A 226,443-nucleotide genomic window follows, 5' to 3' on the forward strand; every position below is an offset into this window, starting at 1 on the left:
CGGCGCGCACGCCGCACACGAGGACCCCGCCGTCGCGGCGGCCGAGACGCCCGCGGAGGAGCGGGCGGCCTCGCAGTCGCTCGGCGACATCGTCGGCGACCTGATGCGCGACACCTCGACCCTCGTGCGCCAGGAGATCGCCCTGGCGAAGGCCGAGGCCAAGCAGCAGGCCACCCGTGCGGGCAAGGGCGCGGGGATGCTCGGCGGCGCCGGCTACGCAGCCGGCCTCGTCATCCTGTTCCTGTCGCTCGCGCTCATGTTCGCGCTCGGCGACTGGCTCGAGCACCTCGGCTGGGGCGCGCTCATCGTGGGCGTGCTCTGGGCCATCGTCGCCGCCGTGCTCTACACGCAGGGCCGCAAGGAGCTCGCGAAGGTCGAGCCCATGCCCGAGACGGTCGACTCCGTCAAGCACATCCCCGACATCACGCACACGAAGGAGGAGAACCGATGAACGAGACACCTGAGGAGATCCGCGCGCGGATCGAGCGCACCCGCGCCGAGGTCAGCGGCGACGTCGACGCACTGGGCGAGAAGGTGTCGCCGAGCGGCATGGTCGGTCGCCAGACCGAGCGCATCAAGGGACGCTTCGGCGACGTCAAGGACCGCGTGTTCGGCGTCGACGACCACGACCCCGGCGCCGTCGGGCGGATGGGCGACGACATGAAGGGCGCGATCGGCCACGCCGGCGAGAGCGTCCGTGACGGCGCCGACCGGGCCGTCCGCAAGGCGAAGGGCAACCCGCTCGCCGTCGGCCTCATCGCCTTCGGCGTCGGCGCGCTCGTCGCCTCCCTCATCCCCGCGAGCGACAAGGAGAAGGAGGTCGCGAGCAAGGTGAAGGAGGGCGCCCAGCCCCTCGTCGACGGCGCGAAGGACGTCGCGCAGGAGATGGGCGAGCACCTGAAGGAGCCCGCGCAGCAGGCGGCGCAGTCCGTGAAGGACACCGCGCAGCAGGCCGGCGAGCACATCAAGGGCGACGCGCAGTCGGCCGCCAAGGACGTGCAGGACGACGCGCAGCGCGCACGCCAGCACGTGCAGGACGAGGCGCAGCGCTAGCCGCTCCGCCGCACGACCCGAGGCCCCGGCGGAGTACCGCCGGGGCCTCGTCATGCGCCGGCCGCGTCGCGCCGGACAGGCGTGCGCCTACGCGCCGACGGCCTCCCGCACGGCCTGCGCCAGCGCATCCACGTCGTCCTCGGTCGTGTCCCACGTGCACATCCAGCGCACCTCGCCGGCCGGGGCGTCCCAGTCGTAGAAGAAGAAGCGCTCGCGCACCCGGTCGGCGACGCCCTCGGGCAGCCGCGCGAAGACGCCGTTCGCCTGGGTCGGGTAGGCGAACCCGACCCCCGGCACCTGCTCCACCGCGGCCCGCAGGCGCGCCGCCATCGCGTTGGCGTGCGCGGCGCTCTCGCGCCACAGCTCGCCCTCGAAGAGCGCGACGAGCTGCGCCGAGATGAAGCGCATCTTCGACGCGAGCTGCATGTTGAGCTTGCGGAGGTACAGGAGGCCCTCGCCCGCGCCCTCCGAGAGCACGACGACCGCCTCGGCGCACATCGCGCCGTTCTTCGTGCCGCCGAGGGAGAGGATGTCGACGCCCGCGTCGGTCGTGAACGCGCGCAGGTCGGTGCCGAGCGAGACCGCCGCGTTCGACAGCCGCGCGCCGTCGACGTGCAGCAGCATGCCGCGCTCGTGCGCGTGGTCCGCGATCGCACGGATCTCGTCGGGGGTGTAGAGCGTGCCGAGCTCGGTCGACTGCGTGATCGAGACCGCGAGCGGCTGGGCCCGGTGCTCGTCGCCCCAGCCCCACGCCTCGAGGTCGATGAGCGCAGGCGTGAGCTTGCCGTCGGGCGTCGGCACGGTGAGCAGCTTCATGCCGCCGACGCGCTCGGGAGCGCCGCCCTCGTCGACGTTGATGTGCGCGCTCTTCGCCGCGATCACCGCGCCCCACCGGGGCAGGAGCGACTGCAGCGCGAGCACGTTCGCGCCGGTGCCGTTGAAGACCGGGAACGCCTCGGCGGCGTCGCCGAAGTGGCCGCGCACGACCTCCTGCAGCCGCGCCGTGTAGTCGTCGGCGCCGTAGGCGGTCTGGTGGCCCCCGTTGGCCGCGGCGACGGCCGCGAGCACGGCGGGGTGCACGCCGGAGTAGTTGTCGGAGGCGAACCCGCGGCGATCCGCGTCGTGGAGCTGCTGCACGGAACGATCCTCGCAGACGAGCTGATGGGTGCGCGTGCAGGAGCTTCGCGACAGAATGCGGAGCAGGGAGACCCGCGGGCCGGCGACGACGCCGGAGCCGCGCGACGATTGGAGGAGCGCATGAACCACGCATCGCAGCCAGGGAAGCACGGCCGGCACGACGAGCACGAGCACGAGCACGAGCACGTCGAGCACGGCCACGAGGGGCACGAGCACCACGGCGAGCACGGGCACCACGACGAGCACGGGCACCACGTGGCCGGCACGCACCTCGACGACGACGCCGACTCGCCGGTCGAGGGGCTCGGCTCGCAGTCCGACGGCTCCGGCTCGCCGGTGCGCGACGCCGCGTCGCCGGCCGAGGGCGCGCGCGGATCCGCCGGCGACGGCGCCACGCAGGATGCCGCCTCGCCCGCGCAGGGCCTCGGCCCGTCGCCCACGGGCGAGGGCTCGCCCGTGCAGGACGCCGACTCGCCCGAGCACGGCACCGGTCCCGCGGTCGTCGACGAGGCGGAGCGGCACGACCCGCGTCACTGACCGCAGGCGGGACCCAGCCCTGACCGGGTCGGGTCCCGCCTCGCGGCGCGCCTGCTCAGGCTCGGCACAGGTCGAGCGACCACACTGCCGGGCGCGGGAGCAGCGGCGCCCTCCGGCGCCGACCGCGAGGAAGGGAGACCGGATGCCAGAGCACATGGATGCAGGACAGCACCCGACCGACCAGCACGTGCCCGACGAGCGCCCGACGGACCCGGGCGAGCTCGAGTTCGCCGAGCAGCGGCCCGACCAGCCCGTCGCCGACCACGGTGCGGACGACGTCGCGAGCGAGGCGGAGGGCCTCAGCCCCCACGACGGCGCCGACGTGCCCGGCGCGACGCGCCACCTCGACGCGGGCGTGCACCCGCACCCCGTGCCGGCGCCCGACGAGCAGGAGCAGGCCGACCCGCTCGGCTGACGCGACGGTGCTCCGGCGGCCGGGCGCGCGCATCCGCGTCCGCCCGGCCGCCGGGCTTCGGCCCACCGGCTGACGTCGAGCCGGGCCGCGTAGCCTGCCCGCATGGGTGCGCAGATCGTGTGGTTCCGCCGTGACCTGCGGGTGCACGACCACCCGGCGCTCACCGCCGCCGCCGAGGCCGGCGACGTGCTGCCCGTCTTCGTCGTCGATCCGGCGTTCGAGGATGCGGGCGTGCCGCGCACCGCGGCGCTCCGCACCGCGCTCGCCGCGCTGCACCGCGCCACCGACGGCGCCCTGATCGTGCGCAGCGGCCGGCCCGAGCAGGTCATCCCCGCGCTCGCCGCCGAGGTGGGGACGGATGCGGTGCACGTCTCGGGCGAGACGACGCCCGGCGGCCGTCGGCGCGACGCGCGCGTCGAGGCGGCGCTCGACGTGCCGTTCGTGGCGACCGGCACCCCGTACGCGGTCTCGCCGGGGCGCGTGCGCAAGCGCGACGGCGAGCCGTTCCGCGTCTTCACACCCTTCTCGAAGGCCTGGCTCGAGCACGGCTGGCGGGCACCCGCCGAGCTGCCGGCCGGCACCCGCTGGGTGCGCCGGGCTGAGGGCGAGCCGCTGCCCGAGCCGCCCGAGACCTCGGCCGAGCTCGGCTGGGCGAGCGAGGAGGGCGCGCTCGAGCGCTGGCACGGGTTCCTCGACGACGCGATCGACGACTACGACACCGCCCGCGACCGCGCCGACCTCGACGGCACCTCCCGCCTGTCGATCGCGCTCAAGCTCGGCGCCGTGCATCCGCGCACGCTGCTCGCCGACCTCGACCGCGTCGCGCCGAGCCGCAGCGCGGCGGCGCAGCGCTCGCTGAAGCGCTACCAGACCGAGCTCGCCTGGCGGGAGTTCTACGCCGACGTGCTGCTGCACCACCCGCGCTCGGCCTGGCGCGACTACGGCGACCAGCTGCGCGGCATCGCCTACGACGAGCCGGGCGAGCTCTTCGACGCGTGGTGCGAGGGGCGCACCGGCTTCCCGTTCGTCGACGCCGGCATGCGCCAGCTGCTCGCCGAGGGCTGGATGCACAACCGCGTGCGCATGGTGACGGCCAGCTTCCTCACGAAGGACCTCCACGTGTGGTGGCCGCACGGCGCCCGCCACTTCCTGCGGCACCTCGCCGACGGCGACCTCGCCTCCAACAACCACGGCTGGCAGTGGACGGCGGGCACCGGCACCGACGCGGCCCCCTACTTCCGCGTCTTCAACCCGGTGCTGCAGGGCCAGCGCTTCGACCCCGACGGCGACTACGTGCGCCGGTGGGTGCCCGAGCTGCGGCACATCGCGGGCGCTGCGGTGCACGAGCCGTGGAGGGTGCCCGACGGCGCCGCGCACGGCTACCCGGAGCGCATCGTCGACCACAAGGCCGAGCGCGAGGAAGCGCTCGCGCGCCTCGCCGCCGTCAAGCGCTGACCCGGCGCCCGCCTACCGCGCCTGCGCCCGCCCGCCGCGCCCGGCCGCCCTCCCGCCCCCGCGCCGCGCGAGGGGATGCACAACGCAAGCCCGCCGCCGCGATCCTGCGACGCACCGGCCGAGAACGGCCAGGGCGCCGCGGAACGCGGCTGGCGGGCTTGCGTTGTGCGCGGGGCGCGAGGAGCCGGGCGCCGCGGACGCCCCAGCTAGCGGGCCTGCGCCCGCCGCACGAGCGTCAGCCAGACCGCCGCGCCGAGCGCCGCGAAGCCGGCGATCACGACCATCCAGCCGCCCCATGCCATCCCGAGGACGTCCATCGCCGCCGCCCGGAACGCATCCGACAGCAGCGCCCCCGCGACCACCGCGAGCACGACGGCGGCGAGCCCGATCCAGAACACCCAGAGGAACGACTGCCCCCACCGGTGGAACGCGGTGGTGATCGCCGCGCCGACGAGCATCACCGCGAGGATGAGCAGGAACGTCTGCACGAGCGTCTGCCACCACGCGCCGATGCCCGTGTAGAAGGTGTCGAAGAAGCGCACGCCGAGCCCGAAGCCGCCCGTCGCGACCTCGACGACCTTGCCGATCGTCACGACGGCGGCGTAGAAGGCGGCGTTGCCGACGAAGACGAGCGCGGTGCCGGCGGCGAACTCGCGGCGGGTGAGGCCGAGGCCGAGCGCGAGCGGGAAGTACTGCCCCATCGCGATGAAGCCGAAGCCGATGAGCGGCCCGAGCAGCGCGAAGATCGCGCCGTTCCACTGCATGCCGGTGTTCATCCCGGTGCGCGCGTCGGCGCCGCCGACGCCGACCACGAGCGCGCCGATGATGAGCGTGATGGTGAGCGAGAGCGACATGATGACGAGCGGCCAGCCGAAGGCCTGCAGGCGGTTGACGGTGTGCAGCTGCACGACGTTGCGGATGCGCATGGCGGCTCCTCAGACGGTCGCGACGTCGGTCGCGGGGTCGGCGCCGGCGGTGGCCGGAGCAGTGGCGGATGCGGTGGTCAGGTGCACGAAGAGCTCCTGGAGGGAGACGGGCGCGACGTCGAGCCCCGCCTCGCGGGCGGCGCGCTCGTCGCCGTCGCGCGTCGTGAGCGTGGCGGTCGCGAGCCCGCCGAGCCGCGTGCGGTCGAGCGCCTCGCGTCCCGCGAGGAACGCGTCGACGTCGGCCGCGCGGCCCGAGACGGTGATGGCCGCGTCGTGCAGCTCGTCGGTGTCGGCGTCGAGCAGCACGCGGCCCTGGTCGAGGATGACGACGTGCTCGAGGAGGTTCGCGACCTCGTCGATGTGGTGCGTCGAGAGCACGACGGTGCGGGGGTGCTCGCTGAAGTCGGCGAGCAGGCGGTCGTAGAACATCCGCCTGGCCACCGCGTCGAGGCCGAGGTAGGGCTCGTCGAAGAACGTGATGGGCGCCCGGGAGGCGAGCCCGATGACGATGCCGATCGCCGAGAACTGGCCGCGCGAGAGCTTCTTGATCATGCGGCGCTCGGGCAGCTGGAACTGCGCGACGAGGGTGTCGGCGTAGGCCTGGTCCCAGTGCGGGTAGGCGCCGGCGGCGATGCGCAGCACGTCGACGGCCCGGAACGTGTCGGGGTAGCGCTGGCTCTCCTGGATGAACGCGGTCTGCGAGAGCACCTCGGCGTTCTCGACCGGGCTCTGCCCGAGCACGCGCATCTCGCCGGCGGTCGCGAAGACCTGGCCGGTCAGCAGCTGCATGAGGGTGGTCTTGCCCGCGCCGTTGCGGCCGAGCAGGCCGTGGATGCGGTGCTCGGCGAGGGTCACGGAGACCCCGTCGAGCGCGCGCACGTCGTCGTAGTGCTTGGCGAGGTCGGTGGTGACGATGGCGCTCATCGCGCGAACTCCTTCGTGATCATGCGCGCGAGGTCGTCGGGGCTGATGCCGAGCTGCTCTGCCTCGCGCAGCAGGGGAGCGATGTACTGGTCCTCGAACGCGAGCCTGCGTCGTTGGCGGAGCGCCTCTCGGGCGCCGGGGGCGACGAACATGCCGATCCCTCTCCTCTTGATGAGCACCTCCGCGTCGACGAGCAGGCCGAGGCCCTTGCCGGCGGTCGCGGGGTTGATGCGGAGGAAGGCGGCGAGCTCGTTGGTGGAGGGCACGGGGCCGTCCTCCGCGTAGGTGCCGTCGAGGATGCCGTCCTCGATCTGCTCCGCCACGGCTACGAACAGCGGCTTGCTGTCGTCGAGCATGGCTGCCTCCTTGGGTGGGGTGGGGCGGATGCGCGCACATCCTGGGTGAGCTGCGCGGCTCACCACGTTGGTTCATTACTCGACTAATGAACCATGGAACCGGCACTCCGTCAAGCGGGTCGCTGGATCCGGCTCACCGCGCGCGGCGTGGGCGCGCACAACGCAAGACCGCCGGCGCGATTCGGCGGGCCCTGCGCCGCGATGGGCGAGGAGGCCGCGGAACGGAGCCGACGGGCTTGCGTTGTGCGGAGCTGCGGAGCTGCGGAGCCGCCGAGCGGTGCAGCGCGGCTAGGCCTTCAGCGCGTCCTTCCACTTCACCGCGGCGCCCGTCTTCAGCAGCGACCGCTCGTAGACGCGGGCGGCGAAGCCGATGACCAGCACGGTGAAGACGACGAGCACCGCGAGCGACAGCAGCGGCTCCCACCACTGCTGCGTCTGCAGGTAGACGCGCATCGGCACCGCGACGGGGGCGGAGAAGGGCACGTAGGACATGATCTGCAGCGCCAGCGGGTTGTTGTTGAACATGATCACGAGGAAGTACGGGATCATCACGAGCATCATGATCGGGCTCGTCGCGGTGCCGAGGTCCTCGGCGCGGGAGACGAGCGCGGCGGCAGCCGCGTAGAGCGCGGCGAGCATCACGAACCCGACGGTGAACAGCAGCACGAACCACACGATCGGCATGCCCAGCCCGTCGAGCAGCAGCTGCGAGCCGGTGATCGCTCCGCCCAGCAGCACGACCGCGGCGATCAGGATGATCTGCGCGAACGCGAGCACCGAGTTGCCGAGCACCTTGCCCGCGAGGATCGCCCGCGCCGACACCGTCGCGAGCATGATCTCGACGATGCGCGACTGCTTCTCCTCGACGACCGACTGCGCGATCGTCTGCCCGAAGGTGATGGCGGAGGAGAAGAACACGACGCCGAAGGCGAGCCCGATGAAGTAGGTGAGCATCGGGTCGGGCGCGTTGGGGTCGAGCAGCTCGAGCGCCGGGGCGACGCTCAGCAGCTGCAGCAGGTCGCTCGGCGCCTCGCGGTCGGCGAGCACCGTGAGGCCGGAGGGTCCGTCGCCGGGGACGACCCCGGCGTCGGCCGTGCCGTCCAGCACCGCCTGCCGCACCGCATCCGCCCCCTGCAGCGTCTCGACGGCGAGCCCGTCGAGTCCCTGCAGGGTCGAGGCGAGCTCGGCGGTCGTGGCGACGCGGGTGTCCTGGTCGAACAGCTCGGGGCCGACCGACGAGAAGATCACCGCGGCGAGGATGAGCGCGAGCAGGATCGCGGTCGAGATGAGGTAGCTCTTCGACCGCACCTTCGTGACGATCTCGCGCTCGGCGACGATGCCGACCGCCTGGGCGAAGGGCGTGCGCCCGCGGCGGGGGGCGGATGCGGTGGGCGCGGTCATCGGACGACCTCCTGGAAGATCTCGGTCAGCGGGCGGGCGACGGGGGAGAAGCTGCGCACGGCGCCGCGCTCGATCGCCTCGCGCAGCACGCGGTCGGCGTCGGCGTCGGTGGCGGCGGTGAAGCGCACGTGCCCGCCGTCGAACTCGAGCACCTCGACGCCCGGGATGCCGCGCACGAAGCCGGCGTCGCCGGTCTGCAGCACCCACTCGGGGCGGGCGTGCGCCGCGCGGATCTGCTCGCGCGTGCCGGCGGCGCGCACCTCGCCGTGGGCGAGGATGACGAGCGAGTCGCAGAGGCGCTCGACGACGTCGAGCTGGTGGCTCGAGAACAGCACGGGCGCCCCGGCGCGCGCGACGTCGCGCAGCACCTCGAGCGTCGTCTCGACGGCCATCGGGTCGAGGCCCGAGAAGGGCTCGTCGAGCACGAGCGCGGTGGGCTCGTGCACGAGCGCGGCGGCGATCTGCGCCCGCTGCTGGTTGCCGAGGCTCAGCGACTCGAGCGTGTCCGAGCGGCGCTCGGCGAGCCCGAGCTGCTCGAGCAGCGCGTCGGCGCGGCGCGACGCGTCGATGCGGCTCATGCCGTGCAGGCGGCCGAGGTAGACGAGCTGCTCGAGCACCTGCATCTTGGGGTAGAGCCCCCGCTCCTCGGGCATGTAGCCGAACTGCGCGCGGTCGTCGGCGGTGACCGGGCGGCCGTCGACCTCGACGGAGCCGCTGTCGGGCGCGAGCACGCCGAGGATGATGCGCATCGCGGTGGTCTTGCCGGCGCCGTTCGCGCCGACGAAGCCGGTCATGAGGCCGTCGTGCACGTCGAAGGAGACGTCGCGGAGCGCCTGGTGTCCGTGGAACGAGCGGGAGATCGAGCGGATGGAGAGCATGCTCCGACGCTACGGTCGCGGGCGCCGGCGGGCCTCCCCCTCGAGGCTGGACTTGCGGCTCCGCCGGGCGGGGGAGCGGGAGCCCGCCGCGTCGCCGTCGTCCGTCGACCGGCCAGGTGTCGCTGCGACCGGATAGTCCGGTCGGAGCGACGCGGAGCCGGTCGGCGAACGGGCGGTGCGGGCGTCAGGCGTGCGGCGGGAGCGTCAGGCGGGCGGGCCGGGGGAGGCTGCCGCGAGCTCGCGGCGCCGCAGCGCGAGCTCGCGCAGCCCGAGGAACAGCGGGAAGGTGCACGCGATCGCGGTCAGCCCGCTCAGCAGCACGAGCGCCCACACCCAGCGCGCCCAGCCGAGCCGCGCGCCCTCCACGAGCATGAAGATCGACGCCGCGACCGCGACGACGAGCAGGTCGACCGAGGCCGACGAGGCGGCCGCGTTCGCGAACCAGCCCTCGAGGTAGCCGAGCCCGCCCGCCTCGGCGATGAAGGCGATGTTGAACCACCAGGTGCCGACGAGCCCGACCGCCGAGAGCACGAACCACGCGATCGCGACGCCTGGCCCGCGCGGCGCCGCCGGGCGTTCGGCGGCTGCACCGCCGGAGCGCGGCTCGTCAGCCACGCGGCGCCACCACCCCGTGCTCGTACGCCCAGATGACGGCGTGGATGCGGTCGCGGATGCCGAGCTTCAGCAGCACGTTCGACACGTGCGTCTTCACGGTCGCCTCGCCGACGAAGAGCTCCTTCGCGATCTCGGCGTTCGAGCGGCCGCGCGCCAGCAGCAGCAGCGTCTCGCGCTCGCGCTCGGTGAGCTGCGCGAGCGCGGGCGGCGCGGATGCGTCGCGGGCGCGGGCACCGTCGGTCGCGTCGGCCGGGGGCGCGGCGGGGGTCGCCGCGAACCGCTCGATCACGCGGCGCGTGACTTCGGGGCTCAGCAGCGCGTCGCCGCGGGCGAGCGCGTGCACGGCGTCGATGAGGTGCTCGGGCTCGGCGGTCTTCAGCAGGAAGCCGCTCGCGCCGGCCGAGAGCGCCTCGAAGAGGAAGTCCTCGCGGTCGAAGGTCGTGAGCATGAGCACGGCCGGATGCGCCGAGGTCGCGGTGATCGCGCGCGTCGCCTCGAGGCCGTCCATGACGGGCATCTGCACGTCCATGCAGATCACGTCGGGCCGCAGCTCGGCGGCGAGCCGCACGCCCTCCGCGCCGTCCCTCGCCTGGCCGACGACGTCGAAGCCGGGCTCGCTCGTGAGGATCGTCTCGAAGCCCGCGCGCACGAGCGCCTGGTCGTCCACCAGCAGGATGCGCGTCACGCGCCCACGGTATCGGCCGTTGCGCTCCGGAGCCCGGCCGGTACCCTGGTCGAGGCTTTTGCCCCCACCGAATGGTTGCCCGATGCGCACGAGAATCCGTCTGATCGTCGCCGCGGTGGTCGCGGCCCTCGTCGGGGCTCTGCTCACCGTCGCGCCGCCCACAGGCGGGGCCGGCCGGGCGGAGGCGGCCGAGGCCGCCGACTTCGACCCCGGCTTCCTCGTCTCCGACCAGCAGCTGTACGACGGCGGCGCGATGACCGCGGCCCAGGTGCAGGCGTTCATCGAGTCGAAGCACCGCGGGTGCGAAGCGGGCTACACATGCCTCAACCGCTACCGGCAGAGCACGGTCGCGATCCCGGCCGACGCGTACTGCGGCGCGCTGGCAGCGACGAGCGACGAGTCGGCGGCGAGCATCGTCGCGCGCGTGGGCGCCGCGTGCGACATCTCGCAGCGCTTCCTGCTCGTGCTGCTCGAGAAGGAGCAGTCGCTCGTCTCGCACACGAAGCCGACCAGCATCCGCTACGAGCGTGCGACCGGGTTCGCGTGCCCCGACACGTCGCCCTGCAACTCCACCTATGGCGGCTTCTACTACCAGGTCTACTTCGCCGCCCGGCAGTTCAATCGCTACGCGGCGCTGCCCGACAACTACCGCCACCAGGCGGGCGAGACCAACCAGGTGCTGTTCCACCCGAACGCCGCGTGCGGCTCGAGCCCCGTCTTCATCGAGAACCTCGCGACCGCGGGCCTCTACAACTACACGCCCTACCAGCCGAACGCCGCGGCGCTCGCGAACCTCTACGGCTCGGGCGACACCTGCTCCGCCTACGGCAACCGCAACACCTGGCGCATCTGGACCGACTGGTTCGGCGACCCCACGATCACGCTGCCGACGGCGACGCGCGTCTCGGGCGCCGATCGCTACGCCACCGCCGTGCAGGTCTCGCGTCGCACCTTCGCGACCACCGCCCCGGTCGTCTACCTCGCGAGCGGCCAGGACTTCCCCGACGGGCTCGCCGCCGGCCCTGCCGCCGCGCACGAGGGCGGGCCGGTGCTGCTCACGCCGCAAGGCTCCATCCCGCAGGCGGTGCTCGACGAGATCCGGCGGCTGCGCCCGGCGAAGGTCGTCATCGTCGGTGCCGAGCCGTCGGTGTCGGCCGCAGTGCAGACCGCCGTGCAGGCGCTCGACCCGGACCGCGAGGTCGTGCGGCTCGGCGGCGCGAACCGCTACGAGACGAGCCGGCTCATCGCCGAGCACGCCTTCGTCTCCGCCGCGTCGGCCTTCGTCGCCACGGGCATCCGCTTCCCCGACGCGCTCGCGGCCGGCCCGGCCGCGGCGCTCCTAGGCGGCCCCGTGCTGCTCGTCGACGGGCGGGCGGCGCAGGTCGACGCGGCGACGCTCACCACGCTGCAGGGGCTGGGGGTCGGATGGGCCGGGGTGGTCGGCGACGCATCCTCGGTCTCGCAGGGCATCGCCTCGGGCCTCGTCGCGGGCGGCCGCACGGTGCAGCGCTACGCCGGCAGCGACCGCTACGCGACCGCCGTGCAGCTGTCGAGCCTCTTCCGCGATGTGAGCACCGCCTACGTCGCGAGCGGTACGGGCTTCCCCGACGCGCTCGCGGGTGCTGCGGCCGCCGGCGCGACCGGCGCGCCGCTGCTGCTCACCGGTCCGAGCTGCATGCCGGCCACGACGCGCAGCGCGCTCATCGCGTTCATGCCCGACGATGTGCTCGTGCTCGGCGGCACCCCGACGATCTCGGAGGCCTCCGCGCGATACACGAGCTGCTGAGGCGGCCGGCGCCCGAGCCCGAGCCGCGTCAGCGCGACGGGACCCGCGCCCGCACGAGCCAGCCGCCGCGCGAGCGCGGGCCCACCTCGAGCGCGCCGCCGAGCGCCGCGATCCGCTCGCGCATGCCGACGAGCCCGGCGCCCGCGCCGTGCCAGCCCGGGCCGCCGCCGTGCCCGTCGTCGGCGACCTCGACCTCGAGCTCGTCGTCGAGGAAACGCACGCGCACGTCGACCTGCGCCGAGGGGCCCGCGTGCTTGCGGGCGTTCGTGAGCGCCTCCTGCACGACCCGGTAGGCGCCGAGGCCCACCATCGGCGTCACCGGGCGCGGCTCGCCGATCGTCTGCAGCGCGACCCGCTGGCCGCTCGCGACAGCCGAGGCGACGAGCTCGGGCAGCGCGTCGAGGTCGGGCGCGCCGGTGGGCTCGTCCTCCGAGCGGAGCGTCACCACGAGCGACCGCAGCTCGCCGATCGCGTCGCGAGCCGACTGCTCGACGTGCCGCAGCGCATCCGCCGCCCGCTCCGGATCGGCCGCGAGCACCCGCCGCGCGGCACCCGCCTGCACGCCCATCGCCGAGACGTGGTGCGCGACGACGTCGTGCAGCTCGCGGGCGATGCGCAGGCGCTCGAGCGAGACGGCCTGGTCTGCGAGCAGCGCCTGCTGCGCCTGGATCTCGGCGTGGGCGGCGTCGAGCTGCTCCTGCTCGAGGGCGGCGCGCCAGGCGCGGTCGCCGAAGATCCAGCCGCCGCCGAAGTAGGCGGCGTTGATGACCACCTGGATCATGAGCAGCGCGAAGTAGGCGGCCACGCCGCGCTCGCCGGTCTCGGGCTCCGAGAAGCCGCGGATCGCCGAGACCGCCAGCCACACCGCCATCGCGACGACGATCACGACGCGCGACCAGTGCGCGAGGCGGCGGTTCGCCTCCCACGCGCCGATCGAGTAGATGCCCATGAAGAGCGCCACCTGCGACACGTACAGCTCGAGCGCGCCCGCCTCGCCGGCGACGATGTAGATGACGATCTGCGCCGCAGCGACCGGCACCGGGTGCCGGCGGCGCAGCACGAGGGGCGCGGCGAGCAGCACCGCCGCGAGCATCGGCGCCCACAGCGGCACCTCGGTGAGCTGCAACCCGGTCGTGGCGCTGAGCGCGACCATCACGCAGCCGGCCGCCGCGAGCGCGATCGCGAGCATCGTGTCGGATCGCAGCGATCTGGCATCGGGGGCTCGGCGCACCTTCCGAGCCTAGGCGCGCGCCTCGCGGGCCCGCCTCCGCCGGCGGGCGGATGCGCCCGGTCGCCTCCGCCGGGCGGGGGAGGGGTGGGGTGGGGGCGCGGCCGGGTGCCCCACCGCCGCGCTCCCTCGCGCACAACGCAAGCCCGCGTGCCGCCTTCCGTGGCGGATCGCGCGGGCGGCAGCGTTCCGCCGACGGGTGGGCCGCGCGGGCTTGCGTTGTGCTGGAGGGGGATCGGCGCCCTCGAGGCGGGCGGTGCCGCCGGCGCGGCGCGCCCGCGGTGTAACCGGCCGGTGCGACCTGGACAATCCGGGATGTGGACCTCTCGCAGACCGACGCGCAGCTGTGGCGCGCCGTCGTGCGCGGGGACGGGGTCGCGTTCGCGGCGATCTTCGACAGGCACGGCGATCGCGTGTGGCGGCACGCCTGGAGACTGATGCAGCACCGGCAGGACACCGAGGACGTCACGGCGGCCGCGTTCGCGGAGGCGTGGCGGCGTCGGGCGCGCGTGCGGATCGTCGACGACTCGGTGCTCCCCTGGTTGCTCGTCACGACGACCAACTGCGCGCGCAACGCGCGCCGCAGCATCCGCCGCAACGAGCGGCTGATCGCGCACATCCCGCTCGGCCCCGACGCGCCCGACACCGCGGATGTCGCCGCCGACCGGCTCGAGCGCCTCGACGCCGGGTCGGCGGTCGCGCAGGCGCTGCGCGAGCTGCCCGAGACGGATGCGCGGCTGATCGCGCTCGTGATGCTCGAGGGGCTGCCGCTCGCCGACGCCGCCGCGGCGATGGGCGTCGGCTACGGGGCGGCGAAGACCCGCATCCACCGCGCGAAGCAGCGGCTGCGCGGCCGCCTCGAGGCCGCGGGCGCCCGACTCGATGAGGTGAGCGCATGAGCCAGCAGCAGCCGCCGCGCATGAGCGAGGAGTTCCGCGACCGGATGCGTGCGGGGCTGTCGACGATGGCGCCGCACGAGCGGCTGCGGGAGCGCAGGCGCAATCGGGCGTTCGTGGGCGGATCGGCGGCAGCGGTGCTCGTCATCGTCGGCGCGGTCGTCGCGGTGCAGGGCGTGCGCGGCACGCTGCTGCAGGATCAGGCCGCGCCGCCGCCGCCGATGCCGTCGGTCGTCGAGACGCTCATGCCGACGCCGACGCCGGCGCCGAGTGCGACGCCGTCGCCGGAGCCGACGGCACCGGCCGCGACGCTCGAGCCGGGCACCGTGACCCCGCCGCCGCAGGCGACCATCGAGCCCGATCCGACCAGCGCGCCGGAGCCGAGCGTGGTCGAGGTGCCGACCGGCGGCCCGGCACCGCAGGACGGGCAGCTGTACGACCTGGCGATCAGCTGCGTCTCGCCGCTCGAGATCTGGATCGACGACGGCTCCGTCGCCGCGGGCGGCGCTGCGAGCTGGCGCACCCTCCTGTGCGGTGTCGACACCGCGGGCTTCATCGACTACGCGATTCCCGGCCCCGACGCGCGCGTGTTCGCGCTGACCGCGCCGGGCGACCCGCTGCCGCACGTCGAGCGCCGCCCGCACGGCGGCAGCTTCACGGCCGAGCAGAACGCCGCGCTGCGGGCGGCCGGCACGAGCCTCGTCGACGCGGTCGTCTGGTGCGGCACGACGACGGGCACGGTCTCGATCGGTGCTGCGACTGCGGAGTGCGTGCCGAACGAGGCCGCGGTGATCGACGACGTCGAGTCGCCTGACGTGCTCACGCAGCTCGTCGGGCCGCCGGGGGCCAAGCTCTGGGTGATCCTGCAGCTGCAGTAGCCGAGCCTCGCGCCCCGAAACTGGGGGAGTGCGCTCCGGCCGATCCGCGCGGACAATCCAGCCATGCGCACCCCGCCGCGTCGCCGGGTGGCGACGATCACGCTCGCGGCGATCGCGTTCGGCCTGGCGACGGGGGTGGGGGCATGCGCGCAGGTCGGCGGGGCGCCGCCGGTGGCGGGCGAGTCGCAGGGCGCGCCCAGCCCCGGGGTCGAGCCGGTGCCCTCGGGCAGCCGGTCGCCGGAGCCGTCGGCCGCACCCGGCAGCGGCCCGACCGCGAGGGCGACCCCGGCCGCCGACGGCACCGAGGTCGCCACGCGCAACGGCACCATGCGCATCCGCGTGCCCGACGGCTGGCAGGTCGACGACCGCAGCGGCCTCGAGGTGGGTGCCGAAGGAAGGCAGGTGTGGGCCAACCGGCTCACCCTCACGGGCCCCGGGGGCGAGCGGCTCGTCTACGCCGATGGGCCCGGCGTCGAGGCTGCGGGGGAGGCGACGGATGCGCGCACCGGCGTCGTGGCGCGCCGAGGGGTCGCCGGCGGGCTCGTCGCCGTCGCGTTCTGGGAGCAGCCGCCCGACGGCATGTTCGTGCCGTGCGTGGTGCTGCTGCGCGCGGATGCCGAGCCGTCGGGCGCGGCGACGGTCGCGTTCCACGGCGTCGAGCGCGCGCACGCCCTAACCTTCTGGATCGAGGAGGAGACGCCGCGCTTCGCGACGCAGGCGCAGGTCGAGGCCTACCTCGCGCAGCCGGCGGTGGCGGGCGCGCTCGACGTGATGGAGACGGTGCGGCTCGATCTCGTCGACCCCTTCGCGCTGCCGGCCGACGTGGGCGTCGTCGCCGGCGGCACGACGCTGCTGCCGTTCGAGACGGCGAACGGCACCTCGAGCATGCTCGTGCCGATGGAGTGGCGCATCGAGGAGGCCGGCGAGCGCGTCGCGGCCGCCGGCGGCGGGCAGGTGTGGCACAACCGGCTGACGATCGCGCTGCCCGACGGCAGGCCCGTGCTCGTCTACGCCGACGACGCGCTCCTGCCGCCGGGCATGCCGCCGGGGCCCCAGTGGCGCATCGGCGAGGTGCGGCCGACCGCCGACAACTGGGAGGCGGCGTCGTGGGCGGTCGAGCGCGAGGGCGGGAGCCCGTTCGTCGGCGTCGGGCTGACGGATGCGGGCGGCGGCCAGTGGCCGCACGGCACGGTGTGCAGGCCCACGCTCTGCCGCGCGTTCGGCAGCGTCCCGCTCACGGGCGACGACGTCGGCGCCGAGCACGCGGTCGCGTGGTTCGACAGCGACCTCGAGGAGCTCATGCTGCTGACGGTGGCGTCGCTCGACGCGCTGCACGACGACCCGGCGCGGATGCCGCCCGACTGAGGGGAGCGGAGCCGAGCCGCGCGGCCGACCGTTCGTCAACCGGCTCCGCGAGCGTCCGACCGGATTATCCGGCCGACGTCGCACGCAGCCGGTCGAGCGACGGGCAGCCGCGAGCAACGGGTAGCCCCGAGGATCACCCGACGATCGGGTGCGCCCCGGTCAGCCCGCGCCCGCGCCGCGGGAACGCCAGCATCACCGCACCGCTCAGCACCCAGACGGCGCCCGACCCGGCGAGCAGCAGCAGCGGCTCGACGCCGGCGAGCGCGCCCGCGATCGCGGTGCCGAGCGCGGCCGCGGCACCGCGCAGCGCCGCGCCCACGGTGAACACCTGGGCGACCACGGAGTCCGGGGCCTCGGTGCGGCGCAGCAGCAGCATCGCGGCCGTCGGCGCCGCGGTGCAGAGGCCGGAGAGGCCGACGAGCGCGATCGTCCACCACAGGCCCAGGTCGAGCGCGGCGGCGATCGTGGCGAGGCCGGTGAGCGCGTATCCGATGCCCATCGTCGCGTGCGCCGAGAGCACCGGCGGCCGCAGAGGCTCGAGCGCGGCGCCGAGCAGCGCGCCGACGGCGAAGGCCGCGACGATCAGGGCGCTGAGCGACGCGTCGCCGGTGGCGGCGAGCGCGATGCCGAGCGCGGCGATCGGCATGATGCCGCGGCCGAGCTCGGCGAGGGTGCCGGATGCGGTGACGACCGCGAGCGTGCGTCGCGTCGAGAGCGCCACGATGCCGGCCGCCATGGAGCGCAGCAGCCCGGCTTGCTCCGCCGCGCGAGGCTGCACGGGCAGCAGCGCGAACGCGGCGGCCGAGGCGAGCGCGACGACCGCCATCGCGATGAGGGCCGCGCGCGGCCCGAGCGTGGGCGCCAGCAGGGCGACGGCTGCCGGGCCGGCGACGCCGCTCACGTTGTAGCTCAGTGCGTCGAGCGCGTACGCGCGCCGCGCATCCGACCCCGGTGGAGCCACGAAGCTCGACAGCCCGCCGAAGCCGAAGGGCGTCAGCAGGCCGCTCACGACGAGCGCCGCCGCGACCGCCCAGACGGGCACGGGCCCGAGTCCGGCGGCGACGCCGAAGGCGAGCCCGGTGCCGGCGGCGGCCGCCATCATCAGCGCGCGGGGGTGCCGGGCGCCGTCGAGCAGGGCGCCGACGAGCGGCGCCGCGACGATGCCGGGCAGCATCGACAGCGCCACGAGCAGCGCGCCGAGCGCGATGTCGCCGGTGACGGCGACGGCGAGGATCGGGATGGCGATCTGCGCGCCGCTCGAGGCGGCGCGGATCGGCACGGACGCGGCGAGCTGACGGGGACCGCCCATCGCGGCCCCCGCCGGCTCGCCCGCCGCAGCGGGATGCGGCGCGGGCGTCACTCCGAGACGGGCACGATGAGCCCGCCCCACGTCTCGAGGATGTACGCCTGCGTCTCCTCCGACGTCAGCAGCTCGTAGAGCGCCTCGACGCGGGGGTCGTCCTCGAGCTCGGGCGTGGTGGCGAGGATGTTGAAGTACTCGGAGTCGTCGCCCTCGGTGAGGATGGCCTGCTCCTGCGTGAGGCCGGCCGGCAGCGCGAACGAGGCGGTGACGAAGACCGCGTCGTTGTCGGGCAGCGCGAGCGGCAGGGTGGCGTTCTCGACCTCGGTGAACTGGAAGTTCGAGGGGTTCTCGGTGATGCCGTCGAGGTTGGTCGCGTCGTCGGCGATCTCGATGAGGCCCTCGGCCGCGAGGATCTCGAGCGCGCGCGCCTCGTTCGTCGGGTCGTTGGGGATGGCGATCGTGGCGCCCTCGCCCAGCTCGTCGATCGACGTGAGCGACTCGGAGTAGAAGGCGGCGGCGGGCAGGTAGACCTCGCCGATCGAGACGAGCGAGCCGCCGGCCTGCGAGTTGTACGTCTCCATGAACGTCGCGTTCTGGAAGAGGTTGGCCTCGGTCGAGCCGTCGGTGAGCGCCGGGTTGGGCGTGTAGTAATCGGTGAACTCGACCCACTCGATGTCGAGCCCGGCCTCGGCGGCCAGGTTCTCGTCGACCCAGGTGAGCATGTCGCCGGCCGGCACGGGCAGCGCGCCGACGCGGATCGTGCCGAGCGAGCCGTCCTCGGGCGCCTCGGTCTCGGCGGGGGCGCCGGAGGAGCAGGCGGCGAGGGCGAGCGCGGCGGCGCCGGCGACGACGGTGGTCGCCACGCGGCGACGGAGGGTGCTGGTCATGGTGGTTCCTTACGGGGTGCTGCCCGACGGATGCGTCGGGGTGCGGGAGGAGGGGAGGGCGAGGTCGGCGTCGAGGTGGGCCTGCGCATCGGCCGTCGCGTCCTTCTTGGGGCCGCGACGGATGGGCTGGGCGCCGAGCCGCTTCGCGAGCGCGGTCAGCGCCCACTGGATCAGCTGCACGAGGGCGAACAGGATGATGACGACGAACACGATGTGGATCCAGCTGTAGCGCTGCATGCCGTAGGTGAGGGCGACGTTGCCGAGGCCGCCGCCGCCGACGACGCCGACCATCGCCGAGAAGTTGATGATCGACGTGATGGTGGTGGCGGTGCCGAGCAGGATCGCGGGGGTCGCCTGCGGCAGCAGCACGCGGCGCACGAGCAGCCAGCGGCTGGCGCCGAGCGACTCGGCCGCCTCGAACAGCCCCGGGTCGACCTCGCGCACGGCGATCTCGACGACGCGCACGAAGAACGGGATGGCGACGAGCGTGAGCGGCACGATCGCGGGGCCGGTGCCGATGAACGAGCCGAGCAGCCAGCGGGTGACGGGGATGAGCGCGATCATCAGCACGATGAACGGCACCGAGCGGCCGAGGTTGACGATGAAGCCGAGCAGCCCGTTGACGACCCGGCCGAGCGCGCGCGAGCCGAACGGCGCCTCGAGGAAGCGCCCCTGCTCGGTGCCGACGAGGATGATGCCGAGCGGCAGGCCGACGACGAACGTGATCGCCATCGCGATCGCCGTCATGTAGACGGTCTCCCACGTGCCCTCGAGCAGCACCTGCATGAGCTGCGGCCAGAAGGTGGGGGCGGCGGGGTCGATCATGCGAGCACCTCCCAGGCGGTGACGCCCTGCGCGGTGAGCGAGTCGATCACCTTGAGGGCGACGGATGCGTCCCCGGGCACGGCGAGGCGGGTGCGGCCGGCCTGGTGGCCGCCGATGGTCTCGAGCGCCGCACCGAGGATGGACACGTCGAGCCCGAAGTCGCGCGCGAGCTGCGCGATGACGGGGCGGTCGGCGCTCAGCCCGGTGTAGGTGACGTCGATGATGCGGTGGTGGGGGATGTAGTGCGCCTCGCCGACGGGGAAGAGCTCGGCGGCGACGCGGCTGCCGGGCGTGCGGATGAGGTCGTCGAGCGAGCCCTGCTCGATGACCCGGCCGGTCTCCATGAGGGCAGCCGCGTCGCAGATGCGCTTCACGACATCCATCTCGTGGGTGATGAGCAGCACGGTGAGGCCGAGCTCGCGGCTGAGACGCTGGATGAGCTCGAGGATCGAGCGGGTCGTCTCGGGGTCGAGCGCGCTGGTGGCTTCGTCGCTGAGCAGCACATCGGGGCCGCTCGCGAGGGCACGGGCGATGCCGACGCGCTGCCGCTGGCCGCCGGAGAGCTGGCCGGGGCGGTCGTCGGCGCGGTGCGCGAGGCCGACGAGGTCGAGCATCTCGAGCGCCTTCGGCCGGCGATCCTTCTTCGGGGCGCCGGTCGCCTCGAGCGCGAACTCGACGTTCTGGGCGACGGTGCGGTTGCCGACGAGGTTGAAGTGCTGGAAGACCATGCCGATCTGGTGGCGCGCCTGCAGCAGCGCCTTGCCCTCGAGCGCGGTCACCTCGACGCCGTCGACGACGACCCGGCCGGAGTCGGGCCGCTCGAGCGCGTTGACGGTGCGCAGCAGCGTGGACTTGCCGGCGCCCGACTGACCGACGACGCCGAAGATGGAGCCGCGCGGCACCTCGATCGACACGTCGTCGAGCGCGACGACGGCGTCGGGGCCGTCGCCGAAGCGGCGGCTGACGTGCTCGATCGAGATCATGGGGCTCCCCGTGCCTTGGTGGGCGGATGCGGTGGGTCGCCTTCTATTGTCTCACGTTGTCTGATAGCAGTGAAGGATGTGACGCCGTGTGACGCCCCGCCGCGCTGGTCGGGCGGGCCCCGAAGCGCGGTGCGTCGAGACCGGTTCAGGTGTCGCATCGCCGAGGCCAGCATCCGCGACCGGTGCGCCGAGCTCCAGCAGCGCGCGGGCGTCCGCGGCCAACTGCAGCAGCCCACCGCGCCAGCTTGGGGTCGAAGACGACGTTCTCGCCTTGCTCGTCGAGCTCCGTGAAGTCGGCGTATCCGAAGAAGCCGTCGCCCCGGAACGCGGCTTGGAACATCACCGGCGCCCGCCCTGCGACCGCGTCGCGACGATCGCCGCGACCTGGCCTGCTGCGTCGAAGAGCTTCTCGATCTCGACGACCGGGCACTGCTGCCGCAACCCCTTGAGGATGCGCGCTTCATGCCGTTCGCCGGGCTCGGCGGTGCGCGCGAGCATCGCGTCGTCCTCAGGCGGCGGCCTGTCGCGGCGGCCCAGCTCGTGGTCGAGGCTCGCGAGCAGCTGCCACTCGCAGTTGCTTGCGACGGTGAGGTCGCTCGCGGTGAGCAACACGGTGTCGTGGTCGACGATCATCGACGCGATGCCTTCATCCTCCCGGGGAGTCGTCGCGCCGGCGCCTGTCGGCGTCGGGGGCGACGCCGTCGACGATGGCTTCAGTATGGGTCAGCCGGGTGACCCTGCGGCCTCGGCTGCCGCTACGCCGCGCTGGATTTGCGTCGCGATCGCGCGACCGAGGGGGATCGGCACCGCGTTGCCGATCTGACGCGCGATCGAAGTCTTCGACCCGACAAACCGATGCGAGCGTGGGAAGCCCTGCAGCACCGCGGCCTCGTAGTGCGTGATCGCGCGGTTCGCGGTCGGGTGCAGGTAGCGCCCCTTCTCGGGCTTGAAAAACTCCGTGCGAATCGTCACCGAGGGGCGGTCCCAATGCAGACGTCCCATGACGTCGGCCGATCCGGTGCGGTGGTTTTTCCAGCACTTGGGGAGCAGATCGTGGTCCTCTATCGAGAAGCGGTTGCCGCCCTGGGGGATCGCCTTGAAGCGGGCGAGCGAGAGCTCTGTGTATCGACGGCCGAGGTGCAGGTCTGCAGGTGCGAACATCGGCCGCCGCACACCGTCAACCAGTACGGTGCCGCGGGGCTCCACATGCGACAGCTCGATGGCGTCCACCGCCGCCGGGATGCCGACGAACGCCTCCGCGACAGTCGCATACGAATCGCGGTGATGGGTCGGTGTCGGCAGCGTCACCAGGGGCATGTCCCGCCGCGAGCCGATTACGATTGCGCGCTTGCGGGCCTGGAAGGCGCCGAAGTCCGCGGAGTTCAGAACGCCGGCTTCCCACCGATACTCGGAGAGGGCGCCGCCGGGGGCCATGAGCGCTGTGAAGCTCGAGAACTGGGGGGAGCTGAAGAAGGCTGTCACATTCTCGACGACGAAGTACTTCGGGCGGTAGCGCTCGATCGAGCGGGCGTACTCGCGCCAGAGCGTGTTGCGCTCGTCCTCCTCGTTCTGCTTCCCGAGCGTCGAGAAGCCCTGGCACGGCGGACCGCCGACGACGATGTCGACCTCGAGCTGCTCGTCGAGCGCGAGCCATTCCTGGATCGGCCCGGCGAAGACGATGCCCTGGCCGAAGGTCGCGGTGTACGAAGCTGCCGCGTCTCGATCCCACTCGACGGCTCGCACGCTCTTGAACCGGCGTGACGCCGAGTGGAAGCCCGCAGTCAGACCGCCGGCGCCCGCGAACAGATCGAGCACGCGGATGCTCCCCACCGCCCGATCCACGTGCTCGACGGGGTGTCCGGGGGCGAAGGTCATGCCGGCGATTCTAGCCGGCGCGAGGGGAGCCGATCCGCGGCGCGCTGGATGCCTGTTGAAGGTCTCTGGCATCGACAGATCGAGGCTCGAAGCGGTGCGCGGAGACACGCGTATGCTCGGGGCATGCACGCAGGGCGGGCATCACGGTGACGGCTCGAGCTGCGTCCGAATCCTGGGCGACCTCGGATGGTGCTCGCGCCTCGATGCAGGCAAACAGGCGTGCGAACACCGGTCCGGAGCTCGCCGTGCGCCGCCTGCTCCACGCAGCAGGCTTCAGGTACCGCGTCGACTACCCGCCTCTAGCGGACTTCCGACGGCTGCGAGCCGACATCGTCTTCCCGCGGCGACATCTCGCCGTGTTCGTCGACGGGTGCTTTTGGCACGGATGCCCGGACCACTTTGTCATGCCAAAGGCGAATGCCGAGTACTGGGCGCGGAAGATCGCCCGCAACGTCGAGCGCGACGCCGAGACGACCGCACGGCTGATCGAACGCGGATGGCTCGTGCTCCGCTTCTGGGAGCACGAGCCTGCAGCCGAAGTGGCCTCCGCGATCGCACGTGCGATGCGGGAACTGAAGGGCGAGTGCTAGCCGCCAGAGGCCCCCATGATGGCGTGCCGACGCATCTCGTCCATCGCGGGCGAGAACAGGCCGTCGATCTGGTCGTTGCCGACGACGCATGCGCGGTCAAGCAGCAGATTCGATGCTTCGCACGACGTCTCAGAGATCAGCATGCAGGTGTGGCACGCCGCAAGGTTAAGACCCTGCAGACTCTGCGGGCCGGATTCCCGGCACACAGGGTCGTTGGCGCACCATTCGTGCCGCTCTAGGGCACGCGCGACGAGCGCGGCGAAGCGCTCCCTCTCACCCTGCCGGACGAGCCCGCCCAGGGTGCCCTCGAAGTCTGAGGTCGTCGTATAGATGAAGATCCCGGCATCTCCGCCTTCCCCAGCGTAAATGCGTTCGCGGAGTGATGCGGCTGTGAAGCCGCTGCTGAACGCGAGCTCCTGAATCAGCATGTGGGCAAGTCCGTGGAGCAGGACGTATTTAGGGGTCGCCTCGGGGAAGCGCGCCGCGAACGACGACGCCGCCTGGTTCTGCTTGACCTGAAGCACGCGTCCCTCGACGCCGTCGGCCCGGCTCCACGCTTCGATCGCCTCGCCGTTAAGTCGGACGAAGATGCCTTCGCCCCAGCCCTCGACGGCAGGCAGCCAACGGGACTCCGTGGCCCGACCGAGCACAGCCGGAACCGGCTTCGCATCCATTCGGTAGCGGCGGAACTCCACTGCGGCGCGCACCTCGCGGAGCCGGTCGACGAGCACGACGTGCTCGAAGAGTCCGTTGAGGGGCGCAGATGGGCCAGCGCCGGCGAACGGCATGATGCGAGTGACGAAATTCTCGATGGGGGCTTCGCCCGCGGCCGCGGCTTCGAACGCCTCGAACTCGTCGCGGAGCAGGTCGCGACGGGCAGCGGCGAGCTGCAACGCGCCGGAGTCGTCTGCCACACGCAGGACTTGCTCCACAGACCCGCCGACGTTCGCTGCGATGCGTTCTGCAAGCAGGGTCCGGAACGCATCTTCCTCTTGCTGCTGGAGCCCCGCGAACAAGGCATCTCGCTTGATTGCATCTTCGACGGCCACCGCCCTGCCGACGACTTCGGGGATGTCGATCGCGCTGATCGACTCTCCGATGTGCAGGCTCGTCGCGCCGCGCTGCTGCACGACGAGAGCGGCTTCGCACTGCGCGGCGGCTCCCGCGCGCTGCCAGGGCTGTTTGCCACCGCAGCGGACGCCTGCGCCTCTCAGGCGGTTGCCGTCGAGCTCGTCGAACGCTCGAACGGCCTGGCAGCCTCCGCACCGCAGCTCAAGGCTCGCGAGTCCGAACCCGCTGTCGTTCGAGACGAACTGGATGTCGTGCTGCGGATCGCAGGAGTCGGGCACCGGGCCCGCGTGCAACCACCTCGGCCAATCCACATCCTGCACATGCGAGTGGTCGGTGCAGCCTGCGACAAAACGCATCGGGACGAGCCGGCCGGAACAGGAGCAGAGCGGCATTGACCCATCGTCGTCCGCGGCACGGAGCCGTTGCAGGCGTCGGCACTTCTGGCAGAACAGCCAGCTCGGGAATCGTGAGAATGTCAGGCGCATACCGACTCCGCGGCTGCTCTCCCCTTGGCTCGGAGCTGCGTAGAGCTTTGTCACCTGAAGCCGCTCCGACAGACGCTTGCACTCGACCTCGTTGAGGAAGCGTTCGCTCGGCCATTCGTCTCCCGTCGGGGCCATGAACGATTCGCCCAAGATGTCGATGATTGCTCCCGGTCCATACGGTCCGACAGTCTCGGCCAGACGAATCGCGCGGTCTCGTCCGGCGTCTGCCGGACGAGTCGCCCGCTTCCTGGTCTTCCGATCTCCCGTCATCGCTGCCGCCCTACCTTGATGCCCACCGCGCGGTCGACGGACCGCATCGAGTTCATCGCGGGCCAACCCGGGCCCGCATCGGTGAAGCCACGCAGCAGCCGCCGATCCATCTCGGTCGAGTCGAAGCGCAACGCACTGCCGGACCTCGCCGCGCGGTCGCGCATCTCCTGCCAATCGAGCGCGGCACGCTCCAGCTCACGTCGCACCGCGTTCTGCTCCGTCGGGTCGGCGAACGTCGCGTGCGCGAGCAGACGCTGCACAGCGGTCGCCGTCTGGATGGACTTCGCATCAAACGCTGCCGCGGACTCGTTGGTCCGCAGCCCACCTGCTTGACGCATCACGATCACGAGCGCGGCGCGAAGCGCGCGCATGCGCGCTTGCAGCGACCAAGGGGTCACCGATGCCGGCTCCACGAAGCGGTAGTAGGACTCATGGAATTGCCTGAACGTCTCGTATATCGATCGATCACGCGCCTTCGACGATCGGTACAGGGCGACCACGAGGCCGGGCACCTTCGCGCGCCCCACGCGGCTGGTGGCCTGGATGTATTCCGAGGTGGTCTTCGGCTGTCCATTGACGACCATGAGGCCCAATCGGCCCACATCGACGCCGACCGACAGGATGTTGGTAGCCGCGACCGCGTCGAGCGCGGACTCGCGCGGGTCTCCTCGTTCCACCTGCAGACGACGGAGAAGATCGGCGAGCTCCCTCGCATCCAGGTTGCCGTTCAGCTCTTCGACATCCGCGGCGTCGATGCGCCTAGACGGCGAGCCGTCTCCAGTCGCCGGGGCGTTCTGCATCCGCGTGGCCACGTCATCGCGCAAGCGCGTGACCGATCTGCCCAGCTCGCGGAGGGAGTTGTGGTACACCACGAGCGTCCAGTAGGCGTCACGCTCGACGTCGGAGAGCGCGAGGCGCAGCGGCGCCTGGAGGATGCGCTCGGCGATCTGGCTGAACGCGTACTCGGGGGTGTGCGCCTGCGGCATCAGGCCGAGGTAAAGACGGCCCGGGGACTCGCGATCAGGGGCGGCGAACCAGCTTTCATCCGCCTTCAACCCGGCTGGGGGGAAGACCTCGACGTCCGCGGCCATCAGCTCGCGGACCTGCTGCGTGGCTGCACGAACGGTCGCCGTCGAGGCCACCACCTTCGGAACCGTCCCGCGCCACCCCCAGATTGTGCGGAGCGCTGCTTCGTAGGTGCCGACCACGGTTCCCAGCGGGCCCGAGATCAGGTGCAGCTCGTCCTGGATCACAAGCGAGGGAGGATCATAGATGCTTGCGCCGAGTCCGAACAACTCCGCGCCGTCATCGATCCAGGCGAGTCGCGCGAACTTGTCGACGGTGGCGATCAGGATCGAGGGCGGGTCGCGGTAGATCGCCTCGTCGACGACCTGCATGGGAAGTCGGTCGTGGAACGGGCACTCGGGATGCGGGCAGAAGATCGTGAATGATCGGTCCGTTGCGCGGAAACCGTAGCGGCCCCGGTCTGGGCTTTGGAACTTGGGCACGAGAGCGGTCCGGCACCAAGGGCAGTTGAGCACCTGGAACGGGTTCTCGGGATACCGCTGCTCGAGGAGATCGTCGAGTGCGCGCTCCGCGCGCGCGAACCGGCCGGGTGTCGCGTTGTTTCCGATCCACAGCCCGATCGTGAAGGGCGCGCAGCCAGCGAGTGCCGGTTCGGTCGTGCGGAGGCGCTCGAGGGCGCAGATCAGGGTCGAAGCGCGCTCGAACTGCTGGGCCGTCAGCAGTCGCATCGTGTACCGGGTGATGACCGCGGTCCCACCTCCGGCGATGCCGCGCACGAGGCGTCTCCTGATGAGCTCGGTCGCGGCGAGGCCCAGGTACGCTTCGGTCTTGCCGCCGCCAGTCGGGAACCAGACCAGGTCCACGAGCGCCCGGTCGTCGTGGCTCGCGTCCAAGGTCGAAGGGAGGGCGAGCAGGATGAAGCCGAGCTGGAATGGCCGCCATCGCGGTTCGAACGGCGCGGGCGCGACACTGAGCGGCGCGCCGAGCTCGCCTGGTGCCTCGCGCGCACGGTGCTGTTGCACCATCTGGTCGCGCATCGCGCGGTTGGCCAGTCGGAAGGCCTGCAGGACGATCGGATCCTCGCGGAGGATCTCGATTCCCTGGCGCATCCGATCGCGTGCTCGCTCCTGGCGGGCGACGATCTCCTGCGCCGAGTTGGCGCGCGAGCCGGCGAAGGATCGAGCGTCTTCGCGCTGATCGCGAGCCCATTGGGAGTACTCGTCGACCAAACCGTCGAGCGCTGCGGCGAGCTCGGACACGTGCCTCCGATCGTCTGCGAGCCAGTCCATGCGAAGCCGGTCGGTTTCGTCTTCGCGGGCCTGGATCGAAGGGACCTCGAATGACGGAGCGGTGTCGCTGCGGATCGATGCTGGCGGGCCGTCGAACTGCTCGTCCCACGTCACCGACACTCCGTGACCGACTCCGTACGAGACGCGGTCGCGGTATCGCAGATCGAGTTCGCGGTCCTCGTGGTCGCCTGCAGCGATTTGCAGCGTCGGATACGGTTCGAGCGATCCGTCGACCGGCTCGGCTTCGAGCTCGACCTGGAAGAGGCACTTCGAGGCGTCGAGTTTCGCCTCCTTCGGGCCCACCTCCGCGGCATTTGAAACGGACACCGTGACGAGGGACCTAACGCCGACCGATCGAACGCGCCAGGCGACAATCGCGCGGCCGTCGAGGACGCTCCGCCGCCCGCTCGGGGTCTCGATATCGAGGACCTCGGCCAGAGTGCGCCGGCTCCAGCTATAGCGTGGGCGAGGATCGGCCTGATCCTCGCCTGAGTCTGCTCCGCCGTGAGGCTCGTAGAGGCCGGCGCGCAGCGAGACTCGCACCCGCTTCCCGTTGTGGACGAACGAGGCGCCCATCGACGTGGGAGCGAACCCGAAAGCGCCCGTCAGGTCGTAGTCGCCCTCGTCGTCATCGGCGTCTTCGACGGGGTCCTCGTCATCTGTGCCGTCATCGCCCACCGCATCGTCGAATCCCTCGAGCTCGGCTTCGGTCGCGCATTCGGTCTCACCGGTTTCGACCGGGAACAATGCGCCGACGAGGTAGGCGTAGATCGGATTTCGTTCCAGCAGCTCGTCCTCGCCGCCGACGGGGCCACGCACGACCGAGGTGATGTGATCTGCGAGTCGACGGTTGCTATCGTTCACGAACGCTCCCAGAGGTCATCGAATTGCGTGAACGCGAGGTCCTCCCCGAACTCCGCGAACGTGTCTTCAACATTCACGATAAGGCAGCGCTCTGTGCCGCCGTTCGCTGGCCCGCGCAGCGCGCGGCCCACCATCTGGTGATAGCGATTGGGCGAGTATGTGGGCCGGGCGATATAAAGCGCCTCGACCTGGGGTGCGTCGAACCCGGCTGTGAGCAGGTCGCAATTCACCAGCACGCTGATGTGGCCGGCTTTGAACTTGTCGATGACCTCTCGACGCTGCTGCTTGCGCATGTCGCCGTCGACGGCCAACGCGGATCGGCCGCGAAGGGTCAGCAGCGCGGCCACCGTGTGCGCTGAGGCCTTCGACGGCGTGAACACCAACGTCGGCATGCTCGCATCGCGTCGGAGGATGTCGTCGACGAGGCGGTTGGTCCGGTCGTGGTCGCGGCCGAGCTGCTGGAGCATCGACTTCGGGATGTCCTTCAGCCGCTCCCACTCCGCGATCTGCGCCGGCGTCGCGATGATCGTCGCACCGGTGAGAATCTCGTGGTCGGGTTCCGAGAGCACTTTCCGCTGCCGGAGAGTGACGTGGAACTCGTCGGCGTTCTCACCAAGGACGCCGGGCTGGAGGAGGTTGTTGTCGAAGCGGTTGCGGAACCCTTCGTTGACGTCGGGGTTCCGCCCTTTGTACGGCGTGGCGGTGAGCCCGAGCAGCGGGGCCGGCGTTTCGCGCCCCGTTCGGTAGCCGAACCAGTCGAGGACTGCGGTGTAGGTCGGGTTGAACGACCGGTGCGCCTCATCGATGACGACGAGGGCGGGTCTGCGCATCCACTCGAGCGTGACGGCATCCGGTGCGCCGAAGCGCGCTCGCAGCGTGTCGTCGGTCGCGACGATGACCTGCGGGTCGTCGTCAGCCTCGGTGATTCCGCGGCCGCCCCAGAAGCGCGAGATGTGCAAATCGCGGCCCGGCACCTCGGCTCCCCAGACCTCGGCGAACGCTTCCACGGCCTGTTCGCAAAGCTCTTCGGACTGCGCGATCCAGACGACCGGCCCGCTGGAGCTCGCGTCGATTTCGCCGTCCTTGATGAGCGAAACGATCGACTGCACCGCGACTCGCGTCTTGCCGGCTCCCGTGGGCAGGTAGAGCAGGCCCCTCTTGCGCTTTTTCTCGCCCTTTCCATCCAGCACGAGCTGGCGCACCTTACCGAACAGCTCCTGCTGGAAGTCGTGCAACGGGTTCAGGTCGATGCGACCGCGCACGCGTTCGTAGGCCGCAGGACGCTCCATACGCCGGCCTGCATAGCCTTCCTCGAACCCCAGGCGTTGCACGAACTCGCGCGCGGGCTTGCTGCCCGCCCATGAGTCAGGTGGGTCGAGTTTGAGCTTGCGCAGCTCTTCGCGGAGTGAGTAGAGCGAGTCGAACGACTCGACCCGATGGAACAAGACCGCGACATCTTCGTCGCTCTGCGTGCCGTCGCGGGCCTCGAGCGCATCGAGCAGGCCGGTGGGGAGCGCCTTCCGAAGCAAGTCGCCGCCGACCAGTCGCAGCAGCTTCTGCTCAGGCGTCGGAAGGCTGGCCACCTCGGCGATCAGCTTGCTCCGCTTCGCAGAATGCGCTGCCTCGACGATGCGCTCGGCCTCGTCGACCCTGAGCGGCTGGCCCGCGGCTGCGGAGATCGCGCGCAACCGTTCGGCCTCCGTGCCGTCCTCGAACCGGCGGACGAGCGTGACTAGGCTGCCCTCCCTATGCGATGACAGCTCCTTCGGCTCGACGCCGCCGGGGGTCCGGGTCTTCTTCACGATAGACGATGCGAACTGCACATCGAGTTCCACGAGGTTCGGGGCAAAGCGGTCGAGCATCGGGTATAGGTCGGACAGCGGCATTGGCTCGTCGTACGCATCGACTTCGAACCAGCGGCTGACCGCGTCTGAGCTGCGTTGGATGCCCCAACGTTCGACGAGCGCGGAGACGTCGAGGTCACCGGCGACCAGCACCGGCGTCCGAAGCGCGGTCAAGTGCTGCAGGTCCTCATCGGAATCGGCGATGAGCACGTCGTGGACGTTGGTCAGCTGCACGACGCCGTTGCGCAGAACGGGGATCTCGGACGGGACCCGGATCGACTTCCGGCTCGCGGCTTCGGCCAGCAGCTCGGTCAGCGATGTCGGTTGCGTGCAGACGTATGCCTCGCGTCTCAGGAATCGCTGCAGCAACGGGACCGACAGGTTCGCGAGCGTCCGCGGCCGGTCAAGATCGACGGTGTAGTCCTGCTCGGCGACGGGAAGGAGTTCCTTGAACCGGGCGAGTTGCGGTCCAACGGTCTCCGCGACCGGCTTCGCGCCAAGCGAGGTTGTGAGGTGCCCGTGCTGCCGAATGGCCCACGCCTCAGGCCCGAGCCATTCGAACTCGGCACTCTTGCCCGAGGCGAGCTTGACGCTCAGCGCGGTAGTTGTCGCCATGGGCGCGTCCAGCAGTGCCCGGGTCCAGTCCGCGCGCCCTTCGGGCGTCGCCTCGATGAGGATGTCGAGCGGGCCGAAACCCGTCCGTTCGCCGAGCGCGAGCGATCGCAGTTTTTGACCGTGCTGCGCCGCGGCAGCCTCGGCATGCGAACGCGCTGCGCTGGTGTACTCCGCGAACACCGATTCGCGGTGCATGGGAAAATTCTGGATGGGGCGCTCCAGGACACCGGCGGCGCGCAGGACCTCGATACGGGGATGGCGAGCGGTGTCGACGACGCGTGCGTCGGGCAGATTGCGCCAGCGCTCACCGACGACGACCTCGGCAGCAGGGCGCCACTCACCCCCTCGAGTCAACACCCTTATCTCGATCTGGCGCGACTTCAGCTTCTGCGCGGCCGAGACCGCAGTCGAGAGCGGCGCAGTGCGCTCGCGGGCCCAGAAAGCCTCCCACGTCTGGACGTCGGCGTTGGGCCGAATCGTCGACGCCAGAGCGATCAGCAGCTGCTCATCGGACGCCTCTTTGAAGCCCATTTTGAGCAGGGCGTCACGGTAGGAGATCGACCAGGTCGGATCGATCTTCGCGATTGCGAACCCGTCTGGCTTTGCTGCGTTCTTGGTCGGCAGCAGCACCGAGTCGGTCTGCGTCGGCGACGCCCATGCCCCGGACTCAAGGGGCACGATCGCCGCGCCACGGCCCTCGAAGTCAGCGTTCGCCTTCGCCTTCAGGCTCGCATAGAGATCAAACGAGGTGATCAGTGCGTCCTCGGTGCCGAGCCTTGCCAGTTCCTGCAACCAGCTCGAGATCGACACTTCGTGCTGGCTCGGCTGCTCCGCGTCCTCGCGGAACAGAGCACGGGTGCGGACAGACCGATCGTTCTTGTAGCAGGAATGATGCGGCATGTTCTGCCGTGGAGACAGCTTCTGCCACGCGGCGACATCCGACGGGGTGAGATCCGCGGCAAAGGTCGGGGGGCGCAGGGCCTCGGCTACGCGCAGCTCGCCGGTTACATCAGGGATGACCGCGCGTGAGCGCGCCACGATGGGGATGCGCGCGCTGAGGAACCGGTCGGCAGGACTCCGGAACTCCTTGCCTCGAGCGGGAAAGAAGTCGAGATGCCGACCCGGCTCGTCCGGGGTCGAGAGCTCCTGAATGGTGTCGAGGAACAGCTCGATCGACTGTTCGAGGAGCGCGGCGTTCAACCTGCTCTCGTGCACGGGCATCATCGTGCGTCGGTCGTCGCTCACGTCCCAAGGCGCGTTGAAGATGCCGCGTACGGTCGTCTCATCCTGCAGCGGCAACCAACTCCAGAACTGCCCGAGCGGGCGTGCGGCCGAGGGGTCGACTGCGTAAGCGATCGTCATGCGCTCGCGTCGTTTGGCCGCGCTCAACGTGGCCAGCACCTCCGGCGTCGGCGAGTAGGGCACCTCGCGGTACAGGAAGTGCTGGGCATCGCCGCCCGCGATCTCGATCGTGACGCGCCCGGGCGTGTCTGTGCGCCTGCGGTAGGTCGATCGACCAAAGCCGCCCCCGAACGCGGCGAGCGTAACCGTCAACTCTCGGATCCCACGGGTGAACAGCAGTAGCTTTCCGTCGAATTCCGCGAGCTCCTTACGGATCCGATCGCCCTCACGCTGAAGCGGCAGCCGCACGATAGTCGTCGCCCATCCGGCCAGTTCGGCCAAATTCGGGTCGGCGGCGAACTCGGCCTCATGATCGATGATCGTCGGCACACGCATCGCAGGCAGCGCCTGTTCGTCGCCTGCGATCTCTCGGAGAGCATCGCTCGCCGCGGCGCTGTTGAACTCGAACGACACCGAGCGGGAGAAAATCTGGGGATGTGCGGTGACGGCGAGCACCGACTTGAAGCCGATGCCGAATTTTCCGATCTCATCGCCTCGCTTGGGGCTGATAAACGCGTAGCACACGGCCTCCAGTCCTTCGCGGCTGAATGGTGCTCCTTGGTTCGCCACGTAGAGATGCCCCGCGGCCATCCGGAACTCGACCTTGCCCTCGTCGGGGTGGTTGCCGTGGGCATCGACCGCGTTCTGCAGCAGCTCCGGGATCTGTCTGGTGCCATAGCCGCCCCGTTGCCACTCCTCCTCCTGGCCCGCGTGCTCGCGCAGGAGGTTGAGGTCGCGTCGGTAGTTCTCGAGTGCGCGAGCCTCCTGCGCCCCGACGAAGTCGACCAGGTCGGGATCGGCTGCGGGCCAGATCGAAGTCGTCATCGAGTCCTCCTAGGTGCATTCGGGCGCACTTCACAACATAATCAGCGCCACTGACACGCGGGGGTCCAGGACACCGCGCAAGACGCAATTCTGATCCTAAACTTTCGGCGGCAGCGGAAACCGTTGTGCGACGCGACAACTCGGTCGCAATCGACGGCCTCACACGGAGTGCAGGCGCCAATGCTGACCGAACCACTCCCGCTGGCCCGAGCTGAGCGGAAGCTGCAGCGGCGCACCATCCAGCTCTATGTAAGGGCGGAAGTCGCGCGCCTCGCCGCGCACGACGATGCGATCACACTCCGGTTCGACGGTGAGCTGACCAAGATCCAGCAGCGAACGGACATCGCGCCGCAGCAGCGCGAAGTCCTTCGACTTCGATTCGCCGGCGGCATCGAAGCGGCTGAGCGCTGCGGCGTCCAGCGTCGCACGTGGAGACGTCCCGACGAACAAGCAGGTGCTCCCGAACCGGTCCAGTAAGCGCTGACGTTCTTCCGCCGGCGCAGTTCGGACCCGCGCGCTGCGGCGCAGCGCGGTGTCCTGCACCTTACCTCCGTGAAGGCGGAACATCTGCTCGACGAAGCCCCCGAGCGCGTGCTCCACGCGCTCGGGCACGAGCGGCCGCATGCTCTGGATGCTCAGACGTGCCACGCAGAGCTTCTGTAGTTCGGCCCGATCCATCAAGCCGGGGAGCGGAAGCCATCCCGCGCCGTGCTCGGAGGCGAACTTGCGCACAATCGGAGTGCCGGTCACAGGCTCCTCGAATTCCGACCTGCAGCTGGGACGAGTGCACCGGTACCGCGGCACCTTTCTCGTGCGGAACGTCAGCTTCGGCGTGTTGCACACCGGGCAGCGGAGCGTGAGCTTGTAGTCGTGCCACTCGGAGATCGAGTCGATAACGGAGATGCCGAGCAGCCCTTCGCCATCGCGGATCAGGACGACGTCGCCCACGGCGACTGACGTCGCATGCGCGACGGTCTCGTCCCATTGGTATGTCGAAGCGACCTCGTCCGCATACCCGGTGTGGCCCGCGTACTTCCCCGTGCCGCTGGCGGAGAGCAAGAGCCAGTAGTTCGCCATGACGCTCGCTTTCGATGATCGGGCCCGTGTCGGTCATCCTTGCATTTCGGTGCATTCGAAGGTTGGCGTGAGCCCAGCCGGACCCGACGTGTCAGTGACGTCACAGGACTGACTCCTCCCATCGCCGGAGACCAACGCAGGCGGCGAGACCGGCGCGGGCCGCATCCGCAGAAACCGTCGGAACCCTGGAACGTGAGGAGACGGAGAAGGCTGATGCCGACCAGACCGCTCTGCACATCTGCCCGGCCGCTCGGGGTCGATGAACGGCGTCCGCGACGAAATAGTCGGCGCACTGGAGCACCTGCTCAAAGGAGCAGGCCGCCCAGCCGGGGCTGCTGACCGTCGACGTCGTCACCTTCCACGACCGGATCGCGCACACCCTGAGGGCCGCACTCGAGGACGTCGCGATCGAGCTCGTGCCCGCGGCGGCACTGCGCTCTACGACGCCGTCGGCACCGACCTCAACAGCTTCGGCCAGCGCATCGAGGCGTTTCCCCGAGGAGGCGAGGCTGGCGACCGTGCAGGTCGTCATCGTCACCGACGGCTTCGATAACCGCTCGAATGAGTACAACGCGACCATCGTGCAGACGCTCGTGCAGCGCCAGCGCGACAAGGGCTGGGAGTTCGTCTTCCTCGGCGCCGACAGGGACGCCGCGCTCGTATCCCGCGGCCTCGGCATCGACGCGGCCAGCGCGATCGGGTTCACGCGCGACGCTGGCAGCATCCACGGCACCATAGCCGTACCAGCGTGCGGCTCACCGAGACGAGGCGACGTGGGCGGCGGAACGGCAGCAACGCCGAGACTCGCCCCAGGGGCGAGGCGACGACCGCTGGCACGCCTTCGCGCTGAGACGTACCAACCGCCTTCGGCGCTCAGCGCTCGAGGGCGAGTCCCTCGAGCGAGGTGAGCACGACCAGCCGCTCGGTCGCCCGCGTCGCGCCGACGTACAGGAGGTCCTGCCAGTTCGGGGTCGAGTCGTCGACGTCGGTCAGCACGACCACCGGAGCCTCGAGCCCCTTGAAGAGGTGCACGGTGCCCCATCGGATGCCGGGGCCGTCCGCATCGTCGGGCGCCAGCGCATCCGCCACCGTGCCCGTCGCGCCGCGTGCAGCGGACGCCCGGCGCGGGGAGAGCACGAGGATGTCGCGCGGTTCCCAGCCCTCCTCCCAGAGGTCGCGCAGCACCTGCTGCAACAGCTGCTGCTGGTGCCAGGCGCTGTCGAACCTCAGCGCCTGGCCGCACTCGCCGCCCAGCTCGGCGCGCTCGTACTGCGCGTAGACGTCGTCGCCGAGCAGCTGCTCGACGAAGGCGGCGAGCTCGGGGCGCTGGCGCACGTTGCGGGCGACGGCCATGCGGCCGGCGTCGGGGATGCGCGTGAGCAGGAGGTCGCGCCGGGTGAGGGTGGTGGTCTCGAGACGCGTGCCGCCTGCGGCGGCGCGCTCCTCGACCGGCGAGGGGGCGGCGGCTGCGCGCGGGCGGTAGATGTCCTGCCCTTCGAAGTCGCCGGCCACGACCACCCGCGCACCGGCGAGACCGCCCACGAGCAGGCTGTCGAGCACATCGAGGGTGGAGTCGCGCGCGAGGTCCTGCGCCTCGTCGGCGACCACGCAGGTGTAGGGCGGCTCGAAGCCGGGCGCACGTGTGATCGAGAGCGTCGCGTCGGGCAGGGTGCCGTTCCACCACGCATCGTCGGCGTCGTCAAGGGGCGTGAGGTCGGTGAGCGCGAGCATCAGGTGGTGCACGCGGGCGACGGTCAGCTCGGATCGGTCGCGCAGCCGGTGGCGCAGCTCGGCCTCGAGCTTGCGGTTGAAGCATGTGAGCAGCACGCGCTCGTCGCGGTTGGCAGCCTGGAGCGCCGCGCGCACGGCGATGTTCGTCTTGCCGGTGCCGGCCGGCCCCTCGACGACGAGCCGCGGGTAGTGCGCGAAATACTGCAGCGCCTCCTCCTGGCGCTCGGTCGCCTCGCGCAGGTCGCGCTCGCGGGCGGCGCGGGCGTCGGCGCTCGCCTGCCGCCACGTCACCGGCGGCGTCAGCAGGTCGCGGGCCTCTGCGATGTCGTCCTCGGTCGGCCGCCCTGCCTCGTAGCGCACGCCCCGCGCGCGCAGCTCGCGCTCGCCGGCGCGGAGCGCCTTGACGATGCCCGTCACGAGCCTGTCGGGCTGCAGGTCGGGCCGGGTCAGCGTGACGTCGGGCGTGACGTCGACGCGAGCCTCGAGCTGCTTGACAAGCTCGCCGCCGCGGTTCGGGAACCACACCGCGTGCCAGATCGGGTACCGCGGGTCGTACGCGCGCCGCAGGATCCACGAGCGCAGGCTCCTCGCGTTCTCGATCGCCTGGTCATAGGGGGAGCGGGATGTGGGTTCCTGGCTGCCGAGTCGCCACAGCCCATCCGCGCCGATCTCGACCCGTTCGTGCGACTTGACCTCGATCACGAGCATCCCCTCGCTCGGGATCAGGATGACGAAGTCGGCCTCGCCCTCCACCTGCGTCTCGTGGTGGCGGATGGGCAGGCCGTGCCAGACGACCCAGTCGGAGGTACCGGCGTGGTCGCGGAGCGCCTCGTAGACGCGCAGCTCGCCGGACGGAGCGCCGAGGCGCGGCTCCGGAGGGATCATCGTCGCCATGCGATCACGCTAGCCGGAAGTGAGGCGATGTCGACTGCTGCCGCGGCCCGCCACGTCGATCGCGGATAGCCTCACAGCATGGACGAGCAGACGATCACGCCGGTGGAGCTCTCGCGCGAGCTCGGCATGGACCGCAAGGGACGGCAGATCCGTGGGTTCCTGCGGAACCCGACGGATGGGGGCGGGCCGTTCGAGGGGCATGAGATCGGGACCGAGTGGCACCTGACGGCTGAGCAGGCTGAGCGGATCCGGAAGCACTTCTCGAAGAAGTAGGTGGTCTCGACTCGGTCGGCGCGCTGCGCGCGGCGACCGGCTCGACCAGCGGGTCGGGTGGTCTGGATCGCCGACGGGCGGCGCCCGTCGACTACTCGACAAGCGGGTGGTGGGGCCGGGCGCTGCGCGCGGCGACCGGCTCGACCAGCGGGTCGGGTGGTCTCGATACGCCGACGGGCTGAGCCCGTCGGCTACTCGACCAGCGGGTGGGGCCGGGGAGCGGGCAGCGGAGACGGGGGAGCGGGCGCCGCGTGCTCGTGGCGTGCTGTCTGATAACTACGATGGGCGGGTGCCGCGGGTCGTCCGCCTCGGCGCGACCTGACAGGAAGGCGTCCCTGGCGGCACCCAACCCGTACTCCGAGCAGACCGAGGCCGGCGCATCCGACGCCGTTGCGCCGACGCCCAGCAAGAAGCTGAAGTCGCGGCACGTGACGATGATCGCCCTCGGCGGCATCATCGGCGCGAGCCTCTTCGTCGGCTCGGCCAACGTGATCCTCTCGGCCGGGCCCGCCGCGATCCTGTCGTACCTCGGAGGCGGCCTCATCGTCTTCCTCGCCATGCGCATGCTCGGCGAGATGGCCGCGGTGCGCCCGGCCGTCGGCTCCTTCATGGAGTACGCCCGCGTCGGCCTCGGAGACTGGGCCGCCTACATCGTGGGCTGGCTGTACTGGTACTTCTGGGTGGGCGTCATCGCCTACGAGGCGGTCGCCGGCGGCGGCATGCTGAACGCCTGGTTCCCGGGGCTGCCCGCCTGGGCCGGCTCGCTGATCCTCCTCGCGATCTTCGTCACCACCAACCTCATCTCGCTGCGCGCGTTCGGAGAGACGGAGTTCTGGCTCGCCAGCATCAAGGTCGTCGCGATCGTCGTCTTCCTCGGCGCCGGTCTGCTGTTCGCGTTCGGCCTCTGGCCCGACTCGACGCTGTCGATCGCCAACCTCTGGCAGCACGGCGGCTTCATGCCCAACGGCTTCGGCGTGGTCGTCTCTTCGATCGCGCTCGTGCTCTTCGCCTACTTCGGCGCCGAGATCGCTGTCATGGCGGCGGCCGAGTCGGAGGACCCCGCCAAGGGCACCCGCCAGGCCGCCAACACCGTCATCTGGCGCGTGATGCTCTTCTACGTCGGCGCGGTGCTCGTGATCGTGATGGTGGTGCCCTGGAACCAGCTGCCCTCGCCCGACGAGATCCCGCCCTTCGCGTACGTCTTCAGCCTGCTCGGCATCCCGTTCGCCGAGGAGATCATGACGCTCGTCATCTTCACCGCGGTCATCTCGGTGCTGAACTCCGGCACGTACTCGGCGTCGCGGATGTTCGCGGCCCTGTCGGAGCAGAGGCTCGCGCCGGCGATCATGTCGAAGCGCTCGAAGCGCGGCGTGCCGGTCGCGGCCGTGATCGCGTCGACCGCCGGCGGCCTCGTCGCGACGCTCGTCAACTTCATCGCGCCGAGCTCGGGCATCTACGAGTTCATCATGAACTCCACCGGTCTCGTGGCGCTCTTCGTCTTCGTCTTCATCGCCGTCACGCAGTGGCGCCTGCGCGCGCATGACGCCGGAGGAGCAGGCGCAGCTGAAGCTCAAGGTCTGGCTGTTCCCGGTGCTCAACATCGTGCTCATCGCGGCGGCCATCGGCATCGTCGTCATCATGCTCCCCTCCGAGGGCGGGCGCGCGCAGGTGCTCACGAGCCTCATCGCGGCCGGCGCGCTCGCGCTCTTCTGGCCGATCGTGCGGAAGAAGCTGCAGCGGGCCCGGGCGGCCGGCGAGCTCGAGGATGCGTCGGTGGCGGTGGGCTGACCGGTGACGACGCGACGGCCGGCCATGAGCCGCGCTCCTCGCCTGTGCCGGGTCGAGTCCGAAGCCGATCGGGCGGCCGACGAGGCGATCGAGCCGCTGGCAGCGCGACGATGGCGTGAGCGCGTCTGCATGCTCTTGAACACTGGACCATGACGATGCCGGTTGCATCCGCGGTCGGTGCGTGGCCCACCATGGAGGTGTCTCGCGATCGACGACAGGTGGGGAGCAAGCGATGGATGCAGTGCTGACGGTGGTGGGGATCCTGCTGATCCTCCTGGGGTTGTGGGACGTGATCCACACGCTGCTGCACCCGGGCGGTCGCGGCAGCATCAGCCGCGCTGTGCTCGCCGCGGTGTGGAGCGTCTCGAAGCTGCTACGCCACAGGCTCGGCTCGGCCGTCGGGGCGGCAGGCATGGTGCTCGTGATCGGAGCGTGGGTCGTGATGCAGGGGTTGGGATGGGCGCTCATCTACCTTCCTCACCTGCCGGAAGGCTTCAGCTATGCGCCGGGCGTCGACTTCAGCGACTACGCGCCGCTCGCCGAGGCCCTGTACGTCTCGTTCGTGACCCTCACCACGCTCGGCTACGGCGACGTGCTGGCGATAGACCCCTGGATCCGGGCCGGTGCGCCGTTCGAGGCGCTCACCGGCTTCGCACTGCTGACAGCGGCGATGACGTGGTTCTCGCAGATCTACCCGCCGCTGTCACGACGCAGAGCGCTTGCGCTGCAGCTGTCAGGCATGGCGGATGCGCGCTACGCGGCATCCGTCAGCGCGCTGGATGCGGCGACGCTGGCTCGAGTGCTCGACGAGCTCACCGAGCGCGTGGCCGACGTCCGGCTGGACTTCGAGCAGCACGCCGAGGGGTTCTACTTCCGGGAAGGGCGGCTCGAGTTCGCCCTCGCACGGCAGCTGCCGTACGTGTTCGAACTGCTTGATGCAGCGATGGCGCGGCCGGAGGTCGGCGTGCGCTTGAGCGCGGCGCGACTGGCTAGGGCGCTGGAGGAGCTCGGCGCGACGCTTCGATCGCAGTACCTGGGGCGCGGCGACAGTGTCCGTGAGGTGCTCAGCGCGTATGCGGCTGACCACGGTCACGAGCCTCGCGATTGACGGGCTCGATCCGCTCGATGAACTGATCGGCCGCCATCAGCTCGCGCGCGAGCTTCGCACGGCGCTTGCGCGACTCCGAGCGGAAGTACTCGGCGCGGTCCTCCGGCATCCCGTCGAGCGGTGCGTCGGGGGAGGCGTCGAGGGCCCGCGCGAGCTCGGCCATCTCGTCGAGCGTGAAGCCGAAGGGCTTCATGCGCATGATGAGCCGCACGCGCTCCTCGTCGTCGGCCGTGTAGAGGCGGAAGCCGCCCTCGGTGCGGCCCGAGGCGCGCACGAGCCCGACCTCGTCCCAGTGGCGAAGCGAGCGCAGCGAGAGGCCTGTGCGCTCCGCGAGCTCACCGATGTGCATCGTCTCGTCGGTCATCCGCCATCCTCCTGCAACTCTCCCCTCACGTTAGGGTAGAGTCATTCCCGGTCGAGCTCTTCGACCACGCCACCCATTCTCGCCTGTCGGCTGGGTCGGTCCCGCGCGCGACGACGCGCTCACGCACTCCGACCTCGCTGCGGCACGCCCGCGCATCCACTCGCTCTCGAAGGAGCCCCATGACCACCACCGCGACGCGCGACCGCGCCCGGTACCGCGACAACCCATCCGTCACGACCGTGCTGCGCAACCCGCGCCTGCTCACCCGCGAGGCCCTCGCCGGCCTGGTCGTGGCGCTCGCGCTCATCCCCGAGGCGATCTCGTTCTCGATCATCGCCGGCGTCGACCCCGCCGTCGGCCTCTTCTCGTCGGCCGTGATGGCGATCTCGATCGCCTTCGTCGGCGGCCGGCCCGCGATGATCACCGCCGCCACGGGCGCCGTCGCGCTCGTCATCGCGCCGATCATGCGCGACCACGGCTTCGACTACTTCATCGCCACGGTGCTGCTCGCCGGCATCCTGCAGATCGTGCTGGGGCTCGTCGGCGTCGCCAAGCTCATGCGCTTCATCCCGCGGAGCGTCATGGTCGGCTTCGTCAACGCGCTCGCGATCCTCATCTTCATGGCGCAGATCCCGCAGCTGGTGGATGTGCCGGGGCTCGTCTACCCGCTCGTCGCCGTCGGGCTCGTGATCCTCGTGGTCATGCCGCGGCTGACGAAGGTCGTGCCGGCACCGCTGTTCGCGATCATCCTGCTCACAGGCGCCGTGCTGCTCTTCGGCTGGCAGGTGCCCGACGTCGGCAGCCAGGGCGAGCTGCCGCGCAGCCTGCCGTCGCTCTTCTTCCCCGACGTGCCGCTCACGCTCGAGACGCTCGGCATCATCGGCCCGACCGCCATCGCGATGGCGCTCGTCGGCCTCATGGAGTCGCTCATGACGGCGAAGCTCGTCGACGACGTCACCGACACGCACTCCGACAAGACGCGCGAGTCGTGGGGCCAGGGCGTCGCCAACGTGCTCTCGGGCCTCTTCGGCGGCATGGGCGGCTGCGCCATGATCGGCCAGACGATGATCAACGTGAAGGCCTCCGGCGCCCGCTCGCGGGTGTCGACCTTCCTCGCCGGCGTCTTCCTGCTCGTGCTGATCGTCGCGCTCGGCGACATCGTCGGGCTCGTGCCGATGGCGGCGCTCGTGGCGGTGATGATCATGGTCTCGGTCGGCACCTTCGACTGGCACTCGATCCAGCCGGCGACGCTGCGGCGCCTGCCGCTGTCGGAGACGCTCGTGATGGTCATCACCGTCGTGGTCGTCGTGCTGACCCACAACCTCGCGATCGGCGTGATCGTCGGCGTCATCGCCGCGATGGTGCTCTTCGCCCGCCGGGTCGCGCACTTCCAGTCGGTGACGCGCGAGGTGCGCGAGTCCGACGGCGGTGCCGCCGCGCACTACACGGTCGAGGGCGAGCTGTTCTTCGCCTCCTCCAACGACCTCACGACGCAGTTCGAGTACACCGACGACCCCGACCACGTCGTCATCGACCTCTCGCGCTCGCACATCTGGGACGCATCCACCGTCGCCGCCCTCGACGCGATCGAGACGAAGTACGAGCGGCTCGGCAAGCGCGTCGAGCTGCACGGGCTCAACGCCTCGTCGGTGCAGATGCACGGGCGGATGACGCGGCAGCTGGGCGGGGAGGGCTGAGGCGCGACGCGGGTCGAGTACGGTCGCGGCGCGGCACCTAGAGGAGGCGGATCAGTTCGCCCTCGCGCTCGAAAAGTTGAGGGTATCGGCGCGCACGGGCGCTCACCTGGCTCGCGCCCAAAGGCTTCCCGCTCTTGGGCCGGTACAGGCGACGCACATTGATGAGGTCCGCGAGGTCCCGGCTCTTCATGGGAGCGCCGCATTCGCGCAAGACGTCCGCCATCGCCTCGTGCAAGGTCAAGTGCGACTCTTCGTCCGCCATTGGATACCCCCGTTGCCTCGTCGCAGTCGCCGCCGTCCGTAGAAGTGGCTAGGCAGATGCTTGCGCCTCGTGGGCTCGATGACAAGGTGAATCTGTGGTCCCAGTACGGGGACATGTCGTCCTGCTTCGGCGCGACCGACCCGTCAATGTTCCATTGCCCGGGCGTCACTCGGGCGAGAAGAGCTCCTCGATGCGGCACTCGAAGACGGCCGCAAGCCGGAACGCGACGGGCAGCGACGGGTCGAAGCGGCCCTTCTCGATCGAGATGACGGTCTGGCGCGAGACGCCCAGCTCGTCGGCGAGCCGCTGCTGCGACCAGCCGCGCTCCTGCCGCCGCTCGGGCAGCGAGTTGCGCATCAGGCGTCCGCCCGCTTCGCGAGCAGGTAGCGCACGGCCACGTCGATGCCGATGAGCGTGGCGAGGCCGAGCAGCAGCAGCCCGGTGTCGACTTGCAGGCCGGTGATCGAGAACGCGGCGGCCGCGAGCCCGACCGTCATGAACGTGTCGCCGAAGGCGCCGCGGGCGGCCCGGTCGAACCACGCCGACTCGACCGAGTCCTCGGGGCGCTCCGTCGCATCCGTCAGGCTCGACCGGTCGACCGAGGCCGCCCAGACGAGCGCGGCGGCGACTGGGAGCGTGACGACGGCCATCACCGTGAAGCGCAGCCATGCGTCGCCCTGGGTGCCGTGTTCGCCGAGCGCGGCGTAGAGCGCGCCGAGGGCGCTCGAGATCGCGGCGCCGCCGAGCAGCGTCGCGGCGACGAGCGCCGGCGTGCCGCCGCCGAAGCGGGCGCGGCCGAAGCGGCTGGTGGTGCGGGTGGCGGGGGCGTTGGTCATGGCGTCTCTCTCCTCGGTGGTGTCAAGGAGACCGTACAGTCAAGTCTCTTTGACTGTCAAGCAGGCTTGACGTGCTGCTGCCTGCCGGCCTGGCTACGCTGAGCCCCACACGGGAACGGGGGATGCGGTGGCTGAGGAGTCGGTCGACGACCTGCGGGCAGAGCTCGCTGCGCTCGAGGATCCGCGCATGCGCGAGGTCAACGAGCGGCACGGAGACGACCACGGCGTCAACCTGGCGAAGCTGCGCGCGATCGCCAAGCGGGTCAAGGTGCAGCACGACCTGGCGGTCGAGCTCTGGGCGACGGGCGACACCTCGGCGCGGCTGCTCGCGCTGCTGGTCTGCCGGCCGAAGGCGTTCACCGCCGAAGAGCTCGACGCGATGCTGCGCGAGGCGCGCGCGCCCAAGGTGCACGACTGGCTCGTCAACTACGTCGTGAAGAAGTCGCCGCCCGCCGAGGCGCTGCGGCAGCGGTGGTTCGACGACGCGGATGCGGTGGTCGCGAGCGCCGGATGGGCCCTGACCTCCGAGCGGGTGCGCAAGGCCCCCGACGGGCTCGACCTGCCCGGGCTGCTCGACACGATCGAGGCCGAGATGCGGGATGCGCCGGCGCGGCTGCAGTGGGCGATGAACGAGTGCCTCGCGCACATCGGCATCGCGCACCCGGCGCTGCGCGCCCGCGCGATCGCGATCGGCGAGCGGCTCGAGGTGCTGAAGGACTACCCGACGCCGCCGAACTGCACGTCGCCCTTCGCCCCCGTCTGGATCGCCGAGATCGTGCGGCGGCAGGAGGGGTAGGGCCCTCCGCTGGTCGAGCCGGACGACCGCCGGAGGCGGGCGTCCGAGTCGAGACCACTCCGCTGCACGAAGCCAGTGGTCTCGACTCGCGCGCTCCGCGCGCGGCTCGACCGGCGGGGTGCGGTGCGGCGGCGGGAGGATGCCGTCAGCCCCCGAAGAACGCCCCCGCCACCCGCATCAGGTCATGCAGGTCGCTCACGCCCGCGAGCTCGCGCGCCGAGTGCATCGACAGGATCGGGATGCCCACGTCGACCGTGCGGATGCCGAGCCGCGTCGCCGTGATCGGGCCGATCGTCGAGCCGCACGGCACCTGGTTGTTCGAGACGAACTCCTGGCTCGTCACGCCCGCCGCATCGCACCAGCCGTGCCAGGCAGCGGCGCCCGCGCCGTCGGTCGCGTAGCGCTGGTTGGCGTTGATCTTCAGGATCGGCCCCGATCCGAGCACCGGCCGCACCGCCGGGTCGTGCTTCTCGGCGTAGTTCGGGTGCACCGAGTGCCCGACGTCGCTCGAGACGCACCACGACGACGCGACCGCGCGCATCCGCTCTGCCCGGTCGGCGCCGAGCGAGAGGCCGATGCGCTCGAGCACGTCCTCGAGGAACGGTCCGGCCGCGCCCGAACGGGTCGCCGAGCCGATCTCCTCGTGGTCGAAGACCGCGAGCATCGGGATGTGGTCGCCGTCGAAGCCGTCGGCGGCGGCCGCGAGCGCCACGACACCGGCGTGCACGCTCGCGAGGTCGTCGAGCCGGCCGGCCGCGAGGAACGCGTCGTCGTGCCCGAAGACCGCCCCGCGCGCCGCGTCGGCGACGACGACGTCGAAGCCGCGGATGCGCGCCGCATCGACCTTCGCGCCGTCGACGGACGCGGCGAGCTCGGCGAGCAGGTCGGCCGAGTCGGGCGCGCCGAGGCCCCAGACGGGCTGCGTGTGCACCTGCTTGTCGAGCGCGAAGCCCTCATTGGCGGTGCGGTCGAGGTGGATCGCGAGCTGCGGCAGGCGCAGCAGCGGCCCGGTCGCCGCGAGCACCTCGGAGCCGTCGTCGAGCACGAGCCGGCCGGCGAGCCGCAGCTCGCGGTCGAGCCACGAGTTGAGCAGCGGGCCGCCGTAGACCTCGACGCCCGCCTGCAGCCAGCCGAGCCGGCCGGTCGTCGGCTTGGGCTTGAGCTTGAAGCCGGGGGAGTCGCTGTGGGCGCCGAAGACGCGCACCGGGGTGGTCGCAGTCGCGCCCTGCGGCACGATCCACGCGATCACGGCGCCGTCGCGCACCACCAGGTACTTGCCCGCCTGCTCGGGCCACGCATCCGTCTCCTGCAGCGCGGCGAAGCCGGCGCCCTCGAGACGGCGGGCGACCTCGGCCGCGGCGTGGAAGCTCGAGGGGGACGCGGCGACGAAGTCGGCGAGGTCCTCGGCGTGGGTGCGGGCGGTCTCGGGCGTGGGCGCTGCGGGCACGGCGGTGTCCTCCAGGGTGACGGGGCTTCCGAGCCTAGCCGCGCCGTTCGTCGACCGGCTCAGTGCGCCGCCGGCCGGATTATCCGGCCGGGCGGGCATCTGGCCGGTTGGCGAACGACGGATGCGGTGCCCGGCTCGGGCGGGTCAGCGCGCGCGGGCGCGTGCGCGCCGCACGGCCGCCGCGACCAGCCGCCAGCCGACGAGCAGCACGAGCAGCGTCACCGTCGCGATGATCACGAAGGGCAGCGCTGTGCCCTGGCCGAGCAGCAGACGCAGCAGCATGCCGCCGCCGACCGTGACGAGCCACACCGGCACGCCGGTGCGCAGCGGCGCGAGCGGCGCCCGCCACGCGACGCTCACGACCCAGCCGACGGCGAGGGCGACGAGGAACGGCCACGCCGTCATCGCGATGCCCCAGACGCTGACCGCGTCGGGGCTGTGCGTCGCGAAGCCGACCCCAGCGAAGAGCGTGACGAGCGCGGCGTCGGTGAGCAGCGCGATCACCGCCGGGCGCACGGTCACCCCGGTCTCGGTCTTGTCGATCGCCACGACGCCACGCTATCCGCGTGGTCCCATGCCCCACGGCAGACAGATGTGCGGGCAAGGGCTCGCAACCTGGGCGGATGACAGCCGATGCTCACACATCTACCGGCGACCCGGCGCTGAGGGTCAGCGCAGCGCGCGCTTGATCGACTCGCGCTCCGCCTCGAGCTTGCGCACGCGGCGGCCCAGCTTGAGCAGCCGGATCGAGCCCAGCAGCGCCGCGACGAGCACGCCCGCGATCGCCGCGAAGAGCATCGCGACGCCCAGCGGCAGGCTGAACTCGAAGCCGAGGTAGGCGAAGTCGGCGGGCACGTTGTTCTGCAGGATGAAGATGAGCAGCAGCACGAGGATGAGCGCGCCGAGGATGAGCGCGATCCACGTGCCGCCGCTGACGCCCTGCTTCTGGTGCCCGTCGAGCGAGGAGTCGAGCACGACGCGCGGACGGTCGTCGTGCACCGGGGTCGTGCTCGCCGTGGTGTCGGCGGTCGTGCCCGTCGTGGCACCGGAGGCGGGCATCGCGGCCGTCGTGCGGGTCGGCTCGGCGGGCGAGCGGGTGCCGTCGGTGCGGCGGATGTCTCGGTCGTCGGCGTCGGACGTGGCGTCCATGCGGCTGCTCTCCTCAAGTCGCGGCGGTGCTGCGGGTCTCTCTGCTCGGAGCGTACGCCTGCACGCTGGACGCCAGCGGGCAGCGCACCGCGACGGCTATCGCGGGCGAGGTGCGGGCAGCGGCGGCACCGGCTTCGCCAGCAGCACGTCGGCCAGGGCGATCTCGACCTCGCCGCGACGGGTGGCGACCGTGCACGTCACCGCGTCGACCGCGACCAGGTCGCCGAGCGCATCCGTCGCCCGGTGCGTGTCGCCGTGGAGGCGGTAGCGCACGACGACGCGGGTGCCGAGGGGGAGGGCGGCGAGGGAGTCGGCGGCGCTGGTCACGGGGTGGTCTCGAGACGCGGCCTGCGGCCGCTCCTCGACCAGCGGGGGCTGGAGGCGGCGATCACCACGAGCCCGGCGCGTAGTCCTTCAGGAAGACGCCGAAGAGGTCCTCGCCCGCCTCGCCGCGCACGATCGGGTCGTAGACGCGGGCGGCGCCGTCGACGAGGTCGAGGGGCGCGTGGAAGCCCTCCTCCGCGAGCCGCACCTTCGTGAAGTGCGGCCGCTCGTCGGTGATCCAGCCCGTGTCGACGGCGGTCATGAGGATGCCGTCGCGCTCGAACATCTCGCGCGCGCTCGTGCGCGTGAGCATGTTGAGCGCCGCCTTCGCCATGTTCGTGTGCGGGTGGCCGGGGCCCTTGTAGCCGCGGCCGAAGACGCCCTCCATCGCCGAGACGTTCACGATGTAGGTGCGGCGCGCGGTCGAGGCGGCGAGCGCCGGCCGCAGCTTCGACACCAGCAGGAACGGCGCCGTCATGTTGGCCAGCTGCACCTCGAGCATCTCGAGCGGCTCGACCTGGTCGACGTGCTGCGTCCAGCTGTTGCTGTGCTCCTCGTCGGGCACGAGACCGCCTGCGTCGATCGCGGTGCCGGCGGCCAGCCGCTCGAGCGACGACGAGCCCGCGGCCATCGCCTGCTGCGTGAGCTCGTCGGCCGTGCGGGCGGCGCTCGCGAGGATCGGGTGCGCCGCGACCGAGGCGGCGAGGGCGAGCGGATGCGCGTCGTTCGTGTGCCCGAAGGTCACGAGCTCGGGGAGCGGGCCGTCGGGCAGCGGCGCGAGCTCGGCCTCGACGAGCGGCGCGTAGGCGCCGGGCGAGCGCCGCACCGTCTGCGCCGCGTTGTTGATGAGTATGTCGAGCGGCCCCGCCGCGGCGACCTCCTCGGCGAGCCCTACCACCTGCGCCGGGTCGCGCAGGTCGATGCCGACCACCTTGAGCCGGTCGAGCCACTCGCCCGAGTCGGGCAACGACGAGAACCGCCGCACCGCATCCCTCGGGAACCGCGTGGTGATGGTCGTGTGGGCGCCGTCGCGCAGCAGCCGCAGCGCGATGTGCATGCCGATCTTCGCCCGGCCGCCCGTGAGCAGCGCGCGCTTGCCGGTGAGGTCGGTGCGGGCGTCGCGCTTGGCGTGGCTCATGGCCGCGCACGTCGGGCAGAGCTGGTGGTAGAACGCGTCGACGAGCGTGTACTGCTGCTTGCAGATGTAGCAGCCACGCGAGCGGATGAGCGTACCGGCGGTGGGCGCGGCGGCCCTGGTGGCGAGCGGGATGCCCCGCGTCTCGTCGTCGATGCGGTCGGGGGCTCCCGTGGCGGTCGCGGCGACGACGGCGCGGTCGGCGGCCTGGATGCGCGCGTGCTTCGCCTTGCGGCTCGCGAGCTTGACCTCCTTGAACATGTTGGCCGTCGCCTGCCGCACGGCCACGTAGGCGGGGTCGTCGCGGTCCATGCGGTGGAGCGTCTCGAGCACGCGCAGCGTGGTGGCGACGTCGTCGGGCGAGAGCGTCGCGGGCGCATCTGCGGCGGCGTCTTCGGGCGCGCCGGAGGGGACCGAGTGGTGGGGGAGCACAGGCGATTCTACCGCCGACGGATTCTGCGGCGCAGGCCGTCGGCCGGGGTGCTCGGGCGCGGCTCAGCCCGCGCCACCCCCCGACCCCGCGAACGGATGCAACCAGGCGGTGACCGCGAGCAGCGCGACCGCGAAGCCGATGAGCTGCACGGTCGTCCGGGTGGTGCGTCGCGACATGGCGGTGCGCTCGCGCACGAGCAGCACCACCGCACTGACCGCTGCGATCGCGGCCCAGGCCGCGCACGCCCAGCCGGCGACCCACAGCAGCTCGGCGGCGCCCTCCGGTGCTCGCATCGCGAGCGACGCGAGCGGCAGCAGCAGCGCGGCCAGCGCCGCGCCGACGGACGCCATCCCGGCGGGCACGCGGGCCGGTGCGGCCGGTGCCGCGTGCTGAGGCGCTGCGAGGTGCATGCTCGCACGGTAGTCCCGTCGCCGACACCGTGGGCTCAGGGCTCCGCCAGCATCCGCTCCGACGACTGTGCGTTCGATTTTTCCGTTTCTCGAGTATGGTGAGCGGTATGAGCACCGCAACGGCCGCAGGTAACGGCTCCAAGAACGCCCGCACATACCTGCCCGACCAAGGCAATCGCGAACAACTGCTCAACTTCGCAGAGTTCATGCGTGAGTTGGAAGCGCATCTCGCGCAGAACTCCAGCCAGGCGGCCCTCGTGGATCCCACGGGCGAAGCTCGTCCGATCCCAGAGGAGATCTTTCGAATCCTGGATCAGGTGACGAACGCGTTGGCCGCGGGCAAGGGCATCACTGTCGTGCCACAAGGCATGACGATGACGACGCAGCAGGCAGCGGACTTCCTTGGCGTCAGCCGACCGACGCTGGTTCGTCTTCTCGAGTCCGGGGCGATCCCGTTCGAGCAGCCCGGGCGGCACCGGCGCGTGCGACTGCATGACCTCCTCGACTACCAGCAGTCGTTCAGTGCCCAGCGACGCGAGGCGCTCAGGGATCTCGCACGAGCCAATCTGGACGCCACGGAGAAGACAGGATCGCCGAGTCAGATTCAGCGGCTTTCGGAGATGCCGGGCGAGTGAGGTTTCCCGCACTCTTCGACACCAACGTGCTCTACGGGGCGCTGCTGAACGATTGCATCCTGACGCTCGCCGAGCACGGCCTCTTCCGGCCACTCTGGTCGCAGGACATCCTGACCGAGCTTCGGCGCAACCTGGTCGCGAACGGCGAACGCGCAGCGCTCGTGGAGAAGCGCATCTGCACGATGGTCGCCTTCTTCCCCGACGCCATGGTCAGCGGGCATGAGTCACTGATCGACCAGATGACGAACGATCCGAAAGACCGGCACGTCCTCGCCGCAGCCGTCCGAGGCGGTGCCGAGGTGCTCGTCACCTTCAATGGCAAGGACTTCCCCGCCGACTCGACCGAAGCGTACGACGTAGAGGTGGTGCATCCGGACGACTTCCTGCTCGACCAGCTCGATCTCTACCCCGGGGCGACCATCCGCGCCCTCGAGGAGGTCGTTGCGGACTACGACTCGCCCGCGATGACGATGGACGACTATCTCCTGGCCTTGGCGCGCGCTGGAACTCCCCGATTCGCTGACGCAGTGCGCGACCGCTTGGACTGACCGCCGCTTCGAAGTGCACCGGCGCATCTCGACCGTCACCGAGCATGAAGGACCTGCCAATGATGCCCCTCCTCGACCACGCCCCAGCGACCTGGGATCCCGACGCCGCGTTCGAGGCGTTCGCCGCCTGGTCGGCCGAGCGCGGCCTGCCGCTCTACCCGGCGCAGGAGGAGGCGCTGATGGAGGTCGTCAGTGGCGCGAACGTCATCCTCTCGACGCCCACCGGCACCGGCAAGTCGCTCGTCGCCACCGGCGCGCACTTCGCCGCGCTGGCGCAGGGGAAGCGCACCTTCTACACCGCGCCCATCAAGGCACTCGTGAGCGAGAAGTTCTTCGCCCTCGTCGAGGTCTTCGGCGCCGAGAACGTCGGGATGGTCACCGGCGACTCCTCCGTCAACGCCGACGCCCCGATCATCTGCTGCACCGCCGAGATCCTCGCCAACCTCGCGCTCCGCAACGGCGAGCGCACCGAGGTCGACCAGGTCGTCATGGACGAGTTCCACTTCTACGGCGACCCGCAGCGCGGCTGGGCGTGGCAGGTGCCGCTGCTCACGCTGCCGCACGTGCAGTTCATCCTCATGTCGGCCACGCTCGGCGACGTCACCCGCATCGCCCGCGACCTGACCGAGCGCACCGGCCGCGAGACCGCGCTCGTCACCGGCGTCGAGCGGCCCGTGCCGCTCAGCTTCGAGTACGCGATGACGCCCGTGCACGAGACCATCGAGGAGCTGCTCGCCACCCAGCGCGCCCCCGTCTACATCGTGCACTTCGCGCAGGCCGCCGCGCTCGAGCGGGCGCAGGCGCTCACCTCGGTGAAGATCATCGACCGCGAGCAGCGCGACCGCATCGCCGAGGCGATCGGCGAGTTCCGCTTCACCACGCGCTTCGGGCAGACGCTCTCGCGGCTCGTGCGCAGCGGCATCGGCGTGCACCACGCGGGCATGCTGCCGAAGTACCGCCGCCTCGTCGAGCAGCTCGCGCAGCAGGGCCTGCTGCGGGTCATCTGCGGCACCGACACCCTCGGGGTCGGCATCAACGTGCCCATCCGCACCGTGCTCCTGACGGGCCTCACGAAGTTCGACGGGCAGCGGATGCGTCAGCTCACGGCGCGCGAGTTCCACCAGATCGCGGGCCGTGCCGGCCGGGCCGGCTACGACACCGCCGGCACGGTGGTGGCGCAGGCGCCCGAGCACGAGGCCGAGAACGCGAAGCAGCTCGCCAAGCTCGGCGACGACCCGAAGAAGCGGCGCAAGCTCGTGCGCAAGAAGGCGCCCGAGGGCTTCGTCTCGTGGGGGCAGCCGTCGTTCGAGAAGCTCATCGACGCCGATCCTGAGCCGCTCGTGTCGCACATGCAGATCAGCCACTCGATGCTGCTCAACATCATCGGCCGCGGCGGCGACGCCTTCACCGAGGTGCGCGAGCTCATCGAGGCCACCCACGAGCCGCGCGACTCGCAGCTCGCGCTGCAGCGCCGCGCGCTCGCGATCTACCGCACCCTCCGCACCGCCGGCGTCGTGGAGCAGCATCCCGACCCCGACGACGCCGACGCGCCCCCGCGCATCCGCCTCACCGTCGACCTGCAGCCGAACTTCGCGCTCAACCAGCCGCTCTCGCCGTTCGCGCTCGCGGTCATCGACATGCTCGACCCCGCCGACCCGACGCATCCGCTCGACGTCATCTCGGTCATCGAGTCGACGCTCGACGACCCGCGGCCGATCCTGTCGCAGCAGCAGTTCCTCGCCCGCGGCGAGGCCGTCGCGGCGATGAAGGCCGAGGGCATCGAGTACGAGCAGCGCATGGAGCTGCTCGAGGCGGTCACGCATCCGAAGCCGCTCGAGGAGCTGCTCACCGAGGCGCTCGCGGTCTTCGCGTCGTCGCAGCCGTGGGTGTCGGACTTCGCGCTCTCGCCGAAGTCGGTGGTGCGCGACATGTGGGAGCGGGCGATGACCTTCGCCGACTACGTGCAGCACTACGGGCTCGCGCGCAGCGAGGGGCTCGTGCTGCGCTACCTGTCGGACGCCTACCGGGCGATCCGCCAGACGGTGCCCGACGAGGCGAAGACCGACGAGCTGCTCGACCTCATCGAGTGGCTCGGCGAGGTCGTGCGGCAGGTCGACTCGAGCCTGCTCGACGAGTGGGAGCAGCTCATGCACCCGACCGAGCCGGGCGAGGCGCCCATCGCGCCGCCTCCACCGCCGTCGGTCGTGGCCAACCCGCGCGCGTTCCGGGTGCTCGTGCGCAACGAGCTGTTCCGGCGCGTGCAGCTCGCGGCGCTCGACAAGGTCGACGAGCTCGGCGAGCTCGACGCGGCCTCCGGCTTCGACGCCGACGCGTGGGCCGACGCGCTCGACGCCTACTTCGACGAGCACGGCTCGATCGGCACCGGCGCCGACGCCCGCAGCTCGCGCATGCTCGTCATCGACGAGGGGCCGCACGAGTGGCAGGCGCAGCAGATCCTCGCCGACCCGGCGGGCGACCACGACTGGCGCATCTGGGCGACCATCGACCTGCAGGCGTCGGCGGATGCCGGCGCCGCGGTCGTGCGCGTGACGCGCGTCGGGCGGCTGTAGGCGCAGGCCGCTCGCCAGCTCGCTCGCCTACCCGCCTCCTCGCCCGCCAGCCCGCCTCGCTCGACTGCAGCCACCGTTCGTCAACCGGCTCCGTGCGCGTCCGACCGGATAGTCCGGTCGGCGACGCACTGGGCCGGTCGACGAACGACGGATGCGCGGGGGCGGGCGGCGCGAGCCGCGCGGCGCGCGCGGGGCGCGCGGGCGACGCTGCGTCAGCCGCCGGGCGTGAACGCGGCCGCCGAGCCCAGCTCGCCCGCCACGAGGCGCGCGGTCACCTCGGTCAGCAGCGCGACGCCGGCGACGCTGTCCTCGTCGCTCGTGCGCTCGCCCTCGTTGTGCGAGATGCCCTCGATGCTCGGCACGAAGAGCATGACGGTCGGCGCGACGTCCTTCATGTTCGTCGAGTCGTGGCCGGCGACGGTCATCGTCGGCGCGTGCGTGAGCCCGAGCGCCGCGGCGGCCGAGCGCGCGAGCTCGACGCCCTCCGGCTGGTAGGCGAGCAGCCCCCACTGATGCGTGAGCCGGCGCTCGATCGTGACGCGGGCGCGCTCCTCGATCGCGGCGAGGCGCTCCTCGAGCAGCGCGTTGGCGCGCTCGAGCACGGCCTCGTCGGGGGAGCGGAGGTCGAGGTTGATCTCGACGAGCCGCGCGACGGTCACGGGGGAGTTGGGCGCGAGCTCGAGCTCCGAGACCGACGAGTGCAGCATGCCCTCCGGCAGCTCGTCGGTGAGCTCGCGCGCGGCGACGATGACGAGCGCCGCGCCGTAGAGCGCGTCGCGCCGGTCGGCCATCACGGTCGAGCCCGTGTGGCTCTGCTCGCCGTGCACGACGATGCGGTACTTGCTCGCCGCCCACGTGCGGTCGACGAGCCCGATCGTGGTGCCCGACTCCTCGAGGCCGCGGCCCTGCTCGATGTGGATCTCGGCGTACGCCGCGACGGGCGGCGGCGTGAGGTCGAGCGCGTCGCCCGGCTCGGCGATCGCCTGCGCCACCGTGACGCCCGCGCGGTCGGTCGCCGCGAGCGCGGTCTCGAGCGGCAGCTTGCCGGTGAGCACCGAGCTGCCCATCATGCTGGGGGTGAACCGGCTGCCCTCCTCGTTGAACCAGTTGACGACCGCGAGGTTGCACGCGGGCTGCAGCGAGCCCTCGCGCACGCGCCGCGCGACCTCGCGGGCGGCGTGGGCCGCGGCCAGCACGCCGTAGGCGCCGTCGAAGCGGCCGGCGAGCGGCTGCGAGTCGAGGTGCGAGCCGACGAGCACGTAGGGCGCGCCCGGCACGAGCTCGAGCAGCCCGAACTGGTTCGAGACCGCGTCGTGCCGCACCTCGAAGCCGGCGCGCTCGAGCCATCCGGCGAACCACGCGCGCGTCTCGTGGTCGGCGGCGCTGCCGGCCTGCCGCTCGACGCCGCCGCCCGGGGTCGCGCCGAAGCCCGACATGGTCGCGAAGTCCTCGAGGAAGTCCTCGGCCTGCTCGTGCTGCTGCATGGGTGCTCCTTGCTGCGCGCCGTCGTCGGCGCTCGTGGTGGGTCGGATGCGCGGGGTCGCGATCAGCGCTCGGCGAGCGTGCCGTGCACGGCCTCGCCGCCGACGAGGGTCGCGACGACGTCGATCGCGCCGATGCGCTCGGTCGGCACGTGGTGGGGGTCGTCGGCGAGCACGACGATGTCGGCGAGCATGCCCGGCGCGAGCACGCCCTTGCGGCCGCCCCAGCCGGTCGCGGCGGCGGAGCCGGCGGTGCAGGCGCGCAGCGCCTCGTCGATGGTCAGCCGCTCGTCGGGGCCGTAGGGCGCGCCGCTCTCGGTGCGGCGCTCGACGAACGCCTGCACGATGCGCAGCGGCTCGCCGGGCGCGACGGGCCGGTCGGAGCTGCCCGCGAGCACGCCGCCCGCGCGCAGCACGCTCGCCGCCGGGTAGGAGCGCAGCGTGCGCTCGGGCCCCAGCCGCTCGGCCATGCCGTCGCCGTACTCGGCGATGAAGCGCGGCTGCGGCACGAGCGCGACGCCGAGCTGCGCCATGCGGGCGATCTGGTCGGGGCGCACGACGCCGCCGTGCTCGATGCGGCTCGGCAGCGGGCGCGCGCCGTGCAGCCGCTGCGCCTCGTCGATGAGGTCGAGCGCGAAGTCGATCGCCGCGTCGCCGATGGCGTGCAGCGCGAGCGCCCAGTCGCCGCCGGCGGCGGCGAGCACCTGGGCGCGCATCGCCTCGGGGTCGCCCTGCAGGTAGCCGTGGTTGCCGTGATCGTGCGCGTAGTCCTCGCTCATCGCCGCGGTCGAGCCGAGCAACGAGCCGTCGGTGAACACCTTGACGGGGCCGAGCTGCAGCCGGTCGTCGCCGGCGCCGCTGCGGATGCCGGCGGTGAGCCCGATCGCGCGCGGGTCGTCATCATGGCCGGCGAGCTCGACGAGCGCGTCGAGCGTCACCATCGCCTGCGTGCGGGTGCGCAGCAGCCCCCGCTCGCGGGCCCGCTGGTAGGCGGCGAACTCGCGCGGCGAGTGGCCGATCCAGCCGCCGGCGATGCCCGCGTCGGTGACCGACGTGATGCCCTCCCGCGCGTACTGCGCGCTCGCCCGGCCCAGCGCATCCTCGATCGCGGTGAGCGGGTCGGGCAGCAGCACGTCCTGCACGATCCGCATCGCGTTCTCCTCGAGCAGACCGGTCGGCCGCCCGCGGTGATCGCGCGCGATGACGCCGCCGTCGGGGTCGGCGCGCGGGCCGTCGTCGATGCCGATGCGCCGCAGCCCCTCGCCGCTCATCGTCGCGGCGTGCCCCGAGGCGTGCTTGATCCACACGGGCCGCCCGCCCGACGCGCGGTCGAGCGCGTCGCGGTCGAGGCGGCCGGCGAGGCCGAGGGGGTTGAAGCCGGATGCGACGACCCAGTCGTGCGGGTCGGTCGCGACCCGCTGCTCGATGCGCCGGTAGACCTCGTCGGGCGTCGTCGCGCCGGCGAGGTCGAGCTCGGCGAGCGTCTGGCCGAACCAGACGCTGTGCGCGTGCGCGTCGTTGAAGCCGGGCAGGAGCACGGCGCCGTCGGCGTCGAGGCGCCGATCGGCGTGCACGCCGTCGAGCTGCTCGTCGAGGCCCACGATGCGGCCCGCCCAGATGCCGACGCGGCTCGCCGTCGGCCGCGCGTCGTCGCCGGTGAGCACTCGGGCGTTGTCGATGATCGCGTCGATGCGCACGCGCTGCCTCCTGCTGCTGCTCGGGGTCTCCATTCAATCTGGGCATCGCTACAGCGACAATGGGAGCGCGGCACGGGAACGGCCGCCTGGAGTGTGCAAGCGCACAGTGCCGCAGGAGCGGCCGGATCGGGGAGGCATCGTGGAGGACCCAGGGGCGGCGCGCTCGCCGGAGTGGGTCGCGCTCGTCGACCGGCTCGACGAGGAGATGGACGGGATCGTCGACGACTTCGTGCGGGCGTTCGGCGAGCGCTCGCTCTACGACCGCGACGCCGTGCCCGCGCACGACCTGCGCGACACCGCCGACGCCACCTTGCGCATGCTCGTCGCGCGCATGGCCGGCCGCACGCCCACCCAGGACGAGGCGGCGCTCGCGACCACGCTCGGCGTGCGCCGGGCACGGCAGGGCGTGCCGCTCGACGCGCTGCTCGAGGCGGTGCGGCTCGACTTCCGGGTGCTGTGGCGCTGGCTGCAGCGCCTCGCGGGCGACGCGCAGCGGGCGGCGCTCGTCGACCAGGTCGAGTGGGTGCTCACCGTCGTCGAGCAGTACGTCGGCGAGGTGCAGCAGTCGTTCCTGCGCGAGACGGCCGCGATGCAGCGCGACGCGAGGCTCGCGACCGAGCGGCACCTCGCGCGGCTGCTGAGCGGCGACGCCCCGAGCGCGACCGCCGTGGAGGGCATCGCGCAGGGCCTCGGCGTCGCGGCGGATGCCGAGTTCGACCTCATCGCCGTGCCCGTCGACCGCATCGAGCTCGCGCAGCGCGCGGCGGCCGCGGCGCTCGCGGCCGGCGCCGTCTTCGGCCACAGCCACGGCGACGCCTACTGCCTCTTCTGGGTGCGCGGCGAGGAGCGGCTGACCGACGAGCTCGCCGAGCTGCCGGGCGTGCACCTGCAGCGCCTCGCGGGGCTCTCCGCGGTCGCCGGCGGTGCGCGCACCGCGCTCGCACTGCTCACGACGACGCCCGCGCCCCAGCGGCTCGTCGGCATCGACGAGCTGTGGCCCGTCGTCGCGGCCGGCCGGCTCGCCGAGCTCGTGCCCGGCTTCGTCGAGCTGCGGCTCGCGCCGCTGCTGGAGCTCACCGACTACCAGCGCGACGCGATCGTCGAGACGGTGCGCGCCTTCCTCGAGACCGGCTCCGTGCACGCCACCTCCAAGCGCGTCTTCTGCCACCGCAACACCGTGCTCAACCGGCTTGCCGCGTTCCGCGAGCGCACGGGGCTCGATGTGCAGGTGCCCGTCGACGCGGCCCTCGCGCACGTGCTGCTCGCGGCCGACGGCGCTCCGCGCTGAGGAGTCCACGCCCGCTCGACTGGGCATACGCACAATCGGCCGAGGCGAATCCGCGTCGCACCGCCATTGAGGATGTGCAAACGGCTCCGACACGATGGCAGGACGTCGCCGCACGCGTTCCGCACGAGTGTCGACGGCCGCAGGACGCACCCTGCGGGCACCGCCGTCCCAGCACCCGGCACCCGGTAGGGCACGCGCCCCCGGTCTCGAGGAGGAGAGCAGCATGAACCAGGCAGCGCACGACGTCACGCCCCCGGGCGACGAGATCGTCGTCAAGCCCAGAGACGTCCGCCGCATCGCGACCGCCGCCTTCGTCGGCACCGCGCTCGAGTGGTACGACTACTTCCTGTTCGGCACCGCGGCCGCGCTGGTGTTCAACCGGCTCTTCTTCACCGAGCTCGACCCGACCGCCGCGGTGCTCGCGTCGCTCGCCACCTTCGGCGTCGGCTTCGCCGCGCGCCCCATCGGCGCCTTCTTCTTCGGCGTGCTCGGCGACCGCGTGGGCCGCCGCCCGACGCTCATCCTCACGATCGTGCTCATCGGCGTCGCCACGGGCGTCATCGGCGTGCTGCCCACCTACGCCGACATCGGCATCATGGCCCCGGTGCTGCTCGTCGTGCTGCGCCTGCTGCAGGGCCTCGCCGTCGGCGGCGAGTGGGGCGGCGCGACGACCATCGCGATCGAGCACGCCCCCGTCAAGCAGCGCGCCCGCTACGCGGCGCTCGTGCAGGTCGGCTCGCCCGTCGGTACGCTCATGTCCTCGGGCGCCATCGCGCTCGTGCTGCTCTTCCCGCCGGCCGAGTTCGACGCCTGGGCGTGGCGCCTGCCGTTCCTCGCCGCCTTCCCGCTGCTGGGCATCGCGCTGTGGATCCGCCTCAAGGTGGAGGAGTCGCCGATCTTCGAGGACCTCGTGCGCCTCGACAAGCGCGCCAAGGTGCCGGCGCTGCAGGTGTTCACGAAGGCCTGGGGGCGCCTCATCGTCGCGGTGGCGGCCGCGTTCCTCGGCGTCGGCGGCTTCTACGTGATGAACACGTTCGTCGTCAGCTACGCCGCGAACACGCTCGGCATCGACCGGCAGATCGCGGTGAACGCGACGCTGATCGCCGCCGTCGCGCAGATCGTCGTCATCCTGCTCTGCGGCCGGCTCGCCGAGCGCGTCGGCCCGGGTCGCGTCACCTTCTGGGGCGGCCTCGCGACCGCGGCAGCCGCCGCGCCGCTGTTCTGGCTCATCGACACGGGCTCGCCCCTCGCGATCACGCTCGCCGTGACCGCCGGCATCTCGCTGCTGACGATCACCTACGCCGTCACCGGTGCGCTGCTCACCGAGCTCTTCCCGCCGGAGCTGCGCTACAGCGGCGTCTCGCTCGGCTACAACATCGCCGGCGCGCTCTCGGGCTTCCTGCCCTTCATCGCGACCTGGATGATCAGCCTCAGCGAGGACGCCGTGTCGTGGCCGGCAGTCGTGATCCTCGCCATCGTCGCGCTCATCACCGCGGCGGGCGGCTTCTTCGGCGAGCGCCTGCGCGTCAAGGACAAGGAGCTCGTGCACTCGGCCTGAGCCGGGCAGTGCACGCTGCGCCGGTCGCCGGGAATGGCGGCCGGCGCAGTCGCGTTCTCCCGACGGACATCGAGCGAAGGAGCACCATGCCGCTGCAGGGCGAGTACGCACCGAGCACCTCCGAGTGGGCGCGCACGCAGGCCGAGACCTACGAAGCCTCCGGGGGCACCGAGGGCAACCTCCTGCGCGACCGGCCGATCATCGTGCTGACGAGCGTCGGCGCGAAGACCGGCAAGCTGCGCAAGACGGCGCTCATGCGCGTCGAGCACGACGGCGAGTACGCGGTCGTGGCGTCGCAGGGCGGTGCCCCGACGCATCCGGTCTGGTACTGGAACCTCACGAAGCACCCGCACGTCGAGCTGCAGGACGGCGCCGAGAAGCACGACTACCTCGCGCGCGAGCTCGAGCCGGGCGCCGAGCGCGACGCCTGGTGGGCGCGCGCGTGCGAAGCGTGGCCGCCGTACGCCGACTACCAGCAGAAGACCGAGCGCCTCATCCCGGTCTTCGTGCTCACGCGCACCGACGCCTGAGCCGCGGCGCCGCCGTTCGTCGACCGGTTCCGTGCGGGGCCGACCGGACTATCCGGCCGGGCGCGCACCTGGCCGGTCGACGAACGGGGAGAGCGGATGCGCGGCGCGCGCGGCGCGCGTCAGTCGAACGAGGGCTGCGGCCCGAACTCGGCGACCAGCTCGGCCGCGAGGTCGGCGACGTCGGTCGTGCCCGCGAAGTCGCGCTCGGGCTGGGCCGCCCGGTCGGCATCCGACACGAGCGCCTTCACGCGCTTGACGACGACGCGCGCCGGCGTCGCGCGCAGCGCGTGCCCGACGGCCGCGACCCACGCCTCGGCGGCGGCCTTGAGTGCCGCATAGTTGGCGTTCCCGGCCGTGGGGTGCTCGACGCCCGTCGACGACACGATCGCGACGACCCCCGCATCCGACCGCCCGATCGCGTCGGCGAACGCCCGCGTCGTGTTGCGCAGCGTGCCGACGACCCGCGCCTCGAGCCACGCCCAGTCCTCGTCGGTCTGCCCGGCGAGCCCGCCGCCGCCGCGCCAGCCGCCGACGAGGTGCACGAGCCCGTCGAGCTCGCCCACCTCGTCGGCGAGCGACCGCACCGCCTCGAGGTCGGTCAGGTCGCACGCGAAGCGCTCGCTCGCGTCGACCATGCCGAGCCTCCCCGCGTCGGAGCCGACCGCGATCACGTGGTGGCCCGCCTCGATGAGGGCGGATGCGGTGGCGTGCCCGAGCGCGCTCGTGGCGCCGGCGATGAGGATGCGCATGCAGACAGTCTGCCCCGTCACGCCGAGCCGGCGTCGACCGTCGCGAGGTCGATGCGCACGAGCACCGCCGCGGCGGTGAGCGCCGCCCCGATGAGCCCCAGCATCCACGCGCGCCGCCCCTGCACGACGAGCACGAGCACCGTCACCGCCGTCGCGAGCGCGAGCACGGGCGCGGCGATCGCGAGCGCATCGATCGCGGTCGAGACGCGCGCGGCGTAGACCGGCGTGCAGCCGCCCGGCCCGGGCACGGCCGGGCACGCGCTCTGCGTCGTGATCGGGCCGACGCCCGCGAGCATCCAGCGCGGCAGGTCGAGCAGCAGCGGCAGCAGGGCGAGCGTGGCGAGGCCGAGCGCCGCCTCGCGCACCCGGGTGCGCTTCGGCACCCGCGCCATGAGGCTCATGCCCCGACGATACGCGCCGCCGCCGCGCTCGCCCAGGTGCGCGATGCGGGGCCGCGCGACTCAGTAGGCGAAGGAGATGTGCTCGCGCCGGTGCGCGCCCGCCTCGATCTCGTCGACGACCGCGAGGGCGAAGTCGGGGCCCGAGATCGCCGAGACGCCGTCGGCGTCGACGATCGCCGTGTCGCCGCCCGTGCGGTACTCGCCGCGCCGCGACTGATCGGGCACGAACGCGCCGAAGGTGCCGGCGGGGGAGATGTACGTCCAGTCGACGTCGGTCGCGGCGACCCGCTCGTAGGCGTCGAGCAGCTCCTCCGACTCCGGGCGGTACTCGGGCGCGAACGCGTCGGTCTCGACGATGCGGCGGCCCGAGGCGTCGCGCAGCGAGCCGTAGCCGCCCACGATGAGGAACCGGGCACCGGTGCCCGCGAGCCGCGCGGCCACGTCGGCGTACGCATCCGCCACCTTGCCCTCCATGTCGCCGCGGGGCGCGAGCGCCCCGACGACCACCTCGGCGCCGTCGAGCGCCTGCGCGAGCACGTCGCCGTCGAGCACCGAGCCGCGCACGATGCGGGCGCCCTCGGGGGCGTCCTGCGGGGTCGAGCGCGAGACGAGGGTGAGCTCGTGGCCGCGGGCGGCGGCCTCGCGGGCGATGTGGCCGCCGGCGAAGCCGGTCGCGCCGAGGACGGTGATCTGCGCCATGGGGTTCCTCTCGGAGGGTCGAGCAGCGGATGCTAGGGGCAACCCGGCAGGCGGCCGGGGCATTCCTGCGTCAGCGCCGCGCCTGCAGCGCCAGCTGCTCCTCGACCAGGTCGGCGGCACGCGTCGGGCCGCCGGCCGCCGCGAAGCCACGCGCGACCGCCTCGGCGCCCGCACCCATCCGCCGGGCGCGGCGCACCGCATCCCGCACCCGCTCCGGGGTCAGCTGCCCGCGGTTGACCCGCACGCCGCAGCCGGCGTGCTCCACGCGGGCGGCGACCTCGTGCTGGTCGCGCCCCCACGGCACGACGACGACGGGCACGCCGAGCCCGAGCGCCTTCTGCGTCACGCCCATCCCGCCGTGCGTGACGGCGCAGACCGCCCGCTCGAGCACCGCGGAGTGCGGCAGGAACCGCGTGATGCGCGCGTTCGCGGGCGGCTCGAAGCCGAGCGGGGCATCGCCGGGGATGGTCGCGACGACGGAGACCGGCTCGTCGGCGAGCGCCATGAGCGCGACGCGCGCGATGTCGGTGTCGCCCTGGTAGTCGCCCGAGGTCGTGACGAGCACGATCGGCCCCTCGAGCTCGTCGAGCCACGGCGGCGTCGGCGCCTGCGGCTCCCAGCTCGTGGGCCCGACCATGCGGATGCGCGGCCCCCAGTCGACGTGCGCGTACTCGAGCGGCTCGGCGGTCGTCACGAGCATCTGCGGCGCACGGCGCAGCACCGCGTCGAAGTCGGCGCGCGGCGGCAGCCCGGCCACGTCGGCGCGCAGCGCGTTGATCGCCGGCATCGCCCGGGCGGTCGCGGCCTCGAGCACCGCGCGGCCGATGGCGGCGTTCCGCATGCGCTCGAACAGGCCACGGGCGGGCCGCAGGCCCGGTCCGAAGGCCGGCAGGCCCCGGGAGCGCAGCACCGGCGTGTAGGGCGAGATCGCGATCCACGGCAGCCCCGACCGCTCGGCGACCGCGGCGGCGCCCCACGTGTTCACGTCGGTGAGCACGATGTCGGGCCGCGAGTCGTCGATGAGATCCTGCAGGTCGGGGCCGTCGAGCGCGCCTCGGACGCAGTAGAGCTCGCTCAGGCGGAGCAGGGCGTCGAGGGGACTCCGCGCCCGCCAGTCGTCGAACTCGATGCGGTCGATCGCGGGGTCGATCTCGTCGGCGTCGAAGCCGAGCATGCGCATGCGGTCGACCTCGGAGGCGAGCGTGCGCATCCGGATCCGGTGCCCGCGCGCCTGCAGCTCGAGCAGGATGCCGGCGAACGGGAACGCGTGCGCGATGGCGGGGCTCGTGTAGGCGGCGATCAGCGCCACGCAGCACCTTCTGGCGCACCGGGGGCGTCGCCGCGCCAGCGCGGGAGCCCGACATCGGGGATCGCGTCGGCGTCGCGCCTCCGCGTGCGCTCCACGCTAGCCGCAGGCGCTGACAGCCGGGGCATGGGGCGCTGACGGGGCCGCCGCGAACGCGCGCGACTCATCGCCGCTGCAGCGCCAGCTGCTCCTCGACCAGCTCGGCGGCACGGGCGGCGCCGCCTGCCGCCTCGAAGCCCGCGGCGACCGCCTCGGCGCCCGCGCGCATCCGCCTGGCGCGGCGCACCGCATCCCGCACCCGCTCGGGGGTCAGCTGCCCGCGGTTGACGCGCACGCCGCAGCCGGCGTGCTCGACACGCGCCGCGACCTCGTGCTGGTCGCGCCCCCACGGCACGACCACGACCGGCACGCCGAGGCCGAGCGCCTTCTGCGTCACGCCCATCCCGCCGTGCGTGACGGCGCAGACGGCCCGCTCGAGCACCGCCGAGTGCGGCACGAAGTCGACGATGCGCGCGTTGCCGGGCACGTCGATGCCGAGCCGCACGCGCGCGGGCATCGTCGCGACGACCGTCACGGGCTCGTCGCGCAGCCCGTGCACCGCCGCCCGCACGATCTCGGTGTCGCCCTGGTACTCGCTCGAGGTGGTCACGAGCACGAGCGGGCCCTCGACGCCCGCGAGCCACGCGGGCGGCGCGACGGGCGGCTCCCAGGAGGTCGGGCCGACCATGCGCAGCCGCGGCTCCCAGTCGTCGTGCGGGTACTCGAGCGGCTCGGCCGTCGTCACGAGGGTGAGCGGCGGTAGCCGCTGCATCTCGTCGACCGAGCGCACGTGCGGCAGCCCCGCGACCTTCGCGCGCATGCCGTTGATGCGCGGCATGACGAGCCGCACGGCGACACCCGTGACGGTGCGCTCGAGCAGCGCGTCGCGCAGGCGCCCGGCCGCGTCGACCGCGGGGCGCAGGCCCGCGCCGTACGGCGGGCAGCCGCGCGAGACGATCGCCGGCGTGTAGGGCGAGAACGCCACCCAGGGCAGGCGTGCGCGCTCGGCGACGGCGGCGGCGCCCCACGTGTTGATGTCGGTGATGACGAGGTCGGGCTGCGCCTCGTCGAGCAGCTGCTGCAGGTCGGGCCCGTCGAGCTCGCCGCGGCTGCAGAAGATCTCGGCGGTGCGCTTCAGGCCCTCGAGCAGGGTGCGCGCGTGCCAGTCGTCGAACTCGATCTGCTCGATGGCCGGATCGATCGCGTCGGCGTCGAAGCCGAGCTGCCGCATGGCGCGCACCTGGCTCGAGAGCGTGCGGAGGCGGATGCGGTGCCCGCGCCGCTGCAGCTCCTGCAGCACGCCTGCGATCGGGAACAGGTGCCCGATCGCAGGGCTCGTGTAGGCGGCGATCGTCGCCATCCCGTGACTCCTCGCGTCGCCCTGTGCGATCGTGCTGAGCGTACGACGAGCCGCCCACGCGCGAAAGGGGCAGCCGGGGTACAGCGGATGCGCCCCGCCCCCGCGCTCGGGGACGGGCCGCATCGGCGGGCTCGGCTCAGACCGTCTCGGCCGTGATGCCCTTCGTCGAGGCGATGACGTCGCGCATCTTCTTCTCGAACGCCTCGTAGAACATCGACAGCGGGAACTCGTCGTCCATCACGAGGTCGGTCAGCTGCCGGGGCGTGCCGTCGAGCGGCAGCTCGCCGGCCTTCCAGGCGGATGCGGGGTGCGGCTCGACCACGGAGGAGACGAGCTCGTACGCCGCGAGCCAGTGCGCGACCTTCGGCCGGTCGATCGAGCGCCAGTAGAGGTGCTCGATCGCCTCGCCCAGCCTGTTGACGACGTCGGGCACCTCGTCCCAGTCGAAGGCGAGCTGCGTGTCGGTCCAGTGCAGCACGCGGTGCTGGTGCAGCCACGCGAAGAGCAGCTGGCCGCCGAGGCCGTCGTAGTTGCGGGTGCGGCTGCCGGTGATCGCGAAGCGGAAGATGCGGTCGAAGATGACCGCGTACTGCACGAGCTTCGCGTGCTTCGCGAGGTCGCGGTCGGCGTCGGTGGCGTGCTCGTCGGCGACGATGCGCCGCTCGATCGCGACCGACTCGCGGAAGGCCGTGAGATCGCAGCGCAGCTCCTCGAGCGAATAGAGGAAGAAGGGCATGCGCTGCTTGATCATGAACGGGTCGAAGGGGAGGTCGCCGCGCATGTGGGTGCGGTCGTGGATGAGGTCCCACATGACGAACGTCTCCTCGGCGAGGCGCTGGTCGGCGAGCATCTCGGCGGCGTCGGCCGGCAGCTCGAGCTTCGTGACCTCGCACGCGGCCTCGACGACGCGGCGGAAGCGGGCCGCCTCGCGGTCCTGGAAGATCGCGCCCCACGTGAAGGCGGGGATCTCGCGCATCGCGACCGTCTCGGGGAAGAGCACCGCCGAGTTGGTGTCGTAGCCGGCGGTGAAGTCGATGAAGCGCAGCGGCACGAAGAGCGCGTTGCCGTAGTCGCCGGCCTCGAGCTCGGCGATGAACTCGGGCCAGATCACCTCGACCAGCACGGCCTCGACGAGCCGGTCGCTCGAGCCGTTCTGCGTATACATGGGGAAGATGACGAGGTGCTGCAGCCCGTCGACGCGGTGCTGCTGCGGCTGGAAGCGCACGAGGGCGTCGAAGAAGTCGGGCTCGCCGAAGCCCTCGGCCGCCCAGCGCTCGAAGTCGAGGGCGGCCTGCGCGAGGTAGTCGGCGTCGTGGGGGAACTCGGGGGCGATGTCGCGGATGCCCTGGGCCAGCTCGGCGACGTGGGCGCGGGCGGCGTCGTGGTGGGCGGCGTCCTCGATGGAGCCGTTCTTCGACTGCAGCGGCTGCAGCGCCGTCGCGGCCGCCTTGATGCGGAGCCAGGCGGGGTGCTGGCGGAGGTCGGCGGCGGTGGCCTGGGTCATCGTCATGGGAGCCTCCTGGGCGTGTCGGCGCCGGTGATCCGGCGGTGCGATCGGAGCGCTGGGGGCGCGGGATCGGTGCGTGAATCCAGCGTATGGGCGCCTTCGCGCACGTATCTTGTGGCCAGCCCCGGCTTTCCTGCCCGTTTCGAGCGCGGCGCGGATGCCAGCCGTCGGCCGCAATTCCTTTGCGTGAGCATCCCTCATGCGCCGGATTCGTACGAATTCGGAAGATTGCGGCATCAGAAGGTGGCGCCGAGTGGGCGGCCCCGCCTACTGTCGCTGCCAGGGAGGGGAGGCCCATGCAGACGACGCGCGCCACGAGGCCGGTCGCGGTCACCGGTGCGCTGGTCGCCGTGACGCTGGTGCTGCACGCCTCCGCGACGGCCGCACTCGTGTGGAACGCCGTCCTGCCCTCGGATCGCCTCGGATCGGCCACGCTGCTGTGGGGCGCGGTCACGTGGCTGCCGTCGCTCGTGTGGGCGGCGCTCGTCATCGCCAGATCTGCCCACTGGCGCGTGGTCTCGGCCTTCTGGCTCCCCGGCGCCGCGACGCTCGTGGGGATGCTCATGTTCCTGATGACGTTCACCACGCGCGTCTCGGGCATCGACCTGTCCGGCATCGGCACGGGCGCGATGGTCTCGTCGTGGATCCTGCTCGTGTGCGCCTTCGTGGTCGCCGTGGCGAGCCGGTTCGCGCGCATCTCGGGCGACAGCCTCGCCGAGCTCGAGGCGTCCCTCGCCGAGGACGGCCGGCCGGCCCCGCAGCCGCAGCCGCAGCCGCAGCCGCAGCCGCCGAGCGTCGCGTAGCGCAGCAGCACCCCGACACGAAGACGCCCCGACCGGCGTGCTGCATCTCGGTCGGGGCGTTCGCCCAGCTCTTGTCCTGTGAGCGGAACTCGAACTGGATCCACCATCCCATCCGTCGCTCGTCCCCTCGGCCCGGCAGCGGTCGCTTGAGCCAACAATCGGCAGACCTTGCGCCGACGCAGAGGTCGCTCGCCGCATCGCGCCGGCCGGCGGCGAGGGGCGCCGCCCTCAGACCAGGGCGGATGCGGCGGCGAAGCCCACCCAGCACCCGGCTGCCGCGAGCAGCGGCGGCACGATCGCCCAGCGCTGCCGGGTCGCGGCGGCCGCGGCGCCGATCGCGTTGCCGACGAGCGTCACGCCGATCACCGACACCCAGAACGTCAGCCGCCCGGGACCGTCATCCGTGCCGGCCGCCTCGGCGGCCTGCACGATCGCGCTGTCGCCGACCGGCGCCAGCAGCAGCACGCCCAGCAGGTTCGCGAAGATCAGCACCCACCCGGCGAGCCGCAGGCGGTCGGCGGGCGTCCACTCGCGCTCGGGCTCGAGCTCGTCCCACTCCTCGGCGCTCACGCGGCACCAGCCGTCGCCGACGACGCGGCGACCCCCGACGCATCCGCCATCAGAAGATCATCGGCCGGTCGTCGTCGAGCTCGGTCTCGAGGTCGAGGTCGACGACCACCGGCACGTGGTCGCTCGGGGCGTCGCCGGCGCGCTCGTCGCGGTCGATGCGGGCGCGCGAGACGAGCTCGGCGAGCTCGGGGCTGCCGAGCACGAAGTCGATGCGCATGCCCTCGTCCTTGTTCCAGCGCCCGGCCTTGTAGTCCCAGTAGGTGTAGCCGGGGGCGCGGTCGCGCACGACGTCGACGAGGCCCCCCTCGAGCAGCGCGCCGAACGCCTCGCGCTCGGGCTGCGACACGTGCGTCGAGCCGTCGAAGGCGCCGATGTCCCACACGTCGGTGTCGAGCGGCGCGATGTTGAAGTCGCCCATGAGCGCGAGCGGCTGCCCGCGCCACTCGTCGAGCAGGCCCGTCAGCACCCGCAGCCACTCGAGCTTGTAGCCGTAGTGCGCGTGCGTGAGCTCGCGGCCGTTGGGCACGTAGAGGCTCCAGAGCCGCACGCCCTCGACCGTCGCCGCCATCGCGCGCGCCTCCACCACCGGGTCGCCGGTGTTGGCGTAGCCGGGCTGGCCCGGGAAGTCGCGCTCGACCTCGGTCATCGGCAGCCGCGACGCGATCGCGACGCCGTTCCACTGGCTGTGGCCGTGCGCCTGCACCTCATAGCCCGCGGCCTCGAACGCCGCGTAGGGGAACTGCTCCGTCTTGCACTTGATCTCCTGCATCGCGAGCACGTCGACGTCGCTGCGCTCGAGCCAGTCGACGATGCGGGCCGTGCGGGCGCGCACGGAGTTCACGTTCCAGGTGGCGATGCGCATGCTCCGAGCCTAGATGGGGCGGCGGATGCGTGGGGTGCGGGCGCGCGTGTACCCCTGGTGCACACTGGATGCATGGTAACCGCGCGCGAACGCTACCTCCAGGCGCTCGATCTCTTCTCCGCCGAGGCTCGAGCCGGAGCGGACCGACTGGGTCTGCCGTCGGCGTGCTCCGACTGGTCGATCGCCGACGTCGTGCGCCACGTCTCGGGCGTGCAGGCCGAGCACGGCGGGGCGGCGCTGCTGGGCGGCGACCCCGGCTCCGAGGAGCGGGAGCACCTCGAGATCATGGATCCGGGCGGCGACTTCGAGGCTGTCGAGCGCTGGGAGGACCTCGCGGCGCAGCTGCGTTCCGCGGCGCACACCGCGGTCGAGGAGCGCTTCGCAGCGCTCGCCCTGCCGACGCTCGACATGGCGCTCCACGCGTGGGACGTGCGCTGGGCCTCAGCCCGCGTGGGGCTCTCCGGCAACCTCGAGTTCCCCGCCGACCTGCTCGAGTGGATGGAGGCGTTCCGCGACAGCGCCGACGAGGCGGCCGTGCGCCGGCCCGGCATCTTCGACGCGCCGATCGAGCCGCCGGCCGGCGCGACGCGGTCGGAGCGCCTCGTCGCGTGGGCGGGCCGCGACCCGCGCGCGGGCATGCGGCCGCGCGCAGACAGCGTGCCCGTCCCGACCGACGCGTCCTGACGCATCCGCCCACCGGTTGACGCATCTGGGGTGCCGGCGCGAAGTAGCCTGGTAGGCGTGACCGCGCGCGACCGACTCATCCAGCTCATCCGCGACGAGGCCGTCTTCCACGGCGACTTCGTGCTCACGAGCGGCAAGCGCGCGAGCTACTACATCGACCTGCGCAAGCTCTCGCTCGACCACCGCGCCGCGCCCCTCATCGGCGACGTGCTGCTCGACCTCATCGCCGACATCCCCGACCTCGCCGCGGTCGGCGGCCTCACGATGGGCGCCGACCCGCTCGCGAACGCCGTGCTGCACCGCGGCCTCGCCCGCGGGCTCGAGGTCGACGCGTTCGTCGTGCGCAAGGAGCCGAAGGACCACGGCCGCGGCCGCCAGATCGAGGGGCCCGACCTCGCCGGCAAGCGCGTCGTCGTGCTCGAGGACACCTCCACCACCGGCGGCAGCCCGCTGAAGGCGATCGAGGCGCTGCGGAAGGTCGGCGCCGAGGTCGTCGCCGTCGCGGTGATCGTCGACCGCGCCACCGGCGCGCAGGCGGCGATCGAGGCGGCGGGCGTCGAGTACCGCGCGGCGATCACCCTCGACGACCTCGGGCTCGAGCCGCAGTAGCCCCGCCCCGGCACACGTCGAGCTTCCCTCTCCGGCGGGCTCTCGTGGCGGGAACCCGCATCTCAGGGAAGTTCGGCCAGAGCGCCGTGTCAGACTTGCTATCTGACAAGCGGCGGATGCGGGAGGTCACGTGGGCGGAGTGCTCATCGGCTTCGGCATCATCGGCTTCGTCATCCTCGTCGGCTGGCTGCTCGCGCGCTTCCGGATCGTCGATCAGGAGGGGCGGCTCGTGCTCAACCGCACGAGCTTCTTCGCCGCGAGCCCTGCGCTGCTCTTCACGGTGCTGAGCGAGGCCGACGTGGGCCTGCTGTTCTCGAGCGTGCTCGCGGTCGCGCTGATCGCGTTCGTCGCGGTCGCACTCATCTACGCGGTCGTCGCGCGCATCTGGTTCACCCGCGATCCGAGCCGGATCGCGATCGCCGCGACCGCGACCGGCTACTCGAACATCAACAACATCGGGCTGCCCGTCGCGATCTACGTCATCGGCGACGCGAGCTTCGTGGGGCCCATGCTGCTGCTCCAGCTGCTGCTGCTCGCCCCCGCCCTGCTCGCGACCCTCGACATCCTGACCGCAGGCCGCGCATCCGTCTCGCGCATCCTCACCCAGCCGCTCCGCAACCCGATGCTCATCGCGTCGGCCCTCGGTGCGCTGGTCTCGGCGCTCGAGATCGAGCTGCCCGCCCCGGTGCTCGCGCCGCTCGAGATCCTCGGCGGCGCCGCGGTGCCGCTCATGCTGCTCGCGTTCGGCATCTCGCTCAGCGGCGACCGGCCGCTGCAGCCGGGCTCCGGCCGCAAGGAGGTGGCGCTCGCGGTGCTGCTGAAGTCGCTCGTCATGCCGGTCGTGGCCTTCGCGCTCGCGCGCTTCGCCTTCGGCCTCGACGAGCAGCTCGTCTACGCGTGCACCGTGATGGCGGCGCTGCCGAGCGCGCAGAACATGTACCAGTACGCGCTGCGCTACGACCGCGCGACCCTCATCACCCGCGACATCGTGCTGCTGACGACCTTCGGATCGCTGCCGGTGATGCTGCTGATCGCCTGGCTCCTCGGGCCTGCCTAGGTCGCGGCTCCCGGCCACTCGGTGAGCGGCGGCGCCGGCCGCAGCCGGCCGGTCTCGGGCACGGGCAGCTCCCAGAAGCGGGCGTCGCCGCCGACCGCGCCGAGGTCGTCGCGCTTGACGCGCACCCGCTCGGGCGTGAGCTCGGTGACCCGCACGCGCACGTCACCGTCGTCGACCGAGAGCAGGAAGGCATCCGTCAGCCACGCGATCGGGTGCTCGTCGAGCGCCTCCTCGGCGGCGAGCCAGTCGGCTGCCTCAGCGAGCGGGCGGCCGAGCAGGTCCATCGGCTGGAAGTCGTCGCCGACCATCCGCACGTAGCCGACGGTCTCGCCGTCGGGCCGTCGGTGGGGCATCCAGTCGCTCGGGATCATGCCGACCACGATACGGCGGATGCGCTGGGGCACGTCGCGCGGGATGGCCTACGGTGTGCGCATGAGCGACGCCGCACCGCAGCACCCACCGCACGCGACGGGCGGGCGGCCGCCGCAGCAGTACGCGCCGCCGCCCGCGCGCCGCGGCGGCCGGACGTTCGCGATCCTGGCGCTCGTCGTCGCCGGCCTCGAGGTGCTCACCGGGCCGCTCATGGTGCTCGTGCTCAGCGGAGCGATCCGCGCTGGCCTCGACCCCTCGGGCATCGGCTTGCTGAGCGGCGGCGTCGGCGCGCTCAGCGCGGTGCTCGGCGCGATCGCCGCGGCGCTCGCGATCGTCTCGATCCTCCGCCGCGAGCCGGCGCGCGTGCTCGCCGGCATCGCGCTCGGCGTCGCGATCTCGGCGCTCGCGTCGCTGATCGCGTCGGCCCTGCAGGTCGTGCTCTTCTCGTTCTGAGCCGCGGGCGCGGCGGGGCCCACGGGCGTCGCGGCCGCTACTGCGAGAGCTCGCGGTCCAGGCGGTCGAGCAGCGCCTCGAGCGAGATCTCGAACTCCTCGTCGCTGCGATCCTCGCTCAGCAGGGGGCGCAGACGAAGGACCTCCGGCGCGTCGTCGAGCGTGAGCTCGCCGTCAGCGTGCGCGATGGTCGCGTCGCCCTCGTCGAGCGGCTCCTCGACCGGACCGGTGTCGGCTCCCCGCACCGACGACTCGAGCAGCAGCTGCCCGAGCAGGAAGCTGCTGAAGAGGCGGTAGGTCGTGACGGCCTGCTGATCGCTGAAGCCCTGCTGCACAAGGGTGCTGAGCAGGGTCTCGATGACCTCGACGCTGCGCAGCGGCGGGCGCAGCCACGGTGCCGCCGGGTGCCGGGTCGCGACGAGCGGGAAGGCCTTCGGGTGCTCGATCGCGATGCGACGCACGCGATGCGCGAACATCTGGAGGAAGCCCTGCCAGTGCTCGGCGAGCTCGTCGTCGAGCTCTGCCGTCAGGTCGCCCATGAGCCGGTTCACGACGCCCTCGAGCAGATCCTCCTTGCCGTGCACGTAGCGATACAGCGCCATGGCCTCCACGCCCAGGTCCTGCGCTAGCGATCGCATGGTGAGGCCGTGCGGCCCTGATCGGTCGATGTGCGCGAGGGCGGCGTCGATGACCAGCTCTTGGCTCAGCCGCCGCGTGGGCGCGGCCGACGCCGGCTTGCTGGTCGATCGCTTCGTCATCCGTCTTCCCTCTCGGTGCGGTGGCCCGCGCTCGCGCCCAACGCTACTGTGGTTTACGTAGTAAACCGATGGCTCACGACGACACCGTCACCCATCGATCCACGACCCGACCACGCTTGCGAGGAGCAGCCGTGCAGCGCACGAAGGAGACCGACGGTCTCATGACGCACCTGTCCGCCGCGCTCTCGACGCGCGCGGACCGGGCGAGGCTGCGAGGCGCACACCGCCAGACGCCCGTGACGACGGAGTTCGAGATCCGCATCCTCCGCGAGGGCGACCGGAAGGTGCTCCACGCCGGTGCGGTCTCGTCGCTCGTCTCCACCGCCTTCCTCGAGGCGCTGTTCATGACGACGAACGACGCGACGCTGCAGCGCCTCGTGCCGAGGAACCCGCGCGCGCCGCTCTGGGTCATCGCGCGCGGCGTGCACCGCGACTTCGACGAGGCGGCGCTCGCGAGCTTCGCGAGCCGCATGGGCCGACCGGATCTCGCAGCTGCGTTCGGAGAGCCCATCGCCGACGGCACGGTCACGCTCGAGGAGCGCTGGGTCGCGATCGGCGGCGGTGCGCCGCCGCTGCTCGAGCCGAGGCTGCGCTGCGGCGACGCATCCGTCGGGCACGAGCCGACGGGCGACCCCGACGATGACGGCACGGCTGGAGCCCGCCGCGACTGAGCTGAGCGCACGGGCTCGGTGCGGCCCGCGGCGAGGACGCGGCCCGGGAGCGCGCCGACGAGGGTGCGCTCGCGGAATCGCCAAGCCGACGCATCCGTTGCATCAGTCGTTGCGGTTCGGACGAGCGGGCGAGAGGGTGGCGGTGCGGGAGCAGGGGGAGCGGCGAGCGGCCGTCGTGGTCATCGGCGCCGGTCAGGCCGGGCTGTCGGCCGGCTACCACCTGCAGCAGCGCGGCTTCGCGAGCGCGCTCGACGAGCCGGGGGCCGGGCGCACCTTCATCATGCTCGACGCGGACGCGACACCCGGCGGCGCATGGCAGCACCGGTGGGAGTCGCTGCGGATGTCGACGGTCAACGGGATCTTCGACCTGCCGGGCTTCCCGCAGCCGCCGATCGACCCGGCCGAGCCGAGCCGCACCGCCGTGCCGCGCTACTTCGCCGGCTTCGAGCGCGAGATGGCGCTGCCGGTCCTGCGGCCCGTCGCCGTGCACGCGGTCGAGCGGGTCGACGACGACCCCGAGGGCGAGCTGCTCGTCGAGTCGAGCGGGGGCCGCTGGCGCACGCGGGCGATCATCAACGCGACCGGCACGTGGAACAACCCGGTGCTGCCGCACTACCCTGGCGCCGAGCGGTTCCTCGGTCGCCAGCTGCACACGCTCGACTACACGTCGGCCGACGAGTTCGCCGGGCAGCGCGTGGCCGTCGTCGGGGGCGGCATCTCTGCCGTGCAGCTGCTCGAGGAGCTCTCGCGCGTCGCCGACACCCGCTGGTACACGCGCCGCGAGCCGGTCTTCCTCGAGGGCGACTTCGAGCCCGAGATCACGGGTCGCAAGGTGATCGAGCAGGTGACTGCCGATGCCGAGGCGGGCCGGCCGACCGGCAGCGTCGTCTCCTACACCGGCCTCATCTGGACGCCGTACGCCCGCGCGGCGAAGGTGCGCGGCGCGCTCGAGCGGCGGCCGATGTTCGTCTCGATCGAGCCGCATGGCGTGCGCGAAGCCGACGGCACCCTCACGACCGTCGACGCGATCCTCTGGGCGACGGGCTTCAAGGCCGACCTCGCGCACCTCGAGCCGCTGGCGCTTCGCAACGAGCTCGGCGCCGTGCAGGTGCGCGGCACCCGCGTCGTCAAGGAGCCGCGCGTGCACCTCATCGGCTTCGGCCCGAGCCAGTCGACGGTCGGCGCGAACCGCGCCGGCCGCGCGGCGGCGCGCGAGCTCGACCGGCTGCTCTTGCGGGCCGACGACCGGGCGCTCGCGGCTCCGGGCCAGCGGCGTAGCGTGGAGGCGTGAGCCTCGCCGACCGCCTCCTCAAGCCGCCGCCGCGCATCGTCGCCGGCGAGCCGGGCACGGGCTGGCTGGGGCTGCTGACCTCGTGGGCGGCCGTCGGCTACGGCGCGGCTGCCGCGGCGAAGGCAGGCGGGCTCCTCATCTCCTTCGACGACGGCGCGTGCGGCATCCACTCGGCCACGGTCTGCCAGGTGGCCGGCTGGGGCGGCCTGCTCATGGGCGTCGTCGTGCTCGGTGTCGCGGCGCTGCTCTCCATCGTCGTCGCGCGCGGCTTCGGCCCGCCGACGACGTGGTGGGTGCTGCCGGTCATGCTCGGCGCGCTCGCGCTCGCGCCGTTCCAGGCCGCGCCGGGCGCGAGCATCGCGTGGGTGTGGCTGCTCGTCTCGGCGGCGGCCGCTGTCGCGGCGATCGCGCTCGCGGGCATGGTCGTGCGGCGGGGGAGGGCGGCGCTGTTCGGCTGGATCCGGCTCGACGGGCTCGACGCGCGCGAGGTGCCGCACCGGCCGCTCGACCAGCTCGTGGCGCCCGCTGCGGTCGCCGTCGCGATCGGCGGGGGCTTCTTCGCGGCCAACGTCGTGCGCCTGCTCTCGGAGGCTTGAGCGCCCGGCCGTCTCACCGCAGCCGTCGTGCCGTCGACCCGTCAGGCGTCGACGTGCGGCTCGTCGAGCTCCGACTCGACGGGGGCGCGCTCGACGAGCTCGTGCACGCCAGCGAGCATCTCGTCGGGGCGGAACGGGTAGGTCTCGACGAGTGCGGCGTTCGAGATGCCGGTCATGACGAGCACGGTGTGGAGGCCCGCCTCCATGCCGGCGATGATGTCGGTGTCCATGCGGTCGCCGATCATGCCGGTGACCTCGCTGTGCGCGCCGATCTTGTTGAGCGCCGAGCGGAACATCATCGGGTTCGGCTTGCCCACGATGTAGGGCGTGCGGCCCGTCGCCGTCGTGATGAGCGCGTTGATGGCGCCGGTCGCCGGCAGGATGCCGTCGGCGCTCGGGCCCGTCGCGTCGGGGTTCGTGGAGATGAAGCGAGCACCGCCGGCGATCAGGCGGATGGCCTTCGTGATCGCCTCGAACGAGTAGGAGCGCGTCTCGCCGATGACGACGAAGTCCGGATCCGAGTCCGTCATCGTGAACCCGATCTCGTGCAGCGCCGTGATGATGCCTGCCTCGCCGATCACGTAGGCAGAGCCGCCAGGCGCCTGATCGTGCAGGAAGTCGGCGGTGGCGAGCGCGCTCGTCCAGATGCGCGCCTCCGGCACCTCGAGACCGGATGCGCGCAGGCGGGCCGCGAGATCGCGGGGCGTGAAGATCGAGTTGTTCGTGAGCACGAGGAACTCCGTGCCCGCGTCCTGCCACTGCCGCAGCAGCTCCTTCGCGCCCGGGAGCGGGCGGTTCTCATGGACGAGCACGCCGTCCATGTCGGTGAGCCAGCATTCGATGTCCTCGCGCGTTCGCATGCCCTGAGGCTACGGCGTGCGGGTTGCAGGCGGATGTCGGAGATGTCGTCCGGGAGTCGGCGGTCCGGACGGGGTACAAAATTGCGTCTGTTAAAGTACAGTTGCCGAAAACGTTGCTTACGTTTCCGCAAGTCTGAACTACTCTCGAGTCGTTATGCCCGCCGCGTGCCATCGCCGCCGCCCGTGCTCTCTCCCCAACGAAGATTGCTGACTCGATGCTCCCTCGCGCCCGCACGCCCCGCTGCCGCTCCATCACGAAGCCGATCGCGGCCGGCCTGACGATGCTGCTCGCAGCGACCGCCGTGGTGTTCACGCCCGCGGTGGCGGCCGAGGCGGCCGTGATCAAGCCCATCACGTCGAGCTACGACGAGATCGTCAACGGCGACTACGTGATGATCGGCAACGGCAACCTCGTCGCCTCCACCCCGACCCTCTCTCAGCGCAGCGATACCCCGACCGGCCTGCACAACGGCACGGTGAGCGGTACTGGCACCTCCCGCGTCCACTACAACGACTACCTCACCATGGTGAACGTCGGGGCTTCCGCGGCGATGGGCTCGAACTCGAGCCAGGCGCGGGTCACCATCCCCGCCGGCTCGAGGGTCGTGCGCGCCGAGCTCTACTGGATGGGCAACACCGGGGTCGTGCAGGGCCAGACGGGCGCGCGATGCTCGTCCAACGCCGGCGTCACCGGCTCGGTGCCCACTGGCTCGTACCGCGACCGCATGCCGCGCGTCCGTGTCGGCACGGGCCCGGTGCAGGTCGTCTCTGGCGCGACGTTCACGACGGAGCCGACCGTCAACACGAACGAGTCCTACTACTACTCGGGCCGAGCCGACGTGACGTCGCTGCTCGCGGGCCTTCCTGCTGGATCGCAGCAGCTGGTGAGCGTCGGAGACCTGTGGCTCGCGCAAGGACACGGCTGCTTCGGCGGCTGGTCGATGTCGCTCGTGTACGACTTCGGCAGCTACAGCGCCAACGACCCGGGCACGGTTGCGCGCAACGTCATCCTCTCTGACGGCCACGCGCGTCTCGCATCATCGGACGTCCCGCTGACCGTCCCGTTCGGCACGTTCAACTCCGTCGCCCCCGGCACGCGCGCCAGCTTCTCCCTCGGCGAGGGAGATGCCGCGATCGTGGGCGATTACGCGGAGTACCGCAATGGCCCCAGCGGAGCGCGAACGCGCATCACCTCACCGACAGGCGTGACAGACAACATCGGCACGGGCTCGACCGCGTCGTCGGTGCGGTACCAGGGCACGTCCACCGGCAGCTTCTACAACGCGAGCATGACGGTGGTGGACGCGCCGCTCACCGCCATCGGCACGGGGCAGGTGCAGCCAGAGCTGGTCCTCGGCACGACCGGCGACTCCTACATGCTGCAGTCGGTCGCGCTCTCGGTGCCCGTGGGTGCCGTCACCGTCGACAAGAGCGTCAACGGTGATGACGACCTGCAGCAGCTGGTCGAGGGAGAGATCCCGACCTTCACGATCGTGGTGAGCAACACGGGTTCCGCACCGCTGCGGAACGTGCGGGTGAGCGACCCCTGGGCGACCGCCTGCGACCGCGTCATCGGCGACCTCGCGACCGGCCAATCCGTCTCCTACGAGTGCCTCGGGCCGCCCGTCTTCGAGGGCTACACCAACGTCGCGACCGTCAGCGCAGAGACCTCCGGCGGCGTCGCCGTGCGCGACCAGGATGACCCCTCGGTGATCCAGTACACCGACATCGCGCTCGACAAGCGCGTCTCGCCCGGCGCCGACTACACCGCACGCGCCGGCGACACGCTCGAGTACGCCTTCGTCGTGCGCAACGCCGGGACCAGCCCGCTGACGAGCATCGTCCTCACCGACGACATGGCCGGCCTCCAGGGCCTCGCCATCGACTGGGCGACGTCGAGCAATCCCGCGAGCCCCTCCGGCACCCTCGCGGCGGGCGAGACCGTGATCGCTCGCGCCACCTACGTGCTGACGCAGGCCGACGTGAACCGCGGCTCGGTCGTGAACGCCAACGCCCGCGTCGAGGGCTCGGATGCCTCCGGCAACCGGGTCGCAGCGCTCGACGGCGCGACGCACCCGATCCCGAGCCTCCCCGCGCTCGAGCTGCTGAAGTCCGGCGTGCTCGCCGAGGGCATGCCGGGCGACCCGATCGTCTACACCTTCTCCGCGCGCAACACCGGCAACGTGCCCCTGACCGGCGTCGCGATCAGCGACCCGATGCCGGGCCTCGGCGCGCTCGCGTACACCTGGCCGGGCACGCCCGGCCAGCTGGCCCCCGGGCAGACCGTCACCGCCACGGCGACGGCCCCGCTGACGCAGGCGCAGGCGGATGCGGGCGAGGTGCGCAACACCGCGACGGTCGTCGGCATGCCGCCGACGGGCCCGCAGATCAGCGACGAGGGCAGCACCCGCGTCGTCGTCGAGCGGGAGCCCTCGATCGACATCGAGAAGCGCGGCACCCTCACCGGCGGCAGCGTCGCGGGCGACCCGGTCGTCTACGAGCTCGTCGTCACGAACGACGGCAACACCACGCTCACCGGCGTGACGGTCAGCGACCCGCTCTTCGCGGCCGACGACATCCAGGTGGTCGGCGAGTGGCCCGGCGACCCCGGCACCCTGCTGGCAGGGCAGTCGATGACCTTCACGGCGACGCACCAGCTGACGCAGGATGAGGTCGACGCGGGTCGCCTCGACAACACCGCGAACGTGTCCGGCACCCCTCCGGGCGGTCTCGCGGACGCCACGGACAGCGACTCGTTCACGATCTCGCTCGAGCAGGAGCCCGGCATCGAGCTCGCCAAGGCCGGCACGCTCGTGCTCGGCGGACCGGGCGTCGCCGACGACCGGATCGACTACACCTTCACCATCCTGAACAGCGGCAACGTCACCCTGACGGAGGTCGCGCTCGACGACGCCGATCTCGGCGGCGCGACGATCAGCTACACCTGGCCCGGCGAGACGGGCACGCTCGCACCCGGGGAGACCGCCACCGCGACCGCGGCCTGGTCGGTCACCCAGGCGCAGCGCGACGCGGGTCGCGCAGAGAACACGGCCGTCGTGAGCGGCACCTCGCCCGAGGGCGCCGCGGTCGAGGACGACGACACGGCGATCGTGCCGATCGTCTCCCGTCCGGCGCTCGCGCTCGACAAGTCGGGCTCGCTCGAGACCGGCATGCGCCAGATCGGCGACACCGTCGACTACGCCTTCACCGTCACCAACACCGGCAACATCACGCTCAGCGACGTCGCGGTCGCCGATGACCTCGTCGACGCGCCCGTCGCCATCGCTTGGCCCGCGACCGCCGGCACGCTGCTGCCCGGCCAGTCGGCGACCGGCACGGCGCAGTACACGCTGACCCAGGCCGACATCGACCGCGGCTTCGTCGACAACGTCGCCACCGCATCCGCGACCTCGCCGCGAGGCGAGAACCCCGTGACGACCGACGACGACCGCGTGCTCGTGCCGCAGACGTCCCGCTTCTCGCTCGAGAAGACCGGCACGCTCGCAGACGGCGCGCAGGGCATCGCGGGCGATGAGGTCGTCTACACCTTCTTGGTCGCGAACACCGGCAACACGACGCTCACCGACGTCACCGTCGAGGACCCGCTGCCAGGCCTCTCGACGCCCACCGCCGAGTCGTGGCCCGCTGCCGCAGGCGTGCTGCTGCCCGGCCAGACGGTCGAGCTCACCGCGACCTACACGCTCACGCAGGCCGATGTCGATGCGCTGACGCGCGAGAACACCGCGATCGTCTCCGGCACGACGCCGGATGGCGCCAGCACCAGCGTCATCGACGACCACTCGCTGCCGATCGTCGTCGAGCCCAGCATCGCCCTCACGAAGACGGGCGCGCTCACGGGCGGCGCCGTCGTGGGCAGCACGATCTCCTACGACTTCGACATCGTCAACGACGGGCCGCTCACCCTCTCCGGCATCAGCCTCGTCGACGCGCTCCCCGGCATCAGCGCCATCGAGTACGGCGCATGGCCCGACCCCGAGCAGCCCGCCACGCTCGCCCCGGGCGAGTCGGGCTCCGCGACGGCGACCTACGCGCTGACGCAGGCCGACATCGAGCGCGGCTTCGTCGACAACGCGGCCTCGGTCTTCGCCTCCACGCAGGAGGGCGTCAGCGCCAGCGCCTCCGATGAGCAGCGGGTCGAGCTGCCCGCCGCTCCGGGCATCACGGTCACCAAGACCCCGACGCTCGTAGGCGAGGGCGTCGCCGGCGCGACGATCAGCTACGCGATCGTCGCCCAGAACACCGGCAACGTGGCGCTCACGGGCGTCACCCTCACCGACGAGCTCGAGGGCCTGGCGGGCTTCACGCTGGTCTGGCCCGGCACTCCCGGCACGCTGCAGCCCGGGCAGTCGGTCACCGCTGCCCCGACCTACGCGGTGACGCAGGCCGACGTCGACCGCGGCCTGGTCGAGAACACCGCCGCCGCCTCCGGCACCCCGGCTCGCGGCGAGCCGGTCTCCGACAGCGCTGACGGCGACGTGCAGCTCTCGACCGACGCGTCGATCGTCCTCACGAAGGACGCGTCGCTCGCGACCGGCGCCACCGGTGCGGTCGGCGACGCGGTCGAGTTCGACTTCGTCGTGCGCAACGCCGGCGACGTCACCGTCACCGGTGTCTCGATCGACGACCCGATGTTCCCGGCCGGTGTCGTCTTCGGCGCCTGGCCCGACACGGCCGCGCCCGGCACGCTCGCGCCCGGCGAGCAGGTCACGGCGAGCGCCGAGCGCGCGCTGACGCAGGCCGACCTCGACGCCAACGGCGTTGTGAACGAGGCCACCGCATCCGCCACCCCGCCGAACAACGCAGAGCCGGTCACCGACACCGACGACGCCACCGTGCCGCTGCCCGGCACGGCGAGCCTGACGCTCGTGAAGGACGGCGCGCTCAGCGGCATCGGCAACCCCGGCGACACCATCGACTACACGTTCACGATCACGAACACCGGCACCGTCACCGTGCGCGACATCGCGCTCGCCGACGAGCTCGAGGGGCTCAGCGACATCGCCTTCGGCACCTGGCCGGGCACCGAGGGCGAGCTGCCGCCGGGCGAGTCGGTCGAGGCGACCGCCAGCTACGCGGTGACGCAGGCCGACGCCGACGCCGGCACGGTCGACAACTCGGCGACCGCTACGGGCTCGACGCAGGAGAACGGTGAGGTCGAGGCGACCGACACCGACGAGCAGCCGCTCGCCTCGCTCGGCGCTCTGACGATCGACAAGACCCACACGGCCGACGGCCTCGCCGTGGGCGACGTCGTCGACTACGCCTTCGTGGTCGAGAACACCGGCGGCCTCACGCTCAGCGACGTCTCGATCACCGACGAGCTGCCGGGCCTGACCGCCATCGCCTACGGCGACTGGCCGGCTGCCGATGGCGTGCTCCTGCCCGGCGAGAGCGTCACCGCGACCGCGCAGCTCACCGTGACGCAGGCGCACCTCGATGCGGGCGAGATCGTCAACGTCGCGACCGCCGCTGCCACCGCGCCCCGCGGCCCGGCCCCGAGCGGCACCGACACCGACACCGTCGCGCTGCTGCAGGGCCCCGCGCTGACGCTCGTCAAGACCGGCGCGCTCGCCGAGGGCGCGACCGGCGTCGCGGGCGACGTGATCACCTACGCGTTCAGCATCCGCAACGCCGGCAACGTCACCGTCACCGGGCTCGAGCTGACCGACGAGCTCGACGGCCTCAGCGAGCCCGTCTTCGCGCTCTGGCCGGGCGAGCCCGGCACGCTCGCACCGGGCGACGTCGTCACCGCCACCGCGACCTACGCGGTCACGCAGGCCGACGCCGACGCGGGTCGGGTCGACAACACCGCCGACGTCACGGGAGACACCGCGACCGCCGGCCCCGTGGCCGACGCAGACGACGCCACCGTGCCGCTCGGCGCCGCACCCGGCCTCTCGATCGCCAAGTCGCACACCGGCACCGGCTTCGGCGTCGACGACGTCGTGCCCTACACCTTCCTGGTCACCAACACGGGCGACGTCACGCTCACCGACGTGACGGTGGCGGATGCGCTGCCGGGTCTGGGCGACGTCGCCTACGGCGAGTGGGAGTCGGGCACCGCGGGCACGCTGCTGCCGGGCCAGTCGGTCACGGCGACCGCACCGCTCACGGTGACGCAGGCGCACGTGGACGCCGGGCTCATCGAGAACGAGGCCACCGCGACCGGCACGCCGCCGCGCGCGACGCTGCCCACGCCGTCGGCCACCGACGACGACACGGTCGTGCTCGCGCAGTCGCCGAGCCTCTCGCTCGTCAAGGATGGCGAGCTCGTCGACCTCGTCGACGGCGTCGCCGGCGACCGCATCGACTACACCTTCACGATCACGAACGACGGCGACGTGACGGTCTCGGACATCGCGCTGAGCGACGAGCTCGCGGGCCTCACGGACATCGCGTTCGGCACGTGGCCGGGCGAGCCCGGCGTGCTCGCGCCCGGCGAGGCGGTCACCGCGACCGCCTCGCTCGTGCTGACACAGGCCGACGCCGACGCGCTCCAGGTCGTGAACGAGGCATCCGCCACCGGCACGACCGCGACCGCCGGCGACGTCGGCGACAGCGCCCAGCACGTCGAGCCGCTGCCCGCCGTCGGCGCGCTGTCGATAGACAAGACGCACCCCGCGGGCGACTACGCCGTCGGCGACACCGTCGAGTACTCGTTCGTGGTCACCAACACCGGTGACCTCACGCTCACGGGCGTCGAGGCGAGCGACGAGCTCGAGGGCCTGTCCGATCTGGCCTATGGCACATGGCCGGGCGAGACCGGCGTGCTCGCACCGACGCAGTCGGTCACCGCGACGGCGACGCTCGTCGTGACGCAGGCGCATGTCGACGCCGGCAGCATCGACAACACCGCCGCAGCGGTCGGCACGACTCCGCAGGGCGTCGTGCTCGAGGAGGACGACACCGACACGGTGCCCTTCGCCGCGACCCCGCGCCTGACGCTCACGAAGACGGGCGCGCTGACGAGCGGCGTCGGCAACGCGGGCGACACGGTGACCTACACCTTCGAGATCGAGAACGAGGGCAACGTCACGATCGCCGCGATCGCGCTGGCGGACGACCTCGAGGGCCTCAGCGACATCGCCTTCGGCCCGTTCCCCAGCATCGACGGCGTGCTCGCTCCCGGTGAGTCGGTCACGGCCACCGCGACGTACGCGGTGACGCAGGCGGACGCCGACCGCGGCTCCATCGACAACGAGGCGACCGCCTCGGGGCTCACGCCCACGCGCCAGCCGGTCTCCGACGCGGACGAGCACACGCAGGAGCTGCGCTCGGTCTCCGCCATCGAGATCGACAAGTCGCACACCGCTGGCACCTTCGCGGTCGGCGACGAGGTGGAGTACGCCTTCCTCGTCACGAACACCGGCGGGCTCACGCTCGAGGACGTCTCGGTGACCGACGAGCTGCCGGGCCTGGGCGACATCGCCTACGGCGAGTGGCCGGCCGCCGAGGGCGTGCTGCTGCCCGGCGAGTCGGTCACGGCGACCGCGACGCTCACGGTCACGCAGGCCCACCTGGACGCCGGCGAGATCGTGAACGAGGCATCCGCGACGGCGACCGCGCCTCGGGGCGACGACCCGAGCGACAGCGACACCGATCGCGTCGCGCTCGAGCGCATCGCCAGCATCGAGCTGCTCAAGACGGGCGAGCTCGCCGGCATCGGCAACGCCGGTGACGAGATCGCCTACACCTTCACGATCACGAACGACGGCAACGTCACGGTCTCGGGCATCGAGCTCGAGGACGCGCTGCCCGGCATCGGCGAGGTCGTCTTCGGCGACTGGCCGGCCGAGTCGGGCACGCTGCTGCCCGGCGAGTCGGTCGAGGCGACCGCGGTCTACGTCGTGACCCAGGCCGATGCCGACGCCGGCACCGTCGTCAACGACGCATCCGCCTCGGGCACCACGCCCGCAGGCCCCGTCGACGACCAGGCCGCGCACACGCAGGGCCTGGGCGCGACCGCGCTGCTCGAGTTCACCAAGTCGCACGAAGCGCCCGCGAGCCCGCTCGCGGTCGGCGACGACGTGACCTACACCTTCCTGGTCGAGAACGTCGGTGGCCTCACGCTCACCCACGTGACGGTGTCGGATGCGCTCACGGGCCTCGGTGACATCGCCTACGGCGAGTGGGCGTCGGGCACCGTCGGCACGCTGCTACCGGGCCAGTCGGTCACGGCGACCGCGACGCTCGCGGTGACGCAGGCGCACGTCGACGCCGGCGAGATCCTGAACGAGGCGAGCGTCACCGGCGCCCCGCCGCGCGACGGCATCGCGCCGCCGGTGACGACCGACGACGACCGCGTGCCGCTGCTGCAGCGCGCGAGCGTCGCGCTCGAGAAGACGGGCGAGCTGCGCGATGGCGCGCTCGGCATCACGGGCGACACGATCGACTACGCGTTCACGATCAGGAACGACGGCACCGTCACGGTCTCGGGCATCGAGCTGAGCGACGAGCTCGAGGGTCTCGGCGACATCGCCTTCGGCGCGTGGCCGGGCGAGGCCGGTGTGCTGGCGCCGGGCGAGTCCGTCGAGGCGAGCGCCTCCTACGTGCTGACGCAGGCCGACGCCGACGCCGGCACGGTCGTCAACGAGGCATCCGTCACGGGCACGACGGCGACAGCGGGCCCGGTCGGCGACGAGGCCGCGCACACGCAGCCGCTCGGCGCCGCGCCCTCGCTCACGATCGAGAAGTCGCACGAGGGCTCGGCCTTCGTGGTCGGCGAGACCGTGCCCTACACGATCGTCGCCACGAACGACGGCGACGTCACGCTGCGCGAGGTCGAGGTGACGGATGCCCTCGACGGGCTCGAGATCACCGGCACCGCCTGGGATGGCGCCGAGGGCGTGCTGCTGCCGGGCGAGTCGGTCGTCGTGACCGCGGGCCTGGTGGTGACGCAGGCGCACGTCGACGCCGGCAGCGTCGTCAACGAGGCCGTCGTGGCCGCGACGCCGTCCGCCGGTGAGCCGCTCCGCGAGACCGCCACCGACACGGTGCCGTTCGCGCAGCTGCCGTCGATCTCGCTCGAGAAGACCTCCGTCGTCGAGGGCGCGAGCGCCGGCGACGGCGTCGACTACGCCTTCACGATCGAGAACACCGGCACGGTGACGCTCTCCGACGTCGGGCTGAGCGACGAGCTCGAGGGTCTCGGCGACATCGCCTTCGGCGAGTGGCCGGGCGCCGAGGGCGTCCTCGCTCCCGGTGACGTCGTCACCGCCACCGCCCGGTACGTGCTCACGCAGGCGGACGTCGACCGCGGCTCGATCGTGAACGACGCGACCGCCGTCGGCACCGCGCCGAGCGGCGCCGCCGCCGGCGTCGTGGCGCGCGACGAGGCATCCGTCACGGACACGCTCGAGGCCTCGCCCTCGCTGCGCTTCGCGAAGGAGGCGCAGGTCGACGCGCCGGCGCTCGGCTCGGTCGTCACCTACGGCTTCGAGCTCGAGAACACCGGCAACGTGACGCTCGCGGGCGTCGCGGTCAGCGACCCGCTGCCGGGCCTCTCGGAGCTCGACTACAGCTGGCCCGGCGACGCCGGCGTGCTGCTGCCGGGCGAGATCGCCACGGCGACCGCCACCTACACGATCACGCAGGCCGACGTGGATGCCGGAGGTGTCACCAACGGCGCGTCCGCCGTCGGCGCGCCGCCCGTCGGCGAGCCCGTGCGGCCGACCGACGAGGTGACGGTGCCGATCACCACGCAGCCCGCGCTCGTGCTCGACAAGGCCGCGACGCTCGAGGAGGGCGCGGCCGGCGTCGCGGGCGACGAGGTCACCTACACGCTCGTGGTGCGGAACGACGGCGACGTCACGCTCACCGCGATCGAGCTGGCCGACCCGATGGCGGGGCTCAGCGACATCGTCTTCGGCGAGTGGCCCGGCACCGCGGGGCAGCTGGCGCCCGGTGAGCAGGTCTCGGCCACGGCGACCTACGCGCTCACGCAGGCCGACGTCGACGCCGGCTTCGTCGACAACGCGGCGACCGCCTCCGCGCAGCCGCCCTCGGGCGACCGCATCGCGGTCGACGACGACGAGCGGCTCCTGACGCCCGGCACCATCGGCATCTCGCTCGACAAGTCGGCTGTGGCCACCGCCGGCGCCGCGAGCGTCGCGGGCGACACCGTCGCCTACGAGCTCGTGATCGCCAATGAGGGCTCGCGCACGCTCACCTCGATCGTGCTGAGCGACCCGCTGCCGGGGCTCAGCGCGCCCGTCATCGACTGGTCGACCGCCGCGATCGAGGGGCAGCTCGCCCCCGGCGAGCAGGTCGTGGCCACCGCCGGCTACACGCTGACGCAGGCCGACGTCGACGCCGGGCTGGTGGAGAACACCGCGACCGTCGCGGCCGCCGATCTGCGGGGCAACCCCGTGGAGGCGGGCGACACCGCGGCCGTCGCGCTCGAGGGCACGCCGCTGCTGACGCTCGACAAGCGCGTCGTCAACGACGCCGACGCCGTGGGCGAGACGGTCGAGTACCGCTTCGAGCTCGCGAACGAGGGCACCGTGACGCTGCGCGACATCGCGCTCGTCGACGCGCTCGCAGGCGTCTCGACGCCCGTGATCGACTGGTCGACCGCCGCCGTCAAGGGCGAGCTGGCGCCGGGCGAGACGGTCACCGCGACCGCCACGCTCACGCTCACGCAGGCCCATGTCGACGCGGGCTCCGTCGTGAACGACGCCACCGCATCCGCCACCCCCGACGGCGGCGAGCCGATCGAGGCCGGCGACTCGAGCACGCTGCCGCTGCCGCAGCTGCCGAGCCTCACCACCGACAAGAGCGCCGAGCTGCCAGAGGGCTCGACCGGTGCGGTCGGCGAGGCGATCGACTACACGATCGTCGTCGTCAACGACGGCACCGTCACGGTCGGCACCGTCACGGTCGACGACCCGATGTTCGCCGCCGACGCGCTCGCCTTCGACTGGAGCGGCGCCACCACCGAGGGCAGCCTCGCTCCCGGCGAGGCGCTCACCGTCACCGCGACGCACGTGCTCACGCAGGCCGACGTCGACGCAGGGCGCGTCGACAACACGGCGCTCGCGAGCGGCAGCTCACCCACGGGCACGGTCGACGACGACGCCACGGCGGTCGTCACGATCGTGCAGTCGCCGAGCATGGCGTTCACGAAGACCGCGTCGACGGATACCGCGCCCGCGCTGGGCGAGACCGTCACGTACACCTTCGAGGTCACCAACACCGGCAACACCACCCTCCGCGGCGTCGCCATCGACGACTCGATGGAGGGCCTGAGCCCGCTCGAGTACGCCTGGCCGGGCGAGGGCGGCACGCTGGCACCGGGAGAGACGGTCACCGCGACCGCGACCTACGGGATCACGCAGCGTGACGTCGACGCCGGCTCGGTCGACAACACGGCGACCGCGACGGGGACGACGCCCGATGGCGGCACCCTGGAGCCGACCGTGACCGAGCAGGTGGAGATCGACCGGCATCCGTCGCTGCGGCTCGCGAAGCTCGGCACGCTCGCAGGCGGCGCCGTCGGCGTCGCGGGCGACCGCGTCGACTACGCCTTCCAGGTGGTCAACACCGGTGACGTCACGCTCACGGGCGTGGCCATCGACGACCCCCTGCCGGGGCTGAGCGACATCGTCTTCGGCGCCTGGCCGGGCGAGCCCGGCGTGCTGGCGCCGGGGCAGGCCGTCACGGCGAGCGCGAGCGCAGTGCTCACGCAGGCTCACGTCGATGCGGGCCGCGTCGTGAACGACGCCACCGCATCCGCCGCCTCGCCCTCGGGCGAGACGGTCACCGATGGCGACTCGGCGGAGGTCGGCACGCAGCAGCGCGGCGCCCTCGACGTCGAGAAGTCGTCGACCGTGACCGGCGCAGGGGTGGTCGGCGACGAGATCGCCTACGCGTTCTCGGCGACGAACACGGGCACGGTCACCCTCACGGGCGTCTCCCTCAGCGACGAGCTCGAGGGGCTGGGCGACATCGCCTACGCCTGGCCCGGTGCGGCCGGTGTGCTGGCGCCCGGCGAGACGGTGACGGCGACCGCGACCTACGCGATCACCCAGGCCGACCTCGATCGCGGATCGGTCGAGAACTCGGTCGTCGTCCGTGGCCAGGTGCCCGGCGGCGGGCCCGTCGAGCACGAGGACTCCGTCACGACCCCGACGCCAGGCTTCGGCTCGCTGACGTTCTCGAAGTCGGGCACGCTCGACGCTGAGGGCGACGCGCAGGTGGGCGATGTCATCACCTACGCCTTCGTGGTGACGAACGACGGCACCCGCACGCTCGCGGACGTCGGCATCGACGACCCCATGGCGGGGCTGTCGGAGCTCGTCTACGCGTGGCCGGGCGAGACCGGCGTCCTGGCGCCGGGCGAGACGGTGACCGCGACGGCGACCTACGCGGTGACGCAGGCCGACATCGACGCGGGCTTCGTGCGCAACGCTGCGCTCGCGTCGACGGACGGGCCGGATGCGCCGGGCGAGACGACGACCCCGCTGCAGCAGCGCTCCGAGCTGCTGTTCGAGAAGACCGCGGGCTACGCGGCGCCGCTGTTCGGTGCGCCTGCCTCGGTGGGCGACACGATCTCCTACGGCTTCCGGCTCGAGAACGCAGGCACGACGACGCTCACGGGCGTCGCGGTGATCGACGAGCTCGCGGGCCTGTCGACCATCGAGTACGCCTGGCCCGACGAGGCGCGCCCCGGCGTGCTGCTGCCGGGCGAGGTCGCGACGGCGACGGCGACGTATGCGCTGACGCAGGCCGACCTCGACGCCGGCGCCGTGCACAACGCGGCCACCGGCACGGCGACGCCGCCGGTGGCACCGGGGGCTCCCGTCCCCGCGCCGCTGACGCCGGGCGATGAGACCACGACCGAGCTCCCGCGCACCACCGGCATCGAGCTGACCAAGGTCGGCGCGGTGGAGGAGGGCGCCATCGGCGAGGTCGGCGACCGCATCACCTACGCGTTCGAGGTCACGAACACGGGCAGCACGACGCTCACCGAGGTGTCGATCGCGGATGCGATGCCGGGCCTGTCCGAGATCGCCTACATCTGGCCGAGCCAGGCGGGCGTGCTGCTGCCCGGCGAGACGGTCGCGGCGACGGCGACGTATGCGCTGACCGCCGGCGACCTCGAGGGCGACACGGTCGTGAACGACGCGACCGCCACGGGCACGCCCCCGACCGGCATGGAGCCGCCGACGGACGGTGCCTCGGCGACGGTCGACGTGCCGAGCCCCGAGCACCCGGGCACGGGCCTGCCGCAGACGGGCATGGAGGTGCCGATCCCACTGATCGCGGGCGGCGCCGCCCTGCTGCTGCTCCTCGGCGGACTGCTCGTGTGGCGCTCGCGGCGGGCGCGCGACGACGAGGAGCCGCTGCTGTAGCCGCCGCCCGTAGCCTGGAGGCATGCAGCCACCGGTGACCGGCCCCGACGCCGACGAGCCCCAGCTGGCCGTCGGCGTCGGGCCGTTCGCGGGCGAGTGGCCGAGCGACGAGCGCCTCGACGCCGCGCTGCTCGAGCACGGCGACCGGCGCAACGTCGTCGACCGCTACCGCTACTGGCGGCACGAGGCGATCGTGGCCGACCTCGACACCCGCCGCCACCCCTTCCACGTCGCGATCGAGAACTGGCAGCACGACCTCAACATCGGGTCGATCGTCCGCACCGCCAACGCGTTCACCGCATCCGCCGTGCACATCATCGGCAAGCGCCGCTGGAACCGGCGCGGCGCCATGGTGACCGACCGCTACCAGCACGTGCTGCACCACGAGACGACGGATGCGTTCACCGCGTGGGCGCGCGGTGCGGGCCTGACCGTCGTGGCCGTCGACAACACCGAGGGCAGCGTGCCCGTCGACGCGGCGCCGCTGCCGGAGCGCTGCGTGCTGCTGTTCGGTCAGGAGGGGCCGGGGCTGACCGAGGCGGCGGTCGCGGCGGCTGATGCGCACGTCGCGATCCGCCAGTTCGGCTCGACCCGCTCGATCAACGCCGCGGCGGCCGCCGCCATCGTCATGCACGAGTGGATCCGCGTGCACGCCGCCGGCCGTCCCGCCGGCTGAGCAGACCGCGCCCGCAGCCCGCAGCCGTCTCGAAGTCCCCGCCCCGCCCCGCCCCGGCTCGCCCCGCCCGCGCACAACGCAAGCACCTCAGCCTGTTCGCGGGGCGAACGCTGCTGCTGCCACCCCCAGCCCGCTGCTCCTCGTCGCCGGGCTTGCGTTGTGCGGACGGCCGTCGGGAGCGCGCGCCGCGGGGCAGAGTCGCTAGGCGGCCGCCGGCTCCGGCTGGCACCTCGGGCACCACTGCACCTGCCGCAGCATCCCGTCCTCGAGCCCGAGCTGCGCATCCCTGATGCGCGTGCCGCACCGCCTGCACGGCTGGCCGCCGCGGCCGTAGACCCACGTCCGCCGACCGTTGCGCGTGTCGCCCGTGAACGTGCGCTCGGTGCGCTCGCGGTTGGCGACCATCAGCCGCCGCGCGAGCGCGACGAGCCGCTCCACGTCGACCTCGCCCACGGGCGTCGCCGGGTGCACGCCGCGCAGGAAGCACAGCTCGCCGCGGTACACGTTGCCGAGCCCGGCGACGGCGTGCTGGTCGAGCAGTGCGACGCCCACCGGCGCACCGGTCGCGCGCAGCCGCCGCGCAGCCTCCGCGGCCATCGGCTCGTCCCATCCCTCGTCGAGCAGGTCGGGGCCGAGGTAGTCGAGCGAGGCGAGGTCGCCCGCGCGCGGCAGCAGCTCGAGCACCGGCAGGCTCGACCCGACGATCTCGTGCTGATCGGTGGCGAGCACGACGCGGATGGTGTGGGTCGCGACGGGCGCGCGGCGACCGGGCTCGAGCACGTGCCAGAGCCCGTCCATGCCGGCGTGCGAGTGGATCGTGAAGCGCTCGCCGCGCATCAGCAGGTGCTTGCCGACGGCTCGCACCTCGTCGATGCGCTCCCCGGCGAGGTCGGCGGTGGCGAGCGAGGGCACTCGGAAGTCGCTCCGCAGCAGCTCGCGCCCGGCCATCGCCGCGCCCAGGCGCACGGCGGCGCGGTAGATCGTGTCGCCCTCGGGCATCAGCGTGCCGCCGCGATCGTCCAGCGCATCACGGCCCGATCCGGTAGCCGCGGGGCGTGCGGCGCAGGTTTGCCCGTTCGAAGACGGGCGCCAGGTCGGCCTGCAGCGAGGAGCGCCCGTCGACCTGCTCGAGCACGCGCCGACGGCCTCCGAGCCGCGCCACCGCATCCGCGAGGCTCTCGAGCGCTCGCACCAGCAGCTCGTCGTCCTCGGCGAAGGTCAGCAGCGACTTGCCGCCGCGCTCGAGGTGCAGCACCGGCCGCCCGGAGGCGATGGTCGTCAGCGACCCGACCCGCCGCGTGGGACGGTGGTCGCCCCGCGCCTCGGGCCACGGCAGCGCAGCGCCGAAGGGGTTCGCGGGATCGACGGCCGAGACCGTCGCGATCGCGTCGCTCGGGCCGCTCGACTGCCGGGCCCGCAGCGCATCCACCACCGGGGAGTCCGCGAACTGGGCGGCGCCCAGCCCGTCGACGAAGTAGCCGCGCCGCGTGTGCCCGGCCTCCTCGAAGGCCTTGAGCACCTGGTAGACGCCGTGGAACCCGCCCGGCACGTCCTCGGCGACGACGCTGCCGCGCGTCACGACGCCGTAGCGCGCGAGCAGCGCGTCGGCGGTGGCGGCGGCCAGCTCGGTCGGGGCGCCCGCCGGCTTCGACGCCAGCAGCCAGCGGCCCGCGAGCAGCGGCATCGCGTCGGTGCGGGAGGGTCGGGCGAGCCCGATGCGGCGGCGGCTCGCCGGTGCCGCGCGTCGGCTGGGCGCCGGTGCCGTGCGCGCCCGCACGCCCAGCAGGTGCGCGCGCATCGGCGCGATGGTGTCGTTGGTCACGCGACCCGCCCACACCAGCGGCCACAGCACATCCGCCAGCCGCGCCGGGTCGAGCGCGACCATGTCGCCGAGCTGGCGGGCGAAGAGCGCGCCGCCCTCGCCGAGGGCGGCGAGGATCGCCGCAGCCTCGGGGTCGTCGTGCTCGAGGTCGCGGCGCTGCTCGACGGTGTCGGCCGCGCGCAGCACGATGCGCCCGTCGCGCGCGCTGAGCTCGCCCGCGCCGACCCACGTGACGAGCCCGGCGGCGGTCACCTCGTCGAGCATCGACGGCCGGTAGTCCTTCACGCGCGAGGGCAGGATGAGCGTCTCGAGGGCGCTGAGCGGGAGCGGCGTGCCGTCGAGCCGGTCGATCGCCTCGAGCAGCCCGTCGACGCCCGAGAGCGGCCGCGTCACCCGCTGGTGCGCGAGCAGGTGGTCGGCGAAGACGGCGTGGTCGACGGGCTCGACGTCGCTGCGCAGCGCCTGCAGGCTGCGGCGCTTGAGCCGCGAGAGCGCCTGCGCGTCGATCCACTCCTCGCCCGTGCCGCGCGCGCGATAGGCACCCGGCACGACGCGCCCCTGCCGTTCGAGCGCGCGGAGCGCCGAGCGCACGACCGCGGGCGCGAGCGTGAGGCGAGCGGATGCCTCCTCCACCGTGAACGGACCGTGCGTGCGCGCGTGCCGGGCGACGACGTCGCCGATGGGGTCGGCGACCGCGTCGAGCAGCGCCGAGGGCACCCCGGGCGGCGGCGGCACGCCGAGCGCGTCGCGGAGCCGCGCGACGTCCTCGATCGCGGCGAGCCGCTCGTCGGCGCCGATCCGCACCCGCACGACGCGCCGCGCGGCGACGAGCTCGTCGGCGATCGCGGCCGCGCCGGCGATCGTGAGGTGCCCGGGGGCTGCACGTGACGCATCCGGTGCCGACGCATCCGGTGCCGACGCATCCGCCGCATCCGTCACCGGCTCGCCGGCCTCGACGGTCGCGCCCGGCACGCCCTCGAGCCGCACCGCGAGCTCCTCGACCGTCAGCGGGCCGAGCAGCCGCAGCAGGTCGGCAGCGCCCTCGACGCCGCGCGCCCGGCGGTCGGGCGCGAGCCGCTGCAGCTCGAGCTCGGTGCGGGCGACGATCTCCTCGTCGAGCAGCTCGCGGAGCGCCGACTGGCCGAGCACCTCGGCGAGCAGCGCCGGATCGAGCGTGAGCGCGGCAGCGCGCCGCTCGGCCAGCGGCGCGTCGCCCTCGTAGAGGAACGCGCCGACGTAGCCGAACAGGAGGTGGTGGGCGAAGGGGGAGGGGCTCGGCGTCTCGACCTCGACGACCCGGATGTCGCCGTGCTGCAGCCGCTCGGCGAGGTCGCGCAGCGCCGGGAGGTCGTAGGCGTCCTGCAGCACCTCGCGGAGCGCCTCGAGCACGATGGGGAAGTCGGGGTAGCGCTTCGCGACGTCGAGCAGCTGCGCCGCCCGCTGCCGCTGCTGCCACAGCGGCGCGCGGCGGGACGGGTCGCGCTTGGGCAGCAGCAGCGCGCGCGACGCGCACTCGCGGAATCGGCTCGCGAACAGCGCGGTGCCGCCAGCCTCGGTCTCGACGATGCGCTCGAGCTCGTCGGGCTCGAAGCGGATGAGCTCGGCGCCGGGCGGGTCGGCGTGGGAGTCGGGGATGCGGATGACGATGCCGTCGTCGGAGGCCATCGCGGCAGCGCCGAGGTCGCGGTCCTCGCGCAGCCGGCGGTCGATCGCGAGCGCCCACGGCGCGTGCACGCGCCGGCCCCACGGGGAGTGGACGATGAGGCGCCAGTCGCCGAGCTCGTCGCGGGAGCGCTCGACGACGAGCTGCGCGTCGGTCGGCACCGCGCCGGTCGCGGCGAGCTGGTCGCGCACGTAGGCGTCGAGGTTGCGAATCGCCCGCTCGTCGGAGTGCGGCAGGTCGATGCCGGTGCCGGCGGCGAGCGCCGCGGTCGCGCGGCCGATCGAGCGGCCGAGGTCGGCGGGCCGCCCCTCGGCGTCGCCGTGCCAGAACGGCAGCTTGCCGACCTCGCCGAACGCGGGCACGACGAGCACCCGGTCGTGCGTGATGTCGACGACGCGCCAGCTCGTCGCGCCGAGCGCGAAGACATCGCCCGCGCGCGACTCATAGACCATCTCCTCGTCGAGCTCGCCCACGCGCGCGCCCGGCCGGCCCTCCTGCCCGGCGAGGAAGACGCCGAACAGGCCGCGGTCGGGGATCGTGCCGCCACTCGAGACGGCGATGCGCTGCGCGCTCGGCCGGCCGGTGATCGTGCCCGCGTCGCGATCCCACACGACGCGCGGGCGCAGCTCGGCGAACTCGTCGCTCGGGTAGACGCCCGAGATGAGGTCGAGCGTCGCGTCGAACGCGCTGCGCGGCAGCTGCGCGAAGGGCGCCGAGCGCCGCACGGTCTGGAACCAGTCGTCGACGACGAGCTCGTCCATCGCGGCGGCCGCGACCGTCTGCTGCGCGAGCACGTCGAGCGGGTGCCGCGGCATGCGGATGGGCTCGAGCTCGCCGCGCGCCATCCGGTCGGCGACGACCGTCGCGTGCAGCAGGTCGGCGCGATGCTTCGGGATGAGCACGCCGCGCGACGCGTCGCCGACCGAGTGGCCGGCGCGGCCGACGCGCTGCAACCCGCTCGCGGTCGACGGCGGCGACTCGACCTGCACCACGAGATCGACCTCGCCCATGTCGATGCCGAGCTCGAGGCTCGAGGTCGCGACGACGCAGCGCAGCCGCCCCGACTTCAGCTGGTCCTCGATCTCGGCGCGCTGCTCCTTCGAGACCGAGCCGTGGTGGGCGCGGGCGAGCGGCGGCGCCTCCGCGTCGGCGCTCTCGCCGTGCTCGCGCGCCGCGGCGCGCTCGGCGAGGCGGAGGCGGATGTGCTCGGCCACGTCGCGCAGGACGACGCCGTCCCCGGCGCCCTCGGGCGCATCCGCCGCCTCCGCCTCGAGCGCGTCGAGGCGCTCGGCGTCGAGCTCGTTGAGCTTGGCGGTGAGCCGCTCGGCGGCGCGGCGCGCGTTGACGAAGACGATCGTCGAGCGGTGCCGGTCGACGAGCTCGAGCACCTCGCGCTCGATGTGCGGCCAGATCGACTGCTGCTCGGGCTGGTCGACGGCCCCGAAGGCGCTGCCGGTCGGCGGCGAGCCGGCCCGCTCGCGCTGCTGCGGCGCGCGCAGGTCGGTCATGTCGTCGACGGGCACGGTGATCGTGAGCTCGATGCGCTTGTCGCTCGGCGGTGCGACGACGGTCACCGGCGCCGGCCCGCCGAGGAACGCGGCGACCTCCTCGATGGGCCGCACGGTCGCCGACAGGCCGATGCGCTGCGCCTGCCGCGCGAGCTGCGCGTCGAGCCGCTCGAGGCTGAGCGCGAGGTGCGAGCCGCGCTTCGTCGGCACGACCGCGTGGATCTCGTCGACGATCACCGTCTCGACGGTGCGGAGCGTCTCGCGGGCGCGGCTCGTGAGCAGCAGGAACAGCGACTCGGGAGTCGTGATGAGGATGTCGGGCGGGTGCTTCGCCTGGGCTCGGCGCTCCTCCTGCGGGGTGTCGCCGGTGCGCAGGCCGATGCGGATGGGCGGCGGCTCGGCGCCGTCGGCGCGCCCCTGCGCGGCGATGCCCGCGAGGGGTGCGCGCAGGTTGCGGTCGACGTCGACGGCGAGCGCCTTGAGCGGCGAGACGTAGAGCACCCGCACGCCGGGCTCGCGCTCGGCGTGCGGCTCGGCGTCCTCGCGGTGCAGCCGGTCGATCGACCAGAGGAAGGCGGCCAGCGTCTTGCCGGAGCCCGTCGGGGCGACGACGAGCGTGTGATCGCCGCGCGCGATCGAGGTCCACGCCTCCTGCTGCGCGGGGGTGGGAGCGGCGAAGGCCCCCGTGAACCACGCCCTGGTCGCGGGGGAGAACAGCTCGAGCGCGTCGCCCACCGGCTCAGTACAGCACAGCCGCCTTGGGGGACGACCGGGGAAGGATGGAGGGATGCACGCGCTCGCCCACCCGGCCCCGATCCCGCGCTCCGCCTCCGTCGAGGTGGCCGGCGCCGACCCCTCGCCAGCGGCGGCGGTGACGATCGATCGCGGCACCGGCGCGGCGCTCGCGGCGGATGCGTCGGGTGCGCTGCCGAGCGACGTGGCGGCCGCGCTCCGGGCCGCGCCGGCGCTCGCCGCCGCCGTGCCGCTGCCCGCGGCCGACGCGACCGCCGAGCGGCTCGAGGCGCTCGCGACGCTCGGCGCCCACGACCTCGAGGTCGCGCGGGCGGTCGAGCCGCACCTCGACGCGGTCGCGATCCTCGCGGAGGCGGGCGTCGAGCCGCACCCCGGCGCCTACGGCGTCTTCGCCGCCGAGGGCCCCGGCATGCGCCTCGAGCTCGAGGGCGGCCGGCTGACGGGCGAGAAGCCCTGGTGCTCGCTCGCCGACCGGCTCGACCGCGCGCTCGTGTCGGCGTGGCAGGGCGACGAGCGCGTGCTCGTCGATGTCGACCTGCGGCAGCACGGCGTCGAGCCCGTCGCCGGCGCCTGGCACGCGCGCGGCCTCACCGGCATCCCCTCCGGCCCCGTGCGCTTCGACGGCGCCGCGGCGACGCCGGTGGGCGAGCCCGGCTGGTACCTGCGCCGCCCCGGCTTCGCGTGGGGCGGGATCGGCGTCGCCGCGTGCTGGCACGGCGGTGCGGTGGCCGTGGCGCGGCGGCTGCTCGACGGCGCGGGGGATGCGCCGCTGCGGCTCGCGCACCTGGGCGCGGTCGACGAGGCGCTCACCGCCTCCCGCCTGGCGCTCGCCGACGCGGCCCGACGGATCGACGCGGGCGACGTCGACGACCCGGGCATGCTCGCGCTCCGCACCCGCGGCATCGTCGCGCGCGCGGTCGAGGAGGTGCTCGCGCGCGTCGGCAGGGCGCTCGGCCCCGGCCCGCTCGCGCTCGACGCCGAGCACGCCCGCCGGGTGGCCGACCTGCAGCTCTACGTCCGGCAGCACCACGCCGAGCGCGACCAGGCGTCGCTCGGCGCCGCGCTCGTCGCCGACCGCGCGGGCCGCGCGTGGTGAGCGCGACCGGGCCCGCCGGCGGTCCGCCGCGCTTCGACGGCGCCGACGCCGGCACCGCCCACGCCGACTGGCTCGCGAGCGCGGCGCTCCGCGATGCGGCGGTGCTCGAGGCCGAGCCGAGCGCGCTGCTCGTCGTCGCCGCGCACCCCGACGACGAGGTGCTCGGCGCCTACGGCTCGATGCTCGCCGCCGCCCGGCGCGGCGCCGCCGTCACCGTCGTGGTCGCGACCGACGGCGAGGGCTCGCACCCGGGGTCGCCGACCGTCGACCCGACCGCGCTCGCGCGGCTCCGGCGCGCCGAGCACGAGGCGTCGCTCGCGGGGCTCGGCGCCCGCATCGTGCGGCTCGGGCTGCCCGACGGCGCGCTGCAGGAGCGGCGGCGTGAGCTCGTGACGGCGATCGCGCCGCTCGTCGCCGCGCTGCCGGAGGACGGCCTCGTCGTCGCGCCCTGGGCGCACGACGGGCATCCCGACCACGAGGCGGTGGGGGATGCGTCGGCCGCGGTCGCGCGGGAGCTCGGCCGCGCGTGCGCGTGGGCGCCCATCTGGTCGTGGCTGTGGGGCGAGCCGGGGCTCTTCGACGGCGCGGCGCTGCGGCGGGTGCCGCTCGACGACGTCGCGCGCGCCGCGAAGGCGACGGCGATCGCCGCGCACCGCTCGCAGGTGGCGCCGCTCTCGCCGCACCCGGCAGACCGCGCCGTGCTCACGCCGACGATGCTCGAGCGGTTCGCGGGCGACGAGTGGCTGCTGCTCGCGCCGCCCGCCGCCGCGACGGCCTTCGACGACCGCTACGCGGGCGAGGGCGACCCCTGGTCGACCCGCGACTCCTGGTACGAGCGGCGCAAGCGGCAGGTCGTGCTCGCCGCGCTGCCCGAGGAGCGCTACCGCCTGGCGCTCGAGGTGGGCTGCGGCACCGCCACGCTCACCGCCGAGCTCGCCGGCCGCTGCGACGGCGCGCTCGGCGTCGACGCCTCGATCCCCGCGCTCGCCGAGGCGCGCCGCACGATCGCGGGCGCGGCGAACGCCTGGGTCGAGCACCGCGCGGTCGAGCAGGGCCTCCCGGCAGCCGCCGTCGACCTCGTCGTGCTCAGCGAGATCGGCTCCTACGTCGAGCCGCGGGTGCTCCGCGGGCTCGTCGAGCAGGCGCGCGACCGCGGCGCGCACGTCGTGCTGTGCCACTGGCGCGGCGAGGGCGACGACCTCCTGGCCTCGGCCGACGAGGTGCACGCGCTCGCCGCCGGCGTGCCCGGCCTCCGCCGCATCGTCGAGCACCGCGACGAGCGCTTCCTCGTCGACGTGCTGGTGCCCGCGTGAGCGCCCCGCGCATCCGCCGCCTGCTCGTCGTCGTGCCCGCGCGCGACGAAGCCGGGACGGTCGCCGCGTGCGTCGCGAGCGTGCACGCCGCAGCGGCCGCGCTCGCCGAGGCGAGGCCCGAGATCGAGGTGCGCCTCGTCGTCGTCGCCGACGCGTGCGCCGATGCCACGGCCGCCGTCGCACGCGCCGCGGGCGCCGAGGTCCTCGAGATCGACGCCGCCGCCGTCGGCGTCGCCCGCCAGCGCGGCGTCGAGCACGGACTCGGCGCCGATCCCGCCGACGGCCGCAGCTGGATCGCGACGACCGACGCCGACAGCGTCGTGCCGCGCTCGTGGCTGCTCGACCACGCCGACGCCGCGGAGTCCGGCGCCGACCTGCTCGTCGGTCGCGTCGAGCCCGACGCCGCGCACCTGCCGCCCGGTGCGCTCGCCGCCTGGCGCGCGGCGCACGACCACCTCCCGGTGGGCGCGTCGGTGCACGGGGCGAACCTCGGGGTGCGGGCGGATGCGCTGGCGCGCGTCGGCGGGTTCGCCCCCGTCCGCCTGCACGAGGATGTCGACCTCGTCGCGCGCCTCCGCGGGGCGGGCGCCGTCGCCGACGCGGTCGAGCGCGCCGCGGTCGTGACCTCGGGCCGCACCCGCAGCCGGGTGCGCGGCGGCTTCGCGAGCTACCTCGCCGCGCTGTCCGACTGCGCCTGACCGGTCTCGCAGCGCGCGTCCGCGGCCGCCGCCGCGTCGCGGTAGCCGCGCCGTTCCCGCTCGCCCGGTGCGAGGTCGGCCGCGGCGCGGAAGCACGCCGCCGCCTCGGCGTCGCGACCGAGGCGCGCCAGCAGGTCGCCGCGGGCGGCGTGCAGCAGGGGGTGCCCGTCGAGCGCGGGGCGCAGGCCGTCGAGCGCGTCGAGACCGGCGGCGGCGTCGCCCGCGTTGGCCTGCGCGATCGCGCGGTTCAGCGTCACGTGCGGCGAGGGGTCGATCCGCTCGAGCACGCGGTACAGCTCGACGACGCGCTCGTGGTCGATCCTCGCGGGGAGCAGCGGGCGCATGTGCTCGGCGGCGATCGCCGCCTGCACGAGGTGCCTGCCGCCCGGCACCCCGCCCTGCGCGGCCGTCGCGAGCGCGTCGTCGACGAGGGCGAGGCCCTCGGCGGCTGCCTCGGCGTGCCAGAGGGCGCGGTCCTGCTCGACGAACGGCACGGGCGTGCCGTCGTCGCTCGTGCGCGCCGCGCGCCGCGCGTGCTGCAGCAGCATGAGCGCCAGCAGGCCGTCGAGCTCAAGGCGCTCGTGGGTGCCCTCCGCCATGAGCGAGCGGCAGAGCCGGGTGAGGCGGATGGCCTCGTCGGCGGCGCTGCCGTCGGCGTCGTCGCCGGTCGGCTCGGCGTGCGCGATCGCGTACAGCCCGTAGAGCACCTGCCGCACGCCCTCCGCCCTCGCGGGCAGCTCGGCGGGGCCGGGCACGCGGTAGGGGATGCCGGCGTGCGCGATCTTGGCGCGCGCCCGCACGAGCCGCTTCTGCATCGCGGCCTCGCCGACGCCGAACAGGCGCGCCAGGCGCTCGATCGAGACGCCGAGCACGGTGCGCAGGGCGAGCGCCGCGCGAGCGTCGGGCGCGATCGCCGGGTGGCAGGCGGTGAAGACGAGCGCGAGCCGCTCGTCGCCGTGCGGGAACGCCGAGCGCTCGGTGGGCTCGTCGTCGAGCGCCGGCTCGGCCGCGAGCCGGGCGGCGGCCCGCTCGGCCGCCCCGCGCGAGCGCAGCAGGTCGATGGCGCGACGCCGCGCGACGGTGGTGATCCACGCCGCGGGATTGCGGGGCACGCCGTCCTCCGGCCACCGCGCCAGCGCCCGCTCGAGCGCGTCCTGCACGGCGTCCTCGGCGATCGCCCAGTCGCCCGTCGCGCCGATCACGGTCGCCAGGATGCGGCCGTGCTCCGAGGCGGCGACCGCGCGCACCGCGGCCGCCGCGTGGTCGGCGCCTAGAACGGCCACACGGGCCGCACCTCGACGCGGCCGAAGCGCGCCATCGGGTGCCGCGCGGCGACCGCGACGGCCTCGTCGAGGTCGTCGGCCTCGATGATGTCGAAGCCGGCGATCCACTCGCGGCTCTCGGTGAACGGGCCGTCGGTCACGACCGTCTCGCCGCCGCGCACGCGCACGGTCGTCGCGTCCTCGACGGGCCGCAGCCGGTCGCCGAGCACGTACTTGCCGTCGGCCTCGAGCGCCTCGACCCACGAGCCGGGGTCGTCGGTGTCGGGGTCGTACGGCTCGCCGTCGGGATCGGTGCAGATGAACAGCACGTAGCGCATGGGTCCTCCTCGTGGTCCGGTGCCTTGCATGCAAGTGCACGACGGATGGGCGCGGCCTGGGAGGACACCTGGCCGGCCCCGAGTCGGGATCAGTCCGTGCCGAGGTCCATCGCGGCGCGGTCGTTCCACTGCTCGAGCGCCTCGGGGTCGGCGTCGGGAGAGACCATGATCTCCTCCGCGCGGCCCGCCTCGAGCGCGCCGAGCAGCGCCTTCGTCTCGCCCTCGATGAGCCCGGCGGCCGCGTAGCCCTCGAGCCGCGAGCGAGAGTCGGCGATGTCGAGGTTGCGCATCGTCAGCTGCCCGATGCGGTCCTCCGGGCCGAAGGCCGCGTCGCCGACGCGCTCCATCGACAGCTTGTCCGGGTGGTACGAGAAACCCTCGCCGCGGGTGTCGAGGATCGTGTAGTCCTCGCCGCGGCGCAGCCGCAGCACGACCTCGCCCGACACCGACGACCCGACCCAGCGCTGGATCGACTCGCGCAGCATGAGCGACTGCGGGTCGAGCCAGCGGCCCTCGTACATGAGGCGCCCGAGCCGGCGGCCCTGCTCGTGGTAGGTCGCGACGGTGTCCTCGTTGTGGATGGCGTTCAGCAGGCGCTCGTAGGCGATGTGCAGCAGCGCCATGCCCGGCGCCTCGTAGATGCCGCGGCTCTTCGCCTCGATGATGCGGTTCTCGATCTGGTCGCTCATGCCGAGGCCGTGCCGACCGCCGATCTCGTTGGCCTCCTGCACGAGCGCCACCGCATCCGGGAACTCCTGGCCGTCGATCGCGACGGGGCGTCCGGCCTCGAAGCGGATCGCGACGTCCTCGGTGGGGATCTCGACCGCGTCGTCCCAGAAGCGCACGCCCATGATGGGCTCGACGATCTCCATCGACGTGTCGAGGTGCTCGAGCGTCTTCGCCTCGTGCGTCGCGCCCCAGATGTTCGCGTCCGTCGAGTAGGCCTTCTCGGTCGCGTCGCGGTAGGGGTAGCCGTGCGCGACGAGCCACTCCGACATCTCCTTGCGGCCGCCGAGCTCCCGCACGAACCGCGCGTCCAGCCACGGCTTGTAGATGCGCAGCGCCGGGTTGGCCATCAGGCCGTAGCGGTAGAAGCGCTCGATGTCGTTGCCCTTGTAGGTGGAGCCGTCGCCCCAGATCTCGACGTCGTCCTCCTTCATCGCGCGCACGAGCAGCATGCCGGTCACGGCGCGGCCGAGCGGCGTGGTGTTGAAGTAGATGCGCCCGCCCGAGCGGATGTGGAACGCGCCGGTCGCGAGCGCGACGAGGCCCTCCTCGACGAGCGCGGCCTTCGCGTCGACGAGGCGCGCGGCCTCGGCGCCGTACTCGCCGGCCCGGCCGGGCACCGCGTCGATGTCGGGCTCGTCGTACTGCCCGATGTCGGCGGTGTACGTGAAGGGCACGGCGCCGTTGTGGCGCATCCACGCGACGGCGCACGACGTGTCGAGGCCGCCCGAGAAGGCGATGCCGACGCGCTCGCCGACGGGCAGGGAGGAGAGGACCTTGGACATGCCTCAATCCTACGTTCGGGGCGGATGCGCGCGGTGCCGCCGGTCTCCGCACGCCCGTCCCGGTCGAGCGATGCTCACGGACACGCCGGGACGCGCCCTCTGGTGACGTTCAGGATCCGGTGCCATGGTGGGGCCTTGGGGGACAACGGACGTTCCCGGGCCGAGCGCCACGGGCGGCTGGTTGGAGGAAGCGATGCTGCAGGTCGACGAACGACTGGAGATCGACGCCCCGCGCCACGAGGTCTTCCGCATGTGGACGGACTTCGAGCGCTTCCCGAGCTTCATGACGGGCGTCGAGTCGGTCTTCGCCGAGACGAAGGAGCGGCTGCGCTGGCGCGTCTCGATCGAGGGCGTCGAGCCGAGCTTCTACGCGCTCATCACCGAGCGGGTGCCCGACCGCCGCATCGCGTGGGTGAGCGTCGACCTCGCCACGATGGGGTGGTGGGGCGACCTCACCGACCTCGACGACGGCCGCACCTGCATGATGGTGCGCGTCGTCTGGGCCCCGCGCGGCGACGACCGCGCGCCGGCGGATGCGAAGCCGCTCGACGAGCGCACCATCCGCTGCGGTCTGCTGCGCTTCCGCACGCTCGTGCAGGAAGCGTTCGAGAAGGCGGCCTAGCCTGCCTCCACCACCCAACGAGAGGAGCATCACCATGCCCCAGGTCACCGACAGCATCGACGTCAAGGCGCCGATCAGCGCCGTGTACGCGCTCTGGACCCAGTTCGAGGACTTCCCGAAGTTCATGAGCGGGGTCGAGTCCATCACGCAGCAGACCGACGACCGCCTCCACTGGGTCGTGTCGATCGCCGGGGTCGAGCGCGAGTTCGACGCCGAGATCACCGAGCAGCACATGGACGAGCGCGTCGCGTGGCGCAGCCTCGACGGCGAGACGCACGCGGGCGTCGTCACCTTCCACCGCATCGACGACGACACCACTCGTGTCAACGTGCAGATCGACTGGAAGCCGCAGGGCATCGTCGAGCAGGCCGGCGCGCTGCTCCAGGTCGACGACATCCAGATCGGCCACGACCTCAAGCGCTTCAAGGAGCTCGCCGAGGCGGCCCCGGCCCGTCACGCCGCGGAGAAGGGCTGGGAGGGCGACATCGAGCGCCCCGCCGACAGCTCGGGCCTCTAGCCCCACGGGCGCCCGGCGCCCACCTCGTCGAGCCTGTGCTCCGCCGCGCGGATGCACAGGCTCGACGCGTACCGTGCGGCCATGGGCATCGAGCACTCCAGCACGGTCGACGCGGGCGTCGACGAGGTCTTCGCCTGGCACGAGCGCCCCGGTGCCTTCCCGCGGATGCTGCCGCCGTGGATGCCCGGCCGCGTGCAGCGCGAGGCGGAGTCGCTCGCCGATGGGCGCGCCGAGCTCGCGCTCCCGGGCGGGCTGGTCTGGGTCGCGCAGCACGACCCCGCCGGCTACGTGCCCGGCCGCGCGTTCGTCGACGAGCGCGTGCCCGACGGCCTCGCCTCGATGCCGCTCGGGCCCATCCGCTGGCGTCACGAGCACCGCTTCGAGCCGGTCGAGACCGCCTCCGGCACCGGCACGCGCGTGATCGACGCCGTCGACACCCAGGTCGGCTCGCGCGCGCTCCGTCCGATGTTCGTCTACCGCCACCGCCAGCTCGCCGACGACCTCGCGGCCCACGCCGCCGCCGCGGCCGCGCCCATGACGGTCGCCGTCACCGGCGCATCCGGCCTCATCGGCACACAGCTGACCGCGTTCCTCACGACCGGCGGCCACGAGGTCGTGCGGCTCGTGCGCCACGAGCCGGGCGCGGGGGAGCGGCGGTGGGATCCGGATGCGCCGGCGCCCGACCTGCTCGAGGGGGTCGACGCGGTCGTGCACCTCGCGGGCGCCTCGATCTTCGGCCGCTTCGGCGACGAGCACCGGCAGCGCATCCGCGACAGCCGCATCGGGCCGACGCGCAGGCTCGCCGAGCGCGCCGCCTCCGCCGGCGTGCGGGTCTTCGTGAGCGCGTCCGGGATCGGCCGCTACGGCGTCGACCGCGGCGATGAGCCGCTGACCGAGGGCAGCAGCGCGGGAGACGACTTCCTCGCGCGCGTCGTCGTCGACTGGGAGGCCGAGACGCAGCCCGCCGCCGACGCGGGCGTGCGCACCGTGCAGGTGCGCACCGGGCTCGTGCAGACGCCGCGCGGCGGCGTGCTCATGGTGCTGCGGCCGCTCTACGAGGCGGGGCTCGGCGGCCCGCTCGCGGGCGGCGAGCACTGGCAGTCGTGGATCGACCTCGACGACCTCGTCGACGTCTACCACCGCGCGCTCGTCGACGAGCGGCTCTCGGGGCCGGTCAACGCCGTCGCGCCCGAGCCCGTGCAGCAGGGCGAGTACGCCCGCACGCTCGCGCGCGTGCTGCACCGGCCGGCGCTGCTGCCGACGCCGGCCCTCGGGCCGCGCGTGGTGCTCGGCGAGCAGGGCATGCGCGAGCTCGCGCTCGCCGACCAGCGCGTGGTGCCCGAGCGGCTGCAGGAGCTCGGGCACCGCTTCCGCCGGCCGCAGCTCGAGCAGTCGCTGCGCCACCAGCTCGGGCGCATGCGCGAGGCCGGCAGGTAGCGCGGCGCTCCCGGCGGCGCGGTGCAGACCGCACCGAGCTCGATCGTCAGCGCTCCCGCGCGACCGTGTCGGCGAAGCCGGCCGCGCGCATCCGCAGCTCGTCGATGCGCCGCAGCCGCGCGGCCTCGAGGTCGTAGCCCTCGTAGGCGAGCGGCGGCAGCCGACGCACGTTCTGCGAGCACTCGAATTCCTCGCACACGAGCGTGCCGGCGGTGTCGCCGCTGCGGCCCGCCGCGCCGGCGCGCTTGGCGCTGTAGAAGACGACGTCGTTCGGCAGGCGCACGTCCTGGCACCAGGTGCACTGCGCGCGGGCGCGCGGCGCGGCGTCGGCGCGGCGCAGCAGCACGCCGACCGGGTGGCCGTCGAGCGTCGGCAGGATGACGTAGGCACGGCGCGCGATCTTCGGGTCGCGCCACCCGAGGTAGTCGAGCGAGCCCCAGTCGGCGTCGTCGAACCAGTCGGGCAGGGTGATGCTGGAGACCTCTTTGCGGCTCGCGTTCACGAACGCGCCGCGGAGGTCCTGGGCGGTGATGGCCAGCATGAGGGATCGCCTCTCGAGAGGCCGGCGAGCGCTGCGGTCGTCGGCGGATGGGTGTGGGAGGGCACGGCGGGACGGCCCTTCCCGGGAGGGCGGTCGACCGCGGCGCCGCGAGCCGGTCGGCGCGGGAGCGCGTTCCGGGCGCGGCTGCTACCTGCCGCCGGCGGGGGTGCCGCCGACGACCTCCTCACGCCGCACGGGCGTCGCTGCTGCGGAGCTCACGTCCCCAGGGTACGCGCGTGCTCGGCTGCCGGGCTCGGCGGCTGACCGGTCCCGCTCCTCCCGCTCGATAGGGTGGGGTGTACGCGAACCCGTCGAAGGGATGCCCCATGCCAGGAATCGTCATCGTCGGCGCCCAGTGGGGCGACGAGGGCAAGGGCAAGGCCACCGACCTGCTCGGCAGCCGCACCGACTACGTCGTGAAGTTCAACGGCGGCAACAACGCCGGCCACACCGTCGTCGTCGGCGACGAGAAGTACGCGCTGCACCTGCTGCCGTCGGGCATCCTCACCGAAGGCGTCACGCCCGTGATCGGCAACGGCGTGGTCATCGACCTCGAGGTGCTCTTCCACGAGCTCGAGGCGCTCTCGGCCCGCGGCGTCGACGTGTCGAAGCTGCGCATCTCGGCGAACGCGCACATCATCACCGACTACCACCGCACCCTCGACAAGGTCACCGAGCGCTTCCTCGGCAAGCGCTCCATCGGCACCACCGGCCGCGGCATCGGCCCGGCCTACGCCGACAAGATCAACCGCGTCGGCATCCGCGTGCAGGACCTCTTCGACGAGTCGATCCTGCGCCAGAAGATCGACGGCGCGCTCGACACGAAGAACCACCTGCTCGCCAAGGTCTACAACCGCCGCTCCGTCTCCTCCGACGAGATCTTCGACGACCTCACCTCCTACGTCGAGCGCCTGCGCCCGATGGTCGGCGACACGGGCCTCGAGCTCGCCGAGGCGCTCGACGCCGGCCGGACCGTCGTCTTCGAGGCCGGCCAGGCGACGATGCTCGACATCGACCACGGCACGTACCCGTTCGTCACGTCGTCGACTGCGACCTCCGCGGGCGCCGCCGCGGGCTCGGGCGTCGCGCCGAACCGCCTCGACCGCGTCATCGGCATCGTGAAGGCGTACACGACGCGCGTCGGCGCCGGCCCGTTCCCCACCGAGCTGTTCGACGAGTGGGGCGAGCTGCTGCGCAAGAACGGCTTCGAGTTCGGCACCACCACCGGCCGCCCGCGCCGCTGCGGCTGGAACGACACCGTCATCACCCGCTACGCCTCGCGCATCAACGGGCTCACCGACATCGTGCTCACGAAGCTCGACGTGCTCACGGGCATCGAGTCGATCCCGGTCTGCGTCGCCTACGAGGTCGACGGCCAGCGCGTCGACGAGATGCCCGTCTCGCAGTCCGACTTCCACCACGCGAAGCCGATCTACGAATCGCTGCCCGGCTGGAGCGAGGACATCTCGGGCGCGCGCGAGTTCTCGGAGCTGCCCGCGAACGCCCAGGCGTACGTGCGCTTCCTCGAGGAGCGCTCGGGCTCGCGCATCTCGGCGATCGGCGTGGGCGCCGACCGCGACGCGATCATCCAGGTGCACGACCTCATCGACTGACGCGGCCGCGGCGGGCCGCAACGGCCCCGCGCTGGCGTGGGCCCCACTGGGGCGGATGCGCCCGACCGGGGCCGGCGCGCCGTGCCCGCTCGGGCGCATCCGCCCCGCTCGCCACGAGGAGCGGCTAGATGACGCCGAGCGCGAGCATCGCGTCGGCGACGCGGTTGAAGCCGGCGATGTTCGCCCCGGCCACGTAGTCGCCCGGGCGGCCGTACTCCTCGGCCGTCTCGGCGCACCGGTCGTGGATGCCCTTCATGATCTCGTGCAGGCGCTCATCGGTGTGCTCGAACGTCCACGAGTCGCGCGACGCGTTCTGCTGCATCTCGAGCGCGCTCGTCGCGACGCCGCCGGCGTTCACCGCCTTGCCCGGCGCGAACGCCACGCCGGCCGAGACGAGCACCCGTGCCGCCGCCTGGGTCGTCGGCATGTTGGCGCCCTCGCCGACGACGGTGCACCCGTTGCGCACGAGCGCGACCGCGTCGTCCTCGTCGAGCTCGTTCTGGGTCGCGCACGGCACGGCGATGTCGCACGGCACCGACCAGATCGACCCGCCCTCGCGGAACGAGGCGCCCGGACGCCGCTCGGCGTACTCGGCGATGCGGCCGCGCCGCACCTCCTTGACGTCCTGCAGCAGCGCGAGGTCGATGCCCGCCTCGTCGACGACGTAGCCGGAGGAGTCGCTGCACGCGATCACCGTGCCGCCGAGCTGGTGCACCTTCTCGATCGCGTAGATCGCGACGTTCCCCGAGCCTGAGACCACGACCCGCTTGCCCTCGAAGCCCTCGCCGCGGGCGTGCAGCACCTCGTCGAGGAAGTAGATCGTGCCATAGCCCGTGGCCTCCTTGCGCACCTGCGAGCCGCCCCACGTGAGGCCCTTGCCCGTCAGCACGCCCGACTCGTAGGCGTTCGTGAGGCGCTTGTACTGGCCGAACATGAAACCCAGCTCTCGGCCGCCCACGCCGATGTCGCCCGCGGGCACATCCGTGTACTGGCCGATGTGGCTCGACAGCTCGGTCATGAACGACTGGCAGAACCGCATGATCTCGGCATCCGACTTGCCCTTGGGGTCGAAGTCGCTGCCGCCCTTGCCGCCGCCGATGGGCAGGCCGGTGAGAGAGTTCTTGAAGATCTGCTCGAAGCCGAGGAACTTGATGATGCCGAGGTAGACGCTCGGGTGGAAGCGCAGGCCGCCCTTGTACGGGCCGAGGGCGGAGTTGAACTGCACCCGGAAGCCGCGGTTGATCTGCACCGTGCCGGCGTCGTCGATCCACGGCACGCGGAAGATGATCTGCCGCTCGGGCTCGACGATGCGGCGCAGGATGTTCGCGTCGACGTAGTCGGGCCGCTTCGTGACCACCGGGCCGAGGCTCTCGAGCACCTCGAAGACAGCCTGATGGAACTCGGACTCACCGGGATTGCGCTGCAGCACCTCGTCGTACACAGGCGCGAGGTGCGGGTGGAGCTGCGTCACGGGCGTTCCTCCATCGGAATCAGACAACCCGACGATCCTACCGACCGGCGGCCATCACGTCCGCGAGCCCCGCCTCCGGCCGCCGCCCGGTGAGCAGCCGCAGCGCCTCGACGCCGGCGCCGCGGGCGGATGCGTTGGCTGCGGCCAGGTGCAGGGCGTCGAGCACGTGGGCCGGCGGGGGCGCCCAGGCGATGCCGGCCGCGTCGGCGATGTCGATGCCGTGCACCGTCAGCTCGAACACGCGCGTGCGGAGGTACTCGTCGAGCTGCATCGCGGCATCGCCCGCAGCACCGACCGCGACGATGCGCGCGGGTCCCGCGGCGGCGACCGCGTCCGCCGCCGCGGCCGCGAGCGCCTCGATCGCAGCCGCGGGGTCGTCGCCGAGCTCGGCGCCCGCCGCTCGTCCGCGCAGCAGGATCGCCTCGTCGTCGCCGCGCTGCCGCAGCACGACCTCGAGGTACTCCGCCGCCGACCCGACGGTCGCCTCGGCCGGCGCGGGGAGCGCGAGGTAGGCGCCGACCGTCGAGATCGCGCGTGACGCGTGGCCGATCAGCTCGCGCAGCGTCCACTCGCCGAGGCCCGGCCCGTCGAGGCGGTCGGCGGGCGCCCGGGCGACGAGCGCCGCGAGCTCCGACGCGGCGAGCGGGAAGTCGACGGCCATGCGCGCATGCTCGCACGCGGCGGCGGACCGGGCAACCGCCCTCCGGCCAGAATGGGCACGTGAGCATCCTCGAACGACCCGTCCTGACGCATCCGCTCGTCTCGCTCGAGCCCCTGTCGCACGACCACGCCCCGGCGCTCGCCGAGGCGGCCGCCGAGGGGGATCTGTGGCAGCGGGCCTGGTACACGTCGGTGCCCGAGCCGGAGGGCGTCGCGGCCGAGATCGACCGGCGCCTCCGGCTGCTCGCGGCAGGTTCGATGGCGCCGTGGGCGATCGTCGTCGACGGCCGAGCAGTCGGCATGACGACCTACATGCACATCGATGCCGCGACGCCGCGCGTGGAGATCGGCTCCACGTGGATGGCGCCGTCGGTGCAGGGCACGGGCGTCAACCCCGCGAGCAAGCTGCTGCTGCTCGAGCGCGCCTTCGATGTGCTCGGATGCGTCGCGGTCGAGTTCCGCACGTCGTGGCACAACCGCCAGTCGCGCGATGCGATCGAGCGGCTGGGCGCGAAGCGCGACGGCGTGCTGCGCAGCCATGAGGTCGTCAAGGGCTCGCTGCGCGACGTGGTCGTCTACTCGATCATCGAGCCCGAGTGGCCCGGCGTGCGGCGCGGGCTCGAGGCGCGGCTGCGCTGGCGCGCGAATTAGGCTGGAGGCATGAGCTCTCCCGACGACCAGCTGCAGCGCCTGCGACGCTCCATCGACAACGTCGACGCGGTGCTCATCCACACGCTGGCCGAGCGCTTCAAGCTGACGCAGGCGGTCGGCGAGCTGAAGGCGGAGCACGGGATGCCGCCGTCCGACCCCTCGCGGGAGGCGACGCAGATCGCGCGTCTGCGCCGGCTCGCCGAGGACGCCGAGCTCGACCCCGAGTTCGCGCAGAAGTTCATCACCTTCGTGATCGCCGAGGTCATCCACCACCACGAGCGGATCGCGGGCGCCGAGTAGGCAGCCGCCCGAGCGGCGCTACGCGCGGGAGCGCGCCTCCGCGGCCGCGGCGATGTCGTCGAGGTCCTGCTGCATCGCCTTCCGCGTCACGGCCAGCCCGAGGCGGGCGGTGAGCTTGGCGGCCAGGCGCTGCGCCCACGACGGCGTCTCGGACGTGCCGCTGAAGCGCGTCCGCAGCAGCGTGCCCCCGCCCACCGGCTCGAGCGTGAACTCGGTGCGGTAGCGCATGCCGTGCGCCTCGGCGGCGACCATCGTGGATCGTCCGGGGTCGATGCCGACGACCTCCAGCTCCTCGGTCGCCTCGCGGCCCATCATCGTGCGCGTCTCGCGCCAGCGGGTGCCGATCGTGTAGCCGGAGCCCGCGAGCCGCTCGACCTTCGTCACGCCCGACAGCACCGTCGGCGCGGCGTCGAGATCCGTGAGCACCTGCCACACCGCATCCGTCGGCGCGTCGATCGACCGCTCCAGGGTCAGCACCACGTCGCTCATGCGGGCGGCCAGACGCCGATGACGAGCGCCATCGCGGTGAGCACGAGCACCTCGTTGAGCGCCGTGTGGCCGGTGACGCGGAAGCCGCGCGGGTCGAACACGTCGTGCACCACGACTCGGGCGAGGGTGAAGCCGATGAAGAGGATCCAGGCGGTGATGAGCGCGTTCCAGAGGAAGCTGCCGCCGTAGAACTCGAACGAGATCCAGGTGGCGCCCGCGAGCACCCATGCGGTGACCAGCGCGCAGACGATGATCAGCGGGTAGACCCAGGGCCGGGGCCCCGCGGCGACGCTCTCGCTCGTGTGGCCGATGGCGCGCATCCAGCGGGTGCCGAGCACCTTCGGGTGGTAGTAGATGGCGCCGACGACCATGGCGGCGACGGCGGCGAGCACGACGGCGAAGACGTTGATCGCCGGCACGGTGAGGTCCATGCCCGAAGCATAGGCTCCGCCGCGAGAGACCGTCCGCGCCTGACGCGTTCGCCGCGCGCCGGCATCCGACACGTCGACCCCTCGCCGACCTGTTCCACCCTCACAGACCCGGTGCACCGGGTCGCGATCGGTGGAACGGGTCGGCGGAGCGCGCGGCCGCACCACGTTCGGGCGGCCGAGCGTGCGCCGGCGCGCGGCCCTCCGTCAGGCGAAGCGCCCCCGGATGGTCGCGCGGCTCGTGGCCCCCAGCTCGGCGAGCGACAGCGTCGCCACATCCTGGATCTCGATCGCGCCCGAGGTCGCGTCGGTGACGCCGATCCGCAGCACGGGCACGCCCCGCGCCTCGCACATGCCGGTGAACTTCACCTCGTCCTCGCGGGCGACCGCGACGAGCGCGCGCGCCCCCGACTCCGAGAAGAGCGCCGCCGTCTCGTCGATGCCGTCGCGCTCGGTGATGCCCGAGAGCCAGATGCGGGCGCCGATGCCGAAGCGCAGCGCGCCCTCGACGACGGCCATGCCGAGGCCGCCCTCCGAGAGGTCGTGCGCGGCGGTCGCGAGGCCCTCGAAGGCGATGCCCTGCATGAGGCCGCCGAGCGCCTTCTCCGCGCCGAGGTCGACCCGGGGCGGCAGGCCGCCCAGGTGGTCGTGCACGGCGCCCGCCCACGCCGAGCCGTCGAGCTCGTCGCGGGTGGTGCCGAGCAGGAACAGCGCCTGGCCGTCGTCCTGCCAGCCGGAGGGCAGGCGGCGGTCGACGTCGTCGATGATGCCGAGCACGCCGACGACGGGCGTCGGGTGGATCTGCGTCTCGCCGGTCTGGTTGTAGAACGACACGTTGCCGCCCGTGACCGGGATCCCGAGCTCGACGCAGCCGTCGGCGAGCCCGTCGACCGCCTCGGCGAACTGCCACATGACGGCCGGGATCTCGGGGTTGCCGAAGTTCAGGCAGTCGCTGACGCCCACGGGCGTCGCGCCCGAGACGGCGACGTTGCGGTAGGCCTCCGCGAGCGCGAGCTTCGCGCCCTCGCGCGGGTCGAGCTGGCAGTAGCGGCCGTTCGCGTCGACGGCGACGGCGAAGCCGAGCCCCGACGCCTCGTCGATGCGCACCATGCCCGCGTCGTCGGGCATCGAGAGCGCCGTGTTGCCGAGGACGTAGTCGTCGTACTGCTCGGTGATCCAGGATGCGTCGGCCAGGTTGGGCGAGCCGGTGAGGGCGAGCAGCTGGTCGCCGAGCGCGCTGCCCGACACCCGCGGCAGCGCCGCGGCGCTGTCGGCCTGCAGCGCGTCCTGCCACTCGGGCCGCTCCATCGGGCGGTCGTAGACGGGGGAGTCGATCGCGACGGTCTTGGGGTCGACGTCGACGATCACCTCGCCCGAGTGCGTGATGACGAGCCGGCCGTCGCCGGTGACCTCGCCGAGCACGCTCGTCTCGACATCCCACTTGCCGGTGATCGCCAGGAAAGACTCGAGCTTCTCGGGCGCGACGATCGCCATCATGCGCTCCTGCGACTCCGACATGAGGATCTCCTCGGCCGTGAGCGTGGGGTCGCGCAGCAGCACGTGGTCGAGCTCGACCCGCATGCCCGAGTCGCCGTTGGCGGCGAGCTCGCTCGTGGCGCACGAGATGCCGGCCGCGCCGAGGTCCTGGATGCCCTCGACGACGCCCGCGGCGTAGAGCTCGAGGCAGCACTCGATGAGCACCTTCTCGGCGAACGGGTCGCCCACCTGCACGGCGGGCCGCTTGGCGGGGCCCTCGTCGTCGAACGACTCGGAGGCGAGGATCGAGGCGCCGCCGATGCCGTCGCCGCCCGTGCGGGCGCCGAAGAGCACGACCTTGTTGCCGACGCCCGTGGCGTTGGCGAGGTGCAGGTCCTCGTGGCGCAGCACGCCGACGGCGAGCGCGTTCACGAGCGGGTTGCCCTGGTAGACCGCGTCGAAGACGGTCTCGCCGCCGATGTTCGGCAGGCCCAGGCAGTTGCCGTAGAAGGAGATGCCGCTCGTGACGCCGTGCACGACGCGGGCGGTGTCGGGGTGGTCGATGGCGCCGAAGCGCAGCGCGTCCATGACTGCCACGGGGCGCGCGCCCATCGAGATGATGTCGCGCACGATGCCGCCGACGCCCGTCGCGGCGCCCTGGAAGGGCTCGACGAACGACGGGTGGTTGTGCGACTCGATCTTGAAGGTGACGGCCCAGCCCTCGCCGGCGTCGATGACGCCCGCGTTCTGGCCCATGCCCACCATCAGCCGCTCGCGCATCTCGGGCGTGACCTTCTGCCCGAAGGTGCGCAGGTGCTTCTTCGACGACTTGTAGGAGCAGTGCTCGCTCCACATCACCGAGTACATCGCGAGCTCGGCGCTCGTGGGCCGGCGGCCGAGGATCCCGCGGATCTGCTCGTACTCGTCGGGCTTCAGGCCGAGCGCGGCGAACGGCTGCTCGCGCTCCGGGGTGCTGGCGGCGACCTCGACGGTGTCGCGGGGCGGACGAGTGGTGGTCACAGCGCTCCTCAGGAGGTCAGCTCGGCGGTCCCTCGATCCTACCGAGCGGGCGGATGCGCCGGGCCGCGCGGGCGGGCGGCGACGTCAGGCGAACCACTCGTCGGGCGGTCCGGCGGTCAGCAGCGCGGCGAAGGCGGCGGCGACGAGCACGAGGGCGATCGCGACGAGCAGCACGGGATGCGCGATGCCCCACCGGAACGCCCGGTCGAGCGGGCTCGCGTCGCGCGGGTCGTCGGTGGCCTCGGTGCGCCAGGCGCCCTCGAGCGCGCCGCGGCGCTCGAGCCGGCGCTCCCACGGGATGGTCGCGTAGGGCACGACCGCGGTGGCGATGCCGAGCAGCACGGTGCCAGCCGCCCAGCGCTGGTTGCGGCCCACGACGAGCTGCATGGCGCCGTACGCGAGGAAGACGAACCCGTGGATCGGTCCCGCGATCGGCACCAGCGCATCCACCTGGAACGCGTACTTCGCCACCATCGCGACGATCAGCAGCGTCCACGTGACCGCCTCGGCGATCGCGAGGAAGCGGTAGGCGCGCTTCGGCGTCAGACCGGTGGCGGATGCGGTGGCGGGCGTCATGTAGACAGGCTACACCCTCGCCTCGAGCGCGTCAGGCCGCGACCGACTCCAGCGCGGACTTGAAGATGTCGAGCCCGTCGAGGCCCGCCTTCATGCGCGTGGTCGTGGGGCCGAAGCCGAGCTCGACGGCGTGCTCGGGGTGCGGCATGAGGCCGACGACGTTGCCCGCGGCGTTCGTGAGGCCGGCGATGTCGTCGACCGAGCCGTTCGGGTTCTCGCCCAGGTAGCGGAACGCGACGAGGCCCTCGTCCTCGATGCGCTTGACCTCGTCGGGCGTCGCGACGAAGCGCCCCTCGCCGTTCTTCAGCGGGATGACGATCTCCTGGCCGGGCTCGAAGCGGTTGGTCCACGCGGTCGAGGTGCGCTCGACGCGCAGCCGCTGGTCGCGGCGCACGAACAGGCCCGTCTCGTTGCGCACCAGCCCGCCCGGCAGCAGCCGCGCCTCCGCCAGCATCTGGAAGCCGTTGCAGATGCCGAGCACGGGCATGCCGCGCTCGGCCGCCTCGACGACCTCGGTCATGATCGGGGAGCGCGCGGCGATCGCGCCGCAGCGCAGGTAGTCGCCGTACGAGAAGCCGCCCGGCAGCACGAGCGCGTCGACGCCGTGCAGGTCGTGCTCCCCGTGCCACAGCGCGACCGGCTCGTGGCCGGCGAGCCGCACAGCGCGCTGGGCGTCCCGGTCGTCGAGCGTGCCGGGGAAGGTGATGACGCCGACCCTCACTGCGCCGCTCCGGGCTGGGCGGCCTGCTCGACGACGTGCACGCCCACGACGTCCTCGATGACGGTGTTCGCGAGCACCTCGTCGGCGACCGTGCGCACCTGCTCGAGCAGCGCATCCGTCACCTCGCCGTCGACCGTGAGCTCGAAGCGCTTGCCGACGCGCACCTCGCCGACCGCCTCGTGGCCGAGCCGCGCGAGCGCGCGGGTGACCGCCTTGCCCTGCGGATCGAGGATCTCTGCCTTCGGCATGACGTCGACGACGATGAGGGCCATGGGTCGCTCCCTGCGGTAGCAGTCGGGTGGGGGTGCCCTCCCATTCTACGGATGCGCCGCGCGCCGCCGAGGGTCGGAGCACGTTCCCGGCCGACGGGCGGGATCCCGGGCTACTGTGTGCGCTATGACGTTCAGGGGCGATGCCAACTTCGACACCTCCACGGTCAGCCGCGGCGGCGGCGGTCGAGGCGGCGGCGGTGCGATCGCCGTCGGCGGCGGCGGCATCCTCACGCTCATCCTCGTGCTCGCGTCGATGTTCTTCGGCGTCGACCTCACGGGCCTCGCGCCGCAGGACGCGAGCCCGCCCTCGCAGGGCCAGTCGCAGGGCGAGGAGGTCACGGGCTGCACCGGCGAGGACGCCAACGACCCCGCCAACGTCACGTGCCGCATGGAGGGCGGGGCCGACTCCATGTCGCGCTTCTGGACCGAGACGGCGAGCGCCAACGGCATCGAGTACGCCGACCCGCGCGTGATGCTCTTCGACCGGCAGGTCGAGACCGGATGCGGTGCCGCGACGAGCGCGGTGGGCCCGTTCTACTGCCCGCCCGACCAGGCGATCTACATCGACAGCACGTTCTTCCAGCAGATGCGCGAGCAGTTCGGCGCCTCGGGCGGCTCGCTCGCGCAGCTCTACGTGCTCGCGCACGAGTGGGGCCACCACGTGCAGAACATCACCGGCCAGCTCGAGCGCGTGCAGCAGGGCGACTCCGGCCCGCAGTCGTCGGCCGTGCGCAGCGAGCTGCAGGCCGACTGCTACGCGGGCGCCTGGATCGCGGGCGCCTCGCAGACGACCGACGACGACGGCGGCGCGCCGGTGCTCGTCGAGCCGACCCAGCAGGAGATGAACGACGCCCTGAACGCGGCGCACACGATCGGCGACGACGCGCTGCAGGAGATGGGCGGCGGCGGCGTGAACCCCGAGAGCTGGACGCACGGCTCGAGCGAGCAGCGCATGAACTGGCTGGCGCGCGGCTTCAACGAGGGCGTCGGCGCCTGCGACACCTGGAACGCGCCCGAGGTCTGAGCGCCCGCCCGCTGCTCGAGCAGCCCGACGCAGTCGCTCCACCCCGTTGATCGAGTAGCCCGACGCAGTCGGGCGTATCGAGATCACCCCACCCCGTTGATCGAGTAGCCCGACGCAGTCGGGCGTATCGAGATCCCCGCCGCTCGTCGACGCGCCCCCTACTCGACGCGCGGCGACCCGGTCAACCGCTCGATGAGCTCCCGGTAGCGCGCCGCCGTCCGCTCGACGACGTCGGCGGGCAGCCGGGGAGCCTCGCCCGCACCGTCCCAGTTCGCGGCGAGCCAGTCGCGCACGATCTGCTTGTCGAACGACTCCACGCGGCCCTGATCGAGCGCCGCGGCGTCCCAGTACCGCGACGAGTCCGAGGTGAGCACCTCGTCGGCGAGCACCAGCTCGCCCGTCGCTCGGTCGCGGCCGAACTCGAGCTTCGTGTCGGCGAGCACGAGACCGGCCTCGGCGGCGATCGCCGCGCCCTGCGCGTACACGCGCAGCGCGAGGTCGCGGATCGCGGCCGCGTCGTCAGCGCCGACCAGCTCGACCGTGCGCTCGAAGGACACGTTCTCGTCGTGCGCGCCCTGCGGCGCCTTCCAGGCCGGCGTGTAGATCGGCTCGGGAAGCGCATCGCCGTCCTCCAGGCCCGGCGGCAGCGCGACGCCCGAGATCGAGCCGACCTGCCGGTACTCCTTGAGTCCCGAGCCGGTGACGCGTCCGCGCACGACGCACTCGACCGGGAGCATGTCGAGCGTGCGCACGAGCATCGCGCGGCCGCGCACCGCGTCCGGGGTGCGGGCGTCGGCGTCGGGAGCGAGCTGCGACGGGAGCCCCAGCCGGTCGATCCACCAGCGCGTGAGCGTCGTCAGCAGCTCGCCCTTGCCGGGGATGGCGGGCTCGAGCACCTGGTCGAAGGCCGAGACGCGGTCGGAGGCGACCATGAGCATCTCGGGCGCGGTCGCGAGCTCGGTGCCGACCGGCACGTAGAGGTCGCGCACCTTGCCCGAGTAGGCGAGCTCCCAGCCGTCGAGCCCGGTCATGCCCGGGCGGCGATGTCGGAGCGCGACTGCCCGCCCTCGAGCGAGATCCTCCCGAGCCCCGCATACGCGCGCTCGCGCGCCTCGGCGAGCGTCGCGCCGGTGCCGACGACGTTGAGCACCCGGCCGCCGGTGGCGGTCAGGCCCTGCTCCCCGCGGCCGGTGGCGGCGTGCAGCACCCGCACGCCCTCGAGCTGCTCGGCATCCTCGACGCCGGTGATGAGGCGACCGGTGATGGGGTCGCCCGGGTAGCCCTCGCTCGCGAGCACCACGGCGACCGCCGCCGAGTCGCGCCAGACGAGCGGCGCTGCCGACCCGAGGGATCCGTTCGCGGCCGCCAGCAGCGCATCCGCCAGTCCCGACTCGATGCGGGGCAGCACCACCTGCGTCTCGGGGTCGCCGAAGCGCGCGTTGAACTCGATGACCTTCACGCCGTCGTCGGTGACGATGAGGCCGCAGTAGAGCAGGCCCGTGAAGGGCGTGCCCGCCTCGGCCATCGCGCGGATCGTGGGCAGCGCGACGTTCTCGACGACCTCGTCGACGAAGGCCTGCTCGCTGCCGAAGCGCTCGGCGAGCCACGGCAGCGGCGAGTAGGCGCCCATGCCGCCGGTGTTGGGTCCGGTGTCGCCGTCGCCGAGGCGCTTGAAATCCTGCGCGGGCGCGAGCGGCACGGCGTGCTTGCCGTCGGTGAGCACGAACAGGCTCACCTCGGGCCCGGCGAGGTACTCCTCGATCAGCAGGGGCCCGTCGGGCAGGAACGCCTCGGCGTGCGCCTCGGCCGCGGCCCGGTCGTCGGTGACGATGACGCCCTTGCCGGCGGCGAGCCCGTCGGCCTTCAGCACCCACGGGGGAGCGGATGCGTCGAGCGCGGCCCGCACGTCGTCGAGCGTCACGGCCGTGGTGTCGGCGCCCGTCGGCACGCCGGCCCGCGCCATGACCGCCTTCGCGAACGACTTCGAGCCCTCGATGGCGGCGGCCGCCTTCGTGGGGCCGAAGACCGGCACGCCGGCCTGCTTGAGGGCGTCGGCGACGCCCGCGACGAGGGGCGCCTCGGGGCCGATGACGACCAGGTCGAAGCCGCCGTCGACGGCGAGGTCGGTGACGAGCTGCGGGTCCTTGATGTCGACGCGCACCGCCTCGACCTCGACGCCGATCCCGGCGTTGCCGGGCGCGGCCGTGATCTCGTGGCCGCCCTCCTCGAGGAGTGCCGCGATGATGGCGTGCTCACGCGCGCCGCTGCCGAGTACCAGGATCCGCACGCGCCCATTCTACGAACGCGGCGAGCCCGCCGGGCCGACGGGCTCGATGCATCGGCGATGAGGGCGCCCGGCGGCCACCAGGCGACCACGTCGCCGGCCGCGGCTAGCCTGTCGGACGTGGCCAGGCGCATCCCCGATCTCGACGGCACCGACGCGGTGCGCGCCGCGCTCGCGCCCGACGCCGGGCGCGCCGAGCGGGCGCTCGCGGTGCGCTACACGCTGCAGTGCCTCGCCGATCGGGCGCCCGGCAAGTCGGTCGAGGTGCGCGTGCCGCCGTTCGGCGCCGTGCAGGCGGTCGAGGGCCCCGGGCACACGCGCGGCACGCCGCCCAACGTGGTCGAGACCGACGCCGCGACCTGGCTCGCGCTCGCGACCGGCGGCGAGGCGTGGGCGGATGCGGTGGGTCGCGGCGCGGTGCGCGCGTCGGGCGTGCGCGCCGACGTCTCGCCGTGGCTGCCGCTCGTGCGCCCGACCGCGGGCTGACCCGCCGGCGAGGGTCGCCACCGACCCGCGCATCCGCCCGTCGCGCGCAGGTGCGGAGGGCCATACTGAACCCATGGCTCAGGTCGTCCGCCCGCAGGGGTTCATCGGTCCCCTCGTCACGATGGTGATCGGCGCCATCCTGCTCTTCAACGGCGTGCCGGGCCTGCTGCAGTGGATCGGCTGGATCGGGCAGTCGGCGCTCGTCGTCGGGATCGAGAGCGCCTTCGACACCGCCTTCGTCCCGCTCATCCTGTCGGCGGCCGCGTCGATCATCGGCCTCGCGATGGTGCGGGGCGGCTTCACGTCGCTGCGCGGCGTGCTGCGCGGCGCCGGCCAGCGGGCGCGCGAGCAGGTGCGCGGCGGCGTGCAGCAGGTGCGGCGGGAGGCCGGGCAGCGCTACGGCGAGGCGGTCGGGCAGGCCGAGCACCTGCAGAACGCGGTGCCGCAGTCATGGCGCGAGCGCATCGAGGCAGCGGCGCGCGAGGTCGAGGGCGAGCGCGCGCGACGCTCCGGAGCGCAGCCGCAGGTGCACGCGTCGCCGCAGCAGCGGCCGCAGCAGCCGCGACCGCAGGCCCCGCGCCAGCCGCAGCCGCAGCCGCAGCGGCAGGGCCAGGGCCAGCAGGGCTACCAGGGTCAGCAGGACTACCAGGGCCAGGCCGCGTACCAGGGCCAGCAGCAGCGCCAGCCGCAGCCGGCGCCGGGCTCCGACCGGCTCGCGCGCATCGAGCAGCTGCGGCGCCAGGTCGACTCCCGCGTGCAGCAGCAGGTGGGCCAGCTGCAGGACGCCGGGCGGCAGGCTGCCGACCGCGTGCGCCAGGCGGGGATCGATGAGGCCGCTCGGGTGCAGCAGCGCCAGCTGCCGAACCCCTCCGACGAGGTGACCGCCCTCATCGGCCGCCTCGAACTCGCCGACAACGAGCGCATCCGCCGCCGCGGGTCCTCGCTCACCCGCTCGTCGCTCGCGACCAGCTCGCTCTCGAAGACGTCGCTCACGTTGAACTCGCTGCTGGAGCACCGCCGCTGAGCGCCCGGCGCGCGGCTGCTGCCAGGACGCCGCTGGCCCCCTCCGGAGCGGAGAGGGCCAGCGTGCCTCGTCGGCGAGTCAGCGCGTCAGTGCGTCAGAGCGACCAGACGACCAGCACCGCCGCGAAGACGAGGCCGGATGCGAGGAGCGTCACGGTCGTGTAGCCGAGGATGTCGCGCATCTTCAGCCCCGCGATCGCGAGCAGCGCCAGCGCCCAGAACGGCTGGATCATGTTCGTCCACTGGTCGCCGTACGCGACCGCCATGATCGGGATCGCCGGGTCGACGCCGATGCGCTCGGCGGCGTCGAGCAGGATCGGCGCCTGCACCGCGAACTGCCCGCCGCCCGACGGCACGAAGAAGTTCACGAGCCCGGCCGACAGCAGCGCCAGCACGCCGAACGTGACCGGGTTCGCGATCGCGACGAACGCATCCGACAGCACCTCGATGAGGCCGGAGGACGTCATCATGCCGAGGATGCCCGCGTAGAGCGGGAACTGCAGCAGGATCTCGCCCACGTTCGAGGCGGCCTCCTTCGTGAGGCGGATGATCTCGAACGGGTTGCGCACCAGCAGGAAGATGAGCGCGAGGAACGACCAGTTGACGATGTCGAGCGTGATCGTGCCGCCCTGCACGAAGTGCACGACGAGGTAGAGCGTGAGCGCGGCGCCGACGATGAGCGTGACGATGCGGCTCGCGTCGATGCGGTCGGCGGGGGTCACGACCTCCTCCTCGTGCTCGACGAGCTGCTCGCGGGCGTCGAACTGCAGCTCGACGATGCGGTCGGAGCCGCGCGGCGCGACGAGCGACAGCGCCACGGCGACGGCGACGATCGTCGCGACCGCGCCGATGATGTTCGGCAGCGCGAAGGTCGTCTCGGAGACCGGGATCACCTGGCCGCCGAGGTGCTCGGCGATGAACGAGTCGGGCGTGGCGGCCGTGAGCGGGCCGGAGCCCGAGTAGCCCATGTGCCAGACGACGAAGCCCGAGAAGCCGGCCGCGACGAGCATCGGGAAGTGCAGGCGGAGGCCGCGCTCCTTGCCCGAGGCCGCGACCTCGCGGGCGAGCAGGCCGCCGACGACGAGGCCGAGGCCCCAGGTGATGAGGGATGCGACCGCGGCGATGACGAAGACGAACAGGTAGGCCTGCACGGGCGTCTGCGGCAGCGCGGCGAGGCGCGTGAGCAGGCGGCGCACGGGCCGGGTGTTGGCGAGCATGTGGCCGAGCAGCAGGATGAGCGCCATCTGCGTCATGAAGGCGAGCAGGCCCGACAGTCCGTCGCCCCAGCCGACGACGAGGTCGACGGGGTTCGTCTGCGTGACCGTCAGCGCGAGCAGCGCGACGACGAGCGTCAGGATGATCGCGAAGACGAGCGCGGAGGGGATCCAGCGCTCGACGACGGTGTTGATGGGCCGCATCGCGCGGGCGAGCGGGGCGCCCGATTCGCGGGTCTCGGCAGGGGCGTTCGGCATGGTTCACCTCGTTGTGTGCATGGGAAGGGCGCGCCGGCGCGCACCGCTTCCGACCATAGCCGCAGGTGAGGGCCGTCAGCGCCCGTGGGCGTGACGCATCCGCCCCCGAGCCCGCACCACGAGCTTGCGCAGCTCGTCCATCCACAGCACGCAGGAGGCGAGCGCGAGGCACAGCAGCCACTGGCCGGCCGAGAGGGGCGCGGTGCCGAAGGCAGCCTGCAGCAGCGGCACGTGCACGACCAGCACCTGCGTGACGACGCCGAAGGCGATCGCCGCCCACAGCCAGCGGTTGGCGAGCAGGCCGCGGAAGGCCGAGGCGGTCTCGGAGCGCGCGTTGAGCGCGTTGCAGAGCTGCGCGAGCACGAGCGTCGTGAAGGCCGCCGTGCGCGCCGTCTCGACGCCGGCGTCGCCGTCGACGAGGCCGCCCGGCAGGTGGATGTCGAGGGCCAGCAGCGTCACCGCGGCCATCGCCGCGCCCATCGCGAGGATCCAGCCCGACATGCGGCCGTCGATCACCCGCTGCTCGGGCCGGCGCGGGGCGCGCGCCATCACGTCCTCCGTCTCGGGGTCGACGCCCATCGCGAGCGCGGGGCCGGAGTCGGTGACGAGGTTGATCCAGAGGATCTGGGTCGCGAGCAGCGGCACGAAGATCTACTCGCCCTGGCCGCTCAGCCCGAGGGACCCGGCGAGCAGCACGCCGAGCAGCATCGTGAGCACCTCGCCCATGTTCGACGACAGCAGGTAGCGGAGGAACTTGCGGATGTTGCCGAAGATCACCCGCCCCTGGCGGATCGCCGCGACGATGGTCGAGAAGTCGTCGTCGGTGAGGATCATCGCGGCGGCCTCCTTCGAGACCTCGGTGCCGGTGATGCCCATCGCGACGCCGATGTCGGCGCGCTTGAGCGCCGGCGCGTCGTTCAAGCCGTCGCCCGTCATCGCCACGACGTGGCCGCGCCGCTGCAGCGCCTCGACGAGCTGGAGCTTGTGCTCGGGGGCGACCCGCGCGAAGACCGAGACCTCCTCGACGGCGCGCGCGAGCGCATCCGCGTCGAGGCCGTCGAGGTCGGCGCCAGTGAGCGCCCGGTCGCCGCCGATGCCGAGGTCGCGGGCGATGCGCAGCGCCGTGGCAGGGTGATCGCCGGTGATCATGACGACGCGCACGCCGGCGCGCCGGGCCTCGTCGATCGCCCGCGCCGCCTCGGCACGGGGCGGGTCGATGATGCCGACGGTGCCGACGAGGATGAGGTCGCGCTCGAGGGCGAGACCGGCCGCGGCGTCGATCGCGCCGTCCGGCCCGGTCGCGTCCGCGAGCTCGGCGCGCGTGAGCGGCCGGTAGGCGACGGCGAGCGTGCGCAGCGCATCCGCCGACATCGCCGCGACGTCGGCGTGCACGAGGGCGCGGTCCTCGTCGGTCAGCGCCGCCGTTTCGAGGCCCTGCCGCACGCGCGAGCAGCGCTCGAGCAGCACGTCGGGCGCGCCCTTCGCGATGAGCACGGGCAGCGGCCCGCCGGCCCCGTCGCGGTGCTCGCGATCCTCGACGACGACCGACATGAGCTTGCGCTCCGAGGTGAAGGGCACCTCGCCGATGCGGGCGAAGCGCTCGCGGCGCCGCTCGGCGAGGCCGGCCTTCCGCTCCGCCACCACGAACGCCGCCTCGGTCGGGTCGCCCACCACCTCCCACGTGCCGTCCTCCGCCTGTCGCACCTCGGCGTTCGATGCGAGCGTGCCGCCCGAGAGCACGACGATGTCCTCCTCCCGCAGGTCGAGCGCCGCGTCCTGCGCGAGCAGCGGGCGCCCGTCGACGAGCACCTCGCCGTCGGGTGCGTAGCCGACGCCCGAGATGTCGGCGATGCCCGAGCGCGTGCGCACCTTGAGCATCGTCATCTCGTTGCGCGTGAGCGTGCCGGTCTTGTCGGAGCAGATGACGGTCGCCGAGCCGAGCGTCTCGACCGACGAGAGCGACTTCACGATCGCGCCGCGCCGGCTCATCGCCTGCACCCCGATCGACAGCACCACCGAGAGGATCGCGGGCAGCCGCTCGGGCACCGCCGCGACCGCGAGCGAGACGCCGATGAGCAGCACGTCGACCGCGTCCTGCACCGAGCCGATGCCGCTCGTCGCGCCCACCGCGACCATGACGACGACGGCGATCACCACGACCGCGATCCCGAGGGTGCGGCCGACCCGGTGGATCTCGCGCTGCAGCGGCGTCGGCTCCTGCTCCGTCTCGGCGAGCAGCGCCGCGACCCTCCCCATCTCGGTGCGCATGCCGGTGGCGGTCACGACGGCGCGGCCCGAGCCCTGCGTGACGGCTGTGCCCTTGAAGACGAGGTCGGTGCGGTCGCCGAGCGGCACGGGCGACGGCAGCGTCGCGGGTGACTTCGCCACGGGCGCCGACTCGCCGGTGAGGGCCGCCTCGGCGATCTGCAGCGACGACGCCGCGACGAGCCGCGCGTCGGCGCCGACCGCGTCGCCCTCGGCGAGCACGAGCAGGTCGCCCGGCACGAGCGCCGCCGCCGGCAGCCGCTCGGTGCGCCCGTCGCGCACCACCGTGACGGCGACGGCCGTCATGTCGCGGAGCGCCGCGACCGCGTCGGCCGCCTTCGCCTCCTGCACGACGCCGAGCGCGGCGTTCGCGACCACGACGAGCAGGATCACGACCGCATCCACCGGGACCCCGACCGCGCCCTCGAACGCCCACGCGACGGTCGAGATCGCGACCGCGGCGAGCAGCAGCAGGATGAGCGGGTCGACGAGCTGCGCGACGAGGCGGCGCCAGGCCGGCTCGGGCGGGTCGGCGTCGAGCTCGTTCGGCCCGTGGCGCGCGAGCCGGGCGGCGGCCTCGACGCCGGTGAGCCCGCGCTCGGCCGACGTGCCGAGCGCACGCACTGCGTCGTCGGCGTCGACGAGCGCCCAGTCGACCTCGACGTCGGGCCCGGATGCGCGGTGCGGCACGGGCGGTCCCGACGAGACGGTCACGGTGCGGCCTCCTCCTCCGGGCGCCCGTGCGCTGCGGCACGGCCCCGCTCCGCACGCTACCCCGCGGGGCGCGGACCCGCACGGGCGGCGGGTGGGATCATGGTGGGCATGGACGCGCAGCCCGACCCGACCCCCGAGCAGGAGGGCGCTCGCGCGCACCGCGAGACGCACGAGACGCAGCAGATGCAGGTGCGGCGCTCGCCCCGCTACGGGGTCTTCATGGCGATCGGCGCGCTGCTGGCGATGCTCGCGGCATGGTGGATCTCGACGGCGATGCCCCCCGCGGTCAACCAGGCGGGGCAGCCGGTCGACACGACGCCCGTGATCGGCCTCATGCTCGTGGTCGGCTTCGTGGTGGGCGGGGCGCTCGGCGCGCTCGTCGCCGTGCTCATCGACCGCGCGCTCTCGAAGCGCCTGCACACCGTGACGGCCGAGCACGTCGACGTCGCCGAGCGACCCTCGCCGTCCGGCCCGGAGGACGCGGGCGACGCGACCTTCGAGCCCCTCGGGCAGGCGGGCGACCGCCGCGACGAGCTCGGCGACGGCGACCGGCTGCCCGGCGACGCACGACCGGGCGACGACCGACCGCGCGAGGGCTGATGGCCCGGCGCCTGGCGCTGCACGCGGGCGCGCACGCGCTCGCCTGGGCCGCGCTGGGCGCCGCCGCGGCGTCGACGGCGGCGGATGCGGTGGGTCGCGAGGGCTCGCCCGTCGCGCTCGCGCTCGGGGCCGCGGTCGCGGTCGCCGCAGCGGCGCTCGCGCTGCTCGTGCTCGCGCTCCCGGGCGCGCGCCGGCTCGCGCCGCGGGCGGCGATGGCCGTGGGCGCCGCGCTCGCGCTGGCGGCGCTCGCGGGGGCGGCCGCGCTCGCGCTGCTCGAGCAACCGATCGGCGTGCTGCCGGCGGCCGCGCTCGGGCTCGCCGCCGGGCTGCAGCTGCACGGGTCGGCGGCGGCCGCCGCGACGGAGCCGGCGCTCGCGCCGCGGGTGCGGCCCGCGCCCACGCTGCTCGCCGCCGCGCTCGGCACCGCGCTCGTCGCCGGCGCCGCCATGCTCGGGGTGCCGACCGGCGCGCAGCTCGCGGGCGCCGCGGTGCTGCAGCTCGGGGCCCTCGCGCTCGCGATCGCGGCCGGCCGCGCTGCGTCGCCCGCAGCCGTCGGCGCGGACGCCGACGAGCGGCTGCCCGAGGGCGACGCGCACGGCGCAGATCCGCGGCCCCTCGACCCGCGCCCCCTCGACCCGCAGGCGCTCGGGCTGCTCGCGCTCGCAGCGGCCGGCGCGGCCGCGATCGCGGCCCTCCGCCCCGCGCTCTCGGCCCTCGGCGCCGAGTCGCCGCAGCCGGCATGGCCCGCGGCGCTCACCCTCGCGCTCGGCGCCCTGCTCGGACCGCCGCTCGCGGTGCTCGCCGAGCGGCTGCTCGGCGCCCGCGCGCTCCCGGCCGTCGCGACCCTCGGCGGCGTCGCGGCGCTCGCGGCCCCCATCGCGCGGCCGGGCGCGCTCGACCTCGTGGCCGCCGCGTTCCTCGGGGTCTCGCTCGCCGCATCCGTCGCCCTCGTCGAGCTCGCGCGCCGCGCCGGGGTGCGGACGGCGCCTGCGACCGGCGCGGTCCTCCTCTTCGCCGGCGCTGCGGGCGCGGCGCTCGCCGCGCTGCTGCTCGCCGCCGTGCCGCTGCCCGACGTGGTGCTCGGCGCCGCGCTCGCGTGCCTGGTCGCCGCGCTCGGCGCGTGGTCGCCGACGCTCGCGCGCAGCGTGCCCGACGCCCGGGACGGGCGTCGGAACTGGGGTCGCGGCGACGACCCGAAAGGGTCGTCGCTCCCAGCTCCACCGTTCAGCTGAGCTGCGTCTGCTCCACCCAGGCCAGGTACTCGTCGGTCACGTCGCCCGTCACGTACTCGCCCGTGAAGCACGACAGGTCGAGGCCCTGGATGTCGGTGCCGTCGAGGATCGCGCGCTGCAGGTCGTCGACCTCCTGGTAGACGAGGAAGTCGCTGCCGAGCGCCTCGTTCACCTCAGGGATGGAGCGGCCGGATGCGATGAGCTCGGCGCGCGAGGGCATGTTGATGCCGTAGACGTGCGGGTAGCGCACCGGCGGCGCCGCCGACGTGAAGGTCACCGTGTTGGTGCCCACCGAGCGCATCATCTCGACGATCTCGCGGCTCGTCGTGCCGCGCACGATCGAGTCGTCGACGACGAGCACGTTCTTGCCGCGGAACTCGCTCTCGAGCGCGTTCAGCTTCTGCTTCACCGACTTCTTGCGCTCCTGCTGCCCCGGCATGATGAAGGTGCGGCCGACGTAGCGGTTCTTGTAGAAGCCCTCGCGGTACTCGATGCCGAGCCGGCGCGCGACCTCCATCGCGGCGGGCCGCGACGAGTCGGGGATGGGCATGACCACGTCGATCGCGCCGGACGGCGTGTACTGCGCGATCGTGTCGGCCAGCCGCTCGCCCATCCGCAGCCGCGACTCGTACACGTTGATGCCGTTCATCACCGAGTCGGGGCGGGCGAGGTAGACGTACTCGAACGAGCAGGGCAGCAGCACGGGGGAGTCGTGCGTCATCGCCGAGGCGAGCTCGCCGTCGGGCGTGATGAAGACCGCCTCGCCGGGCGCCACGTCGCGCTCGAGGTGGAAGCCGGAGCCGGTGAGCGCCACCGACTCGCTCGCGACCATCCACTCGGTGCGGCCCGACTCGGCGACGCGGCTGCCGAGCACGAGCGGGCGGATGCCGAACGGGTCGCGGAAGGCGAGCAGGCCGTGGCCGGCGATGAGCGCGATCACGCCGTACGAGCCGCGGATGCGCTCGTGCACGCGCCGCACGGCGGTGAACAGGCGGTCGGCGTCGAGCTCGCCGCCCTGCACGAGCGACTGCAGCTCGGAGCCGAGCACGTTCACGAGCATCTCGGTGTCGCTGCCGGTGTTGACGTGGCGGTGGTCGACGGTCGCGAGCTCGACCTCGAGCTCGCGGGTGTTCGTCAGGTTGCCGTTGTGCACGAGCACGATGCCGTACGGCGCGTTCACGTAGAACGGCTGCGCCTCGAGCTCGTTCGCCGCCTCGCCGCGGGTCGCGTAGCGCACGTGGCCGAGGCCGAAGGTGCCGAGCAGCGAGCGCATGTCGCGGGTGCGGAACGCCTCGCGCACCTGCCCCTTCGCCTTGCGCACGTGGATCGAGCGGCCCTGGGCGGTCGCGATGCCCGTGGAGTCCTGCCCGCGGTGCTGGAGGAGGGCCAGTGCGTCGTAGACCTGCTGGTTGACGCTCGAGTCGGAGACGATGCCGACGATGCCGCACACAGGCGAGCTCCTTCTGTTGCGAGGGGAGGCCTCCAGCCTACCGAGCGGCGCGCTCCCGGAGCGTCCCGGACGGCGGCGGCGGATGCGCTCGGCCGTCCATGCGATGTCCAGGGAGCGGGAGCACAGTGGGGGACATGAGCTTCGACACCGAATCCATCAAGCACCTGCCCGAGCAGACGCAGGAGTGGCCCGGCTGGACCGAGCAGCTCCAGCCCGTCCCCGACCACGGCGAGACCAGCTACGTCGGCCGCGGCCGCCTCGAGGGCAAGCGCGCCCTCATCACCGGCGGCGACTCCGGCATCGGCCGCGCCACCGCGATCGCCTTCGCGAAGGAGGGCGCCGACGTCGCCATCGCCTACCTGCCGGCGGAGCAGGAGGACGCCGAGGAGACGAAGCGCCAGGTCGAGGCCGCGGGCCGGAAGGCGGTGCTCATCGCGTGCGACCAGCGCACCGAGCAGGCCAACATCGACCTCGCGCAGCAGGCGGTCGAGGGCCTCGGCGGCCTCGACGTGCTCGTGAACAACGCCGGCTACCAGATGGCGCAGGAGTCGCTCGCCGACATCACCGACGAGCAGCTGCGGCAGACGTTCGAGACGAACATCTTCGCGATGTTCAACCTGACGCGCGCCGTGCTCCCGCACCTCAAGGCGGGCGCGAGCATCATCAACTGCTCGTCGATCCAGGCGTTCGACCCCTCCGAGACGCTGCTCGACTACGCGTCGACGAAGGCGGCGATCAACAACTTCACCGTCAACCTCGCCGCGCAGGTCGGCAGCGACGGCATCCGCGTGAACGCGGTCGCGCCCGGCCCGATCTGGACGCCGCTGCAGCCGTCGACGAAGCCCAGCGTGAAGGACTTCGGCATGGATGCCCCGCTCGGCCGCCCGGGCCAGCCGATCGAGGTGGCGACGGCGTTCGTCTACCTCGCGAGCGACGACGCGAGCTACGTCTCGGGCACCGTGCTCGGCGTGACGGGCGGCAAGCCGGTCTTCTAGCGGCGCACCCGCTGGTCGAGCCGCCGGCCCTCCGGGCCGGCGAGTCGAGGCCATGGTGGTCTCGAGACGGCCGGCTGCGCCGACCTCCTCGACCAGCGGGGTGCCGACCTCCTCGACCAGCGGGGGACGACCTCCTCGACCAGCGGGGGCCGTCAGCCCGCGACGCGCTCCCGCGCCGCCGCGAACGCCGCGACGGCCCGGTCGACGTCGGCGTCCGAGTGGGCGGCAGACAGCTGCACGCGGATGCGCGCCTCACCACGGGGCACCACGGGGAACGAGAAGGCGGTGACGTACACGCCCTCCTCGAGCATCGCATCCGCCATGTCTGCCGCGAGCCGGGCGTCGTGGAACATGACCGCCGTGATCGGGTGCTCGCCGGGCAGCAGCTCGAAGCCCGCGGCCTCCATGCCCTCGCGGAACCGCACGGTGTTGCGCTGCAGCTGCTCGCGCAGCTCGCCCGCCCCCTCGACGAGGTCGAGCGCGGCGATCGACCCGGCCACGACCGACGGCGCGAGCGCGTTCGAGAACAGGTAGGGGCGCGAGCGCTGCCGCAGCAGGTCGACGATCTCCTGCCTGGCTGCGATGTAGCCGCCCGAGGCGCCGCCGAGCGCCTTGCCGAGCGTGCCCGAGATGATGTCGACGCGGTCCTGCACGCCGGCGAGCTCGGGGGTGCCGGCGCCCGTCGGGCCGGTGAAGCCCACCGCGTGCGAGTCGTCGACCATCACCATCGCGTCGTAGCGCTCGGCGAGGTCGCAGATCGCCTCGAGCGGCGCGAGGTAGCCGTCCATCGAGAAGACGCCGTCGGTGACGACGAGGCGGCGGCGCGCGCCCGAGGCCTCCTGCAGGCGCGCCTCGAGCTCGGCCATGTCGCGGTTCGCGTAGCGGTAGCGGGCGGCCTTCGACAGGCGGATGCCGTCGATGATCGACGCGTGGTTCAGGGCGTCCGAGATCACGGCGTCCTCGGCGCCGAGCAGCGTCTCGAAGAGGCCGCCGTTCGCGTCGAAGCACGAGGAGTAGAGGATGCACGCCTCCTGCCCGAGGAAGGAGGCGAGCCGCGACTCGAGCTCGAGGTGCTGGGTCTGCGTGCCGCAGATGAACCGCACCGAGGCCATCCCGAACCCCCACTCGTCGAGCGCGGCCTTGGCCGCCTCGACGATGCGCGGGTCGTCGGCGAGGCCGAGGTAGTTGTTGGCGCAGAAGTTGAGCACGTCGTGGCCGCCGGCCGAGACGGTCGCGGCCTGCGGCGAGTCGATGGCCCGCTCGCGCTTGGTGAGGCCGGCGGCCTCGATCTCGGCGAGCTCTGCGGCGATGGCGTCGCGGACGGAGTACACGGTTCAGGCTCCCTGGAGGTCGGTGAAGTCGAGGATGACCTTGCCTGCGGCGCCGGAGCGGGCGCGCTCGAACGCGCCCTCCCAGTCGGCGAAGGCGAAGCGGTCGGTGATGACCGGGGCGACGTCGAGGCCCGTCTGGGCCATCGACGCCATGGCGTACCAGGTCTCGTACATCTCGCGGCCGTAGATGCCCTGGATCGTCAGCATGTGCGAGACGACCTTGCCGAAGTCGACCTCGATGGGCCGCGACGGCAGGCCGAGCATCGCGATGCGGCCGCCGAAGTTGAGGTTCTCGATGATGCCGACGAGCGCGGTCGGCGAGCCCGACATCTCGAGCGCGACGTCGAAGCCCTCCTGCATGCCCAGCTCGCGCTGCACGGCCGCGATGGGGCTGACGCCGTCGGGGTCGGATGCCTCCTGCGGGTTGAGCGCGCGGAAGCCGAGCGAGCGCGCGAGCTCGAGCCGCGGCTCGGCGATGTCGGTGATCACGATGTGGCGCGCGCCGGCGTGCCGGGCGACCATCGCGGCCATCAGCCCGATCGGGCCCGCGCCGGTGACGAGCACGTCCTCGCCGACCACCGGGAACTTCAGCGCCGTGTGCACGGCGTTGCCGAACGGGTCGTAGATGCCGAAGACGTCGAGCTGCTGCTCGGTGGCGGAGTCGGCGGTGATGCCCGGGTGCACCCAGACGTTCGAGGCGGGGAGCACCACGTACTCGGCGAAGCAGCCGTCGCGCTGCACCCCGAGGTTGGAGGTGCGGATGCACAGGTGGCGGCGGCCGGCGCGGCAGTTGCGGCAGTGGCCGCACACGACGTGCCCCTCGCCGCTCATCAGCTGGCCGACGGCGTAGTCGGTGACGCCCTCGCCGACCTCCACGATCTCGCCGCAGAACTCGTGGCCGACGGTGAGCCCGGGCGTCACGGCAGACTGGGCCCACGCATCCCACGCGTCGATGTGCAGGTCGGTGCCGCAGATGCCGGCGCGCAGCACGCGCACCTTCACGTGGCCCGCGGGCGTCGTGGGCTCGGGGATCTCGACCAGCTCGAGTCCTGGCTTGCCTCGGGTCACGAGTGCGTGCATGGGCGTCTCCGTCGACGGTGGTGGGTGTGCCGCGACCATCCTGCCACCCGCCCGCCGTCACTGATCCCGCACGAGCCCGGGGCTCGCGGCGCACAACGCAAGCCCGCCGGCCCCGTTCCGCGGCGGATCCGGGGAAGGACGGTTCCGCGCCCCGGTTCCGGGCCGCGGGGCTTGCGTTGTGCGGGGGTCGGGCTGGCGATCGGCGCGCCCGGGCGGCACCGGCGGCTCGGTAGCCTGGGGGCATGACCGATCCGTATGCGTCCGCCGGCGTCGACACCGAGGCGGGCGACCGCGCGGTCGAGCTCATGAAGGCCGCCGTCTCGCGCACCCACGGCCCCGGCGTGCTCGGCGGGGTGGGCGGCTTCGCCGGCCTCTTCGACCTGTCGGCCGCGGGCGCCTACGCGAAGCCGCTGCTCGCCACCTCGACCGACGGCGTCGGCACCAAGATCGCGCTCGCCCGCGCGATCGACAAGCACGACACGATCGGCCAGGACCTCGTGGGCATGGTCGTCGACGACATCGTCGTGGTCGGCGCGAAGCCGCTGTTCATGACCGACTACATCGCGTGCGGCCGCGTCGTGCCCGAGCGCATCGCCGACATCGTGCGCGGCATCGCCGAGGCGTGCGAGGCGACCGGCACGGCGCTCGTCGGCGGCGAGACGGCCGAGCACCCGGGCGTCATGGAGCCCGACGACTACGACGTGGCGGGTGCGGCCGTCGGCATCGTCGAGGCGGATGCGGTGCTGGGCGCAGAGCGGGTCGGCGAGGGCGACGTCGTGGTCGCCATGGCCTCCTCGGGGCTCCACTCCAACGGCTTCAGCCTCGTGCGCCACGTGCTCGCCGAGCGCCGCATCGCGCTGACCGACCGCGTCGACGAGCTGGGCGGCGTCGCCGCCGAGGTGCTGCTCGAGCCGACGCGGCTCTACACGCTGCCGCTGCTCGGCATGCTCGAGCAGGGCCTCGGCATCCGCGCCATCTCGCACGTGACGGGCGGCGGCATCGCCGCGAACCTCGCCCGCGTGCTGCCGCAGCGCCTCGCCGTCGAGATCGACCGGCAGGGCTGGCAGGTGCCGGCGGTGTTCGACGCGCTCGCGCAGCTCGGCGACTTCCCGCTCACCGACGCCGAGGGCACCTGGAACCTGGGCCTCGGCATGCTCGTGGTCGTCGACGAGGCCGACGCCGCAGGCGTCGTCGCGGCGAGCGAGGCCGCGGGCATCCCCGCCTCGACGATCGGCCGGGTCGAGGCGGCCCCCGCCGATGCGAGCGGATGGGTGCAGGGCGCCAAGGGCGTGGACGGCGGCGCGGTGCGCCTGACCGGCAGCTACCGCTGACCCGTGCGGCACCGGTGCGCCGGCGGCCGCTGCAGCGGCGAGGAGACGTCCAGGAGACTCGGACGTTGCGGGCGTACCGTGACGGCAGGTTCGAGCGCGACGGCAACTCCGCCGGCGCGTGACGACCGGTATCGCCGATCGGGATCGCAGACGGGAGGTGCGTGATGACGTCCGACGCGGACCGCTTCCGACCTCGCGACCAGGGCCAGCCCGCCTCGCCGCAGCCCGACCCGTCCTACGGCTCGATCTCGGAGCAGACGCCGCCGACCCCGCCGGCTCCCGACCCCGCTCCGCCGGGCCCCCGTGTGCGCAACCTCGCCCCCATGCCGATGCAGCAGGGGCCGAGCATCCGTCCGACCTCGCCGCCCGACGCCCCGCAGCCGACGGCGACGCCGCCCGGGCCCTGGCAGCGGTCGATGCCGCAGCAGCCGCTGCCGCAGCAGCCGGCGCCGCCGCAGCAGCCGCCACCTCCCCAGCACCACGCCGCGCCCGGCTCCGCGCCGCGCCCGTCCGCGCCGGCCGGGTACGTGCATCCGCACCATGCCGGCCGCGACGCGCAGCTGATCCACCCGGCAGCCGCCCAGGCCTCGAGCGTGACGCCATACGGGGTGCCCGTCTACCACGCACCCGTCTCCGCGCTCGCGCCCCCGCCGTCGCGCGGCCTCTCGATCACCGCGATGGTGCTCGGCCTCATCTCGGTGACCTTCGGCTGGACGCTCGTCGTGCTGCCGATCATCGGGCTCGTCTTCGGCATCCTCGCGCTCCGGCGCGAGCCTGCCGGGCGGCCCCTCGCGATCACCGGCATCATCACCTCGATCGGCGGCATGCTCTGGGTGCTGCTCTTCTACCTGCTGCCCCTCGCCGGGGTGGTCGCGGCGATGCTCTTCGCCATCAGCACGAGCTGAGCATCGGCCGCCGCTGGCGATCCGTTGGGCGCGCGTTCACCGTCCGGCCCTAGGCTGTGCGCGACGCAGCGCGTCCTTGCACCGACCCGAGGAACAACGCCATGACCTACACGCCCCCCGAGCAGCCCCAGCAGGGCGGCTACCAGCCCTACCAGCCTGCCACCGGCAACCAGTACGGCGGCTACGCCGCAGCGCCGGCCTCGACGTCGAAGAAGCTCTCCATGTGGGGCCTCATCCTCGGCATCTCCAGCATCATCATCCCGATCTTCCTCAACGCCATCGCCGGCGGCGTGCTCTCCGGCATCGGCCTGGCGAAGGAGCCGCAGGGCAGGATGATGGCCATCTGGGGCATCGTGACCTCGGTGCTCGGCTTCATCTGGGGCTTCATCTTCTGGCCGATCGTCGTGTTCGGCCTGCTGTTCGCCGCGATCGCGGAGTCCGGCGCCTACTGAGCCGCAGACGCAGCCGGACGCTCGAGGGGGCTCGCCGGTCGGCGGGCCCCCTCGAGCGTCCGCGGCGTGCGGGCGGCGCGGCTCAGGTCTCCTGCGAGTGCCCGAGCTGCGGCGGCTCGCCGGTCCGGGCGAGGATCTCGGCCTCCTGCCGCGCCCGTCGGGCGCGGTCGCGGCTCACGACGAAGATGTAGGCGGCGTCGAGCACGCCGAGCGTGTTCGAGACGAGCAGCGTCGCGAACCACGCCTTGTCGTGCTGCTTCGCCGCGCGCCACAGCGAGGCGCCCTTCCATGCGAGGCTCCAGGCCACTGCGGCGCCAAGGGCCGCGCGCACCGCCGGCCGGTCGAGCTGCTCTGCCTTCATGGCCCGACTGTCCCACGGAAGCGGCCGCGCCGCCAGAGAGCAGTCCGGCGGCGGTCAGCACTCGATGAACGCCACCGCGAGGCCGCCGAGCGCGGTCTCCTTGTACTTGTCGCTCATGTCGGCGCCTGTGCGGCGCATCGTCTCGACGGCGGTGTCGAGGCTCACGTAGTGCGTGCCGTCCCCCTGCTTCGCCATCCGCGCGGCGTTGATCGCCTTCACCGACGCCATCGCGTTGCGCTCGATGCAGGGGATCTGCACGAGGCCCTTGATGGGGTCGCACGTGAGGCCGAGGTTGTGCTCGATGCCGATCTCGGCGGCGTTCTCGATCTGCTCGGGCGTCGCGCCGAGCACCGCGGCGAAGCCGGCGGCGGCCATCGCGCACGCCGAGCCCACCTCGCCCTGGCAGCCCACCTCGGCGCCCGAGATCGAGGCGTTCGACTTGATGATGATGCCGATCGCGCCGGCGACCAGCAGGAAGCGCACCTCCCACGGCACCTCGTCGTCGACGCAGTTGGCGAAGCGGTCGGCGTAGTGCATGACGGCGGGGATGATGCCCGCGGCGCCGTTCGTCGGCGCGGTCACGACCCGGGCGCCCGCGGCGTTCTCCTCGTTGACGGCGAGCGCGTAGAGGTTCACCCACTCCATGCCCTCGAGCAGGTCGGGGCGGCCCGCCTTCGGGGCCGCGTCGCGCTCGATGAGCTTCGCGTGCCAGTCCTTCGCCCGGCGCTTCACGTCGAGCCCGCCCGGCAGCATGCCGTCGGTCGCGATGCCGTGCGCGACGCACTCCTGCATGACCTGCCAGATGCGCTCGAGCTGCGCGATCGTCTGCTCGCGCGAGCGCCAGGCGCCCTCGTTCTCGAGCATGAGCTCGGCCACCGACAGGCCCGTGCGGCGGCAGAGCGCGACGAGCTCGTCGCCGTGCGTGAACGGGTAGGGCACCGGGTGCAGCTGGTGCGCCGGCGCCGGCACGGGCGAGAGCACGTCGCCCTCGTCGTGGCGCATGACGAAGCCCCCGCCGATCGAGTAGTAGCCAGCGGTCACGATCTCGGCGTCGGATGCGTCGTAGGCGGTGATGCGCAGGGCGTTCGGGTGCTCGCGGCGCACGGTGAGCGGCCGGAAGACGAACACCTTCGCCTCGTCGAACGCGACGGGCAGCCTGCCGCCGAGGCGCAGCTCGCCGGTGGCGCGGATGCGCTCGAGCGTCTCGGCGATCTGCGGCGTCTCGACGGTGTCGGGCGCGAGTCCGGAGAGGCCGAGCATCACGGCGGTGTCGGTGCCGTGCCCCGAGCCGGTGGCGCCGAGCGATCCGAGCAGGTCGACGCGGAGCCGCACGACCTCGTCGAAGCGACCCGACGCATCCGCCTGCGCGACGAAGTCGAGCGCGGCGCGCATCGGGCCGACGGTGTGCGACGACGACGGGCCGATGCCGATCTTGAACAGGTCGAGCACCGACAGCGACTCGAACACCGGCGCGGTCGCGGTGGCATGGCTGCCGATCGCGGTCGGCTCCTGCACCTGTCCGTTGGTGATGGCGTGCGACGTCACGATCGGCTCCTTCGCCTCAGGCAGCGGAGCCAGGGGTGGCGGCTCAGTGCTGCGTCGTCAGGCGCTGCGCCCCTGCTGACGCTCGTCAGCGTACTCGTCGTCCTCGGTGGAGTACTCGGCGTAGTCGGCCCACTTGTCGACGAGCTCGTCGTTCGAGGGGCCACCGCCGAGCTCCTGCTGGAGCACGGAGTAGTTGATGTTCGGGCTGAATGACTTCAGCTCACGTGCCAGCTTCGTGTGCTTGGCCTTCTGGCGACCACGACCCATGCTGGACCCCCCTTGCGGACGGCGCCGACGATGAGCCGGCGAACGATGTGAGAACTGCGATGCTACGTCCAACCTCGATCGTAGCATCGAGGGGGCCTGGCGACTGTGCGCGGGCCATGCCTGGGGAGTGCGCGCGGCAGGGATCAGGCCGGGAGCGCGGGCACGAGCGCGGCGCCCAGGAGGAGTCCGGCGGATGCGGCGATCGCGCCGCCGACGACGGTGGCCGTGAGCGTCGCGAGGGCGGGGCCGCTGCGGCGCCCGTCGAGCTGCTCGACCGCCTGCACCGCGAACGCCGAGTAGGTCGAGAGGCCGCCGCAGAAGCCGGTCACGAGGATCGCGCGCATGGCGTCGTCGGCGACCAGGCCGCCCGCGAGCGCGCCCGCGAGCAGGCTCGCGGCGAGGTTGACGAGCAGCGTCGCCCGCACGGGCCGCCGGTGGGGGAGCGCGCCCGCGAGGAAGCGCACCACGGCGCCCGCACCGCCGGCCGCGGCGACGGCGAGCAGCTCGAGCGCGCTCACGCGGCCCGCCGCCTCGCGACGCGGCGGCCGAGCAGCAGCCCGGCCCACGCGGCGAGCAGGCACACCACGAGCGTGCCGAGCGCGAGCGCGATGCCGGGCAGGGCCGGCACGAACGCGCTCCAGCCTCCCGCCGCCGGGGCCGCGGCGCTCGCGACCGCGACCGCGCTGAAGGTCGTGAAGCCGCCGAGCACGCCCGCGCCGATGCCGTGCCGCAGCCAGTCGGGCGCCGCGGCGAGCGCCGCCGTCGAGACGCCGAGCAGCAGGCTGCCGATCGCGTTCACGCCGAGCAGCGCCCAGCCGTCGCCGAGCGACGACTCGATCGCGGCGCGCGCCGCCGTGCCCAGCGCGCCGCCGAGGGCGACGGCGAGCACGGAGCGCAGCAGCTGCATGCGACCAGCGTAGGCACCGGCGCGGCGCGGGCACCGCCCGCCCGGCCGTCGACCAGCTCCAGCTCGACCCGTTCCACCCTGCGCGACCCGGTGCACCGGGTCTGGCCGGGTCGACGGGGTCGTGGGAGCGGACGCGGGCCGCGCCCAGCCTCGACGTCGACGCGGCGGGCCGAAGCCGAGCGGATGCGGGGGCTGGCCCCATAGGGAGCCCACACCGGGCGATGGGAGGATCGGCGGGTGCATCTGCTCTCGCTCGCCAGCCTCAAGAACCGCGCCCTGGTCGCACTCGCGACCATCTGCATCGCCATCTTCGGCGGCGTCGCCCTCTCGAGCCTGAAGACCGAGCTCACACCCGAGCTCGAGCTGCCCGCCGTGGTCGTCACGACCACGCTGCCGGGAGCGAGCCCCGAGATCATGAGCGAGGACGTCACGGGGCCCATCGAGCGGGCGATCCAGTCGGTGCCCGGGCTCGAGGGCACGAGCGGCACGTCGTCGACGAGCTCGAGCGTCGTCTTCGCCGAGTTCACGTACGGCATCAACATCCCCACGACCGAGCAGCGCGTGCAGCAGGCCGTCAACCGCATCGTGAGCCAGCTGCCCGAGGGCGCCGAGCCCACGGTGCTCACCGGCTCGATCGCCGACTTCCCGGTGCTGCGCATCGCCATCTCGGGGCCCGGCGAGCAGGCCGCGCTCGTCGACCGGATCGAGACGATCGCGGTGCCGCAGCTCGAGCGCGTCGACGGCGTGCGCGCCGTGCAGCTGCAGGGCGCGCCGGGCCAGCGCATCACCATCGCGCCCGACGACGCCGCGCTCGCGGCCGCGGGCCTCACGCGGCTCGACATCAGCGAGGCCATCGACGAGCACGGGCAGCTGCTGCCCGGCGGCACCGTCGACGACGGCGACCAGACGCTGAGCGTGCAGATCGGCGAGCGCCTCGGCTCGGTCGACGACGTCGCGAGCCTGCCGCTCAGCGCCGAGCAGACGACCGAGCCCGACCCGGCCAACCCGCCGAACGCCCCACCGGCCGCCGAGACCGTGGCGATCGGCGACGTCGCCGAGGTCGTGCTCGAGCAGGACCCCGTCACGTCGATCGCGCTCGTCGACGGCGAGCCGGCGATCATCCTCTCGATCACGAAGACGCAGGCGTCGAACACCGTCGACGTCTCGCGCGCGGTGCAGGAGATCCTGCCGGGCCTGCGCGACGAGCTCGGTGACGGCGTCACCTTCACGACGGTGCTCGACCAGGCGCCATACATCGAGCACTCGATCGAGGCGCTCGCGGTCGAGGGGGCGCTCGGCCTCGCCTTCGCGATCCTCGTCATCCTGATCTTCCTCTGGTCGCTGCGCTCGACGATCGTCACCGCGGTCTCCATCCCCATCTCGGTGCTCATGACCTTCATCGGCATGTGGGGCGCCGGCTACTCCCTCAACGTGCTCACCCTGGGCGCCCTCACCATCTCGATCGGTCGCGTCGTCGACGACTCGATCGTCGTCATCGAGAACATCAAACGGCACCTCGCCTTCCAGGCGTCGCGGTCGAAGGCGATCCTGGATGCGGTGCGCGAGGTCGCGGGCGCCATCACGGCGTCGACGGTCACCACGGTCATCGTCTTCCTCCCGCTCGCGTTCGTCAGCGACATCACCGGCGAGCTGTTCCGGCCGTTCGCGCTGACGGTGTCGATCGCGCTGCTCGCGTCGCTCGTCGTCTCGCTCACGATCGTGCCGGTGCTGGCGTCCTGGCTGCTCCGGCGGCCGCAGCACGCGGTCGCGGCGGAGGAGGCGGCCGCGGCGCAGGCCGCCGCTGCGGCGGATGCCCCGGCGCGGCCGACGCGACGCGCGCCCTTCTGGCGACGCCGCGCATCCGCCCCCGAGCGCAGCGCGCCAGTCGCGCGGCCCGCCCCGCCCGCGCCGAGCGAGGAGGAGCGGCCCGACCGCCTGCGCCGCGGCTACCGGCCGATCCTGCTCGCGACGCTGCGGCGGCCCTGGCTCGTGCTCGTCGGCGCCGTGCTCGTGCTGGCCGCGAGCGGCGCGGCGCTGCCGTTCATGGCCACCAACTTCCTCGGCGACGACGGCCAGACGACCGTGCAGGTCTCGCAGGAGCTGGAGCCCGGCGCCTCGCTCGACGCGCAGCTCGCCGCCGCCGAGGCGCTCACCGCCGACCTCGAGGCCATCGACGGCGTCGAGACGGTCTCGGCGACCGTCTCGAGCGGCGCATCCTCGTTCGCGGCCTTCACGGGCGGCGGGGGCGGCGGCGCGATCTCCTACGGCGTGATCGCCGCGGAGGGCACCGACATGCCCGCGCTCCGCGAGCGCATCCGCGAGGCCGCCGACGCGGCCGACGGCGAGGTGACCGTGGGGCAGTCGGCGGGCCTCGGCGGCAGCGACATCGAGATCGAGGTGCAGGCGCCCACGCCCGACGCGCTCGAGGCGGCCACCGCATCCGTCGTCGACGCGGTGGGCGACGTCGACGGCGTCGCCCAGGTCACCGACTCGCTCGAGGGCGCGCAGCCGCTCGTGCAGGTCGCGGTCGACCGCGAGCTCGCCGCGAGCCTCGGGCTCAGCGAGGCCGCCGTCTCGGGCCTCGTCGCCCAGGCGATGCAGCCGACGCCGGCGGGCGAGATCCAGCTCGACGGCTCGCTCGTGCGCATCTGGCTCGACGCGATCGCGCCGGCCGCGACGCTCGAGGAGCTGCGCGAGCTCGAGCTGCCGACGCCGAACGGCCCGCTGCCGCTCGCCGACGTGGCCGAGGTCACGCAGATCGAGGGGCCGGTGTCGATCTCGACGAGCGACGGCAGCCGCACGGCGACCGTCACCGTCAGCCCCGACGCGGCCGACGTCGGCGGCGTCTCGGCCGGCGTGGGCGAGGCGCTCGCGGGGCTCGAGCTCGCCGACGGGGCCGAGGCCTCGGTGGGCGGCGTCGCCACCCAGATCACGGATGCGTTCACCCAGCTGGGCATCGCGGCGCTCATCGCGATCCTGCTCGTCTACGTCGTGATGGTCGCCACCTTCAAGAGCCTCCTGCAGCCGTTCCTGCTGCTCGTGTCGGTGCCGTTCGCCGCGACCGGCGCGATCGCGATGCAGCTCATCACCGGGGTGCCGCTCGGCGTCGCCTCGATGGTGGGCGTGCTCATGCTCGTGGGCATCGTGGTGACGAACGCGATCGTGCTCATCGACCTCGTCAACCAGTACCGCGACCGCGGGCTCGGCGTGCGCGAGGCGCTCGTCGAGGGCGCCGAGCGGCGGCTCCGGCCCATCCTCATGACCGCGGCGGCGACGATCTTCGCGCTCGTGCCGATGGCGGCGGGCCTCACCGGGCAGGGCGGCTTCATCTCGCAGCCGCTCGCGATCGTCGTGATCGGCGGACTCATCTCGTCGACGCTGCTGACGCTCATCGTGCTGCCGGTGCTCTACCTGGTCGTCGAGGGCGCCATCGAGCGGCGGCGGGTGCGCCAGGGCACCGGCACGCGCGCCGAGCGCCGCGGCGAGCTCGAGGCGGCCAGCGTGCGCTGACCGGGTTCACAGCGGATGCGCGGTCGCGCGTTGGTTGAATGGGCGCGCCCGAGGAACCCGTGATCCCGAGGAGGACGCATGCCCAGCTTCCTCATCGTGCACTCCGTCATCCAGGACGGCAGGTTCGACGCCTACCGGCAGCCCCCGACCCTCGACATCGGCGGACTGCGCGCCCCGCTCGACTGGGGCGACATCACGCTGCACGTGCCGGCCGGCGACCTGCCGGTCACCGTCTACGTCGTCCGCACCGACGGGCAGATCGAGGGCGCCAAGATCACGGTGCGCGCGCCCGCGGGGACGGGCACCAGGCTCACCTTCATCCCGCCGCTGCAGCCCGGCGGCACCTCCCAGCTGCGCATCGACGGGCAGTGGGCGGCCGACTCGTCGATGCACTACTACGCGGCGCGCGACGCCCGCGTGCTCGCCGCGCCGACGCATCCGCTCCCGCCCGTCGGCGAGGGGCGCTCGCGCGCGGCCTCCGGCGTGCGGATCGTCGCGCCCGCTGCGGCGCCGCTCGCGCCGCCCGCGCAGGCCGTGGGCCCGACGCCCGGCTCCACGGCCTCGGTGCCGCCGTCGCCGTCGAGCTTCGGGCACGAGCAGGGCGCCCGCGTCGATCCCGTGCAGGCGAGCCCGGCGCACCCGGCGCCCGGGGCCGCCGGACCCGCGCAGCCCCAGCCGTCGTTCGGGCAGCGGCAGCCGCCCGCGATCCCGACGCCCGAGGAGTTCGACCGGCTCGAGCGCGAGGCGGGCGCCGCGCAGGCGCGCGCCTACGAGGCGTGGGCGGCGCAGCAGCGCGCGACGTCGCACGAGCAGCCCGCCCAGCACGACGGCGCGCCGCGGCCCATCGGGCTCGTTGCTGCGAACGCGGGGCAGGCGCAGCCGGCCTGGTACCCCGACCCCTTCCGGCGCGCGGAGCTGCGCTGGTTCGACGGCCAGCAGTGGACGTCGTCGGTCATGCGCGGCGGGGCCCGGGCGCACGACCTGCCCGGCTGAGCCCCCCGTGCCGATTGCCCCTGTCGCCCCGGCAGGGGATGCCGTAGTGTGGACAGGTCGGCTCGGGACAGGCGCGGTTGTGCGCGCCACATGGAGTGTCGCCGCGGCCGGAGTTCCCGCGAGCACCCTCGCGGACGAACCAGATGATCCCGCGATGAACTGCGGCTCTACCAGCGCAAGCCTTCGTCTTGCGCGCGATCACGAGACGAGCGATGGCACGTAACGACCAGCGTCCCCAGGGCGCCCACCGACCGAACGACCGCAGCGGCAGCCGCCCCGGCTCCCGCAGCCCCGGCCACCGCGGCCACCGCGAGGAGCAGCCCGGCAAGAACCGCTGGAGCCGCGACGACCGCGACCGCCGCGACCAGGGCGGCCAGCAGGGCGGCTCGCGCCGGCCCAACTGGACCCCGCCGGAGGAGCGCAAGCACGACGACCGTCGCGCCCCCGCGTTCCGCACCCGCGGCGGCCACCAGGGCGGCCGCGACCAGCAGCGCGACGACCGCCTCCACCGCGGCGAGCGCCCGCGCGGCTTCGACCGCGCCCGCGACGACCACCGCGGCCGCGGCACCGACGACCGCCGTGGCGGCGAGCGCCGCTTCGACCGGGACGACCGCCCGCAGCGGTCGTTCGGCGATCGGGATGCGCGTGGTGGTGACCGTCGCTTCGATCGGGATGACCGTCCGCAGCGGTCGTTCGGCGACCGGGATGCGCGCGGTGGTGACCGTCGCTTCGATCGGGATGACCGTCCGCAGCGGTCGTTCGGCGACCGGGATGCGCGCGGTGGTGACCGTCGCTTCGATCGGGATGACCGTCCGCAGCGGTCGTTCGGCGACCGGGATGCGCGCGGTGGTGACCGTCGCTTCGATCGGGACGACCGCCCGCAGCGGTCGTTCGGCGACCGGGATGCGCGTGGCGGCGACCGTCGTCCGCAGGGCGACCGCCGCGACGACCGCTTCGGCGACCGCCGCCGCGACGACCGTCCGCAGCGCTCGTTCGACGACCGCGGCAACCGGGGCGGCGGCGAGCGTCGCTTCGACCGCGATGAGCGCCCGCAGCGCCGCTTCGACCGCGACGAGCGCCCGCAGCGCCGCTCCGACGACCGCACCGAGCGCCCGCAGCGCCGCTTCGACCGCGACGAGCGCCCGCAGCGCTCGTCCGGCGGCCGCGACAGCCGGGGCGGCGAGCGCCGCTTCGACGACCGCCCCCGCCGCGACAGCACCTACTACCCGGCCAAGGACGCGAACCCGTTCACGCCCAAGGAGGATGTCGTCCTCGAGCGGCTCGAGGCGCAGTCCACGAGCGCCGCGGACGTCGAGGGCATCAGCTTCGGCGACCTGGGCCTCGGCGACAGCATCTCGGCGGCGCTGGCCGCGATGGGCGCCGAGTCGCCCTTCCCGATCCAGGCCGCGACCATCCCCGACGTCATCGCCGGCCGCGACGTGCTCGGCCGCGGCCGCACCGGCTCGGGCAAGACGATCGCGTTCGGCGCGCCGATCGTCGAGCTGCTCACGCGCAACCGCCCCGACCGCCGCGAGATCGGCCGCGCCCCGCGCGCGCTGATCCTGGCGCCGACCCGCGAGCTCGCGCAGCAGATCAACCACGTGATCATGACGCTCGGCCGGTCGGTCGGCGTCTTCACGACCGTGATCGTCGGCGGCGTCAAGCAGGACCGCCAGGTCGAGGGGCTGCGTCGCGGCGTCGACATCGTCATCGGCACCCCCGGCCGCATCGAGGACCTCGTCGAGCAGCGCAAGCTGAACCTCGGCAGCGTCGAGATCGCGGTGGTCGACGAGGCCGACCACATGACCGAGCTCGGGTTCCTCGAGCCCGTGCAGCGCATCCTGCGGCAGACCCGCCCGGGCAGCCAGAAGCTGCTCTTCTCGGCGACGCTCGACGCTGAGGTGCAGACGATCGTCAAGGAGTTCCTGCCCGAGCCCTCCGTGCACGAGGTCGCGGGCGAGGAGCAGTCGACGTCGACGATCGACCACCAGGTGCTCGTCGTCGACCGCTACGACAAGGACGCGGTGCTCGAGCAGATCGTGCGCAACCCCGGCCGCATCGTGGTCTTCACGCGCACCCGCGCCTACGCCGAGCGGCTCGCCGAGCAGTTCGACGACGCGGGCATCGCGGCGGTGAGCCTCCACGGCGACCTGACGCAGGCGAAGCGCAACCGCTCGCTCGACAAGGTCAAGCGCGGCAAGGTCGACGTGCTCGTCGCGACCGACGTCGCCGCGCGCGGCATCCACATCGACGACATCGCGCTCGTCGTGCAGGCCGACCCGCCGGACGAGTACAAGACCTACATGCACCGCTCGGGCCGCACGGGCCGCGCGGGCAACGACGGCCGCGTCGTCACCGTAATCGCCCCCGCGCGCCGCAAGCGCACCCAGCAGCTGCTGGACCGGGCCGAGATCGAGGCGCCGATGATCCCGGTCGTCCCGGGCGACGACCTGCTCGACACCCTGACGATGCCGCCGTCGGGTCGCGCGGCAGCCGCCGAGGCGGTCCCCGCCTCCTAGCGGCTCGCGCACGACGCACGCCCGCAGCGCCCGCAGACGGCCCGGATCCCCGCGATCCGGGCCGTCTGCCGCATCCGCGCCCCGTCGGGCTTGCGCTGTGCGGCCGCTGGCGTAGCGTGAGGGCATGCGCGTCGTGGTCGTCGGTGGTTCGGGGAATGCGGGCTCGGCGATCGTGCGGGCGCTCGGCAGGCGCGGTGCCCAGGCGGTGCCGATGTCGCGCTCGGGCAAGGCGATCGCGGGAGCGCCCGGCGTCAAGGCCGACATCGTCACGGGCGAGGGGCTCGACGAGGCGCTCGCGGGCGCCGACGTGCTCGTCGACGCCGCGAACTCGCGCAACCCGCTCGACCTCAAGCCCTTCACGATCGGCGCGCGCAACCTCGTCGCGGCGGCCGAGCGCGCCGGCGTGCGGCGCGCGGTGGTGCTGTCGATCATCGGCGTCGACCGCTCGAAGCTGTCGTACCACCGCCGCAAGCGCGAGCAGGAGCTCACCTACCTCGGCTCGTCGCTCGACGTCACCATCGTGCGCGCCGCGCAGTTCCACGAGTGGTCGGTCGACTTCTTCGAGGCGGGCTCGGCGCTCGGCGCGATCCCGGTGGTGCTCGGCGGCCGCCTGCAGCCGGTGGCGGTGAGCGAGGTCGCCGACCTCGTCGCCGACGAGGCGCTCGAGCCCTCGGGCGAGCGGATGCTCGAGATCGCGGGCCCGCAGGTGCGGGTGTCGCGCGACCTGGCGAGGGCGTGGCAGGCGGCGACGGGCGCGCGAGGCCTCATCGTCAACGGCCCGTTCCCGCCGTCGATGGTCGACTACCTGCGCTCGGGCGCCAACCTCTCGGAGCGGCGCAAGGGCACCGTCACCTTCGAGGAGTGGCTCGCGCGCCGCCGCTGATCCCCAGCAGCCCGGCCGCGTCCGGCGCGCGTGGGCGGTCGCACCTAGGGTGGATGCGTGACGGCCGCGAAGGGGGACGCGTGACGGACGCGACGCACGACGGCTGGGCCCCGCCCAGCGACGACGACGCACCCGAGCCCTGGGACTCGTGGGGCGAGCCCGACGACGGCTGGGTGCCGCCGTCGGACGACGACGCGCGCTCGACCGGGCACGGCGGCACGCGGACCGCGGTGCGCCGCGCTCCCGCGCCGGCGCGCGCGCCCGGCGTCGCCGCCACCGCCAAGGCCGCCACCCCGCTCGAGGCGCTCACGCGCGTGTGGGGCTACGACGCGTTCCGCGGGCAGCAGGCCGAGGTCATCGACGAGGTCGTCGCCGGCCGAGACGTGGTCGTGCTCATGCCCACGGGCGGCGGCAAGAGCCTCTGCTACCAGATCCCCTCGCTCGTGCGCGAGGGCACGGGCGTCGTCATCAGCCCGCTCATCGCCCTCATGCACGACCAGGTCGACGCCCTCGAGCAGCTGGGCGTGCGGGCGGCGTTCCTCAACTCCACGCAGTCGATCGACGAGCGGCGCGACGTCGAGCGGCGGCTGCTCGCGGGCGAGCTCGACATGCTCTACCTCGCGCCCGAGCGGCTGCCGGTGGCGCAGAGCCTGCTCGACGCGGCGCCCATCGCGCTCTTCGCGATCGACGAGGCCCACTGCGTCAGCCAGTGGGGGCACGACTTCCGGCCCGACTACCTGCAGCTGTCGGTGCTCGGCGAGCGCTGGCCCGACGTGCCGCGCGTCGCGCTCACCGCGACCGCCACCGCCGAGACGCGCGCCGAGATCGTCGAGCGGCTCGGGCTGCGCGACGCGCGCGTGTTCGTCGCGAGCTTCGACCGGCCCAACATCCAGTACCGCATCGCCCCCAAGCAGGACGCCAAGGCGCAGCTGCTGCGCATCATCCGCGACGAGCACCCGGGCGCCGCCGGCATCGTCTACTGCCTCTCCCGCAAGTCGGTCGAGGGCACGGCCGAGTGGCTGCGCGCGCAGGGCGTCGACGCGCTGCCGTACCACGCGGGCCTCGACGGCGCCGTGCGCGCCCGCAACCAGCAGCGCTTCCTGCGCGACGACGGCGTGGTGATGGTCGCGACGATCGCCTTCGGCATGGGCATCGACAAGCCCGACGTGCGCTTCGTCGCCCACCTCGACCTGCCCAAGTCGGTCGAGGGCTACTACCAGGAGACCGGCCGTGCCGGCCGCGACGGGGAGCCGTCGACCGCGTGGCTCGCCTACGGGCTCCAGGACGTCGTGCAGCAGCGCCGCATGATCGCCGACGGCGACGGCGATGCCCAGCGCAAGCGCAACCAGACGCTGCACCTCGACGCGATGCTCGCGCTCTGCGAGACGGTCGAGTGCCGCCGCCAGCAGCTGCTCGGCTACTTCGGCGAGCCGAGCGAGCCGTGCGGCAACTGCGACACGTGCCTCACCCCGCCCGACTCCTACGACGGCACCGTGCCGGCCCAGAAGCTGCTCTCGACCGTCGTGCGGCTGCAGCGCGAGCGCCGGCAGTCGTTCGGCGCCGGCCACCTGGTCGACATCCTCGTCGGGGCCGAGACCGAGCGCATCCGCCGCCTCGGGCACGACCAGCTCGCCACCTACGGCATCGGCGGCGACCTGCCGGCGACGCAGTGGCGCGGCATCGTGCGGCAGCTGCTCGCGCAGGGCCTGCTGCAGGTGCAGGGGGAGTACGGCGTGCTGGCGCTCACCGATGCGTCGGCGGCGGTGCTCGCGGGCGACCGGCAGGTGCGCCTGCGGCACGAGGCGAAGGCGCCCCCGAAGGCGGCCAGGCGCTCGGCCAGCACCGCGCAGCTCGACGACGCCGACCAGGGCCGCTTCCAAGCGCTGCGCGCCTGGCGCGCGACGACGGCGAAGGAGCAGGCGGTGCCCGCCTACGTCGTCTTCAACGACCGCACGCTCGCGGCCATCGCCGAGCGGCGCCCCACGAGCCTCGTCGAGCTGTCGACCGTCTCGGGCGTGGGCGAGTCGAAGCTCGAGCGCTACGGCGAGGCCGTGCTCGAGGTGCTGGCGGCGGCATGACCGAGCGGGTGCGGCTCGACGTCTGGATCTGGGCGGTGCGGCTCGTCAAGACGCGCGCGGCGGCGACCGCCGCCTGCCGTGGCGGGCACGTGAAGCTCAACGGCCAGGCCGCGAAGGCGGCGCAGCCCGTGCGGATCGGCGACGAGGTGCGGGTGCGCATCTCGGGCTTCGACCGCGTGGTCGGCGTGCAGCAGCTGCTGGCGAAGCGGGTGAGCGCGCCCCTCTCCGCCGCCGCGATCGACGACCGCTCCCCGGAGCGGCCCACGGCGATCGACGCGGCGCAGGTGCCGCGCCGCGCGAAGGGCGCGGGGCGGCCGTCGAGCCGCGAGCGCCGCGAGATCGATCGGCTGCGGGGCCGCGAGGGCTGAGGGCTACGTCGTGACGACGAGCCCCATGACGAGCCACAGGAGCGCCGGCACCGTGAGCGATGTGCCCAGCACGAGCGCGGTGACGCCGAAGGCGAGCAGCGGCCGCGACGAGGAGTCGTCGCGGCGCCGCGAGCCGCGCACCAGCAGGAGCGCGCCGACGACGAGCAGCAGCACGCCGGCGATGATGCTGAGCACGGCGAGCGGGGTGAAGGTCATCAGCGACATGGCGCGAGCGTAGCCCGCGGGGGCGGCGGAGCCCCCGCCTACCGCCGCGCGGCGCCCGGCCCGGCCCGCGCATCCCGCTTCGATACCCTGGAGCACGTGCCCAGAACCGACATCTCGCCCCTGATCGCCCGCTCCTGGCTGCTCGTGCCCGCCTCGAAGCCCGAGCTCTTCGAGATTGCGCAGGCGAGCGACGCCGACGCGATCATCATCGACATCGAGGACGCGGTGGCGGCCAAGGACAAGGCGCAGGCCCGCGCCGACACCGTCGAGTGGCTCTCGACCGGCCACCGCGCGTGGGTGCGCATCAACGACGCCGCGAGCGAGTTCTGGAGCACCGACTGCGCCGCGCTCAAGGACGTCGAGGGCCTCGAGGGCATCATGCTCGCGAAGACCGAGTCGGCGAGCCACGTCGACGACACGGCCGACCGCCTGCCCGAGGGCACGCGCATCCTCGCGCTCGTCGAGACCGCCCGCGGCGTGCTGCACGTCGAGCGCATCGCGAACGCGCCCGCGACCTTCCGCCTCGCGTTCGGCACCGGCGACTTCAAGCGCGACACCGCCACCGGCGACGACCCGATCGCGCTGGCCTACGCGCGCTCGCAGCTCGTGATCGCCTCGCGCGCGGCTCGCCTGCCGGCGCCCATCGACGGCCCGACGCTGTCGACGGATGCGCTGGCGGACGGCACGAGGCTCGCGAAGGAGATGGGCATGTCGGGCAAGCTCTGCCTCACGCACACGCAGGCCGCCGCGATCAACGCCGGCCTGGCCCCGAGCCCGGAGGACGTGGCGTGGGCGCACGCGTTCGTGCGCGCCTTCGAGGAGTCGGGCGGGAAGATCACCGACGGCAGCGACCTGCCGCGCCTCGCCCGCGCACAGAAGATCCAGGCGCAGGCGCGCGACTTCGGCATCGAGGCCGAGGCCACCGCACTGGAGCAGCTGAACTACTGAGCGGCGCACGCCGAGCACGGCAGAGGGCGGGGCGCCGAAGCGCCCCGCCCTCTGCGGTTCGAGCCGGTCGGCTCAGCGGAACGTGTCCTTGACGTCGTCGCCGGCGTCCTTCACGTGCTCGCCCGCCTGCTTGGCGTTCGCGACGTTCTGGTCGTGCTGACCCTGCGCCTCGAGGCGCTCGTTGTCGGTCGCGTCGCCGATGCCCTCCTTGGCGTTGCCGACTGCTTCCTTGGCTGCGTTCGAGATCTTGTCGTCGAGACCCATCTCAACCTCCTTGATCGGTGGGAGTCCGCCCGGTCTGAGCGGCTCCGGGGTACAACGTAGGCGGCGAGCCTGGGAGCCTGCTCAGGACGCGTCGGGCCGGGCCTCGCGCCCGGCGGCCGCCGGGCGCACGACGGGGATCGACGACGTCGTGACGGGCGGGGCGACCGATCCGGGGGCCGACGCATCCGCCTCGAGCTGCGCCTGGGCGGCGCGCTCGGCCATCGCCTCTTCCATCGCCGACTTCTGGCGCAGCGGCGGCGCCTTGAAGAAGAACGACAGCACGAGCGCCACCCCGACGACGGCGAGCGCCACCCAGAAGGGCCCGCTCGTGGCGTTGGAGAAGCCGTCGAGGAACGGCGCGGCCAGCCGCGGGTCGGCGGTGTTGAGGAACGAGGAGTCCTCGTTGAGCGCCCCCCCGATGCGCTCGGGGTGCTGCAGCACGTCGAGGATGCGCTCGTTGCCCGGGTCGGCGAGCACCGCGGGATCCTGCATCGCCGCGGCCAGGTCGGTGCGGAGGTCCTGGCGGCCGAACGCGGTCTGCAGCGTCTCGGGCAGGCGCGCGAACAGCATCGAGAAGACCACCGCGACGCCGGCCGTGCCGCCGAGCTGGCGGAAGAACGTGGCGGCGCTCGTCGCGACGCCCATGTCCTTCGGCTGCACGGCGTTCTGGCTCGCGATCGTGAGCGTCTGCATGAGCTGCCCGAGGCCGAGGCCCAGCAGCAGCTGGCCGAGCAGCAGCACCCACAGCGGGCTGTCGAAGCGCAGCGTGACGAGCACGCCGTAGGCGACGGCCATGACCGCGAGGCCCACGACCGGGAAGAAGCGGTAGCGGCCCGTGCGGGCGACGATCTGCCCGGAAGCGATCGACGCGATCATGAGGCCCAGGATCATCGGGAGCGTGGCGAGGCCCGCCTCGGTCGGGTTCATGCCGTGCACGATCTGCAGCACGAACGGGATCATCATCATGCCCGCGAACATGCCGAAGCCGGTGAAGACGCCGAGCACGGTCGCCATCGAGAAGGTGCTGCTGCCGAACAGGTGCAGCGGGATGAGCGCGGCATCGCCCATGCGGCGCTCGACGGCGATGAACGCCACGACGCCGAGCACGCCGACGACGTAGCAGGCGAGGGCGGCGGGCGACGCCCATCCCCACTCCCGGCCCTGCTCGGCCACGAGCAGCAGCGGCACGACGCCGATGGCGAGCAGCGCCGCGCCCCACCAGTCGATGCGCACGCGCTCGTGGTGGGCGGGCAGGTGCAGGAACCGCCAGACCATCGTGAGCGCGGCGACGCCGATCGGCAGGTTGACGAGGAACACCCAGCGCCAGCCCTCGAGGAAGAGGATGCGGTCGGCGCCGGCGAGCACGCCGCCGATGAGCGGCCCGAGGATCGACGAGACGCCGAAGACGGCGAGGAAGTAGCCCTGGTACTTGGCGCGCTCGCGGGGGCTCAGCACGTCGGCCATGATCGTGAGCGGCAGCGACATGAGGCCGCCGGCGCCGAGGCCCTGGATCGCGCGGAACGCCGCGAGCTGGATCATGTCCTGCGCGAACGACGACAGGATCGAGCCGAGCAGGAACAGCACGATCGCGATGAGGAAGAGCGGCCTGCGGCCGAAGATGTCGCTGAGCTTGCCGTAGATGGGCGTGACGATCGTCGAGACGATGAGGAACGCGGTCACGACCCACACCTGCAGGTCGAGGCCCTGGAGGTCGTCGGCGATCGTGCGCATCGAGGTGCCGACGACGGTCTGCGAGAGCGACGACAGGAACATCGCGATCATGAGGCCGGCCAGCACGAGCATGATCTGGCGGTGGGTCATCAGGGGTGCGTCGGGCGCGTCGGCGCCCTCGACGGAGCGCGACTCGCGCTGCGACATGGGGGTCCTGCTCTCGAGGATTCACGTGTGGGGAAGATCGTTAGTCTAGCGAATGGTCTGGATGCGCGCCAGCCCGGCGCCGCGGATGGCACGATGGATGCGTGCGGCGAGCGAGCGTGGTGGCGGCGGTGACGGCGGCGCTGGTCCTGACCGGCTGCGCCGAGCCGGCCGACCCGGCACCGACGGCCTCGGCGCCCGCCTCGCCGAGCGCATCCGTCGCCGCGACGCCGACGCCGACGCCGACGCCGACGCCCTCGCCGAGCCCGAGCGTCCCGTCGACGCCGGAGCCCGCGCCGACCGTGACGCCGAGCCCCTCGGCGACGCAGGAGCCGCCGCCGCCCCAGGCCGACGCGAGCGCGTCGAGCCTGCAGGTGCTCGTCAACAAGCGCCGGCCCCTGCAGCCGCAGGACTACGTGCCGGAGGTCGTCGCGGTCTCGATCTCGCGCGACGTCGACGGCGGCGGGGAGTGGGTGCGGCCCGAGGTCGATGCGGCCCTACGCGAGCTCGACGCCGCGATGCGCGCCGAGCTGGGGGAGGGGCTGCACGTCTTCTCGTCGTACCGCAGCTTCGCGCGCCAGACCGAGCTCTACAACGGCTACGTCGCGAGCAGCGGGCAGGCCGCCGCCGACCGCACGAGCGCCCGGCCAGGCCACAGCGAGCACCAGACGGGCCTGGCCGTCGACGTCGTCGGCACGAGCGGCCAGTGCCGGCTCGACGTCTGCTTCGGCGGCACCGCCGCGGGCCGCTGGGTCGCCGCGGAGGCGTGGCGGTTCGGGTTCGTGGTGCGCTACCCCGACGGGCTGCAGGGCATCACGGGCTACCACTACGAGCCCTGGCACCTGCGCTACGTCGGCACCGACGTGTCGGTCGCGATGCACGGGCAGGGCACCCGCACGCTCGAGGAGCACTTCGGCGCCGGCAGCGCGCCGGACTACGGATGATGGGCATGCGGGCGGCTCGCAGGCTCGCGACGTAGCCTGCCGCCATGGCGAAGGCAGGACGCAGCATCGGCCGCAGCGGCGGCGGCGGAGGGTTCGGCGGTGGATCGCGCAGCTTCTTCGGGGGCGGGTCGCGCTCGGGCGGCGGCGGCTCGTTCGGCGGCGGCTCCTGGGGGCGATCGTCGAGCTCGCGCTCGCGCAGCTCCTGGAACTGGAGCCCCTCGACGGGCGGCTCCTCGCGCCCGCACCGTGGCAGCGGCGGCGAGGCGCCGAGCGCCGTCTCGTGGGTGCTGATCATCGCCATCCTCGCGATCGCGCTCTTCCTCACCTACGGCGTCGGCTGACGCGAGCCGGATGCGCCCACGCGTAGCCTGAGCGCATGACGACGGCGCGCACGCGGCTCCCGAGGCCGCTCCTCGCGGTGGCCGCTGCGACCGCGCTGCTGCTCTCCGGCTGCCAGGGGGTGTTCCAGCCCGCCACAGCCGACCCCGGCGCGACCGCGACCGACCCCGCGGCCCAGCCCGAGGCATCCGCCACCCCGACGCCCACGCCGGAGCCCGCCACCGTCTCGGTGTCGGCGATGGGCGACATGCTGCCGCACGACTCGGTGACCGCCGACGCCCTGCAGCCCGACGGCAGCTACGACTACGGGCAGTTCTTCGACGCTGCGCGGCCGATCTGGGCCGACAGCGACCTCGTCTACTGCAACCAGGAGGCGCCGTCGGCGGGGGTCGAGCTGGGGCTCACCTACTACCCGGCGTTCAACGCGCCGCGCGAGTTCGCCGAGGGCATCGCCGACGCCGGATGCAACGTGATCGGCTTCGGCAACAACCACACCTTCGACCGCGGCCAGGAGGGCGTCGACCGCACGCGCGCCGTGTGGGACGAGCTCGACCCGCTGCTCTTCTCGGGCGGCTTCCGGAGCCCCGAGGAGCAGGCGGAGGTGCCCGTGGCCGACGTCGACGGGCTCGCGGTGGCGTTCCTGAGCTTCGTCGACCTGTCGAACACGCCCACGAACGACCACGTCGTCACCTGGCTCGACGACCCGCTCGTCGAGCAGCAGCTCGCCGAGGCCGAGCAGCTCGCCGACGCGACGATGGTCGCGGTGCACTGGGGCAACGAGTACTCGGCGGTCGTCAGCGACCGCCAGCGCGAGCAGGCGCAGCGGCTCGCCGACCTCGGCGCCGACGTGATCCTCGGCACGCACCCGCACGTGCTGCAGGAGGCCGAGTGGATCGAGCGCGCCGACGGCACCCGCGCGTTCGTGTACTACTCGCTCGGCAACGCGCTCTCGACGCAGATGGCGGTGCCGCGCGTGGTGAGCGCGGTCGCGCAGTTCGACCTCGTGGGGGAGCCCGGCGGACCGGTCGAGGTGGTCGACCCGGCGGCGGTGCCGCTCTACATGCACTTCGACCTGACGCCCGCGCAGTTCCAGTCGGGCGCGTGGGTCAACCGGCGCAACCTGCAGCTGCACCCGCTCGTCGACGCGGCGGAGCCCATCACGCGCTCGGCGTGGCGCAACGAGCTGACGGTCGAGTCGGGCGTGCAGCTCGTGACGGATGTGCTCGGTCCCGACGTGCGCATCGTGACGGAGTCGTTCGCGCCCTGACCCGGCCCGGCGGGTCGCCCCCCCGCTCGTCGAGCAGGCCACGCAGGCCGCATCGAGACGACGACCGCTCGGACGGCGGTCCAGATCTCGATACGCGCTTCGCGCTACTCGATCAGCGGAGGGGTCAGCGGGAGAGGCCGCCGAGCGCCGCGTCAGCCAGCGAGGGCCGCGTCGACGATCTGCTTCGCCTCCGCCTGCACCTGCCGCAGGTGCTCCTCGCCCGCGAACGACTCGGCGTAGATCTTGTAGACGTCCTCCGTGCCCGACGGGCGGGCGGCGAACCAGGCGCGCTCGGTGACCACCTTCAGCCCGCCGATCGCGGCACCGTTGCCGGGCGCCTCCGTCAGCTTCGCGACGATCGGGTCGCCGGCGAGCTCGGTCGCCGCGACCGCATCGCCCGTCAGCTTGCCCAGCCGCGCCTTCTGCTCGCGCGACGCCGGCGCATCCACCCGCTCGTACACCGGCGCGCCGAAGCGCTCGGTCAGCTCGCCGTAGAGCTGCGACGGGCTCTTGCCCGTCACCGCGCGGATCTCGGACGCGAGCAGGCACAGCAGGATGCCGTCCTTGTCGGTCGTCCAGACGGTGCCGTCCATCTGCAGGAACGAAGCGCCCGCGCTCTCCTCGCCGCCGAAGCCCACCGAGCCATCGACGAGCCCCGGCACGAACCACTTGAACCCGACGGGCACCTCCCACAGCCGCCGCCCGAGCGACTCGGCCACCCGGTCGATCATCGACGAGGAGACGAGCGTCTTGCCGATCGCGGCGTCGGCGCGCCAGTGCGGCCGGTGCGCGTAGAGGTACTCGATCGCGACGGCGAGGAAGTGGTTGGGGTTCATGAGGCCGCCGTCGGGCGTGACGATGCCGTGCCGGTCGGCGTCGGCGTCGTTGCCGGTGAGGATGTCGAACTCCTCGCGCCGCGCGAGCACCGACGCCATGGCGCTCGGGCTCGAGCAGTCCATGCGGATCTTCTCGTCCCAGTCGAGCGTCATGAACGACCACGTCGGGTCGACGGCCGGGTTCGTCACCGTCAGGTCGATGCCGTAGCGCTCGGCGATCGCGCCGTAGTAGTCGACCGCCGCGCCGCCGAGCGGGTCGGCGCCGATGTGGAGGCCCGCGGCCGTGATCGCCTCGAAGTCGATGACCCGGCCGAGCGCCGAGACGTACTCCTCGCGGAAGTCGTACAGCTCGACGCGGTGGTCGCTGCCGCCGGTCACCTCGACGCGCTGCACGCCCTCGAGGCCGGCGGCGATGAGCTCGTTGGCGCGCTTCGCGATCCACCCGGTCGCGTCGGAGTCGGCCGGGCCGCCGTGCGGCGGGTTGTACTTGAAGCCGCCGTCGCGCGGCGGGTTGTGCGACGGGGTCACGACGATGCCGTCTGCGCGGTCGTCGTCGGATGCCTCGGCGTTGTAGGCGAGGATCGCGCGCGAGACCGCCGGGGTCGGCGTGACCGAGCCGCGCGCATCCGCCATCACCCGCACGCCGTTGGCGACGAGCACCTCGAGCGCGGAGCGCTCCGCCGGCAGCGACAGCGCGTGCGTGTCGCGGCCGATGAAGAGCGGCCCGGTGATGCCCTGGCTCGCGCGGTACTCGCAGATCGCCTGGGTGATCGCGAGGATGTGCGCCTCGTTGAAGGCGGTGTCGAGGGCGCTGCCGCGGTGGCCGCTCGTGCCGAACGCGACCGCCTGGTCGGGGTTCGTCACGTCGGGCGTCAGCTCGTAGTACGCGCGCTCGAGGGCGGCGACATCGATGAGGTCGTTGGGCTGGGCGACGGTGCCGGCTCTGCTCATGGCACCATCCAAGCACCGCGCGCCTGAGCCAGGGCGGCAGGATGTCACCCGTTGTCGCAGCCCGGTGCCGGTGCCACACTGTGGCCGTGGACGACCGGGCGAGGGCTCTGGACGCCGCGCACCGCAGCGCGACGGCATTCCTCGGCACGCTCGACGAGCGGCCGGTGTGGCCGCGCGCGAGCCTCGACGAGATGCTCGAGGTCTTCGGCGGCGCGCTGCCGGAGGAGGGCGCCGACCCGGCGGCGGTCGTGGAGGAGCTCGCGCGCGGCGCCGACGCGGGCCTGGCCGGCATCCCCGGCCCCCGCTTCTTCGGCTTCGTGATCGGCGGCACGCTGCCGGCGGCGCTCGCGGCCGACTGGCTCGTGTCGGCGTGGGACCAGAACTCCGGCTCGGCGATGCTGACCCCGGCGACGGTGGCGCTCGAGCGGGTCGCGGGGCAGTGGATGCTCGACCTCTTCGGCCTGCCGGCCACGGCGAGCGTCGGCTTCGTCACGGGCGGCCAGGTCGCCAACTTCACGTGCCTCGCCGCCGCCCGCAACGCCGTGCTCGCGCGGGCGGGCTGGGACCTGGCCGACCTCGGGCTGCACGGCGCCCCCGCGATCCGCCTCGTCGTCGGCGCCGACCGCCACGGCTCGATCGACCGCGCGGTGCGCTTCCTGGGCATCGGGCGCAGCGAGATCGTCGTCGTCGACGCCGACGAGGAGGGGCGGATGCGCCCGGACGCCCTCGAGCGCACGCTCGAGCACGGCGAGGGGCCGCTCATCGTCTGCCTGCAGGCGGGCGAGGTGCACACGGGTGCGTTCGACGACTTCGCCGCGCTCATCCCGATCGCGCACCGCAACGCGGCGTGGGTGCACGTCGACGGCGCCTTCGGGCTGTGGGCGGCGGCGAGCCCAGCGCTGCGGCACCTCACCGAGGGCATGGCGCAGGCCGACTCGTGGGCGACCGACGCGCACAAGACGCTCAACGTGCCGTACGACTGCGGCATGGCGATCGTGCGCGACCCGGCCGACTCGATCGCCGCCTTTCGCACCGGCGGCGACTACCTCGTCTACACCGGCCTCGATCCGTGGGACGTGACGCCCGAGCTCTCGCGCCGCGCACGCGGCGTGCCCGCCTGGGCGGCGCTGCGCAGCCTCGGCCGCACCGGGGTCGCGGCCCTCGTCGACAGGCTGCGGGCGAACGCGCTCGCGATGGCCGAGGGGCTCGACGCGATCGACGGCGTCGAGGTGGTGGCCGAGGTGCCGTACACGCAGGTCATGTTCCGGATGGGCTCCGACGACGCGACGCGGGCGCTCGGCGCCGCGATCCTCGCCGAGGGCACCGCGGTCGTGACGGGCGCCGAGTGGCGCGGCCGCGCGGCGCTGCGCTGCTCGATGTCGTCGTGGGCGACGCAGCCGAGCGACGTCGAGCGCACGCTCGCCGCGATCCGCGCCCTCGCCGCCGCCTGACGTCGCGCCGCCGCGACCTAGGCTGGAGCCATGACCCAGCCCCGCGTCGTCACGTTCCTCGGCCCCCGCGGCACGTTCACCGAGGCGGCGCTCGAGCAGGTCCCCGGCCTCGAGGACGCCGAGCGGGTGCCGGTCGCGAACGTCGCCGAGGCGCTCGCCGCGGTCTCCGAGGGCCGCTCCGACGCGGCGATGATCGCGATCGAGAACTCGATCGAGGGCGGCGTGACCGCCGCCCAGGACGCGCTCGCCGCGACCCCGGGCATCCGCATCCTCTCCGAGCACGTCGTGAGCGTGAACTTCTCGCTCGTCGCACCCGCGGGCGCGCGCCTCGACGACATCCGCGTCATCGCGGCCCACCCGGTCGCGTGGGCGCAGTGCGCCGGCTGGCTGCAGCGCGAGCTGCCCGGTCGCGCGCACCTGCCCGCCGCCTCCAACGTGACCGCGGCCGCCGACCTCGGCAGCGGCACCGCGCAGGCGGCGCTCTCGACGCCCACCATCGGCCACTGGGTCGAGGGGCTCGACGTGCTCGCCGACCGGATCGGCGACAACCCGGATGCGGTGACGCGCTTCCTGTTCGTGGGCCGCGCGGGCGCGCCCGGCGAGCCGACCGGCTCCGACAAGACGAGCCTCGTCGTCGAGCTGCCGAGCGACGAGCCGGGCATGCTGCTCGACATGCTCGAGCAGTTCGCCACCCGCGGGGTCAACCTCTCGCTCATCCAGTCGCGGCCCATCGGCGACCGGCTCGGGCGCTACCGCTTCGTGATGGACGCCGACGGCCACATCCGCGACGAGCGGGTGGCGGATGCGCTGCTCGGCCTCAAGCGCTTCAGCCCGTCGGTGACGTTCCTGGGCTCGTACCCGCGGGCCGACGGCCAGCGGATCGAGGTCGAGCACCGCTACTCGAACGCGTCGTTCGAGGACGCGCGCGACTGGCTGCGGGGGCTGCTCGCGGGGGAGCCGGACGCCTGATCGCTCGGCTCTGTTACGCGATATGACGATAGGAGCCATAAGCCTGCGTTAGGTTTGGCGACGGCCACCGCCCCGACAGGAAGACAGGCTCACCGTGATCCTCACCGGTCTCGCGCTCGGCGCACTCCTCGGCTTCGCCCTGCAGCGGGGGAGGTTCTGCGTCACCGGCGCCTTCCGCGACGTGTGGCTCGCGCGGCAGTCGCGCTGGCTCACCGCCTTCTTCGTCACCATCGCCGTGCAGGCGGTCGGCGCCTTCGCGCTCGATGCCGCTGGCGTCATCGAGCTCGGCGGCGGCGCCTTCCCCTGGCTTGCGGCGATCCTCGGCGGGCTCGTGTTCGGCTTCGCGATCGTCTACGCCGGCGGCTGCGCCACCGGCACCTACTACCGGGCCGGCGAGGGCCTCATCGGCTCGTGGATCGCGCTCGGCGGGTACGCGCTCGCGGCGGCCATCATGAAGCACGGGCCCGGCGCACCCGTCGTCGAGGCGCTGCGCGGCGTCTCGGCGCCCGTGGGCACCGTGCACGAGCTGCTCGGCGTCAGCCCGTGGATCCTCGTCGCCCTGCTGGTCGCCGGCACGGCCGCAGCCGTCTGGCACCACCTCCGCAAGGACGCCGCCCGGCCGAAGCCGGTGCAGCTGCCGGCGCGGGGCACGGGCCTCGCGCGCATCCTCTTCGAGCGGCCCTGGAACGCGTTCGCCACGGCGCTCGTGATCGGTCTCCTCGGCATCGCCGCGTTCCCCCTCTCGTGGGCCACCGGCCGCGAGTCGGGCCTCGGCATCACCACCCCGAGCGCCGACATCGTTGCCTTCCTCGTCACGGGCGACGCCGAGCTCGTCGACTGGGGCGTGATGCTCGTGCTCGGCATCCTGCTCGGCTCGTTCATCGCCGCGAAGGGCTCCGGCGAGTTCCGGGTGCGGGTGCCCGACGCGCAGACCGTGCTGCGCTCCACCGGCGGCGGGCTGCTCATGGGCGTCGGCGCCGCGATCGCGGGCGGCTGCACCATCGGCAACGCGATGGTGGGCTCGGCCACCTTCACGCTGCAGGGCTGGGTCTCGTTCGCGGCCATGCTGCTCGGCACCGGCATCGCCGTGCGCTTCGTGTTCGGCGCCCGGCGCGCCGAGCGCACGGTCGCGGCACCGACGCCCGTCGGCGTCTGACGGCCATCGCATCCATCGACCACTCGTCCATCCACCATCAGGAGGAACCATGACCGTCCACGTGCTCGAGACCGAGGGCCAGGTGTGCCCGTTCCCGCTCGTCGAGGCGAAGCGCGCCATCGCGGGCATCGCCTCCGGCGACGAGCTGCGCATCGACTTCGACTGCACCCAGGCGACCGACTCGCTGCCGCGCTGGGCGGCCGACGAGGGCTACCCGGTGACGGCCTTCGAGCGCACCGGCGACGCGAGCTGGACCATCACGGTGCAGAAGCCCTAGACCGCGACGCCCTCGTGCGAGCGGCGGTGCGGCACGCGCACCACGAGCGCGTCCTCGCGGACGCCGGCGCGCAACGCGATCGCGTCGCCGACCACATCGCCGTCGACCTGCACGGCGCGCGGCTCCTCGAGCCGCGCGTGCGTCTCCTTCGCCTGGCCGTAGCCGAGCGCGGCGCCGGTGCGCTGGCGTCCGAGGTGCCCGGTGCGGCGCAGCAGCTTCGTGACGAGCAGGTTGTTGCGGGCGACGTAGCCGGCGACCTGCAGCCAGCCGCGCGCGCCCTGCGGGCGGATGAGCGCGATGTCGAGCATGCCGTCGTCGACGACCGCGTCGGGCAGCACCACGATGCCGTTCGTCACCGTGCCGCAGTTGCCGATCAGCATCGTGTTGACGGTCGAGCGGGTCGTGCGGCCGCCGTCGAGGCGCACCTGCACGCGCACCTTGTCGAGCCCCGAGATCACGCGACCCGCGGCGTCGACGTAGGCGAGCCATCCGACCTTCTTCTTCAGCTCCTCGTCGGTCTTCTCGATCATCTCGGCGTCGAGGCCGAAGCCGACCATCACCGCGAACGCGTGCTTGGAGCGCGTGCCGTCGGGCGCCTCGATCTCGAGCTCGCCGAGGTCGATCTCGCGCTCGTCGCCCTCGAAGGCGTTGACGACCGCGTTCTTCAGGCTCGTCACGTCGATGCCGAGGTTGCGGGCCAGCAGGTTGCCGGTGCCAGCCGGGATGATCGCGAGCGGCACGTGCGCGCTCGTCACCGCGTCGGCCGCGACCCGCACCGTGCCGTCGCCGCCGGCGACGAGCAGCAGGTCGACGCCCGCGTCGAGGGCCGACCGCACGGCAGCCTCGCCGGCGTCGTCGGCGGAGGTCTCGAACCAGACGGGCTCCGACCACTCGAGCGGCTGCGCCGACTCGACCCGGACCGCGAGCTCGTCGCGGTCGATCTTGATGGGGTTGTAGACGATCCCTGCGCGCATGTCCGAACAGTACCCCGCGGATGCTGGGCCGCAGCAGTCGGGGCGTTCACCTGCCGCTCGTAGACTTGGGGCGTGATCGATCCCCAGCTGCTGCGCGAGCAGCCCGACCTCGTCAAGGCCAGCCAGGAGCGCCGCGGCGACCCGGTGTCGTACGTCGACGAGGCGCTCGAGGCCGAGCGCGCCCGCCGCGCCGCCATCACCGAGTTCGAGCGGCTGCGCGCCGAGCAGAACGCGCACGGCAAGCTCGTCGGCGCGGCCGCCAAGGAGGACCGGCCGGCGCTCATCGAGCAGGGCAAGGCGCTCGCCGCGGGCGTCAAGGAGGCGCAGGCGCGCGTCACCGAGGCCGAGGCGGCCTTCGACGCCGCCGTCTCGCGGCTCGGCAACCTAGTGCACCCCGACGTGCCCGCCGGCGAGGAGGCCAACTTCGTCACGCTCTCGACCCACGGCGAGGAGCGCGCGTTCGACTTCGAGGCGCGCGACCACGTCGAGCTGGGCGAGAGCCTCCAGGCATTCGACATCGTGCGCGGCGCGAAGGTCGCGGGCAGCCGCTTCTACTACCTGACCGGCATCGGCATGCGGCTCGAGCTCGCGATCATGCTCATGGGCCTCGACCAGGTGCTCGCCGACGGCTTCACGCCGCTCACGACGCCGACGCTCGTGCGGCCCGAGATCATGCGCGGCACCGGCTTCCTCGGCGAGCACGCCGACGAGGTCTACCACCTGCCCGCAGACGACCTCTACCTCACCGGCACGAGCGAGGTGGCGCTCGCGGGCTTCCACGCCGACGAGATCGTCGACCTCGAGCAGCCCAGGCGCTACGCCGGCTGGTCGACCTGCTACCGCCGCGAGGCGGGCTCGGCTGGCCGCGACACCCGCGGCATCCTGCGCGTGCACCAGTTCAACAAGCTCGAGATGTTCTCGTACGTGAAGCCCGACGAGGCCGAGGCCGAGCACGACCGCATGCGCGCGCTGCAGGAGCGCATGCTGCAGGCGTGCGAGCTCGACTACCGCGTCATCGACGTCGCGGCCGGCGACCTCGGCTCCTCCGCCGCCCGCAAGTTCGACATCGAGGCGTGGATCCCGTCGCAGCAGCAGTACCGCGAGCTCACCTCCACCTCGAACTGCACCACCTTCCAGGCGCGCCGCCTCGGCACCCGCTACCGCACCGAGACCGGCCGCACGGCGCCCGCCGCGACGCTCAACGGCACCGCCGCGACCACGCGCTGGCTCGTCGCGATCCTCGAGACGCACCAGCAGGCCGACGGCTCGGTGCGCGTGCCCGCCGCGCTGCAGCCCTACCTGGGCGGCATCGGGGTCATCGAGCCGGTCGGCGCGAGCGCCTGATGGAGCCGCTGCTGATCGGCCTCGACATCGACGGCACCGTCGTGCACGAGGACGACTCGCTCTCGCCGAGGGTGGCGGATGCGGTGCGCCGCGTCGTCGAGGCCGGTCACGTCGTCGTGCTGGCCACCGGCCGCTCGCAGGCGACCACCGAGTCGACCGCGGTGCGGCTCGGCATCGAGCCGAGCCACCTCGTGTCGGCGAACGGCGCGCTCGTGCTCGCGCGCCGCGGCGACGCCTACGAGCCGGTGCACGTCGAGACCTTCGACCCGTCCGACGCCCTCCGCACGATCGCCCAGGGACTGCCGACCGGCTCCTTCATGGTCGAGGACGCCACGGGCCACCGCCGGTACACCGACGGCATGGTCGACTGGAACCTCGACGTCGCCGAGCGCGTCGAGTTCGAGGACCTGCTCGAGGTGCCGGCGCTGCGCGTCGTCGTGATGAGCCCCGACCACGAGGTCGACGAGTTCCTCGAGATCGTCGAGGGGATGGGCCTGCACAAGGTGTCCTACGCGATCGGCTACTCGTCGTGGCTCGACATCGCGCCGGAGGGCGTCAACAAGGCGACGGGGCTCGAGCACGTCGCCGAGGACCTCGGCATCCCGCGCGACCGCATCCTCGTCGTCGGCGACGGCCGCAACGACATCGAGATGTTCGAGTGGGTCGCCGAAGGCGGAGGCAGGGCCGTGGCGATGGGCCAGGCGCCCGACGAGGTGAAGGCCGCGGCGACCGAGGTCACCGCCGACGTGCAGGGCGACGGCCTGGCGCTCGTGCTCGAGGGGCTGCTCGTCCGGGCCTGAGGCCGCGATGGCGCGGCGAGGCCGGCCCCTCACCCACAGGATCCCGACAGCCCGCCGGTAGGCGGCGCATCCGCTCCGGCCGTAGAATCGTCCGAAGCCCCGCCGCATCCCAGCCGCGGAGGGAGCATCGGGAGGGCTGTCCGAGCGGCCGATGGAGCCGGTCTTGAAAACCGGTGGGCAGCGATGCCTCGTGGGTTCGAATCCCACGCCCTCCGCACCGCAGACAGCACGACGCACGAGAGGGGCAGGCCATGGCAGACGAGCGCACCGGCTCGGTCGTCGACACCTCGGCGATGGCGCCCCGGCACGGCCGCCTGCGCCGGCACTCGGGCCTCGCGCACGTGCTGCGCTGGCTCGGCCTCGGCATGGCCGTCGTGCTCGTCGCGGTCGTCGGCGTCGCCGGCATCTCGCTGCTGCGGCTGACGACGGGCATCGCCACCGTCGACCTCGGCGGCGACGTGCCGCCCGCGCAGGCCGGCTTCGCGCCCTACGAGGGCGGGTTCACGATCCTGCTCGTCGGCTCCGACCAGCGCGAGGGCCAGGGCGCCGAGTTCGGCGAGGGCGCGTACGACGGCCAGCGGCTCAACGACGTCACGATGCTGCTGCACGTGAGCGACGACCACAGCCTCGCCCGGGTCGTCTCGTTCCCGCGCGACCTCGTGGTCGACTTCCCCGCATGCGAGGACCCGGAGACGGGCGAGGTCGCCCCGGCGGCCGACGGCGTGCAGTTCAACCAGGCGCTCAACCGCGGCGGGCTCTCGTGCGTGGCCGAGGTCGTCACCGACCTCACGGGCATCGAGGTGCCGTACGCGGCGATGATCACGTTCCAGGGCGTCATCTCGATGTCGAGCGCCGTGGGCGGCGTGCCGGTGTGCTTCGCCGGCCCGATCGACGACCCGTGGACGGGCCTGCAGATCCCGGAGGCGGGCGTGCACGAGCTCGAGGGCGAGCAGGCGCTCGCCTTCCTGCGCTCGCGGCACGGCGTCGGCGACGGCTCCGACCTCGCGCGCATCTCGTCGCAGCAGGTGTTCCTGTCGTCGCTCGTGCGCACACTCCAGTCGGATGCGGTGCTGACGGATGTGACGCGGCTCTACGCGATCTCGCAGGTGGCGATCGAGAACATGACGCTCTCGTCGGGCCTCGGCGACGTCGGCACGATGGTGTCGATGGCGCGCGTGCTCGCCGACATCCCGCTCGAGACCATGCAGTTCGTGCTCTACCCGAACGTGCCCGAGGGCGTGCGGGTGGTGCCCGACGAGGAGCGCGCCGACGAGCTCATGCGGCGCATCCGCCTCGAGCAGCCGATCGAGCTCGGCGAGGACTCGCTCGGGGTCGGGTCGACCGACGAGACGCCGGCGGCGACCGATGGCCCGGACGCGACCGCGACGCCCGAGCCCGAGGTCACCGAGACGGCGGCGCCGACCGAGACGCTCGAGCCGGGCGCGACGCCGACGCCCACGCCCACCGACGAGCTCGAGGGCGTCATCGGCCAGGATGCCTCGCAGGAGTCGTGCGTGGTGCCGTTCGGCGGCTGAGGCGGCTCAGCAGGCTCAGCCCAGCAGGTCCTGGCGCGCCTCGGGGATGCCGTGGCGGTTGGGGCGCTCGGCGCGACGGGCGGCGAGCAGCATCGGCAGCGAGCCGGGGCACCAGCCCCGCACCGCGCCGACCAGCACGAGCGCCGCGAACGCGCCGACAGCCCCGGCCAGCAGGGGCTGGTCGAGGCTGTCGAGCGCGAAGGCGGCGAGCAGCAGGCCGACGAGGGCCTGCACGATGCGCTCGCCGCGGCCGGCGCCGCAGGCGCGCGCTCGCGCCGGGCGACGGCCGTCGGTCATGACGCGGGCTGCTCGGCGCGCTGCTCGGCGATCTGGCGTCGCACGTCGTCCATGTCGAGCCCGCGCACGGCCTCGATGACCGAGTCGAGCTGCGGTGCGCCGAGCGCGCCGGGCTGGGAGAAGACGAGGACGCCCTCGCGGAACGCCATCAGCGTGGGGATGGAGGTGATGCGGAAGCCGGCGGCGAGGTCCTGCTGGGCCTCGGTGTCGACCTTCCCGAAGTGGATGTCGGGGTGCTTGGTGGCTGCCTGCTCGAAGATGGGCGCGAACATGCGGCAGGGGCCGCACCAGCCGGCCCAGAAGTCCAGCAGCACGATGTCGTTGCCGGTGATCGCGGCCTCGAGGTTCTGTGCGGTGATCTCGTGAGTGCTCATGGTTCGAGTATACCCCCTGGGGTATTTTCCCGCTAGGGCTGGACGATCGCGAGGCCGGTGGCGGCCGCCGCCTGGTCGAGCGATCCGAGGTTCGTCACGTCGTCGAAGCCGGCCTGCTCCATGAGGGCCTCGGCCTGCGCGGCGCGGCTGCCCGAGCGGCAGTAGACGAGGTAGGCGGCATCCGGGTCCATCTCGGGCAGCGCCGCGGCGAGCTCGCCGCTGCTGACGTCGCGCAGCTCGGCGCCCTCGAGGTGGCCGCCGGCGAACTCCTCGGGCGTGCGCACGTCGAGCACGATCGTGTCGGCGGCGATGGGGGCGGATGCGGTGGGCTCGGCGGCGCTGGCGCAGCCGACGGCCGAGACGGCGACGGCGAGCACGGCGACGAGCGATGCGATGGTGCGGGGCTTGGTGGCCATGGTGGTTCCTTCGGTGGTGGGGAGGGTGCGGGGGAAGCGGTTCAGGAGGCGGCGCAGACGCCGCCGGGGCAGTGCTGGGGCGGCGTCGTGCCGAAGGCGCGCTGGAGGGCGCAGCCGACGCAGATGCCGAAGGCGGTCTCGGCGAAGAGCATGCCGAGGCAGAGGGCGCAGAGCGCGAGCGTGACCCAGAGCGGGGCGCCGAGCACGCCGAACGGCTGGAGCGGCGCCTGCGAGCCGGTCGCCGCGGCGAGCCCGAAGGCGATGCCGCCGGCGAGCAGCAGCAGGCCGGCGGCGGCGCGCACGGCGCGCTCGTCGACGACGGGCACGGCGTAGCCCGGCAGGTGCCGCCCGATGCGAGGGGCATCTGCCGGGCCGGCCGTCGTCATCGCGCCATCGGGAGGTCCGCCTCGACCCACGCGAGCATCCCGCCCTGCATGTTGTCGACGGCGAAGCCGGCGTCCCCGAGGAACATCGCGGCGCGGCCCGAGCGGTTGCCGGAGCGGCAGATCGCGATGACCGGGCGCGCCTTGTCGAGCTCGTCGAAGCGGTACGGCAGGTCGCCCAGCGGGATGTGGCGGGCGCCGGGGATCATCCCTGCGGCGACCTCGGCGTCCTCGCGGACGTCGACCAGCTGCGCGTCGCCGCCGAGGCGGCGCTGCACGTCGTGCACGGCGATGTCAGCCATGCCGCTGCCTCACGCCGCCGCGCCGGCGAGCACGGGCTCGTTGCCCGCGACCGACACCCAGCCCTGGTACGAGCCGTCGAGCTCGGCCACGTCGAAGCCCTCGCGCCGCAGCGCGCTCGCGACGATGCTGTTGCGCACGCCGCTCTGGCAGTACGTGACGATCGTGCCCTCGGCGGGCAGCTCGTCGGTGTGCCACAGGGCGCGGCCGCCGCTCAGGTGCTCGGAGCCGGGGATGCTGCCGTCGGCGTGCTCGGTGCGGTTCCGCACGTCGAGCAGCAGCACGTGCGGGAAGCCGCCGAGCGCGTCGGGGGAGACGAGCTTCGGCTCGACGAGCTCGAGCCCCTCGAGGCTCGTCACGAAGCCGGCGACCCGGTCGATGCCCACGCGCACCAGGTGGTCGCGCAGCTCGGCGGCCTCGTCGGCGTCGGCGGCGAGCAGCACGAGCGGGCGCTCCTCGGTCTGCGGGTCGTAGACCCACGCGCCGTAGCTCGCGGCCTTCGCGACGCCCGGCACGTTCAGCGAGCGGGGCACCGTGCCCTCGTGCACCGCGTGGTGGTCGCGGCTGTCGACGAAGATCGCCTCATCGGCTGCGAGGGCCGCGGTCAGCTCTGCCGCGGTGTACTCGCGCAGCTCGCCGGTGCCCTCGAGCAGCGCCGGGCCGACGCGGTTCTCGGTCTTCATGCGCGCGAAGTAGGCGTGCGCATCCGGCTGGCCGCCGAGCAGGTCGTCGATGAAGCCCTGCTCGTCGTCGTTCCGCAGGTACGTGCTCCACCACGAGAACGCGCGCTCGTAGCCGACGGTCGACGCGGGGATCGCGCCGAGCGCCTTGCCGCACGCGCTGCCGGCGCCGTGGGCGGGCAGCACCTGCACGTAGTCGGGCAGCGTGAGGAAGCGGTCGCGGAGGCTCGCGAAGAGGTCCTTCGCTCCCTGGAAGCGGGTGTCGACGCCGCCGGCGGCCTCGTCGAGCAGGTCCGGGCGGCCCAGGTCGCCGACGAAGACGAAGTCGCCGGTCAGCATGAAGCCGGGCTCGTCCGCCTGCGCGCCGTCGGTCACGAGGAAGGAGAGGTGCTCGGGCGTGTGGCCCGGCGTGTGCACGGCCTCGACGGTGATGTTGCCGAGGCGGATGCGGTGGCCGTCCTTCATGCGCACGGCGTCGTCGAAGCCGTCGCCGTAGGTCCAGTCGGGCCCGCCCTCGTCGGAGACGAACATCGTGGCGCCGGTGGCGGCCGCGAGCTCGCGGGTGCCCGACAGGTAGTCGGCGTGGATGTGCGTCTCGGTCACGGCGGCGATCCGCATGCCCTTGCGCTCGGCGAGCTCCAGGTAGACGCGGATGTCGCGGCGCGGGTCGACCACGACGGCCTCGCCGCTCGCCTGGCAGCCGATGACGTAGCTCGCCTGCGCGAGGTCCTCGTCGTAGATGCGTTCCAGCAGCATGGTGCTCCTTCTCTCGCTCTCAGTGGTGGGCCGCGCTGCTCAGCAGCTGCAGCGGTCGGCCTGGGGGACGCCGGCCAGCGCCTCGTCGACGTGCTGGCCGCAGCCGGCCCAGGTCGGCTTGCCGCAGGTGTCGCAAGTGATGCGCATGCACATGGTGTGGTCCTCTCGTCTGTCTGCTCTTGATACCCCGGGGGGTATGTATCCACGATACCCCGAGGGGTATCCTTGTTGTCAACACCACGAAGGAAGCAGGTCATCATGGCGAGCGAACTGGCAGCCGGGCTCGACGCCGAGGCGCAGCGCAAGATCATCAACCGGCTCCGCCGCGCCCACGGGCAGCTCGGCGCCGTCATCGCGGCGGTCGAGCAGGAGGCGCACTGCCGCGACATCGTGCAGCAGCTCTCCGCGGTCTCGAAGGCGGTCGACCGGGCGGGCTTCCTCGTCGTCTCGACCGCGCTCCGCGAGTGCCTGACCGATCCCGAGGGCGACGACACCGCGCAGGTGGAGGAGCTCGAGAAGCTCTTCCTGTCGCTCGCCTGACCGGGCCCGCTCGCCCGGCGGCGAAGCGCATCCGCACCCTTTGGTAGCATTGCGGTCGGCCTGCCTGACGGCGGGCCGAGGAGACGTCGCATAGTCCGGCCTAGTGCACCACCCTGCTAAGGTGGAGTCCCCAATAGGGGACCGAGGGTTCAAATCCCTCCGTCTCCACGAAAAGAGCCCTTCGGGGCTTTTTTTGTGTCATCCTACGGTTCACACGCGATTATCTGCGTCATATCGACCTCTCACGCAACTTCCTTGCGAGGCGGCAAGGGGTGCTTTCCGTTTCGTGTTGAGTTTCGTGTTGAGTGACCGCTCCTCGCGGGTAGCATCGGCACCGTGCCCCGCCCTCGCTCCTCGCAGCCCTCGACCTACCCCGTGACGGTCAAGAGTGCGAACGGACGCAAGCAGCGTGTGTGGAGGACTGTCCGCACCTACTACGTCGATGACAAGCCGAAGAAGGTCTCCGTAGACAGGAAGACCCCGCAGGCATCCATCGAAGCGTTCGAGCTCGCGTGGGCAAGGAAGCAGGTGGAGCTCGGACTGCTCCCTGCTTCTGAGCTGCCTGACGCTGCGAAGCCGAAGCCCCGCTCTGATGGTCGCCTCTACGGGAGCGTCATTGACGAGTGGTGGGAGGTGCGGAAGACGAAGGGGCGTGCGGAGGGGACGCTCAACGCTGACGAGAACCTCCTCAACCTCCACATCCGACCCGCGTTCGCTCATCGCACGCTCTCTGCCATCACCGAGGCGGACGTTCGCAAGTTCCTGAACGAGACGCTCACCGAGAAGGGCTTGGGCGGCTCCGTGAAGCGACGATGCTTCCTGACCGTCAGGGAGGTGTTCACCCATGCCATCCGACGTGGCTACACGACGACTGACCCGTGCCGGTGGATCGAAGCCCCCGTGTATGAGCCGGAGGTTCGCAACGCCGACAACTCGAAGCGGACGTGGATGCCCGAGCGGATGCTCGAGAAGATGCGAGGCACCACGGAGGAGAGCTATTGGGTGATGGCGTTCCTCGGGCTGCGACAGTCTGAGCGGCTCGGTCTCGGTTGGTCATCCTTCGAGAACCTCGCCAACAGGAGGAAGACCGCGTTCGTCGCTGTGGACAGGCAGCTCGAGCGATACAAGGTCAAGGACGCCGCTGACAGCCCCACAGGGAAGGCAGAGTGGGGACTGCGGGTGAAGTGGGTCATGAAGACCAAGAACGGTGAGCGGACGTTCGCTCTCTCCGAAGAGGTCAGGGAAGCCCTCCTGCGATGGAAGAAGCAGCAGGACGAGTGGAAGAAGAGCGAGGGTTGGAAGCAGTCGGATGACGCTGCCATTGCTGACCTCGTGTTCACGAACCCTGACGGCACACCCATCAAGCACGTCGCTGACAACAAGGCGTGGCACAAGCTGTTCGACCGCTTCTCTGAGGAGGCGGTCAAGGCCGGCAGACGACCGTGGGCACAGGTTCGCGGTCACGACATGCGACACATCGCTGCCACCATCCTCGCCAAGGAGGGTGTGCCTCCTCGTCACGCCACGAAGATCCTTGGTCACGGCACTGAGGCGATGACCTCGTATTACACGCACCTTGACGCGAGGGACACCATCGAGAGCGTGGGTGCTCTGACATCTGCCATCTTCGCCCGCTCCCTCAAGACGCTTGATGAGGAGGTCGCTGAGGGAGCCGTGGTGGAGATACCTGACGCGGTGAAGCAGCAGGTGAAGAAGACGAAGCGGAAGGTCGCTCCTGCCGTGGAGAAGGCAGAGCCTGCCTCTGTGGTCGAGCCTGCTTCTGTTCCCGCGATGGAGAGCGTCAGCGATGTGCTCCTCGCTCGGCAGCTCGAGGCTGTGCGGGACCGGATGAGCGTCAGCAACCCATCGCTGAATGACATCCCTGACGCTGTGCTGATGCGGGCGGTTCAGCAGGCGATGGCAGACCTGACCTCCACCGACGCACTCAACTGACTTTCATACGGCAGGGGAGACATCGACGGCTTCGGTAGGGTTCCGACGACCTGACCTTGGAAGGAACCCTGTGCGTATCTCAGAAGCGATAGAGCTGCTCCAACGAGCCAACCTCCCCGCTGACACGGAGGTGGTGATGGAGTTCCACGACATCGAGGATGTTGCTCACCGCTTGGATGTGACGACGGAGAGCCTCGAGCCGCTGTGGTCGCAGGTGGTGGAGCGATGGAACCATTCCTCGCACGACCTGCTCACTCCTCTCGCAGACATCGCACTCACGGTCGCATCCGAGCAGGGTGTGACGCTCACGCCCGAGGACGTATAGGAACGCTGTGACGCTGTAAGGCTCTGTGCGGCGTCAGAATCGCTGAGGCACACTCAGAGCGTGCCTGAACGGTAAAACGCCGCACAGAGCGGCGGAGAGCCGCCTGTGGGCTATCAGCCCCCGAGGTAGTCCGTCTGAGCGTGACGCTCGACCGTGGAACGGTCATAGGAGCGGAGCGTTCCCATATCCCGGTGCCCCGACACGGCAGCGATGGATGCCTCCGGCACGCCTGCCTGCGAGGACAGGGTGATGAACGTGGCTCGGAGGCTGTGGGAGGAGAACGCCTCCGCTCCCTGAGCCGTCACGATGCCCGCATCCGTCAGGTGCTTCCGCAGCAGGTGGGTGATGGTCAGGGATGCGACAGTGATGGGGTCGCTCGTCAGCCCGTGGGTGCCTCGGATGGTGGGGAACAGCGGCAGGTCAGGGTGTGAGGCCGGCGTGTAGGAGTGAAGCCCCTCCATCAGCGTGAGCCACAGTCGCAGATGACGGGTCGGGTCGAGGCGGTAGTTCGCGGACGATGCCACAGGGATGAACGCTCCCTCGCCCGTCTGATCGGTCTTGGAGTGGCGGATGTGGAGCAGGTAGCCGCCCGTGAGCCTCAGAGCGGGGGACACGTCACCGAGGGTAAGCAGGGCGATGTTGGAGGAGCGGAGAGCTCCTGCGATGCCGATGCTGAGCAGTGCCTTGTCGCGGATGCTTCGGAGCGTGTGCTTCTTGGAAAGGTAGGCGTAGAGGGCGGTGAGCTGCTCGACGGTGAGAGCCTGTGCCTTCCTCGGGTTGTGGGAGCGGAGCGTGCGTGCGGCTCCCTGCGTGAACGCCTTCACGGGTGCGGAGTGGAGCAGAGCCTCGAACCGAGGGTTGGTGCGGGAGGCATCCCACTTGAGAGCGGCGAGGTGCTTGTTCAGCGTGGAGAGGGTCTTGCCCTCGCTCATCAGCGTGTTCAGGTAGATGAGCACGCCTGCGATGTAGCCATCGGTGTCGATGGTGCCGTCCTCGAGGAACGGGTATGCCTGCCGGTCGGTGTTGCGGACGAACGCCGCGTACTGAGCCACCACCGTCTCGTAGGCACGCCGGGTAGCGGGGGAGAGGGAAGCGTTGATGACCTCCACCACGGCAGAGAAGTCGTTCGGCAGGAGGTCAAGCTCCTGAGGGACGAGCGGGGCGATGTCGGTGGTGTTCTCCATGCCCTGAACGCTGCCGGGGGCGGCTGACACAAGTATCGGGAAGTTCCTCGTGAGAAGGAGACTTCCCGATACTTGTGCAGGTTGCGGTCGGCTCAGAAGTCAGACGATGCGCTCCGTGAAGACACACGGTGGCGGGTGCGGGAAGTCAGCGTCGAGAACTTCGAGAACCTCCGCGTCATCATGTGGCTCCAAGTACGTCAATGGGGTTCGTTTCCGCACGCTCGGCGGCACGCTTCGCAAGCCGCCTGCCACGCTCGTCACGAACCATCTCGAAGAGCTCGTAGCCTTCATCGTCGGGGTCGAATGGGTCGGCAAGGAGTTCTCGTGAGTTTCGGTCGAACTGCGTCCACGACAGTTTCGGGTTGAGCAGTCCGCTCATGCGGGTCTCCCACAGTCCGTTATTGACGAGGTCGATAAGAAGGTCACGCGGAACGTCGTCGCGCTCGGCAACCTTCGGCAGCACCGAGGTGTTCCCATCGCGTCCTCGCCAAGACGAGTACATGCCCCACAGGACATCAGCAGGGGTCTTCGGATTCTCCGCAAGATACTCGTCGATGAAGAAGCGGGGTCCTGCGTGGAAAATCGCTCGGAGCACAGTTGGACTCGTCACCCATCCCGCAGCATCCTCGAGGAGTTCCCATACCAAGTCAGCGCCATACTCAGGCAGAGGTGGCAGTTCATCATCGGGCACATCCGCTACCGCGAAGTCGAGGTCAAAGTTCTCGCAGAGATGCTGAATCAGCTTTTCGTGAACGCGAGAGTAGGGAACAAGTTCCTGAGTGTTCGTCGCGCCCATTACGCTGCCGCCTTCCCGAGACGAGCGAACATCTCCGGCAGGTGTGCCTCTCCTCGCTCCGACATCGGGACGAACTCGGCACCGGCTGCCACAAGGGAAGCAACGCTCCGCGAGTCCTCGAGGCGAGCGCGCATCTGCTGAGCACCGAACTCCTCATTCAGCCGCCGGACGAGAGCCTCCACGCGAGGGTCACCGTCCGTGTAGTCGTGGATGTAGATGCCGACAGGCGTGGAGAGGGAGGTGAGCAGGGGTGCCTCCCCGACGCGGAACGAGACGGCTTCGACATCACCGATCACGAGGCTGATGCAAGCGTGACGCAGGGCTGTGGCGGAGATTTCTTGACCGAACTGTGCCTCGTAGAAGGCGGCGATCTTCTCCGCCTCGGGGAGGGGGCACAGCTCATCGAGGATCGTGGCGTTATCCAGCACGAAGTCGTGACCATCGAGGTTGATGAGCACATGTGACGGGAGGTGAGCGGCTCGCTCGGGTCCGACAGGGCTGACCATCCCACTCTCCGTCCGCTTCACGATGAGACCGGGCAGCTGAATAGCCATCGGGACGGCGCGAGCGAACTGACGCTTCACGGGGCGCTTGGACTTCTTCTTGGACATTCGGGTTTCCTTTCGGTGTTGGTTGTGGTCTCACCTCCTTCGGGTTGGCTTCTCGGCAGGTGCCGAGTTGCTTTCCTTGCTTGTTTGGCTTGACATACTCAGAATAGCCGGTAATGTTCTCGCACTCAAATGAAAACCGGGAACTACCTGACCCTTTGCCGGGTTTATGCCCGAAACACAAGGAATATCCGGCGATGATCACTTTTCGACTACTGCAATTCCGGGCGTGTCGCGGGCTTTGATGTCAGTGGGTGCCTTTACAGTTCGCGCTGCGACATCCGCGCGTTGTGGCGTGAGGGGCGCGCTTGGTTAGGCGCTGAATACTGCATCCAAGAAGTCTTCATCCCGCGCATGAGTTGCACGCAGGTCGCCGCCGACGCTGTCGGAACATGTGTGAGCGCTGACCTCTTACATCGGACGCCTCAGCGCAGGGCGCAAGTCGCCAATAGCATCGACCTGACGGGCGTGCCTACCTCGTCCAAGAGCGAGGGGAGCCGCGGTGCCGCTGATCAAGATTGTCTACTTCGATGAGGAGTCCGCCTCCGACCTGCTTGACATGACTGCGGGCGGCAAGGAGGAGACCTCCGTCGAGAAGATCAAGGAGCGGAGCGAAGCGCTCGAGGCGAAGGTGATGGTGAAGCTTCTCGGCAAGCTCAACCTCATGCCGTTCATCGGGGCGTCAGCCGAAGCCTCGGCGTCAGGCGGCACCTCTCGCTCAGCACGCAACGTGCTGCACAAGACCCTCTCGAACACGATCCTGACCGACTACCTGCAGAAGTTCCGTGGCTTCGACGGCGTCGAGCTCCTCGAAGAACTACAGCTGTCCGCTAGGCGAGAGTCCGCCGCCTACCTCAAGATGTATGCGCCCTACATGAGGATGATCAAGATGGAGGACGCTCCGTTGGACCTCGCAGGCTTTGACGACACGCTCGAGTCTGCGAAGGGCTACTACGAGTTGGTTGGTGAAGGTGTGGGTGGGGCAAAGCACATCCTCCGCTTCAACATCGGCGCGTTCCGCAACAATTACGGTCTCGCTGACCTGCAGAGGATGCAACTCGTGTTCCACGGCGTCAAGGTCGGCTCTGCCCGCGAGGACAGCCTCACGATGCAGTCGGAGATGAACCCGGGCGGCACGGGAAGAGTGAGGGTCGAGGACCTGACCGAGGAAGGCGACTCCTCGGAGGACAGCCTGCTTGACGTTTACGACGTGCTGCTCGCAGGCGTCGAGGTGATGGTTCCCGAGTCGGATGACGAGTCGGTCGAGCGATGAGTCCTAAGACTGCCATCACGATCTACTACGGACCGGCACCGTGGTTCGCCGACGAGGTGAAGATGCAAGCCGGGGAGAGCTTCCTCGAAGCTGTCCGGTCTGATGAAGACCAACGCAATCGCATCCGCACAGAGGAAGTTCAGGTTCCCGAGTACGAGCGACTCATCGTGGAGTCGGGCGACTACGCGAGCATCGCGGAGCACGCGATCACTAACTTTCCGAGTCACGTGCAACGCTTGCATCCGGGGCGGTTGCTGCTACACAACCCGCCAACTCAGATTGACCGGCATCTCAAGCGTGTCTTCAGAGGGAAGAGCACACCTACGACCATCCGCCACGAGTACCCAACCGTCACGTCCGCAACCCTGCGCGCCTTCGAGGACGCATTCGAGAAGCGGATGGTTGGACAGGCGCACGTCAAGCAGGCGATGCTCGGCGCTATGTATCCGCTGACGCGGAAGAGCCGCAGCGCGCCTGTCGTGGTGATGTTCTACGGTCCATCAGGAGTCGGCAAGACGGAGACTGCGAAGCTGATCAACGGTCTGCTCGGCGGTGACCTGATGCGCCGACAGTTCTCGATGTACCACAGCGAGCGGTTCGGCTCCTACGTGTTCGGAGGCTCGCACCATGAGCAGTCTCTCGCCAACGACCTGCTCGTGCGTGAGTCGGGCGTCATCCTGTTGGACGAGTTCGACAAGGCTCACTCCACCTTCCACAGTGCGTTCTACGAGCTGTTTGACGAGGGTGTTTACGAGGATCGCAACTACCGCGTAATCGTAGGACCGGCGCTGATCATCTGCACTTCCAACTATGCCTCTGAGGATGAGGTTCACAGGGCGCTCGGTGACGCGCTCTACTCTCGGTTCGATGCGCTGATTGGGTTCAAGGCGTTGGGTCCGGCGGAAGTCGCCACAGTGATCGAGGGCTTGGTGGAGCAGGTCTTCGGTCATCTCGACCCGGACGAAGTGGTGCTGCTCGATAGGGACGGCATCAGTCAGCGGTTGCAAGCAGTGGCGTCACGGGAGCCGAACATCCGCAGGCTACGCAGCATCACAGAGCAGTACATCTACCGGACACTCGCGGCAGCCTCGCTCGCAACGGACGAATCCGACAAGTCGGGAAGTGACACGTGAGCCGGAACAACATCGCGCTCGGTGAAGTGCGCGTCGGGCGCGTCATCAGCGAGGAGGAGAGCGAGCTCCCTGACCAAGCAGCGACGATGACGTTCGATGAGGAGCGAGGCGTCGAGCTGCACCTTCCATACTTTTGGGAACCGGAGGATGGTGCCAACCCGCACTACGCGCGAGCCGTGCAATGGTTCGACCTACGTGAATCTCATCTGCCCACGACGCTCGTCTTTCAGGACGAGCGTGGTGGGGTGACGCTTGTCGGTGCTCGGGTCTCGGGTGTCTCGGGACGTAGCGCCTGTGTAGGACGGGTGCGCGCAGAGACGGTCATATTCAACACGCCTCGATCCATCCGCCCGACGTACGAGGTGCGGCAGGTGACCTCCACCATCGACGGATTGGAGGAGTTCGCGGACTTCCGACCTGTCACGCACGACACCGCGTTCGAGGATGGAGGAACGCACCGCACCACGGTCACCGTGCACGCTGACGAGGCGGTGACATGGGAGGCGGAGGGCTTCGGATTCACGATCCACTCGAGCGTCTCGTGGGAGGCGGTGGAAGGGCGGAGCTTCGTGATCAAGGACAGCCGCCCCACGCTGATCACCGTCAGCGAGACCGGCGCCACTCCTGTGCAGCACGTGAAGGCGCAGTGGGCGGTTCGAGCGCTGCTGTCTCTACTCCTCGGTGCCCGCACGCCGTGGCGTTCCCACGAGGTCATGGATAACGAGTTCCCTCTGTGGGGCATGGGGTCCATCGAGCATGGACCGCACAACGTGCAGACGCTCCTGTCGGGAACGGTCAAGCATCACAGTGCCCCTCCGGCTGAGTCGATGCCGATGCCGGCCTTCCGACTGCGCGACATTGGCGCGGATGGGATGCGCAGTTGGGTGGAGCGCTACGCCGACCCCCGCTTCGAGCGAGCGGTGCAACCTGCCGTAGAGGTCATCAACGGGGCGAGCGCATTCCTCGAGCCGCAACTGATGATGCTTGCCATCTCGCTCGACCGCTTCGGAGACTACCGATTCAACGATGGCGTGCAGCGGGCGATGAAGACGACGATCAAGCGGTGCTTGGACGACAGCGGTTTCGATTGGTCGCAGGTCGGTAGCAACGAGGCAATCGCGGCATCCATCGCCAACGTGAACAACGACCTCAAGCATCCGGGGCGCCCTACCTACCCCGACGGCGATGTTCTTACGGGAGTGACTCGATTGGCGAGGGTGATCGTCAGGGCGCAGCTATTCGACCTCCTGAACCTCGATGACCACGCACGGCGGACGTTCTTCGGCTCTGCTGAGGTGCGGAACGCTCTCACCTACTTCGCTCACGCGGGTCTGACGATCAGCGACAATGGCAAGTTCAGTCGGATCGCTCCCGAACCGGAGGAGTGACGCTCTATCGAGAACTCTGCTTCTCGCCATCGACTTCTCGATGCTTGCGAGGGTCAGGCAGTCTCCTCATGGAGACAGCAAGAAGCCCCGCACTGCGTGATGACTGTGCGGGGCTTCTTGCTCTGCGTCACTCAGGGGCGAGGGAGGCTGCTGACAGAGCGAAGCACTTCCACTTGCGGCGACTTGTGGGTGCCGCAGTAGCCGTAGTCCTTGACCCATCGGTTCTGCGAGCCGGAGTTCATCGAGGTCTGTGTCGGCACGAGGAACTGACCGTGGAAGCGATACTCGGTCTCCCATCGGAATGGTGCTCCGGGGTCAGATGCCCAATAGAAGAAGAGCTCGCCATCTCGGTTGATGGTGTTCCATGTGCCCCACTTCCACGAGGCTTGGAAATACTCCTTCTCATCGTTGTCCCGCTTCACGGCAGGGTTCTTCGGAGTGGAGCCGGCCTCCACCTCGGAGCGTTGCTGCCAAGAGAGCACTCGGACGCGGTTGTTCGGGTCTCGCACGGAGCGGTCATGCCACGAGACGATGGAGGACTGCCCGTTCCGCATCACCGATACCCGCTCGGATGCTCCTCCTACACGGATGTGTCCCTTGATGTCGCAAGACCATGCCGCTGCGGAGCATCGAGCAGCTGCGAAGTTCGCTCCCGAGCGGACACCTGCCCGTAGAGGCGGGTTGCTGTCGCAGGAGTAGGTGTAGGGAGAGGTCGGGCGGTCAGTGCCTTTCCGTGAGCAGTCGATGCGGACCGACTGACGGAGCCACGACGGATACTCCCACTTGGTGCAGAGGCGGTAGTCAAGGGTCCAATCGAGGCGGTAGTAGCCGTAGCGAGGTTCCCCTGCAGCAGTCACGCCGGTCTTCGCATCGAACGATGGCTGCCATGCCCCTGTGAATCGTTCAGGAGTGCTGAGGTCCACGTTTCGGGTCACGTAGCCGGTGGTGTCGGTGCGTTCTCCTCCTCCGCTGTGACGGACAGCTCCGCTCGCGTTCGTCAGGAGGAAGTCTCCTCGCCCTCCCGTGTAGACCTTCCCTTCGCCGGTCTTCCGCTCGATGGGTGCGTAAGCGTCGGTGGGATAGAGGCAGCGGTAGGAGGAGTAGTAGAGGGAGCCATCGGTCAAGCGGACGTAGTAGTCGATGCGCCCGTTGGATGCTCGGTCACTGAGTGGTCGGCATTGGAAGAGGATGCCTTGGGTGCCGCCACCGAAGTATCCACCGTCACGGAAGTGGCAGGTGAACCCGGAACTGTTCTTCGCAGGGTAGGAGCCGGTGGAGGTTCCGCCGCCGTTCGGCAACCATGTGGAGCAGGGGACGCGGTAGGTGCGAACGTTCGGGTTCGGCACTGCTGAGCCTTTGCCGTTCGCTGCTCGGTAGTCGCTCGAGTAGACAGACCGCCAATCCGATACGCCGCTGACGGTGGATGACACGGAGCACACAGCGGCTCCACATGAGGTGGTGGCTGCATGAGCGGAAGTCGGGGACACGAGCCATCCCACGGTCAGAGCTCCGAAGAAGAGGAAGAGCAGGGCAAGCAGGAGGGGCAGGCGAGGTCGCCACGGTTCGGATTGTGTGGTGGCGGGGGTTTGCTCCGACATCAGGTTCCCTTTCGTTCAGGTCACCTCTGATATCGGTTTTTTCCCGTCTTGCTCTCAGGGCAGAACGAAGCCCCCACGCAGGACACGGCGTGGGGGCTTCGTTGGTCAGAGGCGGTGAAGGTGAAGGGTCAGCCTTCGTCGCTCATGTCGAAGAAGCCGTCGTCGGTGGTGTCACCCTCGACCACCGCGTCGTAGAGGCAGGTGTGCTCGCTGATGCCGATGGGGTCACCGTTGTCGGCGGTGAGGATGTAGACCGCGACAGCGGTGGCGGCGTTGCCGGCCTCATCAGGCTCGCAGGTCACGGTGTCGCCACCTGCGGTGTAGCTGTTCTGACCTGCTGCGAACTCGATGACATCGGTATTGGAGGCGTAGTCCACAGCGGAGCCGTCAGAGGCGACGGGCTGAGCAGGCTCGGTGGGGAGCGTGTCGGGCGTGGTCGGAGGAGTGGGGGAAGGCGTGGGGGTGGCGCTCTGCGTGGGCGTGGTGGTCGCGGACGGCTCAGGCGTGTCAGCTGCGCCGCAGCCGGTGAGGGCGAGAGCCGCGACGATGGCTGCGGAAGCGAGAGTGGTGAAGGTGGAGCGGGAAGTGTTCATGATGTGTCCTTTCGTTCGCCATTTGCGGCTACAACATCATTATCGGCACTTTTACCGTTTTTGTCCGGTCGTTTTCGAGAACTGCTCCAACAAGCAGGAAGCCCATCCATGTGTTCCACTCACAGGATGGGCTTCCCTTGCTATACGAGAACAAAGAAAGCAAGAGCTCGATGTTGCTTTTAGTATCGGCAGATTCAGGCTGCCCTGACACGAAATGCCTCATCGGCTTCGTCAGCAGCGTCAAGGGCGTGGAGGATGGCGTGCTCACGGCGGATGGAGCTGTTGCCTCGCAAGGCTTTGCGAACCGCAGGGTGCCGGTCAGAGGCGAGCTCAGACAGCACCGCGAGGGGCGTACCTGCTGACAGGGCGAGGAGCACCCTCACGGATGGGAGGTCGCTGTGGACGTAGAGAGCAAGGTCGGCGTCCTTGTTCCTCACCGCAGCACAGCAGGTTCGGCAAGTGGGAGAAGTGTGGCTGAGCGGGTCGTGCTCAGCGTGTGGGTCGGGTCGTAGGTCGGTCATGGTGGTGCTCCTTTCATGGGTGGCTATGGGCGATGGAAAGAACGAACCCCGTGCCGGTTGCTTGGCACGGGGTTCGCTGATCAGGTGAGGGCTGAGCCTTCTTCCTCATCAACCCTCCTGCGGGACCTCGACCGCGTTCATGGAGGGTGCGAGGGGAGCGGGCTGTGAAAGCCAATGGTCGTCGCTCCCCTGAACTCACCGCCGCAAGAATGATGTCGGGGCAGGGAGCTTGTGGGAGAGGGTCGGGTAGGACCCGTACAGCGGAGCTGCTCTCCGGTCGTCCTCATCGGATGCAACGTCGGCGGCAGCGGCAACGCGGCTGTCCGGCTCATCAGCCGCAGGGTCATGAGTCAAGTCGAACTTGAGGAAGCGGTGATCCACCTTGCACTCTTCATCGAACTCGCGTTGGATGACGACTGCGCTGAACTCGGGATGCTCCTCGAGCCATTGAGCAAACGCGCGCACGGAATCCATCTCCACGTGCGGGCGTGCCGTCGCGAAGCCGATGTGTAGACGCGTGCCGGTCGTCCCATCCTTTCGCGTGAACGGTGGGTAGTTGTTTGATGGAGGAACGACGTGGTCGTCGTCTCCTACGAGGTTGGTCGTCTTGGACCATTCCTTATACAGCGCTTTCACCTGCTTCATCAGCGGGCGGAGCTGACGCTTCTTGGCTTCGTGGTCGTGAGTCAGTTGTTTGGGCATTTCGGTTCCTTTCGGTTGGTGGTGATATCGGTATAGATCGGGGAAAGCGGGTGGGGAGGGGTGAGGGGTGAGATGAGCCTCACCCCTCCGTCCGGTCAGTGCTCGACCGGGTTCTTGCGGAACCTGCCGTAGAGGAACAGCCCTGCTGCGCAGAGCAGGAGGACGGCGCCAAGGAAGATGCCTGACAGCGGCTCTCCACCTGTGCGGACGAGCGAGGAGCTGTCGTCCGGTGGGGTGGGGATGGTGGTAGCTGTGGGAGTCGGTGCAGTAGGCGTCGGCTCGTCCGTTGGCGTGGGTGCGGTCGGGCTTGGAGTCGGGGCGGTAGGCACAGGTGTCGGTGTCGGCACAACCGGCTCAGGAGTCGGCGTCGGCGTTGGCACTACAGGCTCAGGAGTCGGTTTGGGAGAAGGCTCGGGAGTCGGTTCAGGGGTCGGCTCCGTGGGTGGCGTGACCGCGCGGCGGAACTCCGGCGCTGCTCCGTCCGTGCGAACGGCGGAAATCGAGTAGGCGGCGGAAGCCACTGCAGTTGTGCCCGAGGTGACCTGCTCATAGGCATCGAGATGGTTCACGGTGAAGTCGCCGCTCACGATGCTTCCCACCGAGTTGTACTCAGGGATCGACTTCACGCGGACGGTCTCGCCCGTCTCAGGGTCTTCCACCTCGTAGATGAAGGTGACCTTGTAGTCGTAGCCGAGACCCTGCTTCACACCGAGCTCATTCGTGTACAGCCACGTGGGCGTGGGAACGGCGTGGTCGTAGGAGAAGGTGCCGTCACCGTTGTCCACGATGTCGATGGCGAAGCCGTTGCTAAGGGGAGTGACCGTCTGCGTAACGCCTGCTGCTGAGGCTTCCCGCATGAGGGAAGGAGTGCCTGTGGCTGCCTCGTACTCTTCAGCGGTGATGACCTCGCCGTAGGCTGCCACGACTGTGATGGGCAGGAACGGGCTGAACTCGTGCGTGTTCGGTGCTTCCGGGTTCAGGCAAGGGTTCAGCTCGAAGTCGGGGTGACAGGCGATGGCTCCGTTGTAGAGCTCATGCGCTTTCAGGGTGTTGGTCGCGTATAGCGGCAGGCGGTCTGCTTGCGGGGACAGGAAGTAGTACCCGTCGCCACTGTCGTATGTGGTTCCCTGCGGGACCACCCCGTCGCCGTGGTAGCCGAGTTCGTCTTCCCTCGCGTTGCTGATGCTGCCGGGGGTGTATGCCCTGTTTGTAGGCCACGCCGCAACCCACTGCTCATAGCCGTCAGCGTTCTCGATCCACCTGCCGTCGATCAGCTCGGCAGTCTCGGATGGTCGCTCATCGCTGATCCGAGAGTCGGCGGCGGTGCTGCGGAAGGCGTCGGGGTTCTGCCATGCGAGGTCGTAGAGCGGGGCACACAGGTTGGTGGCGGTGGAGCAGACGACATCGAGCAGGTCGCTCGAGGAAGCGGCAGGGTCGAGCGTGAACTCCGGGAGGGTGAACGCTCCCGATGCAGGGATGGTTCGCGGTGCCGGGTAGAGGCAGTCCGTGCCGGTCACCTCGGTGTGGGCGACGGTGCCATCCTCAGTCACTCCGTAGCGTGCGGAGACGAGAGCGGCTGCGGGGAGTTCCCCATCCTTCGTTCCGCAACTGATGGTTGCGGGGAGGTCTTCGCGGTCATCGACGTAGTAGGTGGCAGTGGTGGATGCGTTGTGGAACCGCACTGTGCCGGAGGTAGAGATGTAGGTGAGCTCTCCCTCTTGGGCTGACGCTGCGGCTGTGACCGCCGCTTCGTCGTTGGCGGGTGGAAGCGATGACGCTCCTACGGTTGGGATGAGGAGCAGGAGAGCAGCTGCTACTGCTGCCGCCTTTCGTGCGTGTGCGTGTTTCATGGAGGTCCTTCCGAGACGAGGTAGAGGTGTAGGGGGAGTAGGTGGGGTGTTGTTGTGGTTACGGTGCTGAGGTGGATGCGGAGCCGCGAACACCATCACCGTTGGCGACTTCGAGAGCACCGGAACTATCAAGTGGGAGCACCGCTGTGGAGGTCCCCCGCATTCCGTCCCCGTTCCATACTGCGCCGTTCGCAGGTGCGGTCAGGACGGCACGTGTTCCAACTTCGCCATCACCGTTTCCGACCGAGGTGACAGGAGCTGATGAGTGTGCGACGGCAGCGATAGCTGCGGAGGATGTGGCGTCATAGCCGACCATTGCTCCGGCGTAGAGGAAGCCTGCTACTGCGGTCAGGCAGACGGCGGAGATGAGTGTCCGCTTGCGATTATGTTTCATGATGAGGTCCTTTCGTTGTCCTGCCATAAATATCGGCACTTCGGACCCAAAACGGTAAAAACTCGTCGGCACTCTCGACGCTCAGCTGATGTGGACGCTGATGCCTGCGATGTGCGCTTTGCCTGCCGTTTCAGCAGCAGCCCGTTAGGGATAACACCTAACCCCTTACCGAAAGGACTGTTGTATGAGTACAGAAGACCGACCTGTTGTGTGGACCCGCCCCGGATGTCCGAAGTGTGTTCAGACGAAGAAAGCGTTCGTGCGGCAAGGCATCGAGCCGAAGGAGGTGCTGTTGGACGACGAACAGCGAGCCAAGTTCTACGAGCAGGGGCTACGCACCCTGCCTGTAGTGGAGTGGCGAGGCAAGAGATGGGAGGGCTTCCAACTCGACCTCATCCGCGCTACTGCTACTGCCGCTGTGGCGGAAGCTTCGGCTCCTGCGGCGTAACCGTCCACGCGGACAGCAAGAAGCGGGGAGAACCGGATGAAGGGTTCTCCCCGCTTCTTGTGGGGTCGATGCGGCTCGCGGTTTAGAACGCGTTCGTGATGCTGTCGAGCGTCGGAGCAATCAGGTCAGCAGCCATCCCGGTGATGCCCTCAACGACGCCGGTGGTGAATGCCGCTACAAGCGCTCCGAGGATGACGACCGTGAAAAGGAACTTCACGCCCATGCCGGGAATCGTCAGGATCAGGTACAGGATGACGAATCCGATGACGACGAGCATCGAGTACCACAGGGTTGGGTCAGTTGTATCCATTGTCCTGACCACCTTTCGTTGTTGAGGGCTTCCATTTGGATGCTTAGTGAGTTACTAACGGGCACTTCGGGCGAAAGCGTCACTTTTTACCGTTTTGGGCAAAGTTTCTTGAGAATCTTCCTTCCGGGCCTGTTTTCGGAGGTTCCAATGCTGTGTTGAGCCTCCCACTGTCGCTTGCGGGCAGACGAAAGCCCCGCAGGGTGGTGACTGCGGGGCTTTCGGAGAGGTAAGTCAGTCGTTCACGACTTGCAGTTCCTCGGCGGGTAGGGGCTGCGGAAGCCGTCCGGTAGTTGCGTGGAAGAAGCCGGAGTAGTTGGCGAACATCGCTCGGGCGGGGTGCACGAGGGTGACGTTGTGGGTCTCCTCGAACCGGCGGATGCGATCTTCTGCTGTGGCTTGCTCATGGAGTCCGATGTCGTGGGAGTAGGCGGCGAGGTCGTTCACGTTGTCGATGGTGGGGCGAGTGGCGAGTGGATGGGTCATGGTGGTTCCTTTCGGTGTGCGGTCATCCCTGATATCGGCTGAAACGGGAAATCTGTGTGGCTGCTTCTGACAGGAGCTCGGGGCCGGCGGTCCGGCGTCACACGAAGACCCCCACACGGTCTGACGCGTGTGGGGGTCTCGACGGGTCAGTGTTTCGACTAACTCCGACCGAAGGAGAAGAGGCTTGCGACCTTCTCCTTCCGTTTCGTGCGTGCGTCCACGCGTGACGCGGCGGCAGCTTGCTCCTGCGCACGCTCAGCAGCCCTCTGCGCTTTGCGTTCCATCTCCCGCTGTTCGTCCATCTGCAGGAGAGCGCGCTCGTGTGCATCGGTGCCGGGAATCAGCGCAAGGAACCGTTGGCGTGCTACTGCCTTTCGAGCGCTCTTCCGCTCCTCGGGGCTGAACCGTCCAATGTGCTGATCCTCGGCGTTGCGAGCGGCGATGTACTCCTTGGAGAACGGGTTGAGCGTTGCGCGGTACAAGGTTCCCTGCGAGCGCTTGCGTGCTTCCTTGTATGCAGCGACGCTCCTTGTCTTCGCACGCTTCGGGTTCGCACGCTTCGCCTGTTTGCGCACCTCTTCCGCGATCTGTTGCTCACGTTGGGTCTGTGCCAACTTCGCTCTATCAGCAGCGGCACGCTTCGCGTCCTCCGCGTCCCACGCGGCTTCGAGCTCCTGCTGCCGCTTCTGCTCCTTCTTCCGCCACGCCTGCAGCGCCGCTTCGTGACGAACTGCCGCCGCAGGGTCGTGCTCCTCGGCAGGAGAGGGAAGGGTAGCCGCAGGCTGTCCCTCCTGTGACTGTTCCGTAGGAGCAGTGATGGGAGAGGCTTCCGCCACAGCTGTGTCCGTTTCAGGTTCGGTGGTGCGGGCAGCCCTGAGCAGAGCCAATACCTCGGCAGCGGTTGGGGCAGGCTTGACTGCCGCAGCCTCCGGCTGAGCGGTCTCTTCCGGCTCCGGCTCGGCAGGCTTGGTGCGGTACTCGATACCGTCATCGAACTCGGTGAGGGCTGTGGCGTATGCCTGCTGTTCGGCATCCGTAAGAACGGTGCCGTCCTTCGGTGACTTGCTGCCCGGACGAAGCTGCTTGTAGATGATGTAGCCGAAGGTGTCCGCCACGTCTGCGTTTCGGTCGGGAAGGACAGTGCCCATCTCGCCCGGAAAGGTGATGGAGTTCAGGTAGCGCTCGGCGTTCTTGCGGGAGACCGCTTCCTTCTCCGTCTGCCGAAGCTCGGCACGCTCATCCGGTGTGCCGTTGGCTCGGACATCTTCGAGGTGTTCGTGGCGAGTGATCGTGGCGACTGCTCGCTTGCCCCGCCCTTCCTCGACCGGACTGACCTGCTTACCGGCGAGGGCCTTAGCCTCGATGCGGGTGAGGGTCTGCTCCGCTTGGTCGTGCTCGGTGAGTGCCACACAGTCGAGCTCGCGGTCGAGCTCGTTGTATCGCTTCTCTGCACGTGCGCGTGCCTTCTCGGGAGCGGTGGGGTCGTTGAGCTTGTCGCGGTAGTCCTGCTCCGCTTTCTCGTGCATCTCAAACAGATGAGCGCTGCAGCGAACTCCTCCTCGTGGGTCGGTGGTGGATCGGCACATAGTGGTTCCTTTCGTGGGTCGGTGTCACAGTTGTTATCGGTTCTCGTTCGGGAAAAAGGCACCACGAAGTGGGATGGGATACGAGGGGTCGTGCCGAGCGGATGCCGGCCTCTCGAGGTTGCCTACGCGTCAGGCAGAGGCTGCGGAGGCAGAGTGGCGAGATGCTCCTGCCATTCCTTCGCTCGGACGGTGCGGAGAGCGTCGTAGGAGAGCTCCTCCACGACGGCGTCGTTCGCGTAGGTGGCGGTGATGAGGTCGTGGAGGGGCGTCGTCGGGTCGGTCAAGTAGTCGCACAGGTGCCGGTAGCGGGTGGAAAGCAGCACGGTCGCAGCCTTCCTGCTCGTGAAGCGGTCCGCGGACACGACTGTGCGGATGAGTGCCTGTATCGGGCAGGCAGGGTTGTCGAGAGCTTCCTCGATGACTTGCGGGTGAGTGTCTCGGGTGGCGAGGTTCAGCACCGCCTCGGCAGGGGTGTGCGGGTTCCTCGCAGCAGCCACCCTGATGGGATGGTCAGGGTGGACTGCTGCTTCCAAGAGCTCTGCCGCGTCCGTTGATGCGTGGAGCTGTCGGGTGCGAGCGACCTGCTCTCGGGTGAGCATCTCGCACCCCTCCGGCAGTTCCGGCTCTTCCATCACGCTGCCACCGCCAACTCCACGAGCGGTCCCTCGACCTCGACCACCGGCGCAGCAGGCGCTGCAGGCTCTCCGACAGAAAGAGGAGCGGGGACGGGAGCAGGGGTTCTACTGACTGCCTCACGTTGGGTCAGGTGGTATGGGATTTCGAGGTCGTCAAGGAGCTGCCGGACAACCTCTGCCCCTTCGTTCTCTGCGATGGTCAGCAGCTCGGTGCGGAGCTGCGGGCTTTCCTTCAGCAGTTGTGACCATGTAGCCCGGTCGAAGAAGCAGAGCTGCTCCACCTGCTTGACTGCGGCACGGCGTTCCTCCGCCTGCGTGTCGCGGTAGGCGGAGAGGTTGTAACGCTGAGCGAGGGGGATCGAGGTGCGGATCATCCGGCGACGGAACAGGGCACCCTCGAGGTTCCGCCACATGAGACCTGCGTAGGGGTCGCCGTCTGAGTGACCGAGGGCGTAAGCAGCGTCACGCAGCGGACGGAACATGTCCTTGGCGGCGGAAGGGTCCGTGCCTTCACGGATGGCGGTGTTGTACGTCCATCCGTTGTTGCCGCCCTTCGCTACATATTCAGCGGCTTTCACTGCCTCCTCGACTGTCTCGAGCAGTTCGAGCTGCTGACCTGCGAGAGCGGAGGTGTAACCGTGCTTCGTCACGCCGTTGTTCCACCTGCCATGAAGTTTCTTGCGGAGGAACTCGACCTCGGCAGGGGTGATGTCATTCCGGGCGATGAAGAGCATGTAGTGGACGTGTGCGTGATGGCGTGCCTTCTTCCATGACGTGCGGGTCGTGCCGTCAGGCAGAGTGATGGTGCTCGGTGTGGAGACCACCTCAACTGACAGGACGCGACCGATCACTTGGAACATCTCCTTGTTCCGTTTCCACCGGTCACCGGCGTCGAACATCGCTGACACGCCTGCGTTGAGAGCGTCGAGCTGCTTCGTCAAGTCCCACGCATCCCACGAGTTCGCTTGCGGGTTCTGAGCGTGCCATTCCGCAAAGCCCGCCTTCTCCGCCTCATAGAACGAGGCAGCAGGGTCGATGCCGGTAACGGGGTTGTCGATGTTCTTGTAGGCACGACGGAACTCCTCCCGCTGCGAGTAGAAGAAGGGCGGGGTCTGCGAGGAGGCGTTGCGGAGCGTGAAGGTGCCCATGAGGACGGTGCCGCCGGCCTTGTAGTGCTGCTCGGTGAGGTAGCGGAGCTCAGACTTGTTCTTCACCTGTTGGAGGTAGTTGGACACCGGGCAGGTGTGTGACCGTGAGCGTTGGAGGTTGGAGGCGGAAGCGTGCTTCCTGCCGCCGCCGTAGGTGCGGAGCTCGAGACCGACATGACCGTTCGTGGAGGACGGGAGGGTCCGGCAGCAGCGTTCAGCTGTCATGCCGGAGAGCTGCGTCTTGTAATAGTGGTCAAGGAACAGCAGGTTACGAAACTGTTGTTTCAGTGCCTGCTTCTCCGTAGGTGTGGTCGTGGTCATAGGGTTAGTTCCTTTCGTCAGCCTTCTTCATCACTAACGGCGTGATGTGGCGGGCTTGCCTCGCAGAGGTTTCGTTGTCTCTGCCGTTATCGGCACCGGGGACGAGAGAATGAGGAACGCAATAGAAGAAGCCCTCCACCTCGTGAAACGGATGAGGTGGAGGGCTTCGTTTTTTCCTATGTCCCTTACGTGATGGAGGGATGGTGGGGCTTCCCGCAGTCGCAGTCGTGGGCGAGCCGGGTTCGGTAACGAAGGGTGGCGCGTGCCGCATTCCTCACCTCCCTGTCAGCGTCTTGGGCGGTGGAGCAGAGCACCTCGGTGGGTGCGTTCGGGGAGGAGGCGACGGCACGGCGGACGACCGCGAGCGGGTCGTTGGCGAGCGCCCTCATCAGGTAGGCGGGGGTGCGAGGGTTAGTGGCGACCGCACGGCGAACCCGGTGATCATCGTGAGCTGCGAGCACATCGAGCAGACCTACTGAGGTGTGCGGGTCAGCGGCTCTGCCGACCGCCACGATGATGACCTGCTGCTCCGCAGTCAGTTTCGCCTGCTCCATCACTCGCTCGCTTCCGCCGGCCTCTTGCCGCGTCATATGACACGCTGCCGGAGGCGTCTGACACAGAAAAGGGAGAAGCGGGACCCCATTACAGTTGGGTCCCGCTTCTCCTGTATGCGACACGAAAGGTAATCCCGGCAGCGGGTGAGCGGCTGCCTTACCTTCATTATCGGCAGATGTGCGACAGATGTGTCAAGAAGTCTCGCCGTGCCGAAGGTCGCCGAACTCGATGTCATCAAGATGCTTGTCGTAGAGGTAGTACAGCGAACCAATACGACCCTTCCTGATGTCATCCTCCGTGACCGGTTCGATGCCTTCGTCGTCAGGACCTTTCTCGATGAGGTCGTTGATGTAGGCTTGGAAACCCTCGTCTTGGAGCAACTCTTCCGCTTCTTTGATGGCAGCCTGCTCGCGTTCGGCTCGACCCGCAGGGTCCATCGTCCGTTCGGAGAGAGCCTTGATGCTTTTGTCTTCGGTGTAGGCGAAGCGGAAGCGGATGAAGCCCTTGCCGTCGTCGTCGTAGTCGTGTTTTCCCTCGATGACAGCGAAGCCGGTTCCCGGCATGTCGCCCGAGATGTTCTCGCGTGGGTCTGCTCCTGCAGCGACAGCTTCCGGTCCAAGGATGATGGCACCGTGGTTGGAGTACTTCATCTTCAGGGTGAAGAAGTTCACAAAGTTCACACGCTCCGGTCCGAGGATGTCCCCTGTCACGTTCTGCGTGGCACCGATGATGAAGATACCGAGAGCACGACCCTGAGCCAAAATCTCGAACAGGAGTTGGGAAGCCTCTTTATCGAACCGCTTGTTCTTTCGCATGGAGCCGTACTCGTCAATAATCATGATGATCAGCGGGCGGCGACGGGTCGCCTGAAACTTGCGCCCCCCGTTCGTCGCTGACCGTACCTTCATCTCTTCGTACAGCACCTTGATGGAGTTGATCTGCTCATCCTCCGTGAAGGCTGAGCGATAATAACGAGAGCCGACAAGCTCGCCGTCTTCGTTCTCGATGAGCATGGGAACCTTATGGAACAGCGTGCTGTGTGCGAAGTCGAGGAGCTCTGCGTTCTTCGGGTCGATGCCCCACAGCTGCACCTTGCCGGCCTCCACGAAGCGGGCTTCCTGACGGATGATGCCTTGGACGAACGATCCCTTACCTGCGCCTGTCTGTCCACCCAACATCGTGTGGTGGACCTTAAACCGGAAGATTTCCCCTTTGTCCGTGATACCCAACGGCAGGTCCATCGGGTCGGTAGCGGGGTGGGCGCGGAAGAAGTCTTCACCGGGAGCCGACACGCGGAGGATGTCTGCTCTCCGCTCCATGTCTACGATGAACCGGGCGTAGGAGCGACTGTCGCGCTCGGGGAGTTCACGCCTGTTCGATGGGGTCACCTCGTAGGCGCGCAGGATGGAGCGGATGTTCTCCGCGAAGCGTTCCACGTCAGCCTGCTTGTGGTCACCAAGCTTCATCCATACCTCGAAGTGGTCGGTATCCTTCGCGCCGTCAGGACGGACGTTCGGGAAGTAGACCCGAAGATTGCGACGAGTGTTGCGCAGTCGAGCGTCCTCGTTCACGAACTTCACTTTTTGAGGCTTCTCTTCTGTGACGGTTTTTCCGTTGCGGCGAACCTTCACCTTGACCGTCTCCGTCTTCTCCTCCTCGAACTCTTTCACGGGGGAGTAATGCTCGTTGAGAGGCTTCGCCTGCATGAGCCTGTCCAACACTGAAGCGGCGACCTGTTGCGCGGTTGTCGATCCTTGTTTGGAGGAACGCCGCTTGTTGCTCCCCTTCTTTTTCTTCACGTGCTTGACGATGCCGGTGATCCACATGGCAGGGATGCCTGCGAGGATGAGCCACGGGATGAGGGCGGGTGCCACTGAGGACAGCACCTGCAGAACGGCAGGGTTGAGCACCACGAGAGGTGGAAGCACGCCCCACAGCAGGAACGCGTGGATGGGGGTCAGCTTGGTCCATACCTTGCGGATGATGCGTCCTGTGACTGCGGCTCCCTTGACCACCTCGCCCATAGTGGGCTTGCGGATGCTCGTCTTCGCGGACGTGAGAGGGGAAGGCTTACGGACCTGCGGCTTCGTCTGTCGGACAACTGCACGGGCAGGGGCAGGCGGGGCAGGGAGCACGGCGAGCTTCGCCGCTTTCGCCCGCTTCTGAGCGAGAGCAGCGTGCTTACGCTCCATCTCCGCGCTGAGACCGGACGGGACGTTTGAGGTGGACTGCGTAGCGGGAGGCAACTCGAGCGTAGGTGTGGTGTCGTCCTCGAAGGAGACCTCATCGGTGGTGTCAGGGATCAGTTCAGCAGGGTCTTCCCATTCCCAACCCTGTTCGACTTCGTGTGGTCGAGGGGGGAGCGGGGGAATCGGGGGCAGTGGAGGCATAGAGCGTTCCTTTCGTCAGTGTCCCCCTCTATATCGGCGGAAAACGGGAAAAGTGGACGGCTCGTTCCATAACGACGCTGCGGGTATGGCGACGGTGGGACGGAAAACGATGGTGCGGGTGTTGTAGATGAGAGAATGGAAGATGGACCACAAGGTCCCCGAACTCATGAAGAAGGAGGTCGCCATGACTACAACGCACACAAGCCTCAATAAGCAACAGGAGGCTGTCATCGCTGACCTTGACACACAGGTTCAGGTACTGCTCGACCTGATGACCTCAACTCGGGACCGGTTCACCGAAGCGATCACCGAAGCTCGGGAGACTTCCCCCATCGAGGGTGAGGAAGTCGCATCCATCCTCATCAACTCAGGCGGAGCGTTCCTCCACAGCATTCAGCAGTCCGTCGAGGCAGGCATGGTGCTTCAGAGCATGTGGCAGGTGTCCATGACATGGGATGGGGACATGGGTGAGCTTGTCGCCGTGCCGGCCTCTCATGCGGTCGGCTCTGATGGTGACCGCTTCCCGTTCTGACGCTCGATGCGTGTCATCGAAACGACTGACCCCCTCCTGATGTGCTTGGAGGGGGTCAGTCGTTTCGCGGTTCAGCAACAGTCACGCGGCATTGTGGTTGGCGATGGCGAACAGGCGACGAGCTGCTTCCTTGACCTCGAGGCCGGCAAGCTGCGGGTGGGTGGTGCGGAGCCACGAGCGGATGCGGAAGTCCTGCGCCTTCGCTGCCTGCCGGACGACTGCCCGCTTGTCACGCAGGATCATCCAAAGGAGGGTCTCCACCGAGGTGTCGGTGCGAGCGGCGATGACGCTCCTGATGACTTCGGAGCGGTGGTGGGCGAGCACCGAGCTGAGGTCTTCCGGCAGGGACGGGTTCTTCGCGGCATGGTAGGTGAACCAATCCTTCTCGAACCATCCCTCTTCACGTGCCGGGTAGACAGCCTGTGCGTCTTCGTCCGCGAGGTAGCGGATGGTGTCATCGTCAGCGTTCGGGTTGGAGGCGACCGCACTGCGAACCTGTTCTGCCGGATCATGGGAGAGCTCGGTCAGCATCCATGCGGGGGTGTCGCTGTTCTGCGCAAGCCCGATGCGGATGAAGAGGTGGTCTGCTCGCTGCTCGTAGTAGAAGGCGATGAGGTCAAGGTCGTCGGTCCTACGAGCGAAGAGGATCAGGCGATCAGGCGATGCGAACATCGCTTCCATGTCGCGTGGGTCCTTGATGCGGTCAGGATGCGTGGGTGGCTTCGGCTTAGTGGCTCGGGGCTTTCGCACGGGAGCGCTCTTTGGTGTCGTCATTGTTTGTTCCTTTTCGTGGGTGTAGTTGTGTTCAGTCTTCGTCAATAGTGGCGAAGTACCGGTCGCGGATTTCGGCGGCGAGGGTGTCAGGAGCGAAAGCATCCTCCGTCACCTCTTTGAGAAGGTCAGTGAGGGTGGTGTCTGCTGTGGCGTGCGGGAACACTGCTCGGATGTCGTCAGCTCGGGAGGTGACCACGGACGCGGCTGTGATGCCGAGCAGGCACGGTTCGTGATCTGCGTGGAGGCTTAGGAGCGTCTCTGCCGGTGTTGCCCTGTTCATGGCGACTGCCACGCGCACCTGCGGGGTGCCTTCCTCAGCGAGCGTCTGCAGGACTACTGCGGGGGTGAGGTCGTAGTTCGCTGCGAACACCTGCTGCGTGACGGAGCCGTTTGCGAAGAACCGGGACAGGGCGATGGAGCGCGGGTGAAGCAGGTCCACTGCTTCGCCGGTCAGGTCTGCCACCACCTCATCGGACGTGTTCGGGTTCAGAAGGATGAGCAGTTTCAGGGTTGCTCGCTGCGGGTGTGGCTGACGGACAGCGATGTAGAGGGGGTTGCCATCCTCGTGCTCTCCCATGGTGACTACCCCGATGTTGCGGGCAAGGTCGCTGAGCACCGCGTCGGGCGTGTCCGGGTTGGAGGCGAGGGAGAACTTCTCCTGTGGTGTGGAGTCCGGGAACATCACGAGCAGGAGCTCAGGGTCGGTGACGGATGCGAGCAGTCGCAGACGTTCCGCCTCGTTCAGCAGTGCGCGTTTCGCTGCCCACGCCGTGAGCATGACGGCGGTTTGGTGGTCGCGGGAGTTGTAGAGCGGAAGCGTCACGCTTGGACGCTTGACGAGCGGTACTGCAGTTGTCATTGCTGACCTGCCTTTCGGTAGTAGATGTTCGTTATGGGTTATCCCTAACGGGCGGTGTTCCCCAAGTGGTCGGTGGGATCGTTTGCGGGTGGCACTGAACCCCGCAGGCGGAGGAACTCTGCGGGGTTCAGTGGGCGGGCATCAGGCGAGGCGGCTGCGACCGACGACGAGCAACCCTGCGAGCAGGGACGCGAGTCCGACGAGGATGATCCACCCGCCGTCAGAACCGGTCTTCACGAGCGACGACGCAGCAGGAGCAGCAGGAGCGGCTTCTGCGACAGGGTCAGCTGTGGCTGCGGTCGGCTCCTCTGCGGCAGGGATGTCACCGGCACGGACAGGAGTGGCAACAGGCTGCTCGGTCGGCGTGGTGGGTGCAGTGACCCCTGCCGGTGGCACGGGTGCCGGTGCGCTGTCCTGCAGCGGCTGCGGTGTTGCGGAAGGAGCGGTCGAAGGTGGAGCAGGAGTAGTTGCGGGAACATCCGCAGCTGCTGCCCTCATGGTGGCGATCCTCATGGAGGAGGTCTTCTCCGCAGGGGCGGCAGAGGAGGAGAGCTCCGTCTCTGTCGCGGAGGTGAAGGCTCGAGCCTCGGACGCGTGTGCTTCGTCACGCTCCTCGAATGGGGGAGCGGAAGCAGGCACGCCTCCGTCAGCGATACCGTCATGGTCGAAGTCGAAGTAGATGACCCCATCCGCCGTCCAAGACTGTGGAGGGTCCGCGAGGGTGAAGCCGTCAGCGATGCCATTTCCATCGAGGTCGATGAAGCGGAGACCGTCCTTCACCCATTCGTTGGACAGGTCCGCAGGCTCCGTCTTCTCGAACACGGGAGTGTCTGTCTTCTCGCCGTCGATGATCTGCGGGGAGGTAGGAGCTGCGTCGTCAGGAGCGGGGGCGGTCTCGGACGGTGGGGTGGCTGACACTGCCTCATCAGCGATGCCGTCGCCGGTCAGGTCGGTGTAGACGCCGCCGTTCTCGACCCACGAGGTGATGGGGTGTTCGGGTGTGCCTTCGTCAGCGATGCCGTCACCGTTCAGGTCGGTGAAGATCACCCCGTCCTCGAGCCATGAGGTGATGGGGTGCTCGGGTGTGCCTTCGTCAGCGATGCCGTCACCGTTCAGGTCGGTGAAGATGACACCGTTCTCGACCCATGAGTAGGGAGGGTTGGTGGAGACCTCTTCGCCGGTGGTGGCGTGAGCTGCGGTGGGGAGGGCGATGAGGCCGGCGGCGACAGCGAGTGTCAGCGCTGCTTTCTGCTTCTTGATCATGATGGTTCCTTTCGTTGCGATGGTTGGTCGCTGTGTCCCCCTCAATATCGGTAAAAGTTCATGGTGTGAGCGGACGAGTATCTGCGAGCTCCCGACACGGGGCGGGGGATGCGAGGTGCGACGGTGGGAGCTATCGGACCGATTCAGGGCAGGTCGCCGGGGAGGACTTTCATAGGGCAGGAAGGACATCGGTATCGGCGCGCATGAGACCCCCTCCCGAGTGCTGATAGGAGGGGGTCTCGAGGTGGCGGCTCGACAGGGTTAGGACTTCAGCCCCATACGTTTCAGGAACTTCTCCAACAGGGTCTCCTCGTGCTCCTCCTGTGCGGCAGGGCGAGGGGGAGGAGGCATCTGCCGAGCCGTAGTGACTGCGGCAGCGGCTGTCGGCACGGGTGGCTTCGCCGGAGCAGCAGCGGTGGGCAGCGGAACCTTCGGCTGTGAAGCAATCTCCTCCTCCGCTGCCGGAGCCATCGGGGCAGGTCGCGGCGGCAGTTGAGGACGCGGCTGAGAACGCGGCATCAGTGGTGGTGGGGCAATACGAGTCGTCTGCTCCTCGACCTGAGCTTCTTCCTCATCCGCAGGCTCGACCTCTTCCACGACCTCGGCAGCCTTCTTCCGTGAGCTGTGCAGCAGGTCCAATACCTGAGCGGCAGCGTCGATGGTGTCGGCTTCGTCGGTCTGTTCCACAGCGTCCGGTGCAGTGGACGCGACCGGCTTGACCTGCTTCACCGACTTCTTCGCTTTCGGCTTCTCTACTGCGCGAGCCGCTGCGGCTGCGTCGTGCTCAACCTGAATGGCGGCTGCGGCTTCACGCTTGAGAAGTGCCTCTTCTGCGACGGCAGTGAACTCCAACCCTGCTGCGAGGCGTTCTTGGGCCTCATTGACAGCGGCGACGATCAGCTCAGCGATCTTGGCTCGGTTTTCTTCCGCCTTCGCCCGCATGAGTGCCTGCTTCTCTGTCGTCGGAGGGGTGACCTTCTCGGGCTTCTGCTCGCGCTCGATGTAGGCGACCATCGCCAACACATCCTCATTCCGAGTAGGGAGCATCGGGCGGGATGGTGTGTCGGAGGGGCGGTCTGTCCGAGAGACGCTGCGGAAGAACGACTCAACCCATGCCGCCAACTGTGCTTCCTCCCGTCGAGCGCCGAACTCCTCCTCGTTCTCCGGCTGCGCGAGCCGGTCGTAGGCGGCGAGGAAGATGGACAACTCTTCCCACTTCTGTACCTTGGCGGCTTGATGCTGAGGGTGGAGTTGGTTCAGGTCCGTCATGGGGATCGTGTTTCCGGCTTCGTCACGCTGCGGCTCACCCTCGTCATCTACGAGCACAACGTCATCAAGGAATGTGTCCCTCTCGCGGAGGAACTCCTCTCGAGACCACACTGCCCGCAGCTCGAGTTCTTTACGACGCTTCGTGTATGCGGTCTCGGATGTGCGAAGAGCAGGGAGAAGCTTCTTCGCCTCAGCGGACTGCTCGCCGTGCTTCCTAACGGCAGCCCGATGAGCGACTTGGTGCTCCCTTGCTTCGGCAGACTGCTCGCCGTGCTTCGTGACGGCTTCCTGATAGGCGGCTTCGTGCTCCTTCGCCTCATCTGACTGCTCGCCATGCTTCTTCACGATCGCTTCGTAGGCGGCTCGCCGGGTGGCGAAGGATGTCGCGGCTCGCGTGAAGTCTCTGTATGCGTCCCTGCGGCTGCGGAGAGCGGGATGTGCTTCTGACATGGCGGGTTCCTCCCTTTCGTTCGTTGTCACCCCTCATATCGGTCAAAACGGGAAAACGTGGGCGAGAGTTTCGTCCGTCCCTGACGTTCGGGATGGTGGGTATACGACTGAACCCCCACCTCGGAAGGAAGTGGGGGTTCAGGGTTCCGTGAGTTACGGGCGGGTTGGGGAGCGGAAGAAGTTCCCGTCCGCGTCGAAACCGGCGTAGCCGTCGATGGAGCTGTATTGGTAGCCGTAGTCACTCTCGGAGATGACCTCGATGTAACCTTCCGGCATTTGGTTGATGCGGACATTGTCAGCGACCGGTGCGGAGTAGAAGTTGCCGTCGAGGTCATAGACGTACAGGGTGCCACCGGATACGAACAGGCTCTCGAGGTTGGACGGTCCACCCATCGTGTTCAGGATGGAGTTCAGCTCGTCCACTGCCCCATTCACTTCGCCGTAAGCAGCAAGGAAGGAGGTGGAGGTTGGCAGGGAGATGCCGGTGGTGCCTGTCCCTGCTCCGGGAGCGGCAGGTGCTTCAGGTGCCGATGTGACGGTGCTCAGCTCGACGTTAGTGCCGCCCTGACCTGCGACAGCAGCAGGTGCATGAGCAGTAGCAGGGGCGGTGTCAGACGAGTAGTGGGCGAAGCCGAAGTCGTCAATGTTCTCGTTGGCGGCGGAAACGGTGTAGCCGCTCCATGAGCCTGCGACCTCGACCGTGGTGTCGTCCTGCGAGACAACAGGTGTCACGGGTCCGGTGGCTGCGCCGTCACTGCCGGTCTTGGAGCTGTCCAAGGTGGCTGCAGTCGGGTTGGACACGAGGTGCTTCGCAACCTCGGAGACTGTGTTCTTCACGTCAGACTTCATGGATGCTTTCGTCGCGTTTGCCTGAAGGTTCAGGAACACGGGGATGGCGATGGCTGCGAGCACACCGATGATGAGCACCACCACCATCAGTTCGATGAGGGTGAAGCCCTCTTCGTTGTTGCGGAGGGCTTTGAGCTTGTTGATCATAGTTGTTTTACCTTTCGTTGTCGGGAAGTTCCGAGGGATATATCGGGTGCAGTGGGCGAAAACTGTATCGACCGAGACGAGGGCGTCGCGTTCTATGCCCTTCTATGGTCTTCCATGCCTCGTGGCGTCGTTCTCATTCACTGCTGACTTATCACTAACGGGTGGTTTGCGCAGAAGTGTCACATTGCGAAGTTTTCGGTGGCAGGTGTCGGAAATGCTTTGCTCTCGGGTCACCGCCATCTGACTCCTAATAGACTTTCCGCTTGGCATGGCTATTCCATCCACCGCACGGCGGAACCCCCGCCTCGGGAGTGAGACGGGGGTTCCGCGATGTGGTGTTCGCTGACAATCACAAGAAAACGTGGTGAGCGGAGGAGTGCTTCATCCCTTCTTCGGGTGTCCGATGCAGTAGCGGGGGAGCGTCGGCGGGGACAACCTCCACGAGGTGCTCGTTCGGGTAGAGCACGCGACTCGAGTCCTTCTCGAACGCTTTCAGTTCTCGCAGGAACATCCCGTTCTTGATTGAGCGGAGGATGCCTGCCTTGATGTCAGCGGTGTCGAGGTACCTGACGCTCAGGGCGGTCGGATTCGTCTCGAGCCACAGGTTGTTCGCCTTGATGTTCTTCACCTTGTCGCGGTGAAAACGAGAGTTCTGCCTGCGAGCCGTGCTGACGAAGTATGGTCCGTTCTTAACTTGCCACCCGATGACCGGTTCGCCGAGCATGTTCTCCACGATCAAGTCCACGGCAAACGTCGCATCCTCGAAGTCAGTAGCGAACCGGACACGAAGGTACTCCCATCCCGAGTATGAGCCGAGTTCTTTGAGAATCGCGGAGGTCGCAAGCAAGTCCTTCCCGAGAATCTCCCCTTCGGCTCCGTCCCACGTCTCATCAAGGATGCGGAGGGTCATCACGTCGAGGGCTACCTGAGCGGTCAGGTAGTAGCCGTATTGGTCGTGGAAGCGGTTAGCGAGCTCCCTCGCAGTCGCTCGTAGCCGGTCGAGGTTGCCCTCCTGTGTGAGGAACCACAGCTCGTATGCCTCTACTGTCTTCGCTCCTGACGTGCGGGGCATCGTGGACACCATTCCCCACAGTGCAGCGGAGCACAGGTTCTTCCATCCTCTGACCTGCTCGCCATCCTTGTCTGCTCCCGCTGCGAGGTTGTTCGCTTGCTTCATCACGGTCGAGGTCGCACGGTTCGCCTGAGCTTTGAGAGCGAGGCGCGTGGCACGAGCGGATGGGGGGAGCACAGCAGGGTTGGACGGGTCGAGTAGCTGATCCGGCGGGGTGTCGGTTTGCGGTTTCTGATATGCCCGAACAAACATCCCTTGCGTCAGATATGCCATATCCGTTCCTTTCGTTGTTGTCGCGTTGGTCCTTATCGGACCGACTGAGTGATAACTAACGAGCGGAAACAGAAGAGGTGTGATTTCTGCTCTTCGCGGTCTGTATCGAATGGTCTGTCAGAGCATTCGATGGGGTCTGTGTGACCCCATGAGGGCATGAAGAAACCCCGCACTGCTAATGAGGCGCGGGGTCGAGCGGTTCGGTAACCGGTTCAGATGATGGGGCTTCTCGTGTCCTTACTGCCGTATGAAAGTTCCGATGGAGGATCGCACTTGGAGAGCCGCAGGTAAGGGGGCAGAGGCCGGCAGCAAGGTAGTGGTGCAGTCACGCAGGTCAGGGAGCAGCTGCAGTCAGAGTGTGGCTTCTGCCTGCCTCATCCACGCCGGTCAGGCTCAGGTCAAGCGATGGGGTCTTGGACGTTGCGGTGTAGATGACCTGCTCCGCCACCTCACCGTCGTAGAGGGGCACTGAGGAGACCGTCAGCTGCAACCGTCCATCCCGGATCGCCCAACGGTCACCTATCGCTGCCACGCCGTTGTAGCTAAGGAAGTCGAGCCTGCCTCCCTTGATCAGCGTGAAGGTGAACGTGTTCCCGTAGTTGTCCGCACCGGCGAACGTTTGGTCCTCGAACACTCGCTCCTCAACCGAACGGAACGCCGAGACGGTCGCGTTGTAGGACTGCGCGATGATCCCTTCCCCGACACCTGTGACCGACAGGACGGTGACGAGCAGCGAGCCGACGATGATCTTCCTGATGCGACGTGAACGGGAGCCTCTGCGGTCGATGGCGTCTCGTTGCCGAGCGTCTTCCATCGCCCCTCGCTCGAGGTAGGCGTGGGCGAGGCGTGCGGGAGAGCCGATGGTGGCGGGTTCGGTGGTGGAGGTCACGGGGTTCCTTGTCGTCAGGTCGGTGTTGCTGCGATGGGGGTCGCGTTGTATCCATATCGGGCAAGCCGTCGAGGGTGGGTCTGAGACGGCATCACGGTCTTTCCGGCTCGACGGGGAGGGGCTTCCGACATCGCAGAGACCCCGCACGCGACATAGCTTGCGGGGTCTCTCGGGAGGTTCATGTGCGTCAGGCGGCGAGAGCCTGCTCGCGGTCGGACACCTGTGGCTGCTCCTCTTCGGACACTTCCTTGTCGTCGCCCTCGAGCCACTGCTCCACGGATTTCTCAGCCGCAGGCAGGTTCTGCTCCTCGAACGAGGTCAGCCACTCAGCGGTGGAGTGACCCTCGTAAGCGTCGAGTGGGTTCTCGTGCCCTTCCTCTTGACCCTCGAAGTAGGCGAGGCGAGCTGCGGCACGACCTCCGGTTGGTCCGCCGCTGCCAATGTGTCCCCACGAGATACGAGGGTCGGTGCCGGTGATGAGGGAGCGAGCGAAGTCGGAGGCGGACAGCCGGTAGTGCGCCGCGGTCTCCTCCAACGCTGCGGTCTCTGCCTTGGTGAGGCGGAAGTCGAGCGGGGAGTTCCGCAGGTTGCCGGCCTCTGACGGTGGGCGACCACCGTTAGAGGAGGTGTGTTGCTTCTGCGGGAGCTGTGCCGCTGCGACCGGCAGGAAGCCGAGCGGAGAACGCATCCGAAGACGGAACAGAGCACCCGGTGTCATCCCTGCCTCCCGAGCCTCTTCCACGAACGCCTGACGCTCCCGAACGGTCAGGGGCACGCGGTTCTTCGCGCTCTTCATCTCGGACAGCTTCGCCTTCTGCGCCTCCCTGTGAGTGTCACGCTCCTCAGCGGAGGTGTCCCGAGGCAACTTGGAGCCGAGACGCTGCACACGGTTCTGCCAAGCGACCGTGTTCGTCAGCGCCTGTGCCTCGAACGCATCAGCGAACAACTCGTTCCGCTTCTCAGGGTGATGTTGGAGCAGCTCTGCTCGACCTTCGCGCAGTTCTGCGAGCTCCTGTGGGGTCAGGCTCGGCTTGCCTTCCAAGTAGGAGTGGCGGGTAGAGAGACCACGGCAGCGGAAACCTCCACGAGGGTCAGATAGGGCACGGCACACAATGTTTCCTTTCGGTCGATGTCACCTCCTATATCGGCACTTTCATACGGCAGTGAGGACGACCTCTGCGACACGTCACCGCTCACCCCTATACCGGGAGGAAGCAAGCAACATCGCTTGCGAAAGCGAGGGAGAAAGCGATGCCATCAACACGCGACATCTCGCCGCACGGGCAGGCTCTCCTGCGGGCGTTCCGTGAAGCGGCGATGACGGGGGAGGAGGAGGACATCTTCCGCCTCATCGACGCCCTCGCTCAGGATGAGGTCATCCCGCTCTACGACCTCACAGCGTTCTCCGTGCTCCACTTCCCTGCGGTCAGGCTCGGGGTGGCACAGAACCGACGCACGCCCCCGCCTGTGCTGCGGTGGCTGTGGGAGAACGGCTCCCACACGGTGAAGTCCATGACCGTGGCGAACCCGACCTGTCCCTCATGGGTGCTGAACAGGGCATGGGCGGCAGAGCTCGCATGGGCGAAGGAGAACCCGAACCTGCTGAACACCTGCGAGGAGTTCGTCAGCCGGCCTGATGACGTGACCGAGCAGCAGTGGAGGGAAGCCGACGACCATGTGCTGACGCGCTTCGGTCTCGCTGACAACCCTTCTTCACACCGACCTGACCTGACCCGCCTCGCTCGGCTCGAGCAGGACGTGCGGGTACTGTCCGCTCTCGCCGCCAATGTGTCGTCACCACCGCTCGCGCTGAAGGCAGTGATCAAGAAGGCGCGAGCGGGAGGTCACCCCGAGGTTCGGGTGGGTGTGGCGCAGAACCCGTCAGCACCACCCGACGTGCTCACCCTCCTTGCCAAGGATGAGGACCTGCCTGTGCGTGTGGCTGTCTCATGGCATCCCTCCACCCCGGAGGACATCAGGAGCAGCATCGACTGCTGACGCACGACCGCAAGAAGCCCCGCAACGTGGAAGGTTGGAGCGGGGCTTCTGTGCGTCGCAGGGGGGATGCGCTCGGACGCGATTCGAGTGACGGTGGCGGTCCCTATAGTCAGCCGTATGCCATTCCTCGATGAAGTCGATGCCCTTCCTGTCACACGCGGGATCGCTCACGAAGAGGCCCTCGAGTACCTCCGCCAAGCACTACAGCGCAGTAGTACCCGAACCATCGCAGGCGACGAGAGCACATCGGAGCAGGTGCTCGACTACCTGAGCGAGCATGAGAGCGTGTGGGTCAGGATGCGCGTCGGGGCGAACCCCTCGAGCGCACCCGCATCCCTGAACGCGCTCGCCTTCGACATGGCACCCATGGTTCGTCACGCCGTAGCCGGAAATCCGACCGCACGACTTCCCACACTCTCGAACCTCGCGCTCGACACCTCCGTGCTGATCCGCTGCAGAGTGGCTTCCAACCCGTCATTGACCGGATGGGAACTGCTCATGCTTGACCGTGATGAGGTGCCTGCGGTCAGGGCAGCCGTGCACGGTGTCGCTCGCGGACGAACCCTTCCGCTATCCCGCATCGCTTGGCTCATCGTGCACAGCGAAACCAAGGAGCTCCGGTCCGCCGCTGAGCAGGGGTGGGTGGACCGAGAGGAAGAGGTGAAGGCATGGCTTGCACTGAACCACGCTTGGTTCGTCGCCGGGAACACTCCGCTCGAGTGGGTACGCCCTGTGGTTGCGGAGCCGTGACAGCCCGGTAGATAACGGATGCTCCCGTCTCCTCGGCGCTCAGTACCGAAGATCAACGAAGCCCCGCACCATGCTGAGCGGTGCGGGGCTTCGTTGATTACCCCGTCAGGCTCCGAAGGAGACGGGGACGAACATCATCTCCATCAGCGACCCGTCGTGGTAGTCCGAGTCCAAGAACGCGACGTTCAGTTTGGCGGCGATCCTGTACTCCTGCTCGCGATTGACGGGGTACGAGAAGGTCGATGAAGTGACCGGTAGCGGGAGGAACATCGCAACCGTGGTGGAAGTGTTGTCATCCGAGGGGAGCAGCACGCGGTTGCGGAAGTTCACGAGTTGCCGACCCACTCCTCGCCCGGACGCTGCGACCACGAACACGTTGGTGCCGTGTCCCGTCCGCATGATCGCATCGAAGCGAGCAGCGCTCTCCGAATCAAGGTGCTTGATGAAGTAATCGAGGTCTTCGATGAACAGGATGATCGGATGATCGTCACATTCGTGCGTGACCACACGCTCCATGCGGTCCCGCATCTGATCATGCACGCTCTTGAGTGCGTAAGCGAAGTCACCGGCGTCATGCCCTGAACTGAAGCAACTGTTCATGAGGTACGGCGTAGCGCCGTGGAAGACCTCATCGGAGTGGTCAGGAGCCATCTGAGCCACCACGAGGAGGAAGTCCTTGCGGGCAGCTTCGGTGCCTCCACCGACGAGCGTATGCGTCAGAGGCATCACCATCTCCTCGCCGGAATGAGTGGTGCCGACACGGACCGCCGAGAACTGTTCATCGAAGTCCGGGAAGACCGGCTCGTCGGCACCGTCGATGCTCAGCAGCTGCTCCGCCGCCTTGGTGACGCGTAATGTCTCCGCGTTCAGGTGTGCCTCGAGGTGTTCCTCGACTGTCGCCGCGGATTGCCTCGCGGTCCCCGCAGGGACGAGATGGCGACGGGCGCGATCCCAAGCCCGGTCGATGAATGATGGTTCGATTGGACTCTCTTTGTGTGTCATGGTCTTTCCTTCCGTGTGGACGGCTCAGGTGCCGTCGCTACATCACTAACGACACCTGATGCCGGAACGGCGCTGTGCCGCGTTTCACGGTGGCGGAGCCTGATGGCGGCTCAATTCAGTTCGTCACGCGTCGATGGACTGACGATGATCGGTCGCTATCAACCACATCACCAACCGCTCCACCGCAGCGTCGTAAGCGTCCTCATCCGTGGGCACTGCGCCGTTGGGGCAGAAGGTGCTGACTGCTGTGGAGAACGCGTGCGAGCTCACATCGTCGTCAGGGTCAGTCAGCAGTAGACGCAGTAGGGGCAGCGGAGCAGAACGGTTCTCCGCCACGCCCCGTCGCACGTACTCGTCCACATCGCAGGCGAGCAAGCCGAGCATGCCTGTCGGGGTCGCGCGGTTGTGGGCGACAGCGTGTCGGACTTCCTCGCATTCGGCGGTGGCAAGTAGGAGTAGAACGTCCGCCGACACGGAGGGGTTGTCAGCCAAGCCGAGCAGCACCTCTACGTCGTCACTGACGGCGAGCTCGACAAGCACCTCCGAGGGGATGGATGGGTTGCGGGCTGCTTCGCACCGAACGGCGCTGTCGGGCGACGCGAGCAGTTCGTCAAGGCGGGATCGGTCGTACGGGTCAGTCATGATGGTTCCTTCCATGCGAGCAGGCAGTCGTAGGAGTTCCACGGCTGACGCTTCACCGTCAATATCGGTCGGGGAGGGCAGGAAGCAGCCACGATGACCGTGAGGTTGGAGCCGCCTCTGCGTAGCCGACGATCCGTGGAAGCAAGTGGAGTAGCCCGAGCATGAGGAACCCCCGCACCGTTCAGTAGTGGCGCGGGGGTTCCTCATGCGTCTTGTCAGCTGATGGTGACGGACACGAGACGACCTTGCTCATCGAGCTCGGTGATGGTCTCCCACTCCTCGCCGGTGTCCGGGTCGATGTCTACGCTGATGATCTGCTTGTTCATACGGTCTCCTTGTTGATGTTGCGGGTGTAGGTGATGGCGGCTTCTGCTCGGGGGTGACCTGCTCGGAGGCACTTGACGCAGAGGTGGGAGCGGGTCACCTTCCTGCCGGCCCCGAAGCGGTGCCCCTGTGCGCAGAGACCGAGCCACACGGGAGGCTTCGCTGCCTTCTCCTCTTGCAGCTTCTTCCACTGTGCGGTCTCCACCTCGTCGGAACGGTGAACTGCGTGGATTTCGGTGGCGAGACCGAGCTCCTCATTGACTGCAGCGAAGTCGGCTGCCCACTTCGCGTTGTGTCCGTTCCTGTTCCCGGCACGAGCGTGAGCGAGCTCGTGAGCGATGGTCTTGGCGAACGTCGCGGGAGTGGTGTGACGGTTCGCGGTGTCGGAGAGCTCGATGGAGGTACGGGGCGTTTGATCCCAATAGGTCATCGTCTGCTTCGTGATCCCCAAGGAGCCTTGGCGGCGGTTCCATCCGCCCCACTCGGCACGGATACCCGAGAGGGAGCGGGCTTCGTGGAAGACATCCTCCACAATCGTCTTCCGCTCTTTCCAAGGCTTCTCGTACCACTCCTCAGCGGGGATCGACAGCAGCGCCGCGAGTTTCACGGCACGAGCATTGGTCACTTGGGAGGGCGCGGTGGCGGGGATGTCGGTGGGGCGGATCGAAGCTTGCACGCTTTGTTTCCTGCTTCGCTTTCCTGCGGGGCACCGACGACCGCCCTGCTCTTTGCTTCTACACATGGGTCTCCTTTCGGTAGGTGTCCCCGTCAATATCGGTAGATGAGGGACACAGCAGGAGCAGCGCTCTCCATGACGGATGGAACGGCGCAGAGGCCGGCAGTCCGGCAGACATGAGAAGACCCCGGCTCCGAACAAGGGAGCCGGGGTCAGGCGGTGGCGCGGTTACTTGCGGCGACGACCACCGAAGAGGCGTGCGGAGAAGGAAGCGGTGTGCTCCTCCACCTCGGCTCGGAGCCGCTCGTTCTCTGCTCGCAGCCGAGCGACCTCGAGTTCCAACTGCTGAACCTGCGACAGGGAGAGCGACCGCAGCCGCTCCGTGAGGGTCTCCCCATCCACCCATCCGAGGGTGATGAGAGCCGCCGCGGGGATACGCCAACCGTCCTCGCTGACAGTGGCACCCTCCCCTACAAGCTTCTCCTTGTTGTAGCGGACCCGACCCTCGGAGGAACCGGTCACGGAGGCAGCCTGCGCGAGCGACAGGAACACCTCGTTCTCGTGGAGCTTGGCAGCCATCATCTTCACCTTCCCGATGCGGTCTCGGACCGACCCTCGCCCGCTCCGTTTGGAGGGGCAGATACAAAGCTGCCGGGTCCGACTGACATCCGTCCCGGAACCGCTTAAAGCGCCTGAGAGCCGTTCTGACGCAAACCGCATTCACACATTTACCGAAATCCACCCCAAGGACGAGCAGAAACGCCCCTCAGAGCGACTTTGCCCCCGTTTGTGGGTAAGCGGACATCCCGCATCAGGAAAACGCGTTAGAAAGGCTTAGAGCAAAGCCGAGGTTCAGCAGCTCGGATATAGAGCCGGGGGCCCAACAAAACCGGCGATGGTCAGGAGCATCTGCTTCGCTTCCGCGCGCTCTTTAGAGGGGCGGCTCCAACCAAGCCTCATCGACACAGCTCGAACCGGTGTCCCACGCTCTTATTGCATCCGCTGCGAACGACGACTGCCCTACCTCGGGGAGGAGAGGTAGGGCAGTCGTGTGACGAAAGGAGCAGGGCGGATCAGGCTGCCTGTCGGGCGTATGCCTCTTTCAGGTAGTCCGGGCAGGCGCGATGGAACAGCACCTCGGAGAGCATCGCCTCCCGCTCGTCAGGGTCAGCGTGCTTCGTGTAGGTGTGCGCAAGAGCAGTCAGAGCACGAGGTGTCAGGTCGCCACGGCACAGCAGCAGCTGATGCTCCGACCACATCTCCACGCCGCCATTCATCCGCTGCTGCGGAGGCAGGGACGCGATGACCGTTTGGAGGGTGTTCCCGCAGGACGGGTGGCGGGCAACGGAGTAGCCGTGGGACAGCAACCTCGAGAGCTCGTTCTGTGGAGTGTCACGAGAGGACAGCAGGACAGCGGCAGCCCCAACGGTGTAACGACCCTCAGCATCAGTGACGTAGCCCATGCCGGCCTCCTTGTCCGCAGCCGTCGTGTTCGGGTTCCGTAGAGCGGCGAACATGGCAGGGGAGTAGGCGTGCTGCGGGTCGTGAATGAGCTTGGACAGCACCTCGGTAGGGGCGGACGGGTTGGATGCCACCTGTCGCGGGAACTCGTCAGCGAGGATCGCCAACACGGAAGCAGGTGTCCGAGCGTTCTCTGCGGTCAGGGTACGCACACGCCACTTCCGATGCTGTGAGAGCGCAGTCAGCACCTTCGGGTGGGTGGTGTCGCCGGTCGCGTGAGCGTAAGACCGCTCCTCGGACCATTGAGCAATCTGAGCGAGAGTTGGGTTCGCCGCACGGTACGCGATGAGCTGCTTGTCACGGCGGGACTGAGCGATGTCAGCGGACAGGTCTTGCCCTGCGTCACGCAGCTTGGCGATGCCGTCAGGTGTGAGCTTATACTCCGCTTTCGCGTTAGCGAGAGCGACGAGGGCACGCTCATGCTTCTTCGGGTCGTTGAGCTTGCGTGCCTGCTCGAGCTTGGTCTCAGCGGCAGTCAGCCGCTGAGCAGCATGGGTGGAACAACGAGGTCCCGGTTTCGCGTAACACATGGTTGCGTCCTTCCGTCACGGTCAGAGATGCCTGACCTGATACATACCTAACGGGCAAGAACGCGAGAGAAAACAACGCTCCCCCGCCTGCCATCAGTATCGGCAAACGGGGGAGCTTTCTTCCCGAAACGGGACGATCAGTCTTCGTCGTCAAAGCGGTTACGGCGAGCACGCGGAGCCGTCTGCTCCCCGTACGCCCACGCGTTCTGCCGCGTGTGAACTCCCTCATCAGCGAGGTCGTTCCATTTCATCCAAGAGGCGGTGGAGAGGTTCCGAGGGTAAGTGGTGCGAGACATGGCTTCCTTCTTTCGTGTAGTGCCGCAAGTAGTTCTTCCGGCGTGTTGCTGTATCCCTAACGACCGGCTCACCGCGAAGCGGCACTTTCTGACGCTTTCGGGGAAAATCTTCAGCACCGGCTCCCGGCACACGCAGCGGAGCACCCATCCGAGCTGCTCTGCCTCGCAGTGAGGTCAGGTCTGTAACAGGTCGAGAGCTCGTGACCGGATGCTTCGGAGCGACACCTCTATATGCAGCGGTGACCGGGCGAGAGTGGTTGCGAAGCAATCGCCGCGTAGGATGCGGGGACGCAAGGCATTCATGTCCGAGCCTCGCAACGATCACAACGAACAAGGGAAGGAGCACTGATGGCTGAAAACGCAACCGTCAGCGAGGCTCTCACGCAGGGCGACATCATCGCCCTCACCGGCGGTAACACCGCCATCCGCGACGACAAGGACCTCCGCGACCGCCTCACCAAGAAGCACGGCGCGGTCTTCACGGGCAAGAAGGGTCCCCGCGCAGTGCAGGTTCCCCTCTCCGCCGCAATCGCGGAAGGGTGGGTTCCCGAGGGCACCTCCTACGAGGACGCAAAGAAGATGGCGGCGGAGAAGAAGCCGCAGCCGCGTGCCAACTCGGGCAAGCCCCGTGCCTCCAAGGCCGGCTCCGCGAGGACGACGGGCGACTTCACCGCCGACTTCACCGCTCTCGCTGAGGAGGCTGACCGCCTCAGCGTCGAGGTCGCTCGCCTCGAGCAGAAGAAGAAGGATGTCGGTGAGGAGCTCGCGGACGCGCGGAAGCGCGCGAACACCGCACAGCGGCAGCTCCGCAACCTCGCGGACAAGGCAGAAGCGGAAGCAGAGGCGGCACTCGAGGCTGTCCGACGCATCAAGCAGAACGCCTCCTGACCTACACGCACTAAGAACCCCCGCACCGAGACAGGTGGTGCGGGGGTTCTTCTGTCGCTCGTCTACGAGAGCGGGAGTGTCAGCCTTCCACGGGCTTCATGTCCGCGAGTTTCAGCGTCATCGTGATCGGCTCCCCATCAGGTGAGGTTCCTGCGAGAGACAGGTCCTGCCCGTACGGGGAAGTGATGCCGGAGTAGGTGATGGTGGCACCGGAGTAGTCCGCATCGAGCACAGTGACGGTCAGGGCTTGCCCTGCTGCTGCCTGCTCCAACGTCCACGTGATGTCGAAGCTGTCGGAGCCGAAGTCTGTGATCGTCAGCTCTCCTGTGCCGTCAGCGAGGAACCGCACAGCTGCGCGGGTTTCACTGCCGGTCGTGCCGACCCACACCGTGTCAGGGATGGAGTTCTCTGCGACGGGGACGTACGCACCGAGGACGGCTGCGACGGTTGCCTCGATCACCTCGCCCTTCCCGTCGTTGCCGTCCAAGTTGATGCGGGTTGCTCCTGCAGGGGCGGAACCGTTCAGGACGATGGTGCCCTTCTTGCCGGCCTCCGGGACGGTGATGCGGACGTACTCGCCGCGCTCAACCGGGCTTCCGTTCAGCATGTCGGTCCGCTCCCATGTGAGCGGGAACACCTGCCATGCGCGCTCATTGCCGCCGACGCGGAGGATGCCGCTGCCGTCAGCGTCGAAGCGGAAGAAGCCGCTGTCGAAGCCGACGTTGCCGCTCCATACGGAACCGGCGATGCCGTCGAGGACGACAGGCTCCCCATCGGGACCCTCAGCCGTGAGGCTGTCGGGACGTTCCACAAGGAGCTTCCGCTGTCCGAGCTCCTGACCGAAGCCGGAGGAAAGAATCAGAGCGGTAGCCGCTCCTTCGCCATCGACGGGGCGAACCTCCTCAATGTCGAACTTGAGCGAGACCCCGTCCTTCACCTCTGCGAAGCGGATGGTGCCGTCCTTGATGTTCCAAGAGGAGCGGTCAGGGTTCCCTGTTGGCAACAACGTGTCGAGGGAGGGCAGCATCCCGTCAGTACGTTCGGCGGTAGTAATGGAGGAGATGAGACCTTCCTCCTCGAGGGTGAAGTGCCACACCGTGCCGTAGGTGTCAGTGCCGACCCATTCGCCGGTGATGCGGTCACCTGCGGCTCCTTGGTCGTCTGCCTGCACGGCGACGTTGTTGTAGACGACGCGGTCGAGGGTGGCGTTCCACCACGGGATTTGAGATGCGAACCACAAGCCGAGCAACACGAGCACACCGACGACGGCGTAGCCGAAGAACTTCTGACCGCCTTCGCTCTCGAGTGCCTTATTGCCGAGGCTCTTGGTGCCGCTCCAAGCTGCTCGTCCGGTCGCCTTGACGGCTCGCTTCGTGAGCGACTCGCGCTCCAATACCTCCTCGTCAGGGTCGATGAACTCGCCGTCATACATGTCATCAGACAGTGATGGTTTCGGGTTGCGGTCGTCGTAGAACTTCTCGGGTGCTTCCTCGCCGTAGATGTCGTTCGTCATGGGGTTCCTTCCGTGGTCTGTGTCGCGGGCTGTGAAGCCTCGCAGTAGATATCGGTCAGAAACGGTAAAAGTGGCAGGGTCGTGTGACTGTGCCGACTGATGGGGAACCTCGCCATCGAGAGGTGGCAGGGGAGGGAGCACCGCTCTGACCTGCAAGAGGACTTTCATGCGGCACGAGGGACACCGGTGGCGGCGCTGCGGCGGACAACAGAAGAACCCCCGTCAAGGATTTCGGTCCTTGAGACGGGGGTTCTTACTCTGCAGAGATAGCCGGTCCTCGCATCCCCGAACCGTGAGTAGCCTTTTCCGAGCTATTGACACGAGGGGAAACACTCACCGTGCTTCTACACATTCATTATCGGCAGAAGAAGTCGAGAGTGCGCAAGATCGGTGAAAAAGTTTCAGGCAGGAACGACAGAACCCCTCCAACCTCCGGCTCCTTCGGGGAGCCTGTCAAGGCGAGGGGCCTGTCGGTAGGGAGCAGGTCATCCACCACCCTTGCTTCCCATGACCGAGGGGGAGCCTGTCAGGGCTTCGGATCGGTTCAGGGGCAGCAGCTCGTAGGAGAACCTCTTTGCTGTACACCCTTGATATCGGTAAACGGATACTGCAGGTGCAGGCATCCGCCCCTCAGTGTGAGGTGGTGGAGGTAGCAGACGCGGTGCTGACCCACTCGCTCGCAAGGGTTCGTAGGACGCTGTCCTCGTGGCGGAGCAGAGCTTCGCTCACCCGAGGGTCAGCCATCAGGCGCTCGAGGATGTGGCTCACGGCGGCACCCTCGTCGCCTGTCTGCTCGGCACGGAGGAGAACCGCAGCCACCTCCTGCGGGGACGCTTCTTCGTCATCGAGCTTCCACAGCTCACGGGAACGCTCACCGTCAGCCACCTGCTCGGTACGGGTGCCGTGCCACACATAGGCGGGAGCCGACTGCGGAACGCGGAAATCCTCCATCACGTCGCTATACCCGTAGGTCAGCGAGCCTGCCTCCCACTCCATGTACGCGTGGTCGTACTCGTTGATGTCGCCTTCGCTGACGATGCGAGAGAACGGCAGCTCACGGGCAGCGACAGCGAGCAGGTCATCGAGGCTGTCCTTCGCTTCGGCAGTCACCTCCAACCACACAGAAGCAGGAGTGTCGTGAAGCGTCACCGTGCTGTGCAGGGGTGCCGAAGGAACTACCGCATCCACGCCTTCTGCGGCGAGCATCCGCACAAGCTCATCAGCCCACCCGTCTGCCGGCCTCTCTGCCGGAGCAACACGGAACCGCTCAGCAACCCCCCGCAGCCACGACTCGTCCCCGTAGAAGGAGACAGCGCCATTCCAAGTCATCGTTCGCTTCCTCTCTGACCGCAGACATCCTCCGCCGGTCTCTCACAGTGAGTATCGGAAGTTCTGCCAAAGCCGCACGATACAGGTCCACCACGCAGAGGCCGGCGACGACGAGCAGGGGACGCAGAAGCCCCGCAGGATGCGACACCCTGCGGGGCTTCGAGGCGGGGCGTCACACTCTCGGGTAGTGGCGGAGTGAGGAGCCGTCGTCGCGGACGATGGCGAACGGATCGCAGTTGATCGACCCACTTCTGATGGGGTAGTCATGCGAGGCGAAGACCGCATCATCCAACGCGACACGAGCTGCACGCGGAGAGCGGAACACTCGACCGCTCTTCTCGTCCTCAGTCCACACGGCTGTGAACGCGGTCTTGCGAGCAGAGAAGCGGCGAAGGTAGACGGTGGTGGCTCCATCGTTCTTCGTCACACGGAAGCGACCTTTGGTGTCCGGCAGTTGCAAGGCGGCAGGCAGGACCGCTTTGGTGTCGGCGGTCACGCCAAGGTTGTCAGTGATGGTTGCGCGTACTCGCTCCACTGACGGCAGTTGCCCTTCGTACATGTACTGAGCAAGCTCTGCTCGTTCCCGAACGTCTTGGCTGTTGTCGGATGCGAGCAGCGCGACAACGTCGTCAGGAGCGTCCAACCGCATGGCGGTGAACAGGCGCACGGTTACGCGGACATCGCTTGCGAGCACTCTCAGAGCATCCTCGCCCGAGGAGAGGTTGCAGGCGACCGCCACAGCGACCGATTGCACCTCGTCGGCTGCCAACTGCGTCAGCGTGGTGGTCGATGACGCCGGGTTCGCGGCGACAGCCTCACGGATAAGGGCGCCCTCGGATGATGCCAAGACTGCTAAGAGGTCTGCGGGCGTCCGGGGTGACAGCGCGGCTGTGTAGCGGTAGCGGCGACCCTCATAGGAGGTCTCCGGCAGGGTGCACAGCTCCCACAGTCGAGCGGCAGGCGCGCCGGACTGCTCGATAGCGGCAACAGTCGTAGAGATGGTTTCGTAACGTGCCTTGCGTGATTGTGCCGAGCGTCGAGGTGTTGGTTGGGATGAGTGGCTCATCACTTTCCTTTCTGTGATGCCGCATCGGAGCGTGTCGCCCACGGGTGGAGGATGTGGAAGTCGAACGCGAACTGCGAGCAGGCGGTCACAGGAAACGCCGCGAGCATTAGAACGATGGACAGAAGTGGGTCGGTCTCCATGAAGGCGTTGGAGAGCCTTGAGAAACAGAAGACGAGCGACAACCCGAACACGGCGAGGATCAGCACTCGAGTGAAGTAGCGAGGTGGGCGGGATGGGTGAGTCATCTGACGTTCCTTTTCGGGCAGGCAGCAGGGATGCTGTAACCCATCCCTAACGACCACGCTCCGCTCGGCAGTCGTATCCCTTGTTGTGCGGCTTCACGGGCAGGTGACTTTCATACGGCAGTGAGGACATCGCCAATCTCGGAGAAAGCTGCCGCGAAACGGTCAAAAGAGACCACTCCGCCAACACAGCCCGTTAGGTATAAAGCAAGACACCGAGAGAAGCACTCTCACCGACACGAAAGAACCGACCATGCTCACCATCACCCGCAAAGCACCAACCGCCCTCCTCGCACTCACCGGCTCCGTCGTCGGCGGCATCATCCTCGGGATCGCAGTCGTCATCGGCATCGCCATCACCGTCGCCCTCGTGCAGCTCGTGGGCATGTTCGCAGGAGAGTTCATCACCGCCTCCCTCCCCGGCACCATCACCGTCCTCGCCATCACTGCCGGCCTCTACCTCACCGGCAAGCTCCGCAGCAACACCGCCTCCTGAACCTCACGAAAGGAAACGAACCCCCGCACCAAGCGACAGGTGCGGGGGTTCCGCTTTTGCCCGTCAGGACTTTCATGCGGCTGAAGACCAACTCGCAGTAGCTCAACCGGATGAGCACACCCCTACTGAGGGCGCGAATGGAGGTTCGAGTCCTCTCTGTGAGACCACCAAGGGGCAGGCGCACCACACAGTGTCTGCCCCTTGACCATCACCACAGCAACTGCAACTCTCTGAAAGAAGTTCGCTGAGAACAGCCAAAACTGACCACTCCTACATCGCAGCCCGTTAGGTATAAAGCAAGACCACACAGGAAGCCTCGCTTCCACCTAACAGGAGAAACCAATGTCCAACCGCACCGACATCACAGACCGCAACGAACGCGGTGAAATCGACCTCTTCACCCTCATCTTCGTCGGCATCATCCTCGTCCTCGTCTACCTCGCCACCTTTACCGACACTGATGTCCCCGCACTCATCGCAACCTTCCTCAACGGGATGGTAGAAGTATGGGCAACAGCCATCAGCACCATCTTCGGCACTGCCTGACACTGAACCGCCACAGAAGCCCCGCACCAACCCTCACGGTGCGGGGCTTCTGTCATCTCCGCACCTGACAGGACTTTCATACGGCAGTGAGGACATGATGCTGCGGCGGAATCGCGTGAAAAAAGTCCAAAATAGATGCCCGAAAACAGCCCGAAACGACCAATTCCGCGACAACAACCGTTAGGTATTCAGTAAGACAACGAGAGAAAACCTCTCACCAACCAAGGAAAACGCCATGACGAAAACCAAACTCTCCTTCCCACAGAGCTACCTCCTCAACCGAGCACAGCAACTCGCCAACGAAGTTCGCAACCTCACCCCCAAGGCCGGCGAAATCTACGGCATCTATGTCAGCAACCACACCCACCGCACCGCAACCTCCCTCGCCAACATGGGCATCGGACACATCCACAGCAGCAACAGCAACAGCGGATGGTTCATCATCCCCGCCAACTGACCTCGAAAAACGAAGAAACCCCCGCAGCCCACAGCCGAGCTCGCGGGGGTTTCCCGTCTCAACCACCCGGCGAGAACCTCAGCAGTAGAAGCGACACGCCGAAGCAAACAGAAATGATCCCGAAAACATCGGTGAAACGACCATTCTCGATACGCTGCCCGTTAGTAATACAGCAAGACGTAAAGGAAGAACAATCTTCCGCCTAACAGGAGAAAGCAAATGTCCAAGCTCACCGCAACCCGCAACGAACTGCTCGCAGAGATGCCATCCGCATCCTTCGCTACCGAAGACCTCTTCGACATGCTGACACGCGACAACGAAGAAGAGAACGCCGCTCGAGTGTTCGCAGCAGCCAAGACACAAACTGCAGAGCGTGTTCTCGCCCGCATCCAAGGAGCACACAACGCAGACTTCGGAGCAGTCCTCGACCGCAACGACGACATCTGCCTCTACTACCGCGACGAAGCCATCGAAGAGGTCCTCAACGACAGCATCATCAACCTGTCGCTCGAAGAGCAGGTGGATGCGCTCCGCCTCATCGAAGACGACTACGCCGGTGAGCACATCAGCGGACTCGTGTTCCCACGGCTCGAGGTCGCTGTGGAGACCGAAGGTGTCCGCGTCTACACCGATCCCGTCGATGAGTTCGTACTACGTGCCATCGCAGGAGACCTCGCCAACACGCTCGCCGTCGAGCTCGTGGCAGAGCTCGCAGCCTAACCCCAACCCGACACGACACGAAGGAGCCGCCTATCGACAACTGACCCCAACGCACATACCGGCACAGCCCCGCACCAACCCCCTACGGTGCGGGGCTTCGTCGTGTGTACACATGGAGACGGTCCCCTCGATGTCCTCACTGCCGTATGAAAGTCATCAGGGAGCGATGGCAGCACACAGAAGAACCGCGCCTCAACCACCTATGAGGCGGAGTTCAGACACCCATCACAGGGAGCGACAGTGCCATCAACGGTGATCGCAGACCGGGATCATCTCGGACTGCTCCGTTCGAGCTACCAACGTGAGCTATGCACGCTCTCATGCGCCTTCGCGCTACTGCGACAACTCGCTCTCGGGCGTACGCCCAATGACGAAGGCGACAGCCTCTTCGGCGGTGGAGCCACTCCACTGCGTGTCTTGCGCGACCGTGAGCGCAGTCGAGGCCGGCACGACCTCTTCCCGCCACTGCCACTCCATCGCATCCCTGTCGTGCTCGAAACGAGTGACCCGCATCAGGCGGTCACCGTCCGCGTCCTCCAACCAACCTGTCGCTGTGCGCTCACGGCGGAGCGCGCCATCAAGCCACACCGCCTCCCACCACTGCTGAACGTTCGGGTCCAAGAACTCCGCGACCACAGCGGTGAACTGCGGCAGCGTCAGCCCTATCGCCTCAATGAGTTCAGCGACAGCCGAGGAGTCGGACTCAAACCGCAGCCCGACGATGCTGTGCTGCTCGTCATCCTCGCCAATCTCGACCGCTGTGTCGTAGATCGCAGGAACCTCATCGAGCATGTGACCGGCGGTGGAGAGCATGTCCACGAAGATCGTCTGCCACGACTCTGCTGCCCCGTCCATGGGCGCGTCCATGATCCGCTGCTCGAGGTCGGTCATCACAGCAGTCTCGCCTCGCAGTGCCAAACGGAATCGAACTCGCGCCATCATGTCCTCCTCGACACACACCTCGGGCAAGCATCGCAGACCGAGGTCATCAGCGAGCGTCCCTGCTGCCGTATGAAAGTCACGACTGCGGTATGTAAGAACCGGGTCGCCACTCATACGAGCTCACGCCTTTCGATTCGCCGTAAACCCATCGCCACTCGTACGCGACAGCCGCCTCCGGCTCGACGCAGTGCACGAACACCGCACGGAGGTCCGGCACCTGCTCCGCCACATAGTTCAGCAACAGATTGACTGCCTCCGACCCCTCGAACTTCAGTCGAAGACGGAAGCCATCGTCCGGGTAGTACTCGCCGTACATCTCGATCAGGGGATCAGTGGCGCGTAGGGGTTCGAGCTGATCGGTGTAGCGACCGTTCTCGCCCTCGCCCCACGGACGCTCCTGCTCCGCGAGCAGGCTCGTGAAGAACGTGAGCCACCCTTCGGGAGCATCAGTTCCCACAGCGTCCTCAGCGCGACGGCGGAGGCTCATAATCAGTGGCTTCTCAGCACGAATCCACACCTCGAACTGCAGCATCTCCACTCACTGTCTCCCTCTTGCGCCTACCTCTGCGCAAGTGAATCAGATGTGCGCTCGCTTCTGTCCTCTCGCCACCCGAGCGGCAGGGGGCAGGCAGCGCGAAGCGGCTCGTAGGGGTCGGTGACAGCCCGAAGGTGTCACACGGAAGGTGAGTGGCGTTCAGCGCCTACTGTTGGGACCGTGAAGGCTGTGAGTGCGGAGATGCGACAGGCTGCGACCGAGTTCGCAAGCAAGTGGGCAGGACAGTCAGGAGAGAAGCAGCTCGCACAGTCCTATTGGACCGACTTCTTCCACCACATCATCGGCGTCCCCGACCTGCTCGCAGCAGGAGTGGACTTCGAGAAGCCCGTTCGCACCGAGACCGGCTCCACCGGCTTCATCGACGTGCTTTGGGGCGGAGTCGTGCTCATCGAGCACAAGAGCGCAGGCAAGTCGCTCGACGTTGCCGAGGCTCAGGCTCGCGGCTACCTCAAGGTGCTTCCCGCCCCGCTTCGAGCACCGTTCATCGTCGTGTCCAACTTCGCCACCATCCGCATCGTGGATGTCGCACTGAACACGTCCATCGAGTTCCCCCTCTCCGAACTGCCGAACAACCTCGACCGTGTGGTCGCCGTGTTCGGGGACTACTCCGCACGAGCCACAAGGCTTGAGATCACGGCAGACCGCAAAGCAGGCGAGAAGATGGCTCGCCTCTACCAAGCGTTCGAGGAGGCCGGCTACTCGGGGCATGAGGTGTCGGTGTTCCTCGTGCGGCTGCTGTTCCTTCTCTTCGGTGATGACACGAGCATGTGGCGCAAGCCGAAGGCGTTCGAGGACTTGGTCATGGCTCAGCCCGCTGACGGGTCCACGCTCGGCGCGATGGTGGCAGGTCTCTTCCAACACCTGAACGACCCGAACCCGCCGAAGAACACGCCCGCCGCGTACCTACCCTTCCCATACGTGAACGGTGGACTGTTCGCTGAGAACATCAGGCTGTTCCACTTCACGGACGCGATGCGAGACGCCTTGGTGGATGCGTGCTCGTACGATTGGTCCTCCATCTCGCCCGCCATCTTCGGCGCCATGTTCCAAACGGTGAAGTCCAAGGAAGAGCGGCGCAAGCTCGGGGAGCACTACACGTCCGAAGCGAACATTCTGAAGGTGATCCGTCCCCTCTTCTTGGACGACTTCACCGAGCGAGCGATGAAGGCATGGGATAAGCCCGCCGACCTGCGCAAGCTGCGCACCGAGTTGGGAAAGAAGCGGTTCCTCGACCCCGCCTGCGGCTCAGGCAACTTCCTCCTTGTCGCCTACCGGCACCTGCGTGAGTTGGAACTCAAGATCATCGTTCGAGTGCAGGAGCTCACCGGGAAGACCGAAGCGGTTGCGCTCGACGGGACCGCGGAGGCAGCGGTGCTCGTCTCCTTGGAGCAGTTCCACGGCTTCGAGTACGAAGAGTGGTCATCACAGATCGCCACCGTCGCCATGTTCCTCGCTGACCGTCAAGCCAACCTTGCGATGGAAGAGATTCTCGGAACTTCCCCGGACAGGTTCCCGCTGAAGGAGTCCGCCCACATCCACAACCTCAACGCCCTCCGCACCGATTGGTCCGCGTTGGTGCCGATGGACGACGACACCTACATCTTCGGGAACCCACCGTTCTACGGCTTCACATGGCTGTCAGATGAGCAGCGAGCGGATCAAGCACTCGTATGGAACAAGGTCCGCTCCTACGGCGACCTCGACTACGTGGCGTCATGGTTTCTGCTTGCCGCGAAGAACCTCCAAGGCACACGAGGACGAGCAGCGTTCGTCACCACCTCCTCCCTCACGCAGGGGCAGCAGCCGCCGATTCTGTGGGGTCAGCTGTACCCGATGGGGTTCGGCATCGACTTCGCACACCGGAGCTTCCTGTGGGCGAACGCCGGAGGAGACGAGGCTTCGGTCTACGTCGCCATCGTCGGCTTCTCCGCAAACCCCAAGCCTGCACGCCGGCCCCTGTGGTCGTACGAGACGGCTCGAGGCAACCCCACGCTCGTCATGGTGCCTCGCATCAACGCCTACCTGTTGGACGCAGTTGAGCGGCTCATCACATCTCGATCCAAGCCGCTCGCCCCTTCCACGCAGACGCTCGACTACGGCTCGAAGCCGACTGACGGTGGACTGCTGTCGAACCTGATGCCCGACGAAGCGGCACAGATCAGGGCTACTGACCCCATCGCCGCGAAGTACCTACGTCGGGTGGTGGGAGCCAAGGAGTTCATCTATGACATCGAACGGTGGGGCTTGTGGCTGCTCGATGCCTCTCCGGCAGACATCAAGAACTCACCCACGCTGCACTCTCGAGTGTCAGAGGTGAAGAAGCTCCGGCTCGCATCTACCAAACTTAAGACGCAGCAAGACGCGGATCGCGCATCCGAGTGGCAGGAGATTCGGCAACACGATGGCAACTACATCGCTGTGCCGCTGACGACCTCCGCGAACCGCCGCTACATCCCGATGGGATACCTGCCGCCCGAGGTGATCGCTAACAACAAGGTGTCCGTCGTGCGAGACGGCAGCCTCCTCACCTTCGGTGTGCTCTCATCACGCTTGTTCGTCGTGTGGACGCACGGCTTCTCCGGGCGACTGAAGAACGACCCCAACATCAGTGGCGGCATCACCTACAACAACTTCCCGTTCCCCACGGACGGACACGAAAAGATCGCCACAGCGGCACAGGCTGTCTTGGATGCACGCGCCGCATACCCCGACAGCAACCTCGCCGCCCTCTACGACGACATCTCCATGCCTCCGAGCCTGCGGAAGGCTCACGCTGCTCTCGACAAGGCAGTGCTCAACGCCTACGGGATGAAGAGCAACGTCTCCGAGGTCGGCATGTTGGAAACCCTGTTCTCCTTGTACGTAGAGGCAATCGACGGGCTACTCGCTGCACCCGCGAAGAAGAGCCGAACGAAGAAGCTGATGAACGTAGGGTCTTGACGCCATAGACGACGGACCCCTCGAGAATCCGGTGCCCAAGACCACAAGAAGCCCTCCCTGTTGATGGGGAGGGCTTCTCAGTCGTGGAGCGAGCGGTGTTACTGCGAGCCGTTCAGCATCCACATCTCGTCCACCTTCGCCGGGTCAGCACCGAGGTCGATGAGCATGGCACGCATCCCACGCATCGTCACGTTCGTCTGCATTTTCAGCCAACACAGCTGACAGAACTCGTCATGCTCCGACCGCCCATCCCAAAACCGCTTCGGCAGATAGACCGCCTGCTCACAACGCAGACAAGAACCAACTGTCATCTCATCAAGAGCGAACGCCTCCACACCACCCGCAGGGGTCACACGCTCCACCACCTGAGGCCAACCCTCGTACCAATCACCGAACTGCTGCGGCTTCAGGTGCAGCCACAACGCAGGGATGTTCGGACCGTCCCTCCACGCCTCAATACCGCCACTCATGAACTGCGACGCGTCGTAGCTGACCGCCCTCTTCTCCTCGCTCATGTCGTCCTCCTTCAGGCTCTCGCCTCTCGATGTCATACCTAATGACTAACGGCGGCGGACACCGGATGCGTCAGAACCGCAAGTCCACGGCAACAGCGTCAGAGATGTCCTCACTGCCGTATGAAAGTCACGACGGGGCAACAGGAAGCCCTGCACCGAGAGAACGTGGTGCGGGGCTTCCTGTCAGGAGGTGCGAAGGAACTTAGGCGGCGGACGTAGCCGACCCTTCATCAGGAGTCCTCTGCAAGCGTTCTCGTGCCGCCTTGCGAATCTCGCCCACCTCATTCACATCCGCCTCAACCTCAGCAAGGCTCACGTACGACGTGTCACGGTGAAGGACTGCGAAGTAGCGCACAGCCAACGACTCATCCTTCGTGAGCTCGGCAAGAACTTCGGAAGGGGTGGAATCGTTGGACGCAACTCCCTGCCGAACAAACTCGTCCTTGTGCTTGGCGAGCCGCGCAAGATGCGCCACAGGGGTGTGCTCGTCTGCTGCGATCTCGCTTGGCGACACGTCAGCGTCCCCGCGTAGCAACGCCTCCTGCAGATCGGCGGAGTAACGGGCATCGCGGATGTCGGCAAAGCGAGCGCCGATCTGCTGCGTGATGTTTAGCGGAGGCAGCACTGCTTCGAGAAGCTCGCCATGCTCCACGATGGCGACAGACCCATTCGCTGTGCCGTACCGCCGCGCGAGAGCGTCGTAGTCCTCAGCCGAGAACATCCGAAGACATGAACGCTCGGCACCCTCGTCTTCATCCTCTTCATCGGGCAGCCCGTCAATGTAGTCAGCCATCACCCGACCCACAACCTGAGCGGTCAGCTGATCCACGATCAAACCCGAACCATCCGCCGCCTCAAGGTTCATGTGAGTGTCCTCATCCAACAGATCCTTGTACGTTTTCTTCTTCACATCCATAGCCGCTCCTTCACGCTCGCGGAGTACCTCTCCATCTTTCGCGTCACATAGTGACTATCGGTCGTAGCGGGAAAAGCCCGTCGAACAGCGATCACGGTCTCCCGTCGTACGGCAGTCGCGCGCAGAATCATCACAAGCGTCCTCACTGCCGTATGAAAGCCACCTGCCGACAGGATGCGACACCAACAGAAGAACCCCATCCACCGCAGCAGACAGGGTACAAGAAGCCACCACAAGGGCAGCGAACATCGCTCACACAGGAAGCAACGCACCCACCCACATAAGAGCACACATAGGGGGATAAGAGAGCGCAACGTCCACCTGTCCTCCCGTCCTCCGTCCTCACAGCACACACAGTCCACACCGTGACCAACACACGCAGCATCCACCCGTCGTCACACCCACACACACAAAACGGGAAAAGAGCGATCGAGGAGGAACACACGGTCACACACGAAAACGGGGAAACCACCACAACCCACACATCACACAACGGGAGCGAGCAGACAGCACCGCAGGAGGGAACACCGCACACACACGGAAACGGGAAAACGTAGAGAGGAGGAAGGAGGGGGAAGGGGAGGAAGGAAACGGGAAAACGATGGGACCCCGAAACGGCAGAGGCAGGAACGAGGATCAAAACGGGAAAACGGTCAAAACGGGAAAAGTCCTCCATCAGAGGGGCACTACGAAACCAACCGCGTAACCACCCGACTTCACCGCTGCTCTGTGTTGCGCCTGCGGCAGAGCAGCGGTGAAGTCATTGGGGTGGTTTGAGCAGGTTGGTTGGAGGAGTGCCCCTCTGATGTTCAGGGAGATGGAGTGACCGCAGGGAGCGGAACTCCCTGAACACTTCAGGAGGACGATGGTGCGGATGCGAGGAGCTCCATCGAGCCTGCCTGCAACCGCAACGGGCATCACCCCGAACATGAGGGACGGATATAACCACGTGGCGGTGGACGCTGTGGCGCGCGGCAGGGTAGAGAGGAAGAGGGAGAGGAAGCAGGAGCGAGGGGTGCCTTCGAGGGAGCGAAGGAAGGCAGTCACATCCAATAAATCAAGAAGAAGGAGCAGAGGCTCGCGGTGTCAGGAAGAGAGGCGAGGAGGTCTCCACTGTCAGGAGGACAGGCTCACTACCGCTACTCCACGGGTTCATCATCCTTGTGCTCTTTGCTTCGCATACAGAGCGATGTCATCCCCTTCGGGTTCTCCATTCACTCTTATATCAGGGTGTGGAGAGGGGAGAGGGGGTGGGAGTATAACCGTATACCTAAACAAATGCTCGCGCGCGGTTTCTGAGGGACTCCGTGGCATGCTTATGCGGGCGTGAGAGCGGCTGTGCGGCGCTCTGAGCCGTTTTACCGTTCTCCGTGGGTGTCGGATATGGGTGGAGCCTTTTTAGGGGCTTAGAACGCGCGCGGACAGCAGAAGCCCCGCACTGGGTGGTGACAGTACGGGGCTTCCTCGGTGTGTTCCCGTTAGAGCGGAAGACCGTTGGTGCCGGCCTCGGAGGCAGGGAGCCATTCGGTCAGCTCCGCGATGATGATGCGGCGTTCGGTGTTGCCCCATTCGGGGTAGCAGGTGATGAGGGTGAGCATGGCGGTCATTGCTGCTTCCTTTGACAGTGGGACATCGTTGAGGACTTCCATCTCTGTCGGCTTGATGATTTCCTCGCGGGTCATCGTGTAGCGGTAGAAGCCGTCAGCTGTGCGGATGAGGATGTGGTCGCCTTCCTCGAGGAGGCGGAGGTCGTTGAGGACCCCTTCTCGGTGTCCGGCGAGGACGAGGTTGCCGACTTCCCCTGCTCGTTCGCTGCCGTCGTAGACCCCGAGGACGTTCCGATCTACGACTTCTTGTGTGGCTCCGACTTGGATGGCTCGGACGTACTCTTCCCCGAGGGATGGGATGTAGAGCACGCCGTAGTCGGTGCCGTAGCTGCCGATGTCGGTGAAGGTGATGCCCTCTGCCGTGTTCTCGTCACCGGTGGTCGCATCGGCGGGGGCTGCTGCTCGGAGCTGCTGCTCGATGGCGTGAGCGGGAGCGGTGGCGGAGGGTGCGAACGCTTGGGACAGGAGCGGGTATCCGAGAACACCCACCCCTGCCGTAGCGAGGACAGCTCCGAGGATGAGAGAGAAGTTCCGCCGCATCTCAGGCTTCCTGTCGGCTCCGACGACCGTAGAGAAGCAGACCAACTGCCGCTGCGAGGAGGATGCCTCCTGCGAGGTAGGTGAGGCTCGCGTCGCCACCGGTACGCACGAGGCTGCTGCTTTCCTCGGGGACTGCTGTTGGTTCGGGCGTGACGGTCGGGGTTGGCTCCGGGGTAACGGTTGGTTCAGGCGTGACAGTCGGTTCAGGGGTAACCGTTGGCTCGGGTGTGACGGTTGGCGTTGGCTCTGCCGGGACGGTGGGAGTCGGCTCCGCAGGAACGGTTGGGGTTGGTTCTGCCGGAACGGTCGGCTCAGGCTCTGCAGGAACGGTTGGGGTCGGCTCAGCCGGAACGGTCGGCTCAGGCTCTGCAGGAACCGTTGGGGTTGGTTCTGCCGGAACGGTCGGCTCAGGCGTAACTTCGCCGGTCAAGCTCAGGAGGGATGCGCGTGTGGCGATGTTGTATTCGGCGTTGCGGAAGCAGTAGCCGCTGCCGAGCAGCCCGTATGGGTCGGAGTGACCTTCGGGGTTCGCGGGATGTTGCTCGATGGGGATGTCTCCGTCACCGCCGCCGCTGTCACCTCCGAAGCACCATACGGAGGTGGCGTCACTGATGTTGGAGTATTCGTAGTCACTGAACGCGGACACTGCGACACGGGCGGTCACGTTCTGCTTCTCTCCTCCATCCCACTCAGCGGTGTAGGTCAGGTCCACAATGCCTTCGGTGGTGTAGCCACCAACTTCGCCCGCTGAGGCTGCCGGACCGGACGTGCCGAGCACGATGTGGTGAGTTGGCGCGGTGATGAAGGAGAAGCTGAGACCGGCAGGGTCGATGGTGCCTGCGACGGTGGCTGCGTCTGCAGCGTCGGTGGTGGTTTTGGTGAAGGTGGTGTAAGCGACCTCTCGTTCCCAAGGGTAGGAGCCGACCGGCACGCCGAAGTCGTAGCTGTCGCGGATGTCATCTGCGTTGTCTCGCCATACGGGGGCGAGCTCGGGGTTGGTCTCGGACACGGACTGCGGTGTGAAGGATGCGGAGGTCAGCTCCACGGCTGCGGGGGCTTCGCCGGTGACGACCTCGGGTGTGACGGTCAGGGTGAAGGTGTTCGCTGCGTTCTCGAGTTCGGTGTAGTCGGGAGTGGTGAAGTAGTTCGCCTTGTTCACGGCTGCTGTGAAGGATGCAACGTTGAGGGTCACCTCGTTCTGTGATGCCTCAGCGGCGAAGGCGGGGGAGGCGGTGAGGGCGAGGAGGCCGGCAACTGCGAGGGATGCGGCTGCTTTCTTGATGTTGGCTCGTTTCATGGGTAGTTCCTTTCGTTCGTGGTCTCCTCTACATATCGGCGGAAAACGGGAAAAAGTGTTCGCGGGGGACGGAGGAAGCCCCGCTGCGGTGCGGTTCTCGCAGCGGGGCTTCGTGGGTGTGGTGAGGGTGGGGATCAGTCGGCAGGCTCGTACCAAACCGCGGCGCACACAACGCGGTAGTCGTTCAGCAGAGCATCCATGAGCTCTTCGTCGCCACCGGGAGCGAAGCCGGTGGCGAACTCCTCGGTCAGCATGGCTGATAGTCCCGGCTCTGCGGCGATCTGCCATGCGTCACCGTCAAGCCCGTCCATGGTGTCTCGAGGTGGGTTGTGGAACACGTGGATTTCCTGCTTCTCGGGATAGATGTCGTAGATGAGGTTCCCGATGACGGTCCTCGCGCTCTTGCGGAGGTCGCCGTAGTCGGCTGCGAGGAGATTCACGAACGGCAGACCGCTCGTGAGTGTCACCTCGGTGCCCTGCGCGAAGCGGGTGGGCTGCCTATCGGGGGAAGGGACCACGCGCTCACCGAACACTGTGTCGATTTGACAGTCGAAGCATTCGCGGATGGCGTTGTCGATGCGGCTCAGCAAGTCGTTTCCGTGTGCGTCCTCGTCAGGCTCGAAGTTGTCATAGAAGTTGTCAGCGATCTGCTGCTCTGCTCCCGCTCCGTAGGTGTCGTACCACTCCTGTGCGGTGAGCTGCCCGTCCCATGTCCGGTGGTCAGGGTTATAGGCGAACAGGACGGTGCCATGATCGAAGAGGGTGAGGGCGAACACTCCCTCTTCGTGCTTTGCTCGCATGTGAACATTCGGGTTAGCGAAGCCGTCGGTGATGAATGACTTGGTCATGGTTTGGTTCCTTTCGTGTTGGTGTCGCGTGGGTTGTGCTTTTCCCGTTTCCTATATCGGTCGTTCCGACTGCTATTGAGGGTCACCTTCATACGGCAGTGGAGACAGCGGTGATGGGATGAAGGAAGCCCCGCACCGTGAGGGGGTTGATGCGGGGCTTCCGGGTGGGGAGGTCAGTTGCCGTAGTAGTCGTAGATGAGCTCGTTGGCGTAGGCGTTCAGGGCGGCGTAGGTCTCATCTGTTGGGGTCACACCGCTCGGGGCGACTCCCTCGAAGGAGCTGTCACCGAAGGCATCCACCACGGTTGAGCGGAGGCTCAGCGGATCAGTCACGAACTCGCCTGTCACCTCACCTGCTGCGAGAGCCGTGTCACGCTTCTCTGCTTCCTTCATGCCCTGACCGACGTCGGAGAGGTTGCGGGCGAAGTAGATGTCGGAGAGGGCCTCCTTCAGGAGGACATCAGCTGCGGTAGCGGAAGCGTCGTAGAAGCGGAACTCGAAGCGGGGAGCGATGGTGCCTTCGGTCGTGATGCTGAACCCTTCGCCGTACTTGGCGGCTTCGATGCGAGCTGCGTTCCAATCCGGCGTGAGGAGGTTGAGGTTGCCGCCGTAGTTCTCCACGGTGGTCTTGGTTGCGATGTTGGCAACGCAGGTGGTGGAGAGCGGGATGAAGCCTTCGGAGTTGGACGGAGCACGGTAGTTGTCAGCGGTGAGGTCGGTGTCAGCGACAGAGAACACGTAGTCGGGGAGAGCGGTGAAGGTCACTGTCGTGGAAGGAGCACGGTAGAAGGAGATGGAGCCGGAGGTTCCGTCTTTCGCTTCATCCCATTCAGCGACACGGCAGGTGGCTTCAGGTGCCGGGATGGAGCGGAGGGTGCTGAGATTTGCCTGCCACTGCTGAGCCTCGGTGAGGCTCTCAGAGGCGGTGTGAGCGGACTGAGGAGACAGCTGCGGTGCGAACAAGGGTGACAGCAGGTTTGGGAGGAGTACGGAACCCGTGATGGTGAGGGCTACTGCGGCGAGGGCGATGGTGGGGCGGATGTTCATGGTCTGACCGTTTCGTTGTCGTGTGAGCTGCGTGCTTGCGGCTTCTGTGACATACCTAACGGGCGCTTTTCCCGAAACGGTCAGTTTCGTGAAGTTCGCGGGATTCGTCGCTGAGTGGACTGCTCGTGGAAAGACTGAACCCACCCTCACGCTCGAGGGTGGGTTCAGGTGGGTCAGCCGTTCGGGTAGCTGTCCGGATTTAGCGGGTCTGTCTCGAAGGCGTACTCGCTGCCGTCATCCCATCCGTCACCGTCCGAATCAGGGTTGTTGATGTCGGTGCCGAAGTGCCGCTCGAGAGCGTCCACGAGTTGGTCACCGTCAGTGTCTACCCACGAGTTGGAGTTCGCGTCGAGCGGGTCGGTAGGAATCTCGAGGAAGTAGCCGGTGAGCTCGTGGATGTCGGTTTCGCCGTCACGGTCGGTGTCAGCGTGCCAAGGGTCGGTTCCGTGGGTCCGCACTTCCTCGAAGTCGTTGATGCCGTCATCGTCGCTGTCGCCCTTGTTCGGGTTCGAGGTCATCTCGTTGTAGGCGGAGGGCTGCCGCTCTTGCTAGTCGTTCAGACCGTCACCGTCAGAGTCAGGGTTGTGAGGGTCGGTCAGCCATCCGCCTGTGGTCTCTTCCCGGTCGGTGAGACCGTCACCGTCGCTGTCGATGTCAGCAGGGTCTACTGCGTCAGGGTCGGATGGTCCGTTCCCTGCGTCAGGGGTGGTCGGGTCAGTGCCGTTGGTGAGCTCTGCACCATCGCTGATGCCGTCACCATCGCTGTCGGCGTTCCGTGGGTCGGTGCCGCCGCGAACCTCGTCGCCGTCGCTGATGCCGTCGTTGTCACTGTCAGCGTTGTTCGGGTCTGTGCTGAGGGTCTGCTCCTCGATATCGGTCAGCCCGTCACCATCGCTGTCGGTCACTTCCTCCTCAGAGCCGGAGCCTCCCTCTGCGGTTGGGTCGCCCTCGGTGTAGGTGCCGAGACGGGAGTGGAACTTGTAGGACCAATCTTCGCGGTCATCGACCTTGCCTTCGATGACGAAGTCGTTGGGGCCGGCAGCGGCGTCGGGGTCGCGGTAGATGGTCAGAGCAGTGTTCTCGGACGCGACCACCTTGGTGGAGGTGGTCGTGACCACCGGGTTGCCGAGATGGTCGTAGCGGATGATGCTGATGAGACCGTCGTTCTGCTCATCCTCTGCGGAGAGTTCTCCGATGCCGTGTGTCGTGAGGGCTGTCATCGCTGTGGTCGCAGTGTTGCGAACGTCCGACTTGACGACAGCTTTGAGAGCCTCAGCCTGTTGGTTCCCGAAGGCGAAGATGGCGATGGCGGCGATGATGCCGATGATGAGCACCACGACCATCAACTCGATGAGCGTGATCCCTTCCTCGTTGCGGGGGCGGGCGAGCCTCGCGGTAAGGCTCGAACGTGTTTTTGACATGGGTGTATTCCTTTCGTGTTGTCGCGGTGATGCCTCCTTCGGTTGAGAGGGGTGAACCGTCAGCAGGTGGGGAAGCGTCCCCTCCTATATCGGTAGAAACGGTGAAAGTGCGGGGACGACTGAACCCCGCTTCCGTATGTGGAGGCGGGGTTCAGTAGTGGGAGCGGACAGGGTTGCTACTCCTGCTGTGCTTAGCACTCAGTGATCGAGCGGTCCGAGTTGGTGTAGATGTAGCAGGCTTTGAGTGGTGCGTTCTCAACTTTCACGGTCCACTGAGCCTGTGGTTTCCCCGACAGAGTGATCACCGTGTCGTTGTCACTTTTGTGGAGCTTGATGGCGGAAAGGCTGCTGATGGGGAGAGCCGGATCATGGTGGGAACGCAGCCGTTCGATCACGATGTTGGCGTTGGTCCTCACATCGTTCTTCACGCGCTTTGCTCGTTGCTCACGCACGTGCTCGGTGAAGACGGGAGCTGAGAGCGCGAGCACGGTTCCGAGAATGACGATGGCGATGAGGAGCTCCAACAGCGTGAAGCCATCCTCCTGAGAGCCGCGGCGGAGCCGGGTGAGTGTGGAAGCAGTCATGGTCGTGCCTTTCGTGGTGTTGGGGTGTCGGATTAGGCTGCGGGCTGAAGCCGCCGCGAGGAGCGGTTCGGCTCGCAGAGGCGAGGCAGTCGAGGCGGATCACTCAGTGCTCGATGGAGCCGCGACCTTGTAGAACTTGGATGTAGCCCGGTCGTAGATGGACGACCACCCGCCTGCTGTGGTGCCCTTGATGGCGTAGTTGTCCCATCCGGCTCGTACAGCGGTACTAAACACGGGCGTCCCGTCAGCCGTGAAGCCACTGATGGTGCCGATGACGATGGGCTTGTTGTCGCCCGTGGCGAGGTCGAGTGGCACCTCGTCAGGCCACAGGAGGGTGACGGTGCCGGTGCGGTAGTCGAGCAGGTGACTGCGGAGTTGGATGTCTGCGCTGACCACATCTGTTTGTGCGGCGATGCGGCGGTCATTCTCATCGAGTTTGAGTTGAGCCAACGTCGCCGTGAGGATCATCGGCAGCACGACAAAAAGGAGCAGCGTGAGCGAGACCATCGTCTCGGGAAGTCCGAAACCTCGCTCTCGAAGTTGGCTGTCGTAGCGCGTGATTTCGCGGATGCGAGCGAGTAGAGGGGACGCTTGTTTCATAGGAACTGCCTTTCGTTGTCGTGTCATACCTCATTACTATCGGTGCCTACAGAAAAAACGTCAGCCACGACTGTTGTGCGGTTTCACGCAGAAGCACCCCCGCCACGTCTTGCGGCGGGGGTGCTCTGAGGTGGGCTGCTATCGAGCGGTCAAGCTCTATGCCCGTTCGAGTCAGTCGGTGTACTGACCGTCAGAGGAGGTGAAGGTGTAAGTGAAGTCGGCAACGTCAGGGTTGGTGCCACTGACGGTGTACTCACCGATGGAGCCGACAGTGCCGGTTACGGTGATGCTGTTGCCTTCGGTCACCACAGTCTGCGTGGTGGTTGCTGCGCCATCGACAGAGATGGCGGTTGGGACGGTGGCAGCACTGATGTTGTCTACGACGCCCCCACCTGCGGATGCGAGTGCGGTTGCGACGTTGGTGACGGTGTTCTTCACGTCGGACTTGACGGAAGCCTTGATGCCTTCCTTCTGCAGGTTGAGGAAGACAGGGATGGCGATAGCTGCGAGGACACCGATGATGAGTACAACGACCATCAGCTCGATGAGAGTGAAGCCGTCTTCGTTCTTACGCAGTTCTTTGATTTTTGTGATCATGAGGGTTTCCCTTTCGGTTGGGTATGCATTCTTGGACATACCCAACTGTTATCGGATGGCTGTCGCGGTTTCTCACGGGAAGCCATAAAGTCACTACTTCTCTACTGTTCTGCCCATCGCGGGCGGTTCGCGGTGGTGGCATTGGACTGAGGTAGGCGGGCACAGAGCGTCAGCTCGTCGTTCGAGCAACCGCCGATGTCCCTGCTGCCGTATGAAAGGTGCCGTCAGTGGACAAAGGAGAAGCCCCGCACCTCAGTGGATGGTGCGGGGCCGGCATCAGGCTCAGTCGGTCAGGAGCTGCTCGAGAGCCTCACGGAGTGGAGCAGGGGAGTTCGGGTGAGCAGCCACCGCCGACAGGACCTCAGTGTTCTCATCCTCATCAGCGAGGAACATCAACGTGCCTCGGTCGCAGACGGGGTTGCTCGCCACTCTGACCCGCACCTCGGTGTGGTCGCGGGCACCCGCCAACACAAGCATCAACGTGTCAGGCGTGGCGACGGGATGCTGAGCGATGGCGGACAGCACCTGCGGGTCCTTCTCTCGGAGAGCGAGACCCGTCAGGGTGTCAGCGGAGATGAAGGGGTTCGCGGCGGAGGCGGCACGGATGAGCGGAACCACTGACTGCGACAGCGAGCGGAGCAGGTCGGAGGGGGTGTTGGGGTTGCCTGCCACACCTCGGCGGAGGGTGACTGAGCTGAACCGGGAGAGCCATCGGAGGTCGTTCGCACTGAGCGTGAGGTCCCGTGCGAGACGCTCTGCGAGGTCGAGCAGTTCCTCTCGTGCCTGCTTCTCTTCCATGGCGAGGCAGGTGCTCATGTAGGAGCGGGCTTGGCTGCTCGGAGCGGGGATGTGACCCTGACGAAGGGGGTTGAGCTTCTCCATGTGGACAGGCTGCCGGGAGGGCCTGACGGGTTTCGTGTTGAGTTTCGTGTTGAGTTTGAGCCTGTTTGGGACGTCGAGCCGGGAAGTTCCGCTTGTTTACAGGGGTTTTGGCGTTCAGGTTCATACCCCTCCGTCTCCACGCATGCCCCTTCGTCTCGCCACGAAGGGGCATCGTCTGTTTCGGATGCGTCAGCGCGGCTCGTCGCGTCGCTGGCGCCCGGCACGCGCGCCCGGATACGCTCCGAACGGCGGTTCGCCGTCGCCCCTTGCCGCACCAGCATTGGACGCCGCATGCTCCGCAGACTGCTCGCCGTCACCGCCGCCGCCGCGCTCGCCGTCACCGGCATCGGTGCCGCGCCCACTGCGGCCCCGGCCGCTGCCGCCGGGGCGGTGCGGCTGCCCACCGGCGAGGTCGTGCCGGTCGAGCACCTCGACGA

209 protein-coding genes and 3 tRNA genes (2 of these 212 running past the window's edge) are annotated in these 226,443 nt (G+C 70.0%); 86 read left to right on the forward strand and 126 right to left on the reverse strand.

Annotated features, from left to right (window positions below; all coding sequences use genetic code 11):
* Together FQ330_RS02325 and FQ330_RS02330 are read left to right on the forward strand one after the other, a co-directional pair.
* A protein-coding gene (locus FQ330_RS02325) for a phage holin family protein (RefSeq protein WP_146355341.1) crosses the window boundary here: on the forward strand, nucleotides 1–451 show its 3' portion. Its footprint begins 5 nt before the window's first position; 451 of the gene's 456 nt are visible here — the last part of the coding sequence; the start codon falls outside the window, past its left edge; it ends in the stop codon at nucleotides 449–451.
* The gene (locus FQ330_RS02330; RefSeq protein ID WP_146354874.1) at nucleotides 448–1,053 is read left to right on the forward strand and encodes a DUF3618 domain-containing protein; all 606 of its coding nucleotides are present in this window, start codon (nucleotides 448–450) and stop codon (nucleotides 1,051–1,053) included. The genes FQ330_RS02325 and FQ330_RS02330 overlap by 4 nt, the downstream gene beginning before the upstream one ends.
* Nucleotides 1,054–1,140: 87 nt before the next feature.
* Here the strand turns inward: FQ330_RS02330 and FQ330_RS02335 are convergent, their stop codons facing one another.
* The gene (locus FQ330_RS02335; protein WP_146354876.1) at nucleotides 1,141–2,190 is read right to left on the reverse strand and encodes a threonine aldolase family protein; all 1,050 of its coding nucleotides are present in this window, start codon (nucleotides 2,188–2,190) and stop codon (nucleotides 1,141–1,143) included.
* Nucleotides 2,191–2,310: 120 nt separating this feature from the next.
* Between FQ330_RS02335 and FQ330_RS02340 the strand changes: the two genes are divergently transcribed.
* The 3 genes from FQ330_RS02340 (at nucleotide 2,311) to FQ330_RS02350 (ending at nucleotide 4,597) form a co-directional block, all read left to right on the forward strand.
* Nucleotides 2,311–2,727: a hypothetical protein gene (locus FQ330_RS02340; RefSeq protein ID WP_146354877.1), complete on the forward strand. Its 417-nt coding sequence runs from the start codon at nucleotides 2,311–2,313 to the stop codon at nucleotides 2,725–2,727.
* 142 nt (nucleotides 2,728–2,869) lie between these two features.
* Complete coding sequence (locus FQ330_RS02345; RefSeq protein ID WP_146354878.1) at nucleotides 2,870–3,142, forward strand: hypothetical protein; 273 nt, start codon at nucleotides 2,870–2,872, stop codon at nucleotides 3,140–3,142.
* A gap of 102 nt (nucleotides 3,143–3,244) precedes the next feature.
* Nucleotides 3,245–4,597: a cryptochrome/photolyase family protein gene (locus FQ330_RS02350; RefSeq protein ID WP_146354880.1), complete on the forward strand. Its 1,353-nt coding sequence runs from the start codon at nucleotides 3,245–3,247 to the stop codon at nucleotides 4,595–4,597.
* Nucleotides 4,598–4,803: 206 nt separating this feature from the next.
* Here FQ330_RS02350 and FQ330_RS02355 read toward each other — a convergent pair whose 3' ends face one another.
* The 7 genes from FQ330_RS02355 to FQ330_RS02385 form a co-directional block, all read right to left on the reverse strand.
* Nucleotides 4,804–5,523, reverse strand: coding sequence for a hypothetical protein (locus FQ330_RS02355; RefSeq protein ID WP_146354882.1), 720 nt, complete (start codon nucleotides 5,521–5,523; stop codon nucleotides 4,804–4,806).
* 9 nt (nucleotides 5,524–5,532) lie between these two features.
* On the reverse strand, nucleotides 5,533–6,447 hold the full coding sequence (locus tag FQ330_RS02360) for an ABC transporter ATP-binding protein (protein WP_146354884.1): 915 nt from the start codon (nucleotides 6,445–6,447) through the stop codon (nucleotides 5,533–5,535).
* Nucleotides 6,444–6,803: a GntR family transcriptional regulator gene (locus tag FQ330_RS02365; RefSeq protein WP_146354886.1), complete on the reverse strand. Its 360-nt coding sequence runs from the start codon at nucleotides 6,801–6,803 to the stop codon at nucleotides 6,444–6,446. The genes FQ330_RS02360 and FQ330_RS02365 overlap by 4 nt, the downstream gene beginning before the upstream one ends.
* A gap of 288 nt (nucleotides 6,804–7,091) precedes the next feature.
* Nucleotides 7,092–8,204 (reverse strand): ABC transporter permease, encoded by a 1,113-nt coding sequence (locus FQ330_RS02370; protein ID WP_146354888.1) that lies wholly within the window; start codon nucleotides 8,202–8,204, stop codon nucleotides 7,092–7,094.
* A complete protein-coding gene (locus FQ330_RS02375; protein ID WP_146354890.1) occupies nucleotides 8,201–9,082 on the reverse strand; it encodes an ABC transporter ATP-binding protein in 882 nt (293 codons plus the stop codon). Before FQ330_RS02375 ends, FQ330_RS02370 begins: the two co-directional genes overlap by 4 nt.
* A gap of 204 nt (nucleotides 9,083–9,286) precedes the next feature.
* Nucleotides 9,287–9,697 (reverse strand): DUF2834 domain-containing protein, encoded by a 411-nt coding sequence (locus FQ330_RS02380; RefSeq protein ID WP_225792650.1) that lies wholly within the window; start codon nucleotides 9,695–9,697, stop codon nucleotides 9,287–9,289.
* On the reverse strand, nucleotides 9,690–10,382 hold the full coding sequence (locus tag FQ330_RS02385) for a response regulator (RefSeq protein WP_225792651.1): 693 nt from the start codon (nucleotides 10,380–10,382) through the stop codon (nucleotides 9,690–9,692). Before FQ330_RS02385 ends, FQ330_RS02380 begins: the two co-directional genes overlap by 8 nt.
* 82 nt (nucleotides 10,383–10,464) lie before the next feature.
* Here FQ330_RS02385 and FQ330_RS02390 point away from each other — a divergent pair, with 82 nt between their 5' ends.
* On the forward strand, nucleotides 10,465–12,168 hold the full coding sequence (locus FQ330_RS02390) for a cell wall-binding repeat-containing protein (protein WP_225792652.1): 1,704 nt from the start codon (nucleotides 10,465–10,467) through the stop codon (nucleotides 12,166–12,168).
* 28 nt (nucleotides 12,169–12,196) lie between these two features.
* Here FQ330_RS02390 and FQ330_RS02395 read toward each other — a convergent pair whose 3' ends face one another.
* Nucleotides 12,197–13,399 (reverse strand): sensor histidine kinase, encoded by a 1,203-nt coding sequence (locus FQ330_RS02395; protein ID WP_146354897.1) that lies wholly within the window; start codon nucleotides 13,397–13,399, stop codon nucleotides 12,197–12,199.
* Between the two features lie 314 nt (nucleotides 13,400–13,713).
* On the opposite strand from FQ330_RS02395, the gene FQ330_RS02400 reads away from it, so the two are divergent.
* From FQ330_RS02400 to FQ330_RS02410, 3 genes are all read left to right on the forward strand, one after another.
* Nucleotides 13,714–14,295, forward strand: a complete 582-nt coding sequence (locus FQ330_RS02400) for an RNA polymerase sigma factor (RefSeq protein WP_225792653.1) — start codon at nucleotides 13,714–13,716, stop codon at nucleotides 14,293–14,295.
* Entirely contained in the window at nucleotides 14,292–15,170 is an 879-nt protein-coding gene (locus FQ330_RS02405) for a hypothetical protein (RefSeq protein WP_146354901.1), read from the forward strand. Before FQ330_RS02400 ends, FQ330_RS02405 begins: the two co-directional genes overlap by 4 nt.
* A 63-nt stretch (nucleotides 15,171–15,233) precedes the next feature.
* Complete coding sequence (locus FQ330_RS02410; protein WP_146354903.1) at nucleotides 15,234–16,535, forward strand: hypothetical protein; 1,302 nt, start codon at nucleotides 15,234–15,236, stop codon at nucleotides 16,533–16,535.
* A gap of 133 nt (nucleotides 16,536–16,668) precedes the next feature.
* Here the strand turns inward: FQ330_RS02410 and FQ330_RS02415 are convergent, their stop codons facing one another.
* The 6 genes from FQ330_RS02415 to FQ330_RS02440 all read right to left on the reverse strand — a co-directional run bounded on the left by FQ330_RS02415 (nucleotide 16,669) and on the right by FQ330_RS02440 (nucleotide 22,408).
* Nucleotides 16,669–17,844: an MFS transporter gene (locus tag FQ330_RS02415; RefSeq protein WP_146354905.1), complete on the reverse strand. Its 1,176-nt coding sequence runs from the start codon at nucleotides 17,842–17,844 to the stop codon at nucleotides 16,669–16,671.
* 47 nt (nucleotides 17,845–17,891) lie between these two features.
* Nucleotides 17,892–18,725 (reverse strand): MetQ/NlpA family ABC transporter substrate-binding protein, encoded by an 834-nt coding sequence (locus FQ330_RS02420; RefSeq protein WP_146354907.1) that lies wholly within the window; start codon nucleotides 18,723–18,725, stop codon nucleotides 17,892–17,894.
* A 9-nt stretch (nucleotides 18,726–18,734) separates the two neighbouring features.
* The gene (locus tag FQ330_RS02425) at nucleotides 18,735–19,550 is read right to left on the reverse strand and encodes a methionine ABC transporter permease (protein ID WP_146354909.1); all 816 of its coding nucleotides are present in this window, start codon (nucleotides 19,548–19,550) and stop codon (nucleotides 18,735–18,737) included.
* Nucleotides 19,547–20,533 (reverse strand): methionine ABC transporter ATP-binding protein, encoded by a 987-nt coding sequence (locus FQ330_RS02430; RefSeq protein ID WP_146354911.1) that lies wholly within the window; start codon nucleotides 20,531–20,533, stop codon nucleotides 19,547–19,549. The genes FQ330_RS02425 and FQ330_RS02430 overlap by 4 nt, the downstream gene beginning before the upstream one ends.
* A gap of 339 nt (nucleotides 20,534–20,872) precedes the next feature.
* Entirely contained in the window at nucleotides 20,873–21,166 is a 294-nt protein-coding gene (locus FQ330_RS02435; RefSeq protein ID WP_146354913.1) for a hypothetical protein, read from the reverse strand.
* Between the two features lie 90 nt (nucleotides 21,167–21,256).
* The gene (locus FQ330_RS02440; RefSeq protein WP_146354915.1) at nucleotides 21,257–22,408 is read right to left on the reverse strand and encodes a DNA cytosine methyltransferase; all 1,152 of its coding nucleotides are present in this window, start codon (nucleotides 22,406–22,408) and stop codon (nucleotides 21,257–21,259) included.
* Between the two features lie 146 nt (nucleotides 22,409–22,554).
* Here FQ330_RS02440 and FQ330_RS02445 point away from each other — a divergent pair, with 146 nt between their 5' ends.
* A complete protein-coding gene (locus FQ330_RS02445) occupies nucleotides 22,555–22,998 on the forward strand; it encodes a very short patch repair endonuclease (protein ID WP_263970102.1) in 444 nt (147 codons plus the stop codon).
* Here the strand turns inward: FQ330_RS02445 and drmB are convergent.
* The 6 genes from drmB to FQ330_RS02475 form a co-directional block, all read right to left on the reverse strand.
* On the reverse strand, nucleotides 22,995–24,824 hold the full coding sequence (gene drmB, locus FQ330_RS02450; protein ID WP_146354919.1) for a DUF1998 domain-containing protein: 1,830 nt from the start codon (nucleotides 24,822–24,824) through the stop codon (nucleotides 22,995–22,997). The genes FQ330_RS02445 and drmB overlap by 4 nt on opposite strands.
* A complete protein-coding gene (locus tag FQ330_RS02455; RefSeq protein WP_146354921.1) occupies nucleotides 24,821–28,003 on the reverse strand; it encodes a helicase-related protein in 3,183 nt (1,060 codons plus the stop codon). Before FQ330_RS02455 ends, drmB begins: the two co-directional genes overlap by 4 nt.
* Nucleotides 28,000–32,688, reverse strand: coding sequence for a DEAD/DEAH box helicase (locus FQ330_RS02460; protein ID WP_146354923.1), 4,689 nt, complete (start codon nucleotides 32,686–32,688; stop codon nucleotides 28,000–28,002). The genes FQ330_RS02455 and FQ330_RS02460 overlap by 4 nt, the downstream gene beginning before the upstream one ends.
* A 159-nt stretch (nucleotides 32,689–32,847) precedes the next feature.
* A complete protein-coding gene (locus FQ330_RS02465; RefSeq protein ID WP_146354925.1) occupies nucleotides 32,848–33,765 on the reverse strand; it encodes a hypothetical protein in 918 nt (305 codons plus the stop codon).
* Between the two features lie 100 nt (nucleotides 33,766–33,865).
* The gene (locus FQ330_RS02470) at nucleotides 33,866–34,471 is read right to left on the reverse strand and encodes a hypothetical protein (protein ID WP_146354927.1); all 606 of its coding nucleotides are present in this window, start codon (nucleotides 34,469–34,471) and stop codon (nucleotides 33,866–33,868) included.
* Nucleotides 34,472–34,638: 167 nt separating this feature from the next.
* Complete coding sequence (locus tag FQ330_RS02475; protein ID WP_146354929.1) at nucleotides 34,639–36,390, reverse strand: nuclease-related domain-containing DEAD/DEAH box helicase; 1,752 nt, start codon at nucleotides 36,388–36,390, stop codon at nucleotides 34,639–34,641.
* Nucleotides 36,391–36,468: 78 nt separating this feature from the next.
* Here FQ330_RS02475 and FQ330_RS02480 point away from each other — a divergent pair, with 78 nt between their 5' ends.
* The 3 genes from FQ330_RS02480 (at nucleotide 36,469) to FQ330_RS02490 (ending at nucleotide 39,559) form a co-directional block, all read left to right on the forward strand.
* Nucleotides 36,469–36,663 (forward strand): hypothetical protein, encoded by a 195-nt coding sequence (locus FQ330_RS02480; protein ID WP_146354931.1) that lies wholly within the window; start codon nucleotides 36,469–36,471, stop codon nucleotides 36,661–36,663.
* 434 nt (nucleotides 36,664–37,097) lie between these two features.
* Nucleotides 37,098–38,570 (forward strand): amino acid permease, encoded by a 1,473-nt coding sequence (locus FQ330_RS02485; RefSeq protein ID WP_225792676.1) that lies wholly within the window; start codon nucleotides 37,098–37,100, stop codon nucleotides 38,568–38,570.
* A gap of 113 nt (nucleotides 38,571–38,683) precedes the next feature.
* Complete coding sequence (locus FQ330_RS02490) at nucleotides 38,684–39,559, forward strand: potassium channel family protein (protein WP_146354933.1); 876 nt, start codon at nucleotides 38,684–38,686, stop codon at nucleotides 39,557–39,559.
* On the opposite strand, the gene FQ330_RS02495 is transcribed toward FQ330_RS02490, so the two are convergent.
* Nucleotides 39,516–39,923, reverse strand: a complete 408-nt coding sequence (locus tag FQ330_RS02495; RefSeq protein WP_146354935.1) for a MerR family transcriptional regulator — start codon at nucleotides 39,921–39,923, stop codon at nucleotides 39,516–39,518. The genes FQ330_RS02490 and FQ330_RS02495 overlap by 44 nt on opposite strands.
* 179 nt (nucleotides 39,924–40,102) lie before the next feature.
* Between FQ330_RS02495 and FQ330_RS02500 the strand changes: the two genes are divergently transcribed.
* Complete coding sequence (locus FQ330_RS02500; protein ID WP_146354937.1) at nucleotides 40,103–41,620, forward strand: SulP family inorganic anion transporter; 1,518 nt, start codon at nucleotides 40,103–40,105, stop codon at nucleotides 41,618–41,620.
* 37 nt (nucleotides 41,621–41,657) lie between these two features.
* Here the strand turns inward: FQ330_RS02500 and FQ330_RS02505 are convergent, their stop codons facing one another.
* The 3 genes from FQ330_RS02505 to FQ330_RS02515 form a co-directional block, all read right to left on the reverse strand.
* On the reverse strand, nucleotides 41,658–41,861 hold the full coding sequence (locus tag FQ330_RS02505) for a hypothetical protein (RefSeq protein ID WP_146354938.1): 204 nt from the start codon (nucleotides 41,859–41,861) through the stop codon (nucleotides 41,658–41,660).
* A 186-nt stretch (nucleotides 41,862–42,047) separates the two neighbouring features.
* The gene (locus tag FQ330_RS02510) at nucleotides 42,048–42,239 is read right to left on the reverse strand and encodes a helix-turn-helix transcriptional regulator (protein WP_128190508.1); all 192 of its coding nucleotides are present in this window, start codon (nucleotides 42,237–42,239) and stop codon (nucleotides 42,048–42,050) included.
* Complete coding sequence (locus FQ330_RS02515; RefSeq protein WP_146354940.1) at nucleotides 42,239–42,718, reverse strand: hypothetical protein; 480 nt, start codon at nucleotides 42,716–42,718, stop codon at nucleotides 42,239–42,241. Before FQ330_RS02515 ends, FQ330_RS02510 begins: the two co-directional genes overlap by 1 nt.
* Nucleotides 42,719–42,845: 127 nt before the next feature.
* Between FQ330_RS02515 and FQ330_RS02520 the strand changes: the two genes are divergently transcribed.
* The gene (locus FQ330_RS02520) at nucleotides 42,846–43,514 is read left to right on the forward strand and encodes a DNA alkylation repair protein (RefSeq protein WP_146354942.1); all 669 of its coding nucleotides are present in this window, start codon (nucleotides 42,846–42,848) and stop codon (nucleotides 43,512–43,514) included.
* 145 nt (nucleotides 43,515–43,659) lie between these two features.
* Here the strand turns inward: FQ330_RS02520 and FQ330_RS02525 are convergent, their stop codons facing one another.
* From FQ330_RS02525 to FQ330_RS02550, 6 genes are all read right to left on the reverse strand, one after another.
* Complete coding sequence (locus FQ330_RS02525; RefSeq protein ID WP_225792654.1) at nucleotides 43,660–44,961, reverse strand: M18 family aminopeptidase; 1,302 nt, start codon at nucleotides 44,959–44,961, stop codon at nucleotides 43,660–43,662.
* A gap of 144 nt (nucleotides 44,962–45,105) precedes the next feature.
* The gene (locus FQ330_RS02530; protein WP_404799829.1) at nucleotides 45,106–45,510 is read right to left on the reverse strand and encodes a DUF3054 domain-containing protein; all 405 of its coding nucleotides are present in this window, start codon (nucleotides 45,508–45,510) and stop codon (nucleotides 45,106–45,108) included.
* A 120-nt stretch (nucleotides 45,511–45,630) separates the two neighbouring features.
* Nucleotides 45,631–46,110 (reverse strand): LapA family protein, encoded by a 480-nt coding sequence (locus tag FQ330_RS02535; protein WP_225792655.1) that lies wholly within the window; start codon nucleotides 46,108–46,110, stop codon nucleotides 45,631–45,633.
* A 96-nt stretch (nucleotides 46,111–46,206) separates the two neighbouring features.
* Nucleotides 46,207–46,437 (reverse strand): putative acetyltransferase, encoded by a 231-nt coding sequence (locus FQ330_RS02540; RefSeq protein ID WP_146354946.1) that lies wholly within the window; start codon nucleotides 46,435–46,437, stop codon nucleotides 46,207–46,209.
* A 61-nt stretch (nucleotides 46,438–46,498) separates the two neighbouring features.
* The gene (locus FQ330_RS02545; protein ID WP_404799832.1) at nucleotides 46,499–47,908 is read right to left on the reverse strand and encodes an SDR family NAD(P)-dependent oxidoreductase; all 1,410 of its coding nucleotides are present in this window, start codon (nucleotides 47,906–47,908) and stop codon (nucleotides 46,499–46,501) included.
* A 156-nt stretch (nucleotides 47,909–48,064) separates the two neighbouring features.
* Nucleotides 48,065–48,412 (reverse strand): hypothetical protein, encoded by a 348-nt coding sequence (locus FQ330_RS02550; protein WP_146354950.1) that lies wholly within the window; start codon nucleotides 48,410–48,412, stop codon nucleotides 48,065–48,067.
* Between the two features lie 107 nt (nucleotides 48,413–48,519).
* Here FQ330_RS02550 and FQ330_RS02555 point away from each other — a divergent pair, with 107 nt between their 5' ends.
* The 3 genes from FQ330_RS02555 to FQ330_RS02565 are packed head-to-tail and all read left to right on the forward strand — an operon-like array spanning nucleotide 48,520 to nucleotide 52,165.
* Nucleotides 48,520–49,047 (forward strand): helix-turn-helix domain-containing protein, encoded by a 528-nt coding sequence (locus FQ330_RS02555; RefSeq protein WP_205649637.1) that lies wholly within the window; start codon nucleotides 48,520–48,522, stop codon nucleotides 49,045–49,047.
* Nucleotides 49,044–49,595 (forward strand): PIN domain-containing protein, encoded by a 552-nt coding sequence (locus FQ330_RS02560; protein ID WP_146354952.1) that lies wholly within the window; start codon nucleotides 49,044–49,046, stop codon nucleotides 49,593–49,595. The genes FQ330_RS02555 and FQ330_RS02560 overlap by 4 nt, the downstream gene beginning before the upstream one ends.
* 59 nt (nucleotides 49,596–49,654) lie before the next feature.
* Nucleotides 49,655–52,165, forward strand: a complete 2,511-nt coding sequence (locus FQ330_RS02565; protein WP_146354954.1) for a DEAD/DEAH box helicase — start codon at nucleotides 49,655–49,657, stop codon at nucleotides 52,163–52,165.
* Nucleotides 52,166–52,377: 212 nt separating this feature from the next.
* Here the strand turns inward: FQ330_RS02565 and FQ330_RS02570 are convergent, their stop codons facing one another.
* Both FQ330_RS02570 and FQ330_RS02575 read right to left on the reverse strand, forming a co-directional pair.
* Nucleotides 52,378–53,649, reverse strand: a complete 1,272-nt coding sequence (locus tag FQ330_RS02570) for a M20 family metallo-hydrolase (protein ID WP_146354956.1) — start codon at nucleotides 53,647–53,649, stop codon at nucleotides 52,378–52,380.
* 62 nt (nucleotides 53,650–53,711) lie between these two features.
* Complete coding sequence (locus FQ330_RS02575; RefSeq protein ID WP_146354958.1) at nucleotides 53,712–55,343, reverse strand: amidohydrolase; 1,632 nt, start codon at nucleotides 55,341–55,343, stop codon at nucleotides 53,712–53,714.
* Between the two features lie 139 nt (nucleotides 55,344–55,482).
* On the opposite strand from FQ330_RS02575, the gene FQ330_RS02580 reads away from it, so the two are divergent.
* The 3 genes from FQ330_RS02580 (at nucleotide 55,483) to FQ330_RS02590 (ending at nucleotide 58,719) form a co-directional block, all read left to right on the forward strand.
* Nucleotides 55,483–56,631: a helix-turn-helix domain-containing protein gene (locus FQ330_RS02580; RefSeq protein WP_192575815.1), complete on the forward strand. Its 1,149-nt coding sequence runs from the start codon at nucleotides 55,483–55,485 to the stop codon at nucleotides 56,629–56,631.
* A gap of 223 nt (nucleotides 56,632–56,854) precedes the next feature.
* Nucleotides 56,855–58,189, forward strand: coding sequence for an MFS transporter (locus tag FQ330_RS02585; RefSeq protein WP_146354961.1), 1,335 nt, complete (start codon nucleotides 56,855–56,857; stop codon nucleotides 58,187–58,189).
* 86 nt (nucleotides 58,190–58,275) lie between these two features.
* Nucleotides 58,276–58,719, forward strand: coding sequence for a nitroreductase family deazaflavin-dependent oxidoreductase (locus FQ330_RS02590; protein ID WP_146354963.1), 444 nt, complete (start codon nucleotides 58,276–58,278; stop codon nucleotides 58,717–58,719).
* Between the two features lie 119 nt (nucleotides 58,720–58,838).
* Here the strand turns inward: FQ330_RS02590 and FQ330_RS02595 are convergent, their stop codons facing one another.
* The 6 genes from FQ330_RS02595 to FQ330_RS02620 form a co-directional block, all read right to left on the reverse strand.
* Nucleotides 58,839–59,468, reverse strand: coding sequence for an SDR family NAD(P)-dependent oxidoreductase (locus FQ330_RS02595; RefSeq protein WP_146354965.1), 630 nt, complete (start codon nucleotides 59,466–59,468; stop codon nucleotides 58,839–58,841).
* Between the two features lie 17 nt (nucleotides 59,469–59,485).
* Nucleotides 59,486–59,869, reverse strand: coding sequence for a hypothetical protein (locus FQ330_RS02600; protein ID WP_146354967.1), 384 nt, complete (start codon nucleotides 59,867–59,869; stop codon nucleotides 59,486–59,488).
* 60 nt (nucleotides 59,870–59,929) lie between these two features.
* Nucleotides 59,930–60,568, reverse strand: a complete 639-nt coding sequence (locus FQ330_RS02605; protein ID WP_146354969.1) for an NAD(P)-dependent oxidoreductase — start codon at nucleotides 60,566–60,568, stop codon at nucleotides 59,930–59,932.
* A gap of 70 nt (nucleotides 60,569–60,638) precedes the next feature.
* The gene (locus FQ330_RS02610; protein ID WP_192575816.1) at nucleotides 60,639–61,877 is read right to left on the reverse strand and encodes a glycosyltransferase; all 1,239 of its coding nucleotides are present in this window, start codon (nucleotides 61,875–61,877) and stop codon (nucleotides 60,639–60,641) included.
* A gap of 160 nt (nucleotides 61,878–62,037) precedes the next feature.
* Nucleotides 62,038–63,273: a glycosyltransferase gene (locus tag FQ330_RS02615; RefSeq protein ID WP_146354973.1), complete on the reverse strand. Its 1,236-nt coding sequence runs from the start codon at nucleotides 63,271–63,273 to the stop codon at nucleotides 62,038–62,040.
* 136 nt (nucleotides 63,274–63,409) lie between these two features.
* Nucleotides 63,410–64,783, reverse strand: a complete 1,374-nt coding sequence (locus tag FQ330_RS02620; RefSeq protein ID WP_146354975.1) for a DUF6421 family protein — start codon at nucleotides 64,781–64,783, stop codon at nucleotides 63,410–63,412.
* Between the two features lie 293 nt (nucleotides 64,784–65,076).
* Here FQ330_RS02620 and FQ330_RS02625 point away from each other — a divergent pair, with 293 nt between their 5' ends.
* Nucleotides 65,077–65,583 carry a hypothetical protein gene (locus tag FQ330_RS02625; protein ID WP_146354977.1) on the forward strand — a complete coding sequence of 169 codons (507 nt, stop codon included), beginning with the start codon at nucleotides 65,077–65,079 and terminating at the stop codon, nucleotides 65,581–65,583.
* 228 nt (nucleotides 65,584–65,811) lie between these two features.
* On the opposite strand, the gene FQ330_RS02630 is transcribed toward FQ330_RS02625, so the two are convergent.
* Entirely contained in the window at nucleotides 65,812–66,153 is a 342-nt protein-coding gene (locus FQ330_RS02630; RefSeq protein ID WP_146354979.1) for a hypothetical protein, read from the reverse strand.
* Nucleotides 66,154–66,202: 49 nt separating this feature from the next.
* Nucleotides 66,203–67,015, reverse strand: coding sequence for an exodeoxyribonuclease III (locus tag FQ330_RS02635; protein WP_146354981.1), 813 nt, complete (start codon nucleotides 67,013–67,015; stop codon nucleotides 66,203–66,205).
* Nucleotides 67,016–67,087: 72 nt separating this feature from the next.
* Here FQ330_RS02635 and FQ330_RS02640 point away from each other — a divergent pair, with 72 nt between their 5' ends.
* The 3 genes from FQ330_RS02640 (at nucleotide 67,088) to FQ330_RS02650 (ending at nucleotide 69,365) form a co-directional block, all read left to right on the forward strand.
* Nucleotides 67,088–67,699, forward strand: a complete 612-nt coding sequence (locus FQ330_RS02640) for a DinB family protein (protein ID WP_146354983.1) — start codon at nucleotides 67,088–67,090, stop codon at nucleotides 67,697–67,699.
* 57 nt (nucleotides 67,700–67,756) lie between these two features.
* Complete coding sequence (gene pyrE / locus FQ330_RS02645; protein WP_225792656.1) at nucleotides 67,757–68,308, forward strand: orotate phosphoribosyltransferase; 552 nt, start codon at nucleotides 67,757–67,759, stop codon at nucleotides 68,306–68,308.
* A gap of 130 nt (nucleotides 68,309–68,438) precedes the next feature.
* Nucleotides 68,439–69,365 (forward strand): AEC family transporter, encoded by a 927-nt coding sequence (locus FQ330_RS02650; protein WP_146354985.1) that lies wholly within the window; start codon nucleotides 68,439–68,441, stop codon nucleotides 69,363–69,365.
* Here the strand turns inward: FQ330_RS02650 and FQ330_RS02655 are convergent.
* Nucleotides 69,362–69,736, reverse strand: a complete 375-nt coding sequence (locus FQ330_RS02655) for a hypothetical protein (RefSeq protein WP_146354987.1) — start codon at nucleotides 69,734–69,736, stop codon at nucleotides 69,362–69,364. The genes FQ330_RS02650 and FQ330_RS02655 overlap by 4 nt on opposite strands.
* A gap of 61 nt (nucleotides 69,737–69,797) precedes the next feature.
* Here FQ330_RS02655 and FQ330_RS02660 point away from each other — a divergent pair, with 61 nt between their 5' ends.
* Nucleotides 69,798–70,190: a hypothetical protein gene (locus FQ330_RS02660; RefSeq protein ID WP_146354989.1), complete on the forward strand. Its 393-nt coding sequence runs from the start codon at nucleotides 69,798–69,800 to the stop codon at nucleotides 70,188–70,190.
* Nucleotides 70,191–70,227: 37 nt separating this feature from the next.
* Here FQ330_RS02660 and FQ330_RS02665 read toward each other — a convergent pair whose 3' ends face one another.
* Nucleotides 70,228–70,947, reverse strand: coding sequence for a TetR/AcrR family transcriptional regulator C-terminal domain-containing protein (locus tag FQ330_RS02665; RefSeq protein ID WP_146354991.1), 720 nt, complete (start codon nucleotides 70,945–70,947; stop codon nucleotides 70,228–70,230).
* Between the two features lie 131 nt (nucleotides 70,948–71,078).
* Between FQ330_RS02665 and FQ330_RS02670 the strand changes: the two genes are divergently transcribed.
* The 3 genes from FQ330_RS02670 (at nucleotide 71,079) to FQ330_RS02680 (ending at nucleotide 73,505) form a co-directional block, all read left to right on the forward strand.
* A complete protein-coding gene (locus tag FQ330_RS02670) occupies nucleotides 71,079–71,618 on the forward strand; it encodes a hypothetical protein (protein WP_146354993.1) in 540 nt (179 codons plus the stop codon).
* Nucleotides 71,619–71,727: 109 nt separating this feature from the next.
* Nucleotides 71,728–72,909, forward strand: coding sequence for an NAD(P)-binding domain-containing protein (locus tag FQ330_RS02675; RefSeq protein WP_225792657.1), 1,182 nt, complete (start codon nucleotides 71,728–71,730; stop codon nucleotides 72,907–72,909).
* Complete coding sequence (locus tag FQ330_RS02680) at nucleotides 72,906–73,505, forward strand: hypothetical protein (RefSeq protein ID WP_146354997.1); 600 nt, start codon at nucleotides 72,906–72,908, stop codon at nucleotides 73,503–73,505. The genes FQ330_RS02675 and FQ330_RS02680 overlap by 4 nt, the downstream gene beginning before the upstream one ends.
* Before the next feature lie 41 nt (nucleotides 73,506–73,546).
* On the opposite strand, the gene FQ330_RS02685 is transcribed toward FQ330_RS02680, so the two are convergent.
* Entirely contained in the window at nucleotides 73,547–74,365 is an 819-nt protein-coding gene (locus FQ330_RS02685) for an HAD-IIA family hydrolase (RefSeq protein ID WP_146354999.1), read from the reverse strand.
* Nucleotides 74,366–74,580: 215 nt separating this feature from the next.
* Here FQ330_RS02685 and FQ330_RS02690 point away from each other — a divergent pair, with 215 nt between their 5' ends.
* Nucleotides 74,581–87,738 carry a DUF7507 domain-containing protein gene (locus FQ330_RS02690; protein ID WP_146355001.1) on the forward strand — a complete coding sequence of 4,386 codons (13,158 nt, stop codon included), beginning with the start codon at nucleotides 74,581–74,583 and terminating at the stop codon, nucleotides 87,736–87,738.
* A gap of 22 nt (nucleotides 87,739–87,760) precedes the next feature.
* A complete protein-coding gene (locus FQ330_RS02695) occupies nucleotides 87,761–88,414 on the forward strand; it encodes a TrmH family RNA methyltransferase (RefSeq protein ID WP_146355003.1) in 654 nt (217 codons plus the stop codon).
* A gap of 201 nt (nucleotides 88,415–88,615) precedes the next feature.
* On the opposite strand, the gene FQ330_RS02700 is transcribed toward FQ330_RS02695, so the two are convergent.
* Together FQ330_RS02700 and FQ330_RS02705 are read right to left on the reverse strand one after the other, a co-directional pair.
* Entirely contained in the window at nucleotides 88,616–89,413 is a 798-nt protein-coding gene (locus FQ330_RS02700; protein WP_146355005.1) for a DNA-formamidopyrimidine glycosylase family protein, read from the reverse strand.
* 28 nt (nucleotides 89,414–89,441) lie between these two features.
* On the reverse strand, nucleotides 89,442–94,142 hold the full coding sequence (locus FQ330_RS02705) for a DEAD/DEAH box helicase (RefSeq protein ID WP_146355007.1): 4,701 nt from the start codon (nucleotides 94,140–94,142) through the stop codon (nucleotides 89,442–89,444).
* A 52-nt stretch (nucleotides 94,143–94,194) separates the two neighbouring features.
* Here FQ330_RS02705 and FQ330_RS02710 point away from each other — a divergent pair, with 52 nt between their 5' ends.
* The 3 genes from FQ330_RS02710 to FQ330_RS02720 are packed head-to-tail and all read left to right on the forward strand — an operon-like array spanning nucleotide 94,195 to nucleotide 97,267.
* Nucleotides 94,195–95,256, forward strand: coding sequence for an acyl-CoA/acyl-ACP dehydrogenase (locus tag FQ330_RS02710; protein ID WP_146355009.1), 1,062 nt, complete (start codon nucleotides 94,195–94,197; stop codon nucleotides 95,254–95,256).
* Nucleotides 95,253–96,569 (forward strand): bifunctional PIG-L family deacetylase/class I SAM-dependent methyltransferase, encoded by a 1,317-nt coding sequence (locus FQ330_RS02715; RefSeq protein WP_192575817.1) that lies wholly within the window; start codon nucleotides 95,253–95,255, stop codon nucleotides 96,567–96,569. Before FQ330_RS02710 ends, FQ330_RS02715 begins: the two co-directional genes overlap by 4 nt.
* The gene (locus FQ330_RS02720) at nucleotides 96,566–97,267 is read left to right on the forward strand and encodes a glycosyltransferase (RefSeq protein WP_146355014.1); all 702 of its coding nucleotides are present in this window, start codon (nucleotides 96,566–96,568) and stop codon (nucleotides 97,265–97,267) included. The genes FQ330_RS02715 and FQ330_RS02720 overlap by 4 nt, the downstream gene beginning before the upstream one ends.
* Here FQ330_RS02720 and FQ330_RS02725 read toward each other — a convergent pair.
* The 3 genes from FQ330_RS02725 to argG form a co-directional block, all read right to left on the reverse strand.
* Nucleotides 97,237–98,550 carry an RNA polymerase sigma factor gene (locus FQ330_RS02725; protein WP_146355016.1) on the reverse strand — a complete coding sequence of 438 codons (1,314 nt, stop codon included), beginning with the start codon at nucleotides 98,548–98,550 and terminating at the stop codon, nucleotides 97,237–97,239. The genes FQ330_RS02720 and FQ330_RS02725 overlap by 31 nt on opposite strands.
* Nucleotides 98,538–98,867, reverse strand: a complete 330-nt coding sequence (locus tag FQ330_RS02730; protein WP_128190129.1) for a YciI family protein — start codon at nucleotides 98,865–98,867, stop codon at nucleotides 98,538–98,540. The genes FQ330_RS02725 and FQ330_RS02730 overlap by 13 nt, the downstream gene beginning before the upstream one ends.
* A gap of 89 nt (nucleotides 98,868–98,956) precedes the next feature.
* Nucleotides 98,957–100,378 carry an argininosuccinate synthase gene (gene argG / locus FQ330_RS02735; RefSeq protein ID WP_146355018.1) on the reverse strand — a complete coding sequence of 474 codons (1,422 nt, stop codon included), beginning with the start codon at nucleotides 100,376–100,378 and terminating at the stop codon, nucleotides 98,957–98,959.
* A 193-nt stretch (nucleotides 100,379–100,571) separates the two neighbouring features.
* On the opposite strand from argG, the gene FQ330_RS02740 reads away from it, so the two are divergent.
* The 3 genes from FQ330_RS02740 to FQ330_RS02750 all read left to right on the forward strand — a co-directional run bounded on the left by FQ330_RS02740 (nucleotide 100,572) and on the right by FQ330_RS02750 (nucleotide 102,954).
* Nucleotides 100,572–101,000, forward strand: coding sequence for an SRPBCC family protein (locus tag FQ330_RS02740; RefSeq protein ID WP_192575818.1), 429 nt, complete (start codon nucleotides 100,572–100,574; stop codon nucleotides 100,998–101,000).
* A 34-nt stretch (nucleotides 101,001–101,034) separates the two neighbouring features.
* A complete protein-coding gene (locus tag FQ330_RS02745) occupies nucleotides 101,035–101,517 on the forward strand; it encodes an SRPBCC family protein (protein ID WP_128190126.1) in 483 nt (160 codons plus the stop codon).
* A gap of 81 nt (nucleotides 101,518–101,598) precedes the next feature.
* Nucleotides 101,599–102,954, forward strand: a complete 1,356-nt coding sequence (locus tag FQ330_RS02750; RefSeq protein WP_146355022.1) for a TIGR01777 family oxidoreductase — start codon at nucleotides 101,599–101,601, stop codon at nucleotides 102,952–102,954.
* Nucleotides 102,955–103,000: 46 nt separating this feature from the next.
* On the opposite strand, the gene FQ330_RS02755 is transcribed toward FQ330_RS02750, so the two are convergent.
* Nucleotides 103,001–103,495: an FBP domain-containing protein gene (locus FQ330_RS02755; protein ID WP_146355024.1), complete on the reverse strand. Its 495-nt coding sequence runs from the start codon at nucleotides 103,493–103,495 to the stop codon at nucleotides 103,001–103,003.
* 326 nt (nucleotides 103,496–103,821) lie between these two features.
* Between FQ330_RS02755 and FQ330_RS02760 the strand changes: the two genes are divergently transcribed.
* On the forward strand, nucleotides 103,822–105,108 hold the full coding sequence (locus FQ330_RS02760) for an adenylosuccinate synthase (protein WP_146355026.1): 1,287 nt from the start codon (nucleotides 103,822–103,824) through the stop codon (nucleotides 105,106–105,108).
* Between the two features lie 124 nt (nucleotides 105,109–105,232).
* Here FQ330_RS02760 and gdhA read toward each other — a convergent pair whose 3' ends face one another.
* Both gdhA and FQ330_RS13465 read right to left on the reverse strand, forming a co-directional pair.
* The gene (gene gdhA, locus FQ330_RS02765) at nucleotides 105,233–106,579 is read right to left on the reverse strand and encodes an NADP-specific glutamate dehydrogenase (protein WP_146355028.1); all 1,347 of its coding nucleotides are present in this window, start codon (nucleotides 106,577–106,579) and stop codon (nucleotides 105,233–105,235) included.
* 37 nt (nucleotides 106,580–106,616) lie between these two features.
* Nucleotides 106,617–107,240 (reverse strand): maleylpyruvate isomerase N-terminal domain-containing protein, encoded by a 624-nt coding sequence (locus FQ330_RS13465; RefSeq protein ID WP_225792658.1) that lies wholly within the window; start codon nucleotides 107,238–107,240, stop codon nucleotides 106,617–106,619.
* Nucleotides 107,241–107,299: 59 nt separating this feature from the next.
* Between FQ330_RS13465 and FQ330_RS13470 the strand changes: the two genes are divergently transcribed.
* Together FQ330_RS13470 and FQ330_RS02775 are read left to right on the forward strand one after the other, a co-directional pair.
* On the forward strand, nucleotides 107,300–107,890 hold the full coding sequence (locus FQ330_RS13470; protein WP_225792659.1) for a GNAT family N-acetyltransferase: 591 nt from the start codon (nucleotides 107,300–107,302) through the stop codon (nucleotides 107,888–107,890).
* A 9-nt stretch (nucleotides 107,891–107,899) separates the two neighbouring features.
* Nucleotides 107,900–108,190: a chorismate mutase gene (locus tag FQ330_RS02775; RefSeq protein WP_128190476.1), complete on the forward strand. Its 291-nt coding sequence runs from the start codon at nucleotides 107,900–107,902 to the stop codon at nucleotides 108,188–108,190.
* An 18-nt stretch (nucleotides 108,191–108,208) separates the two neighbouring features.
* On the opposite strand, the gene FQ330_RS02780 is transcribed toward FQ330_RS02775, so the two are convergent.
* The 6 genes from FQ330_RS02780 to purS form a co-directional block, all read right to left on the reverse strand.
* A complete protein-coding gene (locus FQ330_RS02780; RefSeq protein ID WP_146355030.1) occupies nucleotides 108,209–108,679 on the reverse strand; it encodes an SRPBCC family protein in 471 nt (156 codons plus the stop codon).
* Entirely contained in the window at nucleotides 108,676–109,110 is a 435-nt protein-coding gene (locus FQ330_RS02785; RefSeq protein ID WP_146355032.1) for a DUF1761 domain-containing protein, read from the reverse strand. The genes FQ330_RS02780 and FQ330_RS02785 overlap by 4 nt, the downstream gene beginning before the upstream one ends.
* A gap of 204 nt (nucleotides 109,111–109,314) precedes the next feature.
* Complete coding sequence (gene purL / locus FQ330_RS02790; RefSeq protein WP_146355034.1) at nucleotides 109,315–111,603, reverse strand: phosphoribosylformylglycinamidine synthase subunit PurL; 2,289 nt, start codon at nucleotides 111,601–111,603, stop codon at nucleotides 109,315–109,317.
* Between the two features lie 84 nt (nucleotides 111,604–111,687).
* Entirely contained in the window at nucleotides 111,688–112,179 is a 492-nt protein-coding gene (locus tag FQ330_RS02795; RefSeq protein ID WP_146355036.1) for a DUF3817 domain-containing protein, read from the reverse strand.
* Between the two features lie 31 nt (nucleotides 112,180–112,210).
* On the reverse strand, nucleotides 112,211–112,900 hold the full coding sequence (gene purQ / locus FQ330_RS02800) for a phosphoribosylformylglycinamidine synthase subunit PurQ (protein ID WP_146355038.1): 690 nt from the start codon (nucleotides 112,898–112,900) through the stop codon (nucleotides 112,211–112,213).
* A complete protein-coding gene (gene purS, locus FQ330_RS02805; RefSeq protein WP_146355040.1) occupies nucleotides 112,897–113,172 on the reverse strand; it encodes a phosphoribosylformylglycinamidine synthase subunit PurS in 276 nt (91 codons plus the stop codon). The genes purQ and purS overlap by 4 nt, the downstream gene beginning before the upstream one ends.
* Before the next feature lie 124 nt (nucleotides 113,173–113,296).
* Between purS and ypfJ the strand changes: the two genes are divergently transcribed.
* Entirely contained in the window at nucleotides 113,297–114,196 is a 900-nt protein-coding gene (gene ypfJ, locus FQ330_RS02810; RefSeq protein ID WP_146355042.1) for a KPN_02809 family neutral zinc metallopeptidase, read from the forward strand.
* Nucleotides 114,197–114,354: 158 nt separating this feature from the next.
* Here the strand turns inward: ypfJ and FQ330_RS02815 are convergent, their stop codons facing one another.
* Together FQ330_RS02815 and purD are read right to left on the reverse strand one after the other, a co-directional pair.
* Nucleotides 114,355–115,227 (reverse strand): phosphoribosylaminoimidazolesuccinocarboxamide synthase, encoded by an 873-nt coding sequence (locus FQ330_RS02815; RefSeq protein ID WP_146355044.1) that lies wholly within the window; start codon nucleotides 115,225–115,227, stop codon nucleotides 114,355–114,357.
* A complete protein-coding gene (gene purD / locus FQ330_RS02820; RefSeq protein ID WP_146355046.1) occupies nucleotides 115,224–116,483 on the reverse strand; it encodes a phosphoribosylamine--glycine ligase in 1,260 nt (419 codons plus the stop codon). Before purD ends, FQ330_RS02815 begins: the two co-directional genes overlap by 4 nt.
* Nucleotides 116,484–116,600: 117 nt before the next feature.
* Between purD and FQ330_RS02825 the strand changes: the two genes are divergently transcribed.
* Together FQ330_RS02825 and FQ330_RS02830 are read left to right on the forward strand one after the other, a co-directional pair.
* Entirely contained in the window at nucleotides 116,601–116,966 is a 366-nt protein-coding gene (locus FQ330_RS02825; RefSeq protein WP_146355048.1) for a sterol carrier family protein, read from the forward strand.
* Nucleotides 116,967–117,039: 73 nt separating this feature from the next.
* Nucleotides 117,040–117,990, forward strand: coding sequence for a hypothetical protein (locus tag FQ330_RS02830; protein ID WP_146355050.1), 951 nt, complete (start codon nucleotides 117,040–117,042; stop codon nucleotides 117,988–117,990).
* 94 nt (nucleotides 117,991–118,084) lie between these two features.
* On the opposite strand, the gene FQ330_RS02835 is transcribed toward FQ330_RS02830, so the two are convergent.
* From FQ330_RS02835 to FQ330_RS02840, 3 genes are all read right to left on the reverse strand, one after another.
* A complete protein-coding gene (locus FQ330_RS02835; protein ID WP_225792660.1) occupies nucleotides 118,085–119,461 on the reverse strand; it encodes a short-chain fatty acid transporter in 1,377 nt (458 codons plus the stop codon).
* 75 nt (nucleotides 119,462–119,536) lie between these two features.
* Entirely contained in the window at nucleotides 119,537–120,106 is a 570-nt protein-coding gene (locus FQ330_RS13670; protein ID WP_318655680.1) for a cation-translocating P-type ATPase C-terminal domain-containing protein, read from the reverse strand.
* Between the two features lie 6 nt (nucleotides 120,107–120,112).
* The gene (locus tag FQ330_RS02840) at nucleotides 120,113–122,440 is read right to left on the reverse strand and encodes a cation-translocating P-type ATPase (RefSeq protein WP_318655681.1); all 2,328 of its coding nucleotides are present in this window, start codon (nucleotides 122,438–122,440) and stop codon (nucleotides 120,113–120,115) included.
* 108 nt (nucleotides 122,441–122,548) lie between these two features.
* Here FQ330_RS02840 and FQ330_RS13475 point away from each other — a divergent pair, with 108 nt between their 5' ends.
* Both FQ330_RS13475 and FQ330_RS13480 read left to right on the forward strand, forming a co-directional pair.
* Entirely contained in the window at nucleotides 122,549–123,040 is a 492-nt protein-coding gene (locus FQ330_RS13475) for a cell division FtsX domain-containing protein (protein WP_146355052.1), read from the forward strand.
* Entirely contained in the window at nucleotides 123,040–124,272 is a 1,233-nt protein-coding gene (locus tag FQ330_RS13480) for a hypothetical protein (RefSeq protein ID WP_146355054.1), read from the forward strand. The genes FQ330_RS13475 and FQ330_RS13480 overlap by 1 nt, the downstream gene beginning before the upstream one ends.
* Here FQ330_RS13480 and purF read toward each other — a convergent pair.
* Nucleotides 124,265–125,722, reverse strand: coding sequence for an amidophosphoribosyltransferase (purF, locus tag FQ330_RS02855; protein WP_146355056.1), 1,458 nt, complete (start codon nucleotides 125,720–125,722; stop codon nucleotides 124,265–124,267). The two genes, FQ330_RS13480 and purF, sit on opposite strands and share 8 nt — an antisense overlap.
* A gap of 134 nt (nucleotides 125,723–125,856) precedes the next feature.
* On the opposite strand from purF, the gene FQ330_RS02860 reads away from it, so the two are divergent.
* Nucleotides 125,857–126,717, forward strand: a complete 861-nt coding sequence (locus FQ330_RS02860) for an SDR family oxidoreductase (RefSeq protein ID WP_146355058.1) — start codon at nucleotides 125,857–125,859, stop codon at nucleotides 126,715–126,717.
* A 152-nt stretch (nucleotides 126,718–126,869) separates the two neighbouring features.
* Here the strand turns inward: FQ330_RS02860 and FQ330_RS02865 are convergent, their stop codons facing one another.
* Nucleotides 126,870–128,048 carry a glycine C-acetyltransferase gene (locus FQ330_RS02865; RefSeq protein WP_146355060.1) on the reverse strand — a complete coding sequence of 393 codons (1,179 nt, stop codon included), beginning with the start codon at nucleotides 128,046–128,048 and terminating at the stop codon, nucleotides 126,870–126,872.
* Between the two features lie 3 nt (nucleotides 128,049–128,051).
* Nucleotides 128,052–129,128, reverse strand: coding sequence for an L-threonine 3-dehydrogenase (tdh, locus tag FQ330_RS02870; protein ID WP_146355062.1), 1,077 nt, complete (start codon nucleotides 129,126–129,128; stop codon nucleotides 128,052–128,054).
* Nucleotides 129,129–129,370: 242 nt separating this feature from the next.
* On the opposite strand from tdh, the gene purM reads away from it, so the two are divergent.
* The 3 genes from purM to FQ330_RS02885 all read left to right on the forward strand — a co-directional run bounded on the left by purM (nucleotide 129,371) and on the right by FQ330_RS02885 (nucleotide 131,816).
* Nucleotides 129,371–130,459: a phosphoribosylformylglycinamidine cyclo-ligase gene (purM, locus tag FQ330_RS02875; protein ID WP_146355064.1), complete on the forward strand. Its 1,089-nt coding sequence runs from the start codon at nucleotides 129,371–129,373 to the stop codon at nucleotides 130,457–130,459.
* A gap of 164 nt (nucleotides 130,460–130,623) precedes the next feature.
* On the forward strand, nucleotides 130,624–131,364 hold the full coding sequence (locus tag FQ330_RS02880) for a DUF4190 domain-containing protein (protein WP_225792661.1): 741 nt from the start codon (nucleotides 130,624–130,626) through the stop codon (nucleotides 131,362–131,364).
* Nucleotides 131,365–131,465: 101 nt separating this feature from the next.
* Complete coding sequence (locus FQ330_RS02885) at nucleotides 131,466–131,816, forward strand: hypothetical protein (RefSeq protein WP_146355066.1); 351 nt, start codon at nucleotides 131,466–131,468, stop codon at nucleotides 131,814–131,816.
* Between the two features lie 82 nt (nucleotides 131,817–131,898).
* Here FQ330_RS02885 and FQ330_RS02890 read toward each other — a convergent pair whose 3' ends face one another.
* The 5 genes from FQ330_RS02890 to FQ330_RS13185 form a co-directional block, all read right to left on the reverse strand.
* On the reverse strand, nucleotides 131,899–132,177 hold the full coding sequence (locus FQ330_RS02890; RefSeq protein WP_146355067.1) for a DUF5652 family protein: 279 nt from the start codon (nucleotides 132,175–132,177) through the stop codon (nucleotides 131,899–131,901).
* Between the two features lie 54 nt (nucleotides 132,178–132,231).
* Nucleotides 132,232–133,644 (reverse strand): L-serine ammonia-lyase, encoded by a 1,413-nt coding sequence (locus FQ330_RS02895; protein ID WP_146355356.1) that lies wholly within the window; start codon nucleotides 133,642–133,644, stop codon nucleotides 132,232–132,234.
* A 135-nt stretch (nucleotides 133,645–133,779) separates the two neighbouring features.
* The gene (locus tag FQ330_RS02900) at nucleotides 133,780–133,989 is read right to left on the reverse strand and encodes a DUF3073 domain-containing protein (RefSeq protein ID WP_128190376.1); all 210 of its coding nucleotides are present in this window, start codon (nucleotides 133,987–133,989) and stop codon (nucleotides 133,780–133,782) included.
* Nucleotides 133,990–134,132: 143 nt separating this feature from the next.
* Complete coding sequence (locus tag FQ330_RS13180; protein WP_192575821.1) at nucleotides 134,133–134,507, reverse strand: fluoride efflux transporter FluC; 375 nt, start codon at nucleotides 134,505–134,507, stop codon at nucleotides 134,133–134,135.
* On the reverse strand, nucleotides 134,504–134,896 hold the full coding sequence (locus tag FQ330_RS13185; RefSeq protein WP_192575822.1) for a FluC/FEX family fluoride channel: 393 nt from the start codon (nucleotides 134,894–134,896) through the stop codon (nucleotides 134,504–134,506). Before FQ330_RS13185 ends, FQ330_RS13180 begins: the two co-directional genes overlap by 4 nt.
* 237 nt (nucleotides 134,897–135,133) lie before the next feature.
* On the opposite strand from FQ330_RS13185, the gene FQ330_RS02910 reads away from it, so the two are divergent.
* The 6 genes from FQ330_RS02910 to FQ330_RS02935 all read left to right on the forward strand — a co-directional run bounded on the left by FQ330_RS02910 (nucleotide 135,134) and on the right by FQ330_RS02935 (nucleotide 145,247).
* Nucleotides 135,134–138,406, forward strand: a complete 3,273-nt coding sequence (locus FQ330_RS02910) for an efflux RND transporter permease subunit (RefSeq protein WP_146355071.1) — start codon at nucleotides 135,134–135,136, stop codon at nucleotides 138,404–138,406.
* Between the two features lie 78 nt (nucleotides 138,407–138,484).
* The gene (locus tag FQ330_RS02915) at nucleotides 138,485–139,399 is read left to right on the forward strand and encodes a DUF2510 domain-containing protein (protein ID WP_146355073.1); all 915 of its coding nucleotides are present in this window, start codon (nucleotides 138,485–138,487) and stop codon (nucleotides 139,397–139,399) included.
* 212 nt (nucleotides 139,400–139,611) lie between these two features.
* Nucleotides 139,612–141,918: a DEAD/DEAH box helicase gene (locus tag FQ330_RS02920; RefSeq protein ID WP_146355075.1), complete on the forward strand. Its 2,307-nt coding sequence runs from the start codon at nucleotides 139,612–139,614 to the stop codon at nucleotides 141,916–141,918.
* 124 nt (nucleotides 141,919–142,042) lie between these two features.
* Nucleotides 142,043–142,801: an SDR family oxidoreductase gene (locus tag FQ330_RS02925; RefSeq protein WP_146355077.1), complete on the forward strand. Its 759-nt coding sequence runs from the start codon at nucleotides 142,043–142,045 to the stop codon at nucleotides 142,799–142,801.
* A gap of 53 nt (nucleotides 142,802–142,854) precedes the next feature.
* Entirely contained in the window at nucleotides 142,855–144,879 is a 2,025-nt protein-coding gene (recQ, locus tag FQ330_RS02930; RefSeq protein WP_146355079.1) for a DNA helicase RecQ, read from the forward strand.
* A complete protein-coding gene (locus tag FQ330_RS02935) occupies nucleotides 144,876–145,247 on the forward strand; it encodes an RNA-binding S4 domain-containing protein (protein ID WP_146355081.1) in 372 nt (123 codons plus the stop codon). The genes recQ and FQ330_RS02935 overlap by 4 nt, the downstream gene beginning before the upstream one ends.
* A gap of 3 nt (nucleotides 145,248–145,250) precedes the next feature.
* Here the strand turns inward: FQ330_RS02935 and FQ330_RS02940 are convergent, their stop codons facing one another.
* A complete protein-coding gene (locus FQ330_RS02940) occupies nucleotides 145,251–145,472 on the reverse strand; it encodes a DUF308 domain-containing protein (RefSeq protein WP_128189821.1) in 222 nt (73 codons plus the stop codon).
* A 96-nt stretch (nucleotides 145,473–145,568) separates the two neighbouring features.
* On the opposite strand from FQ330_RS02940, the gene FQ330_RS02945 reads away from it, so the two are divergent.
* A complete protein-coding gene (locus tag FQ330_RS02945) occupies nucleotides 145,569–146,420 on the forward strand; it encodes an HpcH/HpaI aldolase/citrate lyase family protein (protein WP_225792663.1) in 852 nt (283 codons plus the stop codon).
* 72 nt (nucleotides 146,421–146,492) lie between these two features.
* On the opposite strand, the gene FQ330_RS02950 is transcribed toward FQ330_RS02945, so the two are convergent.
* Entirely contained in the window at nucleotides 146,493–146,684 is a 192-nt protein-coding gene (locus FQ330_RS02950) for a CsbD family protein (protein ID WP_128189819.1), read from the reverse strand.
* Nucleotides 146,685–146,765: 81 nt separating this feature from the next.
* Entirely contained in the window at nucleotides 146,766–148,562 is a 1,797-nt protein-coding gene (locus tag FQ330_RS02955) for an MDR family MFS transporter (RefSeq protein ID WP_225792664.1), read from the reverse strand.
* A gap of 101 nt (nucleotides 148,563–148,663) precedes the next feature.
* Here FQ330_RS02955 and FQ330_RS02960 point away from each other — a divergent pair, with 101 nt between their 5' ends.
* From FQ330_RS02960 to FQ330_RS02970, 3 genes are read left to right on the forward strand one after another with little or no spacing between them, the layout of a single operon-like run.
* Nucleotides 148,664–149,503, forward strand: coding sequence for a M15 family metallopeptidase (locus tag FQ330_RS02960; RefSeq protein WP_146355085.1), 840 nt, complete (start codon nucleotides 148,664–148,666; stop codon nucleotides 149,501–149,503).
* A 44-nt stretch (nucleotides 149,504–149,547) separates the two neighbouring features.
* The gene (locus FQ330_RS13190) at nucleotides 149,548–149,844 is read left to right on the forward strand and encodes a hypothetical protein (protein WP_192575823.1); all 297 of its coding nucleotides are present in this window, start codon (nucleotides 149,548–149,550) and stop codon (nucleotides 149,842–149,844) included.
* 35 nt (nucleotides 149,845–149,879) lie between these two features.
* Nucleotides 149,880–151,109, forward strand: a complete 1,230-nt coding sequence (locus tag FQ330_RS02970) for a CapA family protein (RefSeq protein ID WP_146355087.1) — start codon at nucleotides 149,880–149,882, stop codon at nucleotides 151,107–151,109.
* Nucleotides 151,110–151,261: 152 nt separating this feature from the next.
* Here the strand turns inward: FQ330_RS02970 and pgm are convergent, their stop codons facing one another.
* Entirely contained in the window at nucleotides 151,262–152,896 is a 1,635-nt protein-coding gene (gene pgm, locus FQ330_RS02975; protein WP_146355089.1) for a phosphoglucomutase (alpha-D-glucose-1,6-bisphosphate-dependent), read from the reverse strand.
* Nucleotides 152,897–152,982: 86 nt separating this feature from the next.
* Between pgm and FQ330_RS02980 the strand changes: the two genes are divergently transcribed.
* The 4 genes from FQ330_RS02980 to FQ330_RS02995 all read left to right on the forward strand — a co-directional run bounded on the left by FQ330_RS02980 (nucleotide 152,983) and on the right by FQ330_RS02995 (nucleotide 156,749).
* A complete protein-coding gene (locus tag FQ330_RS02980) occupies nucleotides 152,983–154,347 on the forward strand; it encodes a pyridoxal phosphate-dependent decarboxylase family protein (RefSeq protein WP_146355091.1) in 1,365 nt (454 codons plus the stop codon).
* Between the two features lie 30 nt (nucleotides 154,348–154,377).
* Nucleotides 154,378–155,316 carry a prephenate dehydratase gene (pheA, locus tag FQ330_RS02985; protein WP_146355093.1) on the forward strand — a complete coding sequence of 313 codons (939 nt, stop codon included), beginning with the start codon at nucleotides 154,378–154,380 and terminating at the stop codon, nucleotides 155,314–155,316.
* A gap of 94 nt (nucleotides 155,317–155,410) precedes the next feature.
* Nucleotides 155,411–156,472, forward strand: a complete 1,062-nt coding sequence (locus FQ330_RS02990) for a YeeE/YedE family protein (RefSeq protein WP_146355095.1) — start codon at nucleotides 155,411–155,413, stop codon at nucleotides 156,470–156,472.
* A gap of 49 nt (nucleotides 156,473–156,521) precedes the next feature.
* Nucleotides 156,522–156,749: a sulfurtransferase TusA family protein gene (locus tag FQ330_RS02995; RefSeq protein WP_128189812.1), complete on the forward strand. Its 228-nt coding sequence runs from the start codon at nucleotides 156,522–156,524 to the stop codon at nucleotides 156,747–156,749.
* On the opposite strand, the gene FQ330_RS03000 is transcribed toward FQ330_RS02995, so the two are convergent.
* On the reverse strand, nucleotides 156,746–157,723 hold the full coding sequence (locus tag FQ330_RS03000) for a diacylglycerol/lipid kinase family protein (RefSeq protein WP_146355097.1): 978 nt from the start codon (nucleotides 157,721–157,723) through the stop codon (nucleotides 156,746–156,748). The two genes, FQ330_RS02995 and FQ330_RS03000, sit on opposite strands and share 4 nt — an antisense overlap.
* A 72-nt stretch (nucleotides 157,724–157,795) precedes the next feature.
* On the opposite strand from FQ330_RS03000, the gene serS reads away from it, so the two are divergent.
* From serS to FQ330_RS03020, 4 genes are all read left to right on the forward strand, one after another.
* The gene (serS, locus tag FQ330_RS03005; protein ID WP_146355098.1) at nucleotides 157,796–159,067 is read left to right on the forward strand and encodes a serine--tRNA ligase; all 1,272 of its coding nucleotides are present in this window, start codon (nucleotides 157,796–157,798) and stop codon (nucleotides 159,065–159,067) included.
* Nucleotides 159,067–159,867, forward strand: a complete 801-nt coding sequence (locus FQ330_RS03010) for an HAD family hydrolase (RefSeq protein ID WP_146355100.1) — start codon at nucleotides 159,067–159,069, stop codon at nucleotides 159,865–159,867. The genes serS and FQ330_RS03010 overlap by 1 nt, the downstream gene beginning before the upstream one ends.
* A gap of 130 nt (nucleotides 159,868–159,997) precedes the next feature.
* Nucleotides 159,998–160,082, forward strand: a tRNA-Ser gene (locus FQ330_RS03015).
* 36 nt (nucleotides 160,083–160,118) lie between these two features.
* Nucleotides 160,119–161,402 (forward strand): LCP family protein, encoded by a 1,284-nt coding sequence (locus FQ330_RS03020; protein WP_146355102.1) that lies wholly within the window; start codon nucleotides 160,119–160,121, stop codon nucleotides 161,400–161,402.
* Between the two features lie 15 nt (nucleotides 161,403–161,417).
* On the opposite strand, the gene FQ330_RS03025 is transcribed toward FQ330_RS03020, so the two are convergent.
* Genes FQ330_RS03025 through FQ330_RS03050 form a run of 6 tightly spaced genes read right to left on the reverse strand, consistent with a single transcriptional unit; the run spans nucleotide 161,418 to nucleotide 164,608 of the window.
* Entirely contained in the window at nucleotides 161,418–161,699 is a 282-nt protein-coding gene (locus FQ330_RS03025; protein WP_146355104.1) for a DUF2892 domain-containing protein, read from the reverse strand.
* Entirely contained in the window at nucleotides 161,696–162,073 is a 378-nt protein-coding gene (gene trxA / locus FQ330_RS03030) for a thioredoxin (protein ID WP_146355106.1), read from the reverse strand. Before trxA ends, FQ330_RS03025 begins: the two co-directional genes overlap by 4 nt.
* Before the next feature lie 32 nt (nucleotides 162,074–162,105).
* On the reverse strand, nucleotides 162,106–162,489 hold the full coding sequence (locus tag FQ330_RS03035) for a rhodanese-like domain-containing protein (RefSeq protein WP_146355108.1): 384 nt from the start codon (nucleotides 162,487–162,489) through the stop codon (nucleotides 162,106–162,108).
* A 41-nt stretch (nucleotides 162,490–162,530) separates the two neighbouring features.
* A complete protein-coding gene (locus FQ330_RS03040) occupies nucleotides 162,531–162,875 on the reverse strand; it encodes a hypothetical protein (RefSeq protein WP_146355110.1) in 345 nt (114 codons plus the stop codon).
* Entirely contained in the window at nucleotides 162,872–163,174 is a 303-nt protein-coding gene (locus FQ330_RS03045; protein WP_146355112.1) for a rhodanese-like domain-containing protein, read from the reverse strand. The genes FQ330_RS03040 and FQ330_RS03045 overlap by 4 nt, the downstream gene beginning before the upstream one ends.
* A gap of 9 nt (nucleotides 163,175–163,183) precedes the next feature.
* Entirely contained in the window at nucleotides 163,184–164,608 is a 1,425-nt protein-coding gene (locus FQ330_RS03050) for an MBL fold metallo-hydrolase (protein ID WP_146355114.1), read from the reverse strand.
* A gap of 258 nt (nucleotides 164,609–164,866) precedes the next feature.
* On the opposite strand from FQ330_RS03050, the gene FQ330_RS03055 reads away from it, so the two are divergent.
* From FQ330_RS03055 to FQ330_RS03070, 4 genes are all read left to right on the forward strand, one after another.
* Nucleotides 164,867–165,148, forward strand: a complete 282-nt coding sequence (locus FQ330_RS03055; protein ID WP_146355116.1) for a metal-sensitive transcriptional regulator — start codon at nucleotides 164,867–164,869, stop codon at nucleotides 165,146–165,148.
* 79 nt (nucleotides 165,149–165,227) lie between these two features.
* Nucleotides 165,228–165,316 (forward strand) — tRNA-Ser (locus FQ330_RS03060).
* A 207-nt stretch (nucleotides 165,317–165,523) separates the two neighbouring features.
* Nucleotides 165,524–167,101, forward strand: a complete 1,578-nt coding sequence (locus FQ330_RS03065; protein ID WP_146355118.1) for a tyrosine-type recombinase/integrase — start codon at nucleotides 165,524–165,526, stop codon at nucleotides 167,099–167,101.
* Between the two features lie 136 nt (nucleotides 167,102–167,237).
* Nucleotides 167,238–167,426, forward strand: a complete 189-nt coding sequence (locus FQ330_RS03070; RefSeq protein WP_146355120.1) for a hypothetical protein — start codon at nucleotides 167,238–167,240, stop codon at nucleotides 167,424–167,426.
* Between the two features lie 113 nt (nucleotides 167,427–167,539).
* Here FQ330_RS03070 and FQ330_RS03075 read toward each other — a convergent pair whose 3' ends face one another.
* From FQ330_RS03075 to FQ330_RS03085, 3 genes are all read right to left on the reverse strand, one after another.
* Nucleotides 167,540–168,610, reverse strand: coding sequence for a site-specific integrase (locus FQ330_RS03075; protein ID WP_146355122.1), 1,071 nt, complete (start codon nucleotides 168,608–168,610; stop codon nucleotides 167,540–167,542).
* Nucleotides 168,611–168,788: 178 nt separating this feature from the next.
* Nucleotides 168,789–169,406, reverse strand: coding sequence for a hypothetical protein (locus FQ330_RS03080; protein WP_146355124.1), 618 nt, complete (start codon nucleotides 169,404–169,406; stop codon nucleotides 168,789–168,791).
* A complete protein-coding gene (locus FQ330_RS03085; RefSeq protein ID WP_146355126.1) occupies nucleotides 169,406–170,017 on the reverse strand; it encodes a hypothetical protein in 612 nt (203 codons plus the stop codon). The genes FQ330_RS03080 and FQ330_RS03085 overlap by 1 nt, the downstream gene beginning before the upstream one ends.
* A 499-nt stretch (nucleotides 170,018–170,516) precedes the next feature.
* Here FQ330_RS03085 and FQ330_RS03090 point away from each other — a divergent pair, with 499 nt between their 5' ends.
* Genes FQ330_RS03090 through FQ330_RS03100 form a run of 3 tightly spaced genes read left to right on the forward strand, consistent with a single transcriptional unit; the run spans nucleotide 170,517 to nucleotide 173,808 of the window.
* Nucleotides 170,517–171,287 (forward strand): DUF6414 family protein, encoded by a 771-nt coding sequence (locus FQ330_RS03090; RefSeq protein WP_146355128.1) that lies wholly within the window; start codon nucleotides 170,517–170,519, stop codon nucleotides 171,285–171,287.
* Nucleotides 171,284–172,420 carry an AAA family ATPase gene (locus FQ330_RS03095; protein ID WP_146355130.1) on the forward strand — a complete coding sequence of 379 codons (1,137 nt, stop codon included), beginning with the start codon at nucleotides 171,284–171,286 and terminating at the stop codon, nucleotides 172,418–172,420. Before FQ330_RS03090 ends, FQ330_RS03095 begins: the two co-directional genes overlap by 4 nt.
* Complete coding sequence (locus FQ330_RS03100; RefSeq protein WP_146355132.1) at nucleotides 172,417–173,808, forward strand: ApeA N-terminal domain 1-containing protein; 1,392 nt, start codon at nucleotides 172,417–172,419, stop codon at nucleotides 173,806–173,808. The genes FQ330_RS03095 and FQ330_RS03100 overlap by 4 nt, the downstream gene beginning before the upstream one ends.
* Nucleotides 173,809–173,939: 131 nt before the next feature.
* Here FQ330_RS03100 and FQ330_RS03105 read toward each other — a convergent pair whose 3' ends face one another.
* From FQ330_RS03105 to FQ330_RS13195, 4 genes are all read right to left on the reverse strand, one after another.
* On the reverse strand, nucleotides 173,940–175,154 hold the full coding sequence (locus FQ330_RS03105; RefSeq protein ID WP_146355133.1) for a hypothetical protein: 1,215 nt from the start codon (nucleotides 175,152–175,154) through the stop codon (nucleotides 173,940–173,942).
* Nucleotides 175,155–175,534: 380 nt separating this feature from the next.
* Nucleotides 175,535–175,999 carry a hypothetical protein gene (locus tag FQ330_RS03110; protein WP_146355135.1) on the reverse strand — a complete coding sequence of 155 codons (465 nt, stop codon included), beginning with the start codon at nucleotides 175,997–175,999 and terminating at the stop codon, nucleotides 175,535–175,537.
* Between the two features lie 716 nt (nucleotides 176,000–176,715).
* Nucleotides 176,716–177,222, reverse strand: coding sequence for a hypothetical protein (locus tag FQ330_RS03115; RefSeq protein ID WP_146355137.1), 507 nt, complete (start codon nucleotides 177,220–177,222; stop codon nucleotides 176,716–176,718).
* Between the two features lie 95 nt (nucleotides 177,223–177,317).
* A complete protein-coding gene (locus FQ330_RS13195; RefSeq protein ID WP_192575825.1) occupies nucleotides 177,318–179,072 on the reverse strand; it encodes a hypothetical protein in 1,755 nt (584 codons plus the stop codon).
* A gap of 578 nt (nucleotides 179,073–179,650) precedes the next feature.
* Here FQ330_RS13195 and FQ330_RS13710 point away from each other — a divergent pair.
* Nucleotides 179,651–179,914, forward strand: a complete 264-nt coding sequence (locus tag FQ330_RS13710; protein ID WP_146355139.1) for a glutaredoxin family protein — start codon at nucleotides 179,651–179,653, stop codon at nucleotides 179,912–179,914.
* 82 nt (nucleotides 179,915–179,996) lie between these two features.
* Here FQ330_RS13710 and FQ330_RS03130 read toward each other — a convergent pair whose 3' ends face one another.
* From FQ330_RS03130 to FQ330_RS03155, 6 genes are all read right to left on the reverse strand, one after another.
* Entirely contained in the window at nucleotides 179,997–180,191 is a 195-nt protein-coding gene (locus FQ330_RS03130) for a hypothetical protein (protein ID WP_146355141.1), read from the reverse strand.
* Between the two features lie 264 nt (nucleotides 180,192–180,455).
* A complete protein-coding gene (locus FQ330_RS03135) occupies nucleotides 180,456–180,707 on the reverse strand; it encodes a hypothetical protein (protein ID WP_146355143.1) in 252 nt (83 codons plus the stop codon).
* 158 nt (nucleotides 180,708–180,865) lie between these two features.
* On the reverse strand, nucleotides 180,866–182,233 hold the full coding sequence (locus tag FQ330_RS03140) for a hypothetical protein (protein ID WP_146355145.1): 1,368 nt from the start codon (nucleotides 182,231–182,233) through the stop codon (nucleotides 180,866–180,868).
* Nucleotides 182,234–182,415: 182 nt separating this feature from the next.
* On the reverse strand, nucleotides 182,416–182,925 hold the full coding sequence (locus tag FQ330_RS03145; protein WP_146355147.1) for a hypothetical protein: 510 nt from the start codon (nucleotides 182,923–182,925) through the stop codon (nucleotides 182,416–182,418).
* Entirely contained in the window at nucleotides 182,925–184,397 is a 1,473-nt protein-coding gene (locus FQ330_RS03150) for a hypothetical protein (RefSeq protein ID WP_146355149.1), read from the reverse strand. Before FQ330_RS03150 ends, FQ330_RS03145 begins: the two co-directional genes overlap by 1 nt.
* 746 nt (nucleotides 184,398–185,143) lie before the next feature.
* Nucleotides 185,144–187,342, reverse strand: coding sequence for an FtsK/SpoIIIE domain-containing protein (locus tag FQ330_RS03155; RefSeq protein WP_146355151.1), 2,199 nt, complete (start codon nucleotides 187,340–187,342; stop codon nucleotides 185,144–185,146).
* Between the two features lie 142 nt (nucleotides 187,343–187,484).
* On the opposite strand from FQ330_RS03155, the gene FQ330_RS03160 reads away from it, so the two are divergent.
* Nucleotides 187,485–187,874, forward strand: a complete 390-nt coding sequence (locus FQ330_RS03160) for a hypothetical protein (RefSeq protein WP_146355153.1) — start codon at nucleotides 187,485–187,487, stop codon at nucleotides 187,872–187,874.
* A gap of 81 nt (nucleotides 187,875–187,955) precedes the next feature.
* On the opposite strand, the gene FQ330_RS03165 is transcribed toward FQ330_RS03160, so the two are convergent.
* The 8 genes from FQ330_RS03165 to FQ330_RS03200 form a co-directional block, all read right to left on the reverse strand.
* Complete coding sequence (locus tag FQ330_RS03165; RefSeq protein WP_146355155.1) at nucleotides 187,956–188,555, reverse strand: hypothetical protein; 600 nt, start codon at nucleotides 188,553–188,555, stop codon at nucleotides 187,956–187,958.
* Between the two features lie 124 nt (nucleotides 188,556–188,679).
* Nucleotides 188,680–189,471: a hypothetical protein gene (locus tag FQ330_RS03170; RefSeq protein ID WP_146355157.1), complete on the reverse strand. Its 792-nt coding sequence runs from the start codon at nucleotides 189,469–189,471 to the stop codon at nucleotides 188,680–188,682.
* 177 nt (nucleotides 189,472–189,648) lie between these two features.
* Complete coding sequence (locus FQ330_RS03175; RefSeq protein ID WP_146355159.1) at nucleotides 189,649–190,770, reverse strand: hypothetical protein; 1,122 nt, start codon at nucleotides 190,768–190,770, stop codon at nucleotides 189,649–189,651.
* 261 nt (nucleotides 190,771–191,031) lie between these two features.
* Nucleotides 191,032–192,384, reverse strand: coding sequence for a hypothetical protein (locus FQ330_RS03180; RefSeq protein ID WP_146355161.1), 1,353 nt, complete (start codon nucleotides 192,382–192,384; stop codon nucleotides 191,032–191,034).
* A gap of 258 nt (nucleotides 192,385–192,642) precedes the next feature.
* Nucleotides 192,643–193,485, reverse strand: coding sequence for a type IV pilin protein (locus FQ330_RS13675; protein WP_146355163.1), 843 nt, complete (start codon nucleotides 193,483–193,485; stop codon nucleotides 192,643–192,645).
* A 349-nt stretch (nucleotides 193,486–193,834) separates the two neighbouring features.
* Nucleotides 193,835–194,830 carry a hypothetical protein gene (locus FQ330_RS03190; RefSeq protein ID WP_146355164.1) on the reverse strand — a complete coding sequence of 332 codons (996 nt, stop codon included), beginning with the start codon at nucleotides 194,828–194,830 and terminating at the stop codon, nucleotides 193,835–193,837.
* Nucleotides 194,831–195,164: 334 nt separating this feature from the next.
* On the reverse strand, nucleotides 195,165–195,719 hold the full coding sequence (locus FQ330_RS03195; protein ID WP_146355166.1) for a hypothetical protein: 555 nt from the start codon (nucleotides 195,717–195,719) through the stop codon (nucleotides 195,165–195,167).
* A gap of 187 nt (nucleotides 195,720–195,906) precedes the next feature.
* The gene (locus FQ330_RS03200; protein WP_146355168.1) at nucleotides 195,907–196,761 is read right to left on the reverse strand and encodes a hypothetical protein; all 855 of its coding nucleotides are present in this window, start codon (nucleotides 196,759–196,761) and stop codon (nucleotides 195,907–195,909) included.
* 209 nt (nucleotides 196,762–196,970) lie between these two features.
* Between FQ330_RS03200 and FQ330_RS03205 the strand changes: the two genes are divergently transcribed.
* Nucleotides 196,971–197,717 carry a hypothetical protein gene (locus FQ330_RS03205; protein ID WP_146355170.1) on the forward strand — a complete coding sequence of 249 codons (747 nt, stop codon included), beginning with the start codon at nucleotides 196,971–196,973 and terminating at the stop codon, nucleotides 197,715–197,717.
* A 117-nt stretch (nucleotides 197,718–197,834) separates the two neighbouring features.
* A complete protein-coding gene (locus FQ330_RS03210; protein WP_146355172.1) occupies nucleotides 197,835–198,467 on the forward strand; it encodes a hypothetical protein in 633 nt (210 codons plus the stop codon).
* Between the two features lie 105 nt (nucleotides 198,468–198,572).
* Here the strand turns inward: FQ330_RS03210 and FQ330_RS03215 are convergent, their stop codons facing one another.
* From FQ330_RS03215 to FQ330_RS03235, 5 genes are all read right to left on the reverse strand, one after another.
* Nucleotides 198,573–199,469, reverse strand: coding sequence for a hypothetical protein (locus FQ330_RS03215; RefSeq protein WP_146355174.1), 897 nt, complete (start codon nucleotides 199,467–199,469; stop codon nucleotides 198,573–198,575).
* Between the two features lie 123 nt (nucleotides 199,470–199,592).
* Nucleotides 199,593–200,111 carry a hypothetical protein gene (locus FQ330_RS03220; protein ID WP_146355176.1) on the reverse strand — a complete coding sequence of 173 codons (519 nt, stop codon included), beginning with the start codon at nucleotides 200,109–200,111 and terminating at the stop codon, nucleotides 199,593–199,595.
* Between the two features lie 322 nt (nucleotides 200,112–200,433).
* The gene (locus FQ330_RS03225) at nucleotides 200,434–201,111 is read right to left on the reverse strand and encodes a SprT-like domain-containing protein (RefSeq protein ID WP_192575826.1); all 678 of its coding nucleotides are present in this window, start codon (nucleotides 201,109–201,111) and stop codon (nucleotides 200,434–200,436) included.
* A gap of 228 nt (nucleotides 201,112–201,339) precedes the next feature.
* Nucleotides 201,340–201,690, reverse strand: coding sequence for a hypothetical protein (locus FQ330_RS03230; RefSeq protein ID WP_146355180.1), 351 nt, complete (start codon nucleotides 201,688–201,690; stop codon nucleotides 201,340–201,342).
* A gap of 494 nt (nucleotides 201,691–202,184) precedes the next feature.
* Complete coding sequence (locus tag FQ330_RS03235) at nucleotides 202,185–203,162, reverse strand: hypothetical protein (RefSeq protein WP_146355182.1); 978 nt, start codon at nucleotides 203,160–203,162, stop codon at nucleotides 202,185–202,187.
* 644 nt (nucleotides 203,163–203,806) lie between these two features.
* Here FQ330_RS03235 and FQ330_RS03240 point away from each other — a divergent pair.
* Complete coding sequence (locus tag FQ330_RS03240) at nucleotides 203,807–204,346, forward strand: hypothetical protein (protein ID WP_146355184.1); 540 nt, start codon at nucleotides 203,807–203,809, stop codon at nucleotides 204,344–204,346.
* 79 nt (nucleotides 204,347–204,425) lie between these two features.
* On the opposite strand, the gene FQ330_RS03245 is transcribed toward FQ330_RS03240, so the two are convergent.
* From FQ330_RS03245 to FQ330_RS13200, 4 genes are all read right to left on the reverse strand, one after another.
* Nucleotides 204,426–205,859, reverse strand: a complete 1,434-nt coding sequence (locus FQ330_RS03245; RefSeq protein ID WP_146355186.1) for a hypothetical protein — start codon at nucleotides 205,857–205,859, stop codon at nucleotides 204,426–204,428.
* Nucleotides 205,860–206,489: 630 nt separating this feature from the next.
* Entirely contained in the window at nucleotides 206,490–207,065 is a 576-nt protein-coding gene (locus FQ330_RS03250; RefSeq protein WP_146355188.1) for a hypothetical protein, read from the reverse strand.
* A 295-nt stretch (nucleotides 207,066–207,360) separates the two neighbouring features.
* Nucleotides 207,361–208,296 (reverse strand): hypothetical protein, encoded by a 936-nt coding sequence (locus tag FQ330_RS03255; protein ID WP_146355190.1) that lies wholly within the window; start codon nucleotides 208,294–208,296, stop codon nucleotides 207,361–207,363.
* Nucleotides 208,254–208,460, reverse strand: a complete 207-nt coding sequence (locus FQ330_RS13200) for a hypothetical protein (RefSeq protein WP_192575827.1) — start codon at nucleotides 208,458–208,460, stop codon at nucleotides 208,254–208,256. Before FQ330_RS13200 ends, FQ330_RS03255 begins: the two co-directional genes overlap by 43 nt.
* A 289-nt stretch (nucleotides 208,461–208,749) precedes the next feature.
* Here FQ330_RS13200 and FQ330_RS03260 point away from each other — a divergent pair, with 289 nt between their 5' ends.
* The 5 genes from FQ330_RS03260 (at nucleotide 208,750) to FQ330_RS03280 (ending at nucleotide 210,715) form a co-directional block, all read left to right on the forward strand.
* Nucleotides 208,750–208,992 (forward strand): hypothetical protein, encoded by a 243-nt coding sequence (locus FQ330_RS03260; RefSeq protein ID WP_146355192.1) that lies wholly within the window; start codon nucleotides 208,750–208,752, stop codon nucleotides 208,990–208,992.
* A 91-nt stretch (nucleotides 208,993–209,083) separates the two neighbouring features.
* A tRNA-Ser gene (locus FQ330_RS03265) sits at nucleotides 209,084–209,159 on the forward strand.
* Nucleotides 209,160–209,334: 175 nt separating this feature from the next.
* Nucleotides 209,335–209,538, forward strand: coding sequence for a hypothetical protein (locus FQ330_RS03270; protein ID WP_146355194.1), 204 nt, complete (start codon nucleotides 209,335–209,337; stop codon nucleotides 209,536–209,538).
* 235 nt (nucleotides 209,539–209,773) lie between these two features.
* Nucleotides 209,774–209,995, forward strand: a complete 222-nt coding sequence (locus FQ330_RS03275; RefSeq protein WP_146355196.1) for a hypothetical protein — start codon at nucleotides 209,774–209,776, stop codon at nucleotides 209,993–209,995.
* 219 nt (nucleotides 209,996–210,214) lie between these two features.
* A complete protein-coding gene (locus FQ330_RS03280; protein ID WP_146355198.1) occupies nucleotides 210,215–210,715 on the forward strand; it encodes a hypothetical protein in 501 nt (166 codons plus the stop codon).
* Between the two features lie 333 nt (nucleotides 210,716–211,048).
* On the opposite strand, the gene FQ330_RS03285 is transcribed toward FQ330_RS03280, so the two are convergent.
* Together FQ330_RS03285 and FQ330_RS03290 are read right to left on the reverse strand one after the other, a co-directional pair.
* Nucleotides 211,049–211,606 (reverse strand): hypothetical protein, encoded by a 558-nt coding sequence (locus tag FQ330_RS03285; RefSeq protein WP_146355200.1) that lies wholly within the window; start codon nucleotides 211,604–211,606, stop codon nucleotides 211,049–211,051.
* Between the two features lie 127 nt (nucleotides 211,607–211,733).
* Entirely contained in the window at nucleotides 211,734–212,195 is a 462-nt protein-coding gene (locus FQ330_RS03290; protein WP_146355202.1) for a hypothetical protein, read from the reverse strand.
* Nucleotides 212,196–212,372: 177 nt separating this feature from the next.
* On the opposite strand from FQ330_RS03290, the gene FQ330_RS03295 reads away from it, so the two are divergent.
* Nucleotides 212,373–215,153 (forward strand): DNA methyltransferase, encoded by a 2,781-nt coding sequence (locus tag FQ330_RS03295; protein WP_146355204.1) that lies wholly within the window; start codon nucleotides 212,373–212,375, stop codon nucleotides 215,151–215,153.
* Between the two features lie 98 nt (nucleotides 215,154–215,251).
* Here FQ330_RS03295 and FQ330_RS03300 read toward each other — a convergent pair whose 3' ends face one another.
* The 12 genes from FQ330_RS03300 to FQ330_RS03355 form a co-directional block, all read right to left on the reverse strand.
* Nucleotides 215,252–215,668: a hypothetical protein gene (locus FQ330_RS03300; RefSeq protein WP_146355206.1), complete on the reverse strand. Its 417-nt coding sequence runs from the start codon at nucleotides 215,666–215,668 to the stop codon at nucleotides 215,252–215,254.
* A 202-nt stretch (nucleotides 215,669–215,870) separates the two neighbouring features.
* Entirely contained in the window at nucleotides 215,871–216,584 is a 714-nt protein-coding gene (locus tag FQ330_RS03305; RefSeq protein ID WP_146355208.1) for a hypothetical protein, read from the reverse strand.
* A 1,478-nt stretch (nucleotides 216,585–218,062) separates the two neighbouring features.
* Nucleotides 218,063–218,731, reverse strand: coding sequence for a sortase (locus FQ330_RS03310; RefSeq protein WP_146355210.1), 669 nt, complete (start codon nucleotides 218,729–218,731; stop codon nucleotides 218,063–218,065).
* Between the two features lies 1 nt (nucleotide 218,732).
* Complete coding sequence (locus tag FQ330_RS13205; RefSeq protein WP_192575828.1) at nucleotides 218,733–220,028, reverse strand: hypothetical protein; 1,296 nt, start codon at nucleotides 220,026–220,028, stop codon at nucleotides 218,733–218,735.
* 134 nt (nucleotides 220,029–220,162) lie between these two features.
* Nucleotides 220,163–220,876, reverse strand: coding sequence for a hypothetical protein (locus FQ330_RS03320; protein WP_146355212.1), 714 nt, complete (start codon nucleotides 220,874–220,876; stop codon nucleotides 220,163–220,165).
* Nucleotides 220,877–221,049: 173 nt separating this feature from the next.
* Nucleotides 221,050–221,922, reverse strand: a complete 873-nt coding sequence (locus FQ330_RS03325) for a hypothetical protein (RefSeq protein WP_146355214.1) — start codon at nucleotides 221,920–221,922, stop codon at nucleotides 221,050–221,052.
* Between the two features lie 173 nt (nucleotides 221,923–222,095).
* Nucleotides 222,096–222,440 carry a hypothetical protein gene (locus FQ330_RS03330; RefSeq protein WP_146355216.1) on the reverse strand — a complete coding sequence of 115 codons (345 nt, stop codon included), beginning with the start codon at nucleotides 222,438–222,440 and terminating at the stop codon, nucleotides 222,096–222,098.
* 30 nt (nucleotides 222,441–222,470) lie between these two features.
* A complete protein-coding gene (locus FQ330_RS03335; RefSeq protein ID WP_146355218.1) occupies nucleotides 222,471–223,343 on the reverse strand; it encodes a prepilin-type N-terminal cleavage/methylation domain-containing protein in 873 nt (290 codons plus the stop codon).
* 191 nt (nucleotides 223,344–223,534) lie between these two features.
* Nucleotides 223,535–223,927, reverse strand: a complete 393-nt coding sequence (locus tag FQ330_RS03340; RefSeq protein WP_146355219.1) for a type II secretion system protein — start codon at nucleotides 223,925–223,927, stop codon at nucleotides 223,535–223,537.
* A gap of 99 nt (nucleotides 223,928–224,026) precedes the next feature.
* Complete coding sequence (locus FQ330_RS03345) at nucleotides 224,027–224,527, reverse strand: type IV pilus modification PilV family protein (protein WP_146355221.1); 501 nt, start codon at nucleotides 224,525–224,527, stop codon at nucleotides 224,027–224,029.
* Nucleotides 224,528–224,698: 171 nt separating this feature from the next.
* On the reverse strand, nucleotides 224,699–225,163 hold the full coding sequence (locus tag FQ330_RS13680; protein ID WP_318655682.1) for a pilin: 465 nt from the start codon (nucleotides 225,161–225,163) through the stop codon (nucleotides 224,699–224,701).
* A 243-nt stretch (nucleotides 225,164–225,406) separates the two neighbouring features.
* The gene (locus tag FQ330_RS03355) at nucleotides 225,407–226,006 is read right to left on the reverse strand and encodes a hypothetical protein (protein ID WP_146355224.1); all 600 of its coding nucleotides are present in this window, start codon (nucleotides 226,004–226,006) and stop codon (nucleotides 225,407–225,409) included.
* 291 nt (nucleotides 226,007–226,297) lie between these two features.
* Between FQ330_RS03355 and FQ330_RS03360 the strand changes: the two genes are divergently transcribed.
* Nucleotides 226,298–226,443 carry the 5' end (the start) of a cell wall-binding repeat-containing protein gene (locus FQ330_RS03360; RefSeq protein ID WP_146355226.1) on the forward strand. It continues 1,654 nt past the right edge of the window, so only the first 146 of its 1,800 coding nucleotides appear in the window; the start codon lies at nucleotides 226,298–226,300; the stop codon falls past the right edge of the window.

It is taken from the genome of Agrococcus sediminis (assembly GCF_007923295.1).
Taxonomy (GTDB): domain Bacteria; phylum Actinomycetota; class Actinomycetes; order Actinomycetales; family Microbacteriaceae; genus Agrococcus; species Agrococcus sediminis.

Coding starts and splice junctions, on each gene's coding strand:
- FQ330_RS02330 (WP_146354874.1), top strand. CDS start 448: ATGAACGAGACACCTGAGGAGATCCGCGCGCGGATCGAGCGCACCCGC.
- FQ330_RS02340 (WP_146354877.1), top strand. CDS start 2,311: ATGAACCACGCATCGCAGCCAGGGAAGCACGGCCGGCACGACGAGCAC.
- FQ330_RS02345 (WP_146354878.1), top strand. CDS start 2,870: ATGCCAGAGCACATGGATGCAGGACAGCACCCGACCGACCAGCACGTG.
- FQ330_RS02350 (WP_146354880.1), top strand. CDS start 3,245: ATGGGTGCGCAGATCGTGTGGTTCCGCCGTGACCTGCGGGTGCACGAC.
- FQ330_RS02355 (WP_146354882.1), bottom strand. CDS start 5,523: ATGCGCATCCGCAACGTCGTGCAGCTGCACACCGTCAACCGCCTGCAG.
- FQ330_RS02360 (WP_146354884.1), bottom strand. CDS start 6,447: ATGAGCGCCATCGTCACCACCGACCTCGCCAAGCACTACGACGACGTG.
- FQ330_RS02365 (WP_146354886.1), bottom strand. CDS start 6,803: ATGCTCGACGACAGCAAGCCGCTGTTCGTAGCCGTGGCGGAGCAGATC.
- FQ330_RS02370 (WP_146354888.1), bottom strand. CDS start 8,204: ATGACCGCGCCCACCGCATCCGCCCCCCGCCGCGGGCGCACGCCCTTC.
- FQ330_RS02375 (WP_146354890.1), bottom strand. CDS start 9,082: ATGCTCTCCATCCGCTCGATCTCCCGCTCGTTCCACGGACACCAGGCG.
- FQ330_RS02390 (WP_225792652.1), top strand. CDS start 10,465: ATGCGCACGAGAATCCGTCTGATCGTCGCCGCGGTGGTCGCGGCCCTC.
- FQ330_RS02405 (WP_146354901.1), top strand. CDS start 14,292: ATGAGCCAGCAGCAGCCGCCGCGCATGAGCGAGGAGTTCCGCGACCGG.
- FQ330_RS02410 (WP_146354903.1), top strand. CDS start 15,234: ATGCGCACCCCGCCGCGTCGCCGGGTGGCGACGATCACGCTCGCGGCG.
- FQ330_RS02415 (WP_146354905.1), bottom strand. CDS start 17,844: ATGGGCGGTCCCCGTCAGCTCGCCGCGTCCGTGCCGATCCGCGCCGCC.
- FQ330_RS02420 (WP_146354907.1), bottom strand. CDS start 18,725: ATGACCAGCACCCTCCGTCGCCGCGTGGCGACCACCGTCGTCGCCGGC.
- FQ330_RS02425 (WP_146354909.1), bottom strand. CDS start 19,550: ATGATCGACCCCGCCGCCCCCACCTTCTGGCCGCAGCTCATGCAGGTG.
- FQ330_RS02430 (WP_146354911.1), bottom strand. CDS start 20,533: ATGATCTCGATCGAGCACGTCAGCCGCCGCTTCGGCGACGGCCCCGAC.
- FQ330_RS02435 (WP_146354913.1), bottom strand. CDS start 21,166: ATGATCGTCGACCACGACACCGTGTTGCTCACCGCGAGCGACCTCACC.
- FQ330_RS02440 (WP_146354915.1), bottom strand. CDS start 22,408: ATGACCTTCGCCCCCGGACACCCCGTCGAGCACGTGGATCGGGCGGTG.
- drmB (WP_146354919.1), bottom strand. CDS start 24,824: ATGACGGGAGATCGGAAGACCAGGAAGCGGGCGACTCGTCCGGCAGAC.
- FQ330_RS02460 (WP_146354923.1), bottom strand. CDS start 32,688: ATGACGACTTCGATCTGGCCCGCAGCCGATCCCGACCTGGTCGACTTC.
- FQ330_RS02465 (WP_146354925.1), bottom strand. CDS start 33,765: ATGGCGAACTACTGGCTCTTGCTCTCCGCCAGCGGCACGGGGAAGTAC.
- FQ330_RS02475 (WP_146354929.1), bottom strand. CDS start 36,390: ATGGCGACGATGATCCCTCCGGAGCCGCGCCTCGGCGCTCCGTCCGGC.
- FQ330_RS02480 (WP_146354931.1), top strand. CDS start 36,469: ATGGACGAGCAGACGATCACGCCGGTGGAGCTCTCGCGCGAGCTCGGC.
- FQ330_RS02485 (WP_225792676.1), top strand. CDS start 37,098: ATGATCGCCCTCGGCGGCATCATCGGCGCGAGCCTCTTCGTCGGCTCG.
- FQ330_RS02490 (WP_146354933.1), top strand. CDS start 38,684: ATGGATGCAGTGCTGACGGTGGTGGGGATCCTGCTGATCCTCCTGGGG.
- FQ330_RS02495 (WP_146354935.1), bottom strand. CDS start 39,923: ATGACCGACGAGACGATGCACATCGGTGAGCTCGCGGAGCGCACAGGC.
- FQ330_RS02500 (WP_146354937.1), top strand. CDS start 40,103: ATGACCACCACCGCGACGCGCGACCGCGCCCGGTACCGCGACAACCCA.
- FQ330_RS02510 (WP_128190508.1), bottom strand. CDS start 42,239: ATGCGCAACTCGCTGCCCGAGCGGCGGCAGGAGCGCGGCTGGTCGCAG.
- FQ330_RS02515 (WP_146354940.1), bottom strand. CDS start 42,718: ATGACCAACGCCCCCGCCACCCGCACCACCAGCCGCTTCGGCCGCGCC.
- FQ330_RS02535 (WP_225792655.1), bottom strand. CDS start 46,110: ATGGACGCCACGTCCGACGCCGACGACCGAGACATCCGCCGCACCGAC.
- FQ330_RS02550 (WP_146354950.1), bottom strand. CDS start 48,412: ATGCACCTCGCAGCGCCTCAGCACGCGGCACCGGCCGCACCGGCCCGC.
- FQ330_RS02555 (WP_205649637.1), top strand. CDS start 48,520: ATGAGCACCGCAACGGCCGCAGGTAACGGCTCCAAGAACGCCCGCACA.
- FQ330_RS02565 (WP_146354954.1), top strand. CDS start 49,655: ATGATGCCCCTCCTCGACCACGCCCCAGCGACCTGGGATCCCGACGCC.
- FQ330_RS02570 (WP_146354956.1), bottom strand. CDS start 53,649: ATGCAGCAGCACGAGCAGGCCGAGGACTTCCTCGAGGACTTCGCGACC.
- FQ330_RS02585 (WP_146354961.1), top strand. CDS start 56,855: ATGAACCAGGCAGCGCACGACGTCACGCCCCCGGGCGACGAGATCGTC.
- FQ330_RS02590 (WP_146354963.1), top strand. CDS start 58,276: ATGCCGCTGCAGGGCGAGTACGCACCGAGCACCTCCGAGTGGGCGCGC.
- FQ330_RS02595 (WP_146354965.1), bottom strand. CDS start 59,468: ATGCGCATCCTCATCGCCGGCGCCACGAGCGCGCTCGGGCACGCCACC.
- FQ330_RS02600 (WP_146354967.1), bottom strand. CDS start 59,869: ATGAGCCTCATGGCGCGGGTGCCGAAGCGCACCCGGGTGCGCGAGGCG.
- FQ330_RS02605 (WP_146354969.1), bottom strand. CDS start 60,568: ATGGCGCAGATCACCGTCCTCGGCGCGACCGGCTTCGCCGGCGGCCAC.
- FQ330_RS02615 (WP_146354973.1), bottom strand. CDS start 63,273: ATGGCGACGATCGCCGCCTACACGAGCCCTGCGATCGGGCACCTGTTC.
- FQ330_RS02620 (WP_146354975.1), bottom strand. CDS start 64,783: ATGACGATGACCCAGGCCACCGCCGCCGACCTCCGCCAGCACCCCGCC.
- FQ330_RS02625 (WP_146354977.1), top strand. CDS start 65,077: ATGCAGACGACGCGCGCCACGAGGCCGGTCGCGGTCACCGGTGCGCTG.
- FQ330_RS02635 (WP_146354981.1), bottom strand. CDS start 67,015: ATGCGCATCGCCACCTGGAACGTGAACTCCGTGCGCGCCCGCACGGCC.
- FQ330_RS02640 (WP_146354983.1), top strand. CDS start 67,088: ATGGTAACCGCGCGCGAACGCTACCTCCAGGCGCTCGATCTCTTCTCC.
- FQ330_RS02655 (WP_146354987.1), bottom strand. CDS start 69,736: ATGATCCCGAGCGACTGGATGCCCCACCGACGGCCCGACGGCGAGACC.
- FQ330_RS02660 (WP_146354989.1), top strand. CDS start 69,798: ATGAGCGACGCCGCACCGCAGCACCCACCGCACGCGACGGGCGGGCGG.
- FQ330_RS02665 (WP_146354991.1), bottom strand. CDS start 70,947: ATGACGAAGCGATCGACCAGCAAGCCGGCGTCGGCCGCGCCCACGCGG.
- FQ330_RS02685 (WP_146354999.1), bottom strand. CDS start 74,365: ATGCGAACGCGCGAGGACATCGAATGCTGGCTCACCGACATGGACGGC.
- FQ330_RS02690 (WP_146355001.1), top strand. CDS start 74,581: ATGCTCCCTCGCGCCCGCACGCCCCGCTGCCGCTCCATCACGAAGCCG.
- FQ330_RS02695 (WP_146355003.1), top strand. CDS start 87,761: ATGCAGCCACCGGTGACCGGCCCCGACGCCGACGAGCCCCAGCTGGCC.
- FQ330_RS02700 (WP_146355005.1), bottom strand. CDS start 89,413: ATGCCCGAGGGCGACACGATCTACCGCGCCGCCGTGCGCCTGGGCGCG.
- FQ330_RS02710 (WP_146355009.1), top strand. CDS start 94,195: ATGCACGCGCTCGCCCACCCGGCCCCGATCCCGCGCTCCGCCTCCGTC.
- FQ330_RS02730 (WP_128190129.1), bottom strand. CDS start 98,867: ATGCGCTACGTGCTGTTCATCTGCACCGATCCCGACGGCGAGCCGTAC.
- argG (WP_146355018.1), bottom strand. CDS start 100,378: ATGTCCAAGGTCCTCTCCTCCCTGCCCGTCGGCGAGCGCGTCGGCATC.
- FQ330_RS02740 (WP_192575818.1), top strand. CDS start 100,572: ATGCTGCAGGTCGACGAACGACTGGAGATCGACGCCCCGCGCCACGAG.
- FQ330_RS02745 (WP_128190126.1), top strand. CDS start 101,035: ATGCCCCAGGTCACCGACAGCATCGACGTCAAGGCGCCGATCAGCGCC.
- FQ330_RS02750 (WP_146355022.1), top strand. CDS start 101,599: ATGGGCATCGAGCACTCCAGCACGGTCGACGCGGGCGTCGACGAGGTC.
- FQ330_RS02755 (WP_146355024.1), bottom strand. CDS start 103,495: ATGCTGGCCATCACCGCCCAGGACCTCCGCGGCGCGTTCGTGAACGCG.
- FQ330_RS02760 (WP_146355026.1), top strand. CDS start 103,822: ATGCCAGGAATCGTCATCGTCGGCGCCCAGTGGGGCGACGAGGGCAAG.
- FQ330_RS13465 (WP_225792658.1), bottom strand. CDS start 107,240: ATGGCCGTCGACTTCCCGCTCGCCGCGTCGGAGCTCGCGGCGCTCGTC.
- FQ330_RS02775 (WP_128190476.1), top strand. CDS start 107,900: ATGAGCTCTCCCGACGACCAGCTGCAGCGCCTGCGACGCTCCATCGAC.
- FQ330_RS02780 (WP_146355030.1), bottom strand. CDS start 108,679: ATGAGCGACGTGGTGCTGACCCTGGAGCGGTCGATCGACGCGCCGACG.
- FQ330_RS02785 (WP_146355032.1), bottom strand. CDS start 109,110: ATGGACCTCACCGTGCCGGCGATCAACGTCTTCGCCGTCGTGCTCGCC.
- FQ330_RS02795 (WP_146355036.1), bottom strand. CDS start 112,179: ATGACGCCCGCCACCGCATCCGCCACCGGTCTGACGCCGAAGCGCGCC.
- purS (WP_146355040.1), bottom strand. CDS start 113,172: ATGGCCCTCATCGTCGTCGACGTCATGCCGAAGGCAGAGATCCTCGAT.
- ypfJ (WP_146355042.1), top strand. CDS start 113,297: ATGACGTTCAGGGGCGATGCCAACTTCGACACCTCCACGGTCAGCCGC.
- FQ330_RS02815 (WP_146355044.1), bottom strand. CDS start 115,227: ATGACCGGGCTCGACGGCTGGGAGCTCGCCTACTCGGGCAAGGTGCGC.
- FQ330_RS02830 (WP_146355050.1), top strand. CDS start 117,040: ATGGCTCAGGTCGTCCGCCCGCAGGGGTTCATCGGTCCCCTCGTCACG.
- FQ330_RS02835 (WP_225792660.1), bottom strand. CDS start 119,461: ATGCCGAACGCCCCTGCCGAGACCCGCGAATCGGGCGCCCCGCTCGCC.
- FQ330_RS13475 (WP_146355052.1), top strand. CDS start 122,549: ATGGACGCGCAGCCCGACCCGACCCCCGAGCAGGAGGGCGCTCGCGCG.
- FQ330_RS13480 (WP_146355054.1), top strand. CDS start 123,040: ATGGCCCGGCGCCTGGCGCTGCACGCGGGCGCGCACGCGCTCGCCTGG.
- FQ330_RS02860 (WP_146355058.1), top strand. CDS start 125,857: ATGAGCTTCGACACCGAATCCATCAAGCACCTGCCCGAGCAGACGCAG.
- tdh (WP_146355062.1), bottom strand. CDS start 129,128: ATGCACGCACTCGTGACCCGAGGCAAGCCAGGACTCGAGCTGGTCGAG.
- purM (WP_146355064.1), top strand. CDS start 129,371: ATGACCGATCCGTATGCGTCCGCCGGCGTCGACACCGAGGCGGGCGAC.
- FQ330_RS02880 (WP_225792661.1), top strand. CDS start 130,624: ATGACGTCCGACGCGGACCGCTTCCGACCTCGCGACCAGGGCCAGCCC.
- FQ330_RS02885 (WP_146355066.1), top strand. CDS start 131,466: ATGACCTACACGCCCCCCGAGCAGCCCCAGCAGGGCGGCTACCAGCCC.
- FQ330_RS02890 (WP_146355067.1), bottom strand. CDS start 132,177: ATGAAGGCAGAGCAGCTCGACCGGCCGGCGGTGCGCGCGGCCCTTGGC.
- FQ330_RS02900 (WP_128190376.1), bottom strand. CDS start 133,989: ATGGGTCGTGGTCGCCAGAAGGCCAAGCACACGAAGCTGGCACGTGAG.
- FQ330_RS13185 (WP_192575822.1), bottom strand. CDS start 134,896: ATGCAGCTGCTGCGCTCCGTGCTCGCCGTCGCCCTCGGCGGCGCGCTG.
- FQ330_RS02915 (WP_146355073.1), top strand. CDS start 138,485: ATGCCCAGCTTCCTCATCGTGCACTCCGTCATCCAGGACGGCAGGTTC.
- FQ330_RS02920 (WP_146355075.1), top strand. CDS start 139,612: ATGGCACGTAACGACCAGCGTCCCCAGGGCGCCCACCGACCGAACGAC.
- FQ330_RS02925 (WP_146355077.1), top strand. CDS start 142,043: ATGCGCGTCGTGGTCGTCGGTGGTTCGGGGAATGCGGGCTCGGCGATC.
- recQ (WP_146355079.1), top strand. CDS start 142,855: ATGCGTGACGGCCGCGAAGGGGGACGCGTGACGGACGCGACGCACGAC.
- FQ330_RS02935 (WP_146355081.1), top strand. CDS start 144,876: ATGACCGAGCGGGTGCGGCTCGACGTCTGGATCTGGGCGGTGCGGCTC.
- FQ330_RS02940 (WP_128189821.1), bottom strand. CDS start 145,472: ATGTCGCTGATGACCTTCACCCCGCTCGCCGTGCTCAGCATCATCGCC.
- FQ330_RS02950 (WP_128189819.1), bottom strand. CDS start 146,684: ATGGGTCTCGACGACAAGATCTCGAACGCAGCCAAGGAAGCAGTCGGC.
- FQ330_RS02955 (WP_225792664.1), bottom strand. CDS start 148,562: ATGTCGCAGCGCGAGTCGCGCTCCGTCGAGGGCGCCGACGCGCCCGAC.
- FQ330_RS13190 (WP_192575823.1), top strand. CDS start 149,548: ATGGCGAAGGCAGGACGCAGCATCGGCCGCAGCGGCGGCGGCGGAGGG.
- FQ330_RS02970 (WP_146355087.1), top strand. CDS start 149,880: ATGACGACGGCGCGCACGCGGCTCCCGAGGCCGCTCCTCGCGGTGGCC.
- pgm (WP_146355089.1), bottom strand. CDS start 152,896: ATGAGCAGAGCCGGCACCGTCGCCCAGCCCAACGACCTCATCGATGTC.
- pheA (WP_146355093.1), top strand. CDS start 154,378: ATGACCCAGCCCCGCGTCGTCACGTTCCTCGGCCCCCGCGGCACGTTC.
- FQ330_RS02995 (WP_128189812.1), top strand. CDS start 156,522: ATGACCGTCCACGTGCTCGAGACCGAGGGCCAGGTGTGCCCGTTCCCG.
- FQ330_RS03000 (WP_146355097.1), bottom strand. CDS start 157,723: ATGCGCGCAGGGATCGTCTACAACCCCATCAAGATCGACCGCGACGAG.
- FQ330_RS03010 (WP_146355100.1), top strand. CDS start 159,067: ATGGAGCCGCTGCTGATCGGCCTCGACATCGACGGCACCGTCGTGCAC.
- FQ330_RS03020 (WP_146355102.1), top strand. CDS start 160,119: ATGGCAGACGAGCGCACCGGCTCGGTCGTCGACACCTCGGCGATGGCG.
- FQ330_RS03025 (WP_146355104.1), bottom strand. CDS start 161,699: ATGACCGACGGCCGTCGCCCGGCGCGAGCGCGCGCCTGCGGCGCCGGC.
- trxA (WP_146355106.1), bottom strand. CDS start 162,073: ATGAGCACTCACGAGATCACCGCACAGAACCTCGAGGCCGCGATCACC.
- FQ330_RS03035 (WP_146355108.1), bottom strand. CDS start 162,489: ATGGCCACCAAGCCCCGCACCATCGCATCGCTCGTCGCCGTGCTCGCC.
- FQ330_RS03040 (WP_146355110.1), bottom strand. CDS start 162,875: ATGACGACGGCCGGCCCGGCAGATGCCCCTCGCATCGGGCGGCACCTG.
- FQ330_RS03045 (WP_146355112.1), bottom strand. CDS start 163,174: ATGGCTGACATCGCCGTGCACGACGTGCAGCGCCGCCTCGGCGGCGAC.
- FQ330_RS03050 (WP_146355114.1), bottom strand. CDS start 164,608: ATGCTGCTGGAACGCATCTACGACGAGGACCTCGCGCAGGCGAGCTAC.
- FQ330_RS03055 (WP_146355116.1), top strand. CDS start 164,867: ATGGCGAGCGAACTGGCAGCCGGGCTCGACGCCGAGGCGCAGCGCAAG.
- FQ330_RS03070 (WP_146355120.1), top strand. CDS start 167,238: ATGGAGTTCCACGACATCGAGGATGTTGCTCACCGCTTGGATGTGACG.
- FQ330_RS03075 (WP_146355122.1), bottom strand. CDS start 168,610: ATGGAGAACACCACCGACATCGCCCCGCTCGTCCCTCAGGAGCTTGAC.
- FQ330_RS03080 (WP_146355124.1), bottom strand. CDS start 169,406: ATGGGCGCGACGAACACTCAGGAACTTGTTCCCTACTCTCGCGTTCAC.
- FQ330_RS03085 (WP_146355126.1), bottom strand. CDS start 170,017: ATGTCCAAGAAGAAGTCCAAGCGCCCCGTGAAGCGTCAGTTCGCTCGC.
- FQ330_RS03095 (WP_146355130.1), top strand. CDS start 171,284: ATGAGTCCTAAGACTGCCATCACGATCTACTACGGACCGGCACCGTGG.
- FQ330_RS03110 (WP_146355135.1), bottom strand. CDS start 175,999: ATGAACACTTCCCGCTCCACCTTCACCACTCTCGCTTCCGCAGCCATC.
- FQ330_RS03115 (WP_146355137.1), bottom strand. CDS start 177,222: ATGCCCAAACAACTGACTCACGACCACGAAGCCAAGAAGCGTCAGCTC.
- FQ330_RS13195 (WP_192575825.1), bottom strand. CDS start 179,072: ATGAAACACGCACACGCACGAAAGGCGGCAGCAGTAGCAGCTGCTCTC.
- FQ330_RS13710 (WP_146355139.1), top strand. CDS start 179,651: ATGAGTACAGAAGACCGACCTGTTGTGTGGACCCGCCCCGGATGTCCG.
- FQ330_RS03130 (WP_146355141.1), bottom strand. CDS start 180,191: ATGCTCGTCGTCATCGGATTCGTCATCCTGTACCTGATCCTGACGATT.
- FQ330_RS03135 (WP_146355143.1), bottom strand. CDS start 180,707: ATGACCCATCCACTCGCCACTCGCCCCACCATCGACAACGTGAACGAC.
- FQ330_RS03140 (WP_146355145.1), bottom strand. CDS start 182,233: ATGCACGAGAAAGCGGAGCAGGACTACCGCGACAAGCTCAACGACCCC.
- FQ330_RS03145 (WP_146355147.1), bottom strand. CDS start 182,925: ATGGAAGAGCCGGAACTGCCGGAGGGGTGCGAGATGCTCACCCGAGAG.
- FQ330_RS03150 (WP_146355149.1), bottom strand. CDS start 184,397: ATGACCACGACCACACCTACGGAGAAGCAGGCACTGAAACAACAGTTT.
- FQ330_RS03155 (WP_146355151.1), bottom strand. CDS start 187,342: ATGCCTCCACTGCCCCCGATTCCCCCGCTCCCCCCTCGACCACACGAA.
- FQ330_RS03160 (WP_146355153.1), top strand. CDS start 187,485: ATGGACCACAAGGTCCCCGAACTCATGAAGAAGGAGGTCGCCATGACT.
- FQ330_RS03165 (WP_146355155.1), bottom strand. CDS start 188,555: ATGGAAGCGATGTTCGCATCGCCTGATCGCCTGATCCTCTTCGCTCGT.
- FQ330_RS03175 (WP_146355159.1), bottom strand. CDS start 190,770: ATGATCAAGAAGCAGAAAGCAGCGCTGACACTCGCTGTCGCCGCCGGC.
- FQ330_RS13675 (WP_146355163.1), bottom strand. CDS start 193,485: ATGATCAACAAGCTCAAAGCCCTCCGCAACAACGAAGAGGGCTTCACC.
- FQ330_RS03190 (WP_146355164.1), bottom strand. CDS start 194,830: ATGGCATATCTGACGCAAGGGATGTTTGTTCGGGCATATCAGAAACCG.
- FQ330_RS03205 (WP_146355170.1), top strand. CDS start 196,971: ATGCCATCAACACGCGACATCTCGCCGCACGGGCAGGCTCTCCTGCGG.
- FQ330_RS03210 (WP_146355172.1), top strand. CDS start 197,835: ATGCCATTCCTCGATGAAGTCGATGCCCTTCCTGTCACACGCGGGATC.
- FQ330_RS03215 (WP_146355174.1), bottom strand. CDS start 199,469: ATGACACACAAAGAGAGTCCAATCGAACCATCATTCATCGACCGGGCT.
- FQ330_RS03220 (WP_146355176.1), bottom strand. CDS start 200,111: ATGACTGACCCGTACGACCGATCCCGCCTTGACGAACTGCTCGCGTCG.
- FQ330_RS03230 (WP_146355180.1), bottom strand. CDS start 201,690: ATGGCTGCCAAGCTCCACGAGAACGAGGTGTTCCTGTCGCTCGCGCAG.
- FQ330_RS03235 (WP_146355182.1), bottom strand. CDS start 203,162: ATGTGTTACGCGAAACCGGGACCTCGTTGTTCCACCCATGCTGCTCAG.
- FQ330_RS03240 (WP_146355184.1), top strand. CDS start 203,807: ATGGCTGAAAACGCAACCGTCAGCGAGGCTCTCACGCAGGGCGACATC.
- FQ330_RS03245 (WP_146355186.1), bottom strand. CDS start 205,859: ATGACGAACGACATCTACGGCGAGGAAGCACCCGAGAAGTTCTACGAC.
- FQ330_RS03250 (WP_146355188.1), bottom strand. CDS start 207,065: ATGCTCGCCGCAGAAGGCGTGGATGCGGTAGTTCCTTCGGCACCCCTG.
- FQ330_RS03260 (WP_146355192.1), top strand. CDS start 208,750: ATGCTCACCATCACCCGCAAAGCACCAACCGCCCTCCTCGCACTCACC.
- FQ330_RS03270 (WP_146355194.1), top strand. CDS start 209,335: ATGTCCAACCGCACCGACATCACAGACCGCAACGAACGCGGTGAAATC.
- FQ330_RS03275 (WP_146355196.1), top strand. CDS start 209,774: ATGACGAAAACCAAACTCTCCTTCCCACAGAGCTACCTCCTCAACCGA.
- FQ330_RS03280 (WP_146355198.1), top strand. CDS start 210,215: ATGTCCAAGCTCACCGCAACCCGCAACGAACTGCTCGCAGAGATGCCA.
- FQ330_RS03285 (WP_146355200.1), bottom strand. CDS start 211,606: ATGACCGACCTCGAGCAGCGGATCATGGACGCGCCCATGGACGGGGCA.
- FQ330_RS03300 (WP_146355206.1), bottom strand. CDS start 215,668: ATGAGCGAGGAGAAGAGGGCGGTCAGCTACGACGCGTCGCAGTTCATG.
- FQ330_RS03305 (WP_146355208.1), bottom strand. CDS start 216,584: ATGGATGTGAAGAAGAAAACGTACAAGGATCTGTTGGATGAGGACACT.
- FQ330_RS03310 (WP_146355210.1), bottom strand. CDS start 218,731: ATGCGGCGGAACTTCTCTCTCATCCTCGGAGCTGTCCTCGCTACGGCA.
- FQ330_RS13205 (WP_192575828.1), bottom strand. CDS start 220,028: ATGAAACGAGCCAACATCAAGAAAGCAGCCGCATCCCTCGCAGTTGCC.
- FQ330_RS03320 (WP_146355212.1), bottom strand. CDS start 220,876: ATGACCAAGTCATTCATCACCGACGGCTTCGCTAACCCGAATGTTCAC.
- FQ330_RS03325 (WP_146355214.1), bottom strand. CDS start 221,922: ATGAACATCCGCCCCACCATCGCCCTCGCCGCAGTAGCCCTCACCATC.
- FQ330_RS03330 (WP_146355216.1), bottom strand. CDS start 222,440: ATGACCTCGAACCCGAACAAGGGCGACAGCGACGATGACGGCATCAAC.
- FQ330_RS03335 (WP_146355218.1), bottom strand. CDS start 223,343: ATGTCAAAAACACGTTCGAGCCTTACCGCGAGGCTCGCCCGCCCCCGC.
- FQ330_RS03340 (WP_146355219.1), bottom strand. CDS start 223,927: ATGACTGCTTCCACACTCACCCGGCTCCGCCGCGGCTCTCAGGAGGAT.
- FQ330_RS03345 (WP_146355221.1), bottom strand. CDS start 224,527: ATGAAACAAGCGTCCCCTCTACTCGCTCGCATCCGCGAAATCACGCGC.
- FQ330_RS13680 (WP_318655682.1), bottom strand. CDS start 225,163: ATGTCCAAGAATGCATACCCAACCGAAAGGGAAACCCTCATGATCACA.
- FQ330_RS03355 (WP_146355224.1), bottom strand. CDS start 226,006: ATGGAGAAGCTCAACCCCCTTCGTCAGGGTCACATCCCCGCTCCGAGC.